The 180,071-nt window shown below is 68.0% G+C and carries 169 protein-coding genes (1 of these 169 running past the window's edge); 85 read left to right on the top strand and 84 right to left on the bottom strand.

The window, feature by feature from the left end:
* The first annotated feature begins 242 nt into the window (after window positions 1-242).
* Window positions 243-392 (top strand): hypothetical protein, encoded by a 150-nt coding sequence (locus EV646_RS38870; protein ID WP_158290963.1) that lies wholly within the window; start codon window positions 243-245, stop codon window positions 390-392.
* 35 nt (window positions 393-427) lie between these two features.
* Here EV646_RS38870 and EV646_RS15300 read toward each other — a convergent pair whose 3' ends face one another.
* The 4 genes from EV646_RS15300 to EV646_RS15285 form a co-directional block, all read right to left on the bottom strand.
* Complete coding sequence (locus EV646_RS15300) at window positions 428-3,058, bottom strand: HNH endonuclease signature motif containing protein (RefSeq protein ID WP_132148877.1); 2,631 nt, start codon at window positions 3,056-3,058, stop codon at window positions 428-430.
* 303 nt (window positions 3,059-3,361) lie between these two features.
* Complete coding sequence (locus EV646_RS15295) at window positions 3,362-4,045, bottom strand: SGNH/GDSL hydrolase family protein (RefSeq protein ID WP_132148875.1); 684 nt, start codon at window positions 4,043-4,045, stop codon at window positions 3,362-3,364.
* Window positions 4,042-5,256 carry an MFS transporter gene (locus tag EV646_RS15290; protein ID WP_132148873.1) on the bottom strand — a complete coding sequence of 405 codons (1,215 nt, stop codon included), beginning with the start codon at window positions 5,254-5,256 and terminating at the stop codon, window positions 4,042-4,044. The genes EV646_RS15295 and EV646_RS15290 overlap by 4 nt, the downstream gene beginning before the upstream one ends.
* Entirely contained in the window at window positions 5,253-6,791 is a 1,539-nt protein-coding gene (locus tag EV646_RS15285) for an AMP-binding protein (protein WP_132148871.1), read from the bottom strand. The genes EV646_RS15290 and EV646_RS15285 overlap by 4 nt, the downstream gene beginning before the upstream one ends.
* A 295-nt stretch (window positions 6,792-7,086) precedes the next feature.
* Here EV646_RS15285 and EV646_RS15280 point away from each other — a divergent pair, with 295 nt between their 5' ends.
* Genes EV646_RS15280 through EV646_RS15255 form a run of 6 tightly spaced genes read left to right on the top strand, consistent with a single transcriptional unit; the run spans window position 7,087 to window position 14,064 of the window.
* A complete protein-coding gene (locus EV646_RS15280) occupies window positions 7,087-8,370 on the top strand; it encodes an SGNH/GDSL hydrolase family protein (RefSeq protein ID WP_132148869.1) in 1,284 nt (427 codons plus the stop codon).
* Complete coding sequence (locus EV646_RS15275; protein ID WP_199236980.1) at window positions 8,371-9,582, top strand: cytochrome P450; 1,212 nt, start codon at window positions 8,371-8,373, stop codon at window positions 9,580-9,582.
* A gap of 9 nt (window positions 9,583-9,591) precedes the next feature.
* Window positions 9,592-10,518 (top strand): alpha/beta hydrolase, encoded by a 927-nt coding sequence (locus EV646_RS15270; RefSeq protein WP_132148867.1) that lies wholly within the window; start codon window positions 9,592-9,594, stop codon window positions 10,516-10,518.
* Complete coding sequence (locus EV646_RS15265; protein WP_132148865.1) at window positions 10,511-11,590, top strand: alpha-hydroxy acid oxidase; 1,080 nt, start codon at window positions 10,511-10,513, stop codon at window positions 11,588-11,590. The genes EV646_RS15270 and EV646_RS15265 overlap by 8 nt, the downstream gene beginning before the upstream one ends.
* Entirely contained in the window at window positions 11,572-12,864 is a 1,293-nt protein-coding gene (locus EV646_RS15260; RefSeq protein WP_199236979.1) for an aminotransferase-like domain-containing protein, read from the top strand. Before EV646_RS15265 ends, EV646_RS15260 begins: the two co-directional genes overlap by 19 nt.
* Before the next feature lie 30 nt (window positions 12,865-12,894).
* Window positions 12,895-14,064 (top strand): MFS transporter, encoded by a 1,170-nt coding sequence (locus tag EV646_RS15255; protein ID WP_132148864.1) that lies wholly within the window; start codon window positions 12,895-12,897, stop codon window positions 14,062-14,064.
* Window positions 14,065-14,082: 18 nt separating this feature from the next.
* Here the strand turns inward: EV646_RS15255 and coaA are convergent, their stop codons facing one another.
* On the bottom strand, window positions 14,083-15,036 hold the full coding sequence (gene coaA, locus EV646_RS15250; RefSeq protein WP_132148862.1) for a type I pantothenate kinase: 954 nt from the start codon (window positions 15,034-15,036) through the stop codon (window positions 14,083-14,085).
* A gap of 204 nt (window positions 15,037-15,240) precedes the next feature.
* Here coaA and EV646_RS15245 point away from each other — a divergent pair, with 204 nt between their 5' ends.
* Together EV646_RS15245 and EV646_RS15240 are read left to right on the top strand one after the other, a co-directional pair.
* Window positions 15,241-15,492 carry a Beta-galactosidase C-terminal domain gene (locus tag EV646_RS15245; protein WP_132148860.1) on the top strand — a complete coding sequence of 84 codons (252 nt, stop codon included), beginning with the start codon at window positions 15,241-15,243 and terminating at the stop codon, window positions 15,490-15,492.
* Entirely contained in the window at window positions 15,479-17,437 is a 1,959-nt protein-coding gene (locus tag EV646_RS15240; RefSeq protein WP_132148858.1) for an alpha-glucuronidase family glycosyl hydrolase, read from the top strand. The genes EV646_RS15245 and EV646_RS15240 overlap by 14 nt, the downstream gene beginning before the upstream one ends.
* Window positions 17,438-17,759: 322 nt before the next feature.
* Here the strand turns inward: EV646_RS15240 and EV646_RS15235 are convergent, their stop codons facing one another.
* Complete coding sequence (locus EV646_RS15235) at window positions 17,760-20,015, bottom strand: beta-xylosidase/alpha-l-arabinosidase (protein WP_132148856.1); 2,256 nt, start codon at window positions 20,013-20,015, stop codon at window positions 17,760-17,762.
* Window positions 20,016-20,125: 110 nt separating this feature from the next.
* On the opposite strand from EV646_RS15235, the gene EV646_RS15230 reads away from it, so the two are divergent.
* From EV646_RS15230 to EV646_RS15220, 3 genes are read left to right on the top strand one after another with little or no spacing between them, the layout of a single operon-like run.
* Window positions 20,126-21,115, top strand: a complete 990-nt coding sequence (locus EV646_RS15230) for a LacI family DNA-binding transcriptional regulator (RefSeq protein ID WP_132148854.1) — start codon at window positions 20,126-20,128, stop codon at window positions 21,113-21,115.
* Window positions 21,116-21,125: 10 nt separating this feature from the next.
* Window positions 21,126-21,476, top strand: coding sequence for a holo-ACP synthase (locus EV646_RS15225; RefSeq protein WP_132148852.1), 351 nt, complete (start codon window positions 21,126-21,128; stop codon window positions 21,474-21,476).
* Between the two features lies 1 nt (window position 21,477).
* On the top strand, window positions 21,478-22,875 hold the full coding sequence (locus EV646_RS15220) for an NAD(P)H-hydrate dehydratase (protein ID WP_132148850.1): 1,398 nt from the start codon (window positions 21,478-21,480) through the stop codon (window positions 22,873-22,875).
* Window positions 22,876-22,927: 52 nt separating this feature from the next.
* Here the strand turns inward: EV646_RS15220 and EV646_RS15215 are convergent, their stop codons facing one another.
* On the bottom strand, window positions 22,928-23,692 hold the full coding sequence (locus EV646_RS15215; protein WP_132148848.1) for an META domain-containing protein: 765 nt from the start codon (window positions 23,690-23,692) through the stop codon (window positions 22,928-22,930).
* Window positions 23,693-24,043: 351 nt separating this feature from the next.
* On the opposite strand from EV646_RS15215, the gene EV646_RS15210 reads away from it, so the two are divergent.
* The 9 genes from EV646_RS15210 to EV646_RS15170 all read left to right on the top strand — a co-directional run bounded on the left by EV646_RS15210 (window position 24,044) and on the right by EV646_RS15170 (window position 31,830).
* Window positions 24,044-25,273, top strand: coding sequence for a GH12 family glycosyl hydrolase domain-containing protein (locus EV646_RS15210; RefSeq protein ID WP_132148846.1), 1,230 nt, complete (start codon window positions 24,044-24,046; stop codon window positions 25,271-25,273).
* An 80-nt stretch (window positions 25,274-25,353) separates the two neighbouring features.
* Window positions 25,354-25,995, top strand: coding sequence for an HAD family hydrolase (locus EV646_RS15205; protein ID WP_241995964.1), 642 nt, complete (start codon window positions 25,354-25,356; stop codon window positions 25,993-25,995).
* Between the two features lie 15 nt (window positions 25,996-26,010).
* Complete coding sequence (gene alr, locus EV646_RS15200) at window positions 26,011-27,171, top strand: alanine racemase (RefSeq protein WP_132148844.1); 1,161 nt, start codon at window positions 26,011-26,013, stop codon at window positions 27,169-27,171.
* A 6-nt stretch (window positions 27,172-27,177) separates the two neighbouring features.
* Window positions 27,178-28,296, top strand: coding sequence for an alpha/beta fold hydrolase (locus tag EV646_RS15195; RefSeq protein ID WP_132148842.1), 1,119 nt, complete (start codon window positions 27,178-27,180; stop codon window positions 28,294-28,296).
* On the top strand, window positions 28,293-29,219 hold the full coding sequence (gene tsaE / locus EV646_RS15190) for a tRNA (adenosine(37)-N6)-threonylcarbamoyltransferase complex ATPase subunit type 1 TsaE (protein WP_132148840.1): 927 nt from the start codon (window positions 28,293-28,295) through the stop codon (window positions 29,217-29,219). Before EV646_RS15195 ends, tsaE begins: the two co-directional genes overlap by 4 nt.
* A 1-nt stretch (window position 29,220) precedes the next feature.
* On the top strand, window positions 29,221-29,886 hold the full coding sequence (tsaB, locus tag EV646_RS15185) for a tRNA (adenosine(37)-N6)-threonylcarbamoyltransferase complex dimerization subunit type 1 TsaB (RefSeq protein WP_132148838.1): 666 nt from the start codon (window positions 29,221-29,223) through the stop codon (window positions 29,884-29,886).
* Window positions 29,883-30,332, top strand: a complete 450-nt coding sequence (locus EV646_RS15180; protein ID WP_132148836.1) for a GNAT family N-acetyltransferase — start codon at window positions 29,883-29,885, stop codon at window positions 30,330-30,332. The genes tsaB and EV646_RS15180 overlap by 4 nt, the downstream gene beginning before the upstream one ends.
* On the top strand, window positions 30,329-31,378 hold the full coding sequence (gene tsaD / locus EV646_RS15175; protein WP_241995962.1) for a tRNA (adenosine(37)-N6)-threonylcarbamoyltransferase complex transferase subunit TsaD: 1,050 nt from the start codon (window positions 30,329-30,331) through the stop codon (window positions 31,376-31,378). Before EV646_RS15180 ends, tsaD begins: the two co-directional genes overlap by 4 nt.
* Complete coding sequence (locus EV646_RS15170) at window positions 31,375-31,830, top strand: GNAT family N-acetyltransferase (RefSeq protein WP_132148834.1); 456 nt, start codon at window positions 31,375-31,377, stop codon at window positions 31,828-31,830. Before tsaD ends, EV646_RS15170 begins: the two co-directional genes overlap by 4 nt.
* A gap of 316 nt (window positions 31,831-32,146) precedes the next feature.
* Here EV646_RS15170 and EV646_RS15165 read toward each other — a convergent pair whose 3' ends face one another.
* Entirely contained in the window at window positions 32,147-33,298 is a 1,152-nt protein-coding gene (locus EV646_RS15165; RefSeq protein ID WP_132148832.1) for a class I SAM-dependent methyltransferase, read from the bottom strand.
* Between the two features lie 9 nt (window positions 33,299-33,307).
* Window positions 33,308-33,913 (bottom strand): peptidoglycan-binding domain-containing protein, encoded by a 606-nt coding sequence (locus EV646_RS15160; protein WP_132148830.1) that lies wholly within the window; start codon window positions 33,911-33,913, stop codon window positions 33,308-33,310.
* 290 nt (window positions 33,914-34,203) lie between these two features.
* Between EV646_RS15160 and groES the strand changes: the two genes are divergently transcribed.
* From groES to EV646_RS15120, 8 genes are all read left to right on the top strand, one after another.
* A complete protein-coding gene (gene groES / locus EV646_RS15155) occupies window positions 34,204-34,500 on the top strand; it encodes a co-chaperone GroES (RefSeq protein WP_130384566.1) in 297 nt (98 codons plus the stop codon).
* 172 nt (window positions 34,501-34,672) lie between these two features.
* Window positions 34,673-36,292, top strand: coding sequence for a chaperonin GroEL (groL, locus tag EV646_RS15150; protein WP_132148828.1), 1,620 nt, complete (start codon window positions 34,673-34,675; stop codon window positions 36,290-36,292).
* A gap of 229 nt (window positions 36,293-36,521) precedes the next feature.
* The gene (shbA, locus tag EV646_RS15145) at window positions 36,522-37,142 is read left to right on the top strand and encodes an RNA polymerase sigma factor ShbA (RefSeq protein WP_132148826.1); all 621 of its coding nucleotides are present in this window, start codon (window positions 36,522-36,524) and stop codon (window positions 37,140-37,142) included.
* The gene (locus tag EV646_RS15140) at window positions 37,135-38,565 is read left to right on the top strand and encodes a hypothetical protein (protein ID WP_132148824.1); all 1,431 of its coding nucleotides are present in this window, start codon (window positions 37,135-37,137) and stop codon (window positions 38,563-38,565) included. Before shbA ends, EV646_RS15140 begins: the two co-directional genes overlap by 8 nt.
* 176 nt (window positions 38,566-38,741) lie before the next feature.
* Complete coding sequence (gene guaB, locus EV646_RS15135; protein WP_132148822.1) at window positions 38,742-40,253, top strand: IMP dehydrogenase; 1,512 nt, start codon at window positions 38,742-38,744, stop codon at window positions 40,251-40,253.
* 74 nt (window positions 40,254-40,327) lie between these two features.
* Window positions 40,328-41,434 (top strand): GuaB3 family IMP dehydrogenase-related protein, encoded by a 1,107-nt coding sequence (locus tag EV646_RS15130; RefSeq protein WP_132148820.1) that lies wholly within the window; start codon window positions 40,328-40,330, stop codon window positions 41,432-41,434.
* Window positions 41,431-42,144, top strand: coding sequence for an alpha/beta fold hydrolase (locus tag EV646_RS15125; protein WP_132148818.1), 714 nt, complete (start codon window positions 41,431-41,433; stop codon window positions 42,142-42,144). Before EV646_RS15130 ends, EV646_RS15125 begins: the two co-directional genes overlap by 4 nt.
* Window positions 42,145-42,166: 22 nt before the next feature.
* Window positions 42,167-42,562, top strand: coding sequence for a hypothetical protein (locus EV646_RS15120; RefSeq protein ID WP_132148816.1), 396 nt, complete (start codon window positions 42,167-42,169; stop codon window positions 42,560-42,562).
* Here the strand turns inward: EV646_RS15120 and EV646_RS15115 are convergent.
* Together EV646_RS15115 and EV646_RS15110 are read right to left on the bottom strand one after the other, a co-directional pair.
* Entirely contained in the window at window positions 42,559-43,119 is a 561-nt protein-coding gene (locus tag EV646_RS15115) for a TIGR03086 family metal-binding protein (protein ID WP_132148814.1), read from the bottom strand. The genes EV646_RS15120 and EV646_RS15115 overlap by 4 nt on opposite strands.
* Before the next feature lie 48 nt (window positions 43,120-43,167).
* On the bottom strand, window positions 43,168-44,619 hold the full coding sequence (locus tag EV646_RS15110) for a hypothetical protein (protein ID WP_132148812.1): 1,452 nt from the start codon (window positions 44,617-44,619) through the stop codon (window positions 43,168-43,170).
* A gap of 126 nt (window positions 44,620-44,745) precedes the next feature.
* On the opposite strand from EV646_RS15110, the gene EV646_RS15105 reads away from it, so the two are divergent.
* The 4 genes from EV646_RS15105 to bsaP all read left to right on the top strand — a co-directional run bounded on the left by EV646_RS15105 (window position 44,746) and on the right by bsaP (window position 49,847).
* The gene (locus EV646_RS15105) at window positions 44,746-46,338 is read left to right on the top strand and encodes a succinic semialdehyde dehydrogenase (RefSeq protein WP_132148810.1); all 1,593 of its coding nucleotides are present in this window, start codon (window positions 44,746-44,748) and stop codon (window positions 46,336-46,338) included.
* Window positions 46,335-48,044, top strand: coding sequence for a GMC oxidoreductase (locus tag EV646_RS15100; RefSeq protein WP_132148808.1), 1,710 nt, complete (start codon window positions 46,335-46,337; stop codon window positions 48,042-48,044). Before EV646_RS15105 ends, EV646_RS15100 begins: the two co-directional genes overlap by 4 nt.
* Window positions 48,045-48,669: 625 nt before the next feature.
* Window positions 48,670-49,665, top strand: coding sequence for a biotin synthase BioB (gene bioB, locus EV646_RS15095; protein WP_132148806.1), 996 nt, complete (start codon window positions 48,670-48,672; stop codon window positions 49,663-49,665).
* On the top strand, window positions 49,662-49,847 hold the full coding sequence (gene bsaP, locus EV646_RS41130; RefSeq protein ID WP_132148804.1) for a biotin synthase auxiliary protein BsaP: 186 nt from the start codon (window positions 49,662-49,664) through the stop codon (window positions 49,845-49,847). The genes bioB and bsaP overlap by 4 nt, the downstream gene beginning before the upstream one ends.
* Here the strand turns inward: bsaP and EV646_RS15085 are convergent.
* On the bottom strand, window positions 49,844-51,310 hold the full coding sequence (locus EV646_RS15085) for a S8 family peptidase (RefSeq protein ID WP_132148802.1): 1,467 nt from the start codon (window positions 51,308-51,310) through the stop codon (window positions 49,844-49,846). The genes bsaP and EV646_RS15085 overlap by 4 nt on opposite strands.
* A 228-nt stretch (window positions 51,311-51,538) precedes the next feature.
* On the opposite strand from EV646_RS15085, the gene bioA reads away from it, so the two are divergent.
* Genes bioA through guaA form a run of 6 tightly spaced genes read left to right on the top strand, consistent with a single transcriptional unit; the run spans window position 51,539 to window position 57,431 of the window.
* Window positions 51,539-52,810, top strand: coding sequence for an adenosylmethionine--8-amino-7-oxononanoate transaminase (gene bioA, locus EV646_RS15080; RefSeq protein ID WP_479684489.1), 1,272 nt, complete (start codon window positions 51,539-51,541; stop codon window positions 52,808-52,810).
* Window positions 52,810-53,931 carry an 8-amino-7-oxononanoate synthase gene (locus EV646_RS15075; protein ID WP_132148798.1) on the top strand — a complete coding sequence of 374 codons (1,122 nt, stop codon included), beginning with the start codon at window positions 52,810-52,812 and terminating at the stop codon, window positions 53,929-53,931. The genes bioA and EV646_RS15075 overlap by 1 nt, the downstream gene beginning before the upstream one ends.
* Window positions 53,928-54,587, top strand: a complete 660-nt coding sequence (gene bioD / locus EV646_RS15070; RefSeq protein WP_132148796.1) for a dethiobiotin synthase — start codon at window positions 53,928-53,930, stop codon at window positions 54,585-54,587. The genes EV646_RS15075 and bioD overlap by 4 nt, the downstream gene beginning before the upstream one ends.
* Complete coding sequence (locus EV646_RS15065; RefSeq protein ID WP_132148794.1) at window positions 54,584-55,654, top strand: cytochrome P450 family protein; 1,071 nt, start codon at window positions 54,584-54,586, stop codon at window positions 55,652-55,654. The genes bioD and EV646_RS15065 overlap by 4 nt, the downstream gene beginning before the upstream one ends.
* Before the next feature lie 19 nt (window positions 55,655-55,673).
* Entirely contained in the window at window positions 55,674-55,859 is a 186-nt protein-coding gene (locus EV646_RS15060) for a hypothetical protein (RefSeq protein ID WP_132148792.1), read from the top strand.
* A gap of 9 nt (window positions 55,860-55,868) precedes the next feature.
* Window positions 55,869-57,431, top strand: coding sequence for a glutamine-hydrolyzing GMP synthase (gene guaA / locus EV646_RS15055; protein ID WP_422386713.1), 1,563 nt, complete (start codon window positions 55,869-55,871; stop codon window positions 57,429-57,431).
* Window positions 57,432-57,451: 20 nt separating this feature from the next.
* Here the strand turns inward: guaA and EV646_RS15050 are convergent, their stop codons facing one another.
* Both EV646_RS15050 and EV646_RS15045 read right to left on the bottom strand, forming a co-directional pair.
* Complete coding sequence (locus EV646_RS15050; RefSeq protein WP_132148790.1) at window positions 57,452-58,297, bottom strand: TetR/AcrR family transcriptional regulator; 846 nt, start codon at window positions 58,295-58,297, stop codon at window positions 57,452-57,454.
* Between the two features lie 20 nt (window positions 58,298-58,317).
* Window positions 58,318-59,151 (bottom strand): NmrA family NAD(P)-binding protein, encoded by an 834-nt coding sequence (locus EV646_RS15045; RefSeq protein WP_132148788.1) that lies wholly within the window; start codon window positions 59,149-59,151, stop codon window positions 58,318-58,320.
* Window positions 59,152-59,255: 104 nt separating this feature from the next.
* Between EV646_RS15045 and EV646_RS15040 the strand changes: the two genes are divergently transcribed.
* Complete coding sequence (locus tag EV646_RS15040) at window positions 59,256-60,359, top strand: Rv2578c family radical SAM protein (protein ID WP_132148786.1); 1,104 nt, start codon at window positions 59,256-59,258, stop codon at window positions 60,357-60,359.
* 13 nt (window positions 60,360-60,372) lie between these two features.
* Here the strand turns inward: EV646_RS15040 and map are convergent, their stop codons facing one another.
* Complete coding sequence (map, locus tag EV646_RS15035) at window positions 60,373-61,140, bottom strand: type I methionyl aminopeptidase (RefSeq protein WP_132148784.1); 768 nt, start codon at window positions 61,138-61,140, stop codon at window positions 60,373-60,375.
* Window positions 61,141-61,202: 62 nt separating this feature from the next.
* On the opposite strand from map, the gene EV646_RS15030 reads away from it, so the two are divergent.
* Together EV646_RS15030 and EV646_RS15025 are read left to right on the top strand one after the other, a co-directional pair.
* Window positions 61,203-61,481 (top strand): helix-turn-helix domain-containing protein, encoded by a 279-nt coding sequence (locus tag EV646_RS15030; protein WP_132148782.1) that lies wholly within the window; start codon window positions 61,203-61,205, stop codon window positions 61,479-61,481.
* A gap of 116 nt (window positions 61,482-61,597) precedes the next feature.
* A complete protein-coding gene (locus EV646_RS15025) occupies window positions 61,598-62,152 on the top strand; it encodes an rRNA adenine N-6-methyltransferase family protein (protein WP_132148780.1) in 555 nt (184 codons plus the stop codon).
* Window positions 62,153-62,196: 44 nt separating this feature from the next.
* Here EV646_RS15025 and EV646_RS15020 read toward each other — a convergent pair whose 3' ends face one another.
* Both EV646_RS15020 and EV646_RS15015 read right to left on the bottom strand, forming a co-directional pair.
* On the bottom strand, window positions 62,197-63,933 hold the full coding sequence (locus EV646_RS15020; RefSeq protein ID WP_132148778.1) for an ABC transporter ATP-binding protein: 1,737 nt from the start codon (window positions 63,931-63,933) through the stop codon (window positions 62,197-62,199).
* Complete coding sequence (locus tag EV646_RS15015) at window positions 63,930-65,648, bottom strand: ABC transporter ATP-binding protein (RefSeq protein ID WP_132148777.1); 1,719 nt, start codon at window positions 65,646-65,648, stop codon at window positions 63,930-63,932. The genes EV646_RS15020 and EV646_RS15015 overlap by 4 nt, the downstream gene beginning before the upstream one ends.
* A 155-nt stretch (window positions 65,649-65,803) precedes the next feature.
* On the opposite strand from EV646_RS15015, the gene EV646_RS15010 reads away from it, so the two are divergent.
* Window positions 65,804-66,772, top strand: coding sequence for a glycerophosphodiester phosphodiesterase (locus EV646_RS15010; RefSeq protein WP_132148775.1), 969 nt, complete (start codon window positions 65,804-65,806; stop codon window positions 66,770-66,772).
* An 80-nt stretch (window positions 66,773-66,852) separates the two neighbouring features.
* On the opposite strand, the gene EV646_RS15005 is transcribed toward EV646_RS15010, so the two are convergent.
* The gene (locus EV646_RS15005; protein WP_132148773.1) at window positions 66,853-67,191 is read right to left on the bottom strand and encodes a PspC domain-containing protein; all 339 of its coding nucleotides are present in this window, start codon (window positions 67,189-67,191) and stop codon (window positions 66,853-66,855) included.
* Between the two features lie 188 nt (window positions 67,192-67,379).
* Here EV646_RS15005 and EV646_RS15000 point away from each other — a divergent pair, with 188 nt between their 5' ends.
* Window positions 67,380-67,712, top strand: a complete 333-nt coding sequence (locus EV646_RS15000) for an MmcQ/YjbR family DNA-binding protein (RefSeq protein ID WP_241995961.1) — start codon at window positions 67,380-67,382, stop codon at window positions 67,710-67,712.
* Here the strand turns inward: EV646_RS15000 and EV646_RS14995 are convergent.
* Window positions 67,709-68,266 (bottom strand): GNAT family N-acetyltransferase, encoded by a 558-nt coding sequence (locus EV646_RS14995; protein WP_199236978.1) that lies wholly within the window; start codon window positions 68,264-68,266, stop codon window positions 67,709-67,711. The genes EV646_RS15000 and EV646_RS14995 overlap by 4 nt on opposite strands.
* Window positions 68,267-68,490: 224 nt before the next feature.
* On the opposite strand from EV646_RS14995, the gene groL (EV646_RS14990) reads away from it, so the two are divergent.
* Window positions 68,491-70,116 carry a chaperonin GroEL gene (gene groL / locus EV646_RS14990; protein ID WP_132148771.1) on the top strand — a complete coding sequence of 542 codons (1,626 nt, stop codon included), beginning with the start codon at window positions 68,491-68,493 and terminating at the stop codon, window positions 70,114-70,116.
* A gap of 134 nt (window positions 70,117-70,250) precedes the next feature.
* Here groL (EV646_RS14990) and EV646_RS14985 read toward each other — a convergent pair whose 3' ends face one another.
* Entirely contained in the window at window positions 70,251-71,159 is a 909-nt protein-coding gene (locus EV646_RS14985) for a glycoside hydrolase family 6 protein (RefSeq protein WP_132148769.1), read from the bottom strand.
* Window positions 71,160-71,562: 403 nt separating this feature from the next.
* On the opposite strand from EV646_RS14985, the gene EV646_RS14980 reads away from it, so the two are divergent.
* Entirely contained in the window at window positions 71,563-72,483 is a 921-nt protein-coding gene (locus EV646_RS14980; protein WP_132148768.1) for a GNAT family N-acetyltransferase, read from the top strand.
* A 155-nt stretch (window positions 72,484-72,638) separates the two neighbouring features.
* Window positions 72,639-73,079, top strand: a complete 441-nt coding sequence (locus EV646_RS14975) for a hypothetical protein (RefSeq protein WP_132148766.1) — start codon at window positions 72,639-72,641, stop codon at window positions 73,077-73,079.
* On the opposite strand, the gene EV646_RS14970 is transcribed toward EV646_RS14975, so the two are convergent.
* The 12 genes from EV646_RS14970 to EV646_RS14915 form a co-directional block, all read right to left on the bottom strand.
* Complete coding sequence (locus tag EV646_RS14970; protein WP_132148764.1) at window positions 73,076-73,801, bottom strand: FHA domain-containing protein; 726 nt, start codon at window positions 73,799-73,801, stop codon at window positions 73,076-73,078. The genes EV646_RS14975 and EV646_RS14970 overlap by 4 nt on opposite strands.
* A complete protein-coding gene (locus EV646_RS14965) occupies window positions 73,798-75,075 on the bottom strand; it encodes a vWA domain-containing protein (protein WP_132148762.1) in 1,278 nt (425 codons plus the stop codon). Before EV646_RS14965 ends, EV646_RS14970 begins: the two co-directional genes overlap by 4 nt.
* A gap of 33 nt (window positions 75,076-75,108) precedes the next feature.
* On the bottom strand, window positions 75,109-76,158 hold the full coding sequence (locus EV646_RS14960) for a PP2C family protein-serine/threonine phosphatase (RefSeq protein ID WP_241995959.1): 1,050 nt from the start codon (window positions 76,156-76,158) through the stop codon (window positions 75,109-75,111).
* A complete protein-coding gene (locus tag EV646_RS14955) occupies window positions 76,155-78,476 on the bottom strand; it encodes a serine/threonine-protein kinase (protein WP_132148758.1) in 2,322 nt (773 codons plus the stop codon). Before EV646_RS14955 ends, EV646_RS14960 begins: the two co-directional genes overlap by 4 nt.
* Complete coding sequence (locus EV646_RS14950; protein WP_132148756.1) at window positions 78,473-79,600, bottom strand: hypothetical protein; 1,128 nt, start codon at window positions 79,598-79,600, stop codon at window positions 78,473-78,475. The genes EV646_RS14955 and EV646_RS14950 overlap by 4 nt, the downstream gene beginning before the upstream one ends.
* Complete coding sequence (locus EV646_RS14945; RefSeq protein ID WP_132148754.1) at window positions 79,597-80,556, bottom strand: glutamate ABC transporter substrate-binding protein; 960 nt, start codon at window positions 80,554-80,556, stop codon at window positions 79,597-79,599. The genes EV646_RS14950 and EV646_RS14945 overlap by 4 nt, the downstream gene beginning before the upstream one ends.
* Window positions 80,553-81,884, bottom strand: a complete 1,332-nt coding sequence (locus EV646_RS14940; protein ID WP_132148752.1) for a hypothetical protein — start codon at window positions 81,882-81,884, stop codon at window positions 80,553-80,555. The genes EV646_RS14945 and EV646_RS14940 overlap by 4 nt, the downstream gene beginning before the upstream one ends.
* Window positions 81,881-83,236, bottom strand: coding sequence for an AAA family ATPase (locus EV646_RS14935; RefSeq protein ID WP_132148750.1), 1,356 nt, complete (start codon window positions 83,234-83,236; stop codon window positions 81,881-81,883). Before EV646_RS14935 ends, EV646_RS14940 begins: the two co-directional genes overlap by 4 nt.
* On the bottom strand, window positions 83,233-83,805 hold the full coding sequence (locus tag EV646_RS14930; protein WP_132148748.1) for a hypothetical protein: 573 nt from the start codon (window positions 83,803-83,805) through the stop codon (window positions 83,233-83,235). The genes EV646_RS14935 and EV646_RS14930 overlap by 4 nt, the downstream gene beginning before the upstream one ends.
* 30 nt (window positions 83,806-83,835) lie before the next feature.
* Window positions 83,836-85,086, bottom strand: a complete 1,251-nt coding sequence (locus EV646_RS14925; RefSeq protein WP_132148746.1) for a toxic anion resistance protein — start codon at window positions 85,084-85,086, stop codon at window positions 83,836-83,838.
* A gap of 112 nt (window positions 85,087-85,198) precedes the next feature.
* Window positions 85,199-85,675 (bottom strand): dihydrofolate reductase, encoded by a 477-nt coding sequence (locus tag EV646_RS14920; RefSeq protein ID WP_132148744.1) that lies wholly within the window; start codon window positions 85,673-85,675, stop codon window positions 85,199-85,201.
* Complete coding sequence (locus EV646_RS14915; RefSeq protein ID WP_132148742.1) at window positions 85,672-86,463, bottom strand: thymidylate synthase; 792 nt, start codon at window positions 86,461-86,463, stop codon at window positions 85,672-85,674. Before EV646_RS14915 ends, EV646_RS14920 begins: the two co-directional genes overlap by 4 nt.
* Before the next feature lie 144 nt (window positions 86,464-86,607).
* On the opposite strand from EV646_RS14915, the gene EV646_RS14910 reads away from it, so the two are divergent.
* Window positions 86,608-87,255: a peptidyl-tRNA hydrolase gene (locus EV646_RS14910; protein ID WP_241995958.1), complete on the top strand. Its 648-nt coding sequence runs from the start codon at window positions 86,608-86,610 to the stop codon at window positions 87,253-87,255.
* Here the strand turns inward: EV646_RS14910 and EV646_RS14905 are convergent.
* From EV646_RS14905 to EV646_RS14860, 10 genes are all read right to left on the bottom strand, one after another.
* Complete coding sequence (locus tag EV646_RS14905; protein WP_132148738.1) at window positions 87,234-87,824, bottom strand: dihydrofolate reductase family protein; 591 nt, start codon at window positions 87,822-87,824, stop codon at window positions 87,234-87,236. The two genes, EV646_RS14910 and EV646_RS14905, sit on opposite strands and share 22 nt — an antisense overlap.
* 2 nt (window positions 87,825-87,826) lie before the next feature.
* A complete protein-coding gene (locus EV646_RS14900; RefSeq protein WP_132148736.1) occupies window positions 87,827-88,435 on the bottom strand; it encodes a dihydrofolate reductase family protein in 609 nt (202 codons plus the stop codon).
* 3 nt (window positions 88,436-88,438) lie between these two features.
* Entirely contained in the window at window positions 88,439-88,909 is a 471-nt protein-coding gene (locus tag EV646_RS14895) for an SRPBCC domain-containing protein (protein ID WP_132148734.1), read from the bottom strand.
* Entirely contained in the window at window positions 88,906-89,244 is a 339-nt protein-coding gene (locus tag EV646_RS14890) for an ArsR/SmtB family transcription factor (RefSeq protein ID WP_132148732.1), read from the bottom strand. The genes EV646_RS14895 and EV646_RS14890 overlap by 4 nt, the downstream gene beginning before the upstream one ends.
* A gap of 120 nt (window positions 89,245-89,364) precedes the next feature.
* Complete coding sequence (locus tag EV646_RS14885; RefSeq protein ID WP_132148730.1) at window positions 89,365-90,876, bottom strand: multicopper oxidase family protein; 1,512 nt, start codon at window positions 90,874-90,876, stop codon at window positions 89,365-89,367.
* Window positions 90,873-91,277, bottom strand: coding sequence for a hypothetical protein (locus tag EV646_RS14880; protein WP_132148728.1), 405 nt, complete (start codon window positions 91,275-91,277; stop codon window positions 90,873-90,875). The genes EV646_RS14885 and EV646_RS14880 overlap by 4 nt, the downstream gene beginning before the upstream one ends.
* Complete coding sequence (locus EV646_RS14875) at window positions 91,274-91,651, bottom strand: hypothetical protein (protein WP_199236977.1); 378 nt, start codon at window positions 91,649-91,651, stop codon at window positions 91,274-91,276. The genes EV646_RS14880 and EV646_RS14875 overlap by 4 nt, the downstream gene beginning before the upstream one ends.
* A 57-nt stretch (window positions 91,652-91,708) precedes the next feature.
* The gene (locus tag EV646_RS14870) at window positions 91,709-92,053 is read right to left on the bottom strand and encodes a hypothetical protein (RefSeq protein WP_132148726.1); all 345 of its coding nucleotides are present in this window, start codon (window positions 92,051-92,053) and stop codon (window positions 91,709-91,711) included.
* Between the two features lie 68 nt (window positions 92,054-92,121).
* Window positions 92,122-92,340: a hypothetical protein gene (locus EV646_RS14865; RefSeq protein ID WP_132148724.1), complete on the bottom strand. Its 219-nt coding sequence runs from the start codon at window positions 92,338-92,340 to the stop codon at window positions 92,122-92,124.
* 110 nt (window positions 92,341-92,450) lie between these two features.
* Entirely contained in the window at window positions 92,451-93,491 is a 1,041-nt protein-coding gene (locus EV646_RS14860) for a LacI family DNA-binding transcriptional regulator (RefSeq protein WP_132148722.1), read from the bottom strand.
* A gap of 227 nt (window positions 93,492-93,718) precedes the next feature.
* On the opposite strand from EV646_RS14860, the gene EV646_RS14855 reads away from it, so the two are divergent.
* Window positions 93,719-94,423, top strand: coding sequence for a copper homeostasis protein CutC (locus tag EV646_RS14855; protein ID WP_132148720.1), 705 nt, complete (start codon window positions 93,719-93,721; stop codon window positions 94,421-94,423).
* Window positions 94,420-94,677 carry a DUF4031 domain-containing protein gene (locus EV646_RS14850; protein ID WP_132148718.1) on the top strand — a complete coding sequence of 86 codons (258 nt, stop codon included), beginning with the start codon at window positions 94,420-94,422 and terminating at the stop codon, window positions 94,675-94,677. Before EV646_RS14855 ends, EV646_RS14850 begins: the two co-directional genes overlap by 4 nt.
* Before the next feature lie 45 nt (window positions 94,678-94,722).
* On the opposite strand, the gene tuf is transcribed toward EV646_RS14850, so the two are convergent.
* Together tuf and EV646_RS14840 are read right to left on the bottom strand one after the other, a co-directional pair.
* Complete coding sequence (gene tuf, locus EV646_RS14845; protein ID WP_132148716.1) at window positions 94,723-95,910, bottom strand: elongation factor Tu; 1,188 nt, start codon at window positions 95,908-95,910, stop codon at window positions 94,723-94,725.
* A gap of 315 nt (window positions 95,911-96,225) precedes the next feature.
* Entirely contained in the window at window positions 96,226-98,607 is a 2,382-nt protein-coding gene (locus EV646_RS14840) for a PQQ-binding-like beta-propeller repeat protein (RefSeq protein ID WP_132148714.1), read from the bottom strand.
* 173 nt (window positions 98,608-98,780) lie between these two features.
* Here EV646_RS14840 and EV646_RS14835 point away from each other — a divergent pair, with 173 nt between their 5' ends.
* The gene (locus EV646_RS14835) at window positions 98,781-99,665 is read left to right on the top strand and encodes a Gfo/Idh/MocA family protein (RefSeq protein WP_132148712.1); all 885 of its coding nucleotides are present in this window, start codon (window positions 98,781-98,783) and stop codon (window positions 99,663-99,665) included.
* On the opposite strand, the gene EV646_RS14830 is transcribed toward EV646_RS14835, so the two are convergent.
* Together EV646_RS14830 and EV646_RS14825 are read right to left on the bottom strand one after the other, a co-directional pair.
* Window positions 99,649-101,910: an outer membrane protein assembly factor BamB family protein gene (locus EV646_RS14830; protein ID WP_241995956.1), complete on the bottom strand. Its 2,262-nt coding sequence runs from the start codon at window positions 101,908-101,910 to the stop codon at window positions 99,649-99,651. The genes EV646_RS14835 and EV646_RS14830 overlap by 17 nt on opposite strands.
* Window positions 101,911-101,988: 78 nt before the next feature.
* Window positions 101,989-102,300 (bottom strand): ArsR/SmtB family transcription factor, encoded by a 312-nt coding sequence (locus EV646_RS14825; protein WP_132148708.1) that lies wholly within the window; start codon window positions 102,298-102,300, stop codon window positions 101,989-101,991.
* A gap of 89 nt (window positions 102,301-102,389) precedes the next feature.
* Between EV646_RS14825 and EV646_RS14820 the strand changes: the two genes are divergently transcribed.
* Genes EV646_RS14820 through EV646_RS14810 form a run of 3 tightly spaced genes read left to right on the top strand, consistent with a single transcriptional unit; the run spans window position 102,390 to window position 106,087 of the window.
* On the top strand, window positions 102,390-103,565 hold the full coding sequence (locus EV646_RS14820) for an MFS transporter (protein ID WP_132148706.1): 1,176 nt from the start codon (window positions 102,390-102,392) through the stop codon (window positions 103,563-103,565).
* Between the two features lie 45 nt (window positions 103,566-103,610).
* Window positions 103,611-104,615, top strand: coding sequence for a hypothetical protein (locus EV646_RS14815; RefSeq protein WP_132148704.1), 1,005 nt, complete (start codon window positions 103,611-103,613; stop codon window positions 104,613-104,615).
* A complete protein-coding gene (locus EV646_RS14810; RefSeq protein WP_132148702.1) occupies window positions 104,612-106,087 on the top strand; it encodes a hypothetical protein in 1,476 nt (491 codons plus the stop codon). The genes EV646_RS14815 and EV646_RS14810 overlap by 4 nt, the downstream gene beginning before the upstream one ends.
* Here EV646_RS14810 and EV646_RS14805 read toward each other — a convergent pair.
* From EV646_RS14805 to EV646_RS14785, 5 genes are all read right to left on the bottom strand, one after another.
* Complete coding sequence (locus tag EV646_RS14805) at window positions 106,064-108,088, bottom strand: HelD family protein (RefSeq protein ID WP_132148700.1); 2,025 nt, start codon at window positions 108,086-108,088, stop codon at window positions 106,064-106,066. The genes EV646_RS14810 and EV646_RS14805 overlap by 24 nt on opposite strands.
* A gap of 39 nt (window positions 108,089-108,127) precedes the next feature.
* Window positions 108,128-108,925, bottom strand: coding sequence for a phosphatase PAP2 family protein (locus tag EV646_RS14800; RefSeq protein WP_132148698.1), 798 nt, complete (start codon window positions 108,923-108,925; stop codon window positions 108,128-108,130).
* 129 nt (window positions 108,926-109,054) lie between these two features.
* Entirely contained in the window at window positions 109,055-109,942 is an 888-nt protein-coding gene (locus EV646_RS14795) for a carbohydrate ABC transporter permease (protein WP_132148696.1), read from the bottom strand.
* Window positions 109,939-110,883, bottom strand: coding sequence for an ABC transporter permease (locus tag EV646_RS14790; protein WP_132148694.1), 945 nt, complete (start codon window positions 110,881-110,883; stop codon window positions 109,939-109,941). Before EV646_RS14790 ends, EV646_RS14795 begins: the two co-directional genes overlap by 4 nt.
* The gene (locus EV646_RS14785; RefSeq protein ID WP_132148692.1) at window positions 110,884-112,509 is read right to left on the bottom strand and encodes an extracellular solute-binding protein; all 1,626 of its coding nucleotides are present in this window, start codon (window positions 112,507-112,509) and stop codon (window positions 110,884-110,886) included.
* A 47-nt stretch (window positions 112,510-112,556) separates the two neighbouring features.
* Between EV646_RS14785 and EV646_RS14780 the strand changes: the two genes are divergently transcribed.
* The 4 genes from EV646_RS14780 to EV646_RS14765 all read left to right on the top strand — a co-directional run bounded on the left by EV646_RS14780 (window position 112,557) and on the right by EV646_RS14765 (window position 116,317).
* Window positions 112,557-113,615 (top strand): sialidase family protein, encoded by a 1,059-nt coding sequence (locus EV646_RS14780; RefSeq protein ID WP_132148690.1) that lies wholly within the window; start codon window positions 112,557-112,559, stop codon window positions 113,613-113,615.
* Between the two features lie 14 nt (window positions 113,616-113,629).
* Window positions 113,630-114,565, top strand: a complete 936-nt coding sequence (locus EV646_RS14775; RefSeq protein ID WP_132148688.1) for a dihydrodipicolinate synthase family protein — start codon at window positions 113,630-113,632, stop codon at window positions 114,563-114,565.
* Between the two features lie 27 nt (window positions 114,566-114,592).
* Window positions 114,593-115,303: a FadR/GntR family transcriptional regulator gene (locus EV646_RS14770; RefSeq protein WP_132148686.1), complete on the top strand. Its 711-nt coding sequence runs from the start codon at window positions 114,593-114,595 to the stop codon at window positions 115,301-115,303.
* Between the two features lie 153 nt (window positions 115,304-115,456).
* The gene (locus EV646_RS14765) at window positions 115,457-116,317 is read left to right on the top strand and encodes a type IV toxin-antitoxin system AbiEi family antitoxin domain-containing protein (protein WP_132148684.1); all 861 of its coding nucleotides are present in this window, start codon (window positions 115,457-115,459) and stop codon (window positions 116,315-116,317) included.
* Window positions 116,318-116,429: 112 nt separating this feature from the next.
* On the opposite strand, the gene EV646_RS14760 is transcribed toward EV646_RS14765, so the two are convergent.
* From EV646_RS14760 to EV646_RS14750, 3 genes are read right to left on the bottom strand one after another with little or no spacing between them, the layout of a single operon-like run.
* A complete protein-coding gene (locus tag EV646_RS14760) occupies window positions 116,430-118,082 on the bottom strand; it encodes a DNA repair helicase XPB (protein WP_338419259.1) in 1,653 nt (550 codons plus the stop codon).
* A 35-nt stretch (window positions 118,083-118,117) separates the two neighbouring features.
* Window positions 118,118-120,400: a helicase C-terminal domain-containing protein gene (locus tag EV646_RS14755; RefSeq protein ID WP_132148680.1), complete on the bottom strand. Its 2,283-nt coding sequence runs from the start codon at window positions 120,398-120,400 to the stop codon at window positions 118,118-118,120.
* A gap of 44 nt (window positions 120,401-120,444) precedes the next feature.
* Window positions 120,445-121,227 carry a GNAT family N-acetyltransferase gene (locus EV646_RS14750; protein ID WP_132148678.1) on the bottom strand — a complete coding sequence of 261 codons (783 nt, stop codon included), beginning with the start codon at window positions 121,225-121,227 and terminating at the stop codon, window positions 120,445-120,447.
* 101 nt (window positions 121,228-121,328) lie between these two features.
* On the opposite strand from EV646_RS14750, the gene EV646_RS14745 reads away from it, so the two are divergent.
* Window positions 121,329-122,099: an alpha/beta fold hydrolase gene (locus EV646_RS14745; protein WP_132148676.1), complete on the top strand. Its 771-nt coding sequence runs from the start codon at window positions 121,329-121,331 to the stop codon at window positions 122,097-122,099.
* Here the strand turns inward: EV646_RS14745 and EV646_RS14740 are convergent.
* From EV646_RS14740 to EV646_RS14720, 5 genes are all read right to left on the bottom strand, one after another.
* Complete coding sequence (locus tag EV646_RS14740) at window positions 122,086-122,457, bottom strand: DUF427 domain-containing protein (RefSeq protein WP_132148674.1); 372 nt, start codon at window positions 122,455-122,457, stop codon at window positions 122,086-122,088. The two genes, EV646_RS14745 and EV646_RS14740, sit on opposite strands and share 14 nt — an antisense overlap.
* Window positions 122,458-122,562: 105 nt before the next feature.
* Window positions 122,563-123,348 carry a metallophosphoesterase gene (locus EV646_RS14735; RefSeq protein ID WP_132148672.1) on the bottom strand — a complete coding sequence of 262 codons (786 nt, stop codon included), beginning with the start codon at window positions 123,346-123,348 and terminating at the stop codon, window positions 122,563-122,565.
* Between the two features lie 7 nt (window positions 123,349-123,355).
* Complete coding sequence (locus tag EV646_RS14730; protein ID WP_132148670.1) at window positions 123,356-124,591, bottom strand: Nramp family divalent metal transporter; 1,236 nt, start codon at window positions 124,589-124,591, stop codon at window positions 123,356-123,358.
* 69 nt (window positions 124,592-124,660) lie between these two features.
* Window positions 124,661-125,401, bottom strand: a complete 741-nt coding sequence (locus tag EV646_RS14725) for a sensor domain-containing protein (protein WP_158290962.1) — start codon at window positions 125,399-125,401, stop codon at window positions 124,661-124,663.
* Window positions 125,402-125,550: 149 nt separating this feature from the next.
* Window positions 125,551-126,165 (bottom strand): SIMPL domain-containing protein, encoded by a 615-nt coding sequence (locus EV646_RS14720; protein ID WP_132148666.1) that lies wholly within the window; start codon window positions 126,163-126,165, stop codon window positions 125,551-125,553.
* Between the two features lie 68 nt (window positions 126,166-126,233).
* On the opposite strand from EV646_RS14720, the gene EV646_RS14715 reads away from it, so the two are divergent.
* Entirely contained in the window at window positions 126,234-127,166 is a 933-nt protein-coding gene (locus EV646_RS14715) for a DUF6454 family protein (RefSeq protein ID WP_132148664.1), read from the top strand.
* A 463-nt stretch (window positions 127,167-127,629) separates the two neighbouring features.
* On the opposite strand, the gene EV646_RS14710 is transcribed toward EV646_RS14715, so the two are convergent.
* The 3 genes from EV646_RS14710 to EV646_RS14700 form a co-directional block, all read right to left on the bottom strand.
* Window positions 127,630-129,093, bottom strand: a complete 1,464-nt coding sequence (locus EV646_RS14710) for a restriction endonuclease (RefSeq protein WP_132148662.1) — start codon at window positions 129,091-129,093, stop codon at window positions 127,630-127,632.
* Between the two features lie 129 nt (window positions 129,094-129,222).
* Complete coding sequence (locus tag EV646_RS14705; protein WP_158290961.1) at window positions 129,223-129,564, bottom strand: MmcQ/YjbR family DNA-binding protein; 342 nt, start codon at window positions 129,562-129,564, stop codon at window positions 129,223-129,225.
* Complete coding sequence (locus EV646_RS14700) at window positions 129,564-130,454, bottom strand: LysR family transcriptional regulator (protein WP_132148658.1); 891 nt, start codon at window positions 130,452-130,454, stop codon at window positions 129,564-129,566. Before EV646_RS14700 ends, EV646_RS14705 begins: the two co-directional genes overlap by 1 nt.
* A gap of 96 nt (window positions 130,455-130,550) precedes the next feature.
* Between EV646_RS14700 and EV646_RS14695 the strand changes: the two genes are divergently transcribed.
* A complete protein-coding gene (locus EV646_RS14695) occupies window positions 130,551-131,720 on the top strand; it encodes an MFS transporter (RefSeq protein ID WP_132148656.1) in 1,170 nt (389 codons plus the stop codon).
* Here the strand turns inward: EV646_RS14695 and EV646_RS14690 are convergent.
* From EV646_RS14690 to EV646_RS14680, 3 genes are read right to left on the bottom strand one after another with little or no spacing between them, the layout of a single operon-like run.
* Window positions 131,694-132,644, bottom strand: a complete 951-nt coding sequence (locus tag EV646_RS14690) for a R2-like ligand-binding oxidase (protein ID WP_132148654.1) — start codon at window positions 132,642-132,644, stop codon at window positions 131,694-131,696. The two genes, EV646_RS14695 and EV646_RS14690, sit on opposite strands and share 27 nt — an antisense overlap.
* Window positions 132,641-133,231: a TetR/AcrR family transcriptional regulator gene (locus tag EV646_RS14685; RefSeq protein WP_132148652.1), complete on the bottom strand. Its 591-nt coding sequence runs from the start codon at window positions 133,229-133,231 to the stop codon at window positions 132,641-132,643. The genes EV646_RS14690 and EV646_RS14685 overlap by 4 nt, the downstream gene beginning before the upstream one ends.
* 54 nt (window positions 133,232-133,285) lie before the next feature.
* Complete coding sequence (locus tag EV646_RS14680) at window positions 133,286-134,215, bottom strand: TauD/TfdA dioxygenase family protein (protein WP_132148650.1); 930 nt, start codon at window positions 134,213-134,215, stop codon at window positions 133,286-133,288.
* Window positions 134,216-134,448: 233 nt separating this feature from the next.
* Between EV646_RS14680 and larE the strand changes: the two genes are divergently transcribed.
* Window positions 134,449-135,918, top strand: coding sequence for an ATP-dependent sacrificial sulfur transferase LarE (gene larE / locus EV646_RS14675; RefSeq protein ID WP_132148648.1), 1,470 nt, complete (start codon window positions 134,449-134,451; stop codon window positions 135,916-135,918).
* 138 nt (window positions 135,919-136,056) lie between these two features.
* Entirely contained in the window at window positions 136,057-136,440 is a 384-nt protein-coding gene (locus tag EV646_RS14670; protein WP_132148646.1) for a cold-shock protein, read from the top strand.
* 41 nt (window positions 136,441-136,481) lie between these two features.
* Here the strand turns inward: EV646_RS14670 and EV646_RS14665 are convergent, their stop codons facing one another.
* Window positions 136,482-137,216: a TetR/AcrR family transcriptional regulator gene (locus tag EV646_RS14665; protein ID WP_132148644.1), complete on the bottom strand. Its 735-nt coding sequence runs from the start codon at window positions 137,214-137,216 to the stop codon at window positions 136,482-136,484.
* A 100-nt stretch (window positions 137,217-137,316) separates the two neighbouring features.
* Between EV646_RS14665 and EV646_RS14660 the strand changes: the two genes are divergently transcribed.
* The gene (locus EV646_RS14660) at window positions 137,317-138,846 is read left to right on the top strand and encodes an MFS transporter (RefSeq protein WP_132148642.1); all 1,530 of its coding nucleotides are present in this window, start codon (window positions 137,317-137,319) and stop codon (window positions 138,844-138,846) included.
* Between the two features lie 142 nt (window positions 138,847-138,988).
* Here EV646_RS14660 and EV646_RS14655 read toward each other — a convergent pair whose 3' ends face one another.
* Window positions 138,989-140,869, bottom strand: a complete 1,881-nt coding sequence (locus tag EV646_RS14655) for an MFS transporter (protein WP_241995954.1) — start codon at window positions 140,867-140,869, stop codon at window positions 138,989-138,991.
* An 84-nt stretch (window positions 140,870-140,953) separates the two neighbouring features.
* Between EV646_RS14655 and EV646_RS14650 the strand changes: the two genes are divergently transcribed.
* Window positions 140,954-141,796: a DUF3027 domain-containing protein gene (locus EV646_RS14650; protein ID WP_132148640.1), complete on the top strand. Its 843-nt coding sequence runs from the start codon at window positions 140,954-140,956 to the stop codon at window positions 141,794-141,796.
* 119 nt (window positions 141,797-141,915) lie between these two features.
* On the opposite strand, the gene EV646_RS14645 is transcribed toward EV646_RS14650, so the two are convergent.
* Window positions 141,916-142,227: a DUF2530 domain-containing protein gene (locus EV646_RS14645; RefSeq protein WP_132148638.1), complete on the bottom strand. Its 312-nt coding sequence runs from the start codon at window positions 142,225-142,227 to the stop codon at window positions 141,916-141,918.
* A 127-nt stretch (window positions 142,228-142,354) separates the two neighbouring features.
* Here EV646_RS14645 and EV646_RS14640 point away from each other — a divergent pair, with 127 nt between their 5' ends.
* Complete coding sequence (locus EV646_RS14640; protein WP_132148636.1) at window positions 142,355-143,827, top strand: NCS2 family permease; 1,473 nt, start codon at window positions 142,355-142,357, stop codon at window positions 143,825-143,827.
* Here the strand turns inward: EV646_RS14640 and EV646_RS14635 are convergent, their stop codons facing one another.
* Window positions 143,828-144,370, bottom strand: coding sequence for a TetR/AcrR family transcriptional regulator C-terminal domain-containing protein (locus tag EV646_RS14635; RefSeq protein WP_132148634.1), 543 nt, complete (start codon window positions 144,368-144,370; stop codon window positions 143,828-143,830).
* 19 nt (window positions 144,371-144,389) lie between these two features.
* Here EV646_RS14635 and EV646_RS14630 point away from each other — a divergent pair, with 19 nt between their 5' ends.
* A complete protein-coding gene (locus tag EV646_RS14630) occupies window positions 144,390-144,611 on the top strand; it encodes a hypothetical protein (RefSeq protein WP_241995952.1) in 222 nt (73 codons plus the stop codon).
* Here EV646_RS14630 and EV646_RS14625 read toward each other — a convergent pair.
* Window positions 144,608-145,678, bottom strand: a complete 1,071-nt coding sequence (locus EV646_RS14625; RefSeq protein WP_132148630.1) for a hypothetical protein — start codon at window positions 145,676-145,678, stop codon at window positions 144,608-144,610. The genes EV646_RS14630 and EV646_RS14625 overlap by 4 nt on opposite strands.
* Window positions 145,679-145,909: 231 nt before the next feature.
* Between EV646_RS14625 and EV646_RS14620 the strand changes: the two genes are divergently transcribed.
* From EV646_RS14620 to EV646_RS14610, 3 genes are read left to right on the top strand one after another with little or no spacing between them, the layout of a single operon-like run.
* Window positions 145,910-146,359: a MarR family winged helix-turn-helix transcriptional regulator gene (locus tag EV646_RS14620; protein WP_132148628.1), complete on the top strand. Its 450-nt coding sequence runs from the start codon at window positions 145,910-145,912 to the stop codon at window positions 146,357-146,359.
* On the top strand, window positions 146,356-147,714 hold the full coding sequence (locus EV646_RS14615) for an MFS transporter (RefSeq protein ID WP_132148626.1): 1,359 nt from the start codon (window positions 146,356-146,358) through the stop codon (window positions 147,712-147,714). The genes EV646_RS14620 and EV646_RS14615 overlap by 4 nt, the downstream gene beginning before the upstream one ends.
* A 24-nt stretch (window positions 147,715-147,738) precedes the next feature.
* Window positions 147,739-149,127 (top strand): mycothione reductase, encoded by a 1,389-nt coding sequence (locus tag EV646_RS14610; protein ID WP_132148624.1) that lies wholly within the window; start codon window positions 147,739-147,741, stop codon window positions 149,125-149,127.
* Here EV646_RS14610 and EV646_RS14605 read toward each other — a convergent pair.
* Complete coding sequence (locus tag EV646_RS14605; protein WP_132148622.1) at window positions 149,110-150,555, bottom strand: LLM class flavin-dependent oxidoreductase; 1,446 nt, start codon at window positions 150,553-150,555, stop codon at window positions 149,110-149,112. The two genes, EV646_RS14610 and EV646_RS14605, sit on opposite strands and share 18 nt — an antisense overlap.
* 34 nt (window positions 150,556-150,589) lie before the next feature.
* Here EV646_RS14605 and thpR point away from each other — a divergent pair, with 34 nt between their 5' ends.
* From thpR to efeB, 4 genes are read left to right on the top strand one after another with little or no spacing between them, the layout of a single operon-like run.
* The gene (gene thpR, locus EV646_RS14600) at window positions 150,590-151,153 is read left to right on the top strand and encodes an RNA 2',3'-cyclic phosphodiesterase (protein ID WP_132148620.1); all 564 of its coding nucleotides are present in this window, start codon (window positions 150,590-150,592) and stop codon (window positions 151,151-151,153) included.
* Between the two features lie 45 nt (window positions 151,154-151,198).
* Window positions 151,199-152,047 (top strand): iron uptake transporter permease EfeU, encoded by an 849-nt coding sequence (efeU, locus tag EV646_RS14595; RefSeq protein ID WP_132148618.1) that lies wholly within the window; start codon window positions 151,199-151,201, stop codon window positions 152,045-152,047.
* Window positions 152,048-152,073: 26 nt separating this feature from the next.
* On the top strand, window positions 152,074-153,225 hold the full coding sequence (gene efeO, locus EV646_RS14590; protein WP_199236975.1) for an iron uptake system protein EfeO: 1,152 nt from the start codon (window positions 152,074-152,076) through the stop codon (window positions 153,223-153,225).
* Window positions 153,222-154,472 (top strand): iron uptake transporter deferrochelatase/peroxidase subunit, encoded by a 1,251-nt coding sequence (efeB, locus tag EV646_RS14585; RefSeq protein WP_132148616.1) that lies wholly within the window; start codon window positions 153,222-153,224, stop codon window positions 154,470-154,472. The genes efeO and efeB overlap by 4 nt, the downstream gene beginning before the upstream one ends.
* A gap of 62 nt (window positions 154,473-154,534) precedes the next feature.
* On the opposite strand, the gene EV646_RS14580 is transcribed toward efeB, so the two are convergent.
* From EV646_RS14580 to EV646_RS14565, 4 genes are all read right to left on the bottom strand, one after another.
* Window positions 154,535-155,374, bottom strand: a complete 840-nt coding sequence (locus tag EV646_RS14580; protein WP_132148614.1) for a carbohydrate ABC transporter permease — start codon at window positions 155,372-155,374, stop codon at window positions 154,535-154,537.
* Window positions 155,367-156,341 (bottom strand): carbohydrate ABC transporter permease, encoded by a 975-nt coding sequence (locus EV646_RS14575; RefSeq protein ID WP_132148612.1) that lies wholly within the window; start codon window positions 156,339-156,341, stop codon window positions 155,367-155,369. The genes EV646_RS14580 and EV646_RS14575 overlap by 8 nt, the downstream gene beginning before the upstream one ends.
* A gap of 90 nt (window positions 156,342-156,431) precedes the next feature.
* Window positions 156,432-157,754, bottom strand: a complete 1,323-nt coding sequence (locus tag EV646_RS14570; RefSeq protein ID WP_132148610.1) for an ABC transporter substrate-binding protein — start codon at window positions 157,752-157,754, stop codon at window positions 156,432-156,434.
* A 456-nt stretch (window positions 157,755-158,210) separates the two neighbouring features.
* A complete protein-coding gene (locus tag EV646_RS14565; protein ID WP_132148608.1) occupies window positions 158,211-159,338 on the bottom strand; it encodes a LacI family DNA-binding transcriptional regulator in 1,128 nt (375 codons plus the stop codon).
* Window positions 159,339-159,424: 86 nt separating this feature from the next.
* Here EV646_RS14565 and EV646_RS14560 point away from each other — a divergent pair, with 86 nt between their 5' ends.
* Both EV646_RS14560 and EV646_RS14555 read left to right on the top strand, forming a co-directional pair.
* Window positions 159,425-161,077: an acyltransferase gene (locus EV646_RS14560; protein ID WP_132148606.1), complete on the top strand. Its 1,653-nt coding sequence runs from the start codon at window positions 159,425-159,427 to the stop codon at window positions 161,075-161,077.
* A 354-nt stretch (window positions 161,078-161,431) separates the two neighbouring features.
* On the top strand, window positions 161,432-162,544 hold the full coding sequence (locus tag EV646_RS14555) for a hypothetical protein (protein ID WP_132148604.1): 1,113 nt from the start codon (window positions 161,432-161,434) through the stop codon (window positions 162,542-162,544).
* Here the strand turns inward: EV646_RS14555 and EV646_RS14550 are convergent.
* Window positions 162,474-163,802: an MFS transporter gene (locus tag EV646_RS14550; protein WP_132148602.1), complete on the bottom strand. Its 1,329-nt coding sequence runs from the start codon at window positions 163,800-163,802 to the stop codon at window positions 162,474-162,476. The two genes, EV646_RS14555 and EV646_RS14550, sit on opposite strands and share 71 nt — an antisense overlap.
* Complete coding sequence (locus EV646_RS14545; protein WP_158290960.1) at window positions 163,799-164,407, bottom strand: ArsR/SmtB family transcription factor; 609 nt, start codon at window positions 164,405-164,407, stop codon at window positions 163,799-163,801. Before EV646_RS14545 ends, EV646_RS14550 begins: the two co-directional genes overlap by 4 nt.
* Before the next feature lie 190 nt (window positions 164,408-164,597).
* Here EV646_RS14545 and EV646_RS14540 point away from each other — a divergent pair, with 190 nt between their 5' ends.
* The 3 genes from EV646_RS14540 (at window position 164,598) to EV646_RS14530 (ending at window position 167,500) form a co-directional block, all read left to right on the top strand.
* The gene (locus EV646_RS14540; RefSeq protein WP_132148598.1) at window positions 164,598-164,963 is read left to right on the top strand and encodes a hypothetical protein; all 366 of its coding nucleotides are present in this window, start codon (window positions 164,598-164,600) and stop codon (window positions 164,961-164,963) included.
* Window positions 164,964-165,071: 108 nt separating this feature from the next.
* The gene (locus EV646_RS14535; protein ID WP_132148596.1) at window positions 165,072-166,358 is read left to right on the top strand and encodes a class I SAM-dependent methyltransferase; all 1,287 of its coding nucleotides are present in this window, start codon (window positions 165,072-165,074) and stop codon (window positions 166,356-166,358) included.
* A complete protein-coding gene (locus EV646_RS14530) occupies window positions 166,355-167,500 on the top strand; it encodes an esterase-like activity of phytase family protein (RefSeq protein WP_132148594.1) in 1,146 nt (381 codons plus the stop codon). The genes EV646_RS14535 and EV646_RS14530 overlap by 4 nt, the downstream gene beginning before the upstream one ends.
* A 70-nt stretch (window positions 167,501-167,570) precedes the next feature.
* On the opposite strand, the gene serC is transcribed toward EV646_RS14530, so the two are convergent.
* Together serC and EV646_RS14520 are read right to left on the bottom strand one after the other, a co-directional pair.
* Entirely contained in the window at window positions 167,571-168,737 is a 1,167-nt protein-coding gene (serC, locus tag EV646_RS14525; RefSeq protein ID WP_132148592.1) for a phosphoserine transaminase, read from the bottom strand.
* A gap of 160 nt (window positions 168,738-168,897) precedes the next feature.
* On the bottom strand, window positions 168,898-169,761 hold the full coding sequence (locus EV646_RS14520) for a phytanoyl-CoA dioxygenase family protein (protein WP_132148590.1): 864 nt from the start codon (window positions 169,759-169,761) through the stop codon (window positions 168,898-168,900).
* A gap of 123 nt (window positions 169,762-169,884) precedes the next feature.
* Here EV646_RS14520 and EV646_RS14515 point away from each other — a divergent pair, with 123 nt between their 5' ends.
* Window positions 169,885-170,787 carry an AraC family transcriptional regulator gene (locus tag EV646_RS14515; RefSeq protein WP_241995950.1) on the top strand — a complete coding sequence of 301 codons (903 nt, stop codon included), beginning with the start codon at window positions 169,885-169,887 and terminating at the stop codon, window positions 170,785-170,787.
* Window positions 170,788-170,897: 110 nt separating this feature from the next.
* Here EV646_RS14515 and EV646_RS14510 read toward each other — a convergent pair whose 3' ends face one another.
* The 3 genes from EV646_RS14510 to EV646_RS14500 all read right to left on the bottom strand — a co-directional run bounded on the left by EV646_RS14510 (window position 170,898) and on the right by EV646_RS14500 (window position 173,588).
* Window positions 170,898-171,554 (bottom strand): DUF2293 domain-containing protein, encoded by a 657-nt coding sequence (locus EV646_RS14510; protein WP_132148588.1) that lies wholly within the window; start codon window positions 171,552-171,554, stop codon window positions 170,898-170,900.
* Window positions 171,555-171,578: 24 nt separating this feature from the next.
* Window positions 171,579-172,691 carry a citrate synthase 2 gene (locus EV646_RS14505; RefSeq protein ID WP_132148586.1) on the bottom strand — a complete coding sequence of 371 codons (1,113 nt, stop codon included), beginning with the start codon at window positions 172,689-172,691 and terminating at the stop codon, window positions 171,579-171,581.
* Window positions 172,692-172,883: 192 nt separating this feature from the next.
* Complete coding sequence (locus tag EV646_RS14500) at window positions 172,884-173,588, bottom strand: hypothetical protein (protein ID WP_132148584.1); 705 nt, start codon at window positions 173,586-173,588, stop codon at window positions 172,884-172,886.
* 114 nt (window positions 173,589-173,702) lie between these two features.
* Between EV646_RS14500 and pdxH the strand changes: the two genes are divergently transcribed.
* On the top strand, window positions 173,703-174,344 hold the full coding sequence (gene pdxH / locus EV646_RS14495; RefSeq protein WP_241995949.1) for a pyridoxamine 5'-phosphate oxidase: 642 nt from the start codon (window positions 173,703-173,705) through the stop codon (window positions 174,342-174,344).
* Here pdxH and EV646_RS14490 read toward each other — a convergent pair.
* Window positions 174,293-176,485, bottom strand: a complete 2,193-nt coding sequence (locus EV646_RS14490) for an MMPL family transporter (protein ID WP_132148582.1) — start codon at window positions 176,483-176,485, stop codon at window positions 174,293-174,295. The genes pdxH and EV646_RS14490 overlap by 52 nt on opposite strands.
* A 124-nt stretch (window positions 176,486-176,609) precedes the next feature.
* On the opposite strand from EV646_RS14490, the gene EV646_RS14485 reads away from it, so the two are divergent.
* The 4 genes from EV646_RS14485 (at window position 176,610) to EV646_RS14470 (ending at window position 179,513) form a co-directional block, all read left to right on the top strand.
* Complete coding sequence (locus EV646_RS14485; RefSeq protein WP_132148580.1) at window positions 176,610-177,335, top strand: TetR/AcrR family transcriptional regulator; 726 nt, start codon at window positions 176,610-176,612, stop codon at window positions 177,333-177,335.
* A gap of 316 nt (window positions 177,336-177,651) precedes the next feature.
* Complete coding sequence (locus EV646_RS14480; protein WP_132148578.1) at window positions 177,652-177,942, top strand: hypothetical protein; 291 nt, start codon at window positions 177,652-177,654, stop codon at window positions 177,940-177,942.
* The gene (locus tag EV646_RS14475) at window positions 177,942-178,898 is read left to right on the top strand and encodes an SPFH domain-containing protein (RefSeq protein ID WP_132148576.1); all 957 of its coding nucleotides are present in this window, start codon (window positions 177,942-177,944) and stop codon (window positions 178,896-178,898) included. Before EV646_RS14480 ends, EV646_RS14475 begins: the two co-directional genes overlap by 1 nt.
* 3 nt (window positions 178,899-178,901) lie before the next feature.
* Window positions 178,902-179,513: a CGNR zinc finger domain-containing protein gene (locus EV646_RS14470; RefSeq protein ID WP_132148574.1), complete on the top strand. Its 612-nt coding sequence runs from the start codon at window positions 178,902-178,904 to the stop codon at window positions 179,511-179,513.
* Between the two features lie 10 nt (window positions 179,514-179,523).
* Here the strand turns inward: EV646_RS14470 and EV646_RS14465 are convergent, their stop codons facing one another.
* Window positions 179,524-180,071, bottom strand: the 3' portion of a protein-coding gene (locus EV646_RS14465) for a hotdog family protein (RefSeq protein ID WP_132148572.1). 181 nt of this gene lie beyond the right edge of the window; the window shows 548 of its 729 coding nt (coding positions 182-729); its start codon lies off the right edge, out of view — the gene reads right to left on this strand; it ends in the stop codon at window positions 179,524-179,526.

Genomic DNA, 180,071 nt, shown 5'->3' with positions numbered 1-180,071 from the left:
CCGCGTCGGTGTCCGGGGTTCCGCCGTGCCGCGTCGGTGTCCGGGGTTCCGCCGTGCCGCGTCGGTGTCCGGGGTTCCGCCGTGCCGCGTCGGTGACCAGCCGGCGAAGGAGCCGCCGCCTGGATTCGACGGCTTCGCTTAGGCTCTCACTAAGCCCGGCGTGGGTTGGTACCGTCGACTGCCGGAGCTTCACCACGCCGCACCGGTGACCAGCCGGCCAGAGAGCCACCGCCCTGGAGTCGATGGCCTCGGTCGTGCTCTCACTGAGCCGTACGCGGGTAGGACCGCCGGCTGCCGAAGCCGTACCCGATGGCGCTGCGGCGCAGGTGCCGGATGCCGTCGGCGCGTTCGGCTCGCCGGACCCGAAACTACCGGCCCGGCAGATGGCGTGAGTGATGCCGCGCCGACGGCACTCGTGGCGGCGTACTCAGAAAGGTGGCGGGTCGTCGGCAGGCGTGCGCCATGCTGCACTCGCGGGAAGGCTGCGGCCATGGCTCACGTCGCCGCTGCCGTTGCTGCTGCCGGTGCCGCTTTCGGTGTCGGTGTCGGTGTGGGCGTCGCGGTTGGGATCGTGCGCGGTGATGGGTCCGCGGGCGGGTGGGACGGTGGTGTGGCGGTGGCCGGTGGGGGTGGTGAGGGTGATGGAGCCGTCGGGGTGGCTGGTGGTGGTCCAGCCCCAGGTGGGGGTGTCTTTGATGACGTGGTGGTATTCGCAGTACGGCGCGAGGCCGGTGAGGGTGGTGGTGCCGGACTGTGCGAAGGGGGTGGTGTGGTCGCGGTCGCAGTCGCGGGAGGTGCGGTTGCAGCCGGGCCAGGCGCAGACGGGGTGGCGGGCGAGCAGGGTTTCGGTGACCAACGCACCGGGGTCGTGGCGGGTGGTGGCGGCTTCCAGCACGATGCCGTTGACCGGGTCGGTCAGCAGCCGCCGCCAGGTGCCGTCTTCGGCGATGCGGCGGGCCATCTCGGCGGGGATGGGGCCGTAGCCGGTCAGTTCGGCGGGGTGGTTGTCGACGCCGAGCAGGGTCGAGGCGGGGATGATGACTTCGATGTGGGGTCGGCGGCGGTGCTGGTCGGGTAGGCGTCTCCCGAGCCAGTCGAGTCCGTTGCGGAGGATGTGTTCGAACAGGTCGGCGGTCACGTCGGCGCGGCGCTGTTCGGCGGTTCGGGTGTCCTTGCCCGGTTCGGTGGCGGCGTCGGTGTGGGGTTGTTCGGCGGCGGCGTCGTTGGCTTGTGTATCGGTGGGGTCGCCGTGGTGGTGTGGCGTGGGCGGGGCGTGGTTGAGCGCGCCGTCGTCTTGGCCGGCGGTGGCGGTGGCGGTGGCGGTGTGTGGGTCGGGTCTGGCGGCGGTGGGTGCCGGCCGGCCCGGGGTGGATCCGCTGGCTGCATGGGCCGTCGCGTTGGTGGCGTCGGTGGTGTGCGTGGGCGGGGTGCCGTGGGGTGCGGTGGTCGAGGGGCCGTCGCTGGTGGTCTTCGCGTGGGTGGTGTCGGTCGCGGCCGCGGCGTTGGCCGCGGTGTCGTCCCGGTTGGTGTCCGGGGTGGTGTTGGGGGTGGTGTTAGGGGTGGCGGGATCCACAGTGGCCCGATTGCAGGTGGCGGAGTTGTGGCTGGCGTCGCCGTTGCCGGAGGGGTCGTTGGTGGTCGACCCCGGGGTGGTGGAGTCGTTGTGCGTGGAGTCGTTGGCAAGCGGCTCGCTGGTGGCGGCGTCTGCGGTGGCCGGGGTGCTGGGGGCGCGGGTGCTGGCTGCGGAGCCGTTGTGCGTGGAGTCGTTGGCAACCGGCTCGCTGGTGGCGGCGTCTGCGGTGGCCGGGGTGCTGGGGGCGCGGGTGCTGGCTGCGGAGCCGTTGTGCGTGGAGTCGTTGGCAAGCGGCTCGCTGGTGGCGGCGTCTGCGGTGGCCGGGGTGCTGGGGGCGCGGGTGGTGGCTGCGGAGCCGCTGCTGGTGGAGCTCTTGGTGGCGGGCTCGCCGGTGGTGGGGTCGCCGGCGGTGGGTGAATCGGTGGTGGTGGGGGTGCCGCGTTTGGCGAGGGTGGCCATGGCTTGGATGGTGACCCAGATTTGCTGGATTTTGTCGGCGGTGTGGACGATCCACAGCCCGGCCATCCCGTTCGGGAGCGGGACGATTTTGCAGGTGCGGTCGGCGACGGCGGCGCGGTGGTTGTCGGTGTCCTCGCGGGTGGTGTGTTTGGCGACCTGGCGGCGCAGGGATTCGAGCAGGTTGCGGTGGGTCTGCTGCGGGGCGCGTTTCAGCACGTGGGCCTCGACGGCGTGGGCGGCGTCGTCGGGCAGGTCGGCGGTGGCTTCGGAGATGGCCAGGGCCTTGCCCCATGTCAGCGCGCCGCACTTCAAGGCGGTGTGGGTGGCGCGCAGGGTGGAGGTGAGGCGCAGGGCGGTGGTCACCTTGCGGGCGATGGTTTCCTTGGTGACCCCCAGCGCCAACGCGAGTTCGGCGTGCCAGGAGCGTTCGGGGTCGATCGGGCGGCCTTTGGTGTCGAGCTGGGTGGGGCGCGGGGCTTCGGTGTGTTCGGCTTGGCGTTGCCGGTAGAACGACGCCATCGCCTCGGCCTTGAGGGCCTCGGCCCAGCCGGCCATCCGGGTCGCGGCCTTGAGCAGTTCGATCAGCGCGATCGGGGACATCGCCCGGGGGCGGGTGTCTTCCAGTGCGGTGGCGAGGGCGCCGCCGGGCGGCAGGCACAGCCAGGCCGGGGCGCCCAGGCCCAGCAGGGCGCGTTCGGCCTCGTCCTGCTCCACGCCGTGCCATTCCTGCCAGTCCAAGTCATCGACACGGGAGGAGCGGGTCGCGACCAGCGGCACATCCAGTTCGACATCCCAGTCGTCCGGCTCCGGGATGAACTGAGGATCAGAGGGGAGGTCGAGGTCGGCGAGGCAGAGCAGGTCATCGGGGACGTAGTCCGGCGGATAACCGTCGTCCAGCGGACGGGAGTGCCAGGCCTTGCAGTGTGCGCAGCAGGCTGTCCGGGTGGGCGCAGAAACCGTGGGCGCGATCGCGGCGGCGGGGACCTGGTGGTCGCCGCCGGGCTGGGTGATCGCGAGCCCTCTCATGCATCTATATTAGAATATGTGTTCGATCAATCCAAGTCGACGGTCTGGTGTTGTGGATGGGGGAATCCGTTGCTGGGGAGCGATTCGGCGAGGAGATTGCTAATGGCAACTATGGGCGAGACTGGCGGGAAGTCGGTCGGCGGCGTCGAGGAGCGGAGAACGTACCGGCGAGCCGGAGGCCGGTGCCGGAGATCGGTGCCAGGGGGCTCGTGCCGGAGGCTGGTGCTGGAGATCGGTGCCAGGGGCCTGGTGCCGGAGGCTGGTGCTGGAGATCGGTGCCGGAGGCTGGTGCCGACCCTGAAGTCACTGCCCGGTGCTCGAAGATGTACGCGTGATCTGGTGGGCGAGAGCGCGGACGGTTTCGGCGGTGGCGATGGCGTCGCTGCGGGCGTTGCCGTGGCGGCCGTCGGAGCTGTAGAGGGCTGGGTCGGTGGAGAGGGGATGGTCGGTGAGGTTGATGTGGATGGTGCCGAGCTTCTCAGCCAGGGCGGCGGTGCGTTCGGACAACATTCGCATTCGTTGTCGGAGGCCCGGCCTGAGCCAGTCGGCGACGGCGGGGCTGTAGGAGATGTCGAACATGCCTAGCGTCATCACGTCGGCTCCGGCGTCCTGTAGCCCAGTGATCATGGTTGTGAGCTCGCGATCGACGCGGTCCGGATCGTAGGTGGCCGGGAAGGCATCGTTACCCCCGCCGACGACCAGCGCGAGATCGGGGCCGAAGGCAACCGCCGGCTCGAGCTGCGTGGCGAGGATCTCGCGCGTACGCAAGCCGCTCACGCCGAGGTTGAGATAAGCGAGCGGTCGTACGGCGCGAAGCTCAGCAGCAATCCGGTCTGCCCATTGGAGATCGCTGTAGCCCTCGAGTGGTTCACACAAGCCCTCCGCGACACTGTCACCGAGTACGACAAACCGACGCCAAGGATGATCGGCCAGCAGTCGAAGGCTTTCACCCGGTGCAAGGCAATGAGGATCGGTCGCCTCGTTCACGCGGCCTCCACAGGGGTTGCATCGAGGACCTTGCCCGGACCACGGCGTACGAGCGGGAAGACGCTGACGAGAAGGCACACGACACCCGACAGGACGAGTGACGGCATCAGGCCGAAGCCGCTCACCAGTTCACCGGCGAGTAGGGCACCGAGCGGGAGTCCGGCGAACGACGACGCCGCGACGACGCCGATGACTCGGGCCTGAAGGTCCTTCGGGACGTGTTCGTAGAGGGCCGCGCCGAACACCGGATTGATCGCAGCCATTCCGATCCCGGACAGGAACGTCACCACCATCACCAGGATCAGATGGTCGCTGAGTCCCAGGACGAGCAGTCGGGGACTCCCGCCGATCAGGGCCCCCAGGGCGAAGGTGAGGTAGCGCGGCACTTTGGTGGCGACGACGGCGAACCCGATGCTGCCCAGCAGTGCGCCGGCGGAGAATGCGCCGAGGGTCAGGCCGAGCCCGGCTGCGGACCCGAGTTCGTCCTTCACCCACAGGGGGATGAAGACCGCTGTACTCGCGCTGGTGAACACGTTGAGCGTAGACGTGGTGATCAGCATGGTGGCGAGCAACGCGTCGCGGCGTACGAAGGCGAAGCCACCCATCAGGGATCGGAAGTACTTCTCGCGCACCGCCGTAGAGATCGTGACCGGCGGGTGGACGAACGCGGCAACGAGCACACCGCAGATCACGAATGTCACCGCGTCGATCCACAGCACCGACGCGGCGTCCGTCCAGTAGATCAGCAATCCCGCCAGGGGCGCGCCGAGCAACGTCGCACCGCGGGCGAACGCTTCGTGCAGCGAGGTGATCCGGATGAGCTCGACCTCGGCGGCCTCCGCCATCGGCCGGACGAGGAGGTCCTTCGATCGGTCCGCGGCACCACGCAGCGCACCCGCGACGGCGACCAGCAGCAGGAGCGCGACGAATCCGAGCCGGGTGGTCGCAGCGATTGCGGCCACTGCGACCGCGCTGGTGACGTTGGCGAGGATGGACGTACGGCGCGGACCGAGGCTGTCGATGACGGGTCCGGCCATGACGCTAGCCACGATGTACGGCACCATCTCGACCGCAGCCACCAGACCCATCCGCGCCGCGCTGCCGGTGGTGACCAGCACCAGCCATGGGATCGCAACCATCGAGATCCGGCTGCCGACCGCGGACAACACATCCGCGACGAACAGCACCACGAGTCCGCGTCGAGGCGTCATGGCTGCGGGTGCAATTCTCGGTAGAGCTTGCGGAGGGCAACTTTGTCGACCTTGGCGATCCGGGTCAGCGGCAGCTCATCGACGAAATCGATAGCCGCAGGACTCCACATGTCATTCAAGGTGTCGGTGACCAGCTGCTGGAGCTCCTCGGCAGGAACAGCCTGTCGGGTGACGACGAAGGCGTGGACCGCTTCACCGACCACAGGATCAGGTACGCCGATGACAGCGGCGGTGCGGACGGCCGGATGGGTGCCCAGAACGTCTTCTATTGGCCGGCAGAAGATGGCCCAGTTGCGCCGCGTGGTGACGATCATGTCGTGCACCCGGTCGACCAGGAACAGGTATCCGTCCTTGTCGACGTAGCCGAGATCGCGTGTCCGCAGCCACCCGTCGACCAACGTCTCCGCGGTCAGTTCCGGCTTGCCGAGGTACCCCGCGAACGTCAACTTGCTCCGCACCCACACCTCCCCGGTCTGCCCAGGCGGAAGGACCTCGCCCGAGGAGTCGCGGATCTCCAGCCGCACATCGCCGTACGGCGTACCTGCGGAAGCCAACCGCTCTGGATGCAAAGGGTCCTCGGTCAAGCCCGGCAAGGCGGTGACGACAACAGCCTCGCTCAGCCCGTAGACGATCCGCAGCACCGGCCCGAAGCGCTCGATCCCTTGCCGAAGCCGCGCTGGTGTGGCCGGACCAGCGCCAACGTTCAACATGAAAAGACTGCTGCAGTCGTACGACGAACCGCCGGGATGATCGAGCAGTTCGTAGAGCATCGGCGGCGTGACGTACGTCGAGGTGATCCGCTCGGACGACACGATCCGGTAGAACTCCTCCGGCGACCAGGTGTCGGTGAGAAACAGCACGCCCCCGGTGAACAGGTTGAAGAAGCTGGTGATCTGCCCACTCGCCAGCCACAGCGGCGAACTCGAGTAATGCCGCAACAGTGGGAACCCATGAGCGACGAACGCCTCGGCCAGCGCGAGGATCTGCTCGTAGAAGCTCTGCGTGTGGTGCACCAGCTTCGGATCGCCGGTCGTCCCACTCGTCTGCAGCACCGAATCCGGCTCCGGCGCCGAGGGATCGATCTTGTACGGCGCCGGGTCCACCGGGCCAAGCGTCAGTTGGGTCAGGGAAATCGCCCGCATCGGCTCAAGCGACGCGGCGAGCTCCCGCCCAAGCTCAATCGTCCCGTCGTACACGAGAGCGTCCGCATCCGACAGTACGGCGAAGCGGTCGATCTCGCGGCGGGACGTGATCGGCGCACACCACAGCACGCGGCAACCGTGCAGATGCAGAGCCAGCTGGAGCGCCGGCGCATCGAAGCAGTTCGCCGCCATCACCAGCACCTTGGCGCCCGGCCGGATCCCGGCATCCCGGGCCGCGGCGGCGATCCGGAGCACGTCATCGACCAGTTCGCCGTACGTCGCAGTCCGGTCGCCGCGGACCAAGGCCGGCCGGTCCGCGAAATCGTTGAACCGCGTCAGTGCGGGCACCACATAATTGCTGCTGTTTTCGGGCAGGGCGAATTCAAGCGGCATTTCGTCAATTCCCCTCGACTCCGGCCACCCCCAGCCGTGGGCGTGACTCTACTGGATGCGCGGGGCGCTGGAAAGAGGCTGGAATCCGATCTATCGTCGCTCTGTGGAGTCGGGCGATCACTCCTCTTTGCAGGTGAAGGAATACCCCTGCGATCCAGCCGGGCAACCTCCCGTCTAACCGCTGCGGGAGCATTTTCAGAAATGCAATTCCGTTTCATTGACCGGATTCCTCGGCGCGTATTACGGTCCGTCCGCACCTGATTCCGCCACCGGTGTCCCAGGAGGTTGACGTCCCATGCGAATTTCCAGCAGCTGGCGTACGGTCGCGGTGACCGCCGTACTCACCCTGGCCGGCTCGACATTGGCTGGGGCCGACTACAGCCCCGGGCACCGCGATGCCGAGTGGGTCGGGACGTGGGCCACCGCGGTCACCCATGGCAACGCGGCCGGCTCGACAAACCTCGGGCTCACCGACCAGAGCGTCCGGCTGGTGGTGCGGCCGACCGTCGGCGGCGACCGGATCCGGATCCGGCTGTCGAACATCTACGGCGAGAAAACGGTCACTGTCGGCGCCGCGACCGTTGCCAAGCCCAACAAGTCGACGCCGGAGCTGTCCGACATCGACCCGGAAACCCTGCAGACGTTGACGTTCAACGGATCCGGGACCGCATCGATGGTCAAGGGCAGCGAGCTGCTGAGCGACCCGGTGAACCTCGAGCTGTCGAACCTCGACGACCTCGTGGTCAGCCTCTACTTCCCGGTGAACACCGGCCCGACGACGTTCCACGGCTCGTCGATCCAGGACAACTTCGTCGGCCCGTCGAACCTGGTCGACCAGCCCGGCGGAGCGGCGTACACGCTGACCCGTCGCTGCTGCTGGTTCTTCCTCTCCGGTGTTGATGTCGAGACCGACAAGTCCGCAGGGTCGATCGTCGTACTGGGCGACTCGATCACCGACGGCACGGCCAGCACATTCAACGCGAACAACCGTTGGCCTGATCAGCTCGCCGAGCGACTCGTCGCGGCCGCCGGCACCAGGCCGGTGCCGAGCGTGCTGAACGCGGGCCTCGCCGGCAGCCGGCTCAACCATGAAGGCAGCGAGCCGTCCGACAACGGCCTCTTCCCCGGCTTCAACGAGGTCGGTGTGAACTCTCTGGCCCGGCTGAACGAGGACGTGTTCGCTCAGACCGGCGTCCGCACAGTGATTACCGAGCTCGGCGTCAACGACATCTGGATGTCCGACGACTCGGCCGCCGAGATCATCGGCGCGCTTCGCCAGGTCAACGCGCAGGCCAAGGAACGCGGGCTGCGCAGCCTGGTCACCACGATCGCGCCGTTCGAAGGCCTCGGCGGCACGGACAGCTGGACGCCGGCAAAGGAAGCCACCCGCCAGGCGGTGAACAGCTACCTACGGGAGAGCCACGAGTTCGACGGAGTGCTCGACTTCGACGCCGTACTGCGTGATCCGGCTCAGCCGAGCAAGCTGAACCCGGTGTTCGACTCGGGCGACCACATCCACCCGAACGACGCGGGCTACCAGGCGATGGCGGCGTCCGTTCCGCTGAAGCTGGTGCGCTGAGTGCGGACAGCAAACGATCTCCTGGCAGCTCTGGGATCTGAGCAAGGCCGGCGCGATCCGATGCCGCTGTTCGCCGAGTTGCATCGGATCGGCCCGGTCTGCCGCCTGGAGCCGGGGAGTTCGCCGTACGCCGTGGTGGTCAACGGTTTCTACGCGGCGCAGGAGGCGCTGAAGGACACCCGGTTCCATCGGCTGCTATCGGCGGATCCGGATCCGAAAGACTCGGTCCTGCGCCGCCTCGGCGGGTCGATGATGTTCCGCAACGAGCCGGACCATCTGCGGATGCGTAAGGTTTTCCAGGCCGTGCTGATGCCACGGCGGCTGACCGGGTTCGAGCCGGTGGTGGACAGCCTGGTCGGCGAACTGCTCGACGACCTGGGCAAGGCCGGCGCGGATGGTCAGGTGGTCGACTTCGTCGACTTCGCCTACCGGTTGCCGATCACGGTGATCGCGACCTTCCTTGGCATTCCGCGCTCCGATGTCGGCTGGTTCCGTGATCGCACGCAGCGGATCGACGACTACCTCGACCTCGGCGGCAAGGCGCCGGAGCGACTGGCCGCGGCGAACCAGGCCGCCGACGAGCTCAACGCCTACTACGCCAGGATGATCGCCGACCGCCGGATCCGCCCGCGCGGCGACCTGGTCGGCTCGCTCGTCCACGCCCTCGATTCCGGTACGGCGGGGATCGACGAGCAGGAGCTGATCGACAACCTTCTCGTCCTGGTCAACGCCAGCTTCGTGACCACGATGAATCTGCTCACCAACGGTCTCGAGCTGTTGCTCGCCGAACCGAGGCTGGTCGAGGCCTTGCACGACGATTCCGGGCTCGCTGCCGACTACGTCGAGGAGATCCTCCGGCACCAGAGCTCGGTGCAGTTGATCAGCCGCAAGGCCTCGACCGACCTCGAGCTGGCGGGGGAGACGATCACCGAAGGCAGCCTGGTGCTGATCCTGCCGGGCGCGGCCAATCGCGACCCGGCCAAGCATCCCAACGCCGACACCTTCGATCCAGGACGGGACGACCTGCAGCATCTGTCCTTCGGCGCCGGACCGTTCTACTGTGTCGGGGCTGCGCTGGCGCGGATGGAAGGACGCGCCGCGCTCGGCCAGTTGTTCGAGCGGTTCCCCGGCTTGCGGTTCGCGGGCGAGCCGGTCCGCAGTCGTAGCCTGCTGTTGCGTGGGCACCAGTCCATGCCGATCCGATTGGGGTGAGCTCGAACCATGCCGCTGGATCCACAGGTCGAGGCGATGCGCGCGGAACGCGCGGCCGGCGACGTGCCACAGCTCTACACCCAGACGCTGGCGGAGGCTCGTGCCGCTGATCTCGCGTCCATCCAGGCCGCGGGTGGTGAGGTCGAAAACGTTCACCACGTCGAGGACATCACTACGGACGACGGCCTGCCGCTGCGCGTCTACCGCCCCGATCTGACCGGTCCGTTGCCGACGTTGATCTACTTCTTCGGCGGTGGATGGACGCTCGGCAGTATCGAGACGGCCGACGGCATCAGCCGCAAGCTGGCCAACGCCGTTCCTTGCCAGGTCATCACGGTCGGCTACCGCCTCGCGCCGGAACACCCGTTCCCGGCCGCGGTCAACGATTGCCACAGCGCCACGCATTGGATCGCGGCGAACGCGGACAAGCTCGGGGTGGATCCGACCCGGTTGGTCGTCGGTGGAGACAGCGCCGGCGGGAACCTCGCGGCCGCGACCACGTTGCTTGCCCGCGACAACGGTCCTGCACTGGCCGGCCAACTCCTCGTCTACCCCAACACCCTCTACGGCTCGGACACGATCTCCATGCGCGCCGGTGAAGACCCGCACCTGTTCAACAAGACGTCCGTCCGCTGGTACTGGAACCACTACCTGACCGACCCCGCCGACGGCCAGAACCCGCTGGCCTCCCCGCTTCTCGCCGAATCGCACGCAGATCTTCCGTCGGCGCTGGTGATCACCGCGGAGTACGACCCACTGCGCGACGAAGGCGAGTACTACGCCGAGAAGCTGCACGCCGCCGGTGTCCCGACCACCCTGAGCCGGTACGACGGGATGGTCCACGGCTTCTTCGCCATGTCCGGCATCCTCGATGGCGGCCAGAAAGCAATGTCCGAAGCCGCCGAGTGGTTGAGCGGAGTCTTCGCGGATGGCTGATGCCCTCAGCGACTACGAATCCCAGGCAGCTGCAATCCTGCCGACGGCCGTCTGGGATTTCGTTGCCGGCGGCAGCGGTTCCGAAATCACCCTCCGGCTCAACCGGATGGCGCTCGATGCGGTCACCCTCGTACCGCGGGTGCTGACCGGAGTCGACAAGCCGGACACGACGGCCGCGGTGCTCGGCCACGAGTGGTCGTCGCCGATCGCGGTGGCGCCGATGGCTTACCAACGACTCCTGCACGCCGAGGGTGAACTCCAGTTGGCCGGAGCAGCCGCGGACGCTGGAATCCCCTACATCATCAGCACTTTGAGCAGCTACACCTTGGAGGAGATCGCGGGGGCGGCGGCGCTCTCCTGGTTCCAGCTCTACTGGCTGCGGGATCGCGCGATGATCAGATCGCTCGTGGACCGTGCCGGGAAGGCCGGCTGCCGCGCGTTGATGGTGACCGTCGACGTACCCGTGATGGGCCGGCGACTTCGCGACGTTCGTAACTCTTTCGCACTGCCTGAAGACGTCGTCGCGGCGAACTTTGTCGACATGGTGACAGAGGCCCACGCGCCTGTACCGGGACTCTCGGCGGTTGCCGCCCACACGGCGTCTGCCTTCGAGCCTGCCGTGTCCTGGCGCGACCTGGAATGGCTGCGAAGTTCGACTGAGCTTCCCCTTGTGGTGAAGGGGATTCTCGATCCGCGGGACGCCCGGCGCGCCGTGGATGCCGGCGCCGCCGGTGTGGTCGTGTCGAACCACGGTGGCCGCCAGCTCGACACGGCGATCGCGTCGATCGATGCCCTCGGCCCCGTTGTCGAGGCCGTGGGCAACGACTGCGTCGTACTCCTGGACAGTGGGATTCGCAGTGGTACCGATGTCATCAAGGCGATCGCTCTCGGCGCGTCCGCCGTACTGGTGGGGCGGCCGTTGCTGTGGGCATTGGCTGTGGAAGCTGTGGATGAAGCGCTCGACCTGCTGCGGCGAGAGCTCCGGGATGCGATGTTGCTGGCCGGTTGCGCCGATCTGAACGCGGTCGGCGAGCTGACGACGGGGAGGACGCCGTGGCAGATCTCCGGCTGACCGACTTGCACGGTTCGCTCACCGACCGGGCGCTCAACTCGATGAACTTCCTCAACGAGATTTCGCACCACTACCCTGACGCGATCTCACTGGCTGCCGGCCGACCGACCGAGGAGCACTTCGACCTCGACGACGTACACGCCTACCTGCGCCGCTTCGCCGACCACCTCCGCGAGCAGGGGCACGATGAGCCGGCAGTGCGGCGGACGATCCTCCAGTACGGCCGGACCAAGGGCATCGTGCACGACCTGATCGCCCGCAACCTCGAGGTCGACGAGGACATCCTGGTCGAGCCGGAGTCGATCGTAGTAACCGTTGGCTGCCAGGAAGCGATGCTCCTCACCCTCAGAGCCCTCCGCCGGGATCCCGCCGACTTACTGCTCGCGTTCTCACCCTCGTACGTCGGAATCACCGGTGCTGCTCGCTTGGTCGACTTGCCCGTTGTGTCAGTTGCCGAGGACGACGATCTGGCCGTGGTGGTGAAGTCGGTACGGGCGGACGGACGCCGGCCGCGGGCCTGCTACGTGATGCCGGACTTCGCCAATCCCTCCGGCCTCAGCCTGGACCTGGCGGCCCGAAAACGATTGCTGGAGGTTGCGGCCGAGCAGGACCTGCTGTTGCTCGAAGACAACCCGTACGGGCTCTTCCCTGCCGACGGCGTCGACCGAATGCCGACGCTGAAGGCGCTCGACACCGACCGCCGGGTCGTCTACCTGGGATCGTTTGCCAAGACCGGGTTGCCCGGCGCCCGCGTCGGATATGTTGTCGCGGACCAGACCGTCGAAGCTCCGGACGGAAGTATCGGACGTCTGGCCGACGAGCTTTCGAAGATCAAGAGCATGGTCACGGTGAACACCTCACCGGTCGCCCAGGCCGTGATCGGCGGCAAACTCCTCGCGAACGATTTCAGCCTGGTCGCGGCCAACCGGCGTGAGCGCCAGATCTACGCCGCCAACCTGCGAGCCATCACCGACGGTCTCGCCGCACGCTTCCCAGGCGGTGAGATCAGCTGGACCGTTCCGTCCGGCGGATTCTTCGTCGTCGTCACCGTCCCGTTCCCGGTCGACGACGTACTGCTGGAGAAGTCGGCCCACGAGTACGGCGTTCTGTGGACCCCGATGAGCCACTTCTACGACGGCGACACCCCGATCCATGCGCTCCGGCTGTCCTGCAGCTCGGTGACGCCTACCGAGATCGAGGTCGCCCTCGACCGCCTCGCCGCGCTCATCACCGACGAACTGGTCCTTTCTGGCGCAGGAAAACTGGATCTGTAGAGCAGACCGGTCTGCTCCTAGTTTGGAGCCATGACCACCACCTGCGAGATCCCGGTAGTAGACGTTCCCGCCGCTCAGCGGCTGGTCACTGGCCAGTTCGCTCAGCTGCTGGCGATGGTGTTCGGTTCCGGGCTGAGCATGTACCTGCTGACCTCGGTGGTTCCGCTTTACCTCGCAGCCAGCGGGTCCGGTGGGATCGGCGCGGGGCTGTCGACTGGCGCGATGATGCTGTCCGCGGTCGGTGTCGAGTTGGTGGTGCCGCGGATGCTGGCCCGCTGGGGCTACCGCGTGGTCCTCGGACTCGGGCTGATCCTGCTCGGCGCGCCTTCGCTGATCCTGTTGCTCACGGCATCGCTGCCGATCGTCCTCGCGGTGTGCGTCATTCGCGGCGCCGGCCTGGCGATCCTGGTCGTGGGCGCCGTCGCGCTGGTCGCGGAAGTTGCCCCGAGCCACCGTCGGGGCGAGGCCTTCGGTGTCTACGGGCTGGCCGTCGGTTTGCCGGCAGTGATCGGTCTCCCGCTCGGCGTCCACCTGACCAACCTGATCGGTTTCGACGCCCTGTTCGTGCTGGCCGCGGTCGCGTCACTGGCCGGACTCGTCACCGTGAGTGCGATGCCCCAGACCACCAGCGTCGAGGAACAGCACGTCAAGGTGCTCGGCGGTCTGCGGGGGAGTGGGCTGTTGATGCCGACGTTCGTGTTCGCCGCGGTAACGGTTGCTGCTGGCATCAGCGTGACATTCCTGCCGCTGGCCGTTGCCAAGGACAAGCACTCGCTGGTTGCCACAGCCCTGCTGATGCAGGCGATCACGGCACCTGCCGCTCGTTGGCTGGCCGGTCGGTACGCGGATCGGATCGGCCCGGCGAAGCTGCTGGCACCGGCGCTCGTCTTTGCCGCTGCCGGTGCCGGTGCTCTGGTCCTGATCGGCAGTACCGTCGCCATCGTCGTGGGTTCAACCCTCTTCGGCATCGGTTTCGGCGCCGCGCAGAACCTGACGCTCACGCTGATGTACAACCGCGTCCCGAAGTCCCGCTACGGCCAGGTCAGCGCACTGTGGAACCTGGCGTACGACGGTGGTTGGGGCATCGGCGCCATCATCTTCGGCGCGGTGGTCGCCGGCACCGGCTACCCGTTGGCCTTCGGTCTGACGGCCGCCGTGGTCGCCGTCGCTGTCGTTCCCGCGGTTCAGAGTTTGCCCTGACCGGGGCGGTGGGGTGGGTCAGAGTTTGCGCAGCCGGACGTAGCGGACGGTGTGGTCGGCGCCTTTGCGGAGGACGAGGGTGGCGCGGGAGCGGGTGGGGAGGATGTTCTCGCGCAGGTTCGGGCCGTTGATGCCGTCCCACAACGACTCGGCCTTCTTGATCGCCTCGTCCCGGCTGAGTTCGCCGTACCGGACGAAGTACGACTCCGGGTTGCGGAAGGCGGTCTCCCAGAGCTTGAGAAAACGATGCACGTACCAGCTCCGGATGTCGTCCGCGGCGGCGTCGACGTACACGGAGAAGTCGAAGAAGTCGCTCACTGCCAGGCCGCTCTTGCCGTCGGCATGGCGGGGCGCGGGCTGCAGAACGTTCAACCCCTCGAGCAGCAGGATGTCCGGCTGCTCGACTGTCGTCCGTACGTCGGGCATCCGGTCGTAGTGCAGATGCGAGTAGACCGGCGCCTCGACCGTGTCCATGCCTGACTTCACCTCGACGACGAAGCGCAGCAGGGACTTGCGGTCGTACGACTCCGGAAAACCTTTGCGCATCATCAGGTTCCGGCGCTCCAGCTCCGCGTTCGGCCAGAGGAAGCCGTCGGTGGTGACGAGCGCGACCCGCGGGTGCTCGGGCCAGCGGGCCAGCAGCTCACGCAGCAAGCGGGCGGTGGTGGACTTGCCGACGGCAACCGATCCGCCGATGCCGATCACGAACGGGGTCCGGGTCGCGGCCGGCTTGCCGAGGAAGTCCTCGGTGTCGGCGTGCAGCGCGCGGGCGTGCCGGACGTAGAGCGACAGGATCCGGGACAACGGCAGGTAGACCTCACGGACCTCGTCCATGTCGATCTCGTCGCCCAGACCGCGGAGTCGCTCGACCTCGTCCGCGGTCAGCGGCGACTCGGTCGTCTCGGCCAGTTGCGCCCAGGCCGTCCGGTCCAGCTCGGTGTAGGGAGTCACCTCCCGCGTCGGCTGCAGCATGAGCCCATTCTTCCCACGGCAGTACGCGCGCACCCACACCGGGCGGGCGTGGCCTACATCTCAACTTAGGCGAGGTCTGGAAACCGCTTGCTGAGCTATTGACGCTCTGTGGGGGCGTGCGTACGGCGTGTCCCACAATAAGTGTCGAAGGTATTTACGAAACTTTCGACATGCCGTCCGTGAGGGAGATTTGGTCTCGACGCCGTGCTGGGGGCGGTGGTCGAGGAGGCCGGGTTGACCGGGTCGTATGCGAGGATCGACGGCGTCGAAGCGACACGTCGGTACAAGGACGGTCAGCGGTATCTGTTCCTGCTGAACCACGGGGACCGGGAGGTGCGGGTGGTGGCTGACAGAGCGGGGACCGAGCTGCTCACCGGCGAGCAGGTCGAGGCCGGGGCGAAACTGGTGCTGCCGGCAACCGGTGTGCTGGTGATGCGGTCGGATGACGACCTTTGACCCCTGCTGGCTCGGCAGCAAGAGGTTGCCCGAGGTAACGATCCATGCGTCCGGCGCGCTCGCGCAGACGATCCGGGCCGAGTTCCGGCAGACGCCGCGGCTGCGCACCGAGCTGGAAGTTGCCCTGTGCACCATTGGCCGGCTCGACGAGACGCCACTGGCCGGCCTGATTCGCCAGGTGCTGCCGACCGACGGGCTGGGCGACGAAGGCTTCGTGGTGATGCGACAGGGCAACAATCTGGTCGTCGCCGCCGAAGCCGGCCGCGGGCTGCTCTACGGGTACTTCTACCTGCTGCGGTACTTCGAGTGGATGGACGGCGACTTCACCGTGGTCGAGCGGCCGGCGATCCCGGTCCGGATGCTCGACCACTGGGACAACCTGACTCCGCATCCGGTGATGGGCTCGGTCGAGCGCGGGTACTCAGGTGGATCGATATTCTTCCGCGACGGCCGCGTGGTCGAGGATCTCACCCGGGTACGCGCGTACGCCCGGCTGCTCGCGTCGATCGGCATCAACGCGGTCGCGGTCAACAACGTCAACGTGCACGCCGCCGAGACCCGGCTGCTCACCGACCACCTCCCCGACGTGGCCCGGCTGGCCGGCGTGTTCCGCGAGTACGGGATCGCGCTCCACCTGTCGGTGAACTTCGCCTCGCCGATCGAGCTCGGCGGCGTGGACACCGCCGATCCACTGGACGAGCGGGTCGCCCGGTGGTGGTCGTCCGCGGTCAAGCGGGTGTACGACGCCGTACCGGATCTGGGCGGGTTCGTCGTGAAAGCGGACTCGGAGAACCGGCCGGGGCCGCATACGTACGGGCGTGATCACTCCGACGGGGCGAACATGCTCGCGCGGGCGCTGGCGCCGTACGGCGGAACCGTTTTCTGGCGGTGTTTCGTGTACGACTGCCATCAGGACTGGCGTGATCGCAGCACCGATCGCGCGCGGGCGGCGTACGACCACTTCATCCCGCTGGATGGGCGGTTCGACGACAACGTCGTACTGCAGATCAAGCACGGGCCGCTGGACTTCCAGGTGCGCGAGGCGGTGTCGCCTTTGCTGGGGGAACTCCAGGAGACAACGTTTGCTCTAGAGCTGCAGGTGACGCAGGAGTACACCGGGCAGCAGAAGGACCTGTGTTACCTCGGCCCGTGGTGGCGGGAGATCCTGCACTTCGACACGACCGGTGCCGACGGCCCGACCGTTGCCGAGCGCACCAAGGCGATCGTTGCCGTCTCCAACATCGGCGACGACCCGAACTGGACCGGCCACAAACTTGCCCAGAGCAACCTCTACGCGTACGGGCGGCTCGCCTGGGATCCGTCGGCAGACCCGGTCAGCCTGCTGCACGAGTGGGCTGCGGCGACCTTCGCGATGGACGACCGGACCCGCTCCGAGCTGGTCGCGATCATGGCAGACTCGTGGCGCACGTACGAGCGCTACACCGCACTCCTCGGCGTCGGCTTCATGGTCACGCCGGGCACCCACTACGGGCCGAACGTCAACGGATACGAGTACTCCGCCTGGGGCACCTACCACTTCGCCGACCGCTACGGCGTCGGCGTCGACCGGACTGTCGCCACCGGCTCAGGCTTCACCGGCCAATACCCCGAACCCCTCGCCGGCCGCTACGAGAACGTCTACACCTGCCCGGACGAACTCCTGCTCTTCTTTCATCACGTCCCTTACGACCACGTCCTCCAGAACGGCCGCACGGTCCTCCAGCACATCTACGACACCCACTTCCAGGGCTACGAAGAAGTCGAAGCCATGCTCACCCGCTGGAAGTCCATCGCCGACCGCTTCGACCCGACCACCCGCGAAAACATCACTCCCCGCCTAGAAGCCCAGCTCGCGAACGCCCGCGAATGGCGAGACCAGGTAAACACCTACTTCTACCGCCTCAGCGGCATCCCCGACGCGCATGGCCGCACGATCTACAGGTAGTCCCCGGGCCGAGCCGGGCGGTTTGCGTCGAGTGGGCGGTGGATGCCCTTGCCGGAGCCGATCACCCGCTCCTGGCCAGCTCCGATAGCGGGTTGTTTGATCGCTAGCGGCCTATTACTCGCTACCGGTGAAATGACCCGGTAGCGAGGTCGGCGGAGGGTGGGTTTGGTCCTGAAAGCGGACGGTTGGTGGGGGGCCTCACCCCATCGGGGTGTACCGAAGGACGGGTAGTGGTCGGCTGCGGCAGCGCTCCGCCCGCCTGGGCACGCGGGCGACTCGCCAGGTCGGCTGCCCACTACCCGTTCTTCGGTACGGCGGGCCGCTAGCTCACCACTCGCGAGGAGCATCTCAGGGTGCGGGTGTGGTCCACAGCGCGGACTTGGCCGGTGAGGGTGATGGGGAGGGTGGTGTGGATGTCGCGGCTGGAGGGGGCTAGGCGGAGTTCGATGGCGCCTGGTTCGACGACTCGAACTCCGGTGCGGGTGGCGAAGGAGGTCAGGTCGGCGTGGGCGGTGAATTCGACGGTGCGGGCTTCGCCCGCTGGGATGTCGACGCGGTGGTAGCCGATCAGGCGCGTGACTGGGCGGGTAACGGTTGCTACCGGATCGCCTAGGTAGAGCTGGACGATTTCGGTTCCGTCGCGTGGGCCGGTGTTGCGGACGGTCACTTTGACCGTGACCGTCCCATCGGTCGGCATCGAGGAGCGGTCCGCCTGAGCGTCGCTCCATTCGAAGGTCGTGTACGACGTCCCGTGGCCGAACGGGAACAAGGCCGTCGGATCCACGCTCGACACCTTGCTCGGCCCCGCGAGCGGCTGATGCAAGTACGTCCCCGGCTGGGCGCCCTCGCTGCGCGGAAGGCTGACGGGCAGTCGCCCAGAGGGATTGACCGCACCGGTGAGCACTCGAGCCAGCGCCGGCACACCCTCCTGCCCGGGGAAGAACGCCTGCACGATCGCTGCCGCACGATCAGCAAATCGGCCGAGCGCGTACGGGCGTCCGGACAGCAGCACGAGCACAGCCGGCGTGCCGGTGCCGAGAACCGCGTCGACCAGCTCCGCCTGACGGCCGGGAAGGGCGAGGGTCTCGACGTCGCAGCCCTCGCCGGAGGTTCCGCGACCGAACAACCCGGCACGGTCGCCGACGGCAACGATCACCACGTCGGCTTCGGTGGCCGCGGTGATCGCCTCGTCGAAGCCATCGACTGAGTCTTCGTCGACGGCGCAACCCTCGGCAGTCTTCAGATCGATGCCCTGAGCAACCAGCGCCTCAGCAAGTGACAAGATCGGCACGCCATCCTCGGTGCCCGGATAGCGCGGTCCGATGTGCATCGGGAACGTGTAGCAGCCGAGCATCGCATGCGGATCCATCCCGCGCGACCCGACCAGCGCCACCTTCTTGCCAGGGGCAACCGGCAGTACGCCGTCGTTGGCCACCAGCACAATCGATTCCTCCGCCAACCGAGCGGCGATCGAGCGGTTGCCGGCGCTGTCCAAATCGATCGGCCCACGAGGCTCCGGCGACCAACCGTCCAACAGCCCCAGCGAGTCCTTCTGGCGCAAGACCCGCCGCACCGCGCGATCGACGTACGAGATGTCGAGCCGGCCCTCCTCGACCTCGGCGATGAGCGCCTCGGCGTAGGTGTTCACGGTGGGCAGCTCGACGTCGATCCCGGCCTTCATGGCGAGCGCGGCTGCCTCGCCGTCGGTGCCGGCGACCTGGTGCAAGGTGCGGAGGAAGGCGATGGCGAAGTAGTCCGCGACGACCGTCCCGTCGAAGCCCCACTGGTCCCGCAGCAGCGTCGTGAGCAACTCCCCGTCGGCGGCGACCGGCACGCCGTCGATCTCGGCGTACGAGTTCATCACCGTACGCGCGCCGCCCTCGATGACCGCCATCTCGAACGGCGGGAGGATGACGTCGGCCAGCTCCTGCGGCCCCATCGACACCGGCGCGAGGTTGCGGCCGGCGCGGGAGGCCGAGTAGCCGGCGAAGTGCTTGAGGGTCGCGTGCACGCCACCGTGCTGGAGCCCGCGGACGTACGCCGTACCGATCGTGCCGACCAGGTACGGGTCCTCGCCGATGGTCTCCTCGGTGCGGCCCCAGCGATAGTCGCGGGTGACGTCGAGGACCGGAGCGAGGCCGAGGTGGGTGCCGACCGAGCGCATGTCGGCGCCGATACGCGCCGCCATCTCTTCGACGAGTGAAGGATCGAACGTTGCGCCCCAGGCGAGCGGCGTCGGGTAAATCGTGGCGCCGTACGCCGCGAAGCCGGTCAGGCATTCGTCATGCGCGATGGCCGGGATGCCGAACCGGTTGGCGGCCATGATCTGGCGCTGGGCGGCGGCCAGTGAGCGGGCGCCGGCCGTGGCCTCGACCGGGCGGGTGCCGAACGGGCGGGTGAGCTGGCCGAGGCCGTCCTTGATCACGTCGTCCCAGACCGGCGGGTCGCTGCTCATGTCGTGCTGGTACGGCGCGACGTCCTCGCCACTGTCACCGGCACCGACCCACAGACCGGCCAGTTGGGCGACCTTCTCGCGTAGCGTCAGCTCTGCCAGCAATGCCTCGACCCGGTCGCTCATCCAACTCCTCGAAAGTTTCGGTGTCGATTACGATACCTGCGCCGAGGTTAGCTTGTATTGTGCTGCTTGCACAGCGCTCGAGCCGGGTGGAGGACCTCGTGGGCCAGCGGATGACCATTTCGAAAATTGCGGAGCAGGCCGGTGTGTCCGTGCCCACCGTGTCCAAGGTGCTGAACGGCCGCGCCGACGTCGCCGAGGAAACCCGCGCGAAGGTCGAGAGCATCATCCAGGAGCACGGCTACCGGCGCCGTACCACCAGTACGCCGAGCAGCCCGATGATCGACCTCGTCTTCCACGAGATCGGCGGCGCCTGGGCGGTCGAGCTGATCCGCGGCGTCGAAGAGGTGGTCCGCGACGAGGGCGTCGAGCTGGTGCTGTCGGAATGCGGCGGCGCCCGGCGGCCGCGGCAGCAGTGGATCGAGTCCGTCCTGCTCCGCCGTCCGCTCGGCGTGATCATGGTGTTCTCCGACCTCGACGCGGATCAGCGGGCGCAGCTGGAGGCGCGGCGGATCCCGTTCGTGGTGGTCGACCCGGTCGGTGACGAGGGCGACGACGTACCGTCGATCGGCTCCGCGAACTGGAACGGCGGCCGGATGGCGACGCTTCACCTGCGCAAACTCGGCCATGAGCGGATCGGCATGATCGGCGGCCCGGTCGAGACGCTGTGCTCGCGGATGCGGGTGAACGGCTACACCGACGCGCTGCGGTCGACCGGGGCCACTGTCGATCCCGACCTGATCCGGAACGGTGACTTCGAGGTCAGCAGCGGGCACCGGGAGGCGCTGGCGCTGCTCAGCCTGCCGGAGCCGCCGACCGCGATCTTCGCCGGCAGCGACCTGCAGGCGCTGGGTGTGTACCAGGCCGCGCGCGAGCTCGGGCTGGAGATCCCGCGCGATCTGTCGGTCGTCGGGTACGACGATCTGCCGGTGGCGCAATGGGTGGCGCCGACGCTGACCACGATCCATCAGCCGCTTCGCCAGATGGCGGAGCTGGCGACTCGCCTGGTGCTGGACCTGGCTCGCGGTGTTACTCCGTCGGCGCTCCGGATGGACCTCGCCGTACAGATGAGAGAGCGCCAGTCCACAGCCCCGCCCGGCTAATGTGGGCCGCATGATCGTGGGCGTAGGCATCGATGTGGTCGACGTGGAGCGGTTCATGAAGACTCTCGAGCGGACGCCGGGTTTGCGGGATCGGGTGTTCACGCCGGCGGAGGCGGTGAGGCCGCCGGCCTCGCTGGCCGCTCGGTTCGCCGCCAAGGAGGCGCTCGCCAAGGCGCTCGGCGCGCCGGCCGGGATGCAGTGGCACGACGCCGAGGTGCAGACCGACGAGACCGGCCGTCCCTGGCTGGAGATCACCGGCACCGTTGCCGCCCAGGCCGGCCGGTTGGGTGTCCAGAGCCTGCATCTGTCGCTCAGCCACGACGCCGGTATCGCATCCGCCGTAGTGATCCTGGAGGGCTGACATGCGCCGCGCGCACACTGTCGAGCAGGTCCGCGCCGCCGAGGCTTCGCTGATGGCGCGGCTTCCTGAGGGGACGCTGATGCAACGCGCCGCAACCGGCCTGGCGGTTGCCATCAGCAACTTCCTCGGCCGCGCGTACGGCGCTCGCGTCGTACTGCTGATCGGGTCCGGCGACAACGGCGGCGACGCTCTCTATGCCGGTGTTCGGCTAGCCCGCCGAGGCGCTCACGTGACCGCCGTACTGCTGTCGGAGAAGGCTCATGAGGCTGGGCTGGAGGCGCTGCTGGCGGTCGGTGGACGCGTGGGTTCGCCGGACGACATCGCTCGGGCTGACGTCGTCGTGGATGGCATCGTCGGCATCGGCGGTCGCCCCGGTCTCCGCCCCGACGCCGCCGCTGCCGTCGAACTCGCCGAGTCGCACAACGTACCGATCGTCGCGGTCGACGTCCCGTCCGGCGTCGACGTCGACACCGGCGAGACCCCCGGTCCGCACGTCCGCGCCGACCTCACCGTCACCTTCGGTACGCACAAGATCTGCCACCTGATCGACCCAGCTGCTTCGGCCTGTGGTCCGGTTCATCTGGTCGACATCGGCCTCGACCTGCCCCAGGCGTCTGTCGAGTCGCTCCAGGATGCCGACGTACGCGCGCTCTACCCGGTCCCACACGGCGAGTCCGATAAGTACTCGCGCGGCGTCCTCGGCCTGATGGCCGGCTCCACGCAGTACCCCGGCGCTGCCGTCATCGCCACCGCCGGCGCTCTCGGCGGCCCGATCGGCATGATCCGGTACGTCGGCCCGGACGCCGTGGCGGCCGAAGTCCGCGCCGCGCATCCGGAGATCGTCGCTGTCGAAGGCCGGGTGCAGGCCTGGGCAGTCGGCTCCGGCCTCGGCGACAACCTCGATGTACCCCAGGTGCGCGAACTGCTCGAAGCAGAGGAACCGGTCATCCTCGACGCCGACGGTCTCAAGGCGCTCGACGACTCCGGCGACCACGAAGGCGTGCTCGCGACTCCGCACGCGGGTGAACTGGCCCGGCTGCTCGGGGTCGAGCGTTCGACGGTCGAAGCCGAACGCCTCAAGCACGCCCGCTTGGCCGCCGAACGCTTCGACGCCACAGTCCTGCTGAAGGGCGCCACCACAGTCATCGCCGCGCCCGACGGACACGTCCGGGTCAACGGCAACGCGACTCCCTGGCTGGCCACGGCCGGTGCGGGCGACGTGCTCGCCGGCCTCTGCGGCGCCTTCCTCGCCGCGGGCCTCACCGCGCTCGATGCCGCCAGCCTGGGCGCCTACCTCCACGCGGCCGCCGCGAACTTGGCTTCAGACGACGGCCCGATCACAGCGCTCTCCGTCGCCGCCGCCCTTCCCGAAGCAACCCGCCAACTGCTGCAACCTTGAGACTCCCTGGGCAGGAAGGGCTGAGCATTGTCGAACGATCGCGGAGACACGTTCAGCGGGTGGCGGTGAAGTCCAGGCCGTTGCTGGGGGCACGGAGTTTGAGGCGGTTCGCGTCGATCTCGTAGGTGACGTTGCCCTTCAGGCCGTTGAGCAGAGCGGTTTCCAGTACGGCGGCGTCGCCGGCGCAGGCGCGGCGGGTGGTGGCGATTTCGCCGAAGGTGAGTTTGGTGGTGTCACGAGCGACGGGGCCCTGGAGTTCGTTGCAGTCGGTCGAGCCGGTGACGCGTTCGCCGTTGAACGTTATCCAGACCTTCTCCGCGCCGGCCGAGTGTGAGGCGACCTCACCGGTGATGACGGTTTCGAGAATCCACTTGGTGCCGTCCAGAGCGAGGTCCGGTTCGGCGGTCTGACCGTCCTGCAGCGAGATCGCCGTACCGCCGGAGCTGACGGTGAGCTGGTCGCCTTCCAGCTTCCAGGCCGGGTCGGCGGACAGGAGCTTGCTGAGCCAGTCGTCCTGCGCGTGCCGCGGTTGATCGCAACCCATGCCGGTCATCGCGAGATCGTCCATCGACAGCTTGCCGCCGCTCGTCTTCACTGGGGACTGCATCGAGTTGCAGCCGGCGTCCGCGATCAGCCGGCCGTCATCGGTGAAGTGCAAGCTGATCCGCGTGTTCGCGACCAGCTCATTCGGCTGCCCGTCTTCCGTCACTGCTGTGGACAAGTACGTCTTCCCCTTCAGCGACCCGCCACTCGCACTCGACTCGTCGCCACACCCGGCCAGCGCCAGCAGCAAACCGGCGACGACAACCATCCGCATGTTCACAAGCTACGGACGCTCCGGTCCACCCGGATGTTGCAGTAGATCGCCGTGGCTCTGAGTGATTTCTCGTCGCCCGGCCGCCTCAAGAGGCGGGCACGCTGCGTGAAAACGGTGCCCCGAGTTGGCTTTTCAGATCACGGTTGGATAACGTCAGCCGCCGTACGCGCGAGAGCGAACGTGAAGGACATGGCCGGCGAGCCCCCTCGCCCGGTCTGCCCGGACCGATTCGGCGCTACGGGGAACGCCGCTGTCCTGGCCTCTCTGGGGACCAAACAGAACAGTTGTGGGCCATCCTGAAGTGCTGGGGCAATGCAGGGTGGCCCGTCGAGCAGACGAGGAAAGTTTCGCATGCCCCCCATCCGAACTGCCCGAAGCCGAGTCATCGTCGCGGCGGTGTGCCTTGCCCTCGGTGCCGTAGTTGCAGCACCGATCGCCGTCCAGGCGGCCAAGGACTCACCCGTAGCGGCGACGACCACCGGCGCCTCCACGGACAGCACGGTTTCAGCCCTCCCAGGTGTCGGACGCGTCGAGAGTTGTGTCCTGGACGCCAAATCGGGTTGCACGGTCATCCACGGCTTCGCCACGAAGCCGACGGCGATCGTGGCGACCGCCTCCGGTTCGTCGATCCTGTCGATCGACCCGAACAGCATCACCACCAAGACCTACCGGCTGCAGGCCCTGCGCCGCGGCGGCGAGCCGTACGCCGCCGGCAAGAAGCTTCGCTACACGGTGCACTACGACTTCGCACCGGCGCCGACGCAGCCCACCACGCCCACCCCGACGGCCACTTCGTCACCGACTCAGTCGCCGACCAGCAGCCCGACGCCGACGGCGACCACCAGCCCGACCAAGACGCCGACGTCGAGCCCGACGACCACGTCGACCCCCACCTCCTCGCCGACCGCGACCTCGACCCCCACGTCGACGAGCAGCCCGTCGACGACCTGCACCAACCCGTCCTTCGTCACCACCGCGACGGGCAACTCGGGTGAGGGCCGGACGTTCGGTGCGTACTACGTCCACAACAACATGTGGAACAACCACAACGGCACCTACACCCTGTCCGCCTGCAACTACGACAACTGGTACCTCGACGTCACCCAGCCGCTGCCGGGCGACAACGGCGTGCAGGCGTACCCGAACGTGCACAAGGACTACAACGACGTCCCGCTGTCCAAGATCCAGTCGGCCAAGTTCGCCGCGACGACTCCCGCCAACTGCAGCGCGTGCATCTACAACGTCGCGTTCGACGCGTGGATCGGCGACGGGCTGAACAACGAGCTGATGATCTGGACCGACAACAAGAACCAGGTCCCAGGCGGCAGCAAGGTCGGCACCGTGACCTTCGGTGGCTTCACGTACGACGTCTGGCACCGGTCCGGCTACACGGCGTACGTGTCCCAGGTGACGCAGAAGTCCGGCACGATGCCGCTGGCGAGCTTCTTCAACGACATGGTCAAGCGTGGTTGGGCCCCGCAGGCCACGACGTGGCAGGTCGACTACGGCGTCGAGGTCGTGTCCACCGGCAACACCAAGCAGCGCTTCACCTTCAACGACTTCTCCATCCAGGAGAACTGACCCCTCGCGCTCTCGCGAACCAGGCGGCCGCCGTGACTCCCCACGTCACGGCGGCCGCCGTATTTGCATAGGGTGCAGGCGTGACCGGACTGGTGATCTTCGACAACGACGGTGTGCTGGTGGACTCCGAGCGGCTGGCCAACACGATCCTGGCCGAGCTGCTCACCGAAGCGGGACTGCCGTACACGTTCGAGGAGACGGTCCGCGACTTCATGGGCGGCAGCATGGCCTCGATGCGGCAGCAGGCCGAGGCTCAGCTGGGCCGGCCGCTGCCCGCCGATCTGGAGGACCGCTACCACCAGCGCCTCTTCGACGGGTTCGCGAATCTGCGCGCGATCTCGGGTGTCGAGCAGGTGCTCGACCATCTTGATGCCGAGGGCCTGACCTACTGCCTCGCGTCGTCGGGGACGCACCAGCGGATCCACACTGCGTTGACCGCGGTGGGTTTCTGGCTGCGCTTCGAGGGCAGGATCTTCAGTGCCGAAGATGTTGCCCACGGCAAGCCCGCACCCGATCTGTTCCTGCACGCCGCGCGCTCGATGGGTGTCAAACCGGTCGACTGCCTGGTGATCGAGGACAGCCCACTCGGCGTCGCCGCCGCCAACGCGGCCGGGATGAAGGTGTTCGGATACGCCGGGATGACAGACCCGGCGAAGCTGGCCGATGCCGACGTGGTTTTCCACAACATGGCCGCCCTGGCGGAGCTCATCGACAGGGCCTGAGACACTGGAGGAGCTATGTCTACCCTCCAGTCACTTGGCAGCGAGCGGCCGCACCGTGCCGAAGCGGTCGTCGACCTGGCCGCGATCCGGCACAACGTGGCCACGCTGCGTGCCCGCGCCGAGAACGGCGCCCAGCTGATGACCATCGTCAAGGCCGACGGCTACGGCCACGGCATGATCCCGGTCGCCCGCGCCGCCCGCGAGGCCGGCGCCGATTGGATCGGCGCCGCCGTGCTCGAGGAGGCGCTCGCGCTGCGCGACGCCGGCGACACCGGGCCGATCTTCTGCTGGCTGACCACCCCCGGTGAGCCGCTCGAGGACGCGATTGCCGCCGGCATCGACTTGTCCGCCGCCGCGCCCTGGGAGATCGATGAGCTCGTAGCCGGCGTTACCGATCGCCCGGCCCGGGTCCACCTCAAGATCGACAGTGGCCTGAGCCGTGGCGGCGCCGTACCGGAGGAGTGGCCGGCGCTGATTCGGGCCGCGTTGCGTGCGCAGCAGGCCGGCCGGATCGAGATCAAGGGCATCTGGTCGCACCTGGCGTCCTCGGACGAGCCGAAGTCGCCGGCGAACGAGGCCCAGCTGGCGACGTTCACCGAGGCGATCGAGGTGGCCGAGTCGTTCGGCGTGGACGCGGAGTTCAAGCACCTGGCCAACTCCGGTGCCACGCTCGCGCTGCCCGAGACCCATTTCAACCTGGTCCGGCCGGGCGTGGCGACGTACGGGCTCTCACCGTTCGGGCATGCGCTGCCGTCGGCCGAGCTGGGGCTGCGGCCGGCGATGACGCTCAAAGCGCGGTACGCGATGGTCAAGCGCGTCCCGGCCGGCGCGGGCGTTTCCTACGGCCTGACCTGGACCGCGCCGCGGCCGTCGACCCTCGGGCTGATTCCACTCGGGTACGGCGACGGCCTGCCGCGGCACGCGTCGAACGGTGCGCCGATCCAGTCCGGCGGCGAGCGTCGTACGATCGTCGGCCGGATCTGCATGGATCAATGCGTGGTCAACCTCGAGGACGACCAGGCGGCCGCGGGCGACGAGGTGGTGCTGTTCGGCCCGGGGGCCGACGGTGAGCCGACGGTGGACGACTGGGCCGATGCGGCAGGGACCATCAACTACGAGATCGTCACCCGGCTGGGCTCGCGGATCCCCCGCCGGTACATCGACAGCGGGAGGTAGACCGGCATGTCCAAAGCAGGACGCACCGCCGGTCTGATCGGAGCCGCGGTCGGGGTACTGGCTGCTGGCGCGGCGGCCGGTGTCGCGGTCGAGCGGCAGGTGATCGGCCGGCGGTCGAGCCAGCGCGCGCAGCTCGAGGCCGAGCCGTTCGGTTCGCTGCGCGGCACGCCGTACGTGTTCACCGCCGACGACGGAGTCGAGCTGTACGTCGAAGTCGACGAGCTGAAGCGATCACGCCGGCCCGCGCCGCCGAAGCGCCGGTTCGGCAAAAAGCTGCCGCTGCCGCCGGAGGACCTGACCCTGATCTTCGCCCACGGCTACGGCCTCAACCAGGACTGCTGGCACTTCGAGCGCCGCGACCTGGCCGGCATCGGCACGATGGTGTTCTACGACCAGCGTTCGCACGGGCGCTCCGGCCGGTCGCCGAAGGAGAACGTCAGCATCGACCAGCTCGGCCGCGACCTGTACGGCATCATGCAGCAGTTCGCACCGACCGGCCCGGTGATCCTGATCGGGCACTCGATGGGCGGCATGTCGATCATGGCGCTGGCCGAGCAGCATCCGGAGCTGTTCGGCGACCGGATCATCGGCGTCGGCCTGTGCTCGACCAGCGCCGGCGCTCTCGACCGGGTCCCGATCGTCTTCCCCGGCAAGGTCGGCATGCTCGCCCGCGCGCTGGCGACGCCGACGGTCGCCGCGCTGGCCCGGATCCCCGACGTGGTCGAGCGCAGCCGGAAGGCCGGCACCGACATCAGCTACCTGCTGACCCGGAAGTACTCGTTCGGCTCCGAGGTGCCGCCGGCCTTCACCGAGTTCGTCAACGAGATGATCGCGGCGACCCCGATCTCGGTGATCGCGGAGTTCTACCCGATCTTCGCGCTGCACGACAAGTACGACGCCCTGGAGCCGCTGCAGAAGGTGGAGTGCGTCGTGATCGGTGGGGACAACGACCACCTGACGCCGTTCGCCCATGCCGAGGAGATCGTCCGGCACGTGCCCGGAGCGGAGCTGGTCGAGGTGAAGAACTGCGGTCACCTCGGCCTGATCGAGCACCACCGTGAGTTCACCGCCGCCCTCCTTGGCATGATCGAACGAGCCGAAACCTCTTTGCTGGGACACCAATGACCGACCTGCACGTCATCGACGCCACCGCTGATCACGTGGACGAGATCGTCCACGTGATTCACCATGCCTTCTCGGCCCGGCGAGTGCTCGATCCGCCCTCCACCGCCTTGACCGAGAACGCGACCACTGTCGGCGCGGCCGTCGCCGACCACGGTGGTTTGCTGGTTCGCATCGACGGCGCCCCGGCCGGTGCGTTGCTGTTCGAGGAGGATGGCGACGTACTGCATCTGCGGCGGGTGTCGGTGGACCCGCGGCATCAGGCTCGCGGGGTCGCGTCGGCGATGGTCGGCTGCGCCGAGGAGGTCGCCGTACGGCGGGGGATCCGGCGGGTGCAACTGATTGCGCGGGTCGAGCTTCCGGACACGGTGGAGTTCTGGCGAAGGCGTGGGTATTCGGTGGTGGAACAGCACGATCACAACCTGATCTATGCGAAGGCGATGCCGCTCGAGCTGACCGTGCCGACCGCGGACGACATGCGGGCGATCGGCGAGGAACTTGCCGGGCAGTTGCGGGCGGGCGACGTACTGGTGCTGTCCGGTGATCTCGGTGCGGGGAAGACGACGTTCACGCAGGGGCTTGGAGCTGGGCTGAAGGTGCGTGGTGACATCACGTCACCGACGTTCGTGATCTCGCGGGTGCATCCGTCGCTCGCGGGTGGGCCGGCGTTGGTCCATGTGGACGCCTATCGCCTGGGCGGTTTCGCCGAGTTGGACGACCTGGATCTGGACGCGAGCCTGGACGACGCGGTCACAGTGGTCGAGTGGGGTCATGGGCTGGCCGAGTCGCTGGCTCCGGACCGGCTCGACATCGTCGTGACCCGCGGCGACGACGACACGGACGAGACCCGCGAAATCCGGATCACACCGGTGGGTCCGCGCTGGGCCGCGTCCGGCGTACGGGTTTCTGTACTGGAGAAGAACTGACATGTTGCTTGCTTTTGATACCTCCAGTGCGGCGGTGACCGTGGCGCTCGCCGATCCGGTGAGTGGTGAGATTCTGGCGTCGTCCACGACGGTCGACGCCCTACGGCATGGCGAGTTGCTCGCACCTGCGATCGCATCTGCGTTGTCGGCGGCTGGTTGTACGCCGCGCGACCTCACGCGGATCGCGGTCGGCGTCGGGCCTGGGCCGTTCACCGGGCTGCGGGTCGGACTCGTGACCGCCCGGACGATGGCCGACGTACTCGGGATCGAGGTCGCGGGCGTGTGCAGCCTGGACATCCTGGCGCGGCAGTCGTCGCTGGCGCTGCCGGTCGCGGTCGCGACGGATGCCCGCCGCAAGGAGATCTACTGGGCTTTGTACGACGGCCCGGCCGCGGACGGGAGCCGGCGTCGCCTGGAGGGACCGGCGGTGGACAAGCCGGCCGACGTCGCACAGGTGCTGTCGGGTCTGCCGGTGATCGGGCGCGGTGCTGTGCTCTATGCGGATGCGCTTCAGGCGGAGGCGTCTGACTTGGAGTACCCGTCGGCCGAGGTGCTGGCTGCAGGTGTGGCGACTGGGACGCTCGAGGTGGTCGCGCCGGAGCCGCTGTACCTGCGGCGGCCGGACGTGACGATGTCCGGCGGGCCGAAGAGCGTGCTTCCCAAGTGAGACCTGCGATTCGGGCGGCTCGCGCGGAGGATCTGACCGCTCTGGCTGCGCTGGACTCGTTGTGCTTCGGGTCGGAGGCGTGGAGTACGGTCGCCTGGACGACGGAGTTCGAGCGGCTGTCCGAGGACCGGGTGATCCTGGTCGCCGACGTTGGTGATGTCGTCGGGTACGTCGTACTGCTGGTGCCGCCGGTTTCGCTGGATGTGGTCGAGTTGCTGCGGATCGCGGTGACGCCGGCCGAGCGCCGTACCGGGATCGCCGGGCAGTTGATGACGGCGGCCCTGTCGAAGTGCGCCGGCCGGACGGTGTTGCTGGAAGTTGCTGCGGGCAACGATGCGGCGGTGGCGCTGTACGGCGCCTTCGGGTTCGAGGAGATCAGCCGGCGGCGCGGGTATTACGCCGGTGGCGAGGATGCGGTGATCATGCGGTGGCGGGAGGAATTGTGAACGAGCCCCTGATTCTGGGGATCGAGACTTCGTGTGACGAGACCGGGGTCGGGATCGTGCGCGGGCAGACGTTGCTCGCCGACGCGATCGCGTCCAGTGTCGAGGAGCACGCCCGGTTCGGCGGCGTCGTACCGGAGGTGGCGAGCCGGGCTCATCTCGAAGCGATGGTGCCGACGATCCGGCGCGCGTGCGAGACCGCCGGGATCAAGCCGACCGACGTCGACGCGGTCGCGGTGACGAGCGGGCCTGGGCTTGCCGGTGCGTTGCTGGTCGGAGTGGCCGCGGCCAAAGGCCTGGCGCTGTCGCTGGACAAGCCTTTGTACGGCGTGAACCACCTCGCGGCGCATGTAGCTGTCGACACGTTGGAGCACGGCGATCTGCCCAAGGGGTGCGTCGCGATGCTGGTGTCGGGCGGGCACTCGTCGTTGCTCGCGGTCGAGGACATCACCGACGGCGTGCAGCCGATGGGCAGCACCATCGACGACGCGGCGGGGGAGGCGTTCGACAAGGTCGCGCGGGTGCTGGGGCTGCCGTTCCCGGGCGGTCCATATATCGACAAAGCGGCGCGGGACGGCGGGGACCGGCTCTATGTGACGTTCCCGCGCGGGTTGACCTCGCAGCGGGATCTCGAGCGGCACCGGTTCGACTTCTCCTTCTCCGGTTTGAAGACCGCGGTCGCGCGCTGGGTCGAGGCACGGCGGCGCGACGGCGAGGACGTGCCGGTGAACCACGTCGCCGCAGCCTTCCAGGAGGCGGTCTGCGACGTGCTGACCCGCAAAGCGATCGACGCGTGCAAGGACCGTGGCTTCGAGCACCTGCTGATCGGCGGCGGGGTCGCGGCCAACTCCCGGCTCCGCGCGATGGCCGAAGAGCGTTGCTCCGCGGCCGGGATCGCCGTACGGGTGCCGCGTCCTGGGTTGTGCACCGACAACGGTGCGATGGTCGCGGCGCTCGGTTCGGAACTCGTCCGGGCCGGAAAGGCGCCGTCGCCGCTCGGGCTGCCGGCCGACTCATCGATGCCGATCACGGAGGTACTGAACAAGTGAGATGGACCGGGCCGGACGGCTTCGAAGCTGACGACGATGTGGACCGCGTTGATGTCGACGTGGTGCACGGCTTCTTGAGTACGTCGTACTGGGCACCAGGCATCCCGCGGGAGGTCGTGGCGCGGTCGATTGCCGGTTCGCTCAACCTGGGTGTGTACGCCGCGGACGGCTCGATGGTGGCCTTTGCCCGCATGGTGACGGACCGCGCAACCTTCGCCTGGCTGGCCGACGTTTTCGTGCTGCCGGACCACCGCGGCTACGGGCTCGGCCGTTTCGTCGTCTCCACGCTGCTGGACCACCCAGACCTGAAGGGCCTCCGCCGCTTCATGCTGTCGACCCTGGATGCGCAAGAGCTCTACCGCAAATACGGTTTCACCGAACTGGTAGACGAAGGCCCGAGCCGCACCATGCTCATCCGCAAGGACCCAGCCGAGATCTACGGCGGGAACTGAAGCTTGCGGCTGCAGCGCGGGGAAGGGCGCGGCAGCGGACAGAGGCCTGGGGTTGGAGCGACCGCTTGATCCCCAGGTGAGCGGCCAGCGGCAGACCGGTTCTGGTCTGGACTCTGCCCGAGTGAGGTGAACGGGTGACTTCGGTAGCGTGACGGTCAGTCGACGTACGGCTCCTCAAACCGTACGTCGACTTAGTGGCGGATCCCCGGGAGTGTGCAGCAGCAGACGCAGCACCTCGCCTGCCGGCAGATCCCCCGGGGACCCGCACGCGAGATCGATCATATGTTCGAGTGTGCTCCCAGCGCAAGTTCCAGTCTCAGGGGACTCGACGACACGAATAGGCGACTGCGTCGCGGCCGATTCGGGTGACGATCAGGGTGGCGGCGGTGGAGCCCTTCGGGGCGAGCTTCTTGCGTAGCTGCGCCGGGTCGAGATCGACGCCGCGCTTCTTGATCTCCAGCGTGCCGATGTCTTGCGTGCGTACCCAGGACCGCAGCGCCTTATCCTTGTAGGGCAGCTCTTCGATCACCTCGTACGCCGATGCCAGCGGCGTCGGCACCAACGCATCAGCGGTCACGTAGGCGATCCGCGGATCCAGTAACCACCCGTCGACCGCGGCAGCCACGGCCGTCACCAGTCCCGCCCGCACCACGGCTCCGTCGGGTTCATAGATGTACGCCGCCACCGGGCCGGTCGAGGCCTCCGGTGCCTCGCTGACACCCACCCCACTGGGCAGCAACGTCGCCCGCCGAGCACTACCGCCGTACAGGCTCCCCGACCACAGTGCGGCCTCCTTGACCTCACCCGCGTCGCTGACCCACTCCGCCTCCACCCCATCCGGTACGGCGTCATGCGGGATGCCGGGCGCGACCTTCACGCACGCCGTACGCGTCAAGAGCTCGGTGACGAAGGACCACGGCGGTGAGTAGGCGTTGTGGTCGAACACGCGCCGGCCATCCGCCCGCCGCGCCGGATCTGCGAACACCACGTCGTACGGCGTGACGTCGACGGACTCTGCATCGCCGACGACCACCTCACCGGGCAGTCCAAGTGCGGTCAGGTTGGCGCGAGCCGCAGCAGCGGTTGCTGGGTCGCGCTCGACGCCGACGACGCGCAGACCGGCACGTGCGGCACTGATGAGGTCGCCGCCGATGCCACAGCCCAGGTCGACCAGAGTGCTTCCTGGCAGCTTGGCTGCGATGCGCTGTGCGCGGTGAGTGCCGACAGTGCTTCGGGTCGCCGGCTCTAGCCCGTCCGGAGTGAAGTACATCCGCTCTGCGTCGTCACCGAACTTGGCGACCGCCCGGTGGCGCAGTGAGGCCTGCGTGACCGCAGCAGTCACCAGCGCTGCGTCGTACTGGCGTCTGAGCTTCTCGACCAGTTGGAGTTCCTGGCCGGGCTGGTAGCTCGCACAGGCCTTGGCGAGCACTTCGGCGCCTTGCCCGTCCAGCAAGCTGCTGACTGTCACCCCGTCACTTTAGATGGGGCTGTAGCAGCCTGTGCTCCAGCTTCTGGTGCCCATGGAGTACATGCGCCAGTTCATCGCGGAGCGGGTCTTGGGGCCGTAGATGCCGTCCACGGCCAGCTTGTGCCTTTGCTGGACCAGCTTGACGACCGCGCGGGTGTTGCTGCCGTAGATGCCGTCGACTGTGAGCTTGCTGCCGTAGCAGTAGTTCAGGTTGCGCTGCAGGACTCGAATGGCGGTGTCAGGGTCGCCGTACACGGTGGAGCCGCGGTGCGGGTCGTCGCCGTACATGAGGTTGCAGTTAGTGCTGGTGCTGCCGTAGACGGACGGCACCGGGATGCCCCAGGTGCTGTTGATCGTCACGAGTCGTGCGGCCCGGCACTGCGGCAACGCCGCCGCGGCCTGGGTGTCTGCCGACGTACGCGCGGAGTCGGTCGTCGCCTGAACCGCGGGGGCCTGCTTCGGTGGAGGCGCAGCGGCCGGTGCTTCATTACTGGGAGCGGCCTGGTCCTTCGATGCGCCGGCGGCGACGGCTCCGACGGAGAGCGCGCCGACGGCGGCGAGGATCAGGACAGTCCGGGGGGACGGTTTGCGCAGAGAGGGAAAGCTGAAGGCCATGGACTCTCCTCGGGCACCCGGTCCCGGGGCGGCCGGGACGCCGTACAGACCAAACGGTCCCATGCCGAACCCCGATCGGCCCAGCGTTTGACCACAAACCGTGTGCGGGCGATCACCGGACTTGCGCGAGCTTCTGGCACTCGAGTTGACCGAGTGCTAAAGGCGGCCTAGATTCGGTGTTGGCACTCTCCATGGGAGGGTGCCAACGGCCCGGCCCCTGACCCCCGCGACGGCAGGTACCGCGGCCACCTCGAACCACAGACAAGCGAATCGACCGTGGAGGTCAGCAAGTGTCGGTCACGATCAAGCCGCTCGAGGACCGGGTCCTCGTCGCGCCGCTCGAAGCCGAGCAGACCACGAAGTCCGGCCTGGTGATCCCGGACACCGCCAAGGAGAAGCCGCAGGAGGGCGAGATCCTCGCCGTCGGCCCCGGGCGGATCGACGACAACGGCAACCGTGTTCCGCTGGACGTCGCCGTCGGCGACAAGGTCATCTACTCGAAGTACGGCGGTACCGAGGTCAAGTACGACGGCCAGGACTACCTGATCCTGGGCGCCCGCGACATCCTCGCAGTCGTCAGCAAGTGACGACCTCAGGGCGGGTTCCCTCGGCCCCGGCCGGGACGCGCCCTGCCCGCTGTTCCTGACTGACACCGCCCTGGTGCCGCTCACCGGCGGTACTGGGGCGGAGTCGGTCCGGGGCAGCGGCTGTGTCAATTGCTGAACGCATTAGATATTCAGAGAGGGACTGGTTTTTTCCATGCCGAAGATCCTCGAGTTCGACGAGAACGCGCGGCGCGCGCTGGAGCGCGGCGTCGACAAGCTCGCGAACACGGTGAAGGTGACGCTGGGGCCGAAGGGCCGCTACGTCGTCCTGGACAAGAAGTGGGGCGCCCCGACCATCACCAACGACGGTGTGACCGTCGCCCGTGAGGTCGAGCTGGACGACCCGTTCGAGAACCTTGGTGCGCAGCTGGCCAAGGAGGTCGCCACCAAGACCAACGACATCGCCGGTGACGGCACCACCACCGCGACGGTGCTGGCGCAGGCGCTGGTGCACGAGGGCCTGCGAGCCGTCGCCGCCGGGGTCAACCCGATGGGCCTGAAGAAGGGCATCGAGGCGGCCATCGAGGCCGTGTCGGCCAAGCTGATCGAGACCGCCCGGCCGGTGGACGACAAGGGCGACATGGCCCACGTCGCCACCATCTCCGCCCGGGACGCCGAGATCGGCACCCTGATCGCGGACGCGTTCGACAAGGTCGGCAAGGACGGTGTGATCACCGTCGAGGAGTCGAACACCTTCGGGACCGAGCTCGAGTTCACCGAGGGCATGCAGTTCGACAAGGGCTTCATCTCGCCGTACTTCATCACCGACGCCGAGGCCGGCGAAGCGGTGCTGGAGGACCCGTACATCCTGATCCACCAGGGCAAGATCTCCGCCATCGCGGACCTGCTGCCGCTGCTGGAGAAGGTCGTGCAGTCCGGCAAGACGCTGCTGATCATCGCCGAGGACGTCGAGGCCGAGGCGCTGTCCACCCTGGTGGTGAACAAGATCCGCGGCAACTTCACCTCCGTCGCCGTCAAGGCGCCGGGCTTCGGTGACCGCCGCAAGGCGATGCTGGAGGACCTGGCCGCGCTGACCGGCGCGCAGGTCGTCGCCCCCGAGGTCGGCCTGAAGCTGGACCAGGTCGGTCTGGAGGTGCTGGGCACGGCCCGCCGGATCGTGGTCAGCAAGGACAACACCACGGTGGTCGAGGGCGCCGGCAAGTCCGACGACATCGACGCCCGGGTGAACCAGATCAAGGCCGAGATCGAGCGCACCGACTCCGACTGGGACCGGGAGAAGCTGCAGGAGCGGCTGGCCAAGCTGGCCGGCGGCGTCTGCGTGATCAAGGTCGGCGCGGCCACCGAGGTCGAGCTGAAGGAGAAGAAGCACCGGATCGAGGACGCCGTGTCCGCGACCCGGGCCGCGATCGAAGAGGGCATCGTCGCCGGTGGCGGCTCCGCCCTGGTGCACGCGGCCGCCGTACTGGACAAGGGCCTGGACCTCGAGGGTGACGAGCTCGCCGGTGTCCGGATCGTCCGCAAGGCGATCGTCGAGCCGCTGCGCTGGATCGCCGAGAACGGTGGCTACGAGGGTTACGTCGTGACCGCCAAGGTCGCGGAGCTCGAGGTCGGCAGCGGCTTCAACGCCGCCACCGGCGAGTACGGCGACCTGCTGGCGCAGGGCGTGCTGGACCCGGTCAAGGTGACGCGCTCCGCGCTCGCCAACGCCGGCTCCATCGCCGCGCTGCTGCTGACCACCGAGACCCTGGTGGTCGACAAGCCCGAGGACGAAGAGCCCGCCGCGGCCGGTCACGGTCACGGTCACGGCCACTGACCCTCAGGTCACAAGCAATACAACACTCACACCGCCCGGCCGGTCCCCCGACCAGCCGGGCGGTGTTTGCTGTTACTGCGCTGGGTTTTCTGTACTGCGGAGTCCGAACCAGCGGGTAGTTACTAATCGTGATCAAAATCTTGAGGTGATCACAAATTGCCACTTTGCAAGGAGGGGTGAAGGCCATACCATCTTGGAGGCTGACCGGTCCGACACGAGGGGGCGAGGGGTGACCGAGGTCCAAGTACCGCACACCCACGACCGGGTCGAGCTCAGGGATCTTGCTGCGCTAGCCAGCGCCGGGGACCGGACAGCTCTCAACGACCTGCTCACCAGGGTGCGCGCTGTGGCGCACCGTTATGTGCGGTCCCGTTTGTGGACCTATCCAGGCGGCGCCGACATGGTCGATGACGTCGCTCAGGAGGTCTGTGTCGCGGTGTTCGGCGCGCTCAGCCGGTACCGTGATGAGGGGAGGCCGTTCGAGGCCTTCGTCTACGGCATCGCGGCCCGCAAGGTCGCCGATGCCCAGCGTGCGTTCGCGGTGGCCGACGTTTCGACGCCGGACCTGCCGGACGGCGCGGACGAGTCACCGACGCCGGAAGAGCACGCGGTCCGGAGTTCGGAGGTCCAGCACATCATGGGCCTGCTCGAGAGGTTGCCCGAGAAGCTGCGGGAGATCCTGCGGCTTCGCGTGGTAGCGGGGATGTCAGCCGAGGAGACCGGCCGGGCACTGGGGATGACACCGGGGGCGGTGAGGGTCGCACAGCATCGGGCGTTGACCACGCTCAGGGGGTTTGTGGGGCATGAGGAACAGGTGGAACGAGGAGCAGGGGAGGGGCATCATGGCTGAACGTTTCGACCTCGACGCGATCGACGCCGATGACGCGCTGCTCGACCTGCTGGCCGCCGGTGGGGAGTCCGCCCGTACGGCGGGCGAGCACGACCCGGCCTTGAAGCTGCTGGCCGATCTGCGGCTGGCGGTGGAGGTCGAGGACGAGCTCCCGGTGGAGACAATCGACGACCCGGAGAGCTTCCTGGCGCGTTGCGCCGCGCTCAACCCGGTGATGGACCCGTTCGCCCGCAAGATGGCGACCCGTGGTCTGGCACTGAGTGTTGCCGCGGTGGCCGCGCTGTCGGTCTCCGGGGTGGCCGCCGCCGTCACCGGCGACCCGTTGTCGCCGTACGAGAAGGTCATCGAGAAGATGGTCGACGCGGTCAGCCCGCGGACCAGCTTCCCGAAGGAGAAGCTCGACGGCATGCCGGTGGTCGACAAGACCAAGATCGTCAAGGTCGCCAAGAACTACAAGACGCAGCAGGAGGAGAAGGCCGCCGCCAAGGAGGCGGAGCAAGCCGTCGTTCCGCCGGCGAGCGTGGACGGCGCACTCAAGCCGCCGCTGGCCCGGCCGCTGGTGGTGCAGAAGCCGGCGCTGATCGAGCAGCCCGTCACGCCGGTGACCACCGCGCCGGCCGAGGAGCCGAACAAGCCGGCCGACGACCCGACCACGGAGCCGACCGCCGACCCGACGACGGAACCAACCACGGAGCCGTCGTCCGAGCCGACCACCGAGCCGTCGGACCCGCCGGCCACCACGCCGCCGCCGAGCAGCGAGCCGACGTCGGACCCGACAACGACGGATCCGACCACCGACCCGACCATGACGCCGACGACCCAGCCGAGCAACGGCGAGACGGGTACGGAGTCGGGCGAGACGAGCACTGGTACCAACACCGGCAAGGACTCCGGGACGAACACTGGTGAGACCAGCACCGGCGAGACCGGCGCGGGCTCCAGCACGAGCGCCGACTCCGGGACTGGCACAGGCTCGAACACCAGTGCCGACTCCGAGACCGCTCCGTCGAGCAACCCGACCACGGTGCCGAGCGCGGACAGCGGCTCTGGCTCGGAGACCAGCGCCGACCCGAGCTCGGACTCGGGCTCGGCCGACTCCGGTCAGGCCGAGGAGACGCAGCCGGCCGAGGAGCCCGCGAACCCGCTGGGCGACCTGGTCGACAAGGTTCTCGAGCCGGTCCTGCCGACGCCGACCGGTGAGCCAGTGGAGGTGCCGAGCGCCGAGGAGTTCTTCGGCAGCACCGCGAAGCACTCCAGTGGCAAGGTGTCGACCGGTTCGGTGAAGACGACGTACCCCACTGGAAAGCACTCCAGCGGTCAGTACGCCGAGGGCAAGCACGCCGCGATCGACCGGACCCACGGCTCGACCGAGTCGCCGGCACTGCTCCAGATCCTCGACGTGGTCAACAGTCCGACCAACTGATCCAAAGATCCGGCCCGGGGAATCGCTCCGGGCCGGATGTGCCGGTTCCCGGCTGACGTCGTACGCGGGCTGTGACGGTTCCGCAGCAGGGCTGTGGACAGGCGATTCGGGCGCCCTGGGGCGGGCGGCATACGATGGTGTTCCGATCTCGCCGTGCAAAGGTGCCTGTTTTCCCCATGGACATCACACCCGCTGGAGTTCCCGACAAGTTCGCCGTCCTCGGCCTCACCTTCGACGACGTGCTGCTGCAGCCCAACGAGTCCGACGTCATCCCGTCCGAGGCCAACACCCGGTCCCGGGTGAGCCGCAACATCGAGGTGAACATCCCGCTGCTGTCCAGCGCGATGGACACCGTCACCGAAGCCAGGATGGCGATCGCGATGGCCCGCCAGGGCGGCCTCGGCGTCCTGCACCGCAACCTCTCGATCGAGGACCAGGCCCAGCAGGTCGACCTGGTCAAGCGCTCCGAGTCCGGGATGATCGCCCAGCCGATCACCATCGGCCCGGACGCGACCATCGGGGAGGCCGACGCCCTCTGCGGGCAGTACCGGATCTCCGGTGTGCCGGTGGTCGACAACGCCGGCGTCCTGGTCGGCATCGTGACGAACCGGGACATGCGGTTCGAGAGCGACTTCTCCCGCCCGGTCCGCGAGGTGATGACCAAGCAGCCGCTGATCACCGGCAAGCAAGGCATCTCCGCCGACGACGCGATGGCGCTGCTCAGCCGGCACAAGGTGGAGAAGCTGCCGCTCGTCGACGACGCGGGCAAGCTGACCGGCCTGATCACGCTGAAGGACTTCGTCAAGCGCGACCAGTTCCCGCTGTCCACCAAGGACGGCACCGGCCGGCTGCGGGTCGGTGGCGCGATCGGCTTCTTCGGTGAGGCCTACAAGCGGGCGATGACGCTCGTCGAGGCAGGCGTCGACGTGCTCGTGGTGGACACCGCGCACGGTCACTCCCAGGCCCAGTTGGAGATCATCCGCAAGCTCAAGGCCGACCCGGCCACCCGTGGCGTCGACGTCGTCGGAGGCAACGTCGGGACCCGCGCCGGCGCCCAGGCGCTGGTCGACGCGGGCGCGGACGGCGTCAAGGTCGGCGTTGGCCCAGGCTCGATCTGTACGACGCGAGTCGTCTCCGGCGTCGGCGTACCGCAGGTCACCGCGATCTACGAGGCCTCGCTGGCGTGCAAGCCGGCCGGAGTCCCGGTCATCGGCGACGGCGGCCTGCAGTACTCCGGTGACATCGCCAAGGCCCTCGTGGCCGGTGCGGACACCGTCATGCTCGGGTCGCTGCTGGCCGGGTGCGAGGAGTCGCCGGGCGATCTGGTGTTCATCAACGGCAAGCAGTTCAAGGCCTACCGCGGGATGGGCTCGCTCGGCGCGATGCAGTCCGGCGGCCTGCGCAAGTCGTACTCCAAGGACCGCTACTTCCAGAGCGACGTGGGCAGCGACGAGAAGCTGATCGCCGAGGGCGTCGAGGGCCAGGTCCCGTACCGCGGCCCGCTGTCCGCCGTCGCCCACCAGTTGATCGGCGGCCTCCGCCAGTCCATGTGGTACTGCGGCTCCCGCACCGTCCCCGAACTCCAGGAAAAGGGCCGCTTCGTCCGCATCACCTCAGCCGGCCTGCAGGAATCCCACCCCCACGACATCCAAATGACCGTAGAAGCCCCGAACTACTCCGGCCGCTAAACCACTCACCTGCGAACACCGCTTGCGTGGCGGGCGTTTCGGAGGTCGGGGAGGCGTGACAGTAGGCTGAGCCCATGACCGAGATCGAGATCGGCCGCGCGAAGCGTGGCCGGCAGGCGTACGCGTTCGACGACATCGCGATTGTGCCGTCGCGGCGGACGCGAGACCCCGAAGAGGTCTCGGTCGCCTGGCAGATCGACGCGTACCGGTTCGAGCTGCCGATCCTGGCCGCGCCGATGGACTCGGTGATGTCACCGGCCACCGCGATCGCGATCGGCAAGGCCGGCGGGCTCGGCGTACTCAACCTCGAAGGCCTGTGGACCCGCTACGAGGACCCCTCGAACCTGCTGGAGGAGATCACCTCCATCAGCAGGGAGCAGGCGACGCACCGGCTGCAGGAGATCTACTCGGCCCCGATCAAGCCCGAGCTGATCTCGCAGCGGGTGCAGGAGATCCGTGACTCCGGGGTCACCGTGGCGGGTGCGCTCTCGCCGCAGCGGACCAAGCAGTTCGCGAAGCACGTCGTCGACGCGGGTGTCGACCTGTTCGTCATCCGCGGTACGACGGTCTCCGCCGAGCACGTCTCCGGCCAGGCGGAGCCGCTGAACCTCAAGCAGTTCATCTACGACCTCGACGTACCGGTCATCGTCGGTGGGTGCGCGACGCACCAGGCCGCGCTGCACCTGATGCGCACCGGGGCGGCCGGCGTACTGGTCGGCTTCGGCGGCGGCGCCGCGCACACCACCCGCAAGGTGCTGGGAGTGGCAGTGCCGATGGCGTCTGCGGTGGCTGATGTCGCCGCGGCGCGCCGCGACTACATGGACGAGTCCGGCGGCCGGTACGTGCACGTCATCGCCGACGGCTCGGTCGGCCGGTCCGGCGACGTGGCGAAGGCGATCGCATGCGGCGCCGACGCGGTGATGGTCGGTTCGCCGCTGGCCCGGGCGAGCGACGCGCCCGGCGGCGGCTACCACTGGGGTGCCGAGGCCTGGCACGCCGACCTGCCCCGCGGTGAGCGCGTCGAGGTGGGCGTTACCGGCACTCTCGAGCAGATCCTGTTCGGCCCGTCCTGGGTCCCGGACGGCACCATGAACCTGGTCGGCGCGCTCAAGCGGGCAATGGCCACCACCGGCTACACGGAGCTCAAGGAGTTCCAGCGTGTCGAGGTCGTCGTCGGGTGAGGACCGGCGTACTGCTCCTGCATGGCTCGAGCGGTACGCCTGACCTGGAGCGCAAAAGGCTGCTGGAGGCCGAGGGGTACGACGTACTCGCGCCGAAGTGGTTCGAGCAAAGGATCAGCGAGATCCCGCTGGAGTCGTTCCCGCTGGACGAGTTGGCTGAGCGCAACGACCGGGTCGTCGCGATGGGCATTTCCCGGGGTGCCGAGGCCGCGCTCCTCCTGGCGACTCTCGACCAGCGGATCGACGCGGTGATCGCTATCTCGCCGAGTGCTTACGTCTGGGGCTGGAACGAGAGCGGCGTACAGACGTCCGCATGGACTTGGCAGGGCGAGCCGCTGCCGTTCGTACCGTACGACCCCGACTGGGAGCCGGAGGACGATCCGCCGAGCTTCGTCGGCTGGTACCGGCAGAGTCTCGAGAGGTACGAAGCCGAGGCTGCCCGCATCCCGGTGGAGCGATTCAAGGGTGACCTCTTGCTGATCGCCGGAGGTGACGATCGGGTCTGGCCGTCGGTCGAGTTCGCAGAACTGATTGCCTCCCAACGTGCGGCCCGGACGGTGATCGTGGCCGGGGCGGGGCACCGGCCGTTGTTCCCGGGGGAGCAGCCCAAGTCCGGCGGTCAGTGGATGGCGCGGGGTGGGTCGGACGAGGCTGACCGCGAACTCGGTGCACTCGCGTGGGAAGACATTCGCCGAGTCCTCACCGGTTGAAGCCTTCTGGAAGGATTGCCGCATGGGATGGTTCAGCCGACGCGAAGACACGGACAATGTTGCCCTTGCCGCGGCGCGGGCGAGACTCACCTCCGATGATGTGGATCAGATCCGGTTCCTGATCACCACGAAGAAGGCTGTGCACGCGGTCAAGCTGGTCCGCGACCGGACCGGCCTGGACCTGAAACACGCCAAGGGACTCGTCGACGACATCCGCCTCGGGCGCTTCGTGCCGCCCACCACGGACACACCGGTCGTCCGCCGGCCCGGCACCAACCTGGCCGAGCGCACCCGTGCCCTCAAGGCTCAGGGTGAGCTCCATCAGGCGACCGCCCTGGTCGTCTCCGAGACAGGCATGACCGAAACCGAGGCCGGCCTGTTCGTCGGCGCTCTCAAGACGGATCTTCAGGACTCCTAGGGCTTCCAGCGGGGGTCGCGGCCGAAGGCGCCGAGGAGCGTGTCGGCAGGGTCGGTGAACCCCTCGACGCGGTCGGCGATGGCGCCGCCGCCGCGATACAGCTCCTCGCGCTCCGCGAACCAGGTGGCGACCTCGTCGACCAGGTCCGGGTCCAGCCGCGGTTCGGCCCCGATGGCGGCGGCCAGATCCCAGCCGTGAATGAGGTGGTCCGCGGCCAGTTGGAGCAAGTACTCGGGCGCGTCCTCGTCGCCGTACGACAGATGGACCTTGCTGGTCGGTTTGGCTGCCGCGTCCTGGGCTTCGCGCGCTGCGGCGGTGGCGGCGCCGACGGGGTCGTCGCCGAGCAGGTCGCCGTCGAGTGAGTCGCCGACGTCCGCGATGGTCTTGCCCTCCATCAGCGGCGCGACCCAGCGCTCCTCACCGACGACATGGTTCACCAGCGCGCGGACGTCCCAGTCCGAGCATGGCGTGGGTGCCGACCACTGGTCGGGTCCCACCTCGTTGACCAGACTCGCGAAGTTGTCCACAGTCCGGTTGTGCAGTTCCACCACGTCCATAGGAGTTCCCCCTCTCAGCGTCAGCGTCCGCCCGGGGAGGACGCTGAGTCAACGGCCGAGCTGGAGTTGCTGCGCTGCCTCGTGGGCATGTTGGGAGGCGGTGAGGTCCCCGGTGGCGGCGAGCAGGTCGCCGTGGTGCCGGTAGCAGGCGCCGGCCAGGTCCTTCATCACGAAGTCGTCATCGGTGAACGGGATGAGCGCCGTCGCGACCTCCGCACACCAGCCGGCCAGGTCGAGCGCCATCTCGGTCTTCCCGGTGCGGTAGTACGCCTCGGAGATGTCGAGCAGCAGCTGCGCCCAGATCGGTGCGTAGGTGCTGGTCTCGTACCGCATCCGGTGCGACTCCCGCTCGGACGAGATCGCGAACAGGTAGTGCGATTCCAGCCCCAGCGTCAGCGCGGTCTCCACGTCCTGCGGCATCAGCGGGCGGACCAGCTCGGCCAGCTCGCTCGCCCTGACCGCCGCCGACTCGGGGTCGGTCCGGCCGGACACCGTCGCCAGCGTCATCCCCGGCGCCGGCTCGCTCAACGCCAGCAGCCGGTGGTACTGCTCGAACGGCCCGAGCTTGATCTCCGCGTTCTCCAGCGCCTGTACGAGCCTCAGCGGCAGACCCCGGTCAAGTTCCTCGGTGACTCGCGCGGCCGTCTCCGCATCGGTGGCGTACGCCGTACGGAGGGACTCCTCGCCTTCCATCACCCGGCCGACGATGCTGAGGTGCTTGCCCTTCCGGGTCAGCGCGGCAACCAGCGTGCGGAGGTCCGTCGCCGACTCGGAGTCCGCGAGCGTGTCGGCGGTGGTAAGCCCGATCTCGTCCGCCTCCAGCGCCAGGTCGAGTCTGCCCTCGGACGCGTGTACGTCGGCCGACACCGCAGTCGCCGAGCACAGATACCGCGCGTACGAGAGGGACTGCGGGCTGTCGTTGATCTGGTCGGCGAGCTGCAGGAACAGCTGCGTCGCCGCGTCCGCCGATGCGACCGCCAGCGCGGGGTCGCCGTACCGGCGCAGGATGAGCGCGTTCATCGCCAGTACGCGCGCGAAGTCCGGCTGATGCTTCAGCCCGTCGCTCCCGCCGACGAGCTGCCCGTACGCGATCACCGCGCCGTCCATCTCCAGTACGGCGGTAGCCCCGCGACCGCGATGCGCCTGGGTCATGGCCCGTCGCGCCCGGATGTCGGCCAGGAAGGAGGTGGCGTCGAGCAGACCGGCGTCGTGCAGCTCGGTGTAGCCGAGCTGGGCCCCGTGCAGCGCGGCGAGCGCCTCCTCGTGCCGGCCCGACGCGTTCAGCGAGCCGGCCAGCTCGTAGTGCGTCGCGGCCATCAGATGCTTGGCCTCGTAGTGATCCGGGTGCCCCTCGGCGCGCTCCCTCGCCAGCTCGATGACCCGTTGCTGGTAGGGCCCGGCCTCGTCGGCACGGCCTTCCTCGATCAGCACCTGGGCTGTCTGCAGAGCTTCGCCGAGCTCGTCCTCAGGAGGCGTCCAAAGCCCCCCGCTGTCCACCATCTTGACGTTCCACCCCTTCGCAGGTTCAACCGATCACCTTAGTGCCCGAGAGCCGATAACTCTTAGGGCTGACACGACGAAGTTCCAGTACTGACAGCTTGAATTACTGACAGGTAGCCTGGGGGAATGAGCGAGCAGACCTCGATTCCGGCTGACCCTGAGCTCGACCCGACCGCGTCGTACGCGACCGACCAGTCGGTCGTCCGCCGGCTGTCCGGTCTGCTGCGCGCCTCGGCCGGTGTGAAGACCGTCTACGCACCCGCTACAGGGCAGCCGATCGCGACCGTGCCCGTGTCCAGCCCGGACGACGTCGTCGCGGCGGTGCGATCCGCGCGTAGGACGCAGCAGAGCTGGCGCTCGGTTCCGCTCGCCGAGCGGGCCGCGATCCTGCTCCGGTACCACGACCTGGTGCTGGACCATCGGCACGAACTCGTGGATCTGGTGATCCGCGAGTCCGGCAAAGCCCGCAAGCAGGCGTTCGAGGAGGTCGCGCACGTCGCCATGACGGCCCGCTACTACGGGCGCAAGGCGGCGGAGTTCCTCGAGCCGCAGCGGAAGTTGGGCATGTTCCCGATCCTGACCCGGGCCGAGCAGCGGTTCGTGCCCAAGGGCGTGGTCGGCATCATCTCGCCCTGGAACTACCCGCTCAGCATGGCGATGGCCGACGGGATCCCGGCCGTGCTCGCGGGCAACACCGTCGTACACAAGCCGGACAGCCAGACGCCGCTGACCGCGTTGCGGGCGATCGAGTTGCTGTACGACGCCGGCCTGCCGCGCGAGGCCTGGCAGCCGGTGAACGGCGACGGTCCGACGGTCGGCGGCGCGATCATCCAGAACACCGACTACATCTGCTTCACCGGGTCGACCCGGACCGGCCGGCTGGTCGCGCAGCAAGCCGGCGAGCGGCTGATCGGCTGCAGTCTGGAGCTCGGCGGGAAGAACCCGATGCTGGTCCTGCGGGATGCCGACATCCATCGCGCCGCGGAAGGCTCGGTCCGGGCGTGCTTCTCCAGCGCCGGCCAGCTGTGCGTCTCGATGGAGCGCCTGTACGTCGCCGATCAGGTGTACGACGCCTTCGTCACGGCTTTCGTCGATCGGGTCAAGAAGCTCCGGCTGTCCGCGGGGACCGGCTGGGACGTCGACATGGGCTCGCTGATCTCGAAGGCGCAGCTGGAGACCGTGACCCGGCATGTGGAAGACGCTCGCGCCAAGGGAGCCGTCGTACTCGCGGGTGGCAAGGCTCGGCCAGATCTCGGGCCGCTCTTCTACGAGCCGACCGTACTGTCCGGGGTGACGCCGGAGATGGAATGCTTCGACAACGAGACCTTCGGGCCGGTGGTGTCGATCTACCGGTTCTCCGACGAGGCTGAGGCGATCCAGCGCGCGAACGAGGGCGAGTACGGGCTGAACGCAAGCGTCTGGACCCGAGACGGCAAGCGCGGCCGGGCGGTCGCGGCGCAACTGGTGGCCGGGACAGTGAACGTCAACGAGGCGTATGGCGCGACGTTCGGCTCGATCGACACCCCGATGGGCGGGATGCGGTCCTCCGGGCTCGGCCGCCGTCAGGGCGCCGAGGGGATCCGCAGGTACGTCGATCCACAGGCGATCGCGACCCAACGAGTCCTTCCGATCGCGGCGTCACACGGTCTGTCGGACGAGACGTACGCCGAACTGATAACCGGAGCCCTGCGGGTATTGAAGAAGCTGGGCCGCCCATGAGTTTCGACTATGACGTTCTCGTCATCGGGTCGGGCTTTGGGGGCAGTGTTTCGGCGCTGCGGTTGACCGAGAAGGGGTACAAGGTCGCCGTACTGGAGGCGGGGGCTCGCTTCGAGGACCCAGGGTTCGCGAAGACGTCGTGGGACATAAGCCGGTTTCTCTTTGCGCCGCGCTTCGGCTGGTACGGGATTCAGCGGATCAGTGCGCTGCGGGACGTGATCATCCTGTCCGGAGCCGGCGTCGGCGGCGGCAGCCTCGTCTATGCCAACACGCTTTACGAGCCGCTGCCCGTGTTCTACACCGACCGGCAGTGGGCGCACATCACCGACTGGAAGGCCGAGCTCGCGCCGTACTACGACCAGGCCAAGCGGATGCTCGGCGTCACGACGTACCCGCACTTCACGCCGGCCGACAAGGTGATGAAGCAGGTCGCGGACGACATGGGCGTTGGCGATACGTTCCACCCGACCCCGGTTGGTGTGTTCTTCGGTGAGCCCGGAGTCGAGGTCGACGACCCGTACTTCGGCGGCGCCGGACCACGTCGTACCGGCTGCATCGACTGCGGCGAGTGTATGACCGGCTGCCGGCACAACGCGAAGAACACGTTGACCAAGAACTACCTCTACCTGGCCGAGAAGGCCGGTGCGGAGGTTTACCCGATGACAACGGTTACTTCGGTCGAGCAGCTGCCGAGCGGTGGGTACGCCGTCGACACCCGCCGTACGTCGAATCGGCGTTCGGTACGGCGCTTCACCGCGCAGCAGGTGGTCTTCGCGGCCTCGGCCCTCGGTACGGCGAAACTCCTGCACCGGCTGCGGGACGAGGGCAAACTGCCCCGCCTGTCCGACCGGCTCGGCGTCCTGACCCGGACCAACTCCGAATCGTTGCTGGGGGCAATCTCCAGGGACCGGGACGTCGACTACAGCGTCGGCGTCGCGATCACGTCGTCGTTCCACCCGGACGACATCACCCACATCGAGCCGGTCCGGTACGGCAAGGGCAGCAACGCGATGTCGCTGCTGCAGACCGTGCTGACCGACGGGGACGGCGACCGGCCCCGGTGGCGGACCTGGGTGCGCGAGCTCGGCCTGCAGCGGAAGAACATCCGCCGGCTGTACGACCTGAAGCACTGGTCCGAGCGGACCGTGATCGCGCTGGTGATGCAGACCGCGGACAACTCGATCACCACCTTCGGCAGGCGGGACCGGCTCGGCCGCTGGCGGCTGACCTCGAAGCAGGGGCACGGCGCGCCGAACCCGTCCTGGATCCCGGTCGCGAACCAGGTAGTGCGGCGGATGGCGAAGCTGATGAACGGTACGCCCGGCGGCACCATCGGGGAGCCGTTCAACGTGCCGATGACGGCGCACTTCATCGGCGGCTGCGCGATCGGCGACTCACCCGAGACCGGCGTGGTCGATCCGTACCACCGCGTCTACGGGTACGACGGCCTGCACATCCTGGACGGGTCGACGATCTCGGCCAACCTCGGCGTCAACCCGTCGCTGACGATCACCGCGCAGGCCGAACGGGCGCTGTCGTTCTGGCCGAACAAGGGTGAGGACGACAGTCGTCCTTCGCTGGGGGAGGCTTATCAGCGGGTGCAACCGGTGAAGCCGCGGCGACCCGTCGTACCGGAAGAGGCTCCCGGAGCCCTCCGGTTGCCGATCGTGGAGATCACCAAGAAGCAGACTGTGACGAAGCCGTAACACAACCACGATATTCAGCGAGTTTACCTAAAGCTGCCGGGGTTATTGGACGGCAAAAGCGAAGAAACCTCAGCGCCCAGGGGCTGAGGCTATCGGGCGGGCAAAGGAAAAGACCTCAGCTGCGTGCTGAGGTCTTCGAAAAGTGCTGGAAAAGGGAGCAGGTCCCTCGGGAACGTTTCCGCCCAAATCGTTTCCCGAGGGACCCACTCAAGCCGGGGTGAGGCGCCCGGCGCTTTGGGATCGGGTCACCAACCATAGCTGGCGACCCGAGCTCTTGGTCACTACCTTACATCCGATTCCAGGAGTTTCGAGTGCTCGCGAGTGGTTGTGACCACTCTGCGTGCCGATCGTAATGATCGGCTATTCAGTTGCTCCAAGTAACCGGGTGGCGGTCTTCCTTGCGGTAACCGCCTCTGCACACATCAACGAGCCCTTGCACAGGGGGTTACGAGGTTCCCCAGAAAAATCCAAAAAGTTTCCCCGACAGTGCGGAGAGTGGCTGAGCACGGAGGGTGCAGAGTTGCTGGCGCAGGTCGCCGCCCGGTGTCGCACGTGACGCCCCTCGCAGAGACATCGCGCCTTGCTGGCTTACTGTGGGCCGACCGTCAGATGAGGTGGGAGAACGATGAGCGACATCCTCGAGGTGGCCCGGGAGCAGGTACTGGAGCAGGGCGTCGGGCTTTCGCAGGACCAACTGGTCCAGGTGCTGCAGTCGCCGGACGACCAGCTGCCCGAGTTGCTCGCGCTGGCCCATGAGGTGCGGGTGAAGTGGTGCGGCGAGGAGGTCGAGGTCGAGGGCATCATCTCGCTGAAGACCGGCGGCTGCCCGGAGGACTGTCACTTCTGTTCCCAGTCCGGCCAGTTCACCTCGCCCGTACGGTCGGTCTGGCTGAACATCCCGGAGCTCGTCGAGGCCGCCAAGGAGACCGCGAAGACCGGTGCGACCGAGTTCTGCATCGTCGCCGCCGTCCGCGGTCCCGACCAGCGACTGATGTCGCAGGTGAAGGCCGGTATCGAGGCCATCAACGCCGAGGTCGACATCAACATCGCGTGCTCGCTCGGCATGCTCACCCAGGAGCAGGTCGACGAGCTCAAGGCGATGGGTGTGCACCGCTACAACCACAACCTCGAGTCGGCCCGGTCGTACTTCGGTGATGTCGTGACCACGCACTCTTTCGAGGAGCGCTGGGAGACCTGCCTGATGGTGCGCGACTCGGGGATGGAGCTGTGCTGCGGCGGTCTGGTCGGGATGGGTGAGTCGCTGGAGCAGCGCGCCGAGCTCGCCGCGCAACTGGCGGAGCTCGACCCGCACGAGGTCCCGCTGAACTTCCTCAACCCCCGTCCCGGTACGCCGTTCGGCGACATGGAGGTCATGGACGGCAAGGACGCGCTGCGCACCATCGCCGCGTTCCGGCTCGCGATGCCGCGGACGGTGCTCCGGTACGCCGGCGGCCGCGAGCTGACCCTGGGCGACCTGGGCACTCGCGACGGACTGCTCGGCGGTATCAACGCCGTCATCGTCGGCAACTACCTGACCACGCTGGGCCGCCCGGCGACCGCGGACCTCGACCTGCTGGCCGAGCTCAAGATGCCGGTCAAAGAGCTTCAAAAGACCCTGTGAGTGAGTCGTACTGCGGCCACTGCGGCCGAGAGTTGGCCGACGGCAGTCACGAAGACTGCCGTCGGGCTCTCGCTCTGGAACCACCCCGCTACTGCGCTCAGTGCCGCCGCCGGATGATCGTCCAGGTCCATCCGATGGGCTGGTCGGCCCGCTGCTCAGTACACGGCGAGCTGTCGAGTTAACGTACGGCGTCGGACGCCGCCACCACGTCGACCAGACCGTGTCCCTTGTCGTACGACGTACTCCCGCCCCGCGGATCCGCCTGGTACGCCGCGCCGTCGCCGTACTGGTGAGCAGTCGAGATCAGCGCGTTCTCGATCTGGGCCGGTGTCGCCGACGGGTTGGCCTGGAAGAGCTGGGCGACGATGCCGGCGATGTGCGGTGCGGCCATCGACGTACCGCTGATGGTGTTGTAGTTGCCGCCGTCAACAGGAGCGAGTCCGGTCGAGCAGACGGGCAGGTAGATCCGGCAGGACGAGGTGATGTCCTCGCCGGGAGCGGAGAGGTCCGGGTAGGTCGAGAGCGTTCCGTTCAGGCCGCGGGACGAGAAGTCCGAGATCTTGCCGTCTCGCGTGCCGGTGCCGAGATCGTTGTACGAGGCAACAGACAGGATGCCGCCAGTGGGGTCTTGGCCTGGCGGGTTGGTCAGCGACGTGGTGCCGTCACCGCCATCGTTGCCTGCGGCCCATACCGTCACGACGCCGTCGCCCGCGAGGGCTCGCTGGAGTTTGACGGTTGCCGAGTTGGGATCGAATGCACCGCCGCCGGACGGGCCGTACGAGTTGTTGGTGACCTTGATCGGCGGGCAGGTGCTGGCCGGGACGCCGGCACCACATGGTGCGGCGTGGTTCTCCAGCACCCAGTTGAGCGCCGCGTCCGCGCCGACGATCAGCAGTACGGCGCCGACCGAGATGTCGACCAATGACGCGCCTGGCGCGGCACCGTGCATCTTCGTGCCGTCGGGCAGGGTGACCGGGCGTCCGGCAACGATGCCGTTGACGTGCGTGCCGTGGCCGCCGCCCGACAGCAGGTCGGTGTCGACCGAGCCGGCGTCGACGGGAAGGCAAAGGGTTTCAGTCAGCGGATCGCAGACGACCTTCAGGTTCTTCACCACCGCCGAGCTGCCGTCGGCGTTCTTGAAGAACGGATGAGTCGGGTCCACACCGCTGTCGATCACGGCGACGCTGACGCCACGCCCGTCCAGCGGCTTCCCGTCGGCGCCGGTCCGGGTGGCCGCGGCCTCCGCGCCGCGGGTGGCGATATTCGACGTCGAGAGGCTGGTCGTGATCGGCTGGTTGCCCTCGAGGTAGGTGACGCCGGGTTGGGTGCGGGCGGCAAGGATCTGCGATCGCGTGCCCTCGGCAACCACCACACCGATCCGATCGTACGACGTCAGTTGCCGCAGGCCACTGGCTTTGACCGCCTGCTTGGCTGCGGCGAGGTCGGTGCCGTGGACAAGGACGGTGGCGCGCTGCTGGAGCAAGGGGAGGGACGCGAGCCGGTCGAGTTGGCGGCTCAGGAAGGCCTGCACGGGTGCGGGCGTCTCCTGGGCGGCGTGGACCGGCGTACTCGCGGAAGCGGCGAGCAAACCGGCCGCGGCTGCCGCGGCGAGGATGCGGGGCTTGGATCTGAAGATGGAGCGCATGCGGATCTCCTCACGGTGGGCGATGACCCGCAGCGTCCGGACGGGGACACAAAGTTACGGGTCGGTAGAAATGTAGAACCTCGGCGCCCGGATTGAGAAGAGGTTGCGAGACCTTGGCCACCCACAGGCCCCCCGCGGGCAGTCAACGATTACCGTGCTGGGTACTCAGGACGGAGGCGGAGCAGGGTGACACAGTCGGTCGGTGGATGGCTACAGCAGGATTCCGAACTGCTCTGGCATCCGTACTCCTCGCTGAGCGCGCCGTCGCCGGTCCGCCTGGTCCGGGGCGCGGAGGGGGTCCGGCTGCACCTGGACGATGGCGCCGGTGGCACGGTCGAGGCGATCGACGCGATGGCGTCCTGGTGGTGCATGATCCACGGCTATCGCCACCCGGTGCTGGACGCTGCGGTGAAGAACCAGGTTGACGATTTCAGTCACGTGATGTTCGGCGGGCTGACCCACGAGCCGGCGATCCGGCTGGCCGCGCGGCTGGTCGAGATCAATCCTTCTCCGCTGGAACACGTTTTCTTCTGCGACTCCGGCTCGGTTTCGGTCGAGGTCGCGATCAAGCTCGCTCTCCAGTACCAAGTTGCCCGTGGCCACAATGGTCGGACCCGGATGCTCACGGTCCGTGGCGGTTACCACGGTGACACCTTCGCGCCGATGAGCGTGTGCGACCCGGTGAACGGGATGCACTCGCTGTTCACCGGCGCGCTGAAGGAGCAGGTGTTCGGCCCGCAGCCGCCGGCCGGGTTCGATCGCCCGGACGACGATCCGGAACTGCTTGCCTGGGCCGCGGAACTGGCCGCCCTGGCCGAGCGGCACGCCGATGAGATCGCCGGGATCATCGTCGAGCCGGTGCTGCAGGGCGCGGGCGGGATGTATCCCTACAGCCCGGCCTGCCTGCGAGTACTGCGGGAGCTCGCCGACCAGCACGGCTTCCTGCTGATCCTGGACGAGATAGCCACCGGTTTCGGCCGGACCGGCACGCTCTTCGCCTCCGAGCACGCAGGTATTGATCCCGACATCCTCTGCGTCGGCAAGGCCCTGACCGGTGGCTACCTGACCCTCGCGGCGATGTTGTGTACGACGGACGTCGCACAGACCGTCTCGAACGGTCCAGGCGGCGCGCTGATGCACGGGCCGACCTTCATGGCGAATCCACTCGCATGCTCGGTCGCGCTCGCGTCCATCGACCTGCTGTTGTCGCAGGACTGGGCCGGCCGGGTCGCCGCGATCTCCGCAGGATTGTCGACCGGGCTGGCGCCGGCGGCGTCGCTGCCCGCAGTCAAGGATGTGCGCGTGCTCGGCGCGGTAGGCGTCGTTCAACTCGGTGGGCCGGTGGACATCCAACGGATAACGGATGCTGTACTGCGGCGGGGCGTCTGGGTCCGGCCGTTCCGCGACCTGGTCTACACGATGCCGCCGTACGTCTGTACCGATGAGGAAATCGCTACCATCGCGGCGGCGATCACGGGTGCTGTGGAGGAGGCCGGCTGATGCTCGAGGAGTGGCTGGCCCCGAAGGCGGCGGCGCTGGAGTCGCGCGGGTTGACCCGCAGGCTGCGAGCGCGGGCTGCCGACGAGCGGCTGATCGATCTCGCAGGTAACGATTACCTGGGGTTGGCCTCAGATCCGCGGGTGGTGCAGGCTGCGGTTGACGCCGTACATGTGTGGGGGACCGGATCTACCGCGTCCAGGCTTGTCACCGGTACGACGGCCTTGCACGAGGAGCTGGAGTCAACGCTTGCTGCGTACACCGGGCAGGAATCGGCGTTGGTCTTCTCGTCGGGATATCTCGCCAACCTCGGTGTGGTGACGGCGCTGGGTGGTCCGGGAACGGTGTTGGTCTCCGACGATCACGTGCACGCGTCGCTGATCGACGGCGGCCGGTTGTCCCGGTCGCGGGTGGAAGTTGTCCCGCACAACGAGGTGGGCGCGGTCGAAAAAGTGCTTGCTGAGCGCAACGAACCGCACGCGCTGATCTTGACCGAGTCCGTGTTCAGCGTGCTGAGCGACGAGGCGCCATTGGCCGAGTTGGCTGAGGTTGCCCTGGCGCACAACGCGGTTCTGGTGGTGGACGAGGCTCACGGCCTGGGCGTGACGGGTGGTGGCCGCGGGTCGGTCGCCGCCGCCGGGCTTGCCGGGCTCGATCATGTGATCGTCACGATGACGTTGTCCAAGGCAATGGCCAGTCAGGGCGGGGTTGTCCTCGGCCCGTCGTTGCTGCGCGAGCACTTGATCAACCGGGCGCGGCCGTTCATCTACGACACCGGCCTCAACCCGGCCGCGTGCGCTGCCGCCCTTGCGGCTCTGGCTGTGCTGCAGGCGGAACCAAGTCGGCCCGGCGCGATTCACGCCGCCGCTGCTCGGTTGGCGACGGCCTGCGCGGTGTCGCCCTCGGCCGGCGCTGTCGTGTCTGTCCCGATGCCTGGGCCACGCGAGGCCGTTCGCGCCGCCGAGCTCTGCCTGGCCGCCGGTGTCCGGGTCGGCAGCTTCCGCCCACCCTCAGTGCCCGACGGCATCTCCCGCCTCCGCCTGACCGCGAACGCCGGCCTCACCGCCGCTGAGCTCGACCGTGCCTGCGACGTCATCCCCCGCGCCATCCAGGAAGTCTCATGACCGAGGTCCTCTTCATCACCGGCACCGACACCGGCGTCGGCAAAACTGTCGTCACCGCTGCCCTGACGGCGCGCGCTACTGGTTCGGTCGCCGTGGTCAAGCCCACGCAGGCCGGCCTGACCGATGGAGCCGGCGACCTGCAGGAGGTCGAACGGCTGACCGGCCACACCGATCTCCACGAAGGCATTCGCCTCCTCGACCCGCTGGCACCCACTACCGCCGGACGTCGCCAAGGTGTGGCCCTGCCGCCTGTCGAAGCGCACGCAAAGGCCATCGCAGACCTCGCCGCCGACCGTGACCTCGTGCTGGTGGAGGGAGCCGGGGGTCTGCTCGTAGGCCTCGACGAAGCCGGCCGCAACCTCGCAGACCTGGCCGCTGAGCTCGCCGCACCGAGCTCGTTCGTCATCGTCACCCGCGCCGGACTCGGCACGCTCAACCACACGGGTCTCACGGTCGAGGCGCTCCGGCGCCGCAACCTGCCGATCGCCGGCCTCGTCATCGGCTCGTGGCCCGCCGAGCCCGACCTGGCAGAGCAGTGCAACCTGGAAGACCTCCCAGCCACCACCGGCGTCCCTGTAATCGGGCGTATCCCGGCCGGTGCAGGCCAGCTGGACAGGGAGGCCTTCACCAGTGCAGCGCCCGGCTGGTTCCTATGACCGGTTGTCCGGCGCGGTACGACGAGCAGCTCGGGTACTGGGTCGTCGACGACCCGGCCCTGGCTCGTGAGGTGCTGCTGGATCCGGAGACGTTCCGGCCCGACAACGCCGTACTGGCTCACACGCCGCTGTCGGTGAAGGCGTTGCGGGTGTTGTCGTCGGTGGGGTTCGCACTGCCTCCGACGCTGGCGAACAACGCGGGGGAGTCGCACCGGCCGATCCGGGCCGCGGTGGCGCGCTTCTTCAGCCCAGCGCGGGTGGCGGCGATCGAGCCACTGACTCGGCAGCTGACGGCCTCGCGGGTGGCAGAGGCGTCCGCGAGGCTCGAGCTGGGTGAGCAGGTCGATCTGGTCGAGGCCGTTGCAGCGGAGCCGCCGGCGCTAGTGCTGCTCGACATGCTCGGGCTGCACGATGTCGACGTACCGGCGCTGAAGGCGTGGAGTAGGGACTCGCTGGAGCTGTTCTGGGGCTGGCCGGACGCGGACCGGCAGCTGGAGCTCGCCCACACGGCAGCAGAGTTCTACAGCTGGCTCAGAGCCTGTACGACGGCCGCACGCCGGGCTCCGGGTGACGACCTGTTCGGAGTGCTCGTCGGGCTGGGGCTGACTGATGAGGAAGTGTGTGCGGTCGGCTACTTCTTGCTGATTGCCGGGCAAGAGACGACTACTCAGCTCATCTCCACTGCCTTCCACCGTTGTCTGGGGAAGACGTACGACCCGGCAGAGGTAGTCGAGGAGGTGCTGCGGTCCGACTCCTCTGTGCCTACCTGGCGGCGGGTGACTGCGGCCCCCGCCGCGGTCGGTGAGGTGGAGCTACCCGCCGGAGCGCAGGTGCTGCTGGGCCTCACGGGTCGCGGCGGCCCGGCTGATCTCACCTTCGGCATCGGCATCCACCGCTGCCTCGGGGCCGGCCTGGCCCGGCTGGAGGCCCGGGTCGCCCTCGAGTGCGCGGCCGGCCTGCTGGCCGCCGTACAACTGACCGAAGAACCACCGATGATCGACCTGCTGTCGTTCCGGGCCCCGAAACGACTCCGGGTCGTAACGAGGAGTAACAACCCGGACAACTGACAGCGATAGCTTCCCCGCTGTGAGCTTGCCATCTCGACGCCGGGTGCGGCTGTGGTTCGGCCAGCACCTGATCGCGGACTACATCGGCGACCAAGCGTCCGCTGACCGCCACGAAGCCGCCATGCGGCGCCGCTTTCCGGGTCTGGAGATCACCAACCAGCCGCTGCGGGCCGCGGATTACAACCCCGCTGACCTGCACCGATAGGCTTTGCGGGTGACCCAAGAAATCCCGCAGCATGAGTTGGTCCTGGTCGTCGACTTCGGGGCGCAGTACGCGCAGCTGATCGCGCGGCGGGTTCGCGAGGCCAAGGTGTACTCGGAGATCGTGCCGCACTCGATGCCGGTCGAGGAGATGCTGGCGCGGAACCCGAAGGCCATCATCCTGTCCGGCGGCCCGCAGTCGGTGTACGCCGAGGGCGCTCCGCGGGTGGACTCCGGGCTGTTCGACGCCGGCGTTGCCGCGTTCGGGATCTGCTACGGCTTCCAGGCGATGGCGCAGACGCTCGGGGGTGAGGTACGTCGTACCGGGCTGCGCGAGTTCGGCCGTACGCCGGTCACGGTCAGCTCAGCGGGGACGCTGCTAGCCGGAATCCCCGAGGACCTCAACGTGTGGATGTCCCACGGTGACGCGGTCCACGCGCCGCCGGCGGGCTTCGCCGTACTGGCTGAGTCGGAGGGGGCGCCGGTCGCGGCCTTCGAGGACCTGGATCGGCGGCTGGCCGGCGTGCAGTGGCACCCGGAGGTCTTGCACTCGCAGGCGGGGCAGGCCGTGCTGGAGCACTTCCTCTACGACATCGCCGGCTGCAAGGGCGACTGGACCACCACGAACGTCGTCGACGAGCAGGTCGAGCTGATCCGGCAGCAGGTCGGTGACAAGCAGGTGCTGTGCGCCCTGTCCGGCGGCGTCGACTCGGCGGTCGCGGCAGCCCTGGTGCACAAGGCGATCGGCGACCAGCTGACCTGCGTGTACGTCGACCACGGCCTGCAGCGGGCTGGGGAGTCGGAGCAGGTCGAGAAGGACTACGTCGCCGCGACCGGCATCCGGCTCGAGGTGGTCGACGCCGAGGACCAGTTCCTCAGCGCGCTGGCCGGGGTGACCGACCCGGAGCAGAAGCGGAAGATCATCGGCCGCGAGTTCATCCGGACGTTCGAGGCGACCGCGCGCAAGCTGGACGCCGAGCGGCACATCGAGTTCCTGGTCCAGGGCACGCTCTACCCGGACGTGGTCGAGTCCGGCGGCGGCACCGGGACCGCGAACATCAAGTCGCACCACAACGTCGGCGGGCTGCCCGACGACCTGCAGTTCAGCCTGATCGAGCCGCTGCGGACACTGTTCAAGGACGAGGTCCGCGAGCTCGGCCTCGCGGTCGGCCTGCCCGAGACGATGGTCTACCGGCATCCGTTCCCAGGCCCGGGCCTGAGCATCCGGATCATCGGCGAGGTCACCCGCGAGCGTCTGGACATCCTGCGCGCCGCCGACCTGATCGCCCGGACCGAGCTGACCGCGGCCGGCCTGGACCGCGACATCTGGCAGTTCCCGGTGGTCCTGCTGGCCGACGTACGCTCGGTCGGCGTCCAGGGCGACGGCCGCACGTACGGTCACCCCGTCGTGCTGCGCCCCGTCACCAGCGAGGACGCCATGACCGCCGACTGGGCCCGCCTCCCGTACGACGTCCTGGAGCGCATCTCCACCCGCATCACCAACGAGGTCGACGAAATCAACCGCGTAACCCTCGACATCACCAGCAAGCCCCCGGGCACCATCGAGTGGGAGTAGTTCTCACCCACCCGGGCAAGCTACGGCATGTCCGGGGCGACCTCGGTCTGGGCCTGGATTCCGTCCAGGAGACGGTCGAGGCCGTAGCGGTACGCGTCGGTGGCGGCGTCGCGGACGGTGTCCTGGTAGCCGTTCGCGTTCCAGATCGCCGTCATCGCGGGATGTCTTTCGACGTCGAAATACGTCTCCCACAGATCGTTCCGGTCGTACCACCACGCCTCGTTGCTCTGCCCGGTGGCGCGTTCGACCAGCTCGTTCTCGGCCTCTAGTCCGGCGGCCGAGTCGACGTACATCGTGATGGAAAGCGCGGCGGTGTTCGTGTCGCGAGGGCTGAGGCCGAGTGGAAGCAGTACGGAGAGCAGGTACTCGCGGCCGGCCAGCATGCCGGGGCCGACGGGTGGGCGCACCGTGGAGACCCGGGCGAGCCAGGGGTGGCGCTGGAACATCGCTCGGGTCTGTTCGGAGTACAGCTCGACCTGCAGGCGCCATCCGGCCGGCCTGGGTTCGGCTGGGCCGGGTAGCTGCCGCTCTGCCAGGACCTCGTCGACCATGAGGTCCAGCAGCTCCTCCTTGGAGGGCACGTAGGTGTAGAGCGTCATGGTGCCTACACCTAGTGCCTTGGCCACTCCACCCATGGAGGCCGCTTCGAGGCCGCGCTCGTCTGCCAACTGGATGCCGGTGCGCACCACTCCGTCGACGTCCAGCGATGGCCGCCGGCCGGCCGTGCGGCGTCGTACCTGCTGGTCTGGGACCTGCTGGTCTGGCGCCTGCGTATTTGGCGCCTGCGTGTTTGGGGCTTGCTTGTTGCGCCAGAGCAACGCGAGGGTGCGTTCTGGCTGGCCTCCACCGCTGTGCCGCACTGTCACAGTGCACAGCGTCCCATGCGTCAGCGGAAGGCGTCGGCGTTGGCCACGGCCCACTCGCGATAGGTGGTGCCGGGACGACCGGTGAGCTCGGGGACAGTTGGCTCAGGGGTCATGTGGTGCTCGGCCATCATGCGGAAGCCGTCGAGCAGCCACTGGGCGGTCTGGGCGCCAACGATCGGCGTCCAGAGGTCCAGGTACTCCTGCGGGGTCTGCTCCTCGAACCTCACCTCGCGTCCGATCGCCGCCGAGATGTGCGCGACCTGCTGCGGCGGCGTGAGGGCCTGCGGACCGCTCATCGTGAGCTTCTGCCCGGTGTACTGCTCATCAGTGATGACGACGCGGGCGACCGCCGCGATGTCGGCCAGGTCGATCGGCGTCTGGATCGCTGCCGGGTAGGGCGCGCGTACGACGTTCTCCGCCTTGATCGAGCCGGCCCAGTCCAGTGTGTTGTTCATGAACTGACCCGGCCGCAGGTGCGTCCACGCGAACCCGGCGTCCTCGATTGCCCGCTCGATCTTGTAGTAGTGCCAGCTCGCCGGATCCCCTTGCGCCTCGTACTCCGCCGGCTCACCCGACAGTACGACGACCCGCCGTACACCGGCCTCCTGGGCGTACTTCACGAAGTCGTCGACGTACGCCGGAAGTGGCGCGAGGTAGACGGTGTCGATCTGGCGGAGTGCCGCGGCGAGGGTCTCCGGTCTGCCGAGGTAGCCCTTGGCGATCTCGACCTCGTCGGGGAGCGCGGCCTTCTTCGGGTTGCTGGTCAGTGCCCGCACGGGTGCGTTTGCGGCCACGAGTTCGTCGACGAGCAGCCGTCCCACGCTTCCGGTCGCGCCGGTCACGAGGATCGTCATCTTTGTGCCTCCCAGGTATCGGCTATTTCCGTAGGGTATACGAGAATGCGATTCGGGCGCACCTGGATTTGAGAATCTGGCGAACATGTGTTCGACTGTGATGCATGAGATGGGCTGGTCAGCAGATCGACGCGGAGACCCCGGGGACGTTGCCGGGGCTCGGGTCGATCGCGGGCCTGGTCCGGTCGGTGACCACGCCGGAGTTCCGCGGCATCACCTTCCATGAGGTGCTCGCGCGGTCGGCGCTGAACTCCGTCCCGGGGACGTCGCTGCCGTTCAACTGGACGATCAACCAGTATCGCGGCTGCACGCACGCCTGCCGGTACTGCTTCGCCCGGCCGTCGCACCGCTATCTCGAGCTCGACCAGGGGGAGGACTTTGATCGGCAGATCGTGGTCAAGACGAACGTGGTGGAGGTGCTGCGACGCGAACTGGCCCGGCCGTCCTGGGGTCGCGAACAGGTTGCCCTGGGCACCAATACCGATCCGTACCAACGGGCCGAGGGCCGCTATCGGCTGATGCCGGGGATCATCGAGGCGTTGGCGGGTTCGGGTACGCCGCTGTCCGTGCTGACAAAGGGCACCTTGCTTCGGCGCGATCTGGAGCTGCTGGTTGCCGCGTCGGCGGAGGTCTCCGTCGGTATCGGTGTCTCGCTCGCGCTGGCGGATGAGGAGTTGCGCAAGCTCGTCGAGCCCGGCGTGCCCTCGGTTCGCGGTCGCCTCGACCTGATCCGCTCCGTCCGCGATGCCGGTCTACCGTGTGGCGTCATGGTCGCTCCGGTTCTTCCGTGGCTTACCGACTCCGCGGAACAGTTGGACTTTCTCTTCGGTGAGTTGTCGGAGGCCGGCGCCACCGGCGTCACGACGCTCGTGCTGCATCTGCGGCCCGGCGTCAAGGAATGGTTCATGGCCTGGCTGGCTCAGGAGCGTCCCGAGCTGGTCGCTCGCTACGAATCCCTTTATGCCCACGGCTCCAATGTCGCGCCCAGCTACCACAATGCCTTTGCGGAGAAGGTCCGCCCGTTGCTGGACAAGCACGGCTTCGGCCGGGGCTCACGTCACCGCTCGGACCCCATCGATGCGAGTTCCAGTGCCGCCCGCATCCGCCAACCTCACCGCCGCTCCCCACCGCGCCAGCCCCGCCGGGCTCGTCACGCCGCGCCGATCCCGCACGTCACCCCGGACGTCGACCAGCAAACCCTGTTCTGAGTGGGTGAGCCAGCTACTGCAGGGTGAGGATTTGGGGGCCTTCTTCGGTGATGGCTACGGTGTGTTCGGCGTGGGCGCCTCGCGTTTGGTCGGCGGAGCGGAGGGTCCAGCCGTCTTCGTCGATGACGTAGGTGCTGCCGGGGCCGGTCCAGAACCATGGCTCGATGGCGAAGACGTGACCCGGCCGGAGCTTGAGGCCGCGACCTGGCCGGCCGCCGTTGGGGATGTGGGGATCTTCGTGCATCCGCCGGCCGATGCCGTGTCCGCCGAAGTCGAGGTTGGTGCCGATCCCGGCGGCCTTGCCGATCCGGCCGATCGCGGCGCTGATATCGCTGAGCCGGTTCCCGGGGACCGCCTCGGCGATCCCGGCCGCCAGCGCCTGCTCGGTGGTCGCGATCAGCTCCAGATCCTCGGCGCGCGGCGTACCGACGCAGAAGCTGATCGCCGAGTCCGCGCACCAGCCGTCGAGCGAGGCGCCGCAGTCGACGTTCAGCAGGTCACCGTCCTGGAGCACGAGGTCGCCGGGCGGGCCGTGCAGTACGGCGTCGTTGACCGACGTACAGATGACGCCGCTGAACGGGCTGGTCGCGAAACCCGGTTGATATCCCTCGAACAAGGACACCGCGCCGGCCGAATGCAGGACCTCGCGCGCGACCGCGTCGAGTTCGCGCAACGACATCCCGGCGGCGGCTTCCTTCTTCACCGCGGCCAGCGCGTTGGCGACCACCCGTCCGGCCGCCCGCATCTGCTCGATCTCCGCCGGAGTCTTCAACTCGACCATGCCCCGCTCCTCGACCTCGGCACCCTTTCCCGGATAACTATACCGGTACTATTATCGCAGTCATGGTGCGACCACCGCTGTCCAGCTGGGACCGTGAGCGAGGCCGTCAGCTCGGCCGCCTGCTGCGCGAGGCTCGTGGCGAGCGCAGCATGGTCGACGTCGCCGCGGCCTGCGGGGTCTCGGTCGACACCCTCCGCAAGATCGAGACCGGCCGGATCCCGACCCCGGCCCTGTTCACCGTCGCCGCCGTCGCCGCGACCCTGGACATCTCCCTCGACACTCTCGTCGCAGCCTGCCGGGACAACCCGGCGACGGAGGACGACTCCGGACTGATCGCCTAGAACACGATCGAATCACCGCCTCAACCAACGGTCCAGCAGCTTGGCGCGACGCCGAAAATCCTTTGACGCAAGGGTTATTGTCGAAGCCATGATTACGTACTTCGTGATGGTCCGTCGTGCCCGGCTACGGGCAGGCGAGGGGTGCCTGGGGATGGCATCCGCTCGATAGTCGTTGGGCCGAACGGGTCGTGGACGCGGCCGGGGTCAGACCCGGTGAACTCGTCCTCGACGTCGGAGCCGGACTGGGTGCGCTGACCGCGCCGCTGGTCCGGGCCGGAGCCCAGGTGGTCGCCGTCGAACTCCACCCTGGTCGCGCCGATCGCTTGCGTCGGCGGTTCGCGGACCAAGCCGTCACGGTGGTCCGTGCCGATGCCGCTGATCTGCGGTTGCCGTCGCGACCGTTCCGGGTGGTGTCGAGTCCGCCGTACAACGTCTCCACCGCTTTGCTGAAGCGGCTGCTGGCGCCGGGTTCGCGCCTGGTGTCGGCGGATCTGGTGCTGCAGCGGGCGGTGGCGAACCGGTGGGCTCGCGGTGACGCGCCGGGGGCGAACCGATGGTTCCCGTACTACGACCTGTCGATCGGGCTTCGCCTTCCTCGCAAGGCTTTCACCCCACCGCCGCATGTCGATTCCGCTGTCCTCGTACTGCGCAAACGCCGTACCCGAGCCTAGAAGGAGCAGAACCCCCGCCCACCGAAAACGGGCGGGGGTTCTTGCTATCCGTGCCAGGAGTTCCAGAGGGCGGCGTAGGAGCCCTGCCGGGCTACGAGCTCGTCGTGGCTGCCGAGCTCGGTGATGCGGCCGTCCTCAACCACTGCGACGCGGTCGGCGTCGTGGGCGGTGTAGAGGCGGTGGGCGATCGCGATCACCGTCCGGCCCTCCAGTACGGCGGCCAGCGAACGCTCCATGTGCCGAGCCGCCCGCGGGTCGATCAGTGAGGTCGCCTCATCCAGTACGAGCGTGTGTGGATCGGCCAGCACGAGTCGAGCCAACGCCAACTGCTGCGCCTGCGCCGGCGTGAGCGCCAGCTGCCCCGACCCGACCCGCGTGTCGAGCCCATCAGGCAAGGCCGAAGCCCACTCGCGCGCATCGACTGCCTCGAGCGCATCCAGCAGGTCCTCGTCGGACGCTGACGGCCGAGCCATCGACAAGTTGTCGCGCAGGGTCCCCACGAAGACGTGGTGCTCCTGCGTGACCAGCGCGACCTGCTTGCGCAGCTCGTCCAGCGGCAGTTCGGTCATCCCGACCCCGCCGACGGTGACGGAACCGGTCCGCGGCGGGTGGATGCCCGCGACCAGCCGCCCGAGTGTCGACTTGCCCGCGCCGGACGGCCCGACCATCGCGACCCGCTCACCCGGCTGGATGGTCAAGTCGACACCGTGCAGCACGTCGCGGCCGTCGACGTACGAGAACCGCACGTCGCTCGCCTCGACGAGCTCACCGGACGGCGACTGGCCGGATGGCGTCCGGTCGTCCGGTACGTCGCTGATGCCCAGCAGGCGGGCGAACGCGGCACCACCCGACTGCAGTTCGTCGAGCCAGGAGAGCAGCCGGTCGACCGGGTCGATCAGCTGGTTGACGTACAGCACGGCGGCGGTCACCGCGCCCAGCGAGACGTGGTTGTTGATGTGCAGCCAGCCGCCGAACACCAGCGTCCCCACGACCGGCACGAGGTACCCGATCTCGGCGATCGGGAAGTACACGGTCCGGAGGAACAAGGTGTACCGCTCGGCGTTGTAGGAGCCGCGGATGTCGCCATCGCCCCGCCGTACGCGCTCGTCGTACCGCCGCAGCGCCTCGACCGTACGAGCGCCCTCGACGGTCTCCGCCAGCGAGCTCGTCATCTGGGCGTACGCCGCGTTCTCGCGCAGGTAGCCGTCCTTCGCGCGACGCAGGTACCACCGCGTGCCCAGCCAGAGCGCCGGGACCATCGCCACCAGCGGCACCAGCACCCAGACGCCCACGAGCATCGTCGCGCCGACCGTGAACAGCACGGTGACCGACGCGATGATCGTCTCCGGTACGGCGAACCGGACGGTGCGCGACAGCGTGTCGACGTCACGCGAGGTCCGCGACAGCAGATCGCCGGTGCCAGCCCGCTCGACCGTGCCGATCGGCAGCGCGAGCGCGTTGTCGACGAAGTCCTCGCGCAGCTCGGCCAGCACCTGCTCGCCGAGCGCGAACGAGCGGAACCGCGCCCAGCGGGTGAGCAGCGACTGCACCACGATGAACACCGCGATGACCAGGATCACTTGGTTGACCTTGGCCGCGGTCGTGCCGTTCTGGACGTCCTCGACCAGGTCGCCGATCAGCCGCGGCGCGGCCAGGCCAGTGATCGCGGCCAGGCCGTGCAGCAGCAGCGCGATCACCAACGACCGCGGATGCCGCCGGGCCAGCCGGCGTGCGTGCCGGCGGATCTGGGCAGAGTCCGCGACAGGCAGGATCTGCCTCATGCCAGCACCTCCTCTTCGGTCTCTCTGGTGACGGTCCTGCGGTACAGCGGCTCGCTGTCGAGCAGCGCACGGTGTTTGCCGGTGGCAACGACTCGGCCGGCCGCGACGAAGATGACCTCGTCGACGCGGTCCAGCAGTAGCGGGCTCGCGGTCAGTACGACGGTGCTCCGGCCGGACCGCTGGTCGCGCAGCCGGTCCGCGATCCGCGCCTCGGTGTGCGCGTCGACCGCCGACGTCGGCTCGACCAGGACCAGCACAGCCGGGTCCGCCAGCAGCGCACGCACTAGCACCAGTCGCTGCCGCTGCCCACCGGAGAACGACCGGCCCTTCTCCTCCACCTCGGAGTCGAGCCCGTCCGTCAGCGCCACCAGCACGTCCTCGGCGGACGCCGTACGCATCGCTGCCATCACTTCTTCGTCGGTACGGCGGTTGTCCGGGTCCAGCTCCTGGCGCAGCGTGCCGGTGAACAGCTGGGCGCCGGTGTCGCTCACCAGGATGCGCGCACGCACGTCCTCCCGGGTGGCGCTGGCCAGAGTGACTCCGCCGTACCGGACCTCGCTGGTGTCGTCGTACCGACCCAGGCGGTCGGCCAGCTCGGCATAGCTGTCTGGCTCTGCGGACACGATCGCGGTGAGCAGGCCGTCGCGGGCGCGGATGCCGGAGACCGGGTCGACCAGGTCGCCGCGGTCCGGCAGCCGCACTGGCTGGGCCGGCTCAGTGATGTCGGGCTGCAGCGACAGCACCCGGATCACTCGGCGTGCCGCGACCAGGCCGCGCATCAGCTGGTTGGCGAACTCTGTCGCCGTACGCAGCGGCAGGACGAGGAAAGTGGCGTAGCCGTAGAACGCTACGAGCGAGCCGGCGCTGAGGTCGCCGCGCAGCGCGAAGTGCGCGCCGAGACCGACCACGAGCACCACGAAGATGCCTGGCAGCAGCACCTGCGCCGCGTCGAGCACGGACTGGATCCGCGCGACGCCGACACCGGCCTGCCGGACCTGCTGGGACTCGCCGCGGTACCTGCGGGAGAACGACTCCTCACCGCCGATCCCGCGCAGCACCCGCAGGCCGGCGACGATGTCGGAGCCCAGCGAGTTCAGCTCGCCGACCGCCTCGCGCTGGGCGGACTGCCGCTTGTGCAGCGGCCGCAGCATCGGGCCGAGGCAGAACAGCATCACCGGTACGCCGATGAGCACGACCAGGCCGAGCGTCGTCGACGTCGACAGCAGGATCGACGCGACCACGACGAACGCGAAGATCGCGCCGGTGAACCGGGCCGAGATCTCCATCAGGTTGCCGATGTAGGCGAGGTCGCCCGCGCCGATGCTGACCACTTCACCGGTGGCCAGGTGCTTCGGCAGCGTCGCGCCGAGGTCGGCCGACTTCCGCGTCACCACCTGAACCGTGCGGTACGCCGAGGTCAGCCAGTTGGTCACCGCGAACCGGTGCCGCATGATGCCGGCCAGCGCCTGGACGACGCCGACCACGAACAGCGCCACGGTCCAGTGCAGCAGCCGCTCGCCGTCGCGCGCGGCGATGCCCTCGTCGATCGCCTTGCCGAGGATCGCCGGGATGAACGCCTGCGCGGCCATCCACAGGATGCCGAACGTCATCCCGCCCGCGAGCGTGCGCCATTGCCCCCGCGCGACCCACAACAGATAGCGGGCAGGCGAGCGGTGATCAGGGACGCCGGGATCGGCCAGAGGCAGTTGTTTCATAGCCTTCTCAGGCTAGGCGTCGGCACCGACAGAACGCATGCGAATTATCCGGCCGCGGTGACGGTCCGGCGGCGGACCGTGGTGATCAAGAGAGCTTCACCTTGCGTTGGGCAACGAGTTCCCGCCGGGCCACTTCCGCCGCCTGTGCTGGAACCATGCTGGTGATCGCGCATCGGGGAGCGAGTGGTTATCGCCCGGAACACACGCCGGCGGCGTACCGCCTGGCTGCGTCGCAGGGAGCCGACTACCTGGAGCCGGACCTGGTCGCCACGCTCGACGGCGTCCTGGTGTGCCGGCACGAGAACGAGATCTCCGGTACGACGGACGTCGCCGACCACCCGGTGTTCGCGGACCGGAAGCTCACCAAGGTCATCGACGGGACCGCTGTCACCGGCTGGTTCGTCGAGGACTTCACCTACGCCGAACTGCGCACCCTGCGGGCCCGGGAGCGGATGCCCGCCCTGCGCGCGGCCAACACGTCGTACGACGGGCTGGAGGCCATCCCCACGTTCGACGACGTGGTGGCGCTGGCCAGGCAGGAGTCGCAGCGGCTCGGGCGGCCGATCGGCGTACTGCCGGAGATCAAGCACCCGGCGTACTTCCGGCGGGTCGGACTGCCGCTGGAGGAGCTGCTGACAGAGCGGATACTGCAACTCGGGCTGCGCAGCGACGAGATCATGGTGCAGTCGTTCGAGCCGACCAGCCTGCGGCGGTTGTCAGTCATGACCAGCGTGCCGCTGGTGCAGCTGGTGGACTCGCAGGGCGCGCCGAACGACTTCCTGCGCACGGGTGACGGGCGTACCTTCGCCGACCTGATCCAGCCGGCCGGTCTGCGCGAGGTGTCGACGTACGCGCACGCACTGGCTCCCCACAAGGACCTGGTCATCCCACGCACCCCGACCGGCGCACTCTGCGAGCCGACCCGCCTGGTCGACCAAGCGCACCGCGCAGGTCTAGCAGTCCAGGTCTGGACCTTCCGCGCCGAACGCCGCTTCCTCCCCACCGACATCGACTTCCAGACGGAACTCTCCCGCTTCGCCCGCCTAGGCATCGAAGGCCTCTTCGCCGACCACCCAGACCAAGCAGCAGCCGCCATACGCCGCACCGCCGCCCTGAACGTCTAGAGGTGGCAGCGGAAGGGTGACGAGGGCTTGCGGTCACCCTGCCGCGCGTTTGGTGGCTGCGCGCTGAGGCGCAGTCCGGGTCACGCCGCCGGGGGCTTGTTGTTGGTGGTGGTGTCGTCGTAGATGCGGGAGGCGATGTCGGCCTCCGGGGTGGTGGGCTGGTTCACAGACTGCTGGACGTTCTGCCAGACAGCCTTGCCGTCGGACTCCGGAATCACGATCCAGGCGACCGCGTAGCCGATCAGGGCGGTGCCGCCGGTGATCAGCGTGAGACCGACGATGGCGAGCCGGACCAGGGTCACGTCGATGTTCAGGTACTCGGCGATGCCGCCGGAGACACCGGAGAGCATCCGCTGGTCGCGGGAGCGACGGAGGACCTTGCCGGACAGGTTGGAGAACGGTGCGTTCGAGTTCGTCATATCTCAACTGTCCTGCCTGAGCCCCCTCCACCACATCAGGATCGGTACCGACCCACCCCTGATCCGACCCCTGGATCCCTGATCCCGCCTCCCTGACAACTTTCGTGGAACCCCGGCCTGACAGTACGTCGATTCGCTTCGGCCGGTTCACCGCTGAAACTGTCGGCGGGCGTGTTTACCGTCATGGGATGGACGTCGACGTGCTGCCGAAGGTGGTGCTCGGGTTGCCGGGCGTGGAGGAGGACGAGGGCTGGGCTGGGCAGCCGGTCTTCAAGGTGCGGAAGAAGAGTTTCGCGTACATGTCGGAGGACGGGACGCGGCTCTTGCTCAAGGCGCTGCGGGAGGAGCAAGAGGCGCTGGTGGCCGAAGATCCAGAGGTGTACTCGCCATCGTGGGCATCCGGCCGGTTCGCCTGGCTCGACGTCGACATCGCCAGGGCCGACGACGAGGAGTTGCGCGAGCTGGTGACCGAGGCCTGGCGGCTCACAGCGCCGAAGTACCTGATCGCCCAGCTGGCTTAGAGGGTTCGGCGGACGAGGACCCAGCGGGGGTTGGTGCGGCCGACTTCCTTGAAGCCGGCGTCCAGGAAGACGTTGAGCGGGCCGCGGTAGAGGTCGGCCGAGGAGACACCAGACGCCTGGGCCGTATCGACCGCGCAGCCCTCGACCGTCTGAGCGCCGTAGGTCCGGGCGAACTCAACCGCGCCGCGTGCCAGCTCCCCGGCGACGCCCTGGCGGCGGTGGCCGACCGGTACGACGAAGCAGGTGATCACCCAGGCGTCCGGGTGGTCGGTGCGCCAGCTGGGGGAGGCGAGCACGCGTGGGTACGCCGTACGGGGTGCTACTGCACACCAGCCGACCGGTGCGTTGTCGTCGTACGCGAGTACGCCGGGCGGGAGGTCGCCGGAGCGGACCTGGGCTCGGAGGTCGCGCCGGTTGGTCTCCCGGGTGGCGGCGGACCATTGCTGTCCGCGCAGGCGGAAGTACTGACAGAAGCAGCGGGCCGGGTCGCCGCGCTCGCCCATGACGGCCGCCACGTCGTCCCAGGAGCCGGGTTCGGCCGGTCGCACGTCCACAGGCTCACGGTAGCTGGCTTGCACTCGGTTGGGGCGAGTGCTAATACTTGGTTAGCACTCCATGGGTGAGAGTGATAAGGCTCCTGCCCGTGGCGTGTGACAGAAGACGGCCTCGATGAGGTGCCGGAACGTGGCGGGACGTGAGCGCCGCGCCCGGTGCCGTCCGTCGCGGGCATCCCGGCCGGCTGAACCACAAAGACTCGACGCGGGAGGACTCGCGGAGAATGCCCAAGCTGATTTCTTTCAATGAAGAGGCGCGCCGCGGCCTCGAGCGGGGAATGAACACCCTCGCCGATGCGGTCAAGGTGACGCTTGGCCCGAAGGGCCGCAACGTCGTCCTGGAGAAGAAGTGGGGCGCCCCCACCATCACCAACGACGGCGTCTCCATCGCCAAGGAGATCGAGCTCGAGGACCCGTACGAGAAGATCGGGGCCGAGCTCGTCAAGGAAGTTGCGAAGAAGACCGACGACGTCGCGGGTGACGGCACCACCACCGCCACCGTGCTGGCCCAGGCTCTCGTCCGCGAGGGTCTGCGCAACGTCGCGGCCGGTGCCAACCCGATGAGCCTGAAGAAGGGCATCGAGAAGGCGACCGAGGCCGTCAGCGAGCAGTTGCTGGCGCTGGCCAAGCCGGTCGAGACCCGCGAGCAGATCGCGGCGACGGCGTCCATCTCGGCCGCCGACACCCAGGTCGGCCAGATCATCGCCGAGGCGATGGACAAGGTCGGCAAGGAAGGCGTCATCACCGTCGAGGAGAGCAACACCTTCGGCCTCGAGCTCGAGCTCACCGAGGGTATGCGCTTCGACAAGGGCTACATCTCGCCGTACTTCGTCACTGACACCGAGCGGATGGAAGCGGTCCTCGACGACCCGTACATCCTCGTGGTGAACAGCAAGATCTCCAGCATCAAGGACCTGGTCCCGGTGCTGGAGAAGGTGATGCAGACCGGCAAGCCGCTGGCCATCATCGCCGAGGACATCGAGGGCGAGGCGCTGGCGACCCTGGTCGTCAACAAGATCAAGGGCACCTTCAAGGCCGTCGCCGTCAAGGCGCCGGGCTTCGGTGACCGCCGCAAGGCCATGCTGGTCGACATCGCCGTACTTACCGGCGGCGAGGTCATTTCGGAGGAGGTCGGGCTCAAGCTCGACACCGTCGACCTGGAGCTGCTCGGCCAGGCCCGCAAGATCGTCGTCACCAAGGACGAGACGACCATCGTCGAGGGCTCGGGCGACGCCGACCAGATCTCCGGCCGGGTGAACCAGATCCGCGCCGAGATCGAGAAGTCGGACTCCGAGTACGACCGCGAGAAGCTGCAGGAGCGGCTGGCCAAGCTGGCCGGCGGCGTTGCGGTGATCAAGGTCGGCGCGGCCACCGAGGTCGAGCTGAAGGAGCGCAAGCACCGGATCGAGGACGCCGTTCGCAACGCGAAGGCGGCCGTCGAGGAGGGCATCGTCGCCGGTGGCGGCGTGGCTCTGCTGCAGGCGTCCGTGCTGGCGTTCGAGAAGCTGGACCTCGAGGGTGACGAGGCCACCGGTGCCGCGATAGTGCGGTCCGCGGTCGAGGCGCCGTTGAAGCAGATCGCCGTGAACGCCGGCCTCGAGGGTGGCGTCGTGGTGGAGAAGGTTCGCAACCTCGAGCCGGGTCACGGTCTGAACGCCGCGACCGGCGAGTACGTCGACCTGATCGCCACCGGCATCATCGACCCGGCCAAGGTGACCCGCTCGGCGCTGCAGAACGCGGCCTCGATCGCGGCCCTGTTCCTCACCACCGAGGCGGTCATCGCCGACAAGCCGGAGAAGGCCGCGGCCGCTCCGGGTGGCGCGCCCGACATGGGCGGCATGGACTTCTGATCCACTGAGGTCCAACAGCACAGCAACACCAAGGCGGTCCCGGGCACTCGCCCGGGACCGCCTTCTTGCTGTCCCTCGCGCTTACGTCCGAAGAAGTGAGGGCTATAGGCCACAGTTCTTCGGACGTAACGGGGTCAGGTGCCGGAGATGAGGCGGGTGGCGAGGGTGGGGGAGAAGGTGCCGGCGGGGATGCCTTTGCCGGTGCCACAGTCGCCGTCAGAGTCGCCGGGGACCTTGAGCCACAGCAGGAGGTCCGCGCCGCCGCCGACCTGGGACGGGACGCCGAGCTTGCGGCCGGCCGGGTTGCACCACTCGCCGTTGGAGCCGTTGCCGTTCCGGCTGGTGTCGACGACGAACTGGCTGCCGCCGCCGAGCGCGCTCTTGATCGCGTTCCCCTTCGAGACCGACTGCTGCGTGGTGTAGTAGTTCGAGGTGTTCAGCGCGAAGCCACGGATCTTGCCGACGTCCACCAGTCGCAGCCGCCGGGCCATCTCACCGGCCTCGATCCAGTTGTAGTTGCCGCCGTCCATGTAGGCCCAGGTGTTCGGGTTCTTGTTTGCGAACTGGTTGGCGGCGTACTTCAGCAGGTCGAGGCGGACCTGCCGCTGGTTCTCCGGCATGCAGTCGAGCTGGGCCAGTGCGTCCGGCTCGATCACGACGACGGCCGGGCGGTTGCCGATGCCGTCGGCGAACTTGGCGATCCAGTCCCGGTACGCCGCCGGCGACCCGGCGCCACCGCCGGAGTGACCACCGCAGTCGCGACCCGGGATGTTGTACGCGACCAGGATCGGCAGCTTGTTCGCACTGTCGGCGGCTTTGGTGTACGACGTCACCGCGGCCTTGATGTCGCCGCTCCAGTTGCCGAACCAGCGGCCGCCGGCCTTCTGGGCGATCTTGGTCTTGATCTCGGTCGCCCCCGGGTGCTGCTTCACGTAGGCGGCCGGATTGGAGTTGGGGTCGACGTAGAAACCGTTGGTGAGCTGAACCGGGTTGCCGGCAGCCACGCCGACGCTGAGCCGGGGTTCGGCAGCCAGCCCGGGCATAGGCTAGCTGCCGATGGTGAACAGTCCGGCGGTGAGCAGGCCCAGGGTGGTCATGCGCAGGGTGGACATCGTGGAGGCCTTCCGTGAGGGGCGGTAGGGATACTCAACGTGTCGACGACGTTACCCCGGGACGTTAACCGGTTAGGCAATCGTTTGAAAAGTCCTAACCGTCGATCCACATGAGACTGTTAATTTTCTTCATCGACCTCGCCGAACGAGGCGTAGTGGGCGTCGGTGAATAATCGGTGGACTATGACCCCGTGGCACCTCTACTGTCGGGCGCGGCGAGATCGTCTCGAGTGGAAGGAGCGACCGATGAAGACACTGACTTGTTTCCCGGCGCGCTTGATCCGCTCGCACAACTCGCACTGAGCGGTGCCGCGCGCCTCCTGCTGGAGGTTTCGTGAACATCCGCACCACCGTCGAGGCCGACCTCGACACCATTCATGCGTTGATCGACCAGCAGTCGGTCAACACCGTCACCCGTCAGCGCTATGACGATTTCATTGCCGACGGCACCTACCGGAACGACTGGACCTGGGTCGCCGAGGAGAACGGCGAGATCCAGGCGCTGGCGATCTGGTGGGGTCCGCCGAACCACGACCACCCGTTCAGCATCGACGGCCTGTACTACGCCGGCGATGGCGACCCGGTGCCGGTCTGGACGGCGCTGATCGAGCACACCGTGAAGGCGTTGCCCGAGCCGCCGGAGTACCACTTCTTCCTGTCCAACGACTGGCGCGACCACGCGGACGGCGTTGCCGAACTCGAACAGCGCAAGCGGGCCGCGGTGGCGGCCGGGCTGACCGAGGTCACCGAGCGGCTGCGGTACGAGTGGAAGCCGGAGTACGGGCTGCCGCCGCGGTCGACGCGGTTGCGGTTCGAACCGGCCGACGACGAGGCGTTCGTGGACGTCTTCCGCCGGGTGAGTGAGGGCAGTCTCGACGCGTCCACCGCCCGGGCCGTCGCCAGGCTTGGGGTCGACGGCGCGGCGCGCGAGGAGCTCGAGATGTACATGTCGATGCCGGGTGAGCGGTCCTGGTGGCGACTCGCGTACGACGACGGCGGCAAGCTGATCGGCTTCGCCATCCCGTCGGCGAACGGTGGTGGGCCCGTGGTCGGGTACCTCGGCGTGCTGGCTGAGCACCGCGGTCACCGGTACAGCGACGATCTGCTGGCGGAGATCACCCACCTCCTGGCCGAGACCGGCGCCGAGCAGATCCGGGCGGACACCGACTTCGGCAACGTGCCGATGGCCCGGAGCTTCGAACGCCTCGGCTACCGCAACTTCGCCGTACGCCTCGTGCTGTCCTTCCCCAGCTAGGTTGCCCACACAGGTAGGGGGTTGCCCACTGAGATTCTCGGTGGGCAACCCCCAACCCGAGGGGGCAAGGGGGAGACGGCGACAGCTCTGAGCCCTATGCTCCCTGACATGTCAGAGAGCTCCGGTGGGGGCCGGGGGTTGGGGGAGGACAGGCGATGCGTGACATCGCATTGATCCTGCATGTCGCCGCGGGAGCGCTGGCGGTGCTGTTCGGCCCGCTCGCGATCGTGCTCACGCTCCGCAAACGTGGACTCAACTGGGCAGGCGAGGTGTACCACTGGGCGATCGCGCTCGTCTGCATCACCGCGCTGGTGATGGTCCCGTACGACTGGGCCCGGCTGTGGTTCTTCTGGCCGATCTCGATCGCGTCGTACCTGTTCGTCTACCTCGGCCAGCGCGCCGCCGAAGCCCCCGGCGGCCTCTGGTACCGAGGCGTCCTCCGCGGCTACGGCGGCGGCTGGATCGCCCTCTGGACAGCCATAGTCGTCGTCAGCCTCCCGCACCAGCCCTGGTCTTGGCTGGTCCCCATCGTCCTGGGCTCAGCCATCATCGAATACCTCTGCTTCCGCCCGATGCCGGCCTGGACCCAGTCTTAGGCTTGGCCGGCTTGTTCTTCTGGGGTGGATTTGCGGACGACGAGGCGGGTCCAGGCGCCGACGTAGATGCGGTCGTCGGGGTTTAGCTCGCGGCGCTGGCCGGGGGTGATGGGGTCCTCGGGGAGGGGGTCGGACGCGGGAGCGACGTACGTGCCGTTGGAGGACTGGAGGTCCTCGACCCACCAGCGCTGGCCGTCCGTGGTGAGCTGCGCCTGGCGGCGGCTGACGCCGGAGTCATCGCCGCAGTCGATCTCCGGGTTGATCCCGCGGCTGCGCGACGGACGGCCGATCAGCACGCTCTTCTCGGTCACGGGGATCACCACCGGCAGGCCGGGCGACGGACAAGGGTCGTCACTCTGCTGTACGGCGTACCAGTCGGGGTCGACCCAGCGTTCGACCACCCAGTCGGCGACCTCGGCGGGTACTGGCGGCGGTGGCGCAGGCGTGTCGAGATCGAGCGACGACGCCGACTGAGCTGATTGCGGTCGGGGCATCGTCCCGGTGGTGAAGTCGTAGCCGCAGCTCTCGCAGAACAAGGCGTCCGCGGCGGCCGACTCCGAGCAATTCGGGCACTGCTGCGTGGCCGGAGCCGGAGCCGCGACAGCGGGCGCCGGGATCGAGGCCGCGGCCGGGGTGGCCGCGGCGCCGATCGGGATCCCGCAGACGTCGCAGTAGTCGGTCGAGGCGGACGGATGCCCGCTCGCACAGGTGACTGAGGTCATTTCTTCACCCGGGTCGTCTTGGTGGACGCGGTGTCGAGCGCCATCTCGTCCGCCTTCTCGACGGTGCGCTTGAGCCGCACGGTGCCGGTCTCCTGGTCTTCGATGTCGACCACCTTACGCAGCCGGGTGGTCGCCTCCTCGTTGCCGGTCTGGGCAGCGAGCTGGACCGCGCGGCCGAGCTTGGTCGTCGCGGTCGCAGTGTCGCCGGCGGCCTTCGCGGCCAGGCCTTCCTGGATCGCGTCGGCCAACTCGGTCTGGCCGGTGTAGTGCGCGACCTCCGGGTTGATCCGCGTGGTGAGTGCTTCGTCGCCGGACCACAGCGCCTTCACCAGGCCCTGCGCGACGACGTCGTCGCCGATCGCCAGCTGCACCCGGGCAGCGAGCTGCTCCTGCCCGATCGCCTTGGCAGCAAGGCGAATCGCCACGTGATAGTCGCGCGACTCGTCACCCCAGGAGCCGGTCGGATAGGAGCCGGTGAGCGGGTTGACCGCCGTACGGCGGGATGTCAGGTCCTCGACGGTCGGAGCGACCTGCCGGACGAACAGCACCTCGGCACCCTGCGGAGCCCAGACGCGGAGGTCGGCCTGCGCGACGCCGCGGCTCATCGCGTTCTGGATCAGCTTGGAGAACTCGCGCGCCAGCAGCTCCGGGGCCGGGATGATGTCGACGGTGCCGAGCAGGGCCTTCGCGATCCGCCGTACCTCGTCGACCACCCAGGCGACGCCGACGCCGCGGCAGTCGGCCTGGAACTGGCCGGTGACCGACTCGATGGCCTGAGTCAGCGCTTCAGGCGTCTCGTGCTGGTTCTCGCCGTCGGTCAGCAGGATGGCGTGCTTCTGGGTCAGCGACGGCACGGTGGCGAACACCCGCCCGGCCAGCCGCAGCCAGGTGCCCATCGCGGTCCCGCCGTCGGCGTAGAACCGGGCCACCGCGTCCTTGGCGGCCTGCCGGGTGAACTGGTCCATCCGCACCATCACCGGCTCCGGCGACGGCGGGAACGCCAGCTGCGCCCGGTCGTTGCCGGAGATCACCGCGAACCACACCCCGTCGAGGATCTGGTCGAGCGCGGTCTGCGCGGCGTACGCGGCGGCCCGGACGCCGTCGGCGCCCATCGACCCGGAGGTGTCGACGATGATGATCTCGCCGGCGTCACCGCTGCCGGACTGCCCGGCCGCACCGGCGCCCTTGCACTCCACCGTGACGATGGCGTGTACGTCGGTACCGCCGTCGGGCAGGAACTCGTTCTGGTAGACGGAGGCAGAGAACTCGGCCATTTGGTGGTGATCCTTTCGACCGGTGAGTAAGGGTTAGGCCAGCCGTGCCAGGGCGACGGTGATGTTGTCCTGACCGCCCTGGGCGTTGGCCCAGTCGACCAGGGCGGACGAGGTGGCCAGTGGATCGCCACCGTTCGCCGCAGCTGTCTGACGTGTGAGGTCGGCCAGCGGTGCCGCCTCGGAGCAGTAGTTCCAGAGGCCGTCCGAGCAGGCCATGAGCCAACCCGGCCCGGTCACCCGGAGCGTCGTCGTACGCGGGGTGTGGTCCGGTGCGTCCTTGCCGAGCCAGCGGGTGATCGCGTGCGCGTGTGGACCGGACTCGGCCTGGGCCCGCGGGATACCGGTAGCGATGAGCTCAGCCGCCCACGAGTCGTCCACGGTGAGTCCAACGGCCTCGCCGTCGTCCGGGAACCAGTACGCGCGGCTGTCGCCAACCACACCGGCCACCAGCAAGCCGTCCTCCAGCACAGCCGCCACGAACGTGCACGACGCCGGGTTCGGACTGTCCGGACTCGTGTTCTCCAGTACGGCGTCATTGGCAGCATCAGCAGCCGCATTGAGCCGGGCAACGACCGCGCTGTTCTTGGAGGACTCGGTGCCCATCCCCTGGGCGTGACCGGCGACCAGGACGTCTCGGGCGGCTCGTGCCGCGGCCAGACTGGCGACGTCCGAATCCAGCGACGAGCTGACTCCGTCGCAGACGACCAGCAGAGCCCGGCTGCCCGGCTCTGCGTCGGCCGCGATGGCCATAGCGTCCTCGTTGCGGCTGTGCCGGATGCCGCGGTCACACGTCCCGGCCACCCACGGTGCGGGCTGCTCGGTGAAGTGGTCGCGCGGCTTGACCGCCTTGGTGCCGCAGGTCTCGCAGTAGCCGTCCGCACCGACCACGCCGCCACAGGAGTGGCACGGATCGACCGGATTGGTGTTGATCTCGACAGTCGGCTCGGTGTCGGTGTCCAAGGCAGGAGTAGCGGGCGCAGCGGCTGCCGCCTGGAGCTCCGCCCCGCAGGCCTCGCAGTAGCGGTCGGCCTCGGACACCGGGCCACCACAGCTGGGGCAGACCGTCTGGGTCGTACTCGTCATCGCACCGTCCATCCTCGAACTTCGTTGGCCAGGTCGACCAGGGCGATCCTCTCCGGCCGGCTTTGCGCCTGCCCGGCCAGCTGACGGTAGGTGGCCTCGAGCCCGTCCCGCAGGGCCGGCTCGGTCGCCTCTCGTCCGTCGATCCGCAGCCCTTGCTGCGGACCGGACTGCTGGACCACGTCCAGCGCGGCCCGGAACACGCTCGCGGCCAGGTTGGCCCGGTCGACCGGGTCGATGGTCAGCGACTCGATGCTGTCCATCGCCTCGGCCAGCGCGGGCAGGCCACGGCCCGATCCTGCCAGCAGACCGGCTCGTTGGCGACGGGCGCGGATGTACGCGCCGCTGGTCCGCGGCACCAGGTCGAGCGCCGCGATGGCGCCGTCGAGGTCGCCACGCTTGGAACGGATGCTCGCCAGCCCGAAAGCGGACGGTGCGATGTAGTTGGCGTCGGTGCGTGCGCAGGTGAGGTAGAGGCCTTCGGCAACGTCGTACTCGCCACTCAGCTCACAGGCGATCGCCAGCGCGAGCTTGGGCGCCAGCTCACCCGGCACCTGGCCGTACACCGCGTTGAAGGCCGACTGGGCTCCGGGCGAGTCGCCACGGGCCAGCGCGACCAGACCGGCCATCCACACGGCCCGCCACTCCCACGGGTCCCCGGCGAGCAGGTCGGAGACCGCAGTGTCGACCATGTCGTAGCGGGCCTCGCCCACCTCGAGTGCGGCCTGTGCGATCTCCAGCAAGACCTGCGGAGACGACTCCGGCGCGTCGACGAGCACCTCCAGTCGCTTTTCTGCGTCTGGCACACTCACGGTCTTCAGCCAGCCGGCCTGCTTGTCGCCGGGGTCCGGTGCCAGTGCGGGCAGCTGACGCCAAGACGTCGCTGAGTCGTCTGACCCGACGCCCCGGTCGCCAGAGCCCTCGAACAGCAGCGACGACGCCGAGTGCTGAGCTGCCTTGTCACCCTGCTTGTCCGCGACGACTTCACGCAGTACGCCGAGCAACTGCACCCGGAACTCGTCAGCCGTCTGGAACCGGTCCGCCGGGTCCTTCGCGCACGCCTTCAAGAGCAGCCGGTAGACCGAGTCGTACTTCTGGAACAGCGGTACGTCGCTCACCGGCGGCAGCGAGTCCACGAACTTGGACTGGTAGCCGCGGAACTCCATCGCCAGCACGCACAGCGTCCGGCCCAGCGTGTAGATGTCGGACGCGATCGACGGGCCGACGTCGGCGACCTCAGGCGCCTGGAAGCCGACCGTGCCGTAGATCGCGGAATCCAGGTCGTCGATCCGCCGGACACCGCCGAGGTCGATCAGCTTGACCGCGTCACCGACCTGGATGATGTTGTCCGGCTTGAAGTCGCAGTACAGCAGGCCGAGGTCGTGCAGGTAGGAGAAGGCCGGCAGGATCTCCAGGATGTACGCGATGGCCTGGTCGATCGGCAGTGCGTCGTACTCGCCCTTGTTGGCGGCCATTCGTTGCTTGAGCAACGTCTTCAGCGAGGTGCCGCCGACGTACTCCATCACGATGTAGCCGGCGCCATCGTGCTTGACGAAGTTGTAGATCTCGACGATCAGCGGGTGCTCGACCCGGGCCAGGAAGGTCTGCTCCGCGATCGCGGCCGCGACGGCGTCCGGGTCCTCGGAGTTCAGCAGGCCCTTGAGCACCACCCACCGGTCGGACACGTTCTTGTCCTGGGCCAGGTAGATCCAGCCGAAGCCGCCGTGCGCCAGGCAGCCGGCCACCTCGTACTGACCGCCGACCAGGTCGCCCGCGTGCAGCTTGGGCGAGAAGGAGAACTTGCTGCGGCACTTCGGGCAGAAGCCCTCGGTCCGGCCCGGCTGGTCACCGCGGGACCGGCCGACCGCATGGCCGCAGTTCGGGCAGTTCCGGCGGTCCTCGGGGACCATCGGATTGGCCAGGATCGCCTTGCTCGCGTCGATCGCGGGAATCGACGGCACGTGGGTCAGGCCGGCGCCGAGACGCGCGCCGCGCAGCCGGGTGGACGACGTACCGAGCTTGCGGGTCAGCTTGGAACCAGCCGCCTGGGCGCGGGCGGAGCCGAGTGGTGTCGACGCGAGCCGGTTGGATGCGCGGGAGACCGTCGAGGGGGTGCTGATCGGGTCAGGAGCCGTGCCGCCGTCCGCTGGCGAGCCGCAGACGTCGCAGTACCCGTCCACATACGTGCCGGTGCAGCCAGGCTGGTTGCAGGCGCCGGCCGAAGAGCTCTTCACCGCCGTAGTTGCCGCCGGCGATCCGCAGACATCGCAGTAGCCGTCCACGATGGTGCCGGTGCAGCCAGGCTGCGTACACGTCGTCATTTGGTGGTCCCTCCCGTGCTATCCAGGTAAGCCTGGTACGCCGCGACGAGTGCGGCCAGCCGGATCAGGTCGACCGGTTCCGACTCGATCACCCCGCGGCCACGCCGGTACAACTCGGCAAGATCTTCATTCGATGGCGCCAGCTTGGCTGCCTTCACCTGATACGCGTCCAGCCGCGCAGCCAGCTCGTCCCGGCGTTCGAGCGCCGCGCCGTACGCCGCCTGCGCCTGTCCCAGCGCACGCCGTACGGCGTCCAGCCGGGTCAGGTACTTCTCCAGCTCAGCCGGCGTGTTCGGCACCGGCCCGATCGCAGTCACATCCGGTACGGCGAGACGTGGCGCAGGCGTGACAGCCGCAACGGCCCGGTCGGCCAGAGCCCGTACGGCGGTGCCCTGTGCCTCCAGCTCACCCCGCAACGACCGGGCACGCGCGACATCGCCCGCTCGCTCCTTCCGCGTCGCGGCACCGACGATGAGGTCGCGCTCGGTCCGCGCAGCGTCCATCTCGAGCGGACCGATCAACCCACCGATGTCCGCGCCACGCTTGGCACGCTCGGTCAGGTCGGTGACTCGGCGATCGAGATCGTGGTGCGTCGCGATCGCCTTGTTGCGGGTGCTGGCCGGCTCGACCTTGACCATGTCGTTGATCCGCTCGACCTGCGCGCGCAACTGACGCAGCCGGGCGGCGAGATCGGCATCGCCCGGTTCGAGGGCGAGCTTGCCGCGCAGGCTGGCGGCCAGCGCGTCCGACAACTTGCATGCCTCAGGCAACGAAACCGCCAGCGAGCCACCGGCGCCGCCGGCGTCCAGACCGCCCCAGATCAGTGTCGAGATCCGCTCGGTCTCCTTCGCCCCGACCCGGCCGGAATCCCAGGTGACCAGGATCAGCTCGTACCGGTCGGAGACTGCCTTCCACACCGCCATCGACAGTACGACGTCCGCACTCAGCGCGTCGGCGTCGGGGGAGTGCAGGGCGGCCTGGTCCAGCTCGTCCAGCTCCGCCTTGCGCCGGTCCCGCCAGGTGCCGAGCGCGTCGAGGAACGACAGCAGCTCCGTCGCCGGAATGCTGCTGCCGATCTTCCCCGGCGGTGCCGGCGCCGTCGCGGTCGGCGTACGAACTGTCATGGAGTCCTGCCATAGACGGCCACCGGCGGAGCCGCCAGCTTGCCGAGGGCGGGCGCGAGCCACTTGTTGTACGACGCCATCCAGGTGCCGTCCGCCTTCGACTGCGCGAGCACCTGGTTCACGAACCGCACGAACTCAGGGTGCTTCAGCGACATGCCGAGGCCGTACGGCTCGTCGCTGAATCGCTCCTTGAGCACCTTGGCGTACGGGTCCTGTGCGGCGTCGCCCGCGAGTACCGTGTCGTCACCGGTGATGGCGTAGGCCTTGCCGGACTGGAACAGCGCCAGACAGCCGGTGTCGGTGTCGGCGGTGATCGGCACTGCCCCCGGGTTCTCCTTCTTCAGGTTGTCCAAGCTCGTCGACCCGGCCGGGGCGCAGATGGTCTTTCCGGCCAGTTGCTTGATGCTTGTCGCCGTCTCGTCGCGCGGTACGAGCGTCCTCTGGCCGGAGCGGTAGTACTCGGCGGAGAAGGCGATCTGCTTCCAGCGGGCGCAGTTGATCGTCATGTTCCGCGCGACGATGTCGACCTGCTCGTTCTTCAGCACCGGGATGCGCTGCGGGCTGGAGATCACCCGCAGTTCGATCTTGTTCTCGTCGCCGAAGATGGCTTTCGCGACGGCCTTGACCATGTCGATGTCGAAGCCCTCGATCTTGCCGGTGATCGGGTTGCGCGCACCGAGGTTCAGGCTGTCCGCGGACACCCCGGCGATCAGCCGGCCACGCTGCTGGATCTTCTCCATGTAGCTGCCGTCCGGCATCGCGAGCGGTTGCGGCATCGCGCCCTCGGGGGTGTACGACTCCAGTGGGTTGCCGCAGTTGGGCTGCGCCGCCGGGGGAGCGGCGGCCGCCTGGGACGGCTGCACCTTCGGCGGGATCTGGGTCGCCTCGTAGTTCCCCGAGCCACACGCTGTTGCGGCCAGCAGGATCACGACCATCGGGGCCAGGAGCTTCTTCATCGGTATTCCCCCAGTCGCTGCGACATACCCCAGGCGGCCAGCAGTGCGGCCGCGATCCCGATCGGCAGACCGAGCCAGCCGATCGGCGGCAGGCCGTCGCGGGCGCTGATCAGTTCGGTGTGGACCTCGCCGCTCGTCGACTTCAGCTGGGTCGCCGAGTTCTCGTCGAACGCGCTGAACGCCTTCACGGAACTCACTTGCGGGTCCCGGCCGATCGCCATGTCGACGGCCTTCTCCCAGTTGCCGCCGGTATCCGTCGTACGGATCCCGGCGTGGATCTCCTTGTAGTCCTTCCACTGCTGTTCCAGCGTGGCGCCGACGCCGTCGACCTTGCTGAGCTGATCGTCGACCACGCGGGCCGACTCCTGATACGCCTGCTCGTAGGCATCGCCGGAGCCACGGGCGATCAAGGTGAGGCTCTCGTTCGACCTGGCGTCGTACGCCGCGATCCGGGCCCGGGACAACGCCAGCGTCTGGTCGTAGGCACCCTGATGCGTGTCGGCCGCGTCCGACGACGCGCCGGCCAGCGCGAACCCGCCGATCAATGTGGTGAGCAGGACGAGCACGGCACCGGCCGCGATCGGGAGGTTGATATAGCGGTGCGTGCGACGGGCCAGCCAGCGCAGGGTGAACCCGAAGACGACCAGCGTCAGCAGGCCGCCGGTGAGCAACCAGATGTTGCCGTTGCCAACTCCGTCGAACTCGGTGCCGACGCGCTCCTCGTTGGCCTGGACGAGCGCCTTCACCAGCGGCAGCGAGTCATTCTGCAGTAAGGCGTTGGCGTCCTTGAGGTACTGCGATCCGATCGGGAGGCCCTGGCGGTTGTTGGCCCGGGCCTGCTCGATCAGGCCGTCGTACGTGATCAGGGTCTGGTTGAGCGCGCCGAGCGCGTCCTTGTCGGCGGGCTGCGCGGTCGCGGCCTCGGCGATCAGGCGGGCGGCCTCGGCCATCGAGTCGACGAAGTGCTGGCGCTGCTCTGGCGGCTCGAGACCACCGACGAGGAAGGCGTTGGTGGCATCGGCGTTCGCACTGACCAGGTTGGTGTGGATCGCCTGGATGCGGACCAGTTGCGCGGCGTTGGCCTCGGCGCGGGTGAGGGCGCCCTCGGATTGGCTGAAGCCCTGCGCCGCGGCGGCGCCGAAGACGACGCTCATCACAGCGGCCAGGATCAGCAGCGCCCGCATCCGGCCCGGGGTGCCCTCGAACCAGGCCTTGATCGGACTTTGCGCGCTCGCCCTACGCGCGCCGGGCGGCTGCACGGCCGGTGTCGCGGGCTGCTGAGCCGGCGGCGACCAGTCCGCGGGCGGCGCACTCTGGGTCTGGGTCACGCCTGTTCTCCTTCAATCTGGCCAGACTCGTCACCTTCGTCGGTGAGGTCCTCGGCGAGGATCTGACGCAGTTGGTCCTTGGTGGGTGCCGTGACGTCGCGGAGCCGCCAGGCGTGCCGGCCGATCGCGGCCTCCAGCACGTTCCGGGCGAACCGGCCGTTGCCGAACGACCGGTCCCGCGGCGTCCCGGCGAGGATCTCCCGGAACTTCGTCAGCGCGGCCGGGACCAGCTCGTAGTCGGCACCTTCGGCCAGCCCGGTGAGGATGTCGCTCAGCTCGTCGTCGCTGTAGTCGTCGAACGCGATCGTCGTACGGAAGCGGCTGGCCAGGCCCGGGTTCGCCGCGATGAAGACCTCCATCGGCTCGGGATAGCCGGCCACGATCACGACCAGGTCGTCGCGCCGGTCCTCCATCTCCTTGACCAGCGTGTCGACCGCCTCCCGGCCGTACTGGTCGGCGCCGAAGTCGCCCGCGGTCAGGCTGTACGCCTCGTCGATGAACAGCACCCCGCCCGCGGCCGACGCGACCACATCGGCTGTCTTGGTCGCCGTCTGGCCCAGGTACCCGGCGACCAGCTCAGACCGGTCCACCTCGACCAGCTGTCCCTTGGAGAGCAGACCGAGCGCCTTGTAGATCCCACTGACCAGCCGAGCCACCGTGGTCTTGCCGGTGCCCGGATTGCCCACGAACACCAGGTGCCTGGTGATGGTCGGACTCTTCAGCCCCGCCTCGGTCCGCAGCTTCTCCACCCGCAGTACGGCGACCTGCCGGTGCACCTCACGCTTCACCTTGGCCAGCCCGGTCAACTCATCCAGCTCGGCCAGCAGCTCTTCGACAGTCTTGGCTGGCTCCTGCTCGACGGCAGCCTCGGGCTTGGGTGCGGCGGCTGGCTTGGGTTCGGCGACAGGCGTCGTACCGGCTGGCGTCGTACCGGCTTGGAGTGGCCGAGCGCCGGCAGCCTGCAGCTGTGCTGCGGCAGCGACCGAAGCGTTGCCGATGACACGCATGGTGGGCTCACCCAGCGTGCAAGCCGACGACGCCACCTCCGCCAGCGCTTCGGCGTACGCAACCTTCTCCGGCGAGCCCTGCGCGACCAGCTCGGACAGTACGGCGGTCGGTGCGCCACGCCAGCGGCGTCCACGCACAGCCGCGTCGAAGAAGCCCTGCGTCGTGGAGCCGGGTGTGACCTTCGCCCAGTCACCAGGGGCGCCGGGCGCCGACTCGGCCAGCGCGGCAGCCAGTGAGAGCGCCTCTGCCCGAGCAGTCTCCTCCGGGATGCCGGCACGAGTGGCTACAGTCAGCAGCGCTGACACTGCTTGCTGCAAGGACTTGCTGCCCCCCTCGCCGCTCATGTCCCTCCCCGTCCTGAAGGTGGTGCCAGTGGTCCTGTGTCTGGTGGTGGCGTCGACGTCGTCGGGCCGAGTGCCAAGCCTCCGCCGGTTGAGCCGGTGCCGAACTTCTCCTGCAGGAACCTGCCGTGGGCGATCAGCGCCGCCGCGTCGGCCCGGTTCACCGCGTCGAACACCTTGTCCATCGTGGAGCCCAAGAGGTCCAACTGATCGATCAGGATCATCAACGACGTCTTGCCCTTGTCGACCGGCCGCGTGTCCGCCCACTGCCGTGGCAGCCGCAGGTACCCACCGATTGCCTCTGGCAGGTAGTCCGTCGCCGTAGCCATCACGGAGTACGCCTGCGCGTTGCCACCCAGGTTGCCGAGCCGCGGGATCGTCTCCCGCACCGTCCGCACCACCCGCGCCACGCGGGACGCGACCACCGCCGGTACGGCGCCGTCGGCAACCAACTGCTCGACCCGGGTCAGCGACGCGAGCAGATCGTCGGTGGTCGGCGGACGGGGAACAGGGGCAGGCTCGGGCTCCTGCTTGCGGCCGGTCAGCCGCGCGAAGAAGTCACCGAGCGCCATACACTCCCCGTCCCCCAGCTAGGTTCTGATTCAGCGACCGAGGTCGAGGTCGAGACTGCCGTGCACGACCCGCTGGTCCTGTTGCGCGACCCGGTCCAGGTACGCGCGGGACTTGGTCACCTCGGTCTCCAGCGTGCCGATGGTGGCCGCCATGTTGTCCAGCGCCTCCACTTTGAAGGTGTCGATCGCGTCCATGGTCGCGTAGATGTTCGCGAACGCGGCCTGCAGCTGTGGCAGCCCGATCGTCGCCGACGCGGCCTGCTGCTGGATCGCCACCGAGTTGTCCTTCAGCATCTGCGAGGTGCGCTCGATCATGCCGCTGGTGGTGGTGTTCAGCGCGCTGATCTGGTCCAGCACCAGCTTCTGGTTGCCCAGCGCCTGCGCCACGATGACCGCCGTACGCAACGCCGAGACTGTGGTGGTGGACGCGCGGTCGACGCCCTTGATCAGCTCGATGTTGTTCTTGATGACGATGTCGATCGCCAGGTAGTTCTGGATCGACACGGCCAGCTGGGTGAGCAGGTCCTGGTGCTTCTGCCGGACGTAGAACAGCACGTCCTCGCGGAATGCCTTGGCCTTGTCCGGGTTGGTCGCCTCCAGTTCGGCGATGGCCGCGGACAGCCGGGCGTCGAGCCGCTCGGCGACGTACACGTACTGGTTCAGCCGGGTCATCGCGTCCCAGAGCTGCTGCTTCTCCAGATTCAGCGCGGCGTTGTCCTTGCCGAGCTCGTCCTGGCCGTTGCGCAGCGCGTGCAGGATGCCCTCGAGGTGGCTCTGCGCGCTCTGGTACTTGCGGAAGTAGTCCTCGATCTTGTCCCCGAACGGGATCATCCCGAGCAGCTTCTTCGGGCCGGTCGCTTCCTTCGGGTCCAGGTCCTCGACCGTACGGCGAAGCTCCAGCAGCGTCTTGCCTACGGTCGAACCCTCCGACAGGCCGCCTTCCTGCAGCGCGCGGACCGGCGACTTCAGCAGCCGGTTCGAGCTGTCCGCCGCGGCCCGGATGTCGAGGTCGCCCATGCTGCGGACGTCGGTCGCCTTCGCGGCGAACTCGGGGGAGCGTGGCTCGGCCGCCATCAGCGCGGTCAGGAAGGTGTCGACCTTCGCGTCGAGCCCGGGCAGCGCGCCTGGATCGACCGCGGGCGCCATGCTCGGCGCCGCCGTGGCCGCTACAGGCTGTGACGGCGGCGGCGCGGTCAGTATCAGCCCCGGCGCGGTCGCCGTCGGCGGCTGCAAAGGCGCTGCCGCGGCAGCGGCTGCTGGTGTGTTGTCGCTTTCGGTCATCGTGGTTTCCCCTCCGCGAGGCGCCCCCGGCATATGCACTGTCACCTCCGTGACGCGCACACAATCTACGCGGTTCCAGGGCCTACTGGCTTCCCCCGTTGTGCACTCGTTGTTACTTACTTTCGGCAGTAGCTGGCTTCCGGCAGTAGCTGACGAAGGTGAAGCCGTGGTGGGGGTCGCGGGCGGTCTCGATCCAGGCGGTGGGGTCGATGGTGGGGAAGGTGACGTCACCGGCGGGGGACTGGTCGACTTCGGTGAGTTCGAGCCGCTCGGCGTACGGGAGCGCCTGTCGGTAGATCTCGCCCCCGCCGGCCACGTAGAGGTCGCCGTCGTACTTGAGTGCCTCTTCGAGGGTGTGGACGACGTCGACGCCGTCGGCGGACCAGTCCTGTTGCCGGGTGACGACGACCGTACGACGGCCTGGCAGCGGGCGGCCGATGGAGTCGTACGTCTTGCGGCCCATCACCAGCGTGTGGCCGAGCGTGAGCTGCTTGAAGTGCTGCAGATCCTCGCGGATACGCCACGGCAGGTCGTTGTCCCGCCCGATCACGCCATTGGCGCCGACCGCGGCGATCAGGATCACGCTCATACGGCGATGGGCGCCTTGATCCCGGGGTGCGGGTCGTACCCGACCAGTTCGACGTCGGCGATCTCGTAGGAGTCGATCGAGTCGCGCTGCGCCAGCTGCAGCGTCGGCAGCGGCCGCGGCTCACGAGTCAGCTGCAAGCGGGCTTGATCCAGGTGGTTCAGGTAGAGGTGCGCGTCGCCGAGCGTGTGGACGAAGTCGCCGACCTCGAGCCCGGCCTGCTGCGCGACCATGTGGGTGAGCAGCGCGTACGACGCGATGTTGAACGGCACGCCGAGGAAGATGTCGGCGGACCGCTGGTACAGCTGGCAGGACAGCCGTCCTTCGGCGACGTAGAACTGGAACATGGTGTGGCACGGCGGCAGCGCCATGCTGTCCACGTCTGCCACGTTCCAGGCGTTGACGATGTGCCGGCGGGAGTCCGGGTTGTTCTTGATCGACTCGATCACGCCGGCGATCTGGTCCACGTGCCGCCCGTCCGGAGTCGGCCAGGACCGCCACTGGTAGCCGTAGACCGGGCCGAGATCGCCGTTCTCGTCCGCCCACTCGTCCCAGATGCCGATGTTGTTCTCGTGCAGCCACTTCACGTTGGTGGAACCGCTGAGGAACCAGATCAGCTCCCCGATCACGGAGCGCAGATGCAGCTTCTTGGTCGTCACCGCCGGGAAGCCGGCGCGCAGGTCGTAGCGCGACTGGTGGCCGAAGACACTCAGAGTGCCCGTTCCAGTGCGGTCGCCCTTCTGCACCCCGTGATCCAGCACATGCCGAAGAAGCTCCAGATACTGCTGCATGCACGCCAAGCTAACACCCATCGCCGACAGTCCGGCGGACCGCCAGGCCATCACAATTGCGCCCGGCTGCCGACCCGACGCTTGTGGGACGGCGGCGGTGGTCATTGTGATGGCCTGGAGGTCCGGGCTGGCAGACTCGCCTCCGTGGACGAGTACGTGCTGACCTTGGTGGTGCGGGTCGAGAAGAATGCGCGGCCGGGTCAGACGGATGCGCTGGAGACGGCGGCTCGCGCCGTACTGGCGATCCTGGCCGACGAGCGATCGATCGGCGAGGGCGAGTGGGCCGAGGCGATGCGGGCTTGGCAGGACGCGCGGATCAGGAAGGTCGTACGACGGGCTCGGGGCGCCGAGTGGCGGCGAGCCGAAGCGCTTCCCGGCATCACGGTGACCGGCGACACCGCCGAGGTTCGGGTGTTCCCGCCCGTACCGCTGGACGCCGTACCGAAGGATCTCGCCAAGCTGCAGGTGACCGGGACCGATTTCGAGGATCCTGACGACCTTGATGCCCCGGAATCCCCGGTGTTGTGGATCAATCCTGGGCTGACGATGTCGAGCGGGAAGGCGATGGCGCAGTGCGGCCACGCCGCGCATCTTGCGTGGCTGGCGCTGTCAGAGAGCGGCCGGAAGGAGTGGGTGGCGGCGGACTTCGCGCTGGCGGTTCGCACCGCCACCCCCGGGCAGTGGCAGAGGTTGCTGACGAGCGGGCTCCCGGTGGTCCAGGACGCCGGCTTCACCGAGGTGGCACCGGGTTCGCGGACCGTCATCGCGGATCATCCCTTGCTGACGCGGTAGTGCAGGTGGGTGACCCGGTCGCCCTCGATGACCTTCGGGTTGTCCAGTAGGACGTGCTCGCCGGCGTAGTCGCCGAAGAAGCGGACGCCGCGGCCGAAGACGACCGGGGCGAGGTTGTAGGCAATCTCGTCGACCAGCCCGGCCGCGAGCGCTTGGCCGGTCAGGTTGCCGCCGGTGACGACGACGTCGTGGTCGCCGGCATGCTCCTTGGCCTGGGCGATCGCGTTCTCGATCCCGTTCACGAAGGTGAACGGTGCCTCCGGGAACGGCCAGTCGGTCGGCGGCTCGTGGGTGACCACGAAGACGCGGTCACCCACCGACGGGACGCCGTTCCAGCCGTTGGTGAGGTCGAACAGGTGCCGCCCGATCACGCAGGAGCGGATGTTCGGCCACGTCGCGTTGATGTAGTCGGCACTCGCCTGGCTGACGTGGAAGGGGCGTCCCGGGTCGCTCCCGTAGACCTCGACCGGGCCGTTGGTGTACCAGTCGAACAGCGCGCCCACACCGTCTTCGGTGTCCGCGACGAAGCCGTCCAGCGAGACCACGGCCGAGGCGATCACCTTACCCATGATCAACCCGCCTTCCTGACTCGATAGGTGATGTGCTGCGCGGCCGGCGTCGAGATCGACTCGACCAGGTCCAACGCGTACGTCGGCGCTGCAACGGCTGGGAACAGTCGCGTTCCATCACCCAGTACGACGGGCGCGACGTGCAGCCGCAGTACGTCGGCCAGCCCGGCGGCGAGCACCTGGTGACAGATCTGCCCGCCGCCCATCACGAACACGTCCTTGCCCCCGGCAACTTCCTTCGCCTGGGCGACCGCGCTCTCGACGCCGTCGGTGACGAACCGGAACCGGTCGCCCAGCCTGGTCTTCGCCGGCGCCGAGTGGGTGACCACGAAGATGGGCGGATTGACCTCGCCGGTCGGCTTGGCGCCGTACCCCATCTCGTCGTTCCAGCCCTTCGGGGCGTCGATGATGTCGAACAGGTTCCGGCCCTGGATGACCGCGCCGGTCGCCTCGAACGCGTCGTCCAGCACCTTGCGGTCCTGGTCGTTGCCCTCGAAGACCCAGCTGTGCAGGGCTTCGCCGCCGTCCCCGAGCCCGTTGTCGATACTGACATTGGGCCCGGTGACGTAGCCGTCCAGCGAGACCGAGATGTCGACGATGACCTCGGTCATGGCTCAGCTCTCCTTGGCGACCAGTGCGGCGAGCCGGTCCATCGAGGCGTTGATGCCGTCGTTCATGCCGTACTCGATCGACTGGTCGCGGGCCTCGACCGACGGGAACACCGAGCGCTGGTTCAGCCGGACGCCGGTCTCGGTCGGCTCGAGGCTCATCTTCTCGATGCAGACCTCACCCGGAGCGCCTTCCCACTCGAAGGTCTGGATGACCAGCTTGTCCTGCTCGACGGTGTGGAAGACGCCGCGGAAGGCGTACTCGCCGGACTCGTCCTTGTGGATGTAGCGGTAGGTGCCGCCCGGGCGGACGTCGTACTGCTCGATGGTCGCCTCGAGGCCTTCCGGGCCGAGCCACTGGTCGACCAGGTTTGGGTCGGTCATCACCCGGAACAGCTGGGCCGGGGTGGCGTCGAACTCGCGGGTGACCTCGACGAACGGGGTGCCGGCGGGGGTGTTGATGGTGGTGGCGTTCATTTCTCCTGCTCCTTCACGGTTCTGAGTACTGCGTCCATTCGGCGGAAGCGGCGCTCGGTCTCGAGCCGGTAGTCGTCGATCCAGCTCGTCAGCGCCTCGAGGACGGCCGGCTCCAGATGGCACGGGCGGCGCTGGCCGTCCCGGCTCCGGGAGATCAGCCCGGCGGCCTCGAGCACCTGGATGTGCCGCGACACCGCCTGCTTCGTGATCGGGAACGGTTCGGCCAGTTCGTTCACCGTGGCCGGACCGCGGGACAGCCGCGCGATCATCGCCCGCCGGACCGGATCGCCGAGTGCGGCGAAGGCCCGGTCGAGCTGGTCGTCATCAACAGCCATCTTTATCAACCATTCCGTTGATCAACTGATGTGTTGAATATAAGCAGGTGGCTGTCCGGCCGTCAACCCGTGGGCAGAGAAAAACCCGGCAGCCGTGTCTGCTGCCGGGTTGATGGGGGCTCAGATGGTTTCGAAGCCGGCCATCATCGCCATGTCCTCGTGTTCGAGGTTGTGGCAGTGGATCAGGTATTTGCCCTTGTGGGCGGTGAACTTGACCAGCACCTCGACCACCTCGGCCGGGCGGATGTCCACGGTGTCCTTCCAGCCGGCGTCGTACGGACCTCGGCCCTTGCCGCGCCGGCTCAGGACCTGGAACGGCGCGAGATGGACATGCACCGGGTGGTGGACGTCGGTGACGAAGCTCCAGATCTCGTCCTGGTCCAGCTTCACCTGCGCCTGCATCACCTCGGGATCGAACGGCTTCCCGTTGATCGTCCAGCCCTTGTGCCCACCGGCGTCACCACGCCTGAACCGCCACTCTCGCCGTACGACGCCGGACGGCTTCGGCAGTATGGCGTACGACGACAGCTTGGCGGGGATGCGGCTGTCGTCGCTGGCCTTTCGGGCGACCTTGAAGCGGAGGACGTTCGAGTTGTTGTCGAGCTTGTTGACGAGCGTGACCTCGTCGCCGGGCTGGTACTGCGAGAAGTCGACGATCACGTCGAAGCGTTCGGCCGGCGCGATCACCAAGGTCTCGTGCTCTATCGGTGCGTCGAGCAGGCCGCCGTCGCTGCCGATCTGGACGAAATTCGCGGGACCTTTGTCGAAGGCAAGCTCGTAACGACGGGCATTGGCGGCGTTGAGAATCCGGAGCCGGTAGCGCACCGCGTCCACCTCGTGCACCGGCCAGGGCGCGCCGTTGACCAGCGTCACGTCTCCGATGACACCTTCCATGTACTTCGATTCGACGCCCGGTCCGTCCTTGGCCGCTGGATAAAGGAATGAGCCGTCGGCGGCGAAGGCGCGGTCCGCGATGATCAGCGGGATCTCGCGATCGCCTTTGGGCAAAGGGAGTTGGTCCTCTTCGTCGTCGCGGATCAGGTGCAGTCCGAAAAGGCCGCGATACACCTGTGGGGCGGTGTAGTCCATGCGGTGGTCGTGATACCAGAGTGTGGCGGCCCGCTGCGTGTTCGGGTACGTGTACGTGCGGCTGCCGGTCTTCACATCCCCACCGGTCATGGTGTGGTGTCCAGCGTGGCCACTGTGCTCGCCTGGTGGCATGAGGAGGTCCAGCGGCCAGCCGTCGCTTGCGGCGGGTGTGTGCCCGCCATGCAGATGTACGGCGGTCGGTACGTCGAGCTGGTTGACCTGCTCGACCACAGTGGTCCGCCCACTCCGTACGTCGAAAGTGGGCCCTGGCAGGAGGCCGTCGTACCCGAGGACCTCGGTCTTGAGGCCGGGGAGGATGTCGAGGCTCGCCTTCCGCTGTACGACGCGGTAGTAGTCGACGCCGGCTTCGGTGCGCACCGGCCTCTTCACGGGCGGGATGGGCAGTGGGACCTTGAAGGGCTCGGGTAATGGGGCCTGACTGCGCAGGAGCTCGCCGGACTGGGAGGGGGAGGCCTCGAGACCGCAGCTGGTCAGTGTGAGCGCTCCGGCGGCGGTCAGGAACCCGCGGCGGGACAGCTTCATGAGGTGGCCTCCTTGCGGCTACGGCGTGCTGCGGGGCGGAAGGACCAGACGGCCATCCAGACGACGGTGATGACGATCGCGGTGCCGAGTGGGACGTGGACGGCGAAGTTCTGCAGGGAGCCGAAGATGAGCTGGACGAACTCGGCGAAGAACAACCCGACGGTGAGCAGAAGCGGCCAGGCCCGGCCGCCGGCCAGGCAGTAGAAGAGCGCGACAACGGACTGCAGCATCGCCACCATCCAGAGCGTCGAACCGATCGGACTGTGGAGGTTCATCGCGTCGACGTCACCGGACAGGAAGTAGCCGGCCAGGATCGGCTGCGCGCTCACGAGTACGGCGTGCAGCACCAGAGTGATGCGGAGAAGCCAGAGTGTGGCGCGAGGTCGGCGTACGGGCGTCATGCCGCCACCTCAACGGGCCGGCGCACCAGGCGGCTGGTCCAGACGGCGAAGCCGACCGCGCCGGCGACCAGGGCGATGCCGAGCGGGATGTGGATGGCGAGCTGGCGGCTGTAGCCCATGCCGACCTGGAAGCCTTCGCCGAGCGTGATGAGCAGCGTCGCAACTGGTGCCAGTAGGCGACCACCGCCGCGCCACCAGATCGTTGCTATCAGCAACTGGAAGACGCCGGTGAAGGTGACGGCGAGGCCGATCGGCTCGTGGATCCGGAGGGCGGACCCGGAGCCGTTCAGGTACACGCCCGCGAGGATCGGTTGCAGGCAGATCGCGATCGCGTGCACCGCGGCGACCAGGCGGAGGGCGGCGAGGGACTTCATGTCGCCAGACAATAGTAGCCTGGCTACATGTAGGGCAATCAGTTATCGCCCTGAGCGCTACGTGAGGTGGCCCAGGGGTGCCACGGAGATTCCGGCCCTCTCGCAGACCCAGTGTGGGTCGGGGCCGAGCTCGGGTTCGATCCGGAGCTCGTGGTCGTTGAGGTCGTCGCAGGCGGTGCAACGCGGCCAGCGGACTCCGGAGTCGACCAGGCGGTCCTGGACGTCCTGCGCGACCAGGCCGGCGATGTGCTCCGCGCCGTCGGGCCACTGGTCCAGCCACCACTGCCGGCCGGCCACCGCGTCCTCGAGCAGCGACACCATCACCGCATCGTCGAATCCCCGCGCGGCCAGGTCGTGCAGGACCATGGCACGGGCGGTCAGCAAAACCCCGGGCTCACTCATCGCCCTTCAGGGTGCCAGACGACACCGACAAAACCCCACGCCTCGCTTGGCGTGGGGTTTTGCTTTGGTCAGTTCGCGGTGCAGGCCGGGCGGGGGTCGATGCGGTCGGCCAGGCGGAGCTCGCGTTCGGCGGCGGTGCGCAGTACGGCGCTGAGCCGGGCGCGGACGGCGATGGTCCGGCGCGGTGCCGGGTCGTCGTACTGCTGCTGGGGAGCGTTCGGAAGGGCCGACTGCGCGAGGCTACGAGTGTTCTCGACCGCGGTGTTGCCGGCGATGAAGTACGTCATGGTTCTGCTCCCTTCCTGAGAGCGTGTCTGTTCGGCCGGCGGCCGGGCTGGCCGTCGGAAGGCGTGCTTGATCAGCCCAGGAACCCCTGGGTGGTCTTTATCGGGTTGTATTAGTGCCGGGGCGCCGGTCCGCTGCTGGAGCGGACGACCAGCTGGGTCGGCATCAGGATCTGGCGTTCGGTGGCCGCCGGGTCGAGCAGGATCCGGCCGACCGCGCGGCCCTTGTCCTTGATCGGCTGGCGGATCGTGGTCAGCCCGGCCGGCTCGGCCGCCGGGATGTCGTCGAAGCCGGCCACGGTCAGGTCCCGCCCGGGGATCAGGCCGCGGACCTTCATCGCCTCCATCGCGCCGAGCGCCTGGACGTCGCTCAGCCCGACGATCGCGGTCGGCCGGTCGTGCGAGTCGAGTGCGTACTCGGCTGCCTTGAGGCCGGAGGCGAAGGCGTTGTGGCCGCCGGTGACCAGGCGGATCCGGGCATCGGGCAGCTCCTTCTGCAGCCCCTGGATCCGCATCTCGCAATCGGTGCAGGTGATCTCGTCGAAGTCCACGTCGATCCCGGTCTCACCGACCGCCTCGGCCTTGTCGTCGACCAGTACGACGATGTCGCGGTGACCGAGCCGGTTCAGGTGCTTGCCCAGCTTCGCGGCGGCCTCGACCTCGTCGATGGCGACCCAGGACAGGCCCGGGTGACCGCCGCGGTCGGTGCTGACGCTGGGGATGCCCCGGGCGGCCAGGATGTCGACCGCCGGGTGTTCGCTGGGCACGCAGAAGATCGCTGCCGCGTCGATCGCCGCCTGCTGCACCGCGCTGCTGCCGCCGACGATGTCGGCCGAGCTGAGCGGCATCAGCAGCAGGCTGGTGCTGAACTCCTCGGCAACCTCGGCCAGGCCGGCCAGGAAGCCGACCGCGTACGGGTCCGAGAACGCGTACGCCAGCTTGTCGGTGAACAGCACGCCGATCGCACCGGCCTTGCCGCTGCGCAGCGCCCGCGCGGACGCGTCAGGACCGGCGTACCCGAGCTCCTGGGCCGTGGCCAGGATCCGCTCACGCAGCGCGGCGGACAGCTGGTCGGGCTTGTTGTAGGCGTTGGAGACGGTCGACGGTGACACACCGACGGCCTTCGCCACGGTCTTGAGCGTGACTCCCGCCATCTCCCGTCTCCTTTCTCCTGGGCTGCTCTGGGCAGTCTTCTGTATCGTTCTTCTAAATCGATCTAGAAAAACGATACAGAAGCCTCGTCGAGAGCGCAACACCAATTTCCGTGCGTACCTACCAACGGGTGGTAGTGCCGCTCAGGGGACCGCTGCGAGCGGCGCCGCGCGGCCGGGCGGCCACTACTACCCGTTCTTCGGTACGGCGATGCGGGATGATGGCGGGCATGGGGTCGTTGCTGGAGGTCATCGCGCTGCATCCGGCGGATGCGGAGGCGGCGCAAGAGGGTGGGGCGGACCGGCTGGAGCTGTGTGCGTCGATGGAGGCGGACGGGTTGTCGCCGTCGGTGTCGACGGTCAGTGCGATCCGGCGCGCGACCGACCTCCCACTGCGGGTGATGCTGCGGCTGTCGGACTCCTTCACCACCAACGGCGCCGAGCTGAACCGGCTGACCGCCATGGCGCAGTCCTACCTGTCGGCGGGCGCGGACGGGTTCGTGCTGGGGTTCCTGACGCCGGACAACGAGGTGGACGTCGACTCGGTGGCTTCACTGGCCAGCACCTTCGCCGGTACGCCGTGGACGTTCCACCGGGCGATAGACGCCGTACTGGAGCAGCGGCCGGCTTGGCGTGCGCTGCGGACACTGCAAGGCGTGGACTGTGTGCTGACGGCCGGGTCGTCGCTGGGGGTCGGGCACGGGTTGGATGACCTTTGCAAGCTGGCCAAGGAGGATCCGGCGGTGGCACAGACGATGATGGTGGGCGGCTCGCTACAGCCGGAGCATGTGCCCTGGCTGTACCAGAGCGGCGTACGGCGCTTCCATGTCGGCTCGTCGGTCCGCCAGGACGGCTCGTGGACCAAGGCCTACGTCAACTCCCGCTTCGTCCGGGCCTGGCGCAACCTGCTCGACGCGCAGGACACTCGCGCATGATCCTCATCGACCCACCGCTGTGGCCCGCCTGGGACCGCATCTGGTCGCACCTGGTCAGTGACGAGTCGTACGACGAGCTCCACGCCTTCGCCCGGGCAGCCGGCATCCCTGCCCGCGGCTTCGACCGAGACCACTACGACGTCCCCTCCGAGCGCTACGACGACCTGGTCGCCGCCGGCGCCCTCCCAGTCTCCAGCCGAGAGTTGGTCCGCCGCCTCATCAACTCCGGCCTCCGCCACCGCAAAGGCACCTGAAAACGGCCCATCAGTTGCTTTAGGCAACTGATGGGCCGTTCCTGTTCAGTCGAGCAGTTCGGTCACCGTGCCGGCGGCTACGGTGTGGCCGCCTTCGCGGACGGCGAAGCCGAGGCCGACGTTCATGGCGATGGGCTTGGCCAGTTCCACGCCGAGTTCGACGGTGTCGCCTGGCATGACCAGCTCGATGTCACCGAGGTCGATGCCGCCGGAGACGTCCGTCGTACGGAAGTAGAACTGCGGCCGGTAGTCCGCGCCGAAGGGGCTGTGGCGGCCGCCTTCGGAGGTGGACAGGGCGTGCAGTTGTGCCCGGAACTTCCGGTGTGGTCGCACGCTGCCCGGCAACGCCACCACCTGGCCGCGACGGACCTCGTCGCGCTTCACGCCACGCAGCAGCACCGCCGCGTTGTCGCCCGCCTCCGCGGACTCCAGCGACTTGCCGAACGTCTCCATGCCGATCGCCGTACTGGTGACCGTAGGACCGAGGCCGACGACCTCGACCGCGTCGCCGAGCTTCAGCGAACCGCGCTCGACCGCACCGGTGACGACAGTGCCGCGCCCGCTGATGGTGAGCACGTTCTCGATCGGCATCAGGAACGGCTCGCCCAGCTCACGGTCCGGCGTCGGAACGTAGGAGTCGACCGCGTCCAGCAGCTCGCCGATCGCGCCGGTCCACTGCGGGTCGCCCTCGAGCGCCCGTAGCCCGGACACCCGTACAACGGGCACCTCGTCGCCCGGGAAGCCGTACTCCGACAGGAGTTCGCGGACTTCCAGCTCGACCAGGTCGAGCAGCTCGGGGTCGTCGACGGTGTCCGCCTTGTTCAGCGCGACCACCAGGTACGGCACACCGACCCGGCGCGCGAGCAGCACGTGCTCCCGCGTCTGCGGCATGGCGCCGTCCTGCGCGGAGACGACCAGGATCGCGGCGTCCACCTGGGCGGCGCCGGTGATCATGTTCTTCACGTAGTCGGCGTGCCCGGGCATGTCGACGTGCGCGTAGTGCCGGGTGGCGGTCTCGTACTCGACGTGCGAGATGTTGATCGTGATCCCGCGCGCGACCTCCTCCGGCGCCCGGTCGATGCCGTCGAACGCGACGAACCGGTTGACGCCCGGGTCGCGCTCGGCGAGCACCTTGGTGATCGCCGCTGTCAGAGTGGTCTTGCCATGGTCGACGTGACCCATGGTGCCGATGTTGAGGTGCGGCTTGGTCCGCACGAACTGGCTCTTGGCCATGAAAAGTCCTTACAGGTCAGAAGATTCGATGTGAGCCAGGACCCTCCGGCAAGCCTCCGCGGCTGTCACCCGCACGGAGGGGGCCGGTGAGCGACCACCCTCCTCCGCGGGTCCTGCTCAGCAGGAGGAGGGTCGGATTCGCGCGCCGGTGAAATCGACTGACGCCGCCCACGTGGGAGCGCCCGTCAGGCCGGTGCCTGACAGGTCGTGCTCGAAAACCACGCGGAACATGTGCATCACGGTAGGAAGTAACGCTGCCGTCGGCAACAGATATTCCGCAGCCGTACGACGCCCTGCGACGACGCGGGGCCGTGGTCAGTTGAGGGCGAAGAGCCTGGTGCCGTCGGAGAAGATCGGGCGGCCGCCGGCGACCGTGACGGCCGGCTTGTTGCAGGTGACCTCTTCGGACTGGGCCACGGACGCCGCGGTGGGGCCGGGCAGGATCGGCCGCGGCTGTACGCCGGTGGTGCCGATCATGACCGGTGAGCAGCTCCCGTTGGCTTGCGGCATCAGCGTGACCACTCGGCCGTCCGGCAGCAGTCCGAACCCGTCCCGCGGGTACTCCGGCTGCTGCAGCTTCGGCGGCACCTCCAGCAGGTGGTGCCACTGCGGCGTGCCATCCGCCGGGCTTGCCGCGGAGACGTCGTACGTCTGCGGCTGGCCGGGGTCGGTGGCGTTGCGGCAGGTGACCAGTACGAGCGATGCGTGCGTCGCCGCGAGCTGTGCGTCGCAGGAGGATGAGCCGAGCCGCGGCCGCGGAGTGCCGGGCACTGGTGTTGTCCAGAGGATGCGGCCTTCGCCGACGTCGACGGACCACTGGTAGAGCGTGCCGCCCGCCGCGCCAGTCCAGATCAGGCCGGAGATCTCACGCGTGTCCGGCACGGTCACGAGGTCGCCGACCCACGTGGTCGGTTCCAGCTCGGCGCTGAGGTCGAACCGGATGCCCAGGTCGACCTCCCACTTCTGGTCGCCGTCCTTGAGGTCCAGCCCACGTACGACGGCGCCGTTCCCACCACACGCGTCTACGACGACGGCCTGGTCGCCCATGAGCTCGCCCTGGGTCACGTTGCACCGCAGCTGTGTGCGCCAATGCGTCGGACTGCTCACCCCGTGCGCTACGACGTAGTTGCCTTCCGCGACCAGCAGCTGGTTGGCGTCGACAGCCAAGGCGGTGCCGTCGGTGTGGACCTCGGTGAGTACCTTCCCGGTCTCCGCGTCGAGTACGGCGTACGTCGGGAGCTTGATGCCACTCGGTGAGCGGTACTTGGCCCAGGGGAGGTGGGCGGCGACGGTCTGGCCGTCACCGGAGACCAGGAGGCCCTTGGAACCGCTGGAGGCGGCGTCGTCCACGTCGGCGCGGGAGTAGCGCCAGCGGATCTGGCCGGTGGTCGCGTCGGACATCACTACGCCGTCTGGCCGCAGTTCGGCGACGCCACCCGTCGTACCGGCGATTGCGCCGGTGGCGGGTACTTCGCGAGACCAGGCGAGGGTGCCGTCGAGCTGCACTGGTAGCTGGTCGGGCTTGGCGGTTGTTGTGGTGCTGACTGTGTTGGCGGTCTCCAGCCTGGCCTGCACGAACGGCTCGCCGGCAGACACGACGATCCATGCCAGCAGAGACCCACACACGACTGTCACGCCGAGGCTCAGGAGCCGCGGTGGTGCTTGTGCGTACGCCGGTGCGAGCCGCAGCCGCCGTGCCAAGGCCAGTAGCGCGCCAGCCAGCACCATGGCGACGGAGGCGAGCAGGAGGTAGGGCCACCGCTCGGACATCGCCGCACCGGGCTGTGCCGCCGGCCAGCGCCACCAGCAGAGGCCGACCGCGATCAGACCGAAGACGGCGAAGACCAGTGCGGGGATGGTGACCAGCCGCGCCTGGGCCCGGCGGAACCATGCGCAGGTCAGTCCGGCGGCTACCGCAGTACCGGCGATGGGTGCCCAGACCGGGAAGCCGCTGATCTCGTCCGGGTCGGCGGGCCACTTCGGCGCCGCGCCGAGGCCGCGGCCCAGCAGCACCGAGGCGGCGACGACCACGCCGAGGGCAGCACCGAAGTAGACGATCGGGATCAGCCCGCCGATCGGCCGGGCCGCCTTAGGGCCCAGGGACTCGACTTCCCGGCCGAGGTTGTCCCGAGCCGCCTGCTCCCACTCGTCGTGGCCTCTGGCGGTGGCGTACAGCCGGGTCCCGGCCAGGGTCTGCAGGAAGGACATCCGGCCGCGGGCGAACTCCCGGTCGCCGATGTGGCCGTACTCCTCCCGGATCCCGGCGGCGTACTCGTCGTACCGCTCGCGGGGCATGCCGAGGATGCGGAGGTCGGCGTCGCAGAGGACGGCGCCGTTCGCGTCGTCGGGTTCGCAGTCGTGCTTGGCGGTGAGCCGGACCAGCCGGCCGACCTCGTCGACCCGGTCGGCGTCGACGCCGTACGCGGCCAGCTCCAGCTCGGCCAGCTGGGCAGAGAGTTCTTCGTTCTCGCCGGGGTCAGCCTGCGGGTCGTAGATCGCGTCGTGGAACCAAGCCGCGAGGCGGACCGCGTCGACGTCGTCGGCCTGGCCGGCCAGCTCGTCGACGGTCTCCAGCACCTCGGTCAGGTGCTGCTGGTCGTGATAGTGGCGATGTTGCTCTGCGTAACGAGCCAGCAGGTCATCGCCCAACGGCTGCGCGTGCGGCAGCAGGCGATTCCACTGGTCGCGCAGGTCCATGGCATGGGAGTCTCGCACTCCGTGAGGGCCTCGTCCGTCGGATCGGGGGTTCCCGGATACTCTCGTGGCCAAAGCGATATCGGCTCGTCACCTGGGCGGCTTCAGGGTGGTCTGGATCACTTTCCAACCGATCGGGGCGGTGGGGCGGGGCAGCAAGGGCATGGAGGTTTCAGGTGCGATTCGGCTTGGTAGGCACGGGTCCGTGGGCGCGGATGACGCACGGACCGGGGTTGCGCTCTGCTCGCGACGTCGAACTCGTGGGTGTCTGGGGCCGGGACGAGGCCAAAACCGCCGCGATCGCGGGTGAACTCGAAGTGCGGGCGTACGGCGACTACGCGGAGTTACTGGAGTCGGTCGACGCGCTCGCGTTCGCCGTACCGCCGAAGGTGCAGGCGTCGATGGCGCTCGAGGCCGCTGCCATCGGCAAGCATCTGCTCCTCGAGAAGCCGGTCGCCGACTCGCTGGAGGACGCTCGCGCGCTGGCCGAGGAGGCGGCCAACGAGGGGATCGCGTCGGTGGTGTTCTTCACCCACCGGTTCGAACCGCCGGTCCGGAAGTTCTTCGCCGAGGTCGAGTCCAAGGGCGGCTGGAAGGGCGGCTGGGTGCGGATGCTGGCAGCGCTCGATGCCCCGGGCAACCCGTTCACGGACTCGCGCTGGCGGCGGGAGCAGCGTGGCGCGCTCTGGGACGTCGGCCCGCACGCGCTGTCCAACCTCACCGCAATGCTCGGGCCGATCACCAAGCTGACGGCCGTCGGTGGCGAGGGCGACCTGGTTCACCTGGTCATCACCCACGACTCAGGCGCCACCAGTACGGCGAGCCTGTCGCTGTTCGCCCCGCCGGCCGGCAGCAACTTCGAGACCGGCGTCTGGGGCGAGTCCGGTACGGCGATCCTGCCGGACATCGACACCTGGTCGGTCGAGTCGCTCAAGCTGGCGGCGGAGGAGTTGGTGGCCGCCGCTGAGTCGGGGGAGCCGCACCCAGTGGGCGTCGCCTTCGGGACCCGCGTCGTCGAGCTCTTGGCGTCTGCCGAGGAGCAGCTCAACGCAGCGCGATGACAGTGTCCGTGCCGGAGGCGAGAATTTGATTGCCGATGGCGCGGACGTCGCGGCTACAGGAGATGCCGAGCGGGAGGCGGACCTGGCGGAAGCCGTTGCGGCTGACCACATTGGCCCAGCATGCGTCGGAGCCGCGGCTGAGCGAGACCACTCTGGCGTCGGCGGTCACTGTGACCTTCGTACGTGCGCTCACGGGCGCTGTGGTCTGCCATGCGGTCTGACCGGTGGTTGCGTCGATCGCGGTGACCACAGTCCTGCGGTTCTCCACACCTGCTGCGCCCGGGCAGTCGACGACGACCAGGTACTTGCCGGCCGCGTTGAGCAGCGTGCGGCAGGCCCACGTGCGCGGTACCGGCCAGCGCCACTTGGTCTCACCAGTTCGGGGCTCTATCGCGGTGAGGGCGAGCGGTACGTCGGAGTCCCCGCCAGGCTCGGCGACTACGACCAGTCCGGCGACGACGACTGGACGGCGGTAGGTGTCGGCGGCGGCCTTGTTCCAGAGCTTCTTGCCGGACTTCAGGTCGAGTCCGACCATCTCGTCGGCGTCGTTGCCGCAGCTGTGCCCGAGGAAGGCCATGACGGTGTCGGAGGTCGCGACCGCTCCGATGTCGGTGCAGCGGCCGGGCTCGAACATCCAGCGCTCGTGGCCGTTCGGATCGACACCGCGGAGCTTGTCGGAGCCGCGGGAGACCTGTTCTCCGGTCAGCAGCGGCTCGGCCTGCTGGATGACATGGTCGCGGGTGCTGCCGGGCCAGGCGGCTTTGCGGTGGCCGGTGTCGGCGTCGAGTAGGAGGTAGCCGATGTCGGAGAACTCCGCGAGTACGTATTCGCCGTCGCCGGTTGCGACGATGTCCGGCTTCTCGTCCGAGTCGGACCGGGTGTAGCGCCAGCGGAGTTCGCCGGTGGCGGCGTCCAGCATCTCGACCACGCCGCTCTGCCGCGGGATGGCGATGCCGTACTTGGTGCCGACCGCCTCCTCCGCGCCGGAGCCGAGGACGGACTTGCTGACCCAGGCCACGGTGCCGTCGAGGCTGGAGACGGCGAACTTGCCGGGTGGACCGGGCTCGCCTTCCACGCGCTCGTTGGAGCTCAGCACGTAGTTGCGGGCGAGCGGCTGGATGATCAGCAGCAGGACAAGGGCCACCACCGCGGGCACTGCCAGCCAGGCGAGTTGCTGGCCGATGTTCCTGGCTGGGAGGAAGCGGGCGACCTTGGTGCGGAGCAGTGAGCCGACCAGTGCTGCGATGCCGGCCAGGAGGAGTAGGAGCAGTGCGGAGATGAGCAGAGGCACTCGGAGGCCCACACCCACTGCCGGGTTCGGGTTGGGGACTTGAGCCCAGGCGACGAGCAGTCCGGTCACCGCGATCGCTACGACGGCGCCAGCGATGAGCCGGCCGCGCTGACTCGTGCTGCGGGCGCAGCGGAACAGTACGGGCGCGCTGAAGAACGCTACGGCGGCCAGTGCGGCGGGAGGCCAGCCCACTTCGTCGTTGGCGGTCGGCACCTGCCAGGACGCGCCGGATGCGGCGATGGCGACCACAGCGGCGGCGATCGCGCTGAAGGTAGCAGTGGCGGTCAGAGCGGCCTGCTGCCAGCCACGCCAGGGCGCAGGGAGCTCACTGTCCAGTTCTGTGAGCTCTGTCTCCAGGTTGATCCGTGCGACCGGGCCTAGCCGTTGCCTGGCCAGCTGGGTTCGGTAGAGGTGGCCGTCGAGCAGTTGGCGGACTTCGTCGTACCGGCGTTCCAGGGCGGGCTTCCGGTCACCGGCGTCTCGTCGTACCTCGGCGGTGTGGACGGCGTAGCGGGTCGGGTCGGCGGCGAGGATGGCGTTGACGGCGTCCAGCAGTACGTCGCCATTGGCGTCGCGGCGCGGTGGTGCGTAGGCGTCGGGTGGTGGCGCGGCGAGCTCACCGGTCAGGCGGACCAGGCGGACGACCTCGGCGATGCGGACGGGCGGTACGCCGTACTGCGGGAGGACGTCCTCGGCCAGTCGGGCGGAGGCTTCGGCGTCGTCGGCGGGTGTGGCGCCTGGCTCGTGTACGGCGCGGTGGAACCATGCGGCGAGCCGGACCGAGGTGGGGTCGGTGGACAGCTGGATGAGCGAGTCGAGCGCGGTGAGGACGATGTCGAGGTACTGGTCGCGGTAGGCCCGGCGGTTGCGGTCGACGTACCTGGCGACCAGGTCATCCGCGAGATGCGCCGAGCCGGGCACCAGCTCGTTCCACCTCACGCGCAGCTTCACCACCGCCCCAGTCTGCCAGCCACACCCCACAACCACCCCTCGATCTCCCCACCGAGACCTTGCGGTTGCTGTGCAAGCTGCCTACTGGCGGGCCGCGAGGATGCCGGTGAGGAGGCCGGGGTAGAGGGTGTCGAGGTCCTCGCGGCGCAGCGCGCTGATCCGGCGGGTGCCTTCGGTGTGGGTGGTGAGGACGCCGGCCTCGCGCAGGATGCGGAGGTGGTGGGCGCGGGTGGAGGCGGTGACCGGGAGCTCGATCTCGCCGCACGCGATGCCGTCGGGCGCGTCGGCGAGAGCCCGGATGATCTGCAGGCGAACTGGCTCGCCGAGGGCCTGCAGGACCGTCTCGACGCGGATCTCCTCGCGCTCCGGCTGCGGCAGCGGCTTCCTGGTCATGAGTCCATAGTACGACGCCGGTCGAAGTTCGACGATCTTCGTAGTACGATCGTCGTCGAATTAACAACGTCTCGTCCGGAAGGTCTTCGATGTCCGCACGGATCTATTTGCTCGGCGCCGGTGCGTTCGCGGTCGGCACCAGCGCGTATGTCGTGTCCGGGGTGCTGCCCGACGTCAGTTCCGAGCTGCATGTCTCGCTGACGGCCGCGGGCCAGCTCGCCACCGCTTTCTCCATTGCGTACGCCGTCGGCGCGCCGATCCTGTCCACGCTGACCGGCCGGTGGGAGCGCCGTACGCTCCTGATCGCCGCGCTGGTCCTGGCCGCGCTGGGCAACCTCATCGCCGCCGTCGCCACCAACTACCCCGTGCTGATCGTCGGACGGGTTGTCGCCGCCTTCGGCGCCGCGGTCTACACACCGGCCGCCACTCTGTTCGCGACCAGCTTCACACCACCAGAGGAGCGCGGTAGAGCCGTTGCCATCGTGTTCGGCGGCCTCACCTTCGCACTGGTCCTCGGCGTACCCGCCGGCACTTTCCTTGGGCCGACTCTCGGCTACAAGGGAGTGTTCGCCCTCATCACTGTCGTAGCGGTGCTGGTCGCAATTGCTGAGCGTGCCGCGTTGCCGAAGCTGGACGCACCGCCTGCTGTAGGTCTGCGGGAGCGGTTCGCGGGTGTGACCGACCGTCGCGTGCAGACCGTGCTGGCGATGACCGTGCTGGGTGTGCTCGCGGCGTTCAGCGTCTACATCTACATCGTGCCGCTGCTCAAGCAGACCACACACCTCACCGGCGGTGCGGTCGGAGTCCTCCTGCTCATGTACGGGCTGGGTGCAGTGGTCGGCAACTTCCTCGGCGGCCGTGCAACCGATCGCTTCGGCAGTCTTCGCACCCTGTACGGCGTACTCGTCGGCAGCACGCTCATGGTTGCCACGCTGGACCTGACGACGACAACTGTGGTCGGTGCCGGCGCCGCACTGTTCGTGTGGGGCCTGTTCACGTGGGCCTTCAACCCGCCGATCCAGAACCTGCTGCTGGAGCTGGGCGGCGGCCTGCTGATCTCCCTCAACGCATCCGCGATCTACCTGGGTGCAGGCCTGTCCGCAGTGCTCGGCGGGCTGATCATCCACGCAGTCGGAATCACCTACCTGGCTCCGATCGCCGCGGCCCTCGACCTCGTCGTACTCCTCCTGCTGTTCACTCTGCGGCGTGACCCGGCGCTCCAGCGAGTCGAGCACTTGGAGCCGGTTGCAGCAATGGCCGACTGATCGGCGGCACCCCGGCTGACACGGCCTTAGGGCAGGCTAGCGCCCATGCGTCTGCTTGCCGGGGTCCTGCTGATCTCCTCTATGCTCACCCCGGCGGCCGACCCGTCCGCCGTGGTGAACGGGTGGAAGACGTCACCGGTGTACGTCGATCCGTCGCAGCGCTCGCTGGTCCCGGACAAGGACGCGGCTGAGCTGGCCGAGCGCATCCAAAAGCAGGACCAGGCGATCCGGATCGCGGTAGTGCCGGCCTCGACGCTCGGCAGTGGTGCTAGCAGTGTGGCGGCGAGGGCGTACGTGGACGACCTGGTGGACCTGCAGCGGGCTGACGGGATCTATCTGGTCGTCTTCGGTGGTGCGATCACCTGGGGGAGCGCGGTCGGCGTCGACACGCCGCTTGCAGACATCCTGACCGACGAGCTGGACAAGCACACCCGGTCGGATCCGATCGGGCTGCTCAACGGAGTGCTGGACCAGCTCGACGTACCAAAGGCTTCGTCTGGCCCTCCGGGCTGGCTGTGGCCGGCACTGGTCGTGCTGGTGCTGCTTGTCGCGGGTGGCTTCGCACTCCGCTGGTGGAGATCCCGGCCGGGCAAGGATGAAGGCCCGGCTCTCTACCGACCGTCGTACGACGTCTTGCCGGATGAGGCGGACTCGGTCGAGGAGCGACGGGCGCTGGCACGCGAGCACGTCACACGGTTCGGTGAGGAACTGGATACGGCGGACGTGCGTCTCGATGGCGTGGATACCGCAGCTGACGTGCAGGCAGCGATGGACGCGTACGACGCCGCAGTCCGAGTGGTCGACGGTGAGCCGGACGACGCCGAACTGCGCGAAGTGCGGGCCACCGTCGAGTACGGGCGGTGGCGTCTCGCCGCTGCGCAAGCCAAGGTCGCCGGGACCCCTGCACCCGCGCGCAGAGCCGCCTGCTTCTTCGACCCCGCTCACGGGACCTCCGTGACGGACTGGATGTACACGCCGCCCGGCGGGCGCGCCCGGGAAGTCCCGGTCTGCGCGGCTTGCCGGGACCGGCTCTCGGGAGGAATACGATGAAACGACTGCTGGGTGCGCTCGCAGCGGTTGCTGTGGTCTGCTTGCCGGCTGCCACCGCACAGGCGGCAACGCCGACGCCGACACCGTCTAAAAGCAGGCCGACGTTCCGGTGGACACCGCCGGACTTCGAGGGTGACCGCAAGCGGGCCACGGAGGCTGCCGGCGCTTACATGAGCGTGGTAGCCGAACACCTCGGCGACGCCGGAGTCTGGGTGGACCCCGCGGTGAGCGAGCTGGAGCCGGCGGAGGTCGCAGAGCTCAACCGCGCGGCCAAGGCCTCGCCCGTGCCGATGCGTGTCGCGGTCATCCCGGCGTCGAAGATCAACACCTCGGGCTCGTCGCTCATCAACATCCCCGCCTGGGAAGGCGAGGAGATCGCAGACCAGCTCTACGACCGTGTCGGCGTCGAGGGCGTGTACGCCGTACTGGTCGATGCTGACTCCGAGTCGGACGGGCGTGGGTTCCATGCTGTGCAGCGGGCTGACCACGGGCCGACGTACTACGTCGGAGACGCAGTGGACCAGGCTGTGGACTGCTGTGCACCGAACTACGACAGCATGCTGACCAGGTTCATCCAGCGGGCGCAGGTGGTCGACAAGCCGTTCTATGTCGACGCAGCGCCGTACGCCGGCGGTGCGGCCGGGCTGATCGGCCTGTGGTGGGGTGTCGCGGCGCTGGGCGCTCGGCGGGCACGACGCAAGGATGAGAAGGAGCATCTGGAGGTCACGCGGCCGCTGCTGAACGAGGAGGTCATCGCCCTGTCGCAGCAGGTGTCCGCGCTACCCACGACGTCCGATGCGGAGCAGTCCAAGCTGTCCAAGGATGTGCTCGACACCGTCGAGAAGGCGAGGCATCGGCTCGACGAGGCCAAGAGCGACCAGGACATCGAGGCAGTGACCACACTGCTGGGGTCTGCTCGCTATGGGCTGCTGTGTCTGGACGCAGTGCGAGCCGGGAAGCCGATGCCCGAGCCGACGGCACCCTGCTTCTTCGACCCACGCCACGGTCCCAGTACGGCGAGCGCGGACTGGCAGCCGGAGCAGGGGAGCGTGCGCAAGGTCGACGTGTGTGCCGCCTGTGCCGCGCGTGATGCGGCTGGTGAGAAGCCGGAGGTCCGGATGGTGAAGCGGTGGGACCGCCCGCGGCCGTACTGGACACTCGGCGAGGACTTGGCGGCCTACATCGAAGGCTACTGGTCCGATGGCCACGGCAGCAGCTGGTACTTCCCCGACGACGACGCCCGCCGCGCCGGCGACCAGATGCGCGCCCGCTGGCGCTCGCGCCGAGCGGGAGCCGGCTTCAGCAACTGGACCTCGAACGTCGGCAGCTCGGTCAGCAGTTGGTCCTCGTCCAGCAGCGGTTGGTCGAATGGCGGTTCCAGCGGCCGCTCCTGGTCCTCCCGCACCCGCTCCAGCGGCGGAGGCTCGTCGCGACGCGCGTCGCGACGGTCAGGCGGCTCCCGCGGCTTCTAGGACCTCAGGCAGGTCCTCACTGTGCAGGACCGCCAGTGAGGTGACTGCACGGGTCAGGCAGACATAGAGGCGGCGGAGGCCGGTGCGTTCGTCGGCCTCGCCAGCGACGATGCCGGCCGGCTCGACCAACACGACGTGGTCGAACTCGAGACCCTTGGCCAGTGACGCCGGTACGACGTCCAGATGGGCTTCGGCGTCGTCCTCGTCGCCCAGGACGGAGAAGGCGATTCCCTTGTCCTGCAAGGCTTTCCGAGCCTTGGCGACCATCGCGTCCGGGACGATCAGGCCGATCGAGCCGGGCCGGGCAGACACCTCGTCGACCGTCGACACCGCCGCAGCCAGGCTGTCCGGTACGCGGGTTATGGTGAGCTCACCGCGCGCACGTCGTACGGCGGTGGGCGGGGTCAGGTGCGGCGCGATCAACGGGAGCAACTGCGCGGCGTACTCGATGACCTGACCGGGGACGCGGAAGCCGGCCGTCAGCTCTTCGGTGTGGGCGCCGGTCTTGCCCAGGTGCTTGAGTGCCTCGTCCCACGACGGCGTGGCCCACGGAGTCGTCCCCTGCGCGATGTCACCGAGCACAGTCATCGACCCGGTCGAGCACCGGCGGCCCACTGCCCGCAGCTGCATCGCCGAGAGGTCCTGCGCCTCGTCCAGCACCACGTGCCCCAGCGACGGCGTCCGGTCGACCAGGTCTGCCACCTCGTCGATCAGCGTGGCATCGGCCACGGACCACTTCGCTGCACCGGCCGACCGTGGCGCCTTGTCCCACAGCAGCAGCGCCTGCTCCTCGGCCGTCAGGACCCCATCGGCGTGCTCAGCCAACAGCTCCGGATCCGTGAACAGCCGGAACACCAGCTTCGCCGGATCCACCGCCGGCCAGAGCGTTTCGGCGTACTGCTTCACCGGTCGACTCCGCGCGACCGCGTCCTGTACCCGGTCGTCCGGCGAGTCCCCGGCCGCCTCCATCCGCAGCAGTACGGCGTGCGCCAGCCGCTGTGGCAGCATCGCCCGGCCGGCGCCGTACCGGATCCCGCGTGTCCGGAGCTCGGTGACCAGCTCCTCCGCGTCGTACGCCGGCACCCGCCAGCGGTGCGACCCCCGCGGCACCACCAGCGCCTCCTTCGGCAGCTGCACGTGCGACCAGACGGCCCGCTGCAGCACGGTCGCCATCCGGGCGTCACCCTTCAGTACGTCGACCGCCGCAGCACCCGGCCCGGCGATGCGTACCCGGGCCACCAGCTCCTCGACGGTCGTCTGCTTCGCCTCGATCTCACCCAGCGCGGGCAGTACGTCGCCGATGTACCGCAGGAAGCTCGCGTTCGGCCCGACCACCAGCACACCGGCCCGGCTGAGCTGGTCGCGATAGGCATAGAGCAGGTACGCCGCCCTGTGCAGCCCGACTGCGGTCTTCCCGGTCCCGGGCGCGCCCTGCACGCAGATCGTGTCGTCGACCCCGGCCCGGACGATCACGTCCTGCTCGGGCTGGATCGTCGCCACGATGTCGCGCATCGGCCCGGAGCGCGGCCGCTCGATCTCCGCGTCCAGGATGTCGCTGTGCGCCGACGCAGCGCCTGTTGAGGTGAGGTCCTCGTCCTCGAAGGCTGTCATCTCGCCGTGGGTGAAGCCGAACCGCCGCCGTACGCCGACACCCATCGGCTCGGTCTTGCTGGCCCGGTAGAACGGCACCGAGATGTCGGCTCGCCAGTCCACCACGAGCGGCTCGCCGGCCGCGTCGTTCACATGCCGGCGGCCGATGTGGAACGTCTCCGGCGCGGGGTCGACGTAGTCCAGCCGGCCGAAGAACAGCGGCACCTCCGGGTCGTCCTCGAGCTCCTTCATCCGCCGCCAGATCGCGGCCTTGAGGAACTCCTGGTTCACCCGGTCCGCACTGTGGATCTCCAGTGCACCGGTCTTCTCCCGCATCACCGCCAGCGCGGAGCGCGACGTCTTCAGGTAGTCCTTCTCGGCCTGGAGGGTGTCGGACGTATCAGCGGGCATGAGGGACCTCCGGCGAAAGGTGGGGGAAGCCCAGCCACGTTACTTGAGCACTCGACGTGGGGAAACCGAATTACGCGCTCGTAGTCGGTCGTCGTGCAGGCCGGGGCGGAGCAGCAGCGGCAGGCTGGCCGCGAGCAGGAGCAACGCGACGATCCCGTCGAGCCAGTAGTGGTTGGCCGTCACCACGACCACGGCGAACGTGATGATCGGGTGCGCCAGCCAGAGCCAGCGCCACTTCGACCTGGTGATCAGGATCATCGACAGCGCGATCAGTGCGGCCCAGCCGACGTGCAGACTGGGCATCGCGGCGAACTGGTTCGCCATCCCGCCGGAGCGCTCCGGCCCGTAGACGGACTGGCCGAACTGCAGACCGGTGTCGACGTACCCCGGCATCATCCGCGGCGGCGCCAGCGGGAACACGATGTGCCCGATCAGCGCCAGCCCGGTCACCGACACGATCGTCCACCGGACGTGCGTGTACGCCTTCGGCCGCCAGATGCTCAGCCAGAGCAGTACGGCGGCCGTCAGCGGCGCATGCACCGAGGCGTAGTACAGGTTCGCGCCTTCGACCAGGTGAGGAAGTTTCAGCGCCGCGTGCTGGATCGACCCCTCGTTGGGCAGGTGCAGCCAGTTCTGGAGGGAGAGGACCTCGCGCGCATGGTCGAACGCGGAGCCGGTGTGTTTCGCGGCGATCTGCCGCCCGGCACTGTAGACAAGGAAAAGGGTGGCCAACAGGACTGCTTCCCGTACCACCCGCCAGACAACAGGGCCGGACCTCGCGTCCCGCCCCTCGCCTTCCCCGCCCAGTCCCACCCGCTCGAGCGCCTGTGTCCCCATGTCATTCGACGGTACCTGGCGTTTCCTCAGGTTTTGCCCAGGCGCAACCCTGGCGTTGCCCTGGGCAACCCCGGATCAACCCTTCGTGATGCGACCGTCACGCGGTTGCGACCCGCCCTTGACGGTTGGCTAGCCCTTGACGGCGCCGGTGAGCACGCCCTTGGCGAAGTGGCGCTGCAGGAACGGGTAGATGATCAGGATCGGCACGATCGAGACGACCAGGATCGCCATCTGGATCGAGGCCTGCGGCGGCAGCAGTTCGGTACCGAGCTCGGCACTGCCCAATTGCGTGTCGTTGATGACGTACGTTCGCAGTACCAGCTGCAACGGCCACAGCTTGCTGTCGTTCAGATACAGCAGGGCGGAGAAGAACGCGTTCCAGTACGCCACCGCGTAGAACAGCCCGATCACCGACAGCACCGCCTTCGACAGCGGCAGCACGATGTAGCCGAACGTCTTCAGCTCACCCGCGCCGTCGATCCGGGCGCTCTCGGTGATCTCGTTCGGCAGGTTCATGAAGAATGCGCGCAGCACGATCACGTTGAACGCGCTCACCATCGTCGGCACGATCAGCGCCCAGATGCTGTCCAGCAGCCCGACCCCCTTGACCACCAGGTACGTCGGGATGATGCCGGGCGAGAACAACATGCTGAACAGTACGACGAGCAGAATCGGCCGCCCGGCCGAGAACCCCGGCCGCGACAGCGCATAAGCGAGCAGACAGGACACGGTCAGGCTGAGCAGCGTGCCGACGACGGTGACGAAGATGCTGACGAACAGCGCCCGGGTCACCACGCCGCCGGCGAACAGCGACTCGTACGCCGCGAAGTTGACCGACTTCGGGAAGAGCACCAGCCCGCCCGACTCGTTGATCTGCTTGTTCGGCGCCACGCTGGTCGAGATCACCCCGACGAACGGGATGATCACCGCGGCGCAGAACACCAGCAGAACAAGCCCTTTGAACGCCCGCATCGGCCAGCCGGGCATCGGCACACCTTGGACGATCTTCTGACTCATCGGGAGTACACCCCTTGCTCGCCGAAGATGTGGGCCACCTTGTTGGCCGCGAGGACAAGAACGACGCCGACGATGCCCTTCACCAACCCGACCGCGGCGGCCACGCCCCAGGCGCCGCCGATCACGCCGTTGTTGTAGACGTAGGTGTCGAGGACTTCGCTGACATCCCGGCCGACCGCTTGCTGCTGCAGGATGATCTGCTCGAAGCCGACGGTGAGCGAGTCACCGAGCCGCAGGATGAACAGCAGGATGATGATGCCGCGCAGCCCCGGCATCGTCACATGCCACAGCTGCCGCATCCGGCTGGCGCCGTCCACGCTGGCCGCCTCGTAGAGCTGCGAGTCGATCTGGGACAGCGCGGCCAGGAACAGGATCGTCGCCCAGCCGGTGTCCTTCCAGATGATCTGCGACGTCAGCAGGACGTGGAACAGCTCGGAGTTCCCGATGATGTCGAGGGTGGCGAGGTCGTGCGAGCGCAGGTAGTTGTTCAGCAACCCGCCGCCGCCCAGCATCTGCTGGAACAGCGCGACCACGATCACCCAGGACATGAAGTGCGGCAGGTAGAGGATGCTCTGCGCGATCCGCTTGATCCGCTCCGAGAACAGCGAGTTCAGCAGCAGTGCCAGCAGGATCGGCGCCGGGAACACGAAGATCGACTGCAGACAGGTGAGGATCAGGGTGTTCTTCAGCGCCCGCAGGAAGGCCGGGTCGCCGTTGAAGATCACCGCGAAGTTCTCCCAGCCGGACCAGTCGCTGCCGCCGATCCCGAGGAACGGCTGGTAGTCCTTGAACGCGATCACGTTGCCGAGCAACGGCACGTAGTGGAACGCGACGATCAAGGCTGTCCCGGGCAGCGCGAACAGCAGCAGCACCTTGTCCCGAAGCAACCGCTGCCCCAGGCTGAGCTGCTGCTGTTGACGCGTCTTGGAACGCTGCAGCATCTACTTCCCGCCTGCCGCTGCGGCGAAGGCGTCCTGCAGTTCGCCACGAATCTTCTCGCCGCCGGACGAGAGCCAGGTCTTCACCGCGGGTGCCCAGTCGGAGACAGGCTTCTTGCCCTGCAGGATCTGGTTCTCCAGGTCGGTCAGTACGCCGTTGATCCGCGCGCCGTCCTTGGACATCGTCTCTGAGTAGAGCCCGTACGACGCGTCGTACTGCAGCCGGGAGGCGATCTTCTCCTGGATCGCGTGCTGTTTCTGGGGCACGTCTGGCTTACCCGGCCAGTACAGAGCCAGCGCGGAGTCGCTGATGTACTGCGTTCCGATTCCGGTCTCCACGATGCCCGTCTTGGTCGGAACCGGGTCGGAACCCTGCAGTGCGTAGTGGCGGCCTTCGAGGCCGTACTTGCGGAACAGGTACTCCTCGGTGCCGAAGGGCGCGGCCATCCAGTTCGCGATCTTGAGCAGCGTGTCGACCGAGTGCTTGCTGTCCTTGCTGAACGCCGTCACGTTGTTCAGCGCCGCACCCATCCACGGCTTCGCCTGGCCGCCGTTCAGACCAGGCACATCGAGCATGTTCACCGAGAACGCGTCACCGGCGGTGTTGTCGGAGTAGTACTGGTTCCAGGCGACGAAGCTGTCGATGTCGAACGACGCGATGCCACCGTTGAACCACTGCTTGCGCTGGCTGGCTTTCGCGCTGAAGGAGTCCGGATTGATGACGCCGGCCTCGACCATCTTGCGTCCCGCCTCGAGCGCGTCCGCATTGCCCTCGGCTTCGTAGAACGAGGTGAACTTGCCGCCCTCTTCCTTCCACTGGTTCGGGACATCGGCCATCTGGCGCAGGTATGCGAGCGGAACGCGGGTCCAGGCCCAGCGGTTCTCCCTCGCCGCGGTCATCTCCTGGCACAGTGCGAGGAAGTCCTCGAAGTTCTTCGGGGCCGGGTTGCTGATTCCCTTGGCGGCCAGGAGGTCCGCCCGGTAGAGCGGCAGCGTCGTCCGCGACATTCCGCGCGGCACCGGGACGCCGTAGATGCCGCCGTTGAAGACGCAGCCCTTCCAGTACACCGTCGGGATGTTCGCCAGGAACGGGTACTTCTTCACTGCATCGCCGGACAGCTGCTCGGTCAGGTCCATCGCCTTGGCCTTGAGCAGCGCAGGCAGCTGCACCGTCGTCGTCGGGATGTTGATGATGTCGGGCAGGTCCCCACCAGCGACCCGCGTGGCGAACTTGTCGGGATACTCGTCGTTCGACGCCATGCTGATCTGGAGTTCGGAGCCGAGGCGGTCGTTGAGCGCCTGCCAGAACTGGTTCTTGTCCTCGGCCGGCGGAATCGCGCCCGGGATGTTCGTCATGAACGTGATCGGCTGACCGTCACCCGGCTTGTCCGTGATCGCCTTCACCGGATTCGCCGGGTACTTCAGGAACCCGTCCAGTACGACGTCCGTACCCGGCAGGTCGGGCTTGATCTCGCCGTACTTGACGTAGGTCGGCAGTTTCACGGCCAGATTGGCGGCGGCCGAGTTCTTCTTGTCCGACGCGCACCCCGCCAGCAGGGGCGTACCGGTGACCGCGACAGCGGCGGCGGCCAGCCCACCGCCCAGGAATGATCGTCTGCTGACTGGCATGAGGCCTCACTTCCATCGGAGGCCCACACCATGACATAGTACGTCCTATGTCATCAAGACCCGAGGTCGTCTTCGACCCGGTAGACAGCGGCTACCACACGTTCCGGATCCCGTCGGTGCTGGCGCGGGGCCCGGTCGTACTCGCGTTCTGCGAAGGGCGGCTGCACGGGTCCGGCGACGCGGGCGAGATCGAGGTCGTGCTGCGGCGGTCGCTCGACGGCGGGGCGACGTGGTTGCCGCTGCAGGTGGTGTCGGCGGTGCCGGGGAAGACCTGTGGAAATCCGGTGCCGGTGATCGATCCGGCGAGCGGCGACATCGTGCTGGTGACGGTTCAGAACGGCGCGGACGCGGTGGAGCTGTCGCTTGCCCGCGGCACCGATCCCGTCGATGGGCGGCGGGTGTTCGTCCAACGGTCCGCCGACGATGGCGCGTCGTGGAGTCCGGCCGTGGAGATCACTTCGCAGGTGAAGCCTTCCGACTGGGGCTGGTATGCGACCGGGCCGTGTCATGGGATCGCGCTGAGTTCCGGGCGGCTCGTCGTACCGGCGAATCACTCGTTCGTGCCTTCATCGCCGGTTGAGGATTTGGTTCGGCTGAACGGCGGGCATTGCATCGTGAGCGATGACGGTGGTCATTCGTGGTCGGTCGGGTTTGTCGATCGCAATGACGGTTCCGCGATCAACGCCAATGAGACGACCGTCGCTGAGTTGCCGGATGGACGGTTGTACTTCAACGCTCGCAATCACCAGGGGAGTGGGCCGGCGCGCGTACACGCGTGGTCGTCCGATGGTGGTCTCACCCTCGATGCGCCGTACGCCGGGATCCCATCGATCACTGCGCCTGGGATCCAGGGCAGTGTGCTTGCGGTGGGGGATCGGCTGCTGCTGTCGACGCCGGTTGATCCTTCGGTGCGCCGTTCGTTGACTGTCTTTGTGTCGGACGACTCGGGCCGGTCGTGGCGGCCTGGGCCCGTCGTACACGCCGGTATGGCTGGGTATTCCGACCTGGTTCCGCTTCCCGATGGTCGTGTCGGGATCTTCTACGAAGCCGGCGAGACCTCGTCCTTTTCCGCTTTGCGCTTTGCCTCCTTCGATTCCGCCCTTTGACGTTGGGAGACCCCTTGACCGACCCCGCCCAGTTGACTGGCGTCGTACCGCCGCTCGTCACCCCGCTCACGCCCGAGTACGACGTCGACACCGCGTCGCTGGCCCGGTTGATCGATCATCAACTGACCGGCGGCGTGGACGGGGTGTTCGTGCTCGGCACCTCCGGTGAAGGGACCTTCCTGACCGACGAACAGCGGCAGGTCGTGCTGGAGACCGCGGTGTCGGAGGTGTCCGGGCAGGTGCCGGTGCTGGCCGGCGTGATCGACGCGTCGACGGCTCGTGCCAGTGCTCATTTGTCCGCAGCGTTGAAGGCAGGTGTGGACGGGGTGGTTGCCACTGCGCCGTTCTATGCGGCGACGCATCCTGCTGAGATCGAGCGGCATTTTGTCCGGCTGGCTTCGGTGGCTGGGGATACGCCGCTTTATGCGTATGACATCCCCGGGCGGGTCGGGACGAAGCTCGGTGCTTCGTTGATGATTTCGCTGGGTCAGCGTGGGGTGATTGCCGGGGTCAAGGATTCCAGCGGTCAGGATGCGAGCTTGCGGCAGTTGGTTCTGGATCGGCGTGATGTCGGGTTGACCGGGTTCGCGATCATGACCGGGTCGGAGGTGACGGTCGACTCCGCGCTGGCCTTTGGTGTGGATGGCGTCGTACCGGGGCTCGGGAATGTCGATCCGGCTGGGTATGTGCGGTTGTTCGACGCGGTTGCCGCTGGTGATCTGAGTGCTGCGCGGGCGGAGCAGGATCGGTTGTTCCGGTTGTTCGAGATCATCGACGTGGCGGATCGTTCGCGGATGGGCGCGAGTTCGGCGGCTCTGGGTGCTTTCAAGGCCGGGCTGTACCTGCTCGGGGTGATCGCCTGCCCGGTCACCGCTTTTCCGTCCATCCCGCTGTCCGAGGACGAGATCGCGGCGGTCCGCCCGTTGCTGGAACGAGCCGGACTACACTGAACGGTCCTACTTAGAGGAGGCCGGGCAGTGACAACGGGCGGGCTCAGCCGGGCGCGGGGAGCGGCGGGGAATCAGTCCTTCATTCGCGACCAGATGAAGTCGTACATCCTGGAGCGCGGACTGAAGGCGGGTGATCCGCTGCCCAACGAGCAGGAGCTGATGGCCCAGCTCGGCGTCGGGCGGCACCCGTTGCGCGAGGCGATGAAGGCGCTGCAGGCGGTCGGCATCATCGAGATCCGGCACGGCTACGGCACCTACGTCGGCGAGGTCTCCCTGCAATCCCTGGAGGACGGCCTCGCCTTCCGCATGTCCCAATCCATGGCAGGCGACCTCCGCGACGTCCAAAACGTCCTCGAAGTCCGCCAGGCAATCGAGGTCGGCCTCGCCGAGGAAGTCGTCGCCTATTTCACTGCTCACGGATACGACACCCTCGAGCCGATCGTCCAACGCATGGAAGCCAAGGCCGAAGCCGGCGAATACTTCCCCGACGAAGACTGGGCCTTCCACCAGGCGTTGTACGAGCCCCTCGGCAACGCCCTCGTCATCGACCTGCTCTCAGTCTTCTGGCGCACCTTCGCCCAGGTCGACGTACGCCTCCCCGGCGCCCGCTACACCCCCGCCGACGCCGCCACCTGGCACCGAGACCTCCTCAACACCCTCAAAACCGGCAACCCAGAAGCCTTCGCCCGCTCCATGAAAAACCACTTCCACGGCATCCACACCCGCCTGGGCGAATAGCCTGTGCAGATCGACAGGACGTATACCTCCACTCAGGAGGAGGCGGCCGGTCTCGTGAGCGTGTCTCTGCTGCTAGACCCAGACACATCCTGTCGAAATGTCTCCTGTGGATAAGCCAAGCCGCGAGTCGACGAATTCAGGCACCATCCCTGGATGGAATCGGTCCACGAGGTCCTTGCCCGCCAGGGTGGCTGGGCCACGTACGCCGAGTTGGTGGCGGCGACGTCCCGCCGAGCTGTTGCGGTGGCGCTCGAGCGCGGTGAGATCCAGCGGATCGCACAGGGGATCTACGCTGTGCCGGGGCTGCCCGCCGACACGGTGGCCACGCTCGCCTATGATGGGGTCCTCTCGCATGTGAGTGCTGCGGCGGCGTTGAAGCTTCCGCTGCTGGTGGCACCGGAGAAGCCGCATGTCACACTTCCGCCCAAGCGTCGCCCTCGTCCGGGCCCATCCGCTGTTCTGCATTGGGCCGACACCGATTCCGACGAGCGCCGCAATCGGATCACGTCTTTGCTGCGGACCGTCCTCGACTGTTCTCGCGTGCTTCCCTTCGGTGAGGCGCTCGCTGTCGCCGATGCGGCCCTCGCCACCGGAAACCTCAGCCAGGAGCAACTCCTTGCCGCCACTGCCGCGATGCGGGGGCCAGGCTGCCCGGATGCTCGCCGGATGGCCGCGGCCGCGACCCGCGAGTCGGGCAGCTTCCTGGAATCCATGCTGCGGGCTCTTCTCATCAGCGAGGGCATCGACGGCTTCGAACCACAGGTCCTGGTGACCAACGGATGGTTCCGGGCGCGGGTCGATCTGGGACATCGGCGCGCCCGGCTGGCACTCGAGGCCGACGGCTTCGAATTCCATGGATCCCGGCAGGACTTTGCCGCTGACTGCCATCGGTATGACGAGCTGGTGGCGGCGGGATGGCTGGTGCTCCGGCTCACGTACGAGCAAGTGATCGGTGATCCGGCCTGGGTCGTCGCCACAATTCGTGCCACGTTGGCTCAGCGCCTCGCCGGCTGACAACTTGCAGATCGACAGGAGGTGCCCAAGCACACCCACCCGCTGCCGCCATCGCTGAGCGTACGCGACGACCGGCTGACCCGACACCTCCTGTCGAGCTGCACATCCGGCACTACGCGAAGAGGTTCTCTGCGTCCACGATCGTGTAGGCGTAGCCCTGTTCGGCCAGGAAGCGTTGGCGGTGGGCGGCGAATTCGGCGTCTACGGTGTCTCGGGCGACGATGGAGTAGAAGCGGGCGGTGCGGCCGTCGCCTTTGGGGCGGAGGACCCGGCCCAGGCGCTGGGCTTCCTCCTGGCGGGAGCCGAAGGTGCCGGAGACCTGGATGGCGACCGAGGCTTCGGGGAGGTCGATGGAGAAGTTGGCGACCTTGCTGACCACCAGGCGTTTGATCTCGCCCTTGCGGAACGCGTCGAAGAGGCGCTGGCGTTCGCGGACCGTCGTCTCGCCCTTGATCACCGGGCATTCGAGCCGTTCGCCGAGCTCGTCCAGCTGGTCGATGTACTGGCCGATCACGAGCAGCGGCTCATCCGCGTGGTGTTCGGCAATACGTCGTACCAGCCGGGACTTCGCCGGGGTCGACGCGGCCAGGCGGTAGCGGTCCTCCGGCTCGGCCGTCGCGTAGACGAACCGCTCGGTCTGCTCCAGGTCCACCCGCACCTCGACGCAGTCGGCCGGCGCGATCCAGCCCTGCGCCTCGATGTCCTTCCACGGCGCGTCGTACCGCTTCGGCCCGATCAGCGAGAACACGTCGCCCTCGCGGCCGTCCTCGCGTACGAGCGTCGCAGTCAGACCGATCCGCCGCCGGGTCTGCAGATCCGCGGTCATCCGGAAGATCGGCGCCGGCAGCAGGTGCACCTCGTCGTACACGATCAGGCCCCAGTCGCGCGCGTCGAAGAGCTCCAGGTGCGAGTAGACGCCCTTCCGGCGCGTGGTCATCACCTGGTACGTCGCGATGGTCACCGGCCGGATCTCCTTGCGCGCACCGGAGTACTCGCCGATCTCGTCCTCGGTCAGACTGGTCCGGCGGAGCAGCTCGTCCTTCCACTGCCGGGCCGACACCGTGTTCGTGACGAGGATCAGCGTGGTCGCGGACGCCTGCGCCATCGCGGCCGCGCCGACGATCGTCTTGCCGGCACCACACGGCAGTACGACGACGCCCGAGCCGCCGTGCCAGAACGAGTCCACTGCCTGCTGCTGGTACGGGCGCATGTCCCAGCCCTTGCAGACCAGGTCGATCTTGTGCGTCTCGCCGTCCACGTACCCGGCGAGGTCTTCGGCGGGCCAGCCGAGCTTCAGCAGGGTCTGCTTGAGGTGACCGCGCTCCGACGGGTGTACGAGGACCGTGTCGTCGTCGATGCGGGCGCCGAGCATCGGCTTGACCTTGGCGCTCCGCAGTACCTCTTCGAGCACCGGCCGGTCGGTGGTGACGAGCACCAGCCCGTGCTGCGGGTGCTTCTCCAGCCGCAGCCGCCCGTAACGGTCGAGTGTCTCGGCGATGTCGACCAGCAGCGAGTGCGGGACGGGGTAGCGGCTGTAGCGCAGCAGAACATCAATCACTTGCTCGGCGTCATGCCCGGCAGCCCGTGCGTTCCACAGCCCGAGTGGTGTCAGCCGGTAGGTGTGCACATGCTCAGGGGCTCGCTCCAGCTCAGCGAATGGCGCGATCGCCTTCCGGCAGTCGGTTGCGTCCGGATGTGCAGTCTCGAGCAGAAGCGTCTTGTCCGACTGCACGATCAGAGGACCGTCTGTCACTGCATCTCCCATTCACCGATGTCCGACCTTCCATTGTGCCTCAGGGGTCAACTGACCGGCCGAGCGGTGGAGATGCGGTGCAGTGCGTAGGTGCGGGGCTGGTCGGCGCCTTCGTCGTAGGCGGTCAGCCAGCCGTCGGCGACGCGGACTGGTTCGACGATGCGTTCTGAGGCGTTGCCGTTGTGGTCGACGTAGGAGATCCAGGTGCGGGCGTGCGCCTCGGCCGCGTTGGCCAGTACGCCGATGGTCTCGGCAGGTGCGGTGGCTTCGATCAGAGCCTCGGCTGGGCGCTCGGCGGCCACGCGGTCGCCGGCGCGGACCTTCTCGATCACCGCCTTCACCTGGTCGTCGGTGAGGTCGAGTGCGCTGTCGACGAAGTCCCTGCTCGTACGGCGTCGTGGAGTGTCGCCGCGGCGGGTCGCAGCACCAGTCACGTGTACGACGCCGTCGAATGTCTCCGCGAGCGGCGCGAGACCGGCCTCCCGCAGCCGGCTCAGCACCATATCCGGCGGCGACGGCGACACCACCACCGTCGGGGCGAGCCGGCGGAACCGGACGCCGGGCAGGTTGGAGCTGAGCAGGTGGGTGAGCACGTCCTCGTCGTCACAGCGCAGGTACGTCGACGCCGTACCGAGCCTGAGTACGCCGTGCCGCCGGGCAACGTCGTCGATGAGGTACGTCAGCGGCTGCGGCACCGGAGTGCGCGAGTGCTCGGCCAGCCACTTGTGCAGCTGGTCCGCGGTCCGGCCGAGGTCGAAGGCGCGTCGTACTGAGCTCTCACTGAATCTGTAGACCCCTGCGCCGCCGTGCGACTCCACATCGGCCATAGCGGACAGGTCGTCCTGGACCGTGCGTACCAATGGGCCAGGAGCGACTGCGGTGAGATCGGCCTGCAACAGCACCTCTGACACCGGCTCCGGGACCAGCGGGCGGATGGCTGCAGCCAAGTCGTCCGCTGTGGGCTCCAAAGCAAGCAGGGGCTGAGCGTGTGCCGCGAGAGCCCCTAGACCAGTCAGTCCTAGCAGTGCAGCCTCAGTGATGGTCCACTCGACCAGATCGTCGCGGAACTGCCCGCCGCGTCGAGGGCGGTGCCAGGCGACCCACGTGACGACGGACTCCTTGGCAGATGCAGTGCCGGCTCCTGCCTCGGCCAACGCCTGCAGAGTGAGCGTGCGGACCTCAGGTGCGAGTAGACGTTCCAGGTCGGGCGCCAGCGCGTTGATGAGCCTCTCGCGTGCAGCAGCCGTCGCGCCACCGGTGTCGCGTCTGCCGATCAGTCCGATCGCTCTCAGCCCGGTGTACCAGGCCATGACGAGCTGACCCCACCGATGTGCGAGGTCCAGCTCCAGCCAGTCGTCGTACGAGCTCGTAGGCAGCCAGAGCTCGCTCGTGCCGACCTCTACGGCTGCCACGAGTCCTGCGGCGTACGCGATCTCCAGTACGGCGGCAGTCGTCTGCTCCTCGGCACCGATCTTGCCGGCCAGACTGCGGAGCTCCCGCACGCCGATTCCGCCCGTACGCAGTACTGGAGGTGGTTCGATGCCGAGCTGCTCGAGCGCGCGGTCCACCTGCCTGACGAGGTCCAGCGCAGCACCAGCAGCGGCACGGTCGGCAATCGCTGCCGACACCTGCTTACCGTCGAGTGGAGGCGGTACCGGCCTGGTCGACGCCATCACTCGCCCGCCACGCAGGTGCAGCCCGATCTGCCGCGGCAGTACGACGGTGTTGGCGTCCTTGGGTACGACGAGTCCACGCGCCAGCAGCCGTTCGACCGGCGTACGCGCAGATGCGATTGTCACTGGACGCTCAGCCTTCTCCACCGTCCCTGTCGGCGGCCCCCAGGTCAGTTTGTCCAGCACTGCACGGGCGTCCGGGCCGGCCTCGTCGATCAGCTTGTCCAGGTCGCCGAAGTGTCTGGTGGTGACAGGACCCAGTCCGGCGGGTGTTGGACCCAGGAGCTCGTGCACTGCCCGGATCGGCCGCAGGTCGTCCTCAGTGCCCCACACGAGAGCCAGTTCGAGCAGCTCGGCCACCCGGGGCTGGACTACCTCGACAGGTTGTGCGACCCCGGCAGCCAGGGCAGCTAGGTCTACCGGCTCTGGCAGAGCTGACAACGACTCCAGCAGATCCACACCAAACTCGTCGAGCCGGTTGATCGCTCGCGCCGCCGATGCGTTGGTGGTCGCCCGAGCCGCCAGCTGACTGGTGTCCGCGGGGATCGGCATCGCCAGGTCGGGACGCCGCTGCAGGAGCTGACCGAGGGCAGCGTCGTCCCAGGTACGTAGCGCCTCAGCGAGGGTACGTGGGCGGTTCCGCTCGGTTTCGGTCATCCATCCAACGGTACGGCCCTAGGCCCACCCACCACCAATGGTTCTCACTCGGCGGCGCCGGCGGTGCCGATGCGGCGGAAGCCGACGCGTTCGTAGACGGCGGCGACGGCTTTGGTTTCGGCGGAGAGCAGGATCAGGTCTACGCCGTTCGCGAACGCGTGCTCGGCCAGGACGGACGTGACCGCTGCGGCAAGGCCTCTGCGGCGCATAGAGGGCAGCGTGCCGACGCCGACGATCTCGGTGGTGGACTCCACCGGCTGGTGCTGTCCGCTGGCGACCATGCCGTCCTCGGTGAACGCGGCCGCCCCAACGGTGACGCCCTTGCGCACCCGGTCGAGCACCGCCTCGATCAGCTTGTCCGGAACCTCGGCTGCCTTGGCGTCCCGCTCCGCCGGGCCGGCCGTGCCAATCGCCGTACCTGGATCGCCGAAAGCAAGCCCCGCGACCGCCCTGGCCTGCCGCAGTACGGCGTCCTCCGCGGGCAGGATCTCGCAGCGCGCGTCCGCCTTCGCCGGGCGGAAGTCGTCACGCCCCAGCACGAGCAACGGATGCTCGACCACCCGGAGCCCGGCCGCGGCGGCCGCCGGACCGAGCGACGGACAGGTCTCCACAACCCACTCGAAGTTCACGGGGATGTCGAGCTCAGCACACCGCGACCGCAGTACGTCGATATCGGTCGGCTCGATCGTCGCGTTGGCTCCGGGCACCGGCCGCGCGTAGTACGGCCAGACCGTCGTACTGCGGAAGAGCGTGAACGGCCCGACCAGTTCTGCAACCGAACCGGACAGCGGCACCGCATGAAGGTAGTCGTCAACTCGCCTGATCATCGCGACGCAGTGAATCACCCCGGCCCGGCAAGCGCCAGGGATTATGTCGAAGTTCGCAGCTCGGTTCCGACGTTGCTTACACAACGACAGAGGAGGACGAGATGCAGAAGGTGACATCCGCGGACGGTACGACGATCGCCTACGAGCGCTCGGGCAGCGGACCCCGGCTGATCCTGGTCCCGGGCGCCTTGTGTGACCGGTCGGCGCTCAGGCCGCTCGCGGACGAGCTATCTGACCAGTTCGACGTCGTGACGTATGACCGGCGCGGGCGTGGTGACAGCGGCGACAGTACGACGTACTCCGTCCAGCGCGAGGTGGACGACATCGGGGCGCTGCTCACGGCACTCGGAGGAACGGCGGCTGTCTACGGGCACTCGTCCGGCGCTGCGCTGGTCGTGGCGGCGGCTAGCGCGGGGCTGCCGTTCACCAAGGTGGTGCTGCATGAGCCGCCGTACGGGCCGGACGACGTGGACTCGGAGGACGACGGCGCGGCAGTGCTCCAGCTGATCGAGCAGGGCCGTCGGCGGGATGCGGTCGAGCTGTTCCTCCTGATGGCGGGCATGCCATCGCAGGCCGCCATCCAGACCGCATCCGCTCCGGGCATCGTGGAGCTCGCACACACGCTGGCGTACGACTTCGCCGTGGTCGGGCACGGCGCGGATGGTCGAGTGCCCGTCGACTTGATCGGGCGGATCAAGCAGCCGGCGCTCGTCGTCGCCGGGACGGCGTCACCACCGTTCATGGTCGACGCCGCCCACCGCGTGGCGAAGCACCTACTGGCGGCCGAACTGGTCGAGCTCGCCGACCAGGATCACGTCGTACCGCCCGAGATTCTGGCGCCGGTGCTGTCCGAGTTCCTCAGTCGGCGATGATCTCGATCGAGACCTTGTTCGGATAGAAGGCGACGTGGTCGCGGATGTCGGCGACCGCGTCGTACGGCTGCTCGTAGGTCCAGACAGCGTTGACCCCGTCGGCGCCGGCCGGGACGATGCTGAAGTAGGAAGCGTTGCCCTTGTACGGGCAGTACGTCGCATGCTCGGTGCGCTCGAGCAGGGTGAGGTCGACGTCGTCGCGCGGGATGTACTGCACCGCGGGGTAGCTCGCCTCCTGCAGCGACAGCGCCTCGCGGGTGTCCGCGATCACCTGGTCGCCGACTTTGACCACGACGCGATCGGGGTTCTTCCCGACCGTGATCGGGTGGTCCGGACCAGGAATCTTCTTCTCCGCCATCAACGTCTCCCAAAGGCCGTGATTCGCCGTCAACTTTTCAACAACCGGCGCCGGCGCCACGGCATTCCCGCGATCGGCGATCATCTTGGATGTGGAGCTTCGCCGCTAAGGCTGTTCCAGTTCCACGACCAGGCAGGGGCCGCCGTCGAAGGCGCCGCCGTCTATGCCCAGGGCTAGGCCGTCGGCGTACAGGAGGGGACCGGTGAGGTTCGCGGGGTCGATGCCGAGTTGGTCGGCGACGATGCTGTGGCCGTGGACGATGCGGTGGCCGCCGAGGTGTTGCAGCAGGACGGCGGCCACCTGGGATCCGTTGGCGCCGCGGAAGGCGTACCGCGACGTCATCCGCCGCCAGGTCTCCCACCAGATAACGATGTCGTCCGAGTGCAGGTCAGCCCGTGCGGCGGCGTTGATCTGATCGATCGTGTCACCCCACTCGACGTACTCCGCGGTGTCGGAGTGCATCAGCAGATGACCTGCGTCGAGGCCGAGCATCGGCTGGTCGAGCAGCCAGTCGACGTCGTCCTCGGTGAGCAGCTCCTGGTCGCGATCCTGGCCGCCGTTCAGCGCCCACGACCGCTCGAAGCTACGCGTGGAGATTCCGTCATGCGGCACGAACGTGTCGCCGAATTTGTGCATCCCGAGCGCGAGGATCTCGTGGTTGCCCAGCAGTACCCGGATGGCGCCGTCCGGCGCCTGCCCGATCAGCTTGCGGACGAAGCGCAGTACGCCGATCCCGTCCGGACCCCGGTCGAAGAAGTCGCCGAGGAACCACAGCCGCGCGTCCTTCCCCGACCAGTTGCCCTCGGCATCGACCAGCTCCGCCTCCCGGAGCGACGCCAGCAGCTTCTCCGGATGCCCGTGGATATCGCTCACCGCATACACGGCGGTCATGCGCGGATCATCCCTTGAACGTCAGCACGATCAGTACGACGTTGAGCAAGGAAACCGCGGTTGCTACCAGGCATGCGGCGAGAGTAGTCGCCCACCGGTTGACGAAGTCGCCCATGACGCGCCGGGACGCGGTCAATCGCACCAACGGCCACAGCGCACACGGGATGCCGAAGCTCAGCACCACCTGCGAAACCACCAGCGCCCGGCTCGGATCGATGCCGATCGCAAGGATGATGAGGGCCGGGAGCAACGTGACCAGCCGGCGGACCGCGAGCGGGACATGGCGCTGCCAGAACCCGTCGAGGATGACCGACCCGGCGTACGTGCCGACCGAGGAGGACGCGAACCCGCTGGCCAGCAGGGCGAGCGCGAACAGCAGCGCCGGCATCTGGCCGAGCCGGTCGCCGATCGCGGCGTGTGCGGCGTCGAGCGAGTCAGCGCCGGTGCCGTCCAGCGCGGCTGCCGCGAGTACGACCATGGCCAGGTTGACCGCGCCGGCCAGAGCCATGGCGACGGCCACATCCATCCGGGTGGCACGTAGTACGCGGGATTTGCCCTTCTCCGAGCGGATCGTCTTCCAATGGCGGTCGGTGACGAGCGCGCCGTGCAGCCAGATCGCGTGCGGCATCACCGTCGCGCCGAGCATGCCGGCCGCGAGCACCAGCGACTCGGTCCCGTCCAGCCGCGGCACCAAGCCACCGACGACACCGGCCGCGGACGGCTCCGACTTCACTGTCGACACCACGAACCCGATCAGCACCACCGCGAGCAACCCGATGATCGCCGCCTCGAACGGCCGCTGTCCGCGCTTCGACTGATAGATCAGCAACCCGAACGACACCGCGCCGGTGATCACGCCGCCGAGGAGCAGCGGGATCCCGAACAGCAGATTCAGCGCGATCGCACCACCGACCACCTCGGCCAGGTCGGTCGCGATCGCCACCAGTTCGGCCTGCGCCCACAACCCGGTCGACGTCGTACGGCGGAAGTGGTCCCGGCACAGCTGGGGAAGCGTCCGGCCGGTGGCGATGCTCGCCTTGGCAGCCAAGTACTGCACCAGGACGGCCATCAGGTTCGCACCGACCACTACCCAGCAGAGCAGATAACCGTAGGTCGCGCCGGCCGCGATATTGGTGGCAAAGTTGCCCGGATCGACGTACGCGACCGACGCCACGAAGGCAGGGCCGAGCAACAACAGCCCTGACCGATTCAACTGCCGCCGCAACGGCGCCGGTGCATACATGAGAGAAGTCTCTACGACGCCGGGGACAACGCAACCCCTGTCACCACGACGAGACCCCTTTCACATGCCTCAGGTACCGGCCTTGGCGGTACCGAGCGTCCGGTTGGCCTTTGCGGCGGCCAGAGTGACACCATCCCCGATGAGAGACGGGTCGTCGAAAGACATGCCGAGGACGACGTCGCCGAGCGCGGCGATGACGAAGGTGACCTGGAACCCCTCGAGTGGACCGCTGGTCGCGGCGAAGCGGACACCGACCCGGGCAGTGCCCGCCTTCGGGGTGGAGATCTCGCTGATCCGTGCCGGTGACGTGCCGGCACCGGTCAGGGTCAGCCTGACCTTCTTGCAGGAGCGGATCGCGGCCTTGGCCCGGTTCACCAGCGCCGTGGCCGCTGCCGCCGAGGGCAGCGCGTCCAGATCCTCCTGGACGAAGGGGCCGGACTCGCCGCCGCTGAAGACCACACCCGCGGTCGCGATGGAGCCCGGCGCGGTGTCCGCGTTGAACAGCTTCACGACCTCCTTGCACCGGCTGTCGGTCGAGGAGATCCCGCTGCCGTCGTCCTCGCCGTCGCCGGAGTCGTCGACGGCGAACCCGGAAGGCATGTCGGACAGCCCGAGCAGCGCCTTGGTGAGCTCTGCCTTGGTGCGCGGCTTCGGGGCCGCGGGGGTGGTGGGTGCCACCGTTGGCGTCGTACTCGAAGCGGTCGGGGTGGGCGTCGGGGTCGCGCTCGGAGTGGATGCGCTGTCCGGCTTGGAGTCACCGTTGCAGGCGACGAGGGAGAGGGCTAGTCCGGCCGCCAGAACGGCGGACACCAAGGATCGTTTGACGCGCACGGGAAGGCCTCCGGGTCCGGAATTTACAGATGGATGCCGACCCGGCATCCCCCGGCGCATCTGCGAGGAGAATACAGACGGCGGCCACCGGTGGCGAGAGGCTTCCGGAAACCGACCTAGACCTGAGATCAAGCCCAGGAGAAGTGCACCTCGAGCGACACCTCGACGGTGTGTTCGCCGGGGCTGATGTTGATGGCCATGCCGGGCGTGCGCTTGGCGCTGGCCTCGAACGCCCGGATCGGGACGGCGCCGTACGTCTCCGAGATCGAGCTCACCGAGCCGAGTGAGTAGCCGGCCAGCGCGGCGAGCTCAGCCGCCTTGGTGCGGGCCTGCTGGAAGGCGAGCTCGCGGGCCCGAGTCAGCAGTTCGCTCTTGTCCTCGATGTCGAACTGCAGGTTGTCCAGGCCGAGACTGTTGCCCGCGGCACCGACGGCGGCGGTCAGCAACCGGCCGAAGCCGCTCAGGTCCTTGGTCGTCACGGTCAGGGCGTGCGAGGCGCGGTAACGAATGGGGGCGCCCGGCTCGGTGTAGTCGCGGAAAACGTTCACTGCGCTGGTCTCGATTGCGGAGGCTTCCACGCCCTGTCCCCGGAGCGCTGCGATCGCCGCGTCCGTGCGCTCAGCCACCTTGGCCACCGCGGCGGAGACGTCCGCCGCATCGTGCTCGACGCTCAACCTCATCCGCAGTACGTCTGGAGCCGCACCTACCTGGCCTGACCCGACAACACTCACCCCTGTGTCCATGCAGAGAGTCTGACACCTTCATGTGGTGTCCGCCGGACCTTCACCGAGTCGTCGCAGACTATGGGGCCATGCGCAGAAGGACTTTGACCGCGACCGTGCTCGCCGGCTTGCTGCTGACCGGGCTGACCACCGCTGATGCCGCCGGGGACGATTCCCGCGTCGCCCGGGCGTTCGAGGCGACGACACGTAGTACGGCGTGGACGCAGGTGGAACGTATTCCGTTGAAGTTCCCGACGTACCACCCGCAAGGGTTCGCGCTGGTGGGTGACCTGATCTTCCTGTCCAGCGTGGAGGTGACCGAGGCGCCGGTGAAGTACCCGCAGCCGGTGGACGGGTACGACCGCAGTCCGGGCAAGGGCGTCGGTCACCTGTTCGTGCTGGATCGGCAGGGGAATCTGAAGAAGGACATCCGGCTCGGCGAAGGTACGGCGTACCACCCGGGTGGTATCGATTTCGACGGCCAGAACGTGTGGGTGCCGGTCGCGGAGTACCGGCCGAACTCGCGCGCGATCGTCTACACGGTCGACCCGAAGACCTACCGCGTCACCGAGCGGTTCCGGGTGAAGGACCATGTCGGCGGAGTGGTTCGCGATCGCACCACCGGGAAGGTGCACGGTGTCAGCTGGGGATCGCGCACGCTGTACGAATGGACCGCCACGGGGCGTCAGCTGGATGCGTCCGCCAACGAGAGCCACATCCTCGACTACCAGGACTGCGATTACGCCGGCCGCGGCAAGCAACTCTGCGGCGGCGTCACCACGTTGCCGACGGCGACTGGCGGCTCCTACGACCTAGGCGGTCTCGCGCTTCTGGACCTCCGCGACAACCGCATCCTCCACGAGATCCCCTTCCCGTACTTCTCGACAACCGGCCACAACGCCACCCGCAACCCCGTAGCCCTCGAAACCACCCCCACGAAGCTCCGCCTCTTCACGGCCCCTGACGACGGGGAAGATGCCGGTGGCACGCAGATCCTGGTGTATGAGTCGCCGCTGAGCTGATGCCACGGTTGGCTGGGAGCGCGGCTCCGGGCTGCGGAAGTTTGCTGGTCGGGGTGGGACGCAGCTATGCCCGGAGCAGCTCACCCGAGTGGTCGCGTGCCAGAGGTGGATCCGGTGATGGGGCGGGGATGGTCGCGGCCCGGAGCTTGCCCGGGGCCGGGCGGTTCGCGTTGAGCGGGAGGTGGATGCCCTTGCCGGAGGTGATTTCGCCTTCCGGCTAGCCCGATAGCGGGTTGTTTGATCGGTGGCGGTTAATAAAGGGCTATCCCTGAAAGAAGCCGCTATCGAGCGAGCGAAACAGCCGCTGAGTCCGGGATGTGGCTGGCATTGTCCGGATGGCGGGATTCGGGCGGGTTCTCTGGATCCTCGGACACTAAACGGGGAGCTCGGACATCTGGTGCGGTGTCCGCAGTCGCCAGAGGGTGTTCGAGGTCCCCACGTGCTATCGCGGAACCGGCGTGGGTTAGCTGGCTCGGGGGATTATTCGGGCGGGGATGTTGTGGAGGTGGCAGAGCGCCAGCAAGGCGGTGCCGTCGATGAGTTGGAGGGGTTTGCCGGTGGCGAATTGGTAGCTGGAAGGGCCGAAGCCGCTGGTGGTGATGAGGATGCCCTTGGTGGCGCCGGCGTCGACGACGGTGCCGAAGAGGTCGCGGACGGCCGAGGGTGGGACGGTACGGGTCCAGAGTTTGGCCTGTACGACGAACTTGCCGCCGGTGATCGGCCGAGGGTCGTACGCGACACAGTCGATCCCGCCATCTCCACCACGCCGGAACAACCGCGTCTCCAGCCCCATCCGGGTCAGCAGGTTGTGGACAAGGTGTTCGAAGGACTCGGGACTCAACTCGAGGAGATTGGGCCGGCTGTCGATCTCGCTCAGTACGTCGACCGGCTCGATCGTCCGCGGGTCCGCCAGGTCGAACTCCAGCACCGGCTCGACCGGCTGCAACTCCTCCGGATGGCGTGAGACCTCAGCGGCGAAGTAGTGCCGCACGCACGCGACAGGATCCAGTTGGTCCAGCACCAGCGCCTGGAACTGCTCCCGCGTCGCCCGCAGCGTGATCAGGCACGGCCGCACGGTCTGCCCGGTCGGCAGGTCCACGGACTCGACCATCCCGTTGAACACCACCGTGTCCACCACGCCGTACCGGTCGCTACCGAAGATCAAGTGCAACGCCCGCAACGCCAGCTGAGCAACGAGTTGCTGATAGAGCCGCCGCAGCTCCTGCGCAGGCCGCGGCACCCCGACTACCGCGTCCCGTTCACGGTCATACCGGTACGACGATTCCGCCGGTACGACGGCCACGTCCGGGAGATCCCACTCGACGGCCAGGAGAGTTGACTCGGGGACATATCCGACGCGCCGGCGCCGGGGGGCGTCGAGTGGTTCGGCCACCCGGTCCAGCGCCTTTTGGAAGTACCGGCTGACGGCCAGCCGGTCGCGCGCTCGCACAGCGCGCTCGTACGCGTCGATCCGGGCGTGCTGCTCAGCGGTCGCCTCGTCGAGCCGGCGTTGTTGCTCGGCCTGGTCCCGCTGCGCGCGAGCCAGCCGCTCGCGCCGGTTCTCCTCGGCGGCCTGGTGTCGTTCGATCGCCTCGGCGAACCGGTCCTCAGCCTCGGCCAGGCGGCGCGCGTACCGGCGTTCGGTGCCCCACCAGCGAAGGGGACCTGGCGGGTGAGGCACGAACGCATCCCAGACCGGTCCGGGATGCGGTTCGAGATCGGCCGGTGAGCCCGTCGGTGGGGCCCGCCGGGGCGCCCGTTTCAGGGTCTGCAGATCGGTGCCGTCGACATCGATCGCCAGTGCGTCGGCGAGGATGTTGCCCAGGGCCCGGACGCGTTCTTCCACCGCAGCGGTCCGTTGAGCCGCCTCCGCGGTACGTCCGGGCGGCCGGTCGCTGCGGGCCTGACCTTCCAGGGAACGGCCCATCGCCTCACACCTCTCGGCACCAATGTAACCGGCCAGCCACTCTCCGCGACCGATATGACGGAGAGTTGGTCGTGACATTGCTTGCCGTCCACCCCTTGTTTCCTCCGGAACCGCGGAGTCCGCAAAGGTTCAGCTGAGGTCAGGGTTGGCCTTGAGTAGGCGTTGCGGGGCTCGTACCCGCCATGAGTCGGTGACGATCTCGTGCAGTTCCTCCGGGTCGACCTGGTCGAGCCAGGCGAACAGCGCGGACGGGAAGGCCTTCACCACCCAGTAGGCGTTCGGATTGCTGTTCACCAAGGCTTCCCGGGCATCTCCGGCCCAGAACTGCATGATCTCGCGGCCCTCGTCCCACCGCAGCCGGGCGAACTGCTTCCCGGCCACGTCGTACGCCGGCGAGCCCTCGTGTGCCTGGCCGATCGTCGCATCGGGAAGCCCCAGCGCGATCCGGCCCACATCCTCCCAAGTAGCCATCATCCAATTGGAGCAGGGTCGATGAGGGTTGCGAAGGCTTTGAGGGCTGGGGTGTCTTCGCCGCGGCGCCAGATGAGGCCGAGGGTCGAGTCGGGCAGGCCGGTGATGGGGATGTTGACGACGCCGGCCCACTTGCTGTTCTCGGCGGTGGGGCGGCAGACCAGCATGCCGCCACGGTTGGCGGCGATCAGCGACAGACCTTCCTGGAGAGTGCGGACTTCAGGGCCGCGGTGGATCAATGCGCCGCGCGGTGTCTGCGTCGGCGCCTGCGCCTGGCGCCAGTAGCCGGGAGCTGGACCCGAGATCGCGATCAGGACCTCGCCGGCCAGGTCTTCGGCGTCGATGGAATCGCGGCCGGCCAGCCGGTGCTTGGCGCAGACCGTCAACGTTTGCTGCTGCTGGGAGAAGACCGGCCCGAGCACGAGATCGTCCTCGGCGACCGGCAGCATGACGACCGCCGCGTCGATGTCGCCCCGTCGCACGGCGCCGAAGGGGTCGTTCAGCGGCAGTTCGGCGACGTCGATCAGGCAGTTCGGATTCTCTTTCTGGAACTCCGACACCGCGGCCAGCACGATGTCGTTCGCCGAACCCTGGAAGCCGATCCGCAGCCTCCCCTTGACAGAGGTGGCGCATTCACGGGCATTCTCGACCACACGCTCGAGAGCGGCGTACGCCGGTCGCAGCGAGGTCAGGAACTCCTTGCCGAGCGGGGTCAACGCAACCCGTCGGCTGGTGCGTTCGACCAGCGTGCCGCCGATCCGGCGTTCCAGCGACTGCAGCAGCTGGCTGACGCGACTTTGCGACAGGTAGAGGCGTTCCGCCGTACGGCCGAAGTGGAGTTCGTCGGCGAGCACCAGGAAGCACTCCAGCTCGCGGACTTCGACAGCCACGGCGCGAACCTCCTCGAAAGATCGATTAGCTCAGCTAATACAAGCATGACCACATCGCCGTTGTTCCGCATCCCTGGGTGGCCGAAGTCTTGAAGTATGACAACGATTTGCGCCGACCAGGCGGCACCGAGCACCCAAAGCTGGGCGGCACCGATTGCGATGGCAGCAACCGTTTTCACTGTGGTCACTGCCGAGATGCTGCCGGTCGGGTTGCTCACGCCGATGGGGTCCTCGCTGAATATCAGCGAGGGAATCGCCGGTCTGAGCCTGACAGTCACAGGTATCGTTTCCGCCCTCGCTGCGCCGGTCCTGCCGTTGGTGCTGGGCAAGCTCGACCGTCGCATCGTCATGGTCGGCCTGATGGTGCTGCTCGCCGCGGCCGCGCTGCTAGCGGCTGCCGCGCCGAACGTCGTGGTGCTGATGATCGCCCGGGTTCTCGCCGGCATTTCGATCGGCGGCGTCTGGCTGCTGACGATCGGCTTGGCGCGGCGCGTCGTACCCGAGCATGCGGCCGGCCCGGCGACGTCGCTCATCTTCAGCGGCATCGGAATCGCTTCTGTGCTTGGGATTCCAGCCGGTGCCTACGTCGGCGAGCTGGTCGGCTGGCGCTGGGCCTTTGTCGCGGTCGGCCTGCTGTCCGGCGCGTTAGTCATCGCTCTCGCTTTCTTCCTTCCCCCTTTGGCCGCGGAGAAGGCAGTCCGCCTGAGTGACGTCACCGAGGTGCTGAAGCTCAGGCAACTGCGCGTCGGCCTGCTCTTGGTGGCACTGCTCGTCACCGGCCATTTCGCGGCGTACACCTACGTCCGCCCGCTGCTAGAGAAGCAGGCCGGCATCACCCCGGCCCTGATCGGGACCCTTCTGCTCGCGTACGGCGTGGCCGGCATCATCGGAAACTTCGTCGCCGGCTCGCTCCGTCCGGCCCGTGCGATCGGCATGATCGCGGCTGGCATTGCGGCGGTCGCCGTACTGATGCCGTTCGTCGGCACGACCCTCGCCGGAGCCCTCATCCTCTTGCTGGCCTGGGGTTTCGCCCACGGCGGTACGAGCGTCAGCACTCAAGCCTGGGGCCACGCCGCAGCACCGAATGCAGCCGAAGCGTCGTCCGCCGTACTCGTTGGCGTCTACAACGGCTCGATCGCACTGGGTGCGTTCGCAGGTGGTCAGGTCGCCGACCACCTCGGTACGACGACCGTCACCTGGCTCCCGGCAATCCTGGCCGCAGCGGCCCTGTTCGTCGTACTAGCGAACCGCCGCCAAAGCCGCTGAATCCTCGTCGCCGAAGACGTCCTCGAGCGTTTCCGGGGAGTAGTCGAGGTCGATCTCCGCGACGTCGGCGCCGACCGCGGACTCGATCGCGCCGAGGCGGCGGGTGGCGCGGTCGCCCGCGTACGTCATCAGCGCGGTCGGGTCGATCTCCGGCGGGATCTCGGGGGAGTGCTCGAGGGCCCACTGGATCTGGGTGAGGGCGTGTGGGAGGAGTTCCTCCATCGTGTCGGTGACGACCTGCCAGTTGGACTCGTCCGCGGCGACGTGGCGGCGGCAGGTGAAGGTGCCCCAGGCCATGTGCCGGCGTTCGTCGTCGCCGATGCGGCGGATCAGTTCCTGCATGCCGGGCAGTACGCCGCGCGACGTACACAGCAGGTTCCACGCGTGGTAGCCGGTGAGGGCCAGAGTGCCTTCCACGACGTGGTTGTAGGTGACGGAGGCGCGGACCTGGTTGGCAGGCGACGGGTCGTCGGCCAGCGACTTCAGCGCGACCGGCAGGGCCTCGTAGAAGATCGCGCGGTAGCCCGGGTTGTGCTCGACGTAGTGGTGCAGATCCTCGGTCACGCCGACCGCGTCCAGCCAGAGCCGGAAGACCGCGGTGTGCTTGGCCTCCTCGAAGCAGAACTGGGTCAGGTACATCTCGTCGCCGAACCGCCCCTCGGCCGCCATCGCCTGCAGGAACGGCTGCAGATCCTCAGTCACCGCCTCCTCGCCGGCGATGAACTGGGAACACAGCAGCAACGCGTTGTCCTTGTCGTTGTCGCTGAGCTCCTGCCAGTCCTTCGCGTCCTGGCTGAAGTCGACGTCCCGCGGATTCCAGAACTTGCGGTTGCCCTTGTCGAAGAGCCGCAGGGGCAGTGCATCCCAGTTGAGCCCGCCGGACTTCAGCGAGCTGAAACCCTGCCGGTGAAGAGGATTGGTCATACCTGCCTCCGGTAGCTGGACAGAAACGGAGTGAGGACGCGAGCCAGCTGCGCGGCCACAGCCGCCGGGGGAGGGCCCGGCGTGACGATGTGGCTCAGGACGACGCGCAAGGCGACGTCGACGCAGCTGGTCGCGTCCTCCGGTGGGATCTCCGGCCAGTGCTCCCGGACGTGAGCATCCAGGCGCTGGTGGCTCACCTCCAGGACCTGCTGCCCCCGTGTGGTCAGCAGTTGACTGGCCTGGTCAGATCCCGGCTGGCTGAGCGCCGCCTTCACCAGGGGGTTGTCCCCGGCGAGTGTGAGCGCCCGCTCGACCGCGACCCGGAGGCCGTCGATCGGGTCGGACTGCTCGGCGAGCGCCGCGTTCACGTCCAGCAGGAACCGCTCGGTCTCGCGTACGACGACCGCCTGCAGCACGCCCCACTTGTCGCCGAACTCGTTGTAGACGGTCTGCCTGGACACGCCGGTACGACGGGCCACGTCATTCATCCGGAGCCCGTCGTACCCGCCCGCGACGATCGCGTCGTACGCGGCGTCCAGCAGCTCGTCACGCAGTCGGCGCTTGGTCCGGTCGGCGAACGAGTCCATGCCCTGAGGGTTTACATTTCTGCCTCAAATGTCAAGAGGCCGGACAGATGATCCTCAATTGTCAAGTGAGGAGAAGTGCTTCGCGTCGCCGGTTCTCGGCGTACTGCGGACGCCGTCGACGCTCACCGGGACGTCACCGGCCAGCGTGATCCGGTGCAGTCGCCGGGGCTGGTCGTCGTAGTCCGCGACGCCGTAGTGCTGGGTCGCGCGGTTGTCCCAGATCGCCAGGTCTCCGGGCTGCCACTGCCAGCGGACGGTGTTGTCGAGGTTGGTGATCCGGTTCTGCAGCAGCTGGAACAACGCCGTCGTCTCGGCGCTCGTGAAGCCGACGAAGCGCCGTACGAAATGACCGAGGACCAGCGACCGCTCGCCGGTTTCAGGGTGCACGCGTACGACGGGGTGCTCGGTCTCGAACAGCTTCGAGACGAACTGCTTGCGGTGCTCCTCCACCTTCACGTCGACGCCGCCGATGCGGGTCTCGTCGACCCGGCCGGCGTAGTCGTACACGTTGCTGTGCACGGCCCAGAGACGATCGACCAGTGCCTGCAACGCCGGCGGGAGATTCTTGTACGCCGTGACGGTGTTGGCCCAGGTGGTCGCGCCGCCGTACGCCGGCAGGGTGACCGCGCGGAGCAGGCTGATCGCGGGGATCCGGTCGACGAAGGTGACGTCGGTGTGCCAGCTGTTCGCCTTGCCGTAGTCGGAGTCGATCGGCAGTACGTGCTCGGCGCCTTCGAGGCTCTTCGAGGTCGGGTGGGCCAGGGTCGGGGTGCCGAGCAGCTTGGCGAAGGCGAGCTGGCCGGCGTCGTCGAGGTGATGCTGCTCGCGGAAGAAGATCACCTTGTGGTCCAGCAGCGCCTGCCGGATCGCGGCTACAGTCTCGGCCGGCAGGTCACCACCGAGCTGAACATTGCCGATCACGGCGCCGATCGCACCGCCGGCTTTGGTGACGGTGATCTCGGGCGCTTCGAGCTGAGTGGTCATCGTTGGCTCCCTCGTGTGGGTTCAGGCTAATGTCTAGTTTCCTACTGAATTACTAGACTTAGAGGGTGTTTCGGCATCCGAGATGCGGACCGCCAGGCCATCACAATGCCGGCGCCGCCGGCGTGGTGAGCCTGGAGCGATGGGATCGGGTGAGGTTGTGATGGCCTGGCGGTCCGGTGGTCCTTTCGGGATGCGAGACCCGGCTCGGGCCGGCACCACGTAGGGTTGGGGACGTGTCAACCGCCGAGATCCAGCCCGCAGCCGCCAGCTTCGATGTGCCGGAGCTCGTGGTCGGGTTCGACCTGGACATGACGCTGATCGACTCCCGGCCGGGGATCCAGGCGGTCTGGGACCTGCTGGCCGAGGAGTCCGGCGTACCGATCGACACCGACCTGGTGGTGAGCCGGCTCGGGCCGCCGCTGGCCTGGGAGATGGCGAACTGGTTCCCGCCGGAGCAGGTCGACGCGATGGTCTCCCGCTACCGCGAGCACTACCCGTCGCACGCGATCACCGGCAGCCTGCCGCTTCCCGGCGTGGCCGAGTCGCTTGCCGCGATCCGGGCGCTGCGCGGGCGGACGGTCGTGGTGTCGGCGAAGTACACCCCTTCCGTGATCCTGCACCTCGAGCACCTCGGGCTGGACGTCGACGAGCCCATCGGAGACCTCCACGGCGCCGAGAAGGGCACCGCGCTACGCGAGCACAGCGCGACCATCTTCGTCGGCGACCACACGGCCGACATCGACGGTGCTCGTGCCGCCGGAGCTGTCGCGGTGTCGGTGGCGACCGGGCCATTCACTGCCGACGAGTTGCGTGCGTACGGCGCTGACGTCGTACTGAAGGATCTGACCGAGTTCCCGGCGTGGCTCGATGCGTATGTGCTCGAGCAGCGGCTGGAAGCGTTGATGAAGCGTTTGTCGAGCTACGACAGCATGGTGGTCGCGTTCAGCGGTGGTGCCGACTCGGCGTTCCTGCTGGCGGCCGCGGCGCGGGCGATCGGGCCGGCCAACGTGGTCGCGGCGACCGCGGTGTCGCCGAGCCTGCCCGTGGCGGAGCTGGAGCCGGCAGCGCGTTTCGCGGACCACCTCGGCGTACGGCACGTCACCCCGCACACCCACGAGATGGAGCGCGAGGGGTACCAGGCCAACGCTGGAGACCGGTGCTACTTCTGCAAGGCCGAACTGGTCGAGACGCTGCAGCCGATCGCGGACGAGTTCGGCATCACCGCGATCGCGACCGGGACGAACGCGGACGACGCGATCGCCGGCTTCCGGCCGGGCATCCGGGCCGCCTTCGAGCGAGGCGCGCTCACGCCGCTGAAGGACGCGCGGCTGACCAAGGCGCAGATCCGGGAGGCGTCGCGAAGCTGGGGGCTCGAGACCTCCGACAAACCCGCGGCTGCCTGTCTGTCGAGCCGGATCGCGTACGGCGTCCGGATCACTCCGCACCTGCTCGCCCGGGTGGACCGGGCCGAACAGGCGGTGCGTTCCCGGCTCACGTCGTACGGCGTGGAGAACGTCCGGGTGCGGGATCTCGGGGAGACCGCGAGCATCGAGATCGACGCCCGGCTGCTCGATCAGGTCGACCACGCGGCGCTGGAAGAGCTGGTCGTCGCGGAGGGATTCCCGGCCGCGAAGGTGGATCCGCGCGGCTTCCGTTCGGGCTCGATGAACGAACGGTTGAAGGACCCCGAGAAGTACCGATGACGATGCCGATGATGATGCGGGGCGCTTGCCGGGTCAGGTAGTTTTCCTGAGGCGCGCAGGCGCTGGTTCACGTACGCTGGGTAGCCGATCGGGCAGCCCGCCCGTCCTGTTCCGACGATTGACACTGAAGAGGTTCCCGTGCCTGTTGGCAAGGTCAAGTGGTACGACTCCGGCAAGGGGTTCGGCTTCCTGAGCAAGGAAGAGGGCGGGGACGTCTACGTCCGCGCCGAAGCCCTGCCCGCCGGAGTGACCAACCTCAAGCCGGGCCAGAAGGTCGAGTTCGGTGTCGTCGAGGGACGCAAGGGTGAACAGGCTCTCCAGGTCCGGCTGATCGACCCGCCGCCGTCGGTGGCGAAGGCGATGCGGCCGAAGCCGGAGGAGATGCAACTCGTCATCGAGGACCTGATCAAGCTGCTCGACAACCTCGGCGAGGGCTATCGCCGCGGCCGCCACCCCGACGGCAAGGCCGCCCGCCAGGTCGCGACGGTACTGCGCGGTGTCGCCGACAAGCTGGACATCTGAGCTCGGCTTTACCGATCGAGCTCAGCTCTTCCGATCTGAGCTCAGCCCTTCCGTGTGATTCGGGCCTGGATGCCGTCGAGGACGGTATCCAGGCCGTCGCGGAACCCGTCGGCGTCGAAGTCCACGTCGAGCTCCTGAACCGAGTCCGGCTGGTCGACACCGGCCGCGATCGTGGGGAAGCGGTCCGGGGTCGCGAGCATCCTCAGCCGCTGGTTGTACAGCCGGTCCGCGGCCCTGGCCTCGTCGCCGCTGGACAGCATGTTCGAGGTCAGCTGGACCGTGCCGCGGACGTAGATGTTCACCAGGATCATCGCCGAAAGCCGGTCTTGCGGCGTCAGCGGCGTACCGTCGAACGCGTTCAGCCCCGACTCCATCCAAGCCAGCTGATGGGGTGACAAAGGCGGTTCGGTCACCGGGATCTGCAGGATCCACGGGTGCTCGCGCAGGCCGTCGCGGAAAGCCTCCGCCCAGGCGGTGATCCGCTCCCGCCAGCCCTGCTCCGGATCCGGCTTCGGCGGATCGCCGAACGCGTAGTCGAGCATGACGACGTACAGGTCGTCTTTGGCGTCGACGTACCGATAGAGCGACATCGTGGTGAACCCGAGCTCGCCGGCCACCTTGCTCATCGAGACCGCGGCCAGCCCGCCGGCATCCGCCAGCTTGATCGCGGCCCGGCCGATGTCGCTGAGGTGGAACGCCGGCTTCGGTCCCGGCCGCGCCGGGCCCTCGATTCCCCAGAGCTGCTGCAGCACCCTCGGCAGGTCCGTCTCGTCCATGCCGCGAAGTCTATCTGTTTACAGCATAGACAATCGTCGGCTATGGTCTGTGTACGACGCACACAGTGTGCGTCGTACACAGATCTTGTGAGGGGTAGTCATGAGTACGACGGAACCCGCTGGACGGAAGGAATGGATCGCGCTCGGCGTGCTCGCGCTGCCGCTGCTGCTGGTCTCGATGGACGTCTCGGTGCTGTACTTCGCGGTCCCGTTCATCAGCGCGGACCTCGGGGTGTCGGCGACCGAGCAGCTGTGGATCTTCGACATCTACGGGTTCGTGCTGGCCGGGCTGCTGATCACGATGGGCTCGCTCGGCGACCGGATCGGCCGGCGCCGGTTGCTGCTGTTCGGTGCGGTCGCGTTCGGCTTGGCGTCGATCGCGGCGGCGTACGCGCAGAACCCGGAGCAGCTGATCGCGGCCCGCGCGGTGCTCGGCATCGGCGGTGCGACGCTGATGCCGTCGACGCTGGCGCTGATCCGGAACATGTTCCACGACCCGGCTCAGCGGTCGAAGGCGATCGCGTTCTGGAGTGCGGTCATGATGGGCGGGATCTCGCTCGGGCCGGTGCTCGGCGGGTTTCTGCTCGAGCACTTCTGGTGGGGGTCGGTGTTCCTGATCAACACCCCGGCGATGGTGTTGCTGCTGATCCTGGCGCCGATGCTGCTGCCGGAGTTCAAGGCTCCGGACGAGGGACGGTTCGACCTGATCGGATCGGTGCTGTCGCTGGCCGCCGTACTGCCGGCGATCTGGGGGATCAAGGAATTGGCTGCGCACGGGATGTCGGCGATGCCGGTGGTCTCGATCGTTGCCGGGGTGTTCCTCGGGGTGGTCTTTGTGCAGCGGCAGCGGACGGCGTCGTACCCGATGATCGAGCTCGGGATGTTCCGGAGCCGGGCGTTCAGCGGCTCGCTCGCGGCGAACACGATCGGCACGCTGGCGCTGGTCGGGAACGCGGTCTTCATGACGCAGTACCTGCAGCTCGTCCTCGGCCTCAGCCCGTTCAAGGCGGCGCTTTGGGCACTCGCTCCGACGGTCGTGGTCGGCGGTGCGGCGCCGCTGGCGACCGCGCTCGCGCGTCGGGTGGACCGCGCGTACGTGATCGGTGGTGCTTTCGTCCTCGCGGCTTCCGGGTACGGCGTACTGACGCAGGTGCGGGCGGATTCGTCGCTGGCGGTCCTTCTCGCCGGGTGCGGTCTGCTCGCGGCGGGTCTCGTGATGGTGATGTCGCTGGTGACCGAGGCTGTCGTCGGGTCCGTCGCTCCTGAGCGGGCCGGGTCGGCGTCGGCGGTGATGGAGACCTGCAGCGAATTCGGCGGCGCGCTGGGGATCGCGGTGCTGGGCTCCATCGGTACGGCGGCCTATCGCGCCGACCTACCCGCGGACGCCGCGGCACCCGTGCGCGAAGGCCTCCCGGCGGCGACTGCCGCAGCTGCGCACCTGCCCGCCGAGCTAGGCCAAGCAGTCCTGTCCACAGCCCGCCACGCCTTCACCCACAGCCTGAACGTCGTAGCCGTCGTCGGCGCCCTCATGCTCCTCACCACAGCCGTCGCCGCGACCCTCATCCTCCGCGGCACCACCCCAACCGCCGAACAACCCATACCCACCGACGAACTCCAGCCTGCCGCCTAACCCACTCCCGGGCGCGCCTGATTCGCCCGCTCGATAGCGGGTTGTTTTACCGATAGCGCCAAATAAAGGGCCAGCCGTCACATAAGCCGCTATCGAGGGAGCCGGCGGCCGGTACGCGGTGCTGGGCGGGAGTGGGGCGGGGTTAGCGGGGCGGGCGGCCGCCGTCGGGGCGGCGGCGGGGGAAGGTGCGGCGGTCTCGCTCTACTGTTGGCTCTTCGGCCCAGGGAGCCTGGTCTTCGACGGTGTCTTCGTCGTCTTCGTCGGGCTGACCGCTCCACCACCGGCCGACCGGCTTCTCCGGTGAGCTCGGCTTCTGGTCGTCGAACTTCAGCTCGATCGTCGGTTCGTCGTACGGGCGGTTCGGACGCTGCGGGCGGTTGGCGCGTTGCTCGGCGATGCTGGTGGTGAGGATCGTGCGGCTCGTGCCCGTCGGTCGCTGCGCCTCAGGATCCCGGGTCTGACCGGTGCCGCCGGTGCGCGGTCCACCCAATCCCCCTGGCTTGAGAGGGCCCGCCGTGGGCAGGCCGGACGGCTTCATGCGTACGACGAGGAACACGACGATCAGCAGCACACCGGCCAGGAAGCCGAAGCCGAGGCGCGGGATCAGCGGCAGCACGATGCCGCAGCCGCCGCCGATCACCCAGGCCAGCTGCAGCACAGTCTCCGATCGCGCGAAGACCGACGTACGCACGGTTTCCGGCACATCCCGCTGGATCATCGCATCCAGCGACAGCTTCCCGAGCGAACTGCACAACCCGGCGACCAGGCCCAGCGCGATCAGGATCGGGAACCCGTAGAACACCGCCACGCACACCGCGACTGTCGCATCCGCGAGCAGTACGACGAGAACCACGGCCTCCGGTTTACGCGCCTTGAGCAACGATCCGGTCAGGGTGCCGAGGCTGTTGCCGATACCGGCCGCCGCGATCACTGCACCGGCCGCTACCGCGCCGTCGATCCCGCTGATCGGCTTGTCCCGCAGCAGGAACGCGAGGTACATGGTGAGGAAGCCGGACACGAACCGCAGGCCGAGGTTGCAGCGGATCCCGCGCGCGACCGCAGCCGTGATCGCGCGCCGCCTGGCCTCGCGTCCCGCCGTACCGGTCATCTCCTCGCCGGCCGGCGAATCCACCTTGCTCGGCAGCCTGATCGCCAGTACCAGACCGACCGTGTAGACCAGCGCCGCCCACCGCAGCGACCACTGCGGACCGATCGCGGCGAACGCACCCGCGATGCCGGCGCCGATGGTCGCGCCGGCGACACCGGCCAGGGAGATCCGGGAGTTCGCCGTGACGAGGGTGATCTCTTTGGGGAGCAAGCGCGGTACGGCGGAGGCGCGGGTGACGCCGTACGCCTTGGAGGCGACGAGGCAACCGAGGGCGGCCGGGTACAGCCACGTGGAGCTGCTGCCGGACATCGACGCGGCGAGGCTCCAGACCAGGAACCCGCGCAACCCGAGCGTCGCGCCGATCGCCCAGCGCCGGCCGTGGCGGAAGCGGTCCAGGATCGGCCCGATCAACGGCGCCATCAACGCGAACGGCGCCATCGTCAGCAACAGGAAGAGTGCTACTCGGTCGCGGGCCTGCTCACTCGGTACGGCGAAGAAGACCGTTCCCGCCAGCGACACCGCGAACGCCGTGTCACCGGCCGCGTTGACCGCGCCGAGCTCGATCAGCCGTGAAAGGCCCGACTCGCCAGCCCCTTGCGCGCTCGTCAGTCCGCGGATCCGTCGTCCGGTGGCTCGGCCGACCTTCCCGCCCACGACCGCCGTCTTCTTGCCCACCACAGCCGTCTTCCGCGAGGCGGCCGCGACACCACTGGCCCCGACCCGGGAAGCCTGCCCCACCTTCTTACTGGCGGTCCCCAGCTTCTCCCGAGCCCCGCTGAGGCGCTCTCCGGGGCTCTTGCCCGCAGGCTTCTCGTCAGGCTTTCCGTTGGGCTGCCCGCCAGGGGTCCCGCCGGCTGGTTTCGCGCCGGGTGAACCAGGCGTTGCCTGCTGGTTCGCGGGGTCTGGCGTGTGCATGGAACCATCCTGCCTCGTGCCGGGGACAGACCGCAGTCCCGGCGCGTTCGGAACACCGTGGGAACCGTGCGAGAATGGGCGATTGTGACTCCCGTCAGAACTCCGGAACCGGTTCGGGCCAAGGCTGATGCCGTCTGTGTGGCGGCGGTGGAGCCTGCTCGCGAGGCGGCGATCGCCGAGGCCGGCGCGGCACAGGTCGGGGAGCACCTCGGTCACCTGGTCGAGGGCGAGCGCCTCGTCACGCACTACTTCGCCTCCACCCACGCCGGGTACCGCGGCTGGCGCTGGGCCGTGACGCTGACCCGCGCTTCCCGCGCGAAGACCGTCACGGTCAACGAGGTCGTCATGCTGCCCGGCGAAGAGGCGGTTGTCGCGCCGGAGTGGGTGCCGTGGTCGGAGCGAGTCCAGCCCGGCGACCTGCGCCCCGGCGACCTGTTCCCGACTCACGCGGACGACCCGCGCCTCGAGCCCGGTTTCACCGACACCGGCGCGCCCGAGGACGTGCTGGCCGTCGTCGAGGAGCTCGGACTCGGCCGCGAGCGCGTCCTGTCGCCGTACGGGCGGGAAGATGCGGCGGAGCGCTGGTACGCCGGTGACTTCGGGCCGGCCTCGGCGATCGCCCAGGCCGTCCCCTACAAGTGCCACTCCTGCGGCTACTGGATCCGCCTGGCCGACAGCCTCGGGCAGGCGTTCGGCGCCTGCACCAACGAGATGGCGCCGGGCGAGGGTCGCGTCGTGGCCTACGACTACGGCTGCGGCGCCCACTCCGACGCCGTCATCGACCTGCCGGACCAGCCCGCCCTGGCCCACGCCTTCGACACCACCGGCTACGACGCCCTCGAACTGGCCGCCTCCCTCAACGAGGCCGTCCAGCAAGAAGTACAAACCGCCACCGAAGCAGTCTCCATCGACGACCTCGAAGACTGACCTGAGTCGTCACTCAGTCGTGGATTTCGGTTGCCGGCGTACAGCACAAATCCAGGAGTCGGCGCAGAAGTTCTGGCTCGGTCGACTGGTTGGCGGGTGTAGGTCGACGCCGGCGTCCGTCAGTCTTCGAGGGCGCTGCGGTGGCCGGCTTGGATGGCGGCCCAGCGGCGTTTGCAGTACCAGAGGCCGATGAGACCGAGGCCGAAGCCGGCGACGGTGACCCAGAGCCACCACTCGAGGCCGTCCTTCTTCAGTTCGCCGCGGAAGATCAGTACGACGACGAACGCGACCGCCCAGGCGACGATGCCGGTGATCACGCTGGGGATGCCGGACAGGTCGAGCGGCTTGACCTCGGCGTGCACCAGCTCACCACGGGCCAGCTGACTCGTCGGGTCGGTCCGCTTCTTCGCCGCGGGCTTCTCGTCTGCCACGCCCCCACCTTAGCCTCCACCTCCCGCCCGCCGGGTCCACCACCTCCACCGCCGACTCGCACGTGGCGTGGGTAACGGTTTCTGTTTGTGCTCGCCAGGCGTCGGCCGGAACTGGCACGATTCCGCCATGAGTTCGCCCCAGGCTGCCACCGCCCGTTCCGGTTCAGGCTTCTTCGACTCCTTCTTCAAGATCACCGAACGCGGCTCGACCGTTCCGCGGGAGATCCGTGGCGGTCTGGTGACGTTCTTCACGATGGCCTACATCGTGGTGCTGAACCCGCTGATCATCGGCACCGTCAAGGACGGCGACGGCCAGTTCGTCGGCGGCGGCACCGACGCGGCCGCGTCGATCGCCAAGATCGCCGTCGCCACCGCGCTGGTGGCCGGCGTGGTCACCATCCTGATGGGCCTGGTCGCGAACTTCCCGCTCGCGCTCGCGACCGGCCTCGGCCTGAACGCGTTCATCGCGTTCTCGGTGGCGACCAAGATGACCTGGGCAGACGCGATGGGCCTCGTCGTCCTCGAGGGCCTCATCATCTTGATCCTGGTCCTGACCGGGTTCCGAAAAGCCGTGTTCGAGGCGGTCCCACTGCAACTGAAGGTGGCGATCAGCGTCGGCATCGGCCTGTTCATCGCCTTCATCGGCGTCGTCGACGCGGGTTTCGTACGACGTCCCGCGGCCGCCGGCGGACCCCCGGTCGAACTCGGTGTCGGCGGCAACCTTCGGGGCTGGCCGGTGCTGGTGTTCGTGGCCGGCCTGGTCCTGATCATCACGCTGTACGCGCGCAAGGTGAAAGGCGCGATCCTGATCGGCATCCTGGCCGCGACCGTACTGGCGATCATCGTCGAGGCAATCGTCAACGTCGGCGCGCGTACGGCGGACAACCCGGGCGGCTGGGGTCTGAGCGTGCCGAAGTTGCCGGAGGACTGGATCACCAAGCCGAACCTGGACACCATCGGCGAGTTCAGCCTGTTCGGGTCGTTCGAGCGGGTCGGTGTGGTGACCGCACTGCTGCTGATCTTCACGCTGATGCTGGCCGACTTCTTCGACACCATGGGCACGATGACCGCGATCGGCGCCGAGGCCGGCCTGCTGGACGACAACGGTAACCCTCCGAACGCGCAGCGCATCCTGATCGTCGACTCCGTCGCGGCCGCGGCCGGCGGCGCCGCCTCGGTGTCGAGCAACACGTCGTACATCGAATCGGCATCGGGTGTCGGTGAAGGGGCGCGGACCGGGCTGGCGAGTGTGGTGACCGGGATCTGCTTCCTGATCTCGATGGTCGTCGCGCCGCTGGTGACCCTGGTGCCGTACGAGGCGGCGACCCCGGCGCTGGTCCTGGTCGGTTTCCTGATGATGACGCAGGTGAAGGGAATCGATTTCGACGACATCGAGGTCGCGTTCCCGGCGTTCCTGACCATCGTCCTGATGCCGTTCACGTACTCGATCTCGGCCGGGATCGGGGCAGGTTTCGTTTCCTACGCCGTGCTGAAGCTGGTCCGCGGCAAGGCCCGCCAGGTCCACCCGCTGATGTGGATCGTTTCCGCCCTGTTCGTCATCTACTTCGCCATCGGCCCCCTCACCGACTGGCTGACCTGATCAGCCGTTGCTGAAGGCACGCAAGAACGTTCGCACGGCGTTCTGCGTGACCTCGGTCAACTCCTTCTCGGGCAACGTCCGGGTGCCGAGCTGCGACCGCGTCTCCAACGGCGCGGTCAGCAACGCCCCGAACTGCTCGGCGGCAACCGCCGGATCGGAGACGGAGAGATGTCCCGCCAGCGCCAGCCTGGCGAACCGATCCGCCAACGCTTCATTCACCTTGTCCGAAGCCCGCTCCCGCACGATGTCGAGCAGGTCCGGCAGATTAGTGACTTCCGCCTGCAGCAACCTTCTGAGCGCCCACGACCGCTCATCGCAATAACACTCCGCCAACCGCAACCCCACCTCTTCCAGCACTGCCTGCAGGTCTGTGCCGGCACCGGCTCGGAGCAGGTCCACCGCGGCGAGGTTGCGGGTGAGGGCTTGGTCGGCGAGGGCGGCGATCGCTGCCCGGAACAACCTCTCCTTGTCGCCGAAGTGGTTGTAGATGGTGTGTTTCGGTGCCGTCGGCCCCGACTTCGGCGGCGCTGCGGACGGCTTCACCCACTCGTACCTCGCGGCGGTGCCCGACCTCGAAGCGCTCGAGCGCTACATCCACGACCCGGTGCACATCGCGGGTGACGAGCAGATCCTCGACAAGATCGAGAAGCTGAGCGCCGTCCGTTTCACCGACGCCGACGACCCGGACCTCGGCAAGGCGGTCTACGACCTGCACGTCGGCAAGACGCAGGTGTACCCGGAGTGGGGCCGCCGCATCGAAGAGCTCTTCGGCGCCGACGTCTAGACCGACGTACGGCGGAGTTCCAGGTACTGCGCCCGAGCGGAGAACAGCTCGCGGAGCTCGACGGTGATGTTGTCGAGGAACTCCTCGCGGTACGACGAGTCGGTCAGCAGCGCGATCGAGTAATACAGACCGGTGAAGTTCGCGATGCCGACGGCAACTTTCACCAGGGCGGCGCTGATCACCAGCTGATGGCCCAGGAACTGCACGTCGTACGACCACCCGATCGGGCTGATAGCCCAGTTCTGGTAGATGTGCCGGCTGATCGCGAGCATGCCGAAGGCAACGAAGAACAGTCCGACGCCGCTGCTCACCACCAGCACCTGGGTCCATTGCCGGATCACCATGCTGACGCTCAGGTTCAGCCGCTGCAGCCGGCGCAGCGGCGGACCCGAGCCGGCCTCCCGTTCGATCGAGTCCAGCTCCTTCGGCAGCCGCATCATCAGGAACAGGGTGCTGAGCAGGGTGAAGGCGGCGACCGAGACCAGGATGAACTCGACCGGCATCCCGGCGAACACCTGCCACATCTCGGTGTTGACGAACAGGACCAGCGAGAACACCAGGAGCAACGGCAGCGCCCGGACCAGGCTGGCGATCGAGTTGCCGAGCTCGCCGGCGAGCCGGCGCAGACTCCAGTACGTCGTGGCGATCAGGCCGTAGCCGACCACGACGTAAACGGCGCCGACGAGCAGGAGGTTGCCGACGGCAATGCCGAAGAACTGCCTGACCTGCCCCTGCGTTGTCAGTGGGAACAGCGCCGGGAGCAGGACGAAGACGGCGAGCTCCGGGGTGCCGAAACGGGTCGGCAGGGACCAGAACGGCCGGCCGCGGAGCCCGTTGAGCAGGCCGAAGCCGAGGACCAGGATCAGCAGCGCTCCGGCGGCGGCCAGCACATTGACCCACCACGGCCAGTCGAGTGAGGTGGCGCCGAGCACCTCGGCCAGGAACACCAGCACCATCAGCGGGGTGGCGCGGGTGAAGATGTCGTGCGTCGGCGAGAAGTCCTCGATGAACAACGGCAGCCCGGCCCGCCGGAACCGCTGCTCGTACCGCTCCAAGTCCGTCCCCATGCTGGCGAACCCTAGTACGCCCCCATTTGACTGGTTGACCCACCGGCTTGTGGGTTCCCCGCCTGCACGCGGTTGGCGAACCCCCCATTTGGTTGGTGGACCCACGAAATGGCGGTGGGCCGGGCGGGGCCGCCGTACTCGGGCGACTGCGCGCCGTATCCGGGTGACTGCGGAATACCGCTGGCCGGTAAAGCGTTTTCGTTAGCAAAGGTAATGAGTTAAGCTAACGACATGCCCGAAGTCGTAGCGCAGCAGGTGAAGAGTGACGTCGGGCTGGCGAGTGCGCTGAGGTCGTCCACCTTGCGGCTGTCGCGGCAGATCAAGCGGCAGCGCGAGCCCGGGCACGACCTGACCGCGAACCAGCTCAGCGTCCTCGGTGCCCTGGCCAAGCATGAGTCCCTGACGATCGGCGAGCTGGCCGCGCACGAGCAGGTCAAGCCGCCGTCGATGACGCGGATCGTGACGAACATGGAGGAGGCGGGCCTGGTGGTCCGCCGGCCCCATCCGACCGACAAGCGCCAGATCGTGGTCGAGCTGACCGCCGCCGCGGACGAGCTGATCCTGGCCAACCGCCGGCGCCGCGACGAGTGGCTGCAGACCAAACTGAAGCAATTGACCCCCGAGGAGCGCGACATCCTGCGCAAGGCAGCACCTGTTCTCGAACGGCTGGCGGCCCAGTGAGCCCGACCTTCCGTGCGTTCAAAGTCCGTAATTTCCGTCTCTACGCGTCCGGCGCGATCATCTCCAACGTCGGCACCTGGATGCAGCGCGTCGCCCAGGACTGGCTGGTCCTGGAGCTGACCCACTCCGGTACGGCGCTCGGCATCGTCACCGGGTTGCAGTTCCTGCCCGCCCTCCTGCTCGGCCCGTACGCCGGACTCGTCGCCGACCGGTTCCCGAAGCGCCGGGTGCTGACCTGCACCCAGATCGCAATGGGCACCGTCGCGCTCGTCCTCGGCGCCCTGACCGTCACCCACCTCGTCCAGCCGTGGCACGTTTACCTGCTCGCGCTGCTGTTCGGCGTGGGCACCGCCTTCGACGCCCCGGCCCGCCAGGCGTTCGTGGTCGAGATGGTCGGCCACGACGAGCTCTCCAACGCCGTCGGGCTGAACTCGGCCTCCTTCAACGCCGCCCGGCTGCTCGGCCCGGCGCTGGCCGGTCTGCTGATCCACTGGATCGGGACCGGTCCGGTGATCATGGTCAACGGTTTGTCGTACGCCGCCGTGATCGTCTCGCTGCAGATGATGCGGGTCAGTGAGCTGCACACCCCGAAGGTCGCGGCCCGGGAGAAGGGCATGATCCGCGACGGGATGCGTTATCTCTGGCGCCGGCCGGATCTGATGATGGTGCTGACCGCGGTGTTCTTCGCCGGTACCTTCGGCCTGAATTTCCAGATGACCTCCGCGTTGATGGCGACCGAGGCGTTCCACAAGGGCGCGGGGGAGTACGGCATCCTCGGCTCGATCCTCGCGATCGGCTCGCTGTCCGGTGCGCTGCTGGCGGCCCGCCGGGTCCGGATCCGTGCCCGCCTGGTGATCGGCGCGGGCTTGGCGTTCGGCGTGATGGCGGTGGTCAGTGGGCTGATGCCGACGTACCTGACCTACGCGCTGGTGCTGCCGATCGTCGGCCTCACCTCGCTGACCATGCTCACCTCGGCGAACGCGACCATGCAGCTGAGCATCGAGCCGACCATGCGCGGCCGGGTGATGGCGCTCTACATGACGGTCCTGATGGGCGGTACGCCGATCGGGTCGCCGTTCATCGGCTGGGTCGGGCAGACGTTCGGCGCCCGCTGGTCGCTGATCGTCGGCGGTGGCCTCACCATCCTCGGCACGGTCGGGTCGGTCCTGTACTTCTCCCGCCGCCGCGGCCTCGCCATCCGCCCGCGCCTACTCCCGCGCCCCCACCTGGAGGTGCTCCCACAGACCGAGCTCCTCGGCGACAAGGCAGCCGTCGACGCGGCCCCACGCGCCGAGGTAGTACCTGTCGAGCCGGCCTCCAAACAGACAAAGGATGTCGGTCCCCGCGTTGCCTAGTTGAAGTAAGGGTCAGAATGGGGTGTGACCCATTACGACGTGGTGATTATCGGGACCGGCTCGGGGAACACGATCGTGAACCACCGGTTCGCGGACCGGAAGGTGGCGATCGTCGAGCGCGGCACGTTCGGCGGGACCTGCCTGAACGTCGGCTGCATCCCGACCAAGATGTTCGTGCACACCGCCGACCTCGCCGCCGTGCCGTCGACCAGTTCCCGGTACGGCGTCGACGAGCAGCTCCTCGGTGTCCGCTGGCCGGAGATCCGGGACCGCATCTTCGGCCGGATCGACCCGATCGCCGCGGCCGGCTCGGAGTACCGCCATCATCACGCCGACAACGCCAACGTCACCGTGTACGACGGCACCGGCCGCTTCACCGGCCCCAAGGAGCTGACCGTCAACGGCGAACAGCTCACCGCCGACCAGTTCGTGATCGCCGCCGGCAGCCGGCCGATCGTCCCCTTCATCCCAGGGCTCGAGGAGGCCGGCTTCCACACCTCCGACACGATCATGCGGCTGGAGAAGCTCCCGCGCCGGCTCGGCATCATCGGCAGCGGTTTCGTCGCCGCCGAGTTCGCCCACGTCTTCTCGTCGTACGGCGTCGAGGTCACGCTGATCGCACGGTCGGACCTGCTGCTCCGGCACGAGGACCACGACATCGCCACGCGCTTCACGGAGATTGCCCAGGGCAAGTACGACGTACGCCTCAACCACGACACGGTACGAGCGGTACGACGTGACGACGGCCCGATCGCACTCGAGACCCTGAGCCCGGACGGCCCGGACGAGGTGGTGGTCGACGAGGTCCTGGTCGCTGTCGGCCGCCGCCCGAACTCGGACACCATGGACCTCGACCGCACCGGCGTCGAGGTCGATGCCGAGGAACGCGTGATCGTCGACGAATACCAGCAGACCACGGTCGACGGGATCTACGCCCTCGGCGACGTCACCTCACCACAGCAGCTGAAGCACGTCGCCAATCACGAGGCGCGCGTGGTGAAGCACAACCTGCTCAACCCGGCCGAGCGGATCAAGTCCGACCACCGCTTCGTCCCGCACGCCGTCTTCAGCTCACCGCAGATCGCCGGGGTCGGCCTCTCCGAGGAGGAAGCCCGCGACCGCGGAATCCCTTATGTGGTGGGGATTCAGCAGTACGCCGATATCGCCTACGGCTGGGCGATGGAGGACACCACCGGGTTCGCCAAGGTCCTCGCCGACCCGGAGACGGGGCAGATCATCGGCTGTCACATCCTCGGCCCGCAGGCGTCGTCGGTGATCCAGCCGGTGATCCAGGCGATGAGTTTCGGTCTCGATGCCTACTCGATGGCGCGCAACCAGTTCTGGATCCACCCGGCGATGTCCGAGCTGATAGAAAACGCTCTTTTGAAGCTGAAACTACAGCCGAAAGGCTGAAATCACCTCAGCCATCGTCTCCAGGCCTTCCAACTGAGGCAGGCTGATCATCACCTCGGCCACGCCCGCCTCGGACAGCTCGCGGAACCGCCCGATCTGATCGTCGACCGTGCCTGCGTTGACCGAGGCGGCGTACCGCGCGGGGTTCTGATTGCGCGGACGGAGTCGCTCGACCAGCTCGTCGACGTGCCGATGATCCTTGCCTACCAGGGTTGTGGAGAGATGGGTCAGCTCGACGTCGCCGGACACGTACCCGGCCAGCTTGCGCACCTGGGCGACATCACCGAAAACGTTGACTGCGTCGGCGTACTTCGATGCCAGCCGCAACGTCCGTGGCCCACTGCCGCCGACGAGCACCGGCAAATGCTCCTGCAGTGGTCGCGGATAACAAGTGGTGTCCGGTACGTCGAGCACCGCGCCGCGGAACGGCTTGTTGCCTGGTCCCCATAAAACAGGCAGCAGTTGCAAAGCATCCGACAGCAACGCGTAGCGATCGTCAACCGGTGGAAAGGACCACCCGTAAGCCTTGTGCTCCGCCTCGAACCACGCGAGTCCGACCCCACACACCGCCCGCCCACCACTCAGTACGTCGAGGGTCGCCGCGATCTTCCCCAGATGCGCCACGTTCCGATAGGTGATCCCCGAGACCAGCGTCCCCAACCGCACCCGCGTCGTACACGCAGCCAGGTAGCCGAGCGTCGTCCAGCTCTCCAGGAAGTCCTCCCACGCCCGCCCCACCTGAGGAATCTGCCGGAAGTGGTCCATCACGTAGATAGCGTTGAACCCGGCCGCCTCCGCCCGCCCGGCGACCTCCCGGATCCACTCAGCCGTCGCCGCGCGCCCGCCCGGATGCGTATAGCTGCTCAACTGCAACCCGAACCGCAATCCCGTGGGCGCCTCCGCCTGCCGTACCGCTGCTGCTCCCGCATCCACAAACGCTTCCGGTACGACGCGAACCCCGCCAGGCTCGAGCACCTCGTCGTACCCCTCGAGCGGCAACTCCGTCTTCACCACAGCCCAGGACTTCAGCTGCGAGGTCAACGCATCGGCCGGGATCCGCTTCGAACGGCCCCGGTTTCGCCGACGGCACTCGGCCGCAGGTGTATCGAAACCCACCGCCACACAAGGCATCCCGGCGTCCCGGGCCAACCCCAGCCAGCGCAACCGCCGCTCCCGGTCGAGCCCGAGGGTATCGATCACTGTCGTCAACCGCCGCCCGATCCGCTGCCGGACCACTTCCTCCAGCAACGCGAACGCGTCGGCACTGGCCGCGATGTCATCCTCCCCAGCCCCCACCAGCGCCCGCAAACGATCACTGGACACGATCAGGTCCGCCGCGAATCGCTCCGCTGCCCAGGAGGACTTCCCGGAGGCACCAGGCCCGACCAGGATCACGACACACGGAGACGGCAGCTTGCGTTCGTCCATGAATCTCAGTTTCCACTGTCGATAGAGTTTTGGGATGCGATTGTTCGTGGCGGTGGTACCGCCGAGCGAGGTAGTGGAGGATCTGAGCGAGTTCGTGGAGCCGCGGCGGGCGCATCCGGATGAGGACATCCGGTGGGCCGCGGACGAGCACTGGCACATCACACTCGCGTTCCTGGGCGAGGTGCCGGAGTGGAAGACAGAGGAGCTGGGGGAGCGGCTGGAGCGGGCCGCGAAGCGGCAGAAGCCGTTCGAACTGCAACTGACCGGGGCAGGCGCGTTCCCGGGCGTCCCGGATGCGCGGGTGCTGTACACCGGGGTCCGCGACGACACCGACTCGCTCAAGCACCTGGCGATGACGACCCGGGCGGCAGCGAATCGCGCCGGCGTCATCGTGGAAGGTAGGAAATTCACCCCGCACGTCACCCTCGCCCGGTTGCGACGGCCGGTCGACGCGACCAGGTGGGTAAGGATTTTCGACACGTACGACGGTCCGGTCTGGACCGCTGGCACGCTGCGCCTGATCGAGTCCCGGCTCGGCCAGGGGCCTGGACACAGTGCGGCGTACGCCACAGTGGGCGAATGGGAATTCTTAGGTTAACCTCAGGAAGGTTAGCCGTACCTAACGCTGCTCTGGAGTTCCGCCATGCTCGCCAATTACCTGATCGGACTCCGGGAAGGCCTCGAGGCCTCGCTGGTTGTCAGCATCCTCGCCACCTTCCTGGTCAAGTCCGGGCATCGTGATCGGCTCAAACTGGTCTGGATCGGAGTCGGCGCGGCGCTGGGCGTGGCAGTGGCCGGCTGGGCGCTGCTGCAGTTCATCACCGCGCTGACGGCGAAATCGTTCGCTGCCCAGGAGACGATCGGCGGCGTGATGTCGATCCTCGCGGTCGGCTTCGTCACCTGGATGATCTTCTGGATGCGCAAGGCGTCCCGCAGCATCGCCAAGGAGCTGCGCGAGCGGATGGGCCAGGCGCTCGAGGTCGGCTCCCGCGCGGTCGTCATCCTGGCCTTCCTGGCCGTGTTCCGGGAGAGCATCGAAACCGCTTTCATCGTCTACGCGTCCGCCGCTACCGCGACCACGGCGACTCCGTTCGTCGGCGTACTGCTCGGTCTGGCCACCTCGGTGTTGCTGGGGATCGCGATCTACAAGGGCGCGGTCAAGATCAACCTGGCCGTCTTCTTCAAGTGGACCGGCGCGGTGCTGATCCTGGTCGCGGCCGGCATTTTCGCCTACGGCTTCCACGACCTGCAGGAGGCGAACATCCTGCCCGGCCTGCAAACGCTGGCCTTCGACATCTCGCACACCATCCCGCCGGACAGCTGGTACGGCGTACTGCTCAAAGGCATCTTCAATTTCAACCCCGCCCCGACCGTCATCGAGGCGGCCGCGTGGGTGGCATACCTCGTCCCCGTGCTGGTGCTCTACTTCCGCCCGATCAAGACCAGCACACCGCCACCCGCCGTACCGGCAACGACCGCTGAAGCGGCCTGATCTCATCTATCCGTCCAGGAGAACGCATGCTCACGACAGCGGCTAGTCACATGACCCGCCGGGTCACCGTCCTCGGTGCAGTACTGGGGCTCGCCACACTCACCGCCTGCGCCGACGACAAACCGGCCGCCACCGACGATGGCACCGGCCCGGTCACCGTCAAGGCGACCGACTCGGCCTGCGACCTGAGCCGCCGCGACGTGAAGTCCGGCACGAACACGTTTTCTGTCTCGAACGGCGGCAGCAAGGTCACCGAGTTCTACGTGTACGCCGACGGCGACCGGGTGATGGGTGAGGTCGAGAACATCGGCCCCGGCCTCAAGCGGGAGCTGATCGTGGAGCTGCCGACCGGCAAGTACCAGGCGGTCTGCAAGCCCGGCATGGTCGGCGACGGCATCCGTGGCGACCTGACCGTCTCCGGCGACGCGACCGCGCAGGCGGACGAGGACACCCTGCTCAAGCAGGCCACCGAGAGCTACCAGCGGTACGTGAACTCCCAGGCCGTCGCGCTGGAGCAGAAGACCACCGAGTTCGTCACCGCGGTGAAGGCCGGTGACGTCGCCAAGGCCAAGGCGCTGTTCCCGGTGTCGCGCACGTACTGGGAGCGGATCGAGCCGGTCGCGGAGTCGTTCGGCGACCTGGACCCGAAGATCGATGCCCGGATCAACGATGTCGAGCCCGGCACCGAGTGGACCGGTTACCACCGGATCGAGCAGGCGCTGTGGGAGAAGAACACCACTGCGGGCATGGCGAAGTACGCCGATCAGCTGCTGACCGACGTGAGGATGGTGGTGGCGAAGGCGAAGGTCGTGACGCTCAACCCGCTGCAGCTCGCGAACGGCGCCAAGGAACTGCTCGACGAGGTCGCGACCGGCAAGGTCACCGGCGAGGAGGACCGCTACTCGCACACCGACCTGTGGGACTTCGAGGCCAACGTCGAGGGTTCGCAGGCCGCGATCCAGGCGCTCCGCCCGGCCCTGCAGAAGCGGGACGCGGCGCTGGTCACCACGCTGGACACCAACTTCAAGGCAGTCTTCGCCGCCCTGGACAAGTACCGCGAGGGCGACGGCTTCAAGCCCTACACCGCGACCGAGGCCGAGAAGAAGCAGCTCAGCCAGGTCGTCGACGGGCTGGCCGAACCGGTCAGCAAGGTCGCCGGAGTGATTGCGAAGAAATGAGCGAGCACAAAGGAATCTCCCGCCGCGGTCTCTTCGGAGCCGCCGGCGCCGCCGTGGCCACGGGCGTCGCTGGGTACGCCGCTCACTCGGTGCTCTCCGGCGAGGAGGTGCAGGCGGCCGACAACACCGGGCCGGTTGAGTTCCACGGTCGGCACCAGGCAGGCATCGTTACACCGGCTCAGGACCGGCTGCACTTCGCTGCCTTCGACGTCACCACCACGAAGCGGGACGAACTGATCTCGCTGCTGAAGGAATGGACCGCCGCGGCCGCGCTGCTCACGGCCGGTCGCGACATCGGCCAATACGGCGCGGTGAACGGCCCGGGCGAGGCTCCGCCAGAGGACACCGGCGAAGCGGTCGGTCTGCCGCCGGCCCGGCTCACGCTGACCATCGGCTTCGGGCCCAGCCTCTTCGACAAGCGGTTCGGCCTCGCCGCTAAGCGTCCTGCGGCTTTGGTCGATCTGCCGCACTTCATCGGTGACGACCTCGATCCGGAGCGCTCCGGCGGCGACATCGCCGTACAGGCGTGCTCCGACGACCCGCAGGTCGCCGTACACGCGATCCGGAACCTGGCCAGGATCGGCTTCGGTACGGTCGCCGTTCGCTACTCCCAGCTGGGATTCGGGCGTACGTCGTCCACGTCGAAGGCGCAGACGACACCGCGGAACCTCTTCGGTTTCAAGGACGGCACGAACAACCTGAAGCTGGAGGACACCGCCAAACTCGAGCAGCAGCTCTGGGTGCAGCAGGCAGACGGGCCGGACTGGATGGTCGGCGGCTCCTACCTGGTGTCCCGGCGGATCCGGATGAACATCGAGATCTGGGATCGTACGTCGCTCGGCGAACAGGAGTCGATCATCGGCCGGGGCAAGGGCACCGGCGCGCCGCTGGGCAAGGCGGACGAGTTCGACGCGATCGACTTCACCGCCAAGAAGTCCGACGGTACGCCGAAGGTCCCGATGGACTCACATGTCCGGCTGGCGCATCCCGACTTCAACAAGGGTGCCGAGCTGCTCCGCCGCGGCTACAACTTCGTCGACGGATCGGACGGTCTCGGCCGGCTCGACGCGGGCCTGTTCTTCCTTGCCTACCAACGGGATCCGCGCAAGCAGTTCATCCCCGTCCAGCAGCAGCTGTCGCGGTCCGACGCGTTGAACGAGTACATCGTCCACGTCGGCTCCGGCATCTTCGCCTGCCCAGGCGGCGTCACCCCCGGCGGCTACTGGGGCGACAAACTCTTCGCGTAACTCCTTGCGTCCGAAGAAGTGTGGGTTATAGCCCTCGCTTCTTCGGACGCAACGTCGTACGGCTACTTCACAGCGCCGGCCGTGACGCCCGCGACGAAGTGGCGCTGAGCCAGCAGGAAGCCAATGACCACAGGGATGCTGACGACCAGGGCGGCCGCCATGATCTGGTTCCAGTAAACGTTGGTCTGGGTTGAGTACTGGCGCAGTCCGACGGACAGCGTGCGGTTGGCTTCGGTCGTCATCACCGACGCGAAGAGCACTTCACCCCAGGCGGTCATGAACGAGTAGATCGCGACCGCGATGACACCTGGCCGGGCGGCCGGCAGTACGACGCGGCCGAGCGCGCCCATCGGGCCGCAGCCGTCGACCAGCGCGGCCTCGTCCAGCTCGCGCGGGATGCTGTCGAAGTACCCGGCCAGCATCCAGATCGAGAACGGCAGGCTGAAGGTCAGATATGTGATGATCAGGCCGAGCCGCGTCCCGACCAGCTGCACGCCGATCGAGTTGTTGATGTTCACGAAGATCAGGAACAGCGGCAGCAGGAACAGCACGCCGGGGAACATCTGCGTCGACAGTACGGTCGTGGTGAACACCGTCCGGCCGCGGAAACGGAACCGCGACACCGCGAACGCGGCCAAGATCGCGATTGCCACCGAGAAAACGGTTGCTACCACCGAGACGATCGTACTGTTCACGAAGTACCTTGCCAGCGGCACCGTTTTCCACATGTCCACGAACGGCGCGAGCGTCAGGTTCGACGGCCACCAGGTGAACGCACCCTGCACGTCCTTCAGCGGCTTGAGCGACGACGTCGCCATCACGTAGAGCGGGATCAGCACGAACAGGCCGAGGACGAACAGCACCACGGCCCGGTAGATCTTGAAGCCCCTGGTCTCACGCACGACGCGACCTCCTTCCGGTGACGAACAGGTAGATGCCGGTGACGATCATCAGGAAGATCAACAGCAGCACAGACATCGCCGCACCGGTGCCGAAGTTCCAGGTCAGGAACGACGCGTTGTAGATGTGGAAGGTGATCAGGTCACCCGCCGGCGGCTGCGCCGTACCGAAGAGAACGTACGGCGTGTTGAAGTCGCTGAACGTCCACAGGAACAACACCAACACCAGCACGAGGTTCACCGGCCGCAGCGACGGCAGCGTGATGTTGCGCCACTGCCTGATGTTGCCGGCGCCATCTACCGACGCGGCCTCGTAGAGATCGCGCGGAATGCTTTGCAGACCGGCCATCAGGGTGAGGAAAGCGAACGTCCACAGCTTCCACGTCGCGACCACGATCAGCGAGGTCAACGCGTTCCCGCCGATCAGCCAGAACGGCCGGTTCGACGTGAGGCCCAGGTTGTCGACCAGGACATGGTTAACGAAACCTGTGTCGCGCTGGAGCATGAAGTTCCAGGTCAGGATCCCGGCGTACGCCGGCAACGCGTACGGCACCAGGAACAGCGTCCGCACGATGCTCCGACCGCGGAATGTCGGCTGCAGCGCAACCGCCGCGGCCATACCGAGGATCCAGGACGCAGCAACCGTTATCAGCGAGAAGGCGATGGTGACGCCGAAGGACTTCAGTAGCCCTTCACCGACGGCGTTGTCGAAATCGATCGCCACCTTGTAGTTGCCGAGCCCGGCCCAGGGCGCGGCGGACCAGTTCGCGATGAAGAACTTGGTCAGTTTCACGAAGCTCATCCAGATCCCGACCAGCATCGGGATGATGTGGATGAGCAGTTCCAGCAGCACTGCCGGAGCCAGCAGCAGATAGGGGAGCCACCGGCTCAAACCGGGCCGATGCTCCGGAGCCCGCTTGCGCTTGGCGGGCTCGGCTGCCGCGGGCGCGTCTTGTGTGGCGACGGACATCCTGGTGTCGCCTCCTGTCTTCGGATCGCGGTTGTCGGCTGACGTGGCTCGGTGGCCTGGGACACTGGGTCCCAGGCCACCGGAGTTGGATCAGCTGCTCGCGGCCACTTGATCCTCAGCGGTCTTCAGTGCCGCCTTCACGTCGTCGGCGGTCACCGTCCCGCCGGTCGCGATCTTGGCGAACATCGCGTTCATCGCCTTGCCGACGGTGCTCTCGAACTGGTCCTCGGCCGGCACCAGCGGCAGCGGCTTCGACTTGGTGTTGTAGATGTCGGAGAACGTCGCGGCCTCTTCAGCGTTGTCGGTGAAGACCGGCTTGGCGTCCTTGAGTACCGGCAGCGACGCGAACGGCTTGCCCAGCGTGGTCTGGGTGCCTTCGTCCGTCATGTACTTGACGAACTTCAGCGCCGCGTCCTTGTGCTTGGTGTTCTTGAAGACCGACAGGTTGATGCCGGCCACGTGGCTGGCGGTCTGGTTGGCCGCGCCCTGCGGTGCGGGGAACGGCACCACGCCGTACTCGCTGCTCTTCATGCCGTTGGCAACGATCGAGGAGTCGGCGTTGTTCTGGTTGATGATCATGGCCACCTTCTTGGTGGCGAAATCGTTCACCGACTTGGTGCCGTTGTCGTACTGCGCGTTCGACGGGTTGGCGACCTTGTCCTTCTGCATCAGGTCGAGGTACCGCAGCACGCCCTGCACGTTGCCGTCACCGGTGAAGGTCGGCTTGCCGTCCTTGTCGAACCAGTCGGCGCCGTTCTGCGCGGCGTTGATGAAAGCGAAGTGAACGTTTTCCGTGTAGCTGCCGGCCGCGATCGCCATCCCGTACTGCTTCTTCGCCGGGACGGTCAGCTTCTGCGCCGCGGCGACCATCTCTTCCCAGGTCTTCGGCGGCTGCACGCCGGCCGCGGCGAACATCGCCTTGTTGTAGTACAGGCCGTAGGCCAGACCGTAGAGCGGGACGGACGTCGGGTCGGTGCCCTCCTTGCCGCCGGTCGCCAGGGCCGTCGGCACGAACTTGTCCTTGCCACCGATCGCGGTCATCGCGTCGTTGTCGAACGGCAGGAACGCGTCGGTTGCCTGCAGCGACGCGGCCCAGGTGTTGCCGATGTTGACCACGTCCGGCGCCTGACCCGAGGTGATCGCGGTCTGGATCCGGGTCTGCAGGTCGTTCCAGCCGATCACCTCGAGGTTGACCTTGATCCCGGTCTCCTGGGTGAACTTGTTCAGGACCGGGGTCAGCACCTCCTTGTCGTTGTCCAGGCTGGTGCCCTGGTTGCTGGCCCAGTAGGTCAGCGTCTGATCTCCCCCTGAGCTGTCGCCGGAGGAATCGCCCGAGTCGCTGCCACCGCAGGCGGCCAGGCTGATTCCCAGGGCGGTCACCGCTGCTGCGGCTACAAGCGAACGCAGTCTCACGTCGGACTCCCTCGTCCCGTCGAGCCCCCGCGGACCTGCGGAGGCGGATCGGCCCCATACTGACCTAACCGGTTAAGTTTCGAAACCCTAACCGGTTCAGTTGGCCATGCTTCGTTACGGCCTCGTGACTCAACCAACCTTCACCGGATGCGGACTGCGCTCAACCCAACACGCTCCGAATCCGCCCGATTTCGTAGAGTCTTAACGCACGCCGTCATCGCACCAACCGACCTCGTGCCTGCCGCCGGCCGCCGCGTAGGCGCCATCTCGGGGGATACCCCACGAAATGGTGGGTTGCCCCCTGCAATTCCGAGGGGGCAAGGGGCAACCTGAGGGGGCAACCCGACCAGTCAGCCCGGCGCGAGCGGGACCGGAGGACTCGCGGACTCCCAGCTCACCGGCCTCACCACCCCCGAGCGAACCGCCTCGCCACCCCCGAGCGAAGCGAGGTGCTTGTCAGTTTTTGGGGGCCGGGCCCGACGACTCTCGGACTCTCAGCTCGCCTGCGGGTGCTTCTTCGTGGAGGTCGGGCTCGCCACCGGCGACGCGGAGGAGCAGATCCGCCGCGGCCCGGCCGCGCTCCATCGTCTTCTGGTCGACCGCGGTGATCCCCGGCCCAGCCAGCTCGCACAGCGGCGAGTCGTCCCACGCGAGGATCGACACCTCGTCCGGCACCTTCGTCCCCAGCTCCGTCGCCACCCGCAGCGCGGCCAGCGCCATCAGGTCGTTGCCGAGCACAATCGCCGTCGGCGGATTCGGGTCGGTCAGAAGGCGCCGCGTCAGTTCCGCGCCGTCGTCGTACCGGTAACTGCCCTCGACATGCCGTACGGCGATGCCCCGCCGGTCGGCGTACTCCTGCAGCATCCGCACCCGCAACTGCTCGTGGACGAACGTGAACGGCCCACTGATGTGCGCGATGTCGCGATGCCCGAGCTCGGCCAGGTGGTCGAGCAGCAGCGCGACCGTCTCGATCGGTGAACTGATCAACCGCCCGACCTCGTCGTCCGGGTCGTTCGAGCTGACGACCACGACCGGCACTCCGAGCTCCTTGAGCAACGGGATCCGCGGATCGTCGTCGTGCTCGTCGAACAGGATGAACCCGTCGACCCGCCCCTGCCTGGACCATCGCCGCAGTACGTCGAGATCCTCGCCGTGCTCACCGGTCAGCCGGAGCAGCAGCGAGGAGTCGACCTCGTTCAGGTATTGCTCGATGCCAACCAGCGTGCGCATGTAGAACGCTTCGGTCGAGATCAGCGCGGGATCACGAGCGATAACGATGCCTATCGTGCGGGTCCGGCTGGCCGAGAGCGCGACGGCGGCGGAGTTCGGATGGAAACCGAGTTCCTCTGCCAAGTCGAGCACTCGTTGCCTGGTCTCCTCGCTGACGCCGGCGCGGCCGTTCAGGGCGTAGGAAACGGATGCCTTGGAGATGTGCAGCCGGCGCGCGAGATCGCTGATGGTGACCCGCCGGCGCCCGCCGCTGCCCGCTGGACCGTCTTCGGCGCTCTCGCCACCGGCGTTCCCGCCGCCGGCTCTGTCGCCGCCGGACCTTTCGTCGTCCGCCAAGGATCCGGGTGTCGTCATGTCTGCCTGGTACCCCGCACAGGCGAGAGGGTAGCAGCGAGTTTTCGGGGGTAGCGTGGGCTCCCATGGTTGGATAGCGTTTTCCCATGACGTTTGGTGAGCCGTTGAGACTGGATTTCCTGCCCTGGGAGTACGCGCGCACAGCTTCCGAAGAGGACCGTGAACGCCAAGCCGAACGGCAGGCGCGCCTCGGCGGGTCGCTGTCGCTGGCAAGCGATGTCTATGTCGCGGAGTCGGCGGCGGTGTACTGCGATGAGCTCACGATGGGGGAGCGGTCTTACATCGCGGCGCACGCCTACGTCACCGGGCACATCTCGCTGGGTGCGGACTCGACCATCAATCCGTTCTGCGTCGTGCGCGGCAGGGTCACGATCGGCGACGGGGTGCGGATCGGTGCGCACACCTCGCTACTCGCGTTCAACCACGGCACCGCCCCAGGCCGCCCGATCTTCCAGCAGCCGCACACGGCCCTCGGCATCACCATCGGCGACGACGTCTGGATCGGCTCCAACGTCACCATCCTCGACGGCATCACCATCGGCCCCCACTCGATCATCGGCGCCGGCGCCGTCGTCACCAAGAACGTCCCCGCCAACACCATCGCCGCAGGCAACCCCGCCCGAGTCCGCCGCTCCCGCGACCCCTCCACGCAGTCCACCCCCAGTTCCTCCGGGGACTTGGGGGAGAAGCTGGCTGCGTTTGCCGCCAGAGCGCGAGGACAAGCTGATGAGGTGCTGCAAAGGTGCTGGGATGGGGAGCGGTTTGTGGATCGGCCGGGGCTTGATCACAAGCCGGCGACCCGGCCGTGGTGTGACGCCGTCGAGATCGCCGACCTCCTGCTACGCCGTACGCCGGACGGACATACCCGCGACGACCTGGTCCGCCGGCTCCGTGCCCGGCAGGACCCGGAGACCGGGCTGGTCTCACCAGGAGACCTCGCCGACGCCGGCCTCGATGCACCCGCAACCGACAAACTGTCCGTCCTCGAAGGTCCGGCGAGCTACCACATTCTCTGCGCCGGCTACGCCCTCCAGCTCCTCGACAGTTGCTTCGAGCATCCAATCAAGACCGACTTCGCGCCCGGCGAACTCGAACGCCAGCTAGACAACTTGCCCTGGGCAAGGAACGCCTGGAGTGCCGGTGCCGGAATCGATGCCCTCGGCACCGCTCTGGCCCGAAACCTCAAGGATCACAGCGAATCCGGCCCCTTGACCACGCTGATGGGCTGGCTCACGCTCCGCGCAGATCCGGCAACCGGTGCGTGGGGGCAACCACATCCGGACGACGGCTGGCTGCAGGTAGTCAACGGTTTCTACCGGCTGACCCGCGGCACCTACGCCCAGTTCGGCCTCCCGCTGCCGTATCCCGAGGCCGCCGTCAAAACAGTGCTTGCCCACAGCAACGACCGCAAGACATTCAGTGGCGACGGCTACAACGCCTGCAACGTCCTGGATGTCATCCACCCGCTCTGGCTGGCGGCCAAGCAGACCGACTACGGACGCCAAGACGCCACCCGCTGGGCAGAGGACCAGCTGACCCGCATCCTCGACCGCTGGGTCGACGGCGCCGGCTTCGCCTTCGCACCCGACGGCACCGACGACCGCTCGGTCCCCGGCCTGCAAGGCACCGAGATGTGGCTGGCCATCATCTGGCTGCTCGCGGACTACCTGGGCCTCTCCAACACCCTCGCCTACCGCCCCCGCGGCGTACACCGCCCCGAACCACTACTGCGGATCTAAGAACCACCCCGAAGCGCCGACTTCGTGGCGAGGCGTCCGACGTAGTGGTCGATGAAGATCCGCGACGACAGCTCCAGCCGTCTCGATCGTCACCGCGACGTCGGAGGTGAGCCCTTCCCGGCCCCGCACCGGCGCCGCGTGCACGAGCAGCCACTCCCCGGACATACTCCGCAGCCGCCCCTGTCCGGCAACTACCCCCTGCCCTGACTCCTCGCCAACGGGGGTCCACTAGCCTGAGCCAGTGGACCCCCGCACCCGCCGGCTCGTGACCTCACTGGTGTTGGCAGCACTCGTAGCCATGGTCGTCATCGCCGCCCTCGTCCGCTGACCCAGGTACGACTAACGTTCTGGCGCATGACCACCACCTCCAGCACGCGGTCGCCGTACTTGCTGCGAGCGGGCCTGGTCCGCAACGTGCGGTCGGCCGAGCACCTGACGACCTTCGTGGTGTCGGGTGTGGCGACCGTCCTGATCACTCGCCTGATCCTGGGGCTGAGCGGCTATCCCCAGATCGGTGGCAAGGGTCTGCACATCGCGCACGTCCTCCCCGGCGGCCTGCTGATGCTGATCGCGATCTTCCTGCTGCTCGGGTACGTCGGACCCGTCGTACGGCCCGCTGCGGCAACGGTCGGCGGAGTCGGCTTCGGGCTGTTCATCGACGAGGTCGGCAAGTTCGTCACGTCGGACAACAACTACTTCTACCAACCGACCGCGGCCATCGTGTACGTCGTCTTCGTGCTGATCGTGCTGGGCACACGGTTCGTCACCACCCGGCGGCCGATCGATCCGCGCGAGCAGTTGGCCAACGTGGTCGACCACGCGGTCGAGGGCGTCGCTGGCGGGCTGTCGCGTCGCCGGTTGGCCCAGGCGTCCGAACAGCTGCGCCAGGTCGGCCCAGAGGTCGACGGTCGGCGCGAGACGCGTGACCTGCTGGCGGCGTGCCCGGCGGACGAGGTGGAGCTGGCCGCGCCGGTGGATGCTGCGTGGCAGGTCGTACAGCGCGGGTTTGACCGCCTGGCGACGCATCCACTCGCACCTCGCGTCGCTGTAGGCGTACTGGTGATTCAGGCGATCGGTGCGCCGGCCATCGCGGCCGGCATCCGTTGGGACGACGGGCTGTTCACGGACTTCCCAGTGCTCGGCGTGGCCGCCGGGAGCTTGCTGTCGGCCACCTTCACACTGCGCGGTGGACTGCAACTGCGGAAGGCGAATAGGGCGCGTGCGGTTCGGCTGTTCGAACTGGCGGTGCTGGTGTCGCTGCTGGTCACGCAGGTGTTCCAGTTCGCCGGGACGCAGTTCGCGGCCGTGGGCGGGATGATGCTGGACCTGGTGCTGCTGGGGCTGCTCAGCGCCGAACGGGACCGGATGCGCCGCAAGGAGACCCAGACGAGGACCGCTAAGACGTGGGGACTGCCGCCGGATCCAAGTCTTCCGCCGTTCCCGGAGGATCCGTCAGACCCGGTTTAGTCTTCCAGCTCTCCTGACGCCCGATCAGCAGCGGTGACATCGTCGCGACGAGGTAGACCGCGCCTGCGGCGAGCAGTGCGGGTGCCAGGCCGATGCCGGCGATCGCAGCGCCCGCAGCGACACCTCCCAGCGGTACGCCGGTCCAGCAGACGGCATCGGCGAGCGAGTTGACCCGGCCGAGCATGTGTGGCGGGATCCGCTCGATGAACAGTGCACCCAGGATCGGGTTGAGGAAGCCGGCTCCGATGCCACCGACGGCGTACACGGCCATCAGCGTCCACACCGGCGCGTCGAACGCCATCACGGCGAACCGCGGTGCCCCACAGATCAGGAAACCGAGGGTGAAGACCAGCTTGCGCGGGATCCGCTCACCGACCGCGGCAGCGACCAGCGCGAACACAGTCGACGTCAGCCCGAACGACGTGAGGATCAAGCTGGTGTGGCCTGGTCCGAACCCGTGCTCCTTGATCCACACCGGCAGCAGTACGGCGGCAATGGCGGCGTCGAGCAGATTGGTCACCGCGATCATGAGCACTAGCGGCATCATCAGCCTGTCCCTGCGAAGGAACCGCCAGCCGTCCAGCAGCCGCTGCCGGTAGCGGTCCTGCTCGTCATGGTGCGGCTGTCTGCGGCCGGCGGGCACCCAGCGGTAGATCAGTACGGCGCAGATCGCGAACGAGGCCGCGTCGATCCAGAGCGCGTTGACCTCGCCGACCAGGGCGATGAGCCCGCCGGCCACCCCGAACGCGATGAAGCTGGCCAGGCGTTCCGTCGTACTCTCCAAGCCCGTAACACGTTCCAGCGGGACCTTGGCGGCCTGTGCGATGTCGGGGATCAGCGTCCCCTTGGCTGCGTCACCCGGCCCACGTAACGCTCCCGCTGCCGCGACGAGTGCGAGCAGCATCGGGAACGACAGCACGTGGAGTGTGTGCAGCAGAGGTACGAGCGCGACCACACCGGTACTGGCGGCATCCGCCGTCACGCTGATCCGCCGGGCCCCGATGCGATCGATCAGCGGCCCACCCATCGCCTTCGACAACACCAGCGGCGCCATCTCCGCCAGCGCTACCACTCCGGTCTTGAACGGCGACCCTGTCGTCATCAACACGAACCAGGGGATCGCGATCGCGCTGACCCGAGTGCCACACACCGACACCACGTTGGCTACCAAGAACGCCACCAACGGCCCACGGCGTACGTTCGCTCCCGGTGCGACTTCCCCGGCTGCCCGCGCGGCTTCCGTCGTACGGGCGCTCACCGGGTTTCCCGTGGATAGGCCTGGATCTGGACGGTGACCTGCTTGGCGCCCTCGGGGAGCGGAGCGGTGAGATCCGGCGTCCTGTACTTCTCGAAGACCGCAACGATCTCCTCCATCATCGACTGCAGCTGCTCAGGCCGCAGGTGGAAGAAGTAGTCCGCGAGCAGGCTGGCCTCTCGCCACTCCGGCGCCAGCGTCTCCATCGAGTCGATGAAGCCGAACATGTTCTCGGCGTATGTCTGGCCGATCCCGTGCAGGAAGCCCATTGCCAGCTCAGGCTCCGCCTCGATCAGCTTCGACTTGTCGAAGTCCGTGCCCTGGTGCGCCGACTTCCACCACCGGTCCCGCGCGTTGCCACGGGTGTCGTCTTCGAGCACCAAGCCCGCATCGGCGAGCTGCCGCAGGTGGTAGCTGGTGGCGCCGGTGTTCACTCCGAGGCGCTCAGCCAGCGTGGTCGCCGTCTGCGGCCCGTAGACCCGCAGCAGGCCGAGCATCCGATTCCGCATGGGATGCGCCAACGCCCGCAGCGACTCCGTATCCAGCCGCACGGTCCGCCCGTCGTCGCCCGCTGCCGGCTGTACGTCTTGGGGGTTCTGCTCGGTCATGTCATCGAGCGTAGAACTGCAAAGACGGTTTGCAAAGTAATTTTGCAAACTATCTTTGCGGTCGGTGTCCACAGCTCGCGGATTGCCGGTCGAGGCGGGGTGAGATCGCGGCATCTTCTCTGGTGAGAACAGGGACCGGACGCGGCCGCGGTGGCCGGGCGGCCCGAACCACGAAACGGAGAGAAGGACCATGCTGCGAGTGATGCTCGACGAAGCCGACTACTGCGACGTCCCGGCCGATCTGATGACGTTCGACGAGGGTGCGGTGGTGTTCTGGCGAGAGGGCGAAGAAGTCGGCCGGCACCGCCAGGCCCGGATCCGCTCCCTGGAGCTGCTGGCCACCCGCTCGATGACCCGCAGGATCCAGGCCGCCCGCAAGAACCACCCAAACGCGTTCCGTCTCTGGACCTCAGAGGAGGAGGAAACCCTGACCGAGCTCTACCGCAGCGGCGCCACCAAGGACCAACTCGTCGAGGCCCTGGGCCGCCAGGAAGGCGGCATCGCCACCCGCCTCCGCTCCCTCGGCCTCCTCAAAGAAGACGAGAAACTCGAATGACGCCGCCTATGCCGGTCACCACCCTCGACCCCGCACGCGGGCGTGCGCTTGATGGCGTCGGGCGAGACCGTTTTGTGATCGGGCGGAGCGGTCGGCGACAATGGCGCGATGCAGGCAGAGGTGGATCCGGAGCGTCCTACCGGCGAGCCAGGCCCCGGCTCCGGCGGTGGATCCGGTGTCGGGTCCGGCGCGCGGGAGGTTATCCGCGCGACCTTGCTGGACACAGCGGGCCTGGTCCGCGCGCTCGCGTCCGGTCGCCGGCGCGGTATGGAGCAGCCGCACTACCAGCGGGTCGAGCTGCGGTATGTCGACCTGAAGGGCTCCGACCGTACGCCGCTGCGTCACCTCCAGATCACCGAGTACGACGAACGCCAGGCGCACACCCGCAACGTCGCCGGAGCGGATCTGGAGAAGGCGGTCGACGAGCTGCTGGATCTGCCGTACGGGACCTGGCACGTCGAGACGACGGCCGAGACCCTGCGACTGCGCTACACCAAGAAGGGCAAGGAACTGCTGCACCGGCAGGAGGACAGCCGGGAGCAGGAAACCACCCACGACAGGGTGAAGCAGCGCGTGCTCGACCCGGCCGCGCCGTTCCTGATCGAGCTAGGCATCAGCGACCACCTCGGCCGGGTGAAGCCGTCGCGGCAGGCCAAGTACAAGCAGATCGAGGAGTTCTGCAAGCTGCTCGCGCCGGCCCTGGACGAGGCGTTCGCGGCAGGCCGGATCGCGACCGGCCGGCCGCTGCAGGTCGTGGACCTCGGCTGCGGCAACGCGTACCTGACCTTGGCGGCGTATCACCTGCTCACCGCGGCCGGTCACGACGTACGGATGACTGGTGTGGACCACAATCCGGCGGCGCGAAAGCGGAACACCCAGGTGGTGGCAGCGCTCGGCTGGCAGGACCACCTGCGATTCGTCGACGCGACCATCCAGGACGCGGAGCTCGACCTACGTCCGGACGTCGTACTGGCGCTGCACGCGTGCGACACCGCCACCGACGACGCGCTCGCTCGGGCGGTTCGCTGGGAGGCTCCGCTGGTGCTCGCCGCGCCGTGTTGTCATCACGACATCCAAAAGCAGCTGAAGAGCGTCTCACCACCGGCGCCGTATGCGCTGATGACGCGATATGGCATCGTTCGTGAGCGGTTCGCCGACGTCCTGACGGATACGTTGCGGGCGGCGGTACTGCGACAGGTCGGATACCGAGTGGAGGTCGTGCAGTTCGTGGACAGTCAGCACACCCCGCGAAACCTCCTGCTCCGGGCCGCCCGCACCGGCGCCAAGCCCACCCCCGACCTCGAGTCCGAGTACCGAACCCTCATCACGGACTGGCAGGTTAACCCGCGGCTGGCCCAGCTGCTCCTGACGGACCGACCAGAGGTGGTCTCTTGAGGCTCCGCACGGCTCTCGCCCTGACCGCCGCGACGCTGTTCAGCCTGTCGGGCACCGCGATCCAGGCCGGCGCGGCCACCCGCGCCCCCCAGTCAGCCGCCGGCTCGGCTGCCGCCTCGGCGCAGACCGCGGCGCTGCTGCCGGCGGCCGACCCCACACCGGTGGCCAAGAAGAAGCTGTTCACGATTCGCGACGAGCGGCTGCAGGAATCGTCGGGGCTGGCGAAGAGCCAGAAATACGAGGGCATCTACTGGACGATGAACGACTCCGGCGACACGGCCCGGGTGTTCGCCATCGACACCACCGGCAAAGTGAAGGCGGAGCTCAGGTTCAAGGCGGAGGTCCGCGACGTCGAGGCGATCGCCGTGGACCGCGACGGCACGATCTACATCGCCGACATCGGCGACAACAAGGCCAACCGGGACCAGATCGAGATCTACACGATCCCCGAGCCGGACGCGCTGGAGGACGCCGAGAACGTCCGCTACCACCGGTACGACTTCGAGTACCCGGACGGAGCGCACGACGCCGAGACCCTGCTGGTCGAGCCCGGTACGAACCAGCTCTACATCGTCACCAAGGCCGAGAAGGGCGTCGGCGGAATCTATGCCGCACCGCCGGACCCGTCCCGCCAGGGCACGAACGAACTCACCAAGCTCGCCCCGGCCCCGACCGGCACCTTCACCGACGGCACCTTCCTCCCGGACGGTCAGCGCGTCGTACTGCGGACTTACACCGGCCTGGCCACCGTCCGGTGGGGCGAGAAGCCGAACGTGATCGCGCGGGCAACGGTGTCGGCCGACCAGGGTGAATCGGTCGCCGTCGGTCCGTCCGGTTCCGGTGACACGGTCCTTGTCGGCAGCGAGGGTTCCAACTCGGCTGTCTACCAGGTCGCGGTCCCCGCACCGAAGTCCGGCGCGCAACCGTCCGCGAGCACAACCCCCAAGGCGTCCACCGCCGACGACTCGGGCGACACCAGCAAGAGCCACAACCTTCGCTGGATCCTGATCGGCGCCGCCGTCTTCGCCTTCATCATCACGATCATCACCTTCCCCCCAGGCCGCCGCGAACGCCTCGATCGGATGGCCGAAAACGCCCGCCTGACTGGCCAATCCCCACCGACGCCTCACCGCCGCCCTTAGCCAAAGAACCAGCCGCCGACCCATCCTTCGGGCCGGCGGCTGTACGTCGTACTGGAGAAACCTCAGCAGCTCACTTCAGCCGCTCGACGACGTAGTCGATCGCCTGGGTGAGCTTCTCCACGTCGTCCGGGTCGACCGACGGGAACATCGCGACTCGCAGCTGGTTGCGGCCCAGCTTCCGGTACGGCTCGGTGTCGACGATCCCGTTCGCGCGCAGCGTCTTCGCGACCGCCGCGGCGTCGATCGAGTCGTCCAAGTCGACGGTGCCGATGACCAGCGAGCGGGCTTCCGGGTCCTCGACGTACGGCGTGGCGTATTCGGACTTCTCGGCCCAGGTGTACAGCCGGGTGCTCGAGTCGGTCGTCCGCGCGACGCTCCACTCCAACCCGCCCTGGTTGTTGATCCAGTCGGTCTGCTCCGCCATCAGGAACAGCGTGGCCAGCGACGGCGTGTTGTACGTCTGGTGCTTGCTCGAGTTGTCCACCGCGGTCGCCAGATCCAGGAACGCCGGGATCCACCGGCCGCTCGCGGTGATCTCCTCGACCCGAGCCAGCGCGGCCGGGCTCATCACAGCGATCCACAGGCCGCCGTCGGAGGCGAAGCACTTCTGCGGCGCGAAGTAGTAGACGTCGACCTCGTTGATGTCGACCGGGAGGCCGCCCGCGCCGGAGGTGGCGTCGATCGCGACCAGCGCACCCTCGTCCGCGCCATCGACCCGCTTGATCGGCGCCATGACACCGGTGGAGGTCTCGTTGTGCGGCCAGGCGTACAGGTCGACGCCGGCCTCGGCAACCGCGACCGGACGCGTACCCGGGTCGGACTTGACGATGCTCGGCTCGCCCAGGTGCGGCGCGAGCTGCGCAGCCTTCGCGAACTTCGAGGAGAACTCACCGAAGCTGAGGTGCTGGCTCTTCTCCCGGATCAGCCCGAACGTCGCGACGTCCCAGAACGCGGTCGATCCGCCGTTACCGAGCACCACCTGGTAGCCGTCGGGCAACTGGAACAGGTCCGCGACGCCCTGCTGCACCCGCGCCACCAGGTTCTTCACCGGCGCCTGGCGGTGCGACGTACCGAGCAGCTTGGCGCCCTCAGTGGCAAGCGCGGCAACGGCTTCGGGCCGCACCTTCGACGGACCAGCACCAAACCGGCCGTCAACAGGCTTGAGCTCTGCAGGAATCTGGACTGTGTCGTTCTGATTGGCGCTGGTCACCAGCGGTGTCCCTTCGTCGTCTGGCATTCCCTAGGCCGACGACGCTGTCAGCGCACCCCATGATCCCACACCGCCAACAGTCCCCGTCCCCGGGTCTCACCCCATCCTCCCGAACCCAACCCCCCACCCATCAACCACCCCACCCCCACGCACAACGGGCAGCCTGTGTGGGGGTGGGGCTGCGTGGTTACTCGTGTTTGCGGGTGACGGTGTGGGTGCCGGTCATGAGGGCTACGGGGCCGTCCGGGCCGTCGGTCCATTCGCCGCAGGCGCCGCCGCCCTCGGCGACTTCCAGTTCGAGCGGAGTGCCGTCCATGCGGAGGGCCGGGTGGTAGTACTGCGCCACCCGCTCCGCCTCGCCCTCGATGTAGTGGCCGATCAGGGCGCGCCGGAAGCGGTCGGTGGTGACGTTCGGCGCGCTGCCGTGCACGAGAGCACCGTGGAAAAACAGCACGTCGCCGGGCTCCATCTCGACCGGGACGGCGGCATCCGGGTCAGGCAGCGGCACAGTGATGTCCGTGAAGCTGATCTTCGTGTCGGCCTTCTCAGTGCAGAGAATAGGCCAACGGTGGCTCCCAGGTACGACCTCGAGGCACCCGTTCGCCTTGTCGACGCGGTCGAGCGCCATCCACGCGGCGACGCACGTCCCGGGCTCTGCCTTCAGGTAGAAGTTGTCCTGGTGCAGCGCCTGGCCCCGGGACCCCGGCGGCTTGAAGTACAGCATCGTCTGGACCGCGTACGGCGACCTGCCGAGCAGCCCGGTCATCACCTGATCCAACCGGTCGTCGATCAGCCAGCGCAGCGAGGTGTCGTCCCACCGGTGCATCTGCGCCATCCGCGGGTACCGCCGCAGCGGATCGCGGCTGGTCGCTTCGTGCCCGGAAAAGTCATGCGGGTCCGCACCGCGCTGCCGCAGCTCCATGTAGTGGTCCCGCAGCCGCTCGACCTCTTCCGCCCCGAACAGCCCGCGCACCAGCGTGTACCCCGCGCTGTCGAACTCTTCCTTGTACGCCGAAGCCCGCTGCTCCTCGGCCTTGTACGAAACGCTCATCCACAACTCCCGCAGTAGATCGGATCACGGTGTCCGGAAAGGCCTATCCTGGCCCCGACACTGCAATTGTCCGAGCCGACGACTCTGCTCAGCCACGGAAGATCGACGCAAGGAGTTGAACTATTGACGCATCCTGTGGCCGCCGGTGAACCACTGACTCTCCGTCTGCTGTCGGCGCCGACGTTCTGGCGGTGCGAGCCCAGCTGGTCGTGGGCGTCGCGGCCGCTGCCGGACCACCTGCTCTGGTGTGTGCTGGACGGGCGGGGTCGGCTGGAGCTCGACGGCGAGGAGCAAGATCTCCACCCCGGCATCTGTGCCGTCTTCGCCCCCGGCGACGCCCCCACCGCCAGCCACGACCCACGCCGGCGCCTACTCGTCTTCGGCATGCACTTCGACGTCGAAGAATCCAACCCCGAAAGGTCCGGCCCCGAAAGGTCAGCCGTCGAAAGGTCCGGGGCCGAAAGGTCGGCCGTCGAAGGGTCTGGGGTCGAAGGTTCTGGGGTCGAAGGTTCTGGGGTTGGCGGGCCGGGAGCTGGGGTGGTGCCGGCGCCTCGGTGGGGGGAGGTGATGGACCGGGAGTTGCTGGGGGTGCTGGCGCGTACGAGCGATGCGTCGTACCGGAGGCAGGATGCGCTCGGACGGCGTCAGGCTGAGCTGTGTCTGGAGCAGCTGCTGGGGATGATCTGGGACGCCGTGTATAACCCTGGCCGGAACGCGACCGATGGTGCCGTCGACGAGGTCGCACGGCTGATCCGCCAGGACCCGGGGCACGACTGGACCGTGGGGGAGATGGCTCGCCGGGCCGCGCTCTCCAGGGCCCAGTTCACCCGCCGCTTCGTCGCCCAGCTCGGCATGTCGCCGGCGCAGTACCTCATCCAGTCCAGGATCGACCGCGCCCACCAGTTGCTCACTGAAACCGGCATGACGGTCACCCAGACCGCCGCTGCCCTCGGCTACACGGACGTCCCGTACTTCAGCCGCCAGTACAAACAACGCACCGGCCGCACCCCAAGCCAAGACCGCTAAAGCACCCGCCGCGCCCCGAGCCAGGCCGCCAAGTTCAACCGGCGTGGGCCGGATGAGCTGCGAGGAGGCCCCAGACCCAGGTGGCGTTTGGGTTCGCGCAGCGGGAGAGGCTAGGCACGCCAGCGGGTGAGCACCTCGTCCAGTTGCTCGCGGATCTGGTCACGCGCGTCCTGACGACCAACGCCAGCCATCAGGAGTTCGTCGTACGACGTGTCCTCGTGTCGGATGGACGCGACCACCGCAAGTGTGACGGCGTTCTCCTCGAGAGCCCGGCCGGCCGCCGATCGGCCGACCCGTCCGCTACTGCGCGTCCCGGCATGCTCCGCGATTGCCTGCGCACGCGAGGCCGGACAGGCAGGGAACAGGCGCACAATCTCCGCCGCCAGTCGCCGCTGGAAGTCGACGTCCTCGAGTGCGCGCCGCTCCCGTGACCGTTCACGCTGCCGGGCGCGGATGTCCTCGTCCGCGAGGCACTGCTCCTCGGCCAACTCCAGTGCGGGTTGTTCGACCAGGACGCCCTGGCGTTCGTAGCGCTTTCGCGCCCGGCTCCACCGGACCACGACCGCCGACAACATGCTCGCCTTCCGAGCACGCCGCGTCAGCGCGGTGTTGCCCGACGGCAGGAAGACGAGGTGATCGAGATCCGCGCAGTGGAGGCAAAGCGGCGCCTCGTTCTCCAGCCGCATCAGATCTGCCTCGGTCGTCCCGCAGTCCGCGCAGGTGAATTCCTTGACCGGCGAGATCACCAGTAAGTCGCCCGGCTTCATGTCCAACAACCTCACATCTGAAGCTCACGCCCAGGCTGGGTTCCAGCCTTCTATCGAGGTAGCGGGCCGGGTGGCGGGGCCGGAGTAGATGGCGGAGGGGCGGATGAGGCGGCCGGTGCGCTTCTGCTCGAGTACGTGCGCACTCCACCCGGCTGTCCGCGCGCAGGTGAACATCGACGTGAACATCGGCGGCGGTACCTCCGCGAAGTCCAGCACGATCGCGGCCCAGAACTCCACGTTCGTCTCCAGCACCCGGTCCGGACGACGCTCGCGCAGTTCGGTGAGCGCGGCCTGCTCCAGTGCCTCAGCGACCTCGTAGCGCGGTGCGTTGAGCTCACGCGCCGTACGGCGAAGCACTCGGGCTCGAGGGTCCTCCGCCCGGTACACGCGGTGGCCGAAGCCCATCAGCCGTTCGCCGGCATCCAGCAGGCCCTTCACGTAGGCACGCGCATCACCAGAGCGCTCCACGCCCTCGATCATCGTCAGTACGCGCGCCGGCGCACCACCGTGCAGCGGCCCCGACATCGCCCCCACCGCGCCGGACAGCGCAGCAGCGACGTCAGCACCGGTCGACGCGATCACTCGGGCCGTGAAGGTCGAGGCGTTCATGCCGTGCTCGGCCGCGGAGGTCCAGTACGCGTCGACCGCCTTGACGTGCTTGGGGTCCGGCTCGCCACGCCAGCGGATCATGAACCGCTCGGTGATCGTCTTCGCCTTGTCCACCTCGCGTTGCGGGACCATTGGTTGCCCGATGCCCCGAGCCGCCTGAGCGACGTACGACAGTGCCATCACCGCCGCGCGAGAGAGGTCCTCCCGCGCCTGTACGTCGTCGATGTCGTAGAGCGGCCGCAGTCCCCAGGCGGGTGCGAGCATCGCCAGCGCGGACTGCACGTCCACGCGCACGTCACCGGTGTGGACCGGCAGCGGGAACGGCTCGGCCGGCGGCAGACCGGGAGTGAAGGCACCGTCGACGAGCAGGCCCCAGACGTTCTCGAACGGCACCCGGCCGACCAGGTCCTCGATGTCCACGCCGCGGTATCGCAGCGCCGAACCTTCCTTGTCCGGCTCGGCGATCTGCGTGTCGAACGCGACCACGCCTTCCAGCCCGTGCTGCACCTCGGTCCTCGGATCTGACATGCGACTCCCTCGTCCTCGTGTTCGGCGCACCCAGCCCCACCAGCGCCCGGCGCGCCGTTAGGCGCTCAGGCAGCATAGTTCTCCCCGACGACCCCCGGACAGATCTGTGACCCGGTCGGCAGGTCGCGGCCGACAGCCCGCGACGCATCACGGCAGGCAACGGCAGTTGGGTCCAGGAAACGAGGGTGGCTCTTACCGTGGCGGCTGTTGCTGACCTGGGTAACCGCCGGCTGATTGCTGGCCCGGCTGGTGCTGGCCCGGCTGAGTCTGACCTGGCTGGGGCTGTCCGGCGTGGGGCTGTCCTGGGTGGTAGCCGCCTTGCTGTTGCTGGACCGGGTAGCTGCCCGGCTGCTGGCTGGGATGCAGGGGTTGTTGCTGCTGGCCCGGGTAGCCGCCCCACTGCTGGGGTTGCTGCCCCGGGTACGTCGGGTTGTAGCCGCCGTCCTGTAGCCGGCCGCCCAACTGGTTGACGACCTTGGCGTCCGAGACCCAGCGCCCGATGCCGCCGACGAGGAAGATCGCGCCCATGAACATCACCGAGCCGTCGAGCAGCAAGTACGGCAGGAACCTGGAGCCGGGCAACGTGAACACCTTGATCAGATCGCGCGTGTCACCCAGCGGCAGAAGCTGGAAGGCCAGACCGGCGAGCGTCATCAGCGCGCCCGCGCCGACCATGACACCGGCGCCGATCCGCCGTGGGGCCATCACCAGACCTGTGATGACAGCGAGACCGAGCAGCAGCGCGAACCACTGCACACCGTTGGTGAGGGCGCTGTCGAACGTGACCTGGCGAGTGGCGGCCAGCCGGTAGGCGGCGTACGACCCCAAGACGATGTCGACGTAACCGAGCAGGATCCCGAGCACGAGGCCCAGGCCGGGAATGGGCTTGGCGGGCATGCCGACGAGCGTAAACCTCCAACCGGTCACCACCACCGGCCACACGGCGCGCCGCAATCCCGGGCCGAAACCCACCGCCACCCCTCCATGCAGTCGGGTTTGTAGGCTCGGGGTGTGGATCTTGCGGAGATGCGGCGGGTGTACGGACTGGGTGAGCTGCTCGAGAGTCAGGTCGACCCGGACCCGGTCGTCCAGTTCGGGACTTGGCTGAAGCAGGCGACCGAGGCCGGCCTGCCGGAGCCGAACGCGATGGTGCTGGCCACCGCCGACCACGAGGGCAAGCCGTCCGCGCGGACTGTCCTCCTCAAAGGCTTGGACGCTCGCGGGTTCGTGTTCTACACCAACCAGCAGTCCCGCAAGGCCGACGACCTTGCCAGCAACCCGCACTGCGCCCTCGTCTTCCCCTGGCACGCGATGGAACGCCAGGTCCGCGTCGAAGGTACGGCGAGCAAGCTCCCGACCGAGGAGGTCGACGCGTACTTCGCCAGCCGTCCGCGGGAGTCGAAGCTCGGCGCATGGGCGTCGCAGCAGAGTCAGCCGGTCGAGTCCCGCGAAGAGCTCGACCTTCAGTACGAGTCGTACGAGCGTCAGTGGCCAGAAGGCACCGAGATCTCTACGCCGTACTTCTGGGGCGGCTATCTCGTCTACCCGCACACCTTCGAGTTCTGGCAGGGCCGGACCGGCCGGCTGCATGACCGCCTCGCTTACCGCCGCACCAGCTCCGATTCTTGGGAGCTCGAACGGCTCCAGCCCTGATCGACTGAAGGGGATTCCCGGAATCCGTACCGCTCCCACCATCGCACCAGCGGCGCCGGCGCCCACCAGTTGAGGCGACCGAGCAGCCGCATCGTCGCCGGCACCAGTAGCGCCCGTACGATCGTCGCGTCCAGGGCGATCGCGATCACCAGGCCGACCCCGATCATCTTCACGAACACGATGCCCGACGTGGAGAACGCGGCCACCACGATGATCAGCAGCAACGCCGCGCTGGTGATGATCCCGCCGGTCCGCTGCAGTCCGAGCGCGACCGCCTGCGTGTTGTCGCCGGTCTGGTCGTACTCCTCGCGGATCCGGGACAGCAGGAACACCTCGTAGTCCATCGACAGCCCGAACAGTACGGCGAACAGCAGCACCGGATTGGTGGCGTCGAGGAACCCCGCCGAGGTGAAGTCGAGCAGGCCGGACAGGTGACCGTCCTGGAAGATCCACACCATTGCGCCGAACGCCGCCGACAGCGACAGGACATTCATCACCAGCGCCTTCGCGGGCAGCACAAAGGAGCCGAAGGCAACGAACAGCAGCACGAACGTCACCAGCACGATGAACGCCGCCATCCACGGCGCCCGCTCGGCCAGCACGTCCAGCAGGTCGATCACGGTCGCCGTCTCGCCACCGACCTCGGTCTGCGTCCCGGCTGGTGGCTGCAGCGCCCGTACGGCGTGTACGACGTCCCGCGCCTGCAACTCCTGCCCCGTGAAGTGCGTGTGCACGACTACCGAGGCGACACCGTCCTTGTAACCGCCGATCCGCACGTAGTCGACGTCACGGATCTCTCCGAGCGAGCCCACATATCCGGACAGCGCGGCCGAAGGATCGGCTGGTGGCGAGTCGAACCGCACGGCCACGAAGATGTCGGAGCCACCGGCCTCGGCGAAGTCCCGCTGCAGCGTCTCCGTCACCGTCCGGGACGTCGCGCCACTCGGCAGCACCCGATGATCCACCCCGCCCAACTGCGCCTGCAGGAAGGGGATCCCGAGCACCAGCAGGACCGGAACCAACACCAGCACATACCGCACCGGCCGCCGCATCACATTGTGCGCCAGTCGATACCAGGCTCCGTGCTCGGCAACCCCAACGGCCCGAGATCGAAGAAACGGCAGCCGCAAACTGTTCACCCGATGCCCCAGCACGGCGAGCAGCGCCGGCAACGCCGTCAACGCCGCGACCATCGCGACAGCCACCGCGGCCGCACCGCCGTACGCCATCGAGCGCAGGAACATCACCGGGAACAGCACCAGGCTGCTGATCGCGACGCCGACGGTCACACCAGAGAAGGCGACCGTCCGTCCGGCCGTCGCCATCGTCGCCGCCAGCGCGTCCTCAACATCCTTGCCCTTGGCAAGCTCTTCGCGGAACCGGGTGACCATGAACAACGCGTAGTCGATCGCCAGCCCGAGCCCGATCATCGTCACGAGGTTGATCGAGAAGATCGACACGTCGGTGATCGCCGACAGTCCACGCAGCAGCACGAAGGCGCCCAGGATCGCCAGCGCGCCGACGAACAGCGGCAGGCTGGCCGCGACCAGACCACCGAATACGACCACCAGCAGCACCAGCACGATCGGCGTCGAGATCGTCTCGGCCCGCACGATGTCGTGCTCGGTCTGCGTGTTCACCTCCTCGAACAGCGCGACCTCACCGCCGACCTTCGCATCCAGCCCTGGTGGTGACGTCCGGACCTGAGCGGCGATCTTGTGGAAGGCCTCCAGCCGTTCCTCCGGCTCCGCGCCGGCCAGCGTCAGTACGGCGTACGTGCTGTGCTGGTCCTTCGAGACGAAGGCGGGGGAGCGGGTGCTCCAGTACGTCTGAGTCGCGACGACATCCTGCGACGGCAGCGCCGACAGGTGCTGCGAGACGGACTCCCGGAACGCTGGATCGGCGACGGTCCGATCGGAGCTGTGGTAGAGCACGACCACGTCCGTGCCGGTGCGGCCGACGCTCTGCTCGATCGTCTCGACCGCGCGCGACGCCTCGGTGTCTGGGGCGTCGAAGCCGCCGTTCGCCAGCGAGCCGAACACGCCGGTGCCCCACGCCAGTCCGACGGCGACGAAGGCTGCCGTCAGAGCCAGCACCAGGCGGCGGCGCCGATACGTGAAGCGGCCGAGCGTCTCGAACACGAAACTCTCCCCCAGGGCGTAGATTGAGAGGCGGTCGAAAGCGTGAACAGCGTTAACTGTTAACGGTGTTCACTCTAATCGGACGGTGTGCAGTCATGTCAAGCGAGGAGAGCGAGGAGCCGGTGTGGACGTAGGCGGGACCGGACGGGATCGGCGGAGAGCCGCGACGATCGCGGAGATCAAGTCCGCCGCCCGGCTGCAGTTGATCGAGGGCGGCGCCGCGGCGGTCGGCCTGCGCGCGGTCGCCCGCCGCCTCGGCCTGACCCCGCCCGCGCTGTACCGGTACTTCGACAGCCACGACGCCCTGATGACCGCGCTGATCTCGGACCTGTACGACGAGCTGACCGGCGTACTGGAGGAGATCCGCGACGGCGACCCGGACGCGGATGTCGGCACGCGCCTCTACCTGGTCGCGGCCGGGCTCCGGATCTGGGCGCTGGGTCATCCGGCCGAGTTCGGGCTGATGTTCGGTACGCCGGTGCCGGACCCGCTGGCGCTCAATCACCAGCAAAGGCCTGACCATCAGGCGGCCATGCGGTTCGGCGCGGTGTTCAAAGAACTGGTCGCGCAGGTCTGGGCGCAGCAACCGTTCCCGTGCCCGAGTGACAACGACCTCGGCCCGGTGTTGCTCAAGCAGTTGCGGCAACGGTCGGAGTACTTCGAAGGCATGCCGCCCGGCGCGATCTACCTGGCGCTGAACTTCTGGACCAGGCTCTACGGCCTGATCTGCATGGAAGCCTTCGGCCAGCTGCATTGGGCGCTGGACGACGCCGGCGCGTACTTCGAGGCCCAGATGCTGGAGATGGGCGAAGCGCTAGGCCTCGACTGCCCGCCACCAGACTGGGAGTAAGCCAGACAGCGAGTAAGCCAGACAGCGAATAAGGAAGCCCGCGGGCGCTTCCAGAATCACCGACCGGGTGGCCGGAACTCTGGGTCAGGCGGACTGACCTGACTGCCCGCGGGCCCGGTGGCTGGCGTTGGATTGGCCGACCACATGCCCACATTTAGTGGTTGGCGGTTAGCCCGCCGCCACCTCACGAGTCCGATAGCAATTCATGCGTTGGACCACCTCCCTTCGCGTGTACTGCGAACCTACTGTCCGAAGGTCTCCCGTTCAACCGGTTTTCGCCCACAGATGAAGCCCGGAACGTGATCCCATAAGAGACATGATCAGACTCGGTCTCCCCGCACTCCTGCTGCTGATCGGAACCGGCTGGTTCGCGTGGGCGTCGTACCGCCGGGCCGCCCAGGCGGAGCGGGCCCTGGCCGAGCTCAACGCCGAGAACCGGGCGCTGCTGCACGAGGTCAGGGCGCTCGAGCGGGCGATCGCGGCTGCCGAGCAGGGCTTGCGTACGCTCAGCTCGCATCCGTCGGTGCCGCGGGATGTCGCGGTCGCCGTCGACCTGACGCTCGCCGACGTACGGCGACTGGTAGAACGCAAGGAGCTCGACGACTGATGGTAAAGCTGGGGAACACGGGGGCGGCAGTCGCCAGGAGGGGCGGGATCAAGGGCAAGGTGATCGGCGGGGCGATCGCGGCGGTGATCCTGCTCATCATCCTGTTCAACATCTTCAACTTCGCCGACACCGATGCGAACAAGATCGGTCTGCACTACGGCGGCGGCGTGGTCGAGGACAAGAAGTTCAAGTCGATCATCCCGCCCGGCTCGACGAACAAGCTGATCGGCCCGGGCGACACCGTCTACGACTACCCGATCGACCAGCGCTCGTACATCATCGGCGGCGCCGGCGCGGACACCGACAACGCCGACGAGGTCACGGTGGTCAGCAAGGACAACGTCCGGCTCGGGGTCCGGGTGCAGGTGTACTTCACCCTCAACCGCAGCGAAGACGTGCTGAAGTCGTTCCACGAGCGGATCGGCCTCAAGACCGACGCCTACACCGACAGCGGCTGGAACGACATGCTGCAGGCCTACTTCCGGCCGCAGATCGACCGCGCGCTGGCGGCCGTCGGGACCAACTACAACTGGGCCGAGCTCTACAACAACGAGGCGAAGAAGTCCGCCTTCCAGACCGCCGCGGCCAAGGAGTTCACCCGGTTGCTGCCGGCTGCCGTCGGTGGTGACTACTTCTGCGGCCCGTCGTACACCGGGAACAACGCTTGCGGCGAGCTGTCCTTCACCATCCAGAAGCCGACGCCGCTGGACAAGGGCATCATCGACGGACTGGAGGCCAAGCAGCGGGCCGAGCTGGCCAAGGCGACGCAGGAGCAGAAGAACCAGCAGGTCAACGTCGAGCTGCAGTCGGTCAAGCAGCAGGTCGCGCTGCTGGGCTCGCAGGGCTACCTGCTGAAGACGGCGATCGAGTCGGGCAAGATCCAGTTCATGGTCATCCCGCAGAACGGCAACGTCAGCATCCCGGTGCCGACCACCGCCACGACCACCCCCAGGTAACCCATGACCGGGCTGCCGTCACACCTCGAGCTCGTGCAGGGCGTCGTCCTGCCCAAGCCGGTCGGCGCGGACCCGGTCCTCGACTTCGTCAACACCCGCTCGGACTGGACCGGTCGCGACCCGGCCCGGACCGAGTGGCTGACGTCGTACGAGGCCTTCCTGATCTGGAACTCGTACGTCGGCCTGCTGCCGGCAGCCACCGTGTTCCGCCTCATCGAGCAAGCCAGTGGCAAGCCGACCGAGGCGGCGCGGCGGCTGCACGCGGCGCTGGAGTTCAGGACCGACCTGTACGACGTGCTGACCGGCCAGGCGACAGGTGGTTCGTTCGAGGGCGCGGCACGGGTGATCGAGAAGGCCTCCGGGCGCCGCCAACTCGTGCCGACGGACGACGGCGCTGTGTGGGAGCTGCCGGAGGATCTGGTCAAGCCGCTGGACAACATCGCGCTGCTGGCCGGTGAGCTGCTGACTGGCCCGTCGCTGGCTCACGTGCGCCGTTGCCCGGGCGAGTCGTGCGGCTGGCTCTTCCTCGATCCGCGCGGTCGCCGGCGCTGGTGCTCGATGGCGACGTGCGGCAACCGGGCCAAGGTCCGCGCCCACGCCGCCCGCGCGCGTTAGTTCGCGAGCGTTAGTTGAAGAGCGCCGGGTCCACAGTGATCCAGGTCTGCCGCGCTCGGGCCAGCACGCGGCCATCAGCGTCGTACAGAGTCGTGGCAGTGAACGTTTTCCGGCCGTCCTCGCCGAGGTAGCGGCCGAGCGCCACGCAGGCCTCACCGGCCGGCGGACGTGCGTCGATGCACGCGGTGATCTGGCCAAGCACCGACGGCCGGCCCTCCAGATCGATCGCCCATCCACCCGGGCAGTCGAGCGCGGCCCACAGGAAGACGGCATCCACCAAGTCGCCGGTCGCGAGGTCGGCCGTCGGTCGCCAGGTGCACGCCGTACGCCCATCACCCAACGGACCGGGCTTCAGTTGGAGTCCAGCTGAGTTGGCCGGCCCGCAGACAAAGCAGGTCGGGAACGGGTGATTCTTCAATCCCCGGTACGACGCCTCAGCCGCGCGAGCCTCCTCGGGTGACACCGGGTCGATCGTCGCGTCGGCGAGGAACTCGGCCTCGACGGGCTTGCCGACCGCAACCACGTCCTCGCCCGACAGCAGCTGAGCCCCCGAACCAT

This window comes from Kribbella antiqua (assembly GCF_004345665.1).
Lineage (GTDB): Bacteria > Actinomycetota > Actinomycetes > Propionibacteriales > Kribbellaceae > Kribbella > Kribbella antiqua.
Note: the sequence above shows the minus strand (reverse complement) of the source record. Positions and strands in the feature narration are given on the sequence as shown.

Excerpts from the sequence above, each read along its gene's own strand:
- EV646_RS38870 (WP_158290963.1), top strand. The coding sequence starts at position 243 with ATGGCCTCGGTCGTGCTCTCACTGAGCCGTACGCGGGTAGGACCGCCG.
- EV646_RS15300 (WP_132148877.1), bottom strand. The coding sequence starts at position 3,058 with ATGAGAGGGCTCGCGATCACCCAGCCCGGCGGCGACCACCAGGTCCCC.
- EV646_RS15290 (WP_132148873.1), bottom strand. The coding sequence starts at position 5,256 with ATGACGCCTCGACGCGGACTCGTGGTGCTGTTCGTCGCGGATGTGTTG.
- EV646_RS15285 (WP_132148871.1), bottom strand. The coding sequence starts at position 6,791 with ATGCCGCTTGAATTCGCCCTGCCCGAAAACAGCAGCAATTATGTGGTG.
- EV646_RS15280 (WP_132148869.1), top strand. The coding sequence starts at position 7,087 with ATGCGAATTTCCAGCAGCTGGCGTACGGTCGCGGTGACCGCCGTACTC.
- EV646_RS15270 (WP_132148867.1), top strand. The coding sequence starts at position 9,592 with ATGCCGCTGGATCCACAGGTCGAGGCGATGCGCGCGGAACGCGCGGCC.
- EV646_RS15265 (WP_132148865.1), top strand. The coding sequence starts at position 10,511 with ATGGCTGATGCCCTCAGCGACTACGAATCCCAGGCAGCTGCAATCCTG.
- EV646_RS15255 (WP_132148864.1), top strand. The coding sequence starts at position 12,895 with ATGACCACCACCTGCGAGATCCCGGTAGTAGACGTTCCCGCCGCTCAG.
- coaA (WP_132148862.1), bottom strand. The coding sequence starts at position 15,036 with ATGCTGCAGCCGACGCGGGAGGTGACTCCCTACACCGAGCTGGACCGG.
- EV646_RS15240 (WP_132148858.1), top strand. The coding sequence starts at position 15,479 with ATGACGACCTTTGACCCCTGCTGGCTCGGCAGCAAGAGGTTGCCCGAG.
- EV646_RS15235 (WP_132148856.1), bottom strand. The coding sequence starts at position 20,015 with ATGAGCGACCGGGTCGAGGCATTGCTGGCAGAGCTGACGCTACGCGAG.
- EV646_RS15230 (WP_132148854.1), top strand. The coding sequence starts at position 20,126 with ATGACCATTTCGAAAATTGCGGAGCAGGCCGGTGTGTCCGTGCCCACC.
- EV646_RS15225 (WP_132148852.1), top strand. The coding sequence starts at position 21,126 with ATGATCGTGGGCGTAGGCATCGATGTGGTCGACGTGGAGCGGTTCATG.
- EV646_RS15220 (WP_132148850.1), top strand. The coding sequence starts at position 21,478 with ATGCGCCGCGCGCACACTGTCGAGCAGGTCCGCGCCGCCGAGGCTTCG.
- EV646_RS15215 (WP_132148848.1), bottom strand. The coding sequence starts at position 23,692 with ATGCGGATGGTTGTCGTCGCCGGTTTGCTGCTGGCGCTGGCCGGGTGT.
- EV646_RS15210 (WP_132148846.1), top strand. The coding sequence starts at position 24,044 with ATGCCCCCCATCCGAACTGCCCGAAGCCGAGTCATCGTCGCGGCGGTG.
- alr (WP_132148844.1), top strand. The coding sequence starts at position 26,011 with ATGTCTACCCTCCAGTCACTTGGCAGCGAGCGGCCGCACCGTGCCGAA.
- EV646_RS15195 (WP_132148842.1), top strand. The coding sequence starts at position 27,178 with ATGTCCAAAGCAGGACGCACCGCCGGTCTGATCGGAGCCGCGGTCGGG.
- tsaE (WP_132148840.1), top strand. The coding sequence starts at position 28,293 with ATGACCGACCTGCACGTCATCGACGCCACCGCTGATCACGTGGACGAG.
- tsaB (WP_132148838.1), top strand. The coding sequence starts at position 29,221 with ATGTTGCTTGCTTTTGATACCTCCAGTGCGGCGGTGACCGTGGCGCTC.
- EV646_RS15160 (WP_132148830.1), bottom strand. The coding sequence starts at position 33,913 with ATGGCCTTCAGCTTTCCCTCTCTGCGCAAACCGTCCCCCCGGACTGTC.
- groL (WP_132148828.1), top strand. The coding sequence starts at position 34,673 with ATGCCGAAGATCCTCGAGTTCGACGAGAACGCGCGGCGCGCGCTGGAG.
- EV646_RS15140 (WP_132148824.1), top strand. The coding sequence starts at position 37,135 with ATGGCTGAACGTTTCGACCTCGACGCGATCGACGCCGATGACGCGCTG.
- guaB (WP_132148822.1), top strand. The coding sequence starts at position 38,742 with ATGGACATCACACCCGCTGGAGTTCCCGACAAGTTCGCCGTCCTCGGC.
- EV646_RS15130 (WP_132148820.1), top strand. The coding sequence starts at position 40,328 with ATGACCGAGATCGAGATCGGCCGCGCGAAGCGTGGCCGGCAGGCGTAC.
- EV646_RS15120 (WP_132148816.1), top strand. The coding sequence starts at position 42,167 with ATGGGATGGTTCAGCCGACGCGAAGACACGGACAATGTTGCCCTTGCC.
- EV646_RS15115 (WP_132148814.1), bottom strand. The coding sequence starts at position 43,119 with ATGGACGTGGTGGAACTGCACAACCGGACTGTGGACAACTTCGCGAGT.
- EV646_RS15110 (WP_132148812.1), bottom strand. The coding sequence starts at position 44,619 with ATGGTGGACAGCGGGGGGCTTTGGACGCCTCCTGAGGACGAGCTCGGC.
- EV646_RS15105 (WP_132148810.1), top strand. The coding sequence starts at position 44,746 with ATGAGCGAGCAGACCTCGATTCCGGCTGACCCTGAGCTCGACCCGACC.
- EV646_RS15100 (WP_132148808.1), top strand. The coding sequence starts at position 46,335 with ATGAGTTTCGACTATGACGTTCTCGTCATCGGGTCGGGCTTTGGGGGC.
- bioB (WP_132148806.1), top strand. The coding sequence starts at position 48,670 with ATGAGCGACATCCTCGAGGTGGCCCGGGAGCAGGTACTGGAGCAGGGC.
- EV646_RS15085 (WP_132148802.1), bottom strand. The coding sequence starts at position 51,310 with ATGCGCTCCATCTTCAGATCCAAGCCCCGCATCCTCGCCGCGGCAGCC.
- EV646_RS15075 (WP_132148798.1), top strand. The coding sequence starts at position 52,810 with ATGCTCGAGGAGTGGCTGGCCCCGAAGGCGGCGGCGCTGGAGTCGCGC.
- bioD (WP_132148796.1), top strand. The coding sequence starts at position 53,928 with ATGACCGAGGTCCTCTTCATCACCGGCACCGACACCGGCGTCGGCAAA.
- EV646_RS15065 (WP_132148794.1), top strand. The coding sequence starts at position 54,584 with ATGACCGGTTGTCCGGCGCGGTACGACGAGCAGCTCGGGTACTGGGTC.
- EV646_RS15045 (WP_132148788.1), bottom strand. The coding sequence starts at position 59,151 with ATGACGATCCTCGTGACCGGCGCGACCGGAAGCGTGGGACGGCTGCTC.
- EV646_RS15040 (WP_132148786.1), top strand. The coding sequence starts at position 59,256 with ATGAGATGGGCTGGTCAGCAGATCGACGCGGAGACCCCGGGGACGTTG.
- map (WP_132148784.1), bottom strand. The coding sequence starts at position 61,140 with ATGGTCGAGTTGAAGACTCCGGCGGAGATCGAGCAGATGCGGGCGGCC.
- EV646_RS15030 (WP_132148782.1), top strand. The coding sequence starts at position 61,203 with ATGGTGCGACCACCGCTGTCCAGCTGGGACCGTGAGCGAGGCCGTCAG.
- EV646_RS15020 (WP_132148778.1), bottom strand. The coding sequence starts at position 63,933 with ATGAGGCAGATCCTGCCTGTCGCGGACTCTGCCCAGATCCGCCGGCAC.
- EV646_RS15015 (WP_132148777.1), bottom strand. The coding sequence starts at position 65,648 with ATGAAACAACTGCCTCTGGCCGATCCCGGCGTCCCTGATCACCGCTCG.
- EV646_RS15010 (WP_132148775.1), top strand. The coding sequence starts at position 65,804 with ATGCTGGTGATCGCGCATCGGGGAGCGAGTGGTTATCGCCCGGAACAC.
- EV646_RS15005 (WP_132148773.1), bottom strand. The coding sequence starts at position 67,191 with ATGACGAACTCGAACGCACCGTTCTCCAACCTGTCCGGCAAGGTCCTC.
- EV646_RS15000 (WP_241995961.1), top strand. The coding sequence starts at position 67,380 with ATGGACGTCGACGTGCTGCCGAAGGTGGTGCTCGGGTTGCCGGGCGTG.
- groL (WP_132148771.1), top strand. The coding sequence starts at position 68,491 with ATGCCCAAGCTGATTTCTTTCAATGAAGAGGCGCGCCGCGGCCTCGAG.
- EV646_RS14985 (WP_132148769.1), bottom strand. The coding sequence starts at position 71,159 with ATGCCCGGGCTGGCTGCCGAACCCCGGCTCAGCGTCGGCGTGGCTGCC.
- EV646_RS14975 (WP_132148766.1), top strand. The coding sequence starts at position 72,639 with ATGCGTGACATCGCATTGATCCTGCATGTCGCCGCGGGAGCGCTGGCG.
- EV646_RS14970 (WP_132148764.1), bottom strand. The coding sequence starts at position 73,801 with ATGACCTCAGTCACCTGTGCGAGCGGGCATCCGTCCGCCTCGACCGAC.
- EV646_RS14965 (WP_132148762.1), bottom strand. The coding sequence starts at position 75,075 with ATGGCCGAGTTCTCTGCCTCCGTCTACCAGAACGAGTTCCTGCCCGAC.
- EV646_RS14960 (WP_241995959.1), bottom strand. The coding sequence starts at position 76,158 with ATGACGAGTACGACCCAGACGGTCTGCCCCAGCTGTGGTGGCCCGGTG.
- EV646_RS14955 (WP_132148758.1), bottom strand. The coding sequence starts at position 78,476 with ATGACGACGTGTACGCAGCCTGGCTGCACCGGCACCATCGTGGACGGC.
- EV646_RS14950 (WP_132148756.1), bottom strand. The coding sequence starts at position 79,600 with ATGACAGTTCGTACGCCGACCGCGACGGCGCCGGCACCGCCGGGGAAG.
- EV646_RS14945 (WP_132148754.1), bottom strand. The coding sequence starts at position 80,556 with ATGAAGAAGCTCCTGGCCCCGATGGTCGTGATCCTGCTGGCCGCAACA.
- EV646_RS14935 (WP_132148750.1), bottom strand. The coding sequence starts at position 83,236 with ATGAGCGGCGAGGGGGGCAGCAAGTCCTTGCAGCAAGCAGTGTCAGCG.
- EV646_RS14930 (WP_132148748.1), bottom strand. The coding sequence starts at position 83,805 with ATGGCGCTCGGTGACTTCTTCGCGCGGCTGACCGGCCGCAAGCAGGAG.
- EV646_RS14925 (WP_132148746.1), bottom strand. The coding sequence starts at position 85,086 with ATGACCGAAAGCGACAACACACCAGCAGCCGCTGCCGCGGCAGCGCCT.
- EV646_RS14920 (WP_132148744.1), bottom strand. The coding sequence starts at position 85,675 with ATGAGCGTGATCCTGATCGCCGCGGTCGGCGCCAATGGCGTGATCGGG.
- EV646_RS14915 (WP_132148742.1), bottom strand. The coding sequence starts at position 86,463 with ATGCAGCAGTATCTGGAGCTTCTTCGGCATGTGCTGGATCACGGGGTG.
- EV646_RS14905 (WP_132148738.1), bottom strand. The coding sequence starts at position 87,824 with ATGGGTAAGGTGATCGCCTCGGCCGTGGTCTCGCTGGACGGCTTCGTC.
- EV646_RS14900 (WP_132148736.1), bottom strand. The coding sequence starts at position 88,435 with ATGACCGAGGTCATCGTCGACATCTCGGTCTCGCTGGACGGCTACGTC.
- EV646_RS14895 (WP_132148734.1), bottom strand. The coding sequence starts at position 88,909 with ATGAACGCCACCACCATCAACACCCCCGCCGGCACCCCGTTCGTCGAG.
- EV646_RS14890 (WP_132148732.1), bottom strand. The coding sequence starts at position 89,244 with ATGGCTGTTGATGACGACCAGCTCGACCGGGCCTTCGCCGCACTCGGC.
- EV646_RS14885 (WP_132148730.1), bottom strand. The coding sequence starts at position 90,876 with ATGAAGCTGTCCCGCCGCGGGTTCCTGACCGCCGCCGGAGCGCTCACA.
- EV646_RS14880 (WP_132148728.1), bottom strand. The coding sequence starts at position 91,277 with ATGACGCCCGTACGCCGACCTCGCGCCACACTCTGGCTTCTCCGCATC.
- EV646_RS14875 (WP_199236977.1), bottom strand. The coding sequence starts at position 91,651 with ATGAAGTCCCTCGCCGCCCTCCGCCTGGTCGCCGCGGTGCACGCGATC.
- EV646_RS14870 (WP_132148726.1), bottom strand. The coding sequence starts at position 92,053 with ATGAGTGAGCCCGGGGTTTTGCTGACCGCCCGTGCCATGGTCCTGCAC.
- EV646_RS14865 (WP_132148724.1), bottom strand. The coding sequence starts at position 92,340 with ATGACGTACTTCATCGCCGGCAACACCGCGGTCGAGAACACTCGTAGC.
- EV646_RS14860 (WP_132148722.1), bottom strand. The coding sequence starts at position 93,491 with ATGGCGGGAGTCACGCTCAAGACCGTGGCGAAGGCCGTCGGTGTGTCA.
- EV646_RS14855 (WP_132148720.1), top strand. The coding sequence starts at position 93,719 with ATGGGGTCGTTGCTGGAGGTCATCGCGCTGCATCCGGCGGATGCGGAG.
- EV646_RS14850 (WP_132148718.1), top strand. The coding sequence starts at position 94,420 with ATGATCCTCATCGACCCACCGCTGTGGCCCGCCTGGGACCGCATCTGG.
- tuf (WP_132148716.1), bottom strand. The coding sequence starts at position 95,910 with ATGGCCAAGAGCCAGTTCGTGCGGACCAAGCCGCACCTCAACATCGGC.
- EV646_RS14840 (WP_132148714.1), bottom strand. The coding sequence starts at position 98,607 with ATGGACCTGCGCGACCAGTGGAATCGCCTGCTGCCGCACGCGCAGCCG.
- EV646_RS14825 (WP_132148708.1), bottom strand. The coding sequence starts at position 102,300 with ATGACCAGGAAGCCGCTGCCGCAGCCGGAGCGCGAGGAGATCCGCGTC.
- EV646_RS14820 (WP_132148706.1), top strand. The coding sequence starts at position 102,390 with ATGTCCGCACGGATCTATTTGCTCGGCGCCGGTGCGTTCGCGGTCGGC.
- EV646_RS14815 (WP_132148704.1), top strand. The coding sequence starts at position 103,611 with ATGCGTCTGCTTGCCGGGGTCCTGCTGATCTCCTCTATGCTCACCCCG.
- EV646_RS14810 (WP_132148702.1), top strand. The coding sequence starts at position 104,612 with ATGAAACGACTGCTGGGTGCGCTCGCAGCGGTTGCTGTGGTCTGCTTG.
- EV646_RS14805 (WP_132148700.1), bottom strand. The coding sequence starts at position 108,088 with ATGCCCGCTGATACGTCCGACACCCTCCAGGCCGAGAAGGACTACCTG.
- EV646_RS14800 (WP_132148698.1), bottom strand. The coding sequence starts at position 108,925 with ATGGGGACACAGGCGCTCGAGCGGGTGGGACTGGGCGGGGAAGGCGAG.
- EV646_RS14795 (WP_132148696.1), bottom strand. The coding sequence starts at position 109,942 with ATGAGTCAGAAGATCGTCCAAGGTGTGCCGATGCCCGGCTGGCCGATG.
- EV646_RS14790 (WP_132148694.1), bottom strand. The coding sequence starts at position 110,883 with ATGCTGCAGCGTTCCAAGACGCGTCAACAGCAGCAGCTCAGCCTGGGG.
- EV646_RS14785 (WP_132148692.1), bottom strand. The coding sequence starts at position 112,509 with ATGCCAGTCAGCAGACGATCATTCCTGGGCGGTGGGCTGGCCGCCGCC.
- EV646_RS14780 (WP_132148690.1), top strand. The coding sequence starts at position 112,557 with ATGTCATCAAGACCCGAGGTCGTCTTCGACCCGGTAGACAGCGGCTAC.
- EV646_RS14765 (WP_132148684.1), top strand. The coding sequence starts at position 115,457 with ATGGAATCGGTCCACGAGGTCCTTGCCCGCCAGGGTGGCTGGGCCACG.
- EV646_RS14760 (WP_338419259.1), bottom strand. The coding sequence starts at position 118,082 with ATGGGAGATGCAGTGACAGACGGTCCTCTGATCGTGCAGTCGGACAAG.
- EV646_RS14755 (WP_132148680.1), bottom strand. The coding sequence starts at position 120,400 with ATGACCGAAACCGAGCGGAACCGCCCACGTACCCTCGCTGAGGCGCTA.
- EV646_RS14750 (WP_132148678.1), bottom strand. The coding sequence starts at position 121,227 with ATGATCAGGCGAGTTGACGACTACCTTCATGCGGTGCCGCTGTCCGGT.
- EV646_RS14745 (WP_132148676.1), top strand. The coding sequence starts at position 121,329 with ATGCAGAAGGTGACATCCGCGGACGGTACGACGATCGCCTACGAGCGC.
- EV646_RS14740 (WP_132148674.1), bottom strand. The coding sequence starts at position 122,457 with ATGGCGGAGAAGAAGATTCCTGGTCCGGACCACCCGATCACGGTCGGG.
- EV646_RS14735 (WP_132148672.1), bottom strand. The coding sequence starts at position 123,348 with ATGACCGCCGTGTATGCGGTGAGCGATATCCACGGGCATCCGGAGAAG.
- EV646_RS14730 (WP_132148670.1), bottom strand. The coding sequence starts at position 124,591 with ATGTATGCACCGGCGCCGTTGCGGCGGCAGTTGAATCGGTCAGGGCTG.
- EV646_RS14720 (WP_132148666.1), bottom strand. The coding sequence starts at position 126,165 with ATGGACACAGGGGTGAGTGTTGTCGGGTCAGGCCAGGTAGGTGCGGCT.
- EV646_RS14715 (WP_132148664.1), top strand. The coding sequence starts at position 126,234 with ATGCGCAGAAGGACTTTGACCGCGACCGTGCTCGCCGGCTTGCTGCTG.
- EV646_RS14710 (WP_132148662.1), bottom strand. The coding sequence starts at position 129,093 with ATGGGCCGTTCCCTGGAAGGTCAGGCCCGCAGCGACCGGCCGCCCGGA.
- EV646_RS14705 (WP_158290961.1), bottom strand. The coding sequence starts at position 129,564 with ATGGCTACTTGGGAGGATGTGGGCCGGATCGCGCTGGGGCTTCCCGAT.
- EV646_RS14695 (WP_132148656.1), top strand. The coding sequence starts at position 130,551 with ATGACAACGATTTGCGCCGACCAGGCGGCACCGAGCACCCAAAGCTGG.
- EV646_RS14690 (WP_132148654.1), bottom strand. The coding sequence starts at position 132,644 with ATGACCAATCCTCTTCACCGGCAGGGTTTCAGCTCGCTGAAGTCCGGC.
- EV646_RS14685 (WP_132148652.1), bottom strand. The coding sequence starts at position 133,231 with ATGGACTCGTTCGCCGACCGGACCAAGCGCCGACTGCGTGACGAGCTG.
- EV646_RS14680 (WP_132148650.1), bottom strand. The coding sequence starts at position 134,215 with ATGACCACTCAGCTCGAAGCGCCCGAGATCACCGTCACCAAAGCCGGC.
- EV646_RS14665 (WP_132148644.1), bottom strand. The coding sequence starts at position 137,216 with ATGGACGAGACGGACCTGCCGAGGGTGCTGCAGCAGCTCTGGGGAATC.
- EV646_RS14660 (WP_132148642.1), top strand. The coding sequence starts at position 137,317 with ATGAGTACGACGGAACCCGCTGGACGGAAGGAATGGATCGCGCTCGGC.
- EV646_RS14655 (WP_241995954.1), bottom strand. The coding sequence starts at position 140,869 with ATGCACACGCCAGACCCCGCGAACCAGCAGGCAACGCCTGGTTCACCC.
- EV646_RS14640 (WP_132148636.1), top strand. The coding sequence starts at position 142,355 with ATGAGTTCGCCCCAGGCTGCCACCGCCCGTTCCGGTTCAGGCTTCTTC.
- EV646_RS14625 (WP_132148630.1), bottom strand. The coding sequence starts at position 145,678 with ATGGGGACGGACTTGGAGCGGTACGAGCAGCGGTTCCGGCGGGCCGGG.
- EV646_RS14620 (WP_132148628.1), top strand. The coding sequence starts at position 145,910 with ATGCCCGAAGTCGTAGCGCAGCAGGTGAAGAGTGACGTCGGGCTGGCG.
- EV646_RS14605 (WP_132148622.1), bottom strand. The coding sequence starts at position 150,555 with ATGGACGAACGCAAGCTGCCGTCTCCGTGTGTCGTGATCCTGGTCGGG.
- thpR (WP_132148620.1), top strand. The coding sequence starts at position 150,590 with ATGCGATTGTTCGTGGCGGTGGTACCGCCGAGCGAGGTAGTGGAGGAT.
- efeU (WP_132148618.1), top strand. The coding sequence starts at position 151,199 with ATGCTCGCCAATTACCTGATCGGACTCCGGGAAGGCCTCGAGGCCTCG.
- efeO (WP_199236975.1), top strand. The coding sequence starts at position 152,074 with ATGCTCACGACAGCGGCTAGTCACATGACCCGCCGGGTCACCGTCCTC.
- efeB (WP_132148616.1), top strand. The coding sequence starts at position 153,222 with ATGAGCGAGCACAAAGGAATCTCCCGCCGCGGTCTCTTCGGAGCCGCC.
- EV646_RS14575 (WP_132148612.1), bottom strand. The coding sequence starts at position 156,341 with ATGTCCGTCGCCACACAAGACGCGCCCGCGGCAGCCGAGCCCGCCAAG.
- EV646_RS14565 (WP_132148608.1), bottom strand. The coding sequence starts at position 159,338 with ATGACGACACCCGGATCCTTGGCGGACGACGAAAGGTCCGGCGGCGAC.
- EV646_RS14560 (WP_132148606.1), top strand. The coding sequence starts at position 159,425 with ATGACGTTTGGTGAGCCGTTGAGACTGGATTTCCTGCCCTGGGAGTAC.
- EV646_RS14555 (WP_132148604.1), top strand. The coding sequence starts at position 161,432 with ATGACCACCACCTCCAGCACGCGGTCGCCGTACTTGCTGCGAGCGGGC.
- EV646_RS14545 (WP_158290960.1), bottom strand. The coding sequence starts at position 164,407 with ATGACCGAGCAGAACCCCCAAGACGTACAGCCGGCAGCGGGCGACGAC.
- EV646_RS14540 (WP_132148598.1), top strand. The coding sequence starts at position 164,598 with ATGCTGCGAGTGATGCTCGACGAAGCCGACTACTGCGACGTCCCGGCC.
- EV646_RS14535 (WP_132148596.1), top strand. The coding sequence starts at position 165,072 with ATGCAGGCAGAGGTGGATCCGGAGCGTCCTACCGGCGAGCCAGGCCCC.
- serC (WP_132148592.1), bottom strand. The coding sequence starts at position 168,737 with ATGCCAGACGACGAAGGGACACCGCTGGTGACCAGCGCCAATCAGAAC.
- EV646_RS14520 (WP_132148590.1), bottom strand. The coding sequence starts at position 169,761 with ATGAGCGTTTCGTACAAGGCCGAGGAGCAGCGGGCTTCGGCGTACAAG.
- EV646_RS14510 (WP_132148588.1), bottom strand. The coding sequence starts at position 171,554 with ATGAAGCCGGGCGACTTACTGGTGATCTCGCCGGTCAAGGAATTCACC.
- EV646_RS14505 (WP_132148586.1), bottom strand. The coding sequence starts at position 172,691 with ATGTCAGATCCGAGGACCGAGGTGCAGCACGGGCTGGAAGGCGTGGTC.
- EV646_RS14500 (WP_132148584.1), bottom strand. The coding sequence starts at position 173,588 with ATGCCCGCCAAGCCCATTCCCGGCCTGGGCCTCGTGCTCGGGATCCTG.
- EV646_RS14480 (WP_132148578.1), top strand. The coding sequence starts at position 177,652 with ATGATCAGACTCGGTCTCCCCGCACTCCTGCTGCTGATCGGAACCGGC.
- EV646_RS14475 (WP_132148576.1), top strand. The coding sequence starts at position 177,942 with ATGGTAAAGCTGGGGAACACGGGGGCGGCAGTCGCCAGGAGGGGCGGG.
- EV646_RS14470 (WP_132148574.1), top strand. The coding sequence starts at position 178,902 with ATGACCGGGCTGCCGTCACACCTCGAGCTCGTGCAGGGCGTCGTCCTG.